Here is a 228,120-nt window from a genome sequence, read left to right as displayed (position 1 = left end):
ACCCCCGAGCTGCGGACCCGCGTGTCCGGGCTGCTGGGTGCGCGCGATGACATCCCCGTCCCCGCGGAGCCCTTCACGATGTGGGCGATCGAGGACGACTTCCGCGCCGGCCGCCCGGCGTGGGAGGCCGGGGGAGCCGTTTTCACCGATGAGGTCGGCAGGTACGAGCAGATGAAGGTGCGGCTGCTCAACGGCACGCACTCGCTCATCGCCTACCTCGGCGCGCTCCGCGGGGTCGAGACCATCCCCGAGGCGATCGGCCTCGCCGACATCGACGCCGCCGCCCGGATCGTCCTCGCGGACGAGTACGCGCCGTCGATCGAGATGCCGTCGGGCGTCGACTTCGACGACTACCAGCGCGAGCTGTTCGAGCGCTGGGGCAACACCGCTCTCGGCCACCGCACGACGCAGGTCGGCACCGATGGATCGGTGAAGCTCCGCCAGCGCATCCCCGAGCCCGCCGTGCGGGCCCTCGAGAACGGGACGATGCCGCACCTGATCGCGCTCACGGTCGCGTCGTACCTGTCGTGCCTCGCCCCGCTTCCGGGCTTCCAGCCGGGTCGGTTCGCCGATGCGATGACGGATGCTGCGCGCCCTCGTCTCGCGGAAGCCGCCGCGGGCGCGCGCAACGGCGAGGGCGTCGCCGACGCCGCGATCGCAGGGCTGCAGCTGTTCGGCGAAGAGCTCGCGGGTCGTCCGGCGTTCATCACCCGCGTCGGCGAGCTCATCGACACGATCACCGGCGGTGGTGTGGAGGCGGCGGTGGCCGACAGCGTGGCCGCCGCGCAGGCCGAAGCATCCGGCATCCGTCACGAGGTCTCGGCATGACCGCGGCACAGCACCCGGAAGGAGGCGCCATGAAGGCGCTCGCGATCCACGGCAAGGAAGACATCCGCTGGGAGGACCGCCCGCTTCCCGAGCCGGGTGACGGCGAGGTGCGCCTGCGCGTCCGGTTCGTCGGCATCTGCGGGTCCGACCTGCACTACTACTTCCACGGCGTCAACGGCGAATACGCGATCAAGGAGCCGCTCATCCCGGGGCACGAGCTGTCGGCAGTCGTCGACCTCGACCCGTCCGGGCGACTCGAGCCCGGAACCCCGGTCACTGTGCATCCCGCCCGCTACGGCGCGCCGGTCCCCGGACTCGAGGACCACCCGCATCTGCGGCCCGGGGGCGACTACTTCGGCAGCGCCGCGACCACGCCGCATCGTCAGGGCGGCGCCGCGGAGTACCTGGTCGTCGAGGACCACATGATCCGCGTACTGCCCGAGGCGCTTCCGCTGGAGCGTGCGGCGCTGGCGGAACCGCTCGCCGTGGCGCTGCACGCCGTGAACCTCGCCGGCGACATCACCGGCACGCGCGTTCTCGTCATCGGCGCGGGTCCGATCGGCCTCCTCGTCGTCGCCGCTGCCGCGCACGCCGGGGCCGCGGTGATCGGCGCGAGCGACGTGCGCACCGAGCCGCTCGACCGCGCCGCAGCCCTGGGGGCGAGCGAGCTGGTGCTCGTCGGCCGCGACACGATCGCCGACGAATCGTACGACGTCGTGTTCGAGTGCTCCGGCGTCGCCGTCTCGCTGACGCAGTCGGTGCGTGCCGCGCGCCGCACCGGAACGATCGTGCAGGTCGGCATGCTCGCGAACGCCGAGATCGGCGTGAACCTGGCGCCGATGCTCGCGAAGGAGCTCACCCTGCGCGGGGCGTTCCGCTTCTCGACCGAGATCGATGACGCCGTGGCGATGCTCGCCGAATCCGACGCGCTCGATGCGGTCGTCTCGCACACGATCGAGGCATCCCGTGCCGTCGAGGCGTTCACGATCGCGCGCGACTCGTCCGCCTCGGCCAAGGTCCTGCTCGAACTCTGACTTCTCATCCCCTGACCGCTCACTCATCTACGAAGGAGTACTCATGAGCACCCCCCAGGTCCCCGGCGTCGACGCACCCGCGCCGCCGCCCACCGTCACCCGTTCGACGGGCGACCTCGTCCGCGCCGCCGTCTCCGGCTGGCTCGGCACCGCGCTGGAGTTCATGGACTTCCAGCTGTACTCGCTGGCCGCTGCCCTGGTCTTCAGCCAGCTGTTCTTCGCCGGCGAGGAGCCCGGCATGGCGGTCGTGCTCGCCATGGCCACCTACGGCGTCGGCTACCTCGCCCGTCCGCTCGGCGCGTGGTACTTCGGGCGCATGGGCGACAAGATCGGCCGCCGCAAGGTCCTCTTCTACACGATCCTGCTGATGGGCCTGGCGACCACGCTCATCGGCTTCCTGCCGACCTACGAGCAGGCCGGCATCATCGCCCCGATCATGCTGGTGCTGCTGCGCCTCGCGCAGGGCTTCGGCGCCGGGGCCGAGATCTCGGGTGCGGGCGTCATGCTCGCCGAGTACGCGCCGGCCAAGCGCCGTGGCATCATCGCGTCGCTCGTCGCGCTCGGCACCAACTGCGGGACGCTCTTCGCCTCCGCGATCTGGGCGATCCTGCTGGCCGTCATGGTCGAAGAGGACGTCCTGGCCTGGGGCTGGCGCATCCCGTTCATCGCCTCCGCCGTGATCATGGTGTTCGCCGTCTGGGTGCGCCTGAACCTCAAGGAGAGCCCGGTCTTCGAGGAGCGCACCGACGTCGTCGACGGTCAGGCGCTGTCGCGCGACGAGATGGTCGACCTCGCGACGCAGACCAACGACATCCGTACGCTCGAGTCGCTGCAGCGCAAGCCGATCAAGGCGACGCTCGTCTCGTTCTTCCTCCGTTTCGGGCAGGCCGGCAACTCGGGTCTCATCCAGACGTACCTGATCTCGTTCATCACGATCACCCTCGCCGTGCAGAAGGGCGTCGGCCCCGAGATCGTCATCGTCTCGTCGCTCATCGGCTTCGGCACGATCCCCTTCGTGGGCTGGCTCGGCGACAAGTTCGGCCGCCGCCGCATGTACATCATCATGACGTCGCTCGCGCTGGTGCTCATCGTGCCGACGATGCTCGCGATCAACACGAAGGAGGTCGCCTGGATCTTCGTCGGCTACGTCGTGATCCACAACGTCGCCGTGCTGGGCCTCGCCTCGATGGAGAACATCGCCATCCCCGAGATCTTCGGTTCGCGCAACCGCTACACGCTCACGGCCATCGTGCGCGAGATCGCGGCGATCATCGCGACCGGCATCGGCCCCGTACTGGCCGCCGCCTGGGTGGCCGCGGCCACGGGCAGCATCATCCCGGTGATCGTGCTCCTCGCGCTGTACACCCTGTCGGCGCTCATCGCGGCGGTCGTCGCGCCCGAGTGGACCGGTCGCGATCTGACCGATCCGCGTCCCGCGATGTAGACCGCCGGGGCACCCGATCCCAACCCTGGTGCGGCCGCCGTCCGCGGCGGCCGCACCGACACTTCCTAGGAGACACAGATGGCGATCGAGAACGTCACCGTCAACATCACCAGCCCCGGTCGCAACTTCGTGACGCTCAAGATCGTGACCTCCGACGGCATCGTCGGGTGGGGCGACGCCACCCTGAACGGTCGCGAGCTGTCGGTCGCGTCGTACCTCGCAGACCACGTCGCCTCGATGCTCATCGGGCGCGACGAGGATCGCATCGAGGACACCTGGCAGTACCTCTACCGGGGTCCGTACTGGCGCCGGGGACCCGTCACGATGGCGGCGATCGCCGCGGTCGACATGGCCCTGTGGGACATCAAGGCGAAGAAGGCCGGGATGCCGCTGTACCAGCTCCTCGGCGGCGCCAGCCGCTCGGGCATCCGCGTCTACGCCCACGCCTCGGGCACCGACTACCAGGCTCTCGCGAACGCGATCACCGGGTACGAGGAGCTCGGCTTCACCGCCGTGCGCGTGCAGACGGGGGTGCCGGGCCTCGGCCAGATCTACGGCGTCTCGTCGGCGGGCCCGGGCGTCCGCTACGACTACGAGCCCGCCAAGCGCGCCGCCGACGGCCGGCCGAGCGAGGAGACGTGGGACACCCGCACGTACCTCGCGCACATGCCCGACGTGTTCGCCAAGATCCGCGAGGACTTCGGCACGGGCCTGCGCATCCTGCACGACGGCCACCACCGGATGTCGCCCATCGAGGCCGCGCGGTTCGCCAAGGAGATCGAGCCCTACGACCTCTTCTGGCTCGAGGACTGCACGCCGGGGGAGGACCAGTCGGCGCTGCGCCTGGTGCGCCAGCACTCCACGACGCCGCTCGCGATCGGCGAGGTCTTCAACACCGTGTTCGATTACCAGACGCTCATCACCGAGCGGCTCATCGACTACGTGCGCTCGGCGGTCACGCACACCGGCGGCATCACGGCGATGAAGAAGCTGCTGGACTTCGCGGCGATCTACGGCGTCAAGTCGGGCATCCACGGCCCCACCGACATCTCGCCCGTCGGCATGGCAGCGGCACTGCACCTCGACCTCGCGATCCACAACTTCGGGATCCAGGAGTACATGCCCCACAACGAGCAGACGCTCGAGGTGTTCCGGACGTCGTTCACGTTCGACCGCGGGTTCCTGCACCCGGGCGAAGCGCCCGGCCTCGGGGTCGAGCTCGACGAGGACGCCGCCGCGGCGTTCGAGTACACGAAGGCCTACCTCCCGGTGAACCGCCTGCTCGACGGGACCGTCCATGACTGGTGAGGCCGCGCGCGGCCGCCTCGCACTCCCGGCACGCACGGTCGAGTCCCGGGTCGTCGTCGTCGCACGAGCTCAGCGGGCAGAGGACTACGACGCTGTTCTCGACGTGCTGCTCGAGGCCGGCATCCGCAGTGTCGAGCTGACCCTCACCACGCCGGGAACGTTCGACCGACTTCCCGAGCTGATCGAGCGCTACGGTGATGCCGTCGACCTCGGTGTCGGTACGGTCACCGACGGAGATCAGCTCGCTCGGGCGATCGACGCCGGCGCCCACTATGCGGTCACTCCCATCACCTCGCCGGCACTCGTCGCCCAGGCGACCGATGCCGGTGTGCCCATCATCCCCGGCGGCCTCACCCCGACCGAGCTCTTCGCGTCCTGGTCGGCCGGCGCGTCGGCCGTGAAGGTCTTCCCGGCGGGTGTGGTCGGGCCGTCGTATCTCAAGGATCTGCGGGGGCCGTTCCCCGACATCGTCGCGGTGCCGTCGGGCGGCATCGACCTCGATTCGGCCGGCGCCTGGCTCGCGGCCGGCGCCGTCGCGGTGAGCGTCGGCGGACCGCTGCTGGGCGACGCCTTCCGCGGCGGCGACCTCCGGGCTCTGCGGGATCGCGCTGCCGCGTTCGTCGCCGCTGCCGTGCCGGAAGCGGCCTGATGGCTGACGCCCGCGACCCCCGCGTCGTCACCCTCGGCGAGACGATGGCGCTCATGCGCGCGACCGAGATCGGGTCACTCAGGCACGTGCCCGCGGTGGCGCTGGGCATCGGCGGCGCAGAGAGCAACGTCGCCATCGGCCTGCGTCGGCTGGGCGTCGACTCGTCGTGGCTCGGCCGCGTCGGCGACGACTCGCTGGGCGAGCGCGTGGCGCGCGAGATCCGCGCGGAGGGGGTCGACGTCCGCGCTGTGGTCGATCGAGGGGCCCCGACGGGGCTGATGGTGAAAGAACGCCCGGACGCAGCATCCACTGCCGTCTTCTACTATCGCGCGGGTTCCGCAGGATCCCGGGTGGCGCCGGGGGACGTGCCCGCCGGATGGATCGAAGAGGCCGACCTGCTGCACGTCTCGGGGATCACTGCCCTGATCTCCGAGTCGGGTCGCGCGACTCTGCACACGGCCATCGACCGCGCTCGCGCCGCCGGCGTGCGCGTGAGCTTCGATGTCAACTACCGGTCGGCCCTCGCGGACCCGGATGCTGCGGGGCCGATGCTGCGCGCGCTCGCAGAACGGGCCGACGTCGTGTTCGGCGGCGCCGAGGAACTGGTGCTGATGTTCCCCGAGGACGATCCGCACGCGGCCGCGCGGCGGCTGCTCGATACGGGGTGCTCGCAGGTCGTTCTGAAGCTCGGAGCCGATGGCGCGACGGTGTTCCAGCCCGGAACCGTCGTCGAGGGTCGAGGCTTCCGCATCGACGCCGTCGACACCGTCGGCGCCGGGGACGCGTTCGTCGCCGGCTACCTGAGCGGCATGCTCGCCGGCCTCGAGGTCGCCGACGCCCTCGGTCGCGCGAACACGTGCGGCGCGATGGCGTGCCTGACGCCGGGGGACTGGGAAGCCGGACCCTCGCTGCGCGATGTCGAGGCTTTCCAGCGCGGCGACGCGGATCCCGTGCGCCGCTGAGCGACCCACTCCTCGCTGCGCGGGCGTCGGGTGTACTGTCACCGAGATGAGCCAGTCGCGCCTGCCGAAGAAGATCTACGAACGCGAATTGCGGCGCCTGCAGGCGCAGCTCGTCGACATGCAGGCCTGGGTTCAGGCATCCGGTGCGCGGGTCGTCGTGATCTTCGAGGGACGGGATGCCGCGGGCAAAGGCTCGACCATCAAGCGGGTCGGCGAGTACCTGAACCCGCGGGTCACCCGTACCGTCGCCCTGCCGACGCCGACGGAGCGGGAGAAGACCCAGTGGTACTTCCAGCGCTACGTGCCGTACCTGCCGGCGGCGGGCGAGATCGTCCTCATGGACCGGTCCTGGTACAACCGCGCCGGCGTCGAGCACGTGATGGGCTACTGCACGAATGCGGAGTACCACCGCTTCCTCCACCAGGCGCCGATCTTCGAGCGCATGCTGGTAGAGGACGGGGTCATCCTCCTCAAGTACTGGTTCAGCGTCTCTCCGGATGAGCAGGAGGCGAGATTCCGCTCGCGGGCCGACGACCCGATGCGGCGCTGGAAGCTCAGCCCGAACGACGTGCTCTCGATCACCCGCTGGGAGGACTACTCCCGCGCGAAAGACACGATGTTCGTGCACACCGACATCCCCGAGGCGCCGTGGTTCGAGGTGCCGTCGGTCGACAAGCGCCGCAGCCGGATCAACATGATCTCCCACCTGCTGGCGAGCATCCCCTATGAGCTCGTCCCGCGGGAGGAGGTCGCGATTCCGGTCCGCCCCGGCTCCCGGGGATACGAGCGCCCGCCCCGCAACCTCGAGAACTACGTCCCCGATGTCGCCGCCGAGATGGAGCGCGCGGCTCACAGCGACGACTGAGCGGGTCAGAGACGGAGCACCCCTCCGCGCCGACCCGTCGTCCTCGGCGCCGGTCCGCCTCGAAGTCATTGTTGGATAGCGTTATCTAGTCACGCTCGCCCGTGTGAGAGGAAGTCGATGCCGAAGCCCGCGAAGCCCCCCACCCTCACCGACGTGGCACGCCTGGCCGGTGTGTCGGTGCCGGCGGCGTCGCGTGCGCTCAACGGCGGGGTGCGCGGCAAGAAGAGCGGGTCGCCGGAGCTCCGCGAGCGCGTCGAAGAGGCCGCCCGCACGCTCGGCTATGCCGTAAGCCCGGCGGCTCAGGCCATCAAGGGCGGCCGGGCGCGCACGGTGGCGTTCATCGTGGCCGACATCGACGACTTCGGCTCGGCGACCATGATCTCGGGCATCATGCACGCCGCCGAGGAGCGCGGGATCTCGGTCGCCGTGCGCACGACGCGCGACGACCCGATGCGCGAGCTCGACCTCTTGATGCAGCTGCGCGGCGAGCGCCATCTCGCGGTGGTGATGGCGACGAGCCGGACGACGGATGCAGCGCGCGAGGCGTCGGTGAAAGAGCAGCTCACGGTGCTGCAGGACCACGGAGCGAAGATCGTCGTGATCGGCGACAACGAGCTCGGCTTCCCGACCGTGACCGTCGACAACCGGCACGCCGCCCGCCTGCTGGCCGAAGGGCTGGTGGGTGCGGGGCGCCGGCGGTTCGCACTCGTGTCCGGTCCCGCCGGCCAGATCACGGCGCTCGAGCGCGTCGGCGGCTTCGTGGAAGGCCTCGCGCACCGGGGCGTCGCCGTGGACGAGCGCGACATCGTGCACACCGAGTTCTCCCGGGACGGCGGCCACCGTGCGGTGGACCAGCTGCGAGACCGGCTCGGCGAGATCGACGTCATCGCGGCCATGAGCGACGCGATGGCAGTCGGTGTGATCGCCCGCCTGCGCGAGTTCGGCGTCTCGGTTCCCGTGGACATCGAGGTGACCGGATTCGACCACGTCCCCATGCTGGGGGATGTCCTGCCGGGCTTCAGCACGGTCGAGGTGCCGCTCGAGCAGTTCGGCGAAGCGGCGCTCGCCCTGGTGCTGGACGAGCACGCCGACGGGGTCGACACGGTCGGTCTGAGCGGCACGCCGATCATCCATGGCGAGGCGATCGCAGCCTTCGATCGCTGAGGCCGGCGTGTGTGCCGCGGCGCTCCAGCAGGCGTAAGGAAAGCGTCTTCCTGAAGGAGTGGCAAACGTTGTCCACTTTGCGGTACTCTCTCGATGACGGAATCATTCCGGCACGAATCAAGGGAGATCACATGCACGACGCAACGACGCGGGCAGGGGCGCAGCGGCGCCGTTCTGCCTGGCTCGCGGGCGCAGCGGGTGTCGCCGTCGCGGCTCTCGCGCTCACCGGCTGCACCAGCTCGGGAGGCGACGGCGATGACGCCGGCACCGCTCCGAAGACCACCATCCGCTTCCTCTACGCAACCGGCGACGAGACCTGGAACTCGGTCGTCGACGCAGTGGTCGAAGCCTTCAACGAGCAGAGCGAGACGACGACCGTTCAGCTCGACCCGCTCCCGGCGGGAAGCGACTATGCGACAGCGCTGAAGACGATGGATGCCACGGGCAACTGGCCGGCGGTCGTCGACATGCGGGACACGCTCACGTACATCAATGCCGGCAAGCTCGCGCCGATCCCCGAGTCGGTCACCGAGCTCATCGAGCCGGAGGCGGTCGGATCGGCCGAAGACGGCAACGTCTACACCGTGCCGTACAGCGCGCTCAACGGCGAGATCGGCCTGAACATCGTCTACAACAAGGACTACTTCGAAGAGAACGACCTCGAGGTCCCCGAGACGTACGACGACTTCACGGACCTCCTCGCGGACATCAAGGCCAACGGCGACGAGCCGCTGGCCACCGCGGCGGCCGAGGTCTGGCCCAGCGACCAGCTGTGGAAGCAGCTCGCCTCGCCGTACTTCGCCGAGTGGGGCGACGAGGGTGGGTTCTGGACGGCTGCTCAGAACGGCGATGCCACGATCGAAGACCTGCGCGAGCCTCTGCAGGAGCTCCTCGACATCACGAACGAGTACGTCCTCGAGGGCTGGCAGTCCACCGCGGACGCGCAGACCACGACGCTGCTGGTGAACGACATGGCTGTGATGGCGACGTCGTCCGCCGGCATCGGGCGCCTGAACGACATCAACAAGGTCGATCAGGACTTCAACGCCGGCCTGTTCATCGTCCCGGGTGAGGACGGCTCGATCAATGTGCTGAAGAACGCCGTCAACGGCGACACCGCCGGTGGCCTGGCCATCTCGTCGCAGGCCGCGGAGGACGACGACCAGTACGCATCGGCGACCGAGTTCCTCGAGTTCTTCTACCAGGTCGACACCGCCAACCTCATGGAGGCGAACGGCTGGCTCGCACCGAACATCGTCGCGGCCGACGAGATCGAGCGGAACACCTCGATCCCCGGCGCCGAGGACTACTTCGCCTTGCTCGAGAGCCCGAACCTCGTCTGGTACGAGAACGTCTCCGACCTCTCGACGTTCAGCGCTTTCAACACCTTCTTCCGCCAGGCGCGGATCGAGATGCAGGACGGGCAGTCGTCGATCGACGACACCATCGCCAAGGTGCAGGCCGAGTTCGACAAGACGGTCGCCGCAGGCTGATCCACACCGGATGTCGCGGTGCCCGGGTCCGCCCGGGCACCGCGACCGGGAGCCGAGGAGGTCTCCATGACAGATCAAAGTGCCTCGCAAGGGCAGACCCAGGTCGTCGGCGCCGCCGTCCGCCTCAGCGGCGGAGGTCCGCTCGACGGAGCGCCGGAGGGTGCCCCCGACGACGTGTCGTTCGTGCCGGTCGGGCCCGAACGCGAGCAGCGCCGCACGCGGCGGTTCCGCTCCGCGCGGTGGGTCATGCTGGGCTTCGTCGCTCCGGCGCTCGTCATCTACCTGCTCATGGTGATCGTGCCGTCGATCCAGTCCCTCCAGCTGAGCTTCACGAACTGGGACGGCATCAGCCCCGACTACGAGTACGTCGGCGTCCGGAACTACGAAGAGATCCTGACGAGCGGGCGGTTCTGGAACGCGGTCAAGAACACGTTGATCCTGGGGCTCGGCTCGGCCGTCATCATCAACGCGATCTCGCTCGGTGTCGCGCTCATGCTCGACAAAGTCGGTCGCTGGCAGGGCTTCTTCCGCACCGCCGTCTATCTGCCGGCGCTGGTGAGCGGCTTCATCCTCGCGACCGTGTGGAAGTACCTCCTCAACTTCAACTTCGGCGCGGTGAACACGTTCCTCCGCGACGCCGGCTTCCCCGAGTGGGCTCGCGACTGGCTGGGCGACAGCTCGATCGTGGTGGGCGTCATCCTCTTCATCACGTGCTTCACGCTCGGCGGCAACACGACGCTCATCTACCTCGCGAATCTGCAGTCCGTGCCGCAGGAGCTCACCGAGGCGGCGCGCATCGACGGAGCCAACAGCCGCCAGGTGTTCCGGCACGTCACGTGGCCGATGCTGGCCGGAGCCGTCACCGTCAACATGACCCTCGCGATGATCGCGGGCTGGACCATCTTCGATCAGGTCATGGTCCTCACCGCCGGCGGGCCAGGGTTCGTCAGCGAGACCATGGCGTTCTTCATCTACAAGGTCGGGTTCGGCGAGTATCGCGCCGGCTTCGGCAGCGCCGCCGCCATCGTGCTGTTCCTCGTCGTCATCGTCAGCACCGTCGCGGCGAACGCCTACATGCGCAAGAGGGAGATCCAGGCATGAGCACTGAAACGGAACTGCTCGTCGCCCCCGCGCGGAAGCCGCGCCGGCAGAAGGCCACGCCGAAGAAGCTCACCGCGGGCCAGATCGCCGTCATGGCCGTGCTCGCCGTGCTCGTCCTGATCGTGGCGAGCCCCGTGATCTACGCGTTCCTGAACTCGTTCCGGTCGTACGCCGAGATCACGGTGGACCCGATGGGCCTGCCCACCCAGTTCACGCTCGACAACTACATTCAGCTGTTCCAGCAGACCGACTACGGCGAGGCGCTCCTCAACACCCTCATCATCACCGTCGCCACCGTCGTGCTCCTGGTCGCGATCGTGCCCATGGCCGCCTACGGCATCGAACGGGTCGGCGGACGCACCTCGCGGTTCCTGTACATCCTGTTCATCGCGGGTCTGATGATCCCGTTCCAGGTGCGCATGATCCCGCTCGTGAAGGGCTTCGACGAGGTCGGGCTGTACAGCACGCTCACGAGCGTCATCCTGGTCCACCTCGGCGGGGCGGCGAGCTTCGGCATCCTGCTGTACTGCAGCTTCATCAAGGGCATCCCGATCGAGGTGGAGGAGGCGGCGCACGTCGACGGCGCCGGCCGTCTGCGGACGTTCTGGTCGATCGTCTTCCCGATGCTGCTTCCGGTGACCTCGGCGTTCGTGATCATTCAGGCGCTCGGTCTGTGGAACGACTTCTTCATCCCGTTGGTGTTCCTCGACTCGTCGTCGGCCGGCACGATCAACGTCGCCATCAACCGGATGGTGGGCCTGCTCACGTCGCAATGGCAGCTGATCTACACCGGCGCGATCCTCGCCATCATCCCCTCGGTCGCGATCTTCGCGGCGTTCCAGCGCTACTTCATCAAGGGCATGTCGGTGGGGGCGGTGAAGGGATGACCGTATCGCACACGTCGTCGCGGACGGCCGGCGTCGGTGCGCGGATGCGGGCGATCCTCGCACTCGACGGCCCCGTTGCCGGGATGGCGCTCACGGTCTTCCAGTACTTCGTGGTGTCGGTGTCGTTCCTCGCATGCCTCGGCCCGGCGCTCGCGTTCGCGGCGCTGGTCGGCTGGCAGTCGACGCACCTGGCCATCTGGCTCGGCGCAGCCTCCCTCCTGCCTCTCGTGCCCGCCACGTACGCGCTGCTGCGGAGCACGCGACGCCTGCTCGCCGAACGTGGCGAGGCGCGGGCCGGCCGTCTGTTCTGGAGATCGTTCGCGAGCGGATGCCGCACCCTGGCGTGGGCCGCGATCGCAGCGAGTGCGGTGGTGCTGCTGCTCGCGTACGACTTCGCGCTGTTCGGCGGGTCCGACGCGATGCTGCTGTTCGTCGCGGCCTCCGCTGCAGCATCCCTCGCCTTCTTCATCGCGGTGTCGCTCGCTGCCGAGGTGAGAGACGAACACGGCGCTGTCGCACTGGCGACCGCGGCGGCCAAGGTCATCGCCCGGCGGCCGCACATCGTCCTCAGCTGGCTGCTGCTGACCGGCCTCGGCATCGCGGCGCTCGCGCTGCCGGTCGTCGGACCTCCGCTCGCTCTGTTCCTTCCCGCGCTTCTGGGCGTCGGCATCCACATCTGCAATGACGCGCTGCGTCTTCCCCTGATCGACGAGACGAGACACACTCCGTGACTGACGCCGCCTCCTCCACCATCGCCTCGGTCCTCGCCGCGGACCGGGAGTCCGTGCCCACCGGCTTCCGCGCCCGGGTCGGCGCGTTCGAGCTGCGCTGGTCGGCCGACGCACCGGCTTCGCTGAGCGTTCCGACGTCGACACACGCGGGCCGCCCGGGTGTCGGGCTCGTCCAGGTGTTCACCGCCGTCGAGCAGCGCGCCCGCACGAGTCAGGCGTATTGGCGATCGGCGCTGGGCGAGCGTCTGCGTGTCCAGGGCTCGGAGGTCACGACCGACGCGGAGGCATCGCGGGCCGTCGTCGTGCAGACGGATGCGGTCAGCGGGATCGAGGTTCGCACCACGGTCACCGCCCCGATGGGGGCGAGCGCCGTACGCGTCGAGCACGAGGTGCGCAACGGCGGGCGCGACACGGTCGTGCTGACCGCGGTGTCGTCGGCGACGATCGGTTTCGGCCGTTCGCAGGACGACCTCGACGACGTCGTGTGGGGCACGGCGGCGAGTGAGTGGCTCGCCGAGAACCGCTGGCGCGAGACATCGCTTCGGACGCTGCTTCCCGACATCTCGCTGCCGTTCCACGGGCAGGATGCGCGCGGCCACGCGGCGATCACCAGCCACGGCGCCTGGTCCAGCGGTGAGCATGTGCCGTGCGGGTACCTCACCCGCGGAGACGGTGAGGCTCTGGCATGGCAGATCGAGACGAGCGCCGGGTGGCATGCCGATCTCAGCCAGACGCGCGACGGGGGAGTGCTGTCGCTGCTCGGCCCGACCGACCTCGAGCACCAGTTCGCACACGAGCTCCTGCCGGGCGAGACCTTCACCGTCGTACCCGTCGCGATCACGGCGTCGCCCGCCGGACGCGACGGTGCGATCGCCGAGCTGACCCGGTACCGACGGTGGCTGCGTGGCCCCGCGCGTGACCAGGCCCTCCCGGTCGTCTACAACGACTTCATGAACACGCTCATGGGACAGCCGACGACCGAGCAGCTCCTGCCGCTGATCCGGCGCGCGGCCGACGCGGGTGTCGAGGTCTTCTGCATCGACGCGGGCTGGTTCGCCGACCCTGCCATCGGTGACTGGTGGACGACGGTCGGCGAGTGGCGCGAGGCGTCCAGCCGGTTCGCCGAGGGGGGCCTGCGCCGCGTGATCGACGAGATCCGGGCGCTCGGCATGGAGGCAGGACTCTGGCTCGAGCCGGAGGTGGTCGGCATCGACAGCCCGGCCGCGGCGCAGCTGCCCGACGAGGCGTTCTTCCAGCGGTTCGGCCGACGGGTGCAGGAGGATCGCCGCTACCACCTCGACTTCCGGCATCCGTCCGCTCGTGGCCATCTCGACGCGACGGTCGATCATCTCGTCGCCGAGTACGGCATCAGCTATCTCAAGCTGGACTACAACATCAATCCCGGTGCCGGCACCGACCATCACGCGACGACCGCAGCGGACGGCCTGCTGGCGCATACCCGCGCGTTCCGCGACTGGCTGGAGCGCGTTCAGCAGCGGCATCCCTCGCTGCGCCTCGAGAATTGCAGTTCGGGGGCGATGCGCGCCGACTACGCGCTGCTCGCGGTGACGCACCTGCAGTCGACCAGCGACCAGCAGGACTTCCGGCTCTACCCGCCGGTTGCCGCGTCCGCGCCGATGTCGATCCTTCCCGAGCAGTGCGGCAACTGGGCGTACCCGGCGCGGGGCATGAGCGACGAGGAGACGGTGTTCACGCTCGTCAGCGGACTGAGCGGGCGACTGTACCTGTCGGGCTTCCTCGACGAGCTGCGACCTGAGCAGAGGGCGCGCATCGCCGAGGCGGTGGCGCTGCACAAGGTTCTCCGCGAGCAACTCGTCGACGCGGTGCCGTTCTGGCCTCTGGGGCTGCCCGCGTGGGACGCTCCGACCATATGCCTCGGGCTGCATACGACGGAAAGTGACCTGCTGTTCGTCTGGGATCGGAATGCCGCGCCCGCCGCGATCGAGCTTCCCGGCGTGCACGGGGAGGTCGATGTGCTCTTCCCCGCCGGCGAATCGGTGAACGGTCGCGAATGGCGGCTGCAGCTCGCCGAAGGCGGCCTGTCACTGGCGACGCCGGCGGGGCTCGGCGCGCGCGTGCTTCGGGTGCGCCGTGGCTGAGCCTGCGGTGATCCGGCCCGGCCGCACGTTCACCGACGACCGTGGACGCACCGCGCAGCTGCACGGCATCGGTCTGCGGCGCGTCGGCGACCGCTGGTACGCGTGGGGTGAGGACAAGACGGCCGGCGACCGGTTCACGGCCGTCGCGTGCTACTCCTCGCCCGACGTGGCCACGTGGACGTTCGCGGGCGACGCTCTCACCGCCGGCGCCGGCGACATCGGCGCGGACCGCATCGTCGAGCGCCCGAAGGTGCTGCAGCGGCCCGACGGACGGTGGGTGATGCTCCTGCACGTCGACACCGGCGACTACGCGTACGCCCGGGTGGGATACGCGATCGCCGATCGCCCGGAGGGGCCGTACGAGTACGTACGCAGCGAGCGGCCTCTCGGCAACCTCAGCCGCGACATCGGCGTGTTCCAGGAGGACGGCGTCGGCTACCTGCTGTCGGAGGACCGCGATCACGGCCTTCACATCTACCGCCTGCGCGAGGACCATCTCGGTGTCGACAGCATCGTGGCGACGCTGCGGCAGCAGGCGAACCCTGCCGTCGGCTACGAGTCGCCGACCCTCGTGCACCACGACGGCCGGTACTGGCTCTTCGGTTCCGACCTCACCGGGTGGAGCATGAACGACAACATGTACACGAGCGCAGCGCGCCTGTCGGGGCCGTGGGAGGACTGGCGCCCCATCGCGCCTCCCGGCACGAACACCTTCGAGTCCCAGGTGAGTGTCGTCGTCCCGGTCGGCGACGGGTTCGTCTACGTCGGCGACCGCTGGACGCCCGACGACCTCGCGGAGTCCGCCGCGGTCTGGCTCCCGTTTCGCATCGACGACGGGCAGGTGCGCCTCGAGTGGCGCGACGCCTGGAGCATCGAGGAGCTGGGAGCATGAAGGCCGCGCTGCTGATGGACCCCACCTTGGTGCCGTTCGTCTTCGGCGAGCAGGAGACGCGGCGCCTGGCCGGGATCCTCGACATCGACATGACGGATGCCGCGACCTCCCTCGACGAGCTTCGCGACGCCGCTTACATCGAGCTGCTCCTCACCGGCTGGGGCGTGGTGCGCCTCGGCCGAGAGCAGCTCGACGCGCTGCCGGCGCTGCGCGCCATCGTGCACTGGGGCGGCGGGATCGGATTCCTGGACGAGGCGGCATCGGCGCGCGGCATCCCTGTCTCCACCGCCCGTGCTGCCAACGCGATCCCCGTGGCGGAGTTCACCCAGGCGATGATCACGCTCGCCGCCAAGGATGTGTTCTGGCTCTCGCGCCGCTACAGCGCCGAGCAGCAGTTCATCCCCCGTGAGGTGGCCGCCCCTCGGTCCGGCCTGTATCGCACCACGGTCGGGATCGTCGGCGCTTCGGCGATCGGCACGCTCGTGATCGAGAAACTCGCCGCGAGCGACGTGACCGTGCTGCTGTACGACCCGTATGCCACGCCGGCGACCGCAGCGGCGCTCGGCGTCGAGCTCGTCGACGACCTCGCGGAGCTCGCGCGGCGCAGCGACATCCTCTCGATCCACGCCCCCGAGGCGCCCGCGACCATCGGGATGATCTCGCGCGATGTGCTCGCGGCGCTGCGCGACGGCGCCACGGTGATCAACACCGCGCGGGGCGCGCTCATCGACCAGGACGCGCTGGTCGCCGAACTGCAGGCCGGCCGGCTGCGGGCGGTGCTCGACGTGACCGAGCCTGAGGTGCTCGAGCCTGGGCACCCGTTGTACTCGCTGCCCAACGTGTTCCTCACGCCCCACCTGGCCGGCTCGATGGGCGTCGAGCTGCGACGCCTCGGCGAGGCGGCGACCGCCGAGGTCGAACGGTTCGTCGCGGGCGAGCCGTTCGCCCACCCCGCACCCCCGTCCTGAGTCGTCTCGCGAGGAGCACCCGGTCATGGCCGTGATCCACAACCCCGTGCTGCGGGGATTCAACCCCGACCCGTCGATCCTCCGTGTGGGCGACGATTACTACATCGCGACGAGCACGTTCGAGTTCCACCCTGCCGTCCGCCTGCACCACTCGACCGATCTCGCCACCTGGTCCACGATCGGGCACGCGCTCGACGACGGCTTCGACCTGCGGGGCATCCCCGATTCCGGCGGAGTGTGGGCGCCGAGCCTGTCGTACGCCGAGGGGAAGTTCTGGCTCGCCTACTCGATCGTCCGGACGATGGACGGCGACGACAAGGACATCGACAACTACCTCGTGACCGCCGATGCCGTGACGGGGCCGTGGAGCGCGCCGGTCCATCTCGGCTCTCGCGGCTTCGACTTCTCGTTCTTCCACGACCCCGACGGCACTCACTGGATCGTCGGTGTGCAATGGGACCAGCGCCCCGAGCACCCGTCGTTCTCGGGGCTCGTCCTCGAGCAGTACCTGCCCGACGAGCGCCGCACGACGGGCGACGCCACCGTGATCCACCGCGAAGACGGACTCGTCGAGGGACCCAACCTGTATCGCCTCGGCGACTGGTACTACCTGCTCATCGCGGCGGGCGGCACCGGCTGGAACCACGGCATCACGCTCGCACGCTCGCGCGATCTGCTCGGGCCGTACGAGCGCGACGCGCGCGAGGCCGTGCTGACGACGAGAGATGCGCCGGGGCATCCGCTGCAGAAGGCCGGTCACGGTGAACTCGTGCAGACTCCGGAGGGCGACTGGCTGCTCGTGCACCTGGCGAGCCGCCCGACGCTGCACCTCGGCGAGCGTTACAGCACGCTCGGGCGCGAAACGTGCCTGCAGCGCGTCGAGTTCGACGCCGACGGCTGGCTGCGGCTCGCCGACGGCGGGCATCACGCGGCGGTCGAGGTGGTGCTCGGCTCCCCACCGGACGATGGTCTGGATGCCTCTCCCGGCGCTCGCGAGTGGGTCGACGAGTTCGACGGGACCGCGCTCGACTCGCGACGCTGGACGACCCTGCGCGCGCCGCTGCCGCACGACGTGGCGGACCTCGCGGTGCGCCCCGGATGGCTGAGGCTGCGGGGCGGGCACTCCACCGCATCTGTGTTCGATCAGTCCATGCTCCTCACCCGCGTCGAGGAGCACCGCGCCGAGTTCGAGTTCGTCATCGACGCCGAGCCCCGCTCGCCGCGGGAGGCTGCTGGGCCCATCGCCTGGTACGACAGGTCGGGCTGGATCTGGCTGCAGGTCACGCACGATCGGGACAACGGCCGCCACCTGCGGGTCGTGCGGCGCGATGGCTCGACCACGACGCGATCGGCTGCTGTGGCGGTGCCGGACGGCGCGCTGAGGCTGCGGACCGTGCTGGACGGGCCGGAACTCCGATTCGCCTGGGCCGGTATCGGGGAGGAGTGGACGGCCGTTCCCGGCGTGCATCCGGCGTGGACGCTGTCGGACGACCACGGCCCGCGCCTGCGGTTCACGGGACTCTTCCTCGGCGTACGCGCCGATGACCTCGACGGGCGCGGCTGGACCGCCGACATCGCGTCCGTGCGCCTGCGCTTCACACCGTGAATCGCTCCTGATCAGGGGTTGACGCGACCCCGTCTTTGTGGCATTCGTTAAGTGGCAAACGCTATCCATCCACCCGCGTCGTCATCTCGTACGGCGCAGAAACAGAAGAGAGATCGATGAAGATCGCACGACGACGTCGTTTCCACCAGGTGGTCGGGGCCTTCACAGCAGGGCTGCTGGTGCTCGGCGGAGCCCTCGTGGCCGCTCAGCCGGCAGCCGCGCACGCGGCGCCACCACCACCCGAGATCGTCCGCACCGTCAGCGACGCCGGGTTCTCTCACCCGGGCCTCGGCTTCACCGCGGACCACCTCGAGAACATGCGCACGCAGGTGCTCGCCGGGGTCGACCCGTGGGCGAGCTACTACGAGGCGATGTCGCAGACCCGGTACGCGGCGCGCGACTTCCGGGCGGAGAACGCCCAGCCCGGTACCGACACCCCGAAGAACGACGCGTACGCGAGCGCGGGCATGCGCTCCAGCGCGCTGCGCGACAGCCTGGGGGCGATGGCCCAGGCGCTCGAGTACGTGGTGACCGGCGACGAGCAGTACCGGGCCAACGCGCTCCATGTGCTGCGCACCTGGAGCAGCCTCGACCCGGCGAAGTACGCGTACTTCGCCGACGCCCACATCCACACCGGCGTGCCGCTGTACTACATGCTGATCGCGGCGGAGGTGCTGCGGGGCACCGAGCCGGTGAGCGACTCGCTCGGCGGGTACGACCTGCGGTGGACCGCCCAGGACCAGCAGCGCATCGAGGACAACCTTGTGCACCCGGTGCTCGACACGTTCCTGTACTCCCCGAACCGGCTGTGGAACCAGCATCTGTACGGCGTGATCGGCATGGTCGCCGCGGCGATCTTCCTCGACGACGCCGATCTGTACGCCGAGCGCGTCGAGTGGTTCACGGTCAACGCGGGCTACCAGAGCGAGCACGACCTGTATGGCGGAGACGTCAACGGGGCGCTCGCCTCGATCTTCCGAGAGGTCCCCGCAGACGCCCCCGGCAACACCACCGGGCAGTCCTTCGTCCAGCACATGGAGATGCTGCGTGACCAGGCCCACGGTCAGGGCGACGTGGATCTGCTCGTCGCCCTCGCGCGCCTCGTCGACAACCAGGGCACGACGCTCGACCCCGTGGCCGGCACCGTCTCGGACGCCGCGGACGCGGTCTCGCCGTACCGGTTCCTCGACAACCGCATCCTCGCGGGCGCCGACACGTTCGATGCCTTCATGATGGGCGAAGAGGTGCCGTACATCCCCGCGAACGAGGGCGGCGCGATCTCGCAGGCGTATCGCGGCCGGCTGCAGGATCCGCTGAGTGAGGCGTATCTGCAGTACCGCTACGTCGCCGGCGTCGACGTGGAGACCGAGGCGCCCCACGTCGCCGAACTCTACGAGCACCGCGATGGGCCGCTGTACTACTACGGCTCGGGAGTTCAGAACTTCTGGAACGACCGTGGCTCGGACTACACCGGCGCCGAGTACTGGGTGGCGTTCCCGCCGCAGCTCGCCGAGGTGGAGGGCGCGGCCGCGCCACTGGCACCGAGCGCGGAGCTGTCGGTGGGAACCTTCGGCAAGGCGCTGGGTGCGGGAGCGCACGCCGACGCGGATGCCGACGGCACCGCCTTCGTGAGGCTCGACGCCGCCGCAGCCGACGCCCAGGTGGCCGTCCGGCGCGCGGTGTGGTCGGATCGCAGCAAGACCGCTCTCGTCGGGATCCGCGTGCGCAGCGACGGCGTGGCGCGCCTCGAGCTCGCACGCACGGGCGGCGAGGCGCCGTTCGCCGAGGTGGTCGTCCCCGATACCGGCGGGCAGTGGCGCTCCGTGTGGGTCGATCTGCACCTCGACAAGACGCCGGGCGCCGTCGGCGACAACATCGTCTTCGTGAAGGCGACCGGCGGCGACGGTTCGGTCGATGTCGCGGGTGTGCTCGCGCAGGCGAACGGCGTGCTGACCCCGCCGATCTTCGAGGACGCGCCGGCGGTCGACGTCATGGCAGTGGCAGGCGAGCCGTGGACGCGCTCCTTCGCGACGACCGACGCGTCCGGAGGCGAGACCCGCATCGAGCTGCAGAACGCCCCGGCGGGTGCGTCGATCTCCGGGAACACGGCCAGCTGGACGCCCGCGCGTTCGGGGAGCGCGCAGCTGGTGCTCGTCGCGTCCGACGACGCGGCGGTCACGGCACTTCCGGTGGCGGTGACCGTCGCCCCGAACCGCGCCTCCGCGATCGGCAAGCTGCTCGACCGCATCGAGGGAACGCGCGAGCTCTACACCGCCGCATCCTGGCAGCGGGTGGAAGAGCTGCACGCGCAGGCGAAGAAGGCGCGCAAGACCGCGGATTCGGCGACCTTCGCCACCCTGCTCCAGCAGCTGGGGGACGCGGTCGAGGGGCTCGAGGTGCTCAGCCCGCGCCTGGCGGACGGCACGCTCGACTTCTCGGGCATCGTCAGCGCACCGGGACTCACGTCGGCGCAGGTGCGTGCGCTCGTGGACGGCGACAACCAGACGTCCTGGGGCGACCAGCGCGTGGCGGGGATCGTCTTCGACTTCGGCCCGGGCTTCCGGGTCACGTCGTCGGCGTTCGGATTCCAGGCGCGAGACACCTTCCCCAACCGGGCAGAGGGCACGAACGTGTACGGCTCCGATGACGGAGCGACCTGGACGCTGCTCACCGAGCGTCCCAATGCGGGACAGGATGCCGCGATCGAATGGATTCCCGTGCGCGCGGACCTGCGCGACCAGCGGTTCCGGTTCCTCAAGTTCCAGGTCGACGAGCCGGGTGTGCCGTCCGACCCTGCGTACCCGGGCATCTGGAGCATCGCCGACATCCGGATCGACGGCGTGCGCAGCGAGGCGACCGGTGCCATGGACACCGTCTCGCTCCGGTCGCCGGACGGCGTGGCCGGCCGGGTCGTGCCCGGCGACCGCGTCGAAGTGCGGATGACGGGGCCGGCGGGCAACACCGACGTGGCGGTCACCGTGCTGGGCGAACCGGCCGAGGTGACGTCGCCGGCGGCGGGCGAATGGGTCGCGACGGCGGTGATCCCCTCGAGTGCACCGGCCGGCGGGTCGGTCACGTTCGACATCCGCTTCACCACGCCGGACGGCAGGTCGGCGGATGCGATCGCCGCGACGTCGGACGGGTCCAAGCTCTTCCTCTCGACCGACGCCGGGCTGGTGGACGACGCATTCCGCGCCGCGCGGGTGCTCCGCCCGGACGGCGTAGTCGACACAGCGTGGACCCAGTACACCGCGAAGATGTTCGACGGCGACGCGGCGACCCACTCCGACACCCGTCTGAACTCCGGCACGTATGGCAACGTGTGGGACCTCGGCGCGGACCAGCGCGTCACGCTGACCGGCGCCGAGATCCTCGTCCGGCAGGACGGATACGGCACGTCCCGCATCGCGGACATGCGGCTGGAAGGCTCGAACGACCTCCAGTCGTGGACCCGTCTCACGCCGGGGGCGCCCGCGAAGACGCTCGAATGGCAGCGGTGGGCGGTGCAGGGCGCCACCGGGTACCGGTATGTCCGCATCGTCAACGGCCAGATCCTCGGCGTCGCCGAGCTGCACCTGTTCGGGAGCGTGAGCCCCGCGCAGTGAGCCATCGACGGGTGGGGGCCGTGTCTCGTGCGGGGCTCCCACCCGTTGCCGGGTGTTACATCTCCCGACGCGAGCGACGCGAACGCCACCGCGCCGATCACCTCTGGGCGCGTCCGAGCGTGACCGCGACCGGGTCGCCGAGCGAGCCGTCCGGCAGTGTCGTCTGGTAGGTCATGGTCACGGTGGCGAACCCCAGGGTGATCTGCACGGCGGGTTCCTCGCCCGCGAACGCGGTGGTCGCCGAGGTCACGACGGCGTCCTGCAGGCGCATCGTGAAGTAGTCGCCGATCATGCCCACGCGTCGTGCCGACAGCAGCGCTTCCGGCAGACGGATGCTGCGGGCACAGGCATCGAAGAGGCGCGGGGTCGCAGCATCCCATCGCAGCGAGACCGCGATATCGGTGAGCGTCGGCTTGCCGACACGACCTCTGCCCGCGCCGCCGCCGGCCGGAGCGGAGTTCGACACCGCCCAGCTCCAGCTGAGGACCTCGATGGCGCCCGGGTGCCGGTCGTCGACGACCTCGCCGGGGATCGACGAGATGGTGAGGAACTGCTCATCGGCCATCGCACACGCTCCCCGCCGGTATCCGCGCTTGCCCCGCATCGCGCGGTCGCTCGCGCGACCACCTCACAGATACTCCCGGCAAGCCGCCCCCGCAAGAGGGTCGGCGGTCAGCCCTCGGCGGGTTCCGAGCTGTTCGTCTGCTGAGCCGCCTCGAACCGGTCGATGAGGATCGGGATGCCCGTGTGGTGCCACCACGACGGCAGCACGTTGCCGGCCGACATGCCGTGACCGGGATCGAACTCGGGCACGTGGATGGGGTCATCGGTGTGAGCGAGAGGAGCGCCGATGATCCCTTCCGCTGCCTGGACGACCATCTGGCGAAGCTCGAACCACGTGGACGGCAGGGGAGTCGCGGCGAACTCCGCGCGGAGGGCGAGCCACAGGTAGGCGTCGCCCCGCATGCCCATCTGTGCGGGCGCCCGTTCGAACAGCCGGCCGACCGAGCCCGGCTCCGTCGGCGGTGGGAATCGGCGATACACCTGTGGCTGGACCCGCCGATGCGTGTCTTCGCTGAACGAGACCAGTACGACCTCTTCGACGCGGGTCGGGGTCTTCGCGATCGTGCTGACCGCCGCATCGATGGCGTCGTTGAGCGGCCACGCGTACACCCCCGCGCTGATGAGGGGGAAGCCGACGCTGCGGGCGCCGATCTCGTCGGCGACCTCCAGCGCTCGTCGGTAGCAGGACTCGAGGAGCTCCCGGTCCCGCTCACCGGCGGCGTAGTTGGGGCCGACCGTGTGGATCACCCAGGTCGCCGGGAGGTCGCCGGCCGTGGTCCATCCGGCGTCCCCCGTGCGGAGTCCATTCGGGAACCGGGCGATGCAGTCATCGAGGACGGCGCGACCGCCCGCGCGGTGGATCGCGCCGTCGACCCCGCCGCCGCCCCGCATCGCGTTGTTCGCGGCGTTCACGATCGCATCGACGCGCTGCCGGGTGATGTCGCCATGAACGGCGGTGACCGTGACCATGTGCCCAGTCTCGCGCTTCAGGGCGGATTCAGGCGCGGCGGGCCAGACTGGACCCGATGCGGATTCTGGTGGTGGATGACGAGGTGCGCCTGGCCGACGGCATCCGTCGGGGGCTCGAGGCCGAGGGTTTCGGCGTGGATGTCGCGCACAACGGCGTGGACGGATTGTGGCGGGCACGCGAGACGACGTACGACGCCATCGTGCTCGACCTGATGATGCCGGGAATGAGCGGCTGGAAGGTCTGCGAGGCGCTGCGTGCCGAGGAGAACTGGACGCCCGTGCTCATGCTCACGGCCAAGGACGGGGAGTGGGACCAGGTCGAGGCGCTCGAGACCGGGGCCGACGACTACGTCACCAAGCCGTTCTCGTTCGCCGTGCTCGTCGCGCGGCTGCGTGCGCTGATCCGCCGCGGCGGGATCGAGCGGCCGACCGTGCTCGAAGCGGGGGACCTTCGGCTCGACCCCGGAGCGCGAAAGGTCTGGCGCGGCGACACCGAGATCGTCCTCACGTCGCGGGAGTTCTCGGTGCTCGAGCACCTCATCCGCCATCGCGGGCAGGTCCTTTCGAAGCGCGACCTCATCGCCGGTGTGTGGAACGACGACTTCGAGGGAGACCCGAACATCGTCGAGGTGTACGTCGGGCATCTGCGGCGCAAGGTCGACCGGCCATTCGGGCGCGACGCGATCGAGACCGTCCGCGGTGCGGGCTACCGTCTGGCGGCCGACGGTGGCTGAGCCGCGGCGCCGCTCGCTGCGCAGGCGCATCACCGCTTCCGCGACCGCGGTGGTCGCCGCAGCGCTGGTCATCGGGGCACTGGCCTTCTACGGCATCCTGTCGGTCAGCATCCAAGACGCCACCGCCCGCGCGGCCGAGTCACGCGCCGAGCAGCTCGCCGCCCGGATCGAGGCCGAGGGCGCTTCGGCGGTGGCTGAGCTCGACGACGACATCGTGCAGGTGCTCGACGACGAGGGGCGTGTCGTCGCCGCGTCCGAGGAGGCCGACAGCGGCGACCTGCCGCACGCGGAGGGGACCGTCATCTACGATGACGAGCCGATGCTGGTCGTGCGCGAAGATCTGGACGACGGCACGCTCCTCCTCGCGGTGCCGGTGGAGGACGACCAGCAGACGCTCGCGACCGTGGCGATGCTGCTGGCGTTCGCCGTCGTCGCCGTGGTCGCGCTGGTCGCGGGGATCACCTGGTGGGTCGTCGGCCGCGCCCTGCGACCGGTCTCGCGCATCCGTGCGGAGGTCGACGACATCACGGCCGACCGGCTCGACCGACGGGTCGTCGTTCCGCCGTCGGGCGATGAGATCGCCGCGCTGGCGAGCACGATGAATCGCATGCTGGACCGATTGGATGCTGCCGCCACCGCGCAGCGCCGATTCGTGTCCGACGCCTCCCACGAGCTTCGTTCGCCGCTGGCGACGATCCGCCAGCACGCCGAGCTGGCACAGCTGCATCCCGAGGCGACGTCCGTCGACGACTTCGCCGGGGTGGTCCACGACGAGGGGCTCAGAATGCAGGAGCTCGTCGACGCGCTGCTGCTGCTGGCGCGACTCGACGAGCGGGCGGCGCTGCAGCGGGACGAGGTCGATCTGGACGACCTCGCGCTCGCCGAGGTGAAGCGGCTGCGCACCGGCGGCGTCGCGGTGGATGCGTCCGGCGTCCATGCCGCCCGGGTGCGCGGCGATGCCCGTCTGCTCGGCCGGCTCCTGCGCAATCTCGCCGACAATGCCGCCCGTCACGCGCGAAGCGCGATCGCGATCGGCGTGATCGAGCGCGATGGGCAGGTGCTGCTGACGGTCGACGATGACGGCGCGGGCATTCCGGGGGAGGAGCGCGAGCGCATCTTCGAGCGGTTCGTGCGGCTCGACGAGGCGCGTGCGCGCGATGCCGGCGGCAGCGGGCTGGGGCTCGCGATCGTGCGTGCGATCGCGAGCGCCGAGGGCGGCAGCGTGCGCGTCGAGGACTCGCCGCTGGGGGGCGCGCGGTTCGCCGTCGCGTTGCCGGCGTCACCCTGAACGCCGCTTCAGGATGCTTCAGGTCTGCTTCAGCGACCGCTCGGCACCATCGAAGCATGGATGACAAGAACAGCACCCCCGAGACTTCCCCCGCTGCAGCGCAGCCCGCCGACGATCGTCAGCCCGAGGTGCTCGCGGCCGCTCCGGCCCCGGCTCCCGCCGGTCCGGCGGACGCGACCACGGGATCCGCGCACGCCGCTCCCGCCCCGAAGCGCAGCCGCACACGCGGCTGGCTGATCGGCGGCGGCGCGGTGCTGGCCGCCGCGATCCTCGCCGGCGGCGGCATCGCCCTGGGCGCGGAGATGGCCGATGAGGCCGGCGACCTCGCCGCATCGGCGTCGTCCGACTCGAGCGACGACGACTCGCGTGACACCGACGACTCGAGCGACGACACCGCCGGCAGCACCGGCGGTGATGTGTCGAACCTGGGCACCGACTCCGCCGACGACCTGGTCGCGATGATCGACGCCGCATCCGCCGCCGGCGAGGGCGAGCCCACGTCGATCGATCTGAAGCGCGACGGCAGCGCCGAGGTGACGCTCGAGGCCGCGGACGGCTCCGAGACCGAGGTGCGCGTCGACGCCGGCGGGGAGGCATCCATCGTCTCCACGGAGTCCGCCGACGACGACGGCGCCCCGCAGTACGTGCTCGACGCCGACTCGATCGCCGCGATCGTGGACGCGGCGCTCGCCGAGGCCGACGGCCGCATCGTCGAGATCGAGGCCGACGACGACAGCACGTCGCCCTGGGATGTCACGGTCCTGACCGCTGCAGGAGACTTCGTCGAGCTCGATCTGGACGCCCAGTTCGCGGTGGTCGCGACGGGGACCGACAGCGACGACTGAGCGCGGATGGACACGGCGGCCGCTCACGAGGGCGGCCGCCGCTCGGCGTCGCTGCCGGGCGCTCGTCTCCGATCGGATCCCGCGGGCGCCTGCCGGACGCGGTCAGTCGCTCGTCAAGGACTCGAGCGCGCCCGCGTCGAGCTCGTCCCGGGAAGTCAGCCCGAGTTTCCGGAGCGCGTTCGACATGTGGGTCTCAACGGTGCGAGGAGAGAGGTACAGCTCTGCGGCGATCGCGCGGTTCGTGCGTCCTGCCGCCGCTCGCTGCACGACCTCCTGCTCGCGCCGCGAGAGGTCGTTGCCGTGGGTCGGCCGCCCCCCGCGCCACGGATACGGCACGGGAACGCCGTGCCGCCGCATGGTTCGGGTCACCCGGGCGATGTCCTGCCGTGCCGACAGACGGCCGTACGCGGTGAGGGCCTCCGTGAGCAGACCGGGGCCGTCGGCCGCGTCCCGTTCGCAGCGCCAGCCTCCGAGCCGTTCCGTCGATCGAGCCGCCACGTAGACGAGCCCCGCCTCGTGCGCGGCCGCCCGGGCGTGCGACAGTCGCTCCTCGGCGGTGGAGGTGTCGCCGTCGTGGTGCGCGATCAGGGCCTCGCACGTCGTCATGGCCACGGTGATCGCGGGCGCCTGCGCGTCGCGGATGCGCTCGCCGACGGCCGTGACCCGCCCGCGGATATCGTCTACCGTGCCGAGGTCCGACGCGGCCTCGACCTGGCAGACCAAGGCGTCGGCTGCCCACGCCCACATGCCCTTGCGCCGGATCTGCTCGAGGGCGGCGGATGCCTCGTCGAAGGCCTTCTGCGGATCGCCCAGAGTCAGCCGCAGGGGAGCGAGCGCCGCGCGTGCGGGCACCAGCGGCCACACCGCACCGACCCTCTCGCAGTCGCGGATGAGGTCGGTGAGACCCTCGACCGCTTCCGCGGCGTTCCCGCGAGAGCCTTGAACGAGGTGGTGCAGGTAACGCGCCTCGAACGACGCGGCACCGAATCCGAACGCGCGCGAGGCCAGGGCGTCGGCCCGCTCGGCGAGCCCGTCCCATCGACCTGCGGCGTGGTCGACCATCGCGCCGACCAGTTCGAAGACCTCCAGCAGGCGCGGCGAGAGTGACCGCTCGGCGATCGACCGCCCCTCGGCCAGCAACTCGTCGGCGCGGCGCACGTTGCCGATGTGGAGGGCGCCCTGCGCCCAGTTGAGTGCGGCGCGAGCGTGTTCGCGGGGCTGCGTGAGCACGACGGGGTCGCGTCGCGCGGCGTCGATCAGCCCCCATGCGGCCGGATCGCCCTGTTCGAGAAGAAGCGAGGCGCGCGCGATGCGCACCCCGAGCTCGACGTCCACCGATCCGGCGCGCTGGGCCGCCGCCACGGCTTGCGCGCATCGCGCCAGATGCGCCTCGAGCGACACATCGACGACGGTCTCGGGCGCGGCGAGCACGGCCAGCGCCCGCGCCTGGAGGTCGGGACGCTCGTCGAGCTCATCGACCGCGCGCTCGATCTCGCCGTACCCGTCGCGGGCGAACCCCTGCTGCCGATAGAGCCGGCCTAGGGCGAACCGGAGCTCGCCGCGGGCGGCCGGCGTCAGCTGCTCGCTCTCCAAGAGGCGGGTGAGGATCGGGGCCGACTCGGCGTGTGCCAGTCCGTCGACGGCGGCACGACCCAGCTTCGTCGCGATCCGCACGCGATCGTCGATCGAGAGGTCGGTCATGTCGGCGGTCGCCTCGCGGAGGAACTCGGCCGCCGCCGCCTCATTGCCGTGGCGCACCGCTTCATCGGCCGCGGCCTCCGCCCAGCGGACGAAGTCCTTCACGAGACCGGCGCGCTGGTAGTGGTGGGCGATGCGCGCCGAGAGGATCGGGTCGTGCCGCTCCTCGAGCACGCGGGCGATCCGGGCGTGCCACCACTGACGGGTGGGCAGAAGTGTGGCGTCATAGACGATCTGCTGTGCGAGCACGTGCCGGAAGCGGCTGCGGCCGTCCTGCTCATGCAGCAGGCCCGCGGCATGGGCTGCCGTGAGAGCGGTCGCCACCTGCCGGGCGTCGTGCTCGGTGAGCTCTGCGATGAGGCCCGGGTCGACGGTGGGCCCGACCACGGCGGCCGCCTCGATGACCTCACGGGCGGTCGCGTCCAGCGTCATCAGCCGCTGGATGACGACATCCCGCAGCGCCGTCGACACCGACAGCGCCGCGAGGGCGTCCGTGTGGGTCGGGATGTCCGCGGCGGGAAGCTGCGCCAGCAGGGTGCGCAGGACCTCCTCGACGACGAACGGTACGCCGCCCGTGACCTCGTGCAGCGCCGCGGCGACCGGATCAGGGACGTCCACGCCGAGCAGGTGCCGGGTGAGTTCGCCGACCTGCGCGACGTCGAGCGGCGCGAGCCGTGCCGTGCGGGTCCGGCCCTCCGGGGCGCGTGCGAACGACTCTCCGACGGGCGTCGCGCCGAGGTCCGTGCGACTGGTCACGACGATCGTCGTCTCGGCCGGCTGGTGCGCGATGAGGTAGGTGAGGAAGTCGAAGGTGACGGCGTCGGCCCAGTGCACGTCCTCGAGCACCAGCACCGCGGGGGAGAGATGCTCGATCAGCTCGGTCGCCGCGCGGAAGATCTGGTGTCGCGCGTCGCGCTGATCCGCCGGGCGTTCGGGTGGCGCGGGGAGGCGGTCGGCGATCTCGGGCACGAGCGGAGCCAGATTCCCCACGACGGGGCTGAGGTCGCCCACGTCGATGCGATCGCGCTGTTGCCGGAAGGCGTCCAGTACCGGTCCGAGCGGGAACGGATCGTGGAGCGGCTGACACTGACCCATCAGCACCGCGGCCGAGGGCGGTGCCGCGGCGAGGAGTTCGCGGACCAGGCGGCTCTTGCCGATCCCGGCTTCGCCCTGGACGACGATGAGCGCCGGGGGTGACGTGATCGCGCGAGCCAGTGCGTCGAACTCGGCGCGACGACCGACGAGGACAGGCGACACCCCGCCGGGAGGTGGAGCGGGGGGCTGAGGCATGACTGCCATTCGTCTCGTGGGGCGCGAGCAAAAGTCAGTGTAGGTCACGGATGCAGGCCCCGTTCACCCGTCCGTAACCTCCAACGCAAGGTGTGAAACGAATCATCCGTGTGCGAGGAGAGACAGTGCCCAGACATCTCAGACAACGACCGCGGAGGCACGCCTCTACGCGGCTGACCATCGCGGCGGCCGCCGCCCTCGCCCTCGTGGTGACAGCCGCACCGGCCGCACCGACCGCGGCGCTCGCCGTGGACCCGGCGCCGGTCGCGGTGGAGGACCTCGGCGACCGGACCGGCGGCGTGAAGGTCACGACCCCCGAGGACGCGCAGGCGCTGGTGAGCGAAGCCGCGCAGCCGCAGACGTACATCGTGCAGATGGCGCCCGCGCCCGTGGTCGCATACGAGGGCGGTGAGAAGGGGCTGAAGTCGACGAAGCCTCGCGGCGGCGCGAAGGTCGACCCGGCCGACCCCGCGGTCGAGGCGTACAGCACGCACCTCAAGGGTCAGCAGCGGGCGGCTCTCGCGAAGGTGAAGGGCGGCAAGCCCTCATACAGCTACGTGTACAGCTTCAACGGCTTCGCGGCCGAGCTCACTCCCGCGCAGGCTGCCGAGCTCGAGGCCCAGCCGGACGTCGTCTCGGTGCACCCCGACGAGGCGGTCGAGACCGACACCTCGTCGACGGAAGGATTCCTCGGACTGGACGACGAAGACGGCCTGTGGGCACAGCTCGGCGGTCCGACCGGTGGCAAGAAGACGCCGGGAGCGGGCGAGGACATCGTGATCGGCGTCATCGACAGCGGCATCTGGCCCGAGGTCGCCAGCTTCTCCGATCGCAGTGACAAGAAGCTCGTGTACCAGGGCAAGCCCCAGGGGTTCCGCGGCACGTGCGCGTCGGCGGAGAAAGTGGGCGACGATTCGTGGGACGCCAACCTCTGCAACAACAAGCTCGTGACCGCCCAGTACTTCAACGCAGCGTGGGGAGGCGATGAGGGCGTCGCGCAGCAGCTGCCGTGGGAGTTCCTCTCGCCGCGTGACTACAACGGTCACGGCACCCACACCGCCTCGACCGCCGGCGGCAACCACGGCGTCGACGTGACAGGCCCGGCGGCGCCGTTCGGTGAGATCTCGGGCATCGCGCCGCGGGCGCGCATCGCGGCGTACAAGGCGCTGTGGTCCGTCGAGGACGGCTCTACCGCGACGGGCTACACGTCCGACATGGTCGCCGCCATCGACAAGGCCGTCGCCGACGGCGTCGACGTCATCAACTACTCGGTCTCGGGCTCCAGCACCGACTTCCTCGAGCCCACCGAGGCGGCGTTCCTCAACGCCGCCGCAGCGGGCATCTTCGTCGCGGCATCCGCCGGCAACTCCGGCCCTGATGCCGCCACCGTCGCCCACCCCGGTCCCTGGCTGACCACGGTCGCGGCCGGCACCCACGACCGCACGACGACGGGCGCCGTGGTCCTCGGCAACGGCGCACGCTACGAGGGCGTGTCGCTCAGCAGCGCCGCGGTCGGCCCCGCGCCGATCATCACGGGCGCCGCCGCGCGGCTCTCGGGTGTCTCGATCGGCGCCGGTGCCCGCTGCTACCCCGCGAGCGACAACAACGGCAAGCCGGCGCTCGATCCCGCCAAGGTCGCCGGCAAGATCGTGCTCTGCGAGCGCGGCGGCGACATCGCCCGCGTCAACTCGTCGCGCGCAGTCGCCGAGGCGGGCGGGGTCGGCATGATCTTCGTGAACGCCTTCGGCAACTCGCTCAACGCCGACTTCCACTCGGTGCCCACGGTGCACCTGCAAGACACCGAGTGGAGCGCGATCAGCGCGTACGCGGCAACGGCAGGAGCCACCGCGACCATCGAGAAGGCGGTCATCGCGAACGGCGGCACGGCGCCCTTCACCGCGGAGTTCTCCTCGCGCGGCCCGCTCGTCGCCGGCAACGGCGACGTGCTGAAGCCCGACGTGATCGCTCCGGGGCAGGACATCCTCGCGGCGGTCGCCCCTCCCGGCCAGGGCGGGATGGACTTCAACCTGATGAGCGGCACGTCGATGTCGGCGCCTCACGTCGCCGGACTCGCCGCCCTGCTGCAGGACCTCCACCCGGACTGGTCGCCGATGGCGATCAAGTCGGCGCTGATGACCACGGGATCGGACGTGCTGGACGGCGAGGCGAACACCGACCCGAACCTCATCTTCAAGCAGGGGGCCGGGCACGTGCAGCCCACGAGCGCGGCCGACCCGGGCCTGGTCTACGAGAGCGGCGTCGACGACTGGACCGCGTTCCTCTGCGGCTCGACCCGCAGTGTGTCCGGCACGGCGTGTGACGACCTCGAGGCGGGAGGCCGCTCGCTGGACCCCAGCGATCTGAACACACCCTCGATCGGGATCGGCCTGCTCGACGGCACGCAGACCGTCACCCGCACGGTCACGAACGTCGACGACGAGGCTGGGACCTACTCGGCGACGGTGAGCGGGCTCGCCGGAGTGGGTGTCACGGTCGAGCCGAGCACGCTCACTGTGGCGCCGGGCGCGACCGCGTCGTACACGGTGACATTCGCCGTCGGCGAGGAGACCCAGCTGTTCGACTACCTCGCCGGCCAGCTCTCGTGGACCGATGGCACGCACACGGTGCGATCGCCGATCGTGCTCCGGGCGAAGCAGCCGGGTGACGAGGACTGGGCCGCCCGGTACGACGGAGCGGGCGGGCAGTTCGGCAGCTCGTCGGATGTCGGCACCGAGCTCCTGCTCCACCCCGACGGCCAGCGCGTCTACATGAGCGGCTACAGCCGGCCGCCGTCGGCGGGCGGGCTCGTGAGTGACTTCCTGACCGCTGCGTACGACCCCGAGACCGGCGACGTGATCTGGGAGGAGCAGTGGGATGCCTCGAACGGCGGGTCCGACGAGCCGGCGGGATTCGGAATGAGCCCCGACGGCGAGACCCTGTACGTCGGTGGGACCAGCGGCGGCGACTACCTCACGGTCGCCTACGACGGAGCGACCGGTGAGCGGCGGTGGACCGCGCGCCTGGACGGGCCGGCTCAGGCGGGGGACTCGCTGAACGACCTCGTCGTCAGCCCGGACGGATCGACCGTCTATGTCACCGGCTACCAGACCACGGGTGAAGCGCAGCTCGACTACGCCACCGTCGCGTACGACGCGGCGACCGGCGCCGAGCGCTGGGTGTCGCGGTACGACGACCCGGTGAACGGGACCGACGACGCGCGCAGCATCGCGGTGAGCGAGGACGGCGCGACCGTCGTCATCACCGGTCAGAGCGCCGGCGACGGCACCGGCCTCACCGACTGGGGCACGGTCGCGTATGACGCCGCGACCGGCGCGCAGAAGTGGGACGTGCTGCGCAACGGTTCGGACGGGCAGATCGACATCGCGGACAACATCGCGATCGTGGGCGACTCCGTGATCGTGGCCGGCGTCGTGAGCAACACGGACCGCCAGGTCGACTGGGAGACGGTGGCCTACGACCTCGCGACCGGCGAGGAGCGCTGGGCGACCGGATACGGCGAGGCGGGCACGGACGTGCCGCAGGCGCTCGCGGTCAGTCCGGACGGCGGCACCGTCGTGGTCGTCGGCAACGTGGAGGGTGGCGCCGAGATGGACTACGCGTCGGTCGCCTACAACGTGGCCGATGGCGCTCAGCTCTGGGCGACGCGGTATGACGGAACCGCTCACGGGCTGGACGTCGCCTACGACGTGGCGCTGACCGCTGACGGCACCCATGCCGTCGTCACCGGTGAGTCTCGCGACGCCGAGACGGCCTGGGACTACGTCACGATCGCCTACGACCTCGTCACGGGCGAGCAGGTCTGGTCGGCGAACTACGACGCGACCGGCGCGAGCGACGGGGCGAACGGCGTGGCGGTCGACCAGCGAGCCGACGGCACACGGCGGGTGTTCGTCACGGGAGCGAGCACCACCGCGTTCGACGCGGTCGGACTCGACAGCAACATCGACGCCGCGACGGTGGCGTACTTCGACCCGTTCGACTGATCGACCGGGCGGCGAGGCCGCCGGGCGAGGACTCCCGTTCTCGTCCGGCGGCCGTCGGCGTTCTCGGGAGTTCGCGGTCGATACGCTCGCTGTCATGGTGAGAGGCCTGAGCAGACGGGGGCTCGCGGCGGCTGTGGTGCTCGCGGGCCTCGCCGGATACGTCGACGGCTTCGCGTTCGTCTTCCTCGGCGGCTACTTCGTCTCGTTCATGACCGGCAACACCACCCGCGCGAGCGTCGACCTGTCGCAGCTCTCGCTCGTGAGCGCGGCGTTCGCCCTCACGCTGATCGTCGCGTTCGTAGTGGGCGTGATGGCGGGGACACTCGTTCCCGGCGATCGCGCCAGCGGGCAGCTCCGGGTGCTGCTCCTGATCCTCGGCCTCGTGTGCGCCGCTGCGATCCTCGCCGGATTCGAATGGCGGTGGGCGACGGGATGCTGCCTCGCCTTCGCGATGGGCGCGCTCAACACCGTCTTCGCACGAGGTGGCCAGGTCGCGTTCGGAGTCACCTACATGACGGGCGCCCTGGTGAAGGTCGGGCAGGGTCTCGTCGGGGCGATCCGCGGCCAGGCCGGAACGGGGTGGCCGCGGCATCTGCTGCTGTGGGCCTCCATCGCCTCCGGCGCCGTCCTCGGCGCCGCGGCGTTCGCCTGGATCGGGCACGGTGCCCTCTGGATCATCGCGGCCGCGTTGGCCGTCCTCCTGGCGAGCCGTTGGGTGGCACGGGCCGGCGCCACGCGCGGCGGATCTGTGGGCTGACACCCGCACTCCGGAAGAACCCGGCCGGCGGGATGCGTCGAGTCTTCGGCAGGGGAGCGAGCAACGCCGCATTCGACGGGGCCGGTCTCGACATCGACGTGGATCGGAAATGCCGACGACGGCGGACGCGTTGGCGTGTGGCATGCGATCGATCGTCTACTCCCGCACCGGAAGCTCGTCCGTCCTCTCGCTCGCGGAGCGCGAGCCCGTGAACCCGGGGCCGGGGGAAGTGCGCGTGAAGGTGGCCGTCTCGGGCGTGAATCCGACGGATTGGAAGGCGCGGGCCGGGAGCGGAGCGAAGCCGGCCTTCGACGAGGTCGTGCCGAATCAGGATGGTGCGGGCGTCGTCGACGCCGTCGGCGACGGTGTGACGGAGCTCGGGGTCGGCGACCGCGTGTGGCTGTATCTCGCCCAGCACCAACGCCCCACCGGCACCGCTCAGGAATACACCGTGGTCCCCGCCGAGCGGGCGGTGAAGCTGCCGGATGGCGTCGGTTTCGACGTGGCAGCGAGCCTCGGTGTGCCCGCGATGACGGCGCACCGGGCGCTCACGGTCCACGAGTTCGGACCCGCGCGGCTGGCGCCGGGTTCGCTCGACGGACGTGTCGTGCTCGTGGCCGGGGGAGCGGGTGCCGTCGGGCATGCGGCGATCCAGCTCGCGGCCTGGGCGGGTGCGACGGTGATCGCGACGATCTCGAGCGAAGAGAAGGCGTCGCTCGCGCGTGCCGCGGGGGCGCACCACATCGTGCACTACCGCGACGAGGATGCCGCCGACCTGATCGCCGCGATTGCGCCCGGCGGCGTCGACCACATCGTCGAGGTGTCGATCGCGCAGAACGCCGGTCTCGATGCTCAGGTGGTCGCGAATCACGGCTCGATCGCGTACTACGCCGACAACGGCGGCGAGGAGGCAACCATCCCGGTGCGGCCGACCTTCGCGAAGAACGTGCGCATCCAAGGGCTGCTGCTGTACACGGTCGGCGCAGCCGCCTTGGAAGCCGCCGCCGAGGACATCACCGCCGCGCTGCGCGACGGCGCGCTCCCCGTGGGTGAGGAGGCGGGGCTTCCGCTGACGTGGTTCTCGCTCGAGCAGACCGCGGCGGCACACGATGCCGTCGAGCAGGGTGCCGTCGGCAAGGTGCTCATCGACGTCTCGGGTGAGAACCGCTGAGAACGGATGCCGCCGCCCCGCCCGCGGAACCGGGTGGAGTGGGGCGCGACACGCACCGCCGGCGAGGTGGGTGACAGTCCGTACCCGCGGCCCGGTGATCGTTGCATCGCGCCCCGCCGCTACCCGGCGGGGATGAGTCTTCGCGGCGCTGGTCGGAGGTCGCCGAAATCGTAGCGGCGAGCCACCCGCGTCGGCAGCGCGGTGGGAGGAAGTCCGGGGCGATGGAGGACGAAGTCCTCCTTCCCGTTTCTCGTGATTCGCCAGCCATGGTGGTGAAGATTCATGTGGTGGAACGGACACAGCAGGATGCCGCGGTCAATGTCTCGGAACATCGCCCGCACAGTTCGGCCTGCATGACGATGGAAGTCGCGGTCGGTTTCCGTTCCGGCGGAATCCCCGGTAGAGAACGAGTATGGATGCCGCGATCGAGACCGCCCTCGCCCTGACCGACGACGCGCCCTTCGCGCAGCGCGTGGTCGACATCACCACGCGGGGAGCCCGCTCCCAGCAGCTCCGCCGGATCGAGATCTGGTTCCACAACGTCGACGGCGAGGTGTACATCACCGGCACTCCCGGCGCCCGGTCCTGGTACGCGAATCTGCTGGCTCACCCCGAGTTCACCTTCCACCTGAAGCACGAGGTGCAGGCCGACCTTCCGGCGAAGGCGACCGCGATCACCGACCCGCGGGAGCGCACCGAGGTGCTGAGCGCGATCGTGGACGGCATCGACGCGATCTACTCAGGGCGCGCCTCGCGGCCGGAGTTCGCACCCGTCGAGGAGTGGATCGATCGCAGCCCCCTGGTGCGGGTGAACTTCAACTGACGCGGGCGCGCGCCGCGGCGCGGCTGGAACGGGGTCGCACGGGGCGCGGCTCGCGTCGCGATGGATTTCCCGCATGCGGCCCCGAGCCCCGCGCACCAGGCGTAGCCTCCCGGCATGACACCTTCGCCTTCCGGAATCACGACGGCCGGCCAGCTGCGCGCATCGGGTCACACCTACCGGTCCGTCCGCATCGAGATGCGCGAGAACCTTCTCGCCGCCCTCGCGAACGGCGACGATCCGTGGCCGGGCATCCACGGCTTCGACACCACCGTCATCCCGCAGCTCGAGCGGGCGATCCTCGCCGGCCACGACATCGTCCTCCTGGGTGAACGCGGCCAGGGCAAGACCCGCCTCCTCCGCAGCCTCAACGGCCTGCTCGACGAATGGTCGCCGGTCATCGAAGGGTCGGAACTCGGCGAGCATCCGTTCCACCCCATCGCCCCGGCATCCATTCGTCGTGCAAGCGAGCTGGGCGACGAGCTGCCCGTGAAATGGCGCCACCGCCGCGAGCGGTACGCCGAGAAGCTCGCCACGCCCGACACGTCGGTGGCCGACCTCATCGGCGACGTCGACCCGATCAAAGTCGCCGAGGGGCGCTCGCTCGGCGATCCCGAGACGATCCACTACGGGCTCGTGCCGCGCAGCAACGGCGGCATCGTCGCGATCAACGAGCTGCCCGACCTCGCCGAGCGCATCCAGGTGTCGCTGCTGAACGTCATGGAGGAGCGAGACATCCAGATCCGCGGCTACGTGCTGCGCCTCGACCTCGACGTGCTCGTCGTCGCCACCGCGAACCCCGAGGACTACACCAACCGCGGCCGCATCATCACGCCGCTGCAGGACCGCTTCGGCGCCGAGATCCGCACGCACTACCCCCAGACGATCGATGAGGAGATCGCCGTCATCCGCCAGGAGGCCGACCTCGTCGCCGAGGTGCCGGCGCACCTGCTCGAGATCCTGGCTCGGTTCACGCGCAACCTGCGGGAGTCGGATGCTGTGGACCAGCGCGCGGGCGTATCCGCCAGGTTCGCGATCGCGGGCGCCGAGACGATCGCCGCCGCGGCCCTGCATCGCGCGACGCGCCAGCACGAGGACGTCGCGGTGGCGCGACCGGTCGACCTCGAGACGGCGGTGGACGTGCTGGGCGGCAAGATCGAGTTCGAGACGGGGGAGGAAGGTCGCGAGCGAGCGATCCTCGAGCACCTGCTGCGCACCGCGGTCGCGGACACGGCGCGGGCGCATCTGCGTGGGTTGGACTCGCGTGCGCTGGCGGATGCTCTGCATACCGGCGCGACGGTGATGACGGGGGAGCAGGTTCCTGCAGCGGAGGTTCTGGCGGCGCTCCCGGTTCTCGGCGAGTCCGACCTTTACGACCAGGTCGCCGATCGTCTCGAGGCCGTGACCCCGGGTGAGCGGGCTGGTGCGCTCGAGCTGCTCCTCGAGTCGCTGTACCTCGAGAAGAAGATCGGCAAAGACAGTGCGGGCGGTGAGACGGTCTATGGCTAGGTACCCGGCGTCACACCCCCGCTCGTTGAGCGAGCGAGGAACGAGCGAGTCGAAACGCCCCGAACGCGGTCGCAACCCATCCCCGAGGCATCCGTAATGCCCCGCTCCTTCCACCGCACCCCCGCGCACACCTCCCGTTACGGCCGTTACGCCGGCGGCGACCCGCTCGCGCCTCCCGTCCCCATCCAGTCCGCGCTCGAGGCGATCGGCCGCGAGGTCATGGAGGGAACCTCCGCCGAGCGCGCGATGCGCGAGTACCTCCGGCGCGGCGACCAGAACCGCCTCGGCCTCGACGAGCTCGCCCGCCGCGTTCGCGAGCGCCGAGCCCAGCTCACCCAGCGTCACCGCCTCGACGGCACCCTCGAGGAGGTCCGCCGCCTGCTCGACCATGCCGTCCTCGAAGAGCGCAAGCACCTCGTCCGCGACGTCGATCTCGACGACGACACCAGAGCCTTCGCCGAGATGCGCCTCGAGAATCTCCCCACCAGCACCGCCGCGGCGGTCAACGACCTCGCCGACTACGACTGGCAGAGCCCGACCGCACGGGCCGACTACGACCGCATCCGCGAGCTGCTCGGCCGCGAACTCCTCGACCAGCGGTTCGCCGGCATGAAGAACGCACTTGAGAACGCGACGGATGCTGACCGCCAGGCGATCCGCGACATGCTCAACGATCTGAACGACCTGCTCGAGAAGCGCCGGCTCGGCGAAGACACGCAGGAGGACTTCGACGAGTTCATGCGCACGCACGGGGATCAGTTCCCCGAGAATCCGCAGAACCTCGACGAGCTGCTCGACACGCTCGCCGAGCGCGCCGCGGCGGCGCAGCGGATGCTCAACTCCATGACCCCAGAGCAGCGCGACGAGTTGCTGAGCCTCGCCGAGCAGGCGTTCGGCTCGCCCGACCTCATGCAGTCGCTGTCGCGCCTCGACGACAATCTGCGGTCGCTTCGGCCCGGCGAGGACTGGTCGGGTTCGGCATCCTTCTCCGGCGATCAGCCGACGGGTCTCGGCGAGGCGACCGGCATCATGCAGGACCTCTCCGACCTCGATTCGCTGACCGATCAGCTCGGTCAGATGTATCCGGGCGCGCGCATGGACGACATCGATCTCGACGCGCTCGAGCGGCTCATGGGCGAGGACGCCGCCGTCAGCGCCCGCACCCTGCGCGAGCTCGAGCAGGAGCTGAGGGATACCGGGATGCTGCAGCGCGCGTCGGACGGACAGCTCCGGCTGACCCCGCGGGCGATGCGGCAGCTGGGGCGCGCGTTGCTGAGGGACATCGCGACGCGGCAGTCCGGTCGCTCGGGGCGTCGTGAGACCCGCAACGTGGGTGCCGCCGGCGACCGCACCGGGTCGACGCGCGAGTGGGCGTTCGGCGACACCGAGCCGTGGGACATCCCGCGCACGGTGTCGAACGCGGTGCTGCGGACGGTGCTCGACGGGGGAGAGGTCTCGGCCGGGGTGCGGCTGGACACGCGCGATGTCGAGGTGGTCGAGACCGAGGAGCGCACGCAGGCCGCGGTCGCGCTGCTGGTGGATACGTCGTTCTCGATGGCGATGGACGGACGCTGGGTGCCGATGAAGCGCACGGCGCTGGCGCTGCATCACCTGATCTCGACGAGGTTCCGGGGCGACAAGCTGCAGCTGATCGCGTTTGCCCGCCACGCCGAGGTGATCGACATCGAGCAGCTCACCGCGAAGGACGCGGTGTGGGACAAGGGCACGAACCTGCAGCACGCGCTGCTGCTCGCGCAGCGGCATTTCCGCAAGAACCCCGTGGCGCAGCCGGTGCTGCTGATCGTGACGGACGGCGAGCCCACGTCGCACCTGCGTCCCGACGGGAGCGTGTTCTTCGCGTACCCGCCGGACCCGCGGACGGTGGCGGTCACGGTGCGCGAGCTCGACAACGTGCAGCGGATGGGCGCGCAGACGACGTTCTTCCGGCTGGGGGAGGACCCCGGGCTGGCGCGGTTCATCGACGCGCTGGCGAGGCGGGCCGGCGGGCATGTGGTGGCGCCGGAGCTCGACGACCTGGGGCGTGCGGTGGTCGACAGCTACCTCGGCGCGCGGCACACGGGGCGCGGAACCCCGGAGGACTTCGGCGACATGCTCCACGGCCGGACGTGGTGGTGGTGACCGCTCGCGGCTAGCATGCCGACCTCCCTCGACCTTCCGGCTCGGGGGAGTCTTGCGCTGATCTTGCGCTTCGTGTGAAGGCCGTCCGGCCTCGCAGGTTTCTTGTCGCGATCTTGCGGCAGCGCTCGTGCTCACTCGGTGGGACGTTGCGGTGCGCCGCCAAGACTTGCAACGTGCTCGAGGAGCGGTCGGAATCCGACCGAATGTCCGCCGGCACCTCTGCCTCCACGAAGAAGAGCGGCACCGCCCGCGAAAGGACACTCCCATGAAGAAGATCGTCAAGGCCTCCATCGCCACCACCGCCGGTGTCATCCTGCTGCTCGGCGGCGCGGGCACCTTCGCCACCTGGAACTCGTCGGCGACGGCGCAGGGCGCCTCGATCATGGCGGGCAACCTGGTCGTCGAGGCATCGCAGGACGCGGGCACCTGGACCGCCAACGGCTCGGCCATCTCCATCGACGACTACCGCGTCGTCCCCGGCGACGTCCTCACCTACACCAAGACGATGAAGGTGGGCGCCGAGGGCGACAGGCTGAGCGCGACGCTCGCCCTGACCGACTCGTCGATCGCTCCCGCCGACGTGACCGAGCCCGCCGACGTGGCTCTCGCGAGCTACCTCACCGACTCGGCCGTCCTCACCGCCTCGGGCGCGGGTATCGCGGGCACCGGCCCCACGTTCACCGTCACCCCGGCCGGCGACGTCGTCAGCCAGGACGTCACCGTCACGGTCACCATCGCCTTCCCGTACGGCGACGTCGCCGGCGGCAACAACGCCGCGATGAACGGTGCGGTCACGCTCGACGAGCTCACCGTCAGCCTCACGCAGAACACCAACTGAGCCCCGGGGGCCCGCTTTCCCGAGGCGGGCCTCCGGTTCCACGTCCGTCCCACCCGAGAAGGAGCCGCGATGAGCCGCCGCACCCGCCGCCACGCCGCCCGGCGCGCCGCCCGCCGTGCGGCGGCGCCGCGGCGCCTGCTGCTCGGCGCGCTCGGCACGGCGGGAGCGATCGTGCTCGGCGTGCTCGCCGGCGGCGGCACCTTCGCACTCTGGACCGTCGCCGCGCCCGCGGCCTCCGCCGTCACGCTGCAGGCGGGGTCCGCGGGCCTCAGCTCGACGCCGCTCCAACTTTCGGCCACCAACCTCTATCCGGGCCGCACCGTCTACGCCGCGACCACGGTGAGCAACACCGGCACGACGCCGCTCGCCCTCACGATCGACCCGGTCGCGAGCACCGCCGCGGCCACCCCTTTCGCATCGGCGGTCGCCGTCACCGTCGGCAAGACCTCTTCGGCCGCGGACTGCACCGCCGGCCGCGTCCCCGCCACCGTCACGACCACCGTCGGCGCCGCCGGCTCCGACCTGCAGCTGACCCTCGCTCCTGGTGCCTCCCAGCTCGTCTGCGTGGGCGTGGGGCTGCCCCAGAACGCGTCGTCCGCCGCGGCCGGGGCCGCAGCATCCGTCCTCACGATCACCATCTCGGGAACGCAGGTGCGCCGATGACCCGCCGTCGCCTGCTCGGCCCGATCGCAGCGCTCGTCACCCTCGCGGTGCTCGGCAGCGCCGGCGGCGCGACCGCCGCGTGGATCGCGAGCACGTCGGTGGCAGCATCCGTCTCGTCCACGACCATCGCCACGACGGCGCAGCTGACGAGCGGCCTCGACGCGAACTACCGTTCCGGCACGACCGCGACGGCCACCGCCGGCCAGCTGACGATCGCCAACACCGGCGGCGCTCCGCTGTCGTACACGCTGGTCACGCAGCTCGGTGCGGCCAGCAGCAGCGCCCTCGCCGGGAAGATCAGGCTCCGCCTGTGGTCGGGCAGCGCATGCGGCACCACCGCTCCGAGCGGTGCCGTCAGCACGACTCTCGCCGACAGCGCGCCCGCCCTGCCGACCGCGGCGCGCTCCCTCGCACCGGGCACCTCCGTGGTGGTGTGCGTGTCGACGCAGATCGACGGGCAGACGGATGCCTCGCTCTCGGGGCAGTCCGTCACGGCGGCGTTCCGGGTGACCGGCGCGGTCGGGACGAACTGGACCGCAGCGGCGACCACGGCCGCGTTCACCCAGTCCGTCTCGGGACTCGGCCCTGCGAGTGCTCCGGCCTGCACACAGGCGCCGCCGCACGGGGTGCAGCTGAGCTGGACCGCCCCCGCGAACCGCGCGGCCGGCGTGAGCCTGCAGTACCGCGTGGTCGACAGGTCCAACACCGTCGTCAAAGAGGTCTCGAGCAGCGCCGCCACCGTCTCCGTGACCCTGGCCGGCACCGACATCCGCGCAGACGGTGTTCACGAGCTGCGCATCGTCGCCATCGAGACGACCGGTTCGACAACCACCTCGTCCGACAGCGCGCCCCTCACCGTGCGCCGGACCGCCGTCGGAAACTCCAACGTCAAGTACGAATGCGTGAACCCATGACCATCTCCACAGCCGCGTCGACGTCCACCCTCCCGACGCCCCGCGCCACCGAGTCGTCACGCCGAGCCCTCCGCGCCGATGCCCGCCGCCGTGACGAGGGGCAGAGCCTGCTGCACTACCTCGCCGTGTCGGTCAGCGCGTCGATCCTCGTTCTGCTGCTCGGCGTGGCGGTCGCGGTGGTCGGCCTGCCTGTCGTCGTCGGCGGCAGTGCCATGACGGTGCTCACGCAGTCGATGGAGCCCGGCTTGCCGCCCGGAACGCTCGTGGTCATCCGCCCGACGCCGGTGGACGAGATCCGCGTCGGCGACGTCATCACGTACCAGATCAGCTCGGGCGAAGCGGCCGTGGTGAGCCACCGCGTGGTGTCGAAGACGTACGCCGACGGCGAGCTGACCTTCGTCACGAAGGGTGACAACAACGACACCGTCGACCCTGCACCGGTGCGTCCGGTGCAGGTCCGCGGAACCCTCTGGTACAGCCTGCCGCTGCTCGGCTGGGTGAACAGCCTGCTGAACGGCGCGAACCGCACGATCGTCCTCGCGGTCGTCGCCGGCGGTCTCTTCCTCTACGCCGCGGTGTCGGTCGGCGGGGCCGTGCGGGATCGACGGAAGAAGACGGATGCTGCAGCCGCCGCTGCAGAGCACGCTGAGGCCCGAGGCGAGTCGCGGCGCGGCAGCCGGTAGGCGCTCTCTCGCTGCGGAGCGCGGTGACGGCACCCGCGCGACCCGCGAGCGTCGGTCGCATCGGCCATTGATCGAGATGGTGCCGCGGGCTCCTCACAGCGAGGAGCCCGCGCCGTTCGTCAACCGGACGCGCCCTTGCGTGGCTTGATGAACGCTCGTGACTCCTGGCTCGCGCGCTTCTCGGCGCGCTTCTCCTTCGGTGACGAGCGGGCGACCTTCTTCGTGTCGCGTGCTCGCGGTGATCGGCCTGACATGCGGACTCGCTTCCCCTGGGTGGCTGGCGGGTGAACCCACGACCATAGCCGTCTTCCTGGGGAAGTCAACTCGCGCACCTCGAGCGCAGAAAAATCCGCTGACTTGCCTTTTTCTGGAAGCGGGCTATGGTGATGGCCATGACCCCGATGACCCGCCCACACCGCACAGAGCGTCTCGCCGACGCCTCCGTGGTGACGGCAGTGGTCGACATCGCGGGCGCCCGTCACGAGGTGCTGCCGCCCCGGCGGCGCGACGCGGATGGTCTGTCCGTGCAGCCCATCCGTCGCGTCGCGCCCCCGTGATGTCCGATCTGAACGATCGGTCCAACCGGACACACCCGCGCGTCGCATCTGCGGCGCTTTTTTTGTACCCCGAGGAGCATCAATGCCCATCAAGACCACCGAACCCGTTCCGCTCGACGGCGTGCAGCGCGAGCTCGAGCGGCGGCTCGAGGAACGGCTGGCCGTCCTCCAGGAACTCGAGCCGTTCGCTCTCCCGAGCGTCGATCCCGTCGCCTACCAGTCGGCGGCGTCGCACCGGATCGCGATCGAGCAGATCAGCGCGGCGCTCAATCGCATCACCCAGGGCACGTACGGCCGCTGCACCCGGTGCGGAGGGCAGATCGCCCCCGAGCGGCTCGAGGTTCTCCCGTACGCGGCCGCCTGCATCGAATGTCAGAGCCATGCCGAAGCCGCGTGACCGCAAGCCCTTCGCGATTCCGTCCGTCCCGCCGGTCGCCTGCGCCGGTGCGGCCGGCGCGCATCACGCAGAAGCACCCGTGCCGTCGCTTGCGGCCCGGGTCATCGTTCGAGCAGGCGCGCTCTTCCGTCTGCGCGGCGACCGTCAGGTTGTGCACCGCAGACTCGTCGATCGCCGCCCTGCGACGCCGCCCCCTTCGAATGCTGCGCCGGGAGCAGCGGACGCCGGCCCGGCGAGCACTTTCCGCGGTACCACCGCTCGCTACGTCGCGTTCGGCTGAACCCGACTGAGACCCGCACGATCAGGTCGGGGTCGGTCGTCGTGGTGGGGAGCGAGGCCGTGCCTGGGCGAAGCATCCACTTCGCCCAGGACGGTGCGCCGGTGCGGAGGTGGGTGGCACGGGCCCGCTCGTCGTTCCATCATGGTGAGGATGGGCGTGGCTGGGAGCGCTCAGGCTCCACGCGTTCGCCCTTCGTCCGGCGACGGGAGGTCGACGGTCGCTGAGGACCTGTCGGCAGACCTTCGATGGCGGAAGGAGTCACCGATGAACCAGAACGGATGCCGACTGCCCAGCGTCCTCGCCGTCGCGGCGTCGGTCCTCGCCCTGTCAGCATGCTCACTGATGATCCCCGTCGGGCAGATGACCTCCGAGGAGCGGGATATCGGCGAGGTGTCGCGCGTCGTGCTCGACACCTCGGGTGATCTTGTCGTGTCTGAGGGGGAGCCGGCGCTCACGGTGCACGCGCCGGAGGGGGCGATCGATCGCCTGACCTCCGAGGTTGAGGGCGACACCCTCGTGCTGGGCGCCGAGCCCGGCTTCACGATGGGGTTCGGCGACGTGCGGTACGAGCTGACTGTGCCACGACTGGAGCTGATCCAACTGACCGGCTCCGGCGATGTCGAGGCGACCGTGTCGGCGGACGGCACCGTGCAGCTCGACATCGACGGCTCGGGAGACGTCGACTGGTCGGGCATCTCGGCTGATCGGGTCGAGGTGCGCCTCTCGGGCTCGGGCGACGTCACGCTGACGGGCTCTGCCGCCGAGCTCTCCGTCGACCTGGAGGGCAGCGGATCCGTCGACGCCGAGGAGCTCGAGGCGCAGGATGCCGTCGTCAACCTCTCCGGATCGGGCGAGGTCGACGTCGCTGCGAGCGACAGTCTTTCGGTCGACCTTTCGGGCAGCGGTCAGGTCACGTACTCGGGTGACCCGAGTACGGACGTGCGCGTGTCGGGTTCGGGGGACGTGGAGCGGCGCTGAACGGACGCAGGGCCGCGGCGGCATGGTGCCGGGTTCGTGCGGATCCGCTGCTCCCGGCTGTGCCATACGAGATCCGGCATGCGCGGCACCCCCTTTCCGCGCTCGTCACCCGCCCGGCGAGCCGAGCCGCAACGGGCCACCTCGATATCCTCTCCTTGTGACCCTGCGTGACGATGTCGCTCCCGAGCGGACCAGTATGGGCCGCGGGATGGACGTGGTGTCCTGCGTAGCGGAGATGTCCGCAACGAGCGGGCAGGGCGTATCGGTGCAGACCATTGCGCGAGCGCTGCAGCGCGACCGCTCGCAGGTCTCTCGCACCCTTGCCGCGCTGGCGGAGGAGCGGCTGGTGTCGCGAGGCCCCGACGGTCGCTACCGACTGGCGTGGGCTTGGTACGCCTCGGCGGAGCAGCTGGTCGAAAGGCGTCTGCGCAGCGACGGCCTCTCGATTCTGGACGAGCTGTCAGCGGATGTCGGTGAGGCGTGCTTCCTCGGAGTCCTCGAGGGCGATGCGACGGTCACGATCGTCGAGAGCGTGCCGCCCGCCGCCCGGTTGATCGGCTCGTGGGTCGGGCGAGCGTATCCGGCGTTCTGCAGTGACGCGGGTCAGGCGGTGTTGTGGGATGCCTCCGATGAGGAGGTTCGCGGTGTGTTCAGCCGCACGAGCTTCCGCAGCGCCGGTCCCAACGCCGCCGCATCGGTCGATGAGTTCCTCGTGCGCCTGAAGGAGTCGCGGGCCAGGGGCTACGCGATCGTGGCGGAGGAGGCCGAGCCGGGCCTGTACTCGGTCTCGGCGCCGGTGTGGGACTTCCGGGGCGAAGTCATCGCCGGCCTGCAGATCGTGGGGGAACGGCGCCGCCTGGAGTCGAGGTCGGAGGCTCTGGGAGCGGCGTGTGTCCACGCCGCCGAGCGTCTGTCGGCGATGCTCGGCGCGGGCGAGGCTCGGGGCGAGTGAGCCGGAGCGGGTTGCTCACGACTCCTGGATGAGCTGGCTCAGCCGCGCGCAGGCGTCGCGAAGCGCACTCTGCGCTTCGCGTGTGCGGCGCTCCGAGAGGCCGCCGCTGCTGATGCCGATGGAGACCACGATGCCGCGCTGATCGCGGATCGGCAGTGCGAAGTCCCGCACGCCTTCGACGTATTCCTCGCGGGCGTCCACCATGCCGAGCTCGCGGTCTCGCTCGAGCAGCTGATGGAGCTGATCGACCGATCTTGCCGCGCCGGGGCCGCCGACTCCGACGAATTGCACGTCGGCAAGGAGGGCTTCGAGGTCATCGCGTGTGTGGTCCCAAAGGAGGGCCCGGCCGGGTCCGGTGCACCAGATGGGGGTCAGGATGCCGGGGCGCAGGTAGTCCGCGGACACGCCCGGGCCCTTCTCGGAACGGAGCAGGATCGCGCCCGGGCCCTCGGCGGCGACCAGTTGCGCCGAAACCCCCAACGTGGAGGCGAGCACGCGCAGACTCTCACGTGCTGCTCGGAGCCACGGCCGGCTCAGGGCCCCGGCGGCGCGGAAGTAGCCGTCGCCCGCCTTGAGCACCGCGGCGTTGTCGCGATCGAGGTAGCCCAGGTCCCGCAGCTCGCGTGTGAGGCGCGAGACGCGACTGCGCTCGATGCCGGTGGTCTCGGCCAGACGTGAGGCGTTGTGCCCCTGCCTTCCCGATCGCTCCTGCGCCACCGCCGCGTCAAGCAGCGCGAGACCCTGCAGCAGTGAGGACGGGGCGCTCATGATCTGGGGTGCTTTCTGGGCCGATGGACGAGGGGCCGGTCACCCGGTGGGGACCGATTCGGAGGCCGGCACGTCGACGACGACGCGCGGGTTCAGCCGAGCCCACGCGGTGTACGAGCCGGCGGCGATGGTTCCGCTTGCCCGTTCGATGTCGGCGGAACGGATCTGTGCGGATCCCTGCCGCCCGTAAAGTACCACTTCGTCGCCGACCTGGGCCGACGGCACCTGGGTCACGTCGATCACCAGACTGTTCATGGCCAGCCGATCGATGACCGGCGCGAAGGTGCCGTGGACGAGAACGTGCGCCCGGCCGCCGAGCGTGCGCGGGTACCCGTCGGCGTAGCCGACGGGTATGACGGCCAGCCGGCTGGAGCGATCGATGCGTGCGGCCCTGTCGTATCCGACCGTGCTGCCCGCCGGGTAAGGGTTGATCGCCGCGATGCGCGACACCAGCCGCATGGCGGGGAGCAGGTGAGGAATCGCGGCCGAGGTGTCGCCGTACAGTGCCGCACCGATCCGGACCATGTCCATGCGCGAGTCGGGGACGGTCAGCGCCGCGTACGAGGTGGCGCAGTGCTTCTCGAATCGGCCGCGCGGAGCGCCCAGCACCCGCTCGGCCGCGCCGGCCTGGTTCCGGAAGGCAAGGGCGCCGGCGCGCACATCGTCGGCGTCTTCGCAGGGGAAGTGCGAGCAGACTCCGACGATCGCGAGCTCAGGGCTCGCGGCGATGCGTCGCAGGTGAGGCTGCGCCTGAGGGTCGTCCCAGTCCATTCCGTCTCGACTGAGCCCGGTGGAGTTGAGGGAGAGATGGACGCGGAGAGGACGCCCGAGCGCGCGGGCGGCGGCGACCACGACACGCGCGTGATCGCCGCCGCCCACCCACTCTTCGATATCGAGCCGGGCACCCTCCTGGATCTCGTCGCGCAGTGCCGCCCGGAGGCGGATGATGCGTCCCGGAAATCCCAGCCGGCGTACCTCCTCGGCTTCCTGGTTCGAGGTGATCCCGATGGTGTCGACACCAGCCGTCATCAGGATCGGCAGGACGACGGGGATGCCGTGTCCATAGGCATCCGCTTTCACCACCCCGCAGAGCCGCGTCGTGATGCCGACCTCGCCTCGTACGACGTCGAGGTTGTGGGCGATGGCGCCCGCGTCGATCTCGACCCAGACAGGACTCGTGGTGCGCATGCGTAAAGGTGGTTGGTCGGCGCGGTTTACCCGCGGGACTGCCGCACGGGCTCTTCTGCGACGGGGTCGTCCGCCTCGTCGACGGGGGCCTCCTCCGACACGGCGACGACCGGGCGCGCGCCACGGCGTCCGTAGCGCCACCAGAAGTACAGGTAGCACAGCCCCACGAACGGAACCCCGAAGTACAGGGCGGCGACCTGGTTCGGGTCGAACGCGATGGCCACCAGCGAGATCGACAGCAGCACGAACGCCAGGATGGGCAGCACCGGGTACAGCGGGGTGCGGTACGGCAGCGTCGTGATGTCGCCGCCTTCGCGCACGAACCGGCGGCGGTGGAAGAACTGCGACGCCACGATCGACATCCACACGGCGACCACGGCGAAACCCGCGATCGACACCAGCACCAGGTACACCGTCTGCGGCGCGATCACGCTGGAGATCAGCGAGACAAGGCCGAGCGCCAGACTGACAGTGAGGGCGACGAGCGGGATTCCTCGGCGGGTGAGGCGCTGCAGCACCCGCGGCGCGTGCCCTTCCTCCGCGAGGGAGAACAGCATCCGCGCGCACGAGAACAGGCCGCTGTTGCCGGCGGAGAGCAACGCGGTGATGATGACGAAGTTCATGATGTCGGCGGCGTAGGGGATGCCGACGTACTCGAACACGTCCACGAACGGGCTGCTGGTCAGCCCGGCATCCTCATAGGGGAGAAGCGCGGCGATGACGGTGATCGACCCCACGAACAGGATCAGCAGGCGCAAGACCGTCGAGCGGATCGCCTTGGGGATGTTCTTGCCCGGGTCCTTGGTCTCACCCGCGGCGACGCCGATCAGCTCCGAACCGCTGAACGCGTAGAAGACGGCGAGGGCGGTGACGACGACGCCGGCGACGCCGCCCGGGAACAAACCCTCCGGCGTGACGAAGTTGCTGAACAGCGGGGCAGCGGGGTGTTCGGTCGACAAGGGCGTGAAGCCGAAGATCGCCATGCCGCCGAGCACGATGAGCGCGACGATGGCGACCACCTTGATCAGCGAGAACCAGAACTCGGTCTCACCGAAGACCCTCGCCGAGATCGCGTTGATGGTGAACAGCGCCAACGCGAAGATCAGGCACCAGACCCATACGTCCACGCCGGGGAACCAGCGCTGCATCAGGATGCCGGATGCCGTGAACTCCGAGCCCAGGGCGACGACCCAGCACAGCCAGTACAGCCACGCGGTGGTGAAGCCGGTGGCGGGGCCGATGGACCGTGCCGCGTAGATGTGGAAGGCGCCTGAGACGGGATAGGCCAGCGCCAGTTCGCCGAGGCAGGCCATCACCAGCCAGACCACGAACGCACCGATCAGGTAGGCGATGATCGCACCCAGCGGGCCGGCCTGGCTGATGGTGTAGCCCGAACTCAAGAAGAGTCCGGAGCCGATCACACCGCCGAGGGCGATCATGATCAGGTGTCGCGCGTCCATGGAGCGCTGCAGTCGTCGCAGTGGCACCTGGGTCGCGGTGGTGTGGGGGAGGGCGTTCGGAAGCGCACTCTGGTCGGGCAGCGGGCTCATGACTTCTCGCATTCGAGTCGGGAGTCGGTGTTGGAATGTCGCCGTGCTACATCATCACAACCATGTGTCTATGATGCACGACGCGCGTGTCGGGCAGATTACGGGGCGCGGGGGTCGGTGCACAAGGCATCAGCGGGAATTAGCGGCGTGCAAGGGCGATTCGGGCAGACCTTCTCCGCGGTGGTCAGTTCGGCATCCTGTGCGAGCGATCCGTCAGGCGCGGACTGACGCGACCGCTGGGGATGCTGAGTCGAACCTCTTCCCGATTCTTTCAAGGAGCTCGACGTGGACCGTCATGACATTGCGCTGATCGGCTTCGGCGGCGTCAACCGTGCGCTGGCGCAGATCATCCTCGACCGTGGCGACGAACTCGCCGCTGACCTCGGCTTCGCCCTGCGTGTCGTGGCGATCACAGACCTCCGTCTGGGATCGCTCATGCAGGCCGAGGGCATCGACCTGGCCGACGTGTTCGCCATGCGCGACGGTGAGACCTTCGCCGGCCGGCCGGGGGGAACGGCGGCGCCGCAGAACGATTACGTGATCCGCAACAGCACGGCCGACATCGTGGTCGAAGCCACCTTCACCAACCCCATCGACGGGGAGCCGGGGATCTCGCACGTGCGTGCTGCGCTGGAGAGCGGGAAGAGCGTCACCACGACGAACAAGGGCCCGGTCGCGCTGGCCGGGCGCGAGCTGAACCGCCTCGCGGCTGCGAACGGCGTCACGTTCCAGTACGAGGGCTCGGTGGTCAGCGGCACGCCGATCCTGCGGTTCGCGTCCGAGACGCTTCAGGGGCTGCGCATCAACGCGGTCGAGGGCATCCTCAACGGCACCAGCAACTACGTGCTCGGTCAGATGGAGTCGGGCATGACGCTGGACGGCGCGGTGGCGGAGGCTCAGTCGCTCGGTTACGCGGAAGCTGATCCGACGGCCGATATCGAAGGCTCCGACGTGCAGCTGAAGGTCGTGATCCTCGCCAACGAGCTCCTCGGTGCCGACATCACCACGGCCGATGTGACCCGGCGGGGGATCTCCGAGGTCTCGGCCGCCGACATCATCGACGCGGCTGCGCAGGGCAAGCGTTACAAGCTGATCGGCTCGGCGTTCCGCAGCGCCGCCGGAACGGTCACCGCCAAGGTCGAGCCGGTGGCGCTGCCGCTGACGCACCCGCTCGCCAGCGTCACCGGACCCACGAACGCGGTGTCGTTCGACACCGATCTGCTCGGCACCGTGACCGTCTCCGGCCCCGGTGCGGGGCGCATCGAGACCGCCTACGCCCTGCTGTCGGACATCATCGCGATCGACGCGCACCAGCGGGCTCGCGTCGAGGCCGGCCGGTGAGCATTGTGGAGGGCACGCAGGCCATCACCTCCGGGTGCCCCGACTTGATCGTCACGAGCCCTTTCGACGGAGAGGTGATCGGTGCCGTCCCGCAGAACGGGCCGGCCCAGCTCGAGCAGATTCTGCAGCGTGCTCGTACCGGATTCCAGCTGTCGCGGTCGTTGTCGCGGTTCTCGCGGCACGAGATTCTCCAGCGAGCGTCTGCGCTGCTGTGCGAGCGAGCCGAGACCGCCGCCGACCTGATCGTGCGTGAGGCGGGAAAGACCGTCCGGCAGGCGCGGAAGGAGGTGTCTCGTGCGGTCATGACGCTCTCCCTGTCGGCCGACGCGGCCCGCTCCGATGCCGGAGAGGTCGTCCCTTTCGATGCGTTCCAGGGGTCCGAGAATCGCCGCGGGTGGTTCACCCGCGAGCCGCTCGGCATCATCGTCGCCATCACCCCCTACAACGACGCGTTGAACCTCGTCGCGCACAAGCTGGGGCCGGCCATCGCCGGCGGCAACGCCGTCGTGCTCAAGCCGTCGCAGCTGACCCCGCTGACCGCGCGGTTCCTCGTCGATCTGCTCATCGACGCGGGCCTGCCCGATGAGATCATCACCGTGGTGCACGGCGACCGTGAACTGGCGCAGGCGCTCACCTCGGCCCGCGAGGTGCGCATGGTCTCTTTCACCGGAGGGTTCGCGACAGGGGAGGCGATCGCCCGCAACGCCGGTCTGAAGAAGCTCGCGATGGAACTGGGCGGCAACGCTCCGGTCATCGTGTTCTCGGACGCCGACATTCCCGCCGCGGTCGAGGCATGTGTGTCGGGAGCGTTCTGGGCTGCCGGGCAGAACTGCGTGGGCGCGCAGCGCATCCTGGTGCAGAGCGAGGTGTATGAGGAGTTCCGCGACCGCTTCGCGGCGCAGACCATCGCTCTGAAGGCCGGCGACCCGCGAGATGACACCACCGATGTCGGCCCGATGATCTCCACCGCGTCCGCCGAGGCCGCTGAGCGGATCGTGGAGGATGCCGTCACGGCGGGCGCGCGCGTGCTCGCGGGCCACCGCCGGGAGGGGGGCGTGTACTGGCCCACCGTGGTCGAGGGAGTGCCGTTCTCGTGCGAGCTGTGGGCCGACGAGGCGTTCGCGCCGGTGGTCGTGCTGTCGCCGTTCGAGACCGAGGAGCAGGCGATCGCGCAGGCGAACGATGTCGACTACGCGCTGCACGCTGCCACCTTCACCCGCGACATCGCACGTGCGCTTCGCGTGTCGGAGCAGCTCGACGCCGGCGGCGTGATGATCAACGACTCCTCCGACTACCGCGTGGACAGCATGCCGTTCGGGGGCTCGAAGTACGGCAGCATGGGCCGCGAAGGCGTGCGATTCGCGTACGAGGAGATGACCCAGCCCAAGGTCGTCTGCATCAACACATGAACCGCCCCGAGACCCGACTCGAGCGCGATTCGCTCGGCGAGCTGGCGGTGCCTGCCGCCGCGTACTGGGGCATCCACACGGCCCGGGCCCTCGAGAACTTCACGATCAGCAGCACGCCGATCTCACAGCATCCCGATCTCATCGACGCGCTCGTCACGGTGAAGGATGCTGCTGCCGCCGCCAACCACGAGCTCGGGCTGCTGCCGGCAGGCGTGGCGGACGCCATCGCCGTCGCCTGCCGGAGGGTGCGCGACGGCGAGCTGCACGACCAGTTCTGTGTCGACGTGCTGCAAGGCGGCGCGGGCACCAGCACGAACATGAACGCCAATGAGGTGATCGCCAACGCCGCCCTGGAGCACCTGGGGCTGCCGCGCGGCCGCTACGACCTGGTTCACCCCATCGACGACGTGAACCGGAGCCAATCGACCAACGACGTCTACCCGACTGCGGTCAAGATCGCCGTGGCGAAAGGCCTGCTGCGGCTCATGCCGGCGCTGGAGGAGCTCGCTGCGGCGTTCGAGGAGCGAAGCGTCGCGTTCGGCTCGATCGTCAAGATCGGCCGTACCCAGCTGCAGGATGCCGTGCCGATGACGCTCGGCGACGAGTTCGCCGCGTTCGCCGTCGCCATCCGCGAAGACGTGGTGCGCATCGCCGACACGGTGCCGCTGCTGCTGGAGTGCAGCCTGGGCGGGACCGCCGTGGGAACCGGAGTGACCGCTCCGGCCGGCTATCGCGAGATCGCTCTGGAACGGCTCCGTGAGCGTTCCGGACTCCCGATGACCCCGGCGGCGCACCTGTTCGAGGCGAGCTGGGACGCCAGTGCCTTCCTGCAGTCGTCCGCGGTGCTCCGCCGCAGCGCGATCAAGCTGTCGAAGATCAGCAACGACCTACGGCTGCTCGCCAGCGGTCCGCAGGCGGGGCTGGGTGAGATCCGCCTGCCGGCGCGGCAAGCCGGGTCGTCGATCATGCCGGGCAAGGTGAACCCGGTGATCCCCGAGGTCATGAACCAGATCGCTTTCGCGATCATGGGCGCCGACGTGACGATCGGCGTCGCCGCCGAAAGCGGCCAGCTGCAGCTGAACGCCTTCGAGCCGATCATGGCGCACTCGCTCCTGCAGTCGCTGAGCTGGGTGACCAACGGCGTCTCGGCGCTGCGCCGATTCTGCGTGGAGGGCATCGAAGCCAACGACACCGTGCTCGAGCGCTACGTCGCTTCGTCCGTCGGCATGGTGACGGCCCTGGTGCCGTCCATCGGCTACGAGGCGGCCGCCCACGCGGCTCAGTACGCGCTTCGCACCGGCATCCCGATCGCCGACGCGGTGGCGCAGCACACGGAGCTCTCTCGAGAAGCTGCGGCAGCGCTCCTCGCGCACTGAGGCGCTGCCGCCCGGCAACCGGGCGGCAGCGTCACCGGCGATCGATCGCGCGCGACAGCGACACCGCGGTCACGGTGTCGGCCACGCCGGGAAGGGCCGCGATCTGCTCCCAGATGTGACCCACGCGATCCATCGAGTCGGCTTCCAACGTCACGAACAGGTCGTACGCTCCCGACAGCACGTCGCAGCGAGTGACCTCCGGGATGCCCCGCAATGCGGCGATCACCCGATCGTCCCGCATCCTGTCGACGCGATAGACCATGACCATCGCGGTCACGCGTGGCCGCGACGCGGTTCCCCTGATGACGCTGTAGCCGGCGATGACGCCGTCGCGCTCCATGCGCTCGATGCGCTGCCGCACCGCATTGCGCGACAGATGCACCTTGCCGGCCAGAGCGACCATCGGCATCCTCGCGTCCGCAGTCAAGGCTGCGAGCAGCTGCTGGTCGATGTCGTCCAGATGCGATGCGGCCATCATGCCTCCGTGCGTGATTGGCAATTGCAAGTGTCAATGTCACACAGTACCGTAGATCGGGATGCTGTCACAGATGGCTCCCCTTGATGGCACGTCTCTTCGCGGGAGAGTAAGGAACGAAATGTCGCAACGGCCGGACCGCCGACGGGCTGAGACCCTGTCAGACCTCACCCTCGCCGTGCACGGCGGCAATCGCCTCGACTCCACGAAGGCGCTGCGCACGCCGTTGGTGATGGCGAACTCCTACGAGCTGCCCGACGATCCGAGCGACATCAGCTGGTCCGCCTCCGCGCCAGGGCTGTACACCCGGAACACCGGCGTCAACCAGGCCGGCCTCCAAGACAAGCTCGCCGCTCTCGACGGCGGCGAAGACGCCGTGGCGCTCGCCTCCGGCGTCGCCGCCCTGCACGCCGTCTTCTTCACGCACGTCCGCGTCGGCGATCACGTCATCGTCAGCGACGTCACGTACGAGGCGACCTGGAGACTGTGGACCGAACTCCTGCCGAATCGATACGGCATCGAGGCGACGTTCGTCGACGTCGGCGACCTGGACGCACTGCGCACCGCCTTCCGCCCCAACACCCGACTCGTCTGCATCGAGGCGATCGCGAACCCCACCACCAAGGTGGCGGACGTCGGTGCGATCGCAGAGATCACGCATGGCGCCGGCGCGATCCTCATGGTGGACTCCACGTTCACTCCACCGCCCTTCTACCGCCCGCTCGCCGACGGCGCCGATCTCGTCGTGCATTCCCTGACGAAGTACATCAACGGTCACGGCGACGCCATGGGCGGCGCCGTCATCGGCTCGCGCGAACTCATCGAGCCGATCAAGGCCGACGCCATGGTCGATGTCGGGGGAGTGATCTCGCCTTTCAACGCCTGGCAGATTCACCGCGGTTCGGTGACCCTCCCGTTGCGCCTCCGGCAGCACCTGGCATCCGCGCTCGCCGTCGCGGAGTTCCTGGAGTGCGATCCGCGAGTGGAGTACGTCTACTACCCCGGCCTGCCGTCGCACCCCGAACACGACCTGGCGACGCGGCAATTCGGCGGTCGCGGGTACGGCGGGATGATCGCCTTCGCCGTGGCCGGCGATCCCGACACGCAGAATCGGTTCGTCGCCAACCTCCGGCTCATCACGTCGGGCTTCTCTCTCGGGCACGACGACTCACTGATCGTGCACACCGGAACCGAGGGCGGTCGCGTTGCCGCCTACCCGCTGCCCTTCCGCACGTTCGGTCATCTGCGTCTCTCGGTCGGCATCGAGGAGACCTCCGACCTGCTCGCAGATCTCGAGGCGGCCCTCGACGCGACGTTTCCGTCGTCGGGGTGCCTCGTCGAGCCTCGTGCCACAGACTCTGCCCTGACCCGATCGGGGAGGATGAGCAGGTGACGAACCCGACGGCACCTCGCGTGATCGTGCTCGACGGCGGACTCTCCAATGCGCTCGCCGAACGGGGTCATGATCTCACCGACGAGCTCTGGACTGCCCGACTGCTGCGCGACGCTCCGGGCGAGGTGGCCGCCGTACACCGCGCGTACTTCGACGCAGGCGCGCAGGTCGCCACGACCGCCAGCTATCAGGCGAGCGTCGCCGGGTTCGAGCGCGAGGGGATGACGAGCACCGAAGCGGAGGGCCTCATCACGCGGAGCGTGATGATCGCCCGCGAGGTGCGCGACGACGTCGCCGAGTCGACCGATGACGACGTCGTCCGTCTGGTGGCGGCATCCGTGGGTCCCTACGGTGCCGTGCTCGCCGACGGATCCGAGTACCGCGGCCGGTACGGGTTGAGCCGCGCAGCGCTTCGCGACTTCCACGCCCCGCGAATGGAACTGCTCGCGAGCGCGGGGCCTGACATGCTCGCCTTCGAGACGATCCCGGACCTCGACGAGGTCTCGGTGCTCCTGGAGCTCGCTGACGAGTTCGCGATCCCCGCCTGGTTGTCGTGCACGGTCTCCGGTGATCGACTTCGCGACGGCCGGCCGGCAGCCGAAGCCTTCGCCCTCGCCGCCGGCCATGATTGCATCGTGGCAGTCGGGGTGAACTGCTGCGCACCCGACGATGTGCTGCCGGCGGTGCGGGCGGCGACCGCCGCGAGCGGCAAACCCGCCATCGCCTACCCCAACTCGGGCGAGACATGGGACGGCGCAGCACGCCGATGGATCGGCGACCCGGAATTCGACCTCGCACTCACGACGGCGTGGGCCGAGGCGGGCGCACACGTCATCGGTGGATGCTGTCGCATCGGGCCGTCGACCATCGCCGCGATGGTGCGCGCACTGGGCTGACGATCCAGGGACGCGCACTCTGTCCATCGTGCGATCACGAGGTCCGACTGGGTCGGGTGAGGTGCGGTCGCTCCGCACTTGACCCATCGACTAACTCGCGTTAGTCTCGTCCCGCACGGAACTAACTCGGGTTAGTTCCCCTCTTGAGAGCAGATTCACATTCATGTCAAAGATGACTCGACGGCCAGTCACCATGAAGGACGTCGCTCTGCACGCCGGGGTATCGCGTACTGCTGTGTCGCTGGTCCTGAATGGTCGGCACTCGGTGTCATTGGCGGACGAGACGAGGGACCGGGTACTCGCGGCCGCTGCCGAACTCGGATATCGGCCGAACGCGGGGGCTCGCGCCCTCGCGCAGCAGCGCAGCGACTGGTACGGGCTGGTCACCGAGATCGTTACGGCGCCGTTCGCGGTCGACATCATCAAGGGCGCCCAGGATCGGGCGTTCGCCGACGAGAAGTACCTGCTCATCGCGTCCACGGAGTCGGATCGGGATGCCGAGACCGCCGCGATCGAGCGGCTCCTGGAGCAGCGCGTGGAAGGGCTGCTCTACGCGGCGACGTGGCACCGGGCGGTCGAGCTCCCGGAGATCGCACGCGAAGTGCCCACCGTTCTCGTCAACTGCTACGACGCGGAAGGACGATACCCCGCGATCGTCCCCGATGAGCGCGTCGGCGGTCGCCGCGCGACCGAGCGCCTCCTCGCAGCCGGACACCGGCGCATCGGGTTCGTGAACCTCGACCCCGATATCCCGGCAGCCGTCGGCCGTCGTGTCGGCTACCACGAAGTGCTCAGTGAGGCGGGGATCGCGCTCGACGAGAGCCTGGAGATCTCCGGACATGCGACCGCCGACGGCGGGTATGTCGCGGCATCCGCCCTGCTCGACCTCGCCGACCCGCCTACCGCGATCTTCTGCGCCAATGACCGGATGGCCATGGGCGCATACGACGCGATCAAGGAACGTGGTCTGCGCATTCCCCAAGACGTTGCCGTCATCGGGTTCGACAATCAGGAGCTCATCGCGGCGTACCTGAGGCCGGGCCTGACGACGGTCGCACTGCCCTTCGGACAGATGGGCGCCCAAGGCGTGGATCTCCTCGCCGCCATGATCGCGGGTCAGTCGACCGGCACGGGAACCGTGACGGTCGACTGCCCGCTCCTAGAACGCGCGTCGGTGTGACTGGACATCCCGTCCGACGCGCAGCCCCTTCGGCTTCAACGAAGAAGAAAGGAACACCCTCATCATGACAGTTCACCGCAAAGCGGTGCTGATCGCCGCCGCAATGGCGGCCACAGCAGCACTCGCACTCTCCGGCTGCAGCGCCGGCGGAGGCGAGTCCGCGGACTCGCTCGACGGCTCCCAGCTGCTGACCATCCCCCGTGAAGACATGGGGACGTTCGACCGCAACTTCAATCCGTTCGCGAACCCCGACTTCCCGATGACGCAGCAGGCGATCTTCGAGTCGATGCTCGTCTACAACCCGGCGGACGGTTCGACGACGCCGTGGCTGGCGACCGAGTGGGAAGTCGCGCCCGACAGCACCGGCATCACCTACCACCTGCGTGACGGCGTGAAGTGGTCCGACGGCGAGCCGTTCGTCGCCGACGACGTCGTGGTGTCGTTCGACCTGCAGCGCGAGGTGCGCGGCGGATTCGACTACATCGAGTCCGTGACCGCGGTGGACCCGCACACCGTGCAGTTCGACTTCAATCAGCCGTTCTCTCCCGCGCTGCTGGACATCGGCCAGCAGGTCATCGCACCCGCCCACGTCTGGGCCGACGTCGACGACCCGACCAAGTTCGCCAACGAGGAGCCCGTCGGCACTGGACCCTACACCGAGGTGACCAGCTTCCAGGCGCAGTCGTTCGACCTGGGCAAGAACCCGAACTACTGGCAGCCCGAGAAGCAGAAGATCGAAGGCATCCGGATGCTCGCATTCTCCGGCAACGACGGCGCGAACCTCGCCGCCGCGAACGGAGACGTGGACTGGGCTCCGCAGTTCATCCCCAACATCGACGAGGCCTATGTCGCGAAAGACCCCGACAACCGGTTCTTCTGGTTTCCGCCGACCGGATCGATGATCAACTGGCAGTTCAACACCACCAAGGCGCCGTTCGACGACGCGGACGTCCGCAAGGCGCTGTCCATGGCGGTCGACCGCGAGCAGGTCACCGAGATCGGCATGCAGGGATACACGCGCCCCGCTGACTGCACCGGCCTGACCGGCTCGTACGACTCGTGGCGCGACGAGGCCGTCGTCGAGTCGTGCACGTGGACCGCCCGTGACCTTGAGGGCGCCGGCGAACTGCTGGACGAGGCAGGCATCACCCTCGGCGAAGACGGCAAGCGCGTCCTCCCCGATGGCACACCGTTCGCGTTCGACTTCTCGGTGGGCTCGACCTCGAGCGACTGGGTGTCGGTCGGCAACGTCATCGCGCAGAACCTCGCGGAACTCGGCGTGACCGTCACCGTCGCAGCGAAGGACTGGGGCGACGTCGTCGCCGGCTACGAGAACGGCACGTTCGACTCCGGCATCGTGTGGAGCGCGAACGCCCCCACGCCGTACCAGTTCTACCGCGGTGCGATGTCGACCGAGACGGTCAAGCCGGTGGGCGAGCAGACGTTCGACAACTACCACCGCTACGGCAACCCGGAGGCCGACGCGCTGCTCGCGCAGTTCGCGGCGGCATCCGACGAGGCCGCGCAGCACGAGATCATGAGCCGGCTGCAGGCGCTGTTCGCCGACACCGCACCGGTCGCGCCGCTCTTCCCCGGCCCCGAGTGGGGGGCGGCGAGCAACGCACGGTTCACCGGGTGGCCGACCGAAGACGACCCCTACGCGACGCTCTCGACGCGCGCTCGGACGACGGTCCTGGTCCTCACCAGCCTCGAACCGGTCGTCGCGGACTGACACATCGCGTCGTCCTGCTGCGCCGCCGCCGCCGCGCGGCGCAGCAGGACGACCGTGGAGACACATCATGGGCTACATGCTGCGGCGCTTCGGGTTCTATCTCGTCGCGTTCTGGGTGTCGATCACCCTCAACTTCTTCCTTCCCCGCTTCATGCCGGGCGACCCCGTGTCGCGCATGGTCGCGCGGCTGCAGGGCCAGATCCGCCCCGACCAGATCGAAGCGCTGAGAGAGTCGTTCGGACTCAGCGACGCGCCGCTCTGGGAGCAGTATCTGCGCTACCTCGGCCAGATCTTCACCGGCAACCTGGGCTTCTCGATCTCGCGATTCCCGACGCCCGTCATCGACGTCATCTCCAGCGTCATCGGCTGGACATTCCTGCTCGGCTTCGTGTCGCTGATCATCGCCGTCGTCATCGGCAACGTGCTCGGGATCCTCGCCGCGTGGCGCCGCGGCGGCGTCCTCGACTCCTTCGTCCCGCCTCTGCTCATCTTCATCGGCTCGTTCCCCTACTTCTGGCTGGCGATGGGGCTGCTGTACCTCTTCGGTGTCACGCTCGGATGGTTCCCGCTGCGCCACGCGTACGAGGTGGGTACTGCGCCCGAGTTCTCGCTCGCCTTCGTCGGCGATGTCGCGTACCACCTGATCCTCCCCGCCACCTCGATCGTGCTCGTCTCGGTCGGCGGCTGGATGCTCGGCATGCGCAACACGATGATCGCCACCAACGCCGAGGACTACATCGTGATGGCCGAAGCCAAGGGTCTGCGGGCGAACCGCGTGATGATGCAGTACGCAGCCCGCAACGCCCTCCTCCCGTCGGTCACCGCATTCGGCATGTCCCTGGGGTTCGTCGTCGGCGGCGCGCTGCTCACGGAGGTCGTCTTCGCCTACCCGGGCATCGGCTACACCCTGCTCGCCGCGGTGCAGAACCTCGACTACCCGCTCATGCAGGGACTCTTCCTCACGATCACCACGGCCGTGCTGATCGCCAACTTCCTCGTCGACATCGTGTACGTGCGCCTCGATCCGCGCGTGCGCGTGAGCTGAACGGAGGGTTCGTGATGTCACTCGCGCAAGATCCCCGCGCCATGGCCGAGCTGGAGCTCGGCACCCCGCCCGGCCCGGACGGACAGGTCACCGCAGCACCGCCCCCGCGGCGCCGACGCGGCGGAGGCGGACTCCTGCGAGGCCTCCTCGGAAATGCCAAGGCCACCTCGGGTCTGGTCATCCTCATCCTCTTCGTCCTGATGGCCGTGTTCGCGCCGATCCTCGCCCCCGGCGATCCCACGCTCATCCAAGGCATCGGCTCGCAGCCTCCGTCGGCCGCGCACTGGCTGGGAACGACGGCCAAAGGGCAGGACGTGCTGGCGCTGAACGTATGGGGTTCGCGTTCGTCGCTGTTCGTCGGCTTCACGGTCGGCATCCTCGCGACGTTCGTCGGCCTCCTCGTCGGCCTCGCCTCGGCCTACCTCGGACGCACCCTCGACAACGTGCTGTCGCTCGTCACGAACGTGTTCCTCCTCCTTCCTGGACTTCCGCTGCTGGTGATCCTCGCCGCGTTCCTGCCGCAGGGCCTCGGCACCGTCATCCTGGTGCTCGTCATCACCGGCTGGGCGGGGTCGGCGCGTGTGCTGCGTTCGCAGGCCATGTCGATCCGCGGCAAGGACTTCGTCGCCGCCTCGCAGGTCACCGGTGAGGGGGGACTGCGCATCATGTTCCGCGAGATGCTGCCGAACATGGCCTCGATCGTGATGAGCACCTTCCTCGCCTGCGTGATCTTCGGCATCGGCGCTCAGGCCGGCCTGGAGTTCCTGGGCCTGGGCGACATCAGCACCGTCAGCTGGGGCACGAATCTCTATTGGGCGAGCAATGACGGCGCCCTGCTGACCGGGGCGTGGTGGGTCTTCGTCCCTCCCGGCGTGTGCATCGCCCTCGTCGCCTTCGCGCTCGCGCTCGTCAACTACGGCGTCGATGAGACGACCAACCCCCGCCTGCGGCGGCCGCGCCGTCGCACCACGCCCGACGCGCCCACGCGTGTCGCCCCCCGCACCGCGAAGGAGGCGGCGCGATGACTGCTCCGCTGCTCGAGATCCAGGACCTCTCCGTCGAGTACGTCACCGAGGCCCGCACCGTGCGCGCCGTCGATCGCGTGTCGTTCTCGATCGCGGAGCGGGAGGTGTTCGGCCTCGCGGGGGAGTCCGGTTGCGGCAAGTCGACGATCGCGAACGCCATCCTGCGGCTGCTGCGAGACCCCGCCGTCATCTCCGGCGGGTCGATCCGCTTCGCCGGCACCGACGTGCTGGCGCTGAACGCCGAGCAGCTCCGCGAGTTCCGCTGGCGCCAGGTGGCCATGGTCTTCCAGAGCGCCATGAACTCGCTGAACCCGGTGATGACCGTCGGCGACCAGATCGTCGACATCTTCACCACCCACGAGGGCGTATCGAAGAAGACCGCGATCGCGCGCGCCGGGGAGCTGCTCGATCTCGTGGGCATCCCGCGAGACCGACTGCGCTCGTACCCGCACCAGCTCTCGGGCGGGATGCGGCAACGTGTCGTCATCGCCATGGCAACGGCGCTCCGCCCGCCACTGCTCATCATGGACGAACCCACCACCGCGCTCGACGTCGTGGTGCAGCAGGAGATCATGGCGCAGATCAAAGACCTGCAGCGTGAGCTCGGCTTCGCCATCCTGTTCATCACCCACGACATGTCCCTGATGGTCGAGCTGTCCGACCGGATGGCGGTGATGTACGCGGGACGGTTCGTCGAGACCGCACGGTCCGAGGAGATCTTCGACACTCCGCAGCACCCCTACACCCGCGCCCTCATGAACGCCTTTCCGCCCATGTCCGGTCCTCGCAACCGTCTGCAGGGCCTCGGCGAAGGTGTGAGGTTCCGCGACATCCCCGATCTCGAACCGATCACGCCCACCCACTGGGTGGCGCCCAGCGACGACGACTCCCTGATCACGGAGACCATCTCATGACCGCACCCGAGACTCCCGTGCTCTCGACACGAGGGCTGCAGAAGACATTCACCATCGGCGGCGCATTCTCCCGCAAGCGGGTCCGCGCCCTCGGCGGCGTCGACCTCGACATCGCCCACGGTGAGGTCGTCGCGCTCGTCGGCGAGTCCGGCAGCGGAAAGTCCACACTCGCGCGCTGCATCGCCCGCCTCGAGCAGCCGTCGGCCGGCACCTTCCTCTTCGAGGGCGAAGACGTCCTCGCCACCTCCAAGCGGCGCGCGACCCGCGAGTACCGCTCAGCGGTGCAGATGATCTTCCAGGACCCCTTCGGGTCGCTGAATCCCGTCCACCGGATCGGTCACTTCCTCGAGCGTCCGCTGCGCATCCACGGTGCCGCATCGGGCCGTGCCGCGCTGGAACGCGCCAAGCGGCGGCTCATGGAGAAGGTCGGTCTTCCGGACGAGATGCTGGACCGCTACCCGCACGAACTCTCCGGCGGCCAGCGGCAGCGCATCGCGATCGCCCGCGCCCTCGCGGTGAACCCGCGGCTGATCCTCGCGGACGAACCCACGTCGATGCTCGATGTCTCGGTGCGGATCGGCGTGCTCAACCTCATGCGCACGCTCTGCGAGGAGCAGGGCATCTCGATGCTCTACATCACGCACGACCTCGCGTCGGCGCGGTATCTCGCCGATCGCATCGTCGTGATGTTCGCCGGCGAGTTCGTCGAGGGCGGAGACGCGATGGAACTCCTGGCGAACCCGCAACACCCGTACACGAGACTCCTGATCTCGGCAGTACCCGACCCCAAGCGCACGGAGCCGTTCGACCCCGTCCAGCGAGCTCGCCTCCGTCGCGAGGTGCTGACGCCGACCGAGTGCGCGCTGGCCCACACCGCCGCCGAGCCGTGCTCCGACGCGAAGCCGGTCTTCCATCGCGTCGGTGAGCAGCCCGAGCACTGGGTGCGGTGCGGGCTCTACGCCCCGCCCTCTGACGCCCCCGGGACCGCCCTGGAACTGCCCGACGACCTCGAAGAAAGCCCTGCCGCATGACCGCGACATCCACTTCCACGCTCGTCCCGGCAGAGCTGATCGCGCGCGCCGCCGACGATCCTCATCGTCCGGCCTACCATTTCACTGCCCCGGCTGGATGGTTGAACGATCCCAACGGCCTGACCCAGCGAAACGGCGAGTACCACCTCTTCTACCAGTTCAACCCGTACGCCCCGCTGCACCACCGCATCCACTGGGGTCACGCGGTCAGCACCGACCTGGTGCACTGGCGCGATCTGCCGATCGCGCTGACCCCGAGCGACGGACCCGACGTCGACGGATGCTGGTCCGGCGTGCTGGTGTACGACGGCGACACCCCGACGATCGTGTATTCCGGCCGCCACGGTGACCGGGAGCTGCCGTGCGTGGCGATCGGCACCCCCGACCTCGTCGAGTGGACGAAGGTCGCCGAGAACCCCGTGATCTCAACAACACCCGCCGGCATCGACGTCACGGCATTTCGCGACCACTGCGTATGGCGCGAAGGCGAGACATGGCGGCAACTGATCGGCTCAGGCATCCGGAGCCGGGGAGGAACGGCGTTCCTGTACGAATCCACCGACCTGCGCGAGTGGACCTACATCGGGCCGCTGCTGGTCGGCGACAGCACGGTAGGCGATGCGGGCGCTCCCGACTGGACCGGCACCATGTGGGAGTGCGTGGACCTGTTCCGGATCGGCGAGGAGAATGCCGCCCACCGCGACATCCTCGTGTTCTCCGCATGGGACGAGGGTGTCACCCACCACCCGCTGTACTGGTCCGGTCGGTACGAGGGCGACCGGTTCACGCCCGCCGCGCTGCATCGGCTCGATCTGGGCGGACGCTACTTCTATGCCCCGCAGTCGATGCGGGGCGAGTCGGGAAGGCGCCTCCTCTTCGGCTGGCTGCAAGAGGGACGACCCGACAAGGCCGCCGTTGAGGCAGGGTGGTCGGGCATCATGTCGCTGCCGCGCGTGGTGACGGCCGCGCCGGACGGTTCCCTCCACCAGGCACCGGCCCCCGAAGTCGACGCGCTCCGTGACGAACAGGTGGCGTCCGTCTCGTCGGTGCTGGGTGCCGAGCCGGTGGAGGTCGTCCGTGGGGATGAGCTCGACCTCGAGCTGCGACTCACGATCCCCGACGACCGGGCGGTCACGATCGCCCTGCGCGCCACCGACGACGACGCCGAGCGCACGGTCCTGCACCTGCAGCGTCGCGGCGACCAGGCCGAGCTGAGCCTCGACCGCTCGCGGTCGAGCCTGGACCCCGAAGTCGACGCCGGCCCGCGTGCGGGTACGGTGCCGGTGGATGCCGACGGCGGTCTGGACCTTCGAATCCTCGTCGACCACTCCGCGCTCGAGGTGTTCGCGGGCGGAGTCCCGCTGACGGCGCGCGTGTACCCGACCCGCCCGGACGCCCTCGGGATCCGGCTGTCCGGGGACGACGTCCCGGTGCAACTGCGCGCCTGGTCCATGCGAACGGTCGCCAGGAACGCGGCGGCCACCCCATGAGCATCGCCCCTGGGCCGCCCACGAGGCGGACCACGCGCCGAGTTTCAACTCAGTGTGCCCGATAGCTGGAACAACGACCCCCAGCGGCCCGTCTTCGTCGACGGCGAGTATCACTGCTGCTTCCTCCGTGGGGGCAATGCGCTCGTGATCGGCGAGGCGCTCGTCGACGCGACTGCGATGCGACGGTTGGACGCGACGGCGGGAGTCGAACCCGCAACGCACCCGGGTATGAGCCGGTGCCCGGGACCGCCCGGATCGCCGCGATGAACCCCACGGTAATCGCCGTGGGCACGGATCGCTCGTCGGTGTCAGAGCGTGTCCGGCGATGACGAGATGTGACACCACTCCACAACTGACAAGAATCCGGCCCCGCCTGCATCCGAACTCCTCCTCCTGCCGGAACAACTCTTCATACACGCGGCGACCGGCCGCTCAAAGAAGGAGGAAGACCGTGCGAAAGAAGGTTCTCGCGGCGATCGCCGTCGGCATTGCCGCCGCGCTCAGCGTGGGCGTCCCCGCGAACGCATCCACCGCAAGCAACGCCGTGCTCTCTGTCCTGCACGGCATCCCCGACACGCCCGTCGACGTCTACGTCAACGGTGCGCTCACCCTCGACGACTTCCAGCCGGGTGACCTGGCGGGTCCGCTGGATCTGCCCGCCGGCGCCTACGAGGTCGCGCTCACGGCACCCGACGCCACCGACGCCGGCTCGCCCGTGCTCGGCCCCGTCACGCTCACGCTCGAGGCCGGCAAGAACTACACGGCGGTCGCCCACCTCGGCGCATCCGGCTCGCCGACGGTGACTCCGTACGTCAACGACACGTCGCCCACGGCGGCGGGGGAGGGACGCCTCACCGTGCGCCACGTCGCGGCTGCGCCCGCCGTCGATGTGCTCGCCGGTGGATCGGCTGTCATCCAGGGGCTCGCGAACCCCGATGAGGCATCGCTGGACCTGCCCGCCGGAACGATCGAGGCTTCGGTGGCCGCGGCCGGCACCACCGATCCCGTGATCGGACCGGCGCCTGTCGAAGTTCAGGAGGGCGTGCTCACGATCGCCTACGCGTGGGGCAGCCTCGAGGACGAGAACCTCGAGCTCGCTGTGCAGACGATCACGGGCCTGCACTCGGCACCGGACGGTGTGAACTCCGGGACGGGCGGCCAGCTCGCACAGCGCGACATGTTCCAGCAGTGGATGTGGGCGATCGGCGGCCTCGCGGTCGCGGCGGCGGTGGCGGCGTCCGCTCTCGTCGTCGCGCGCAGCCGGGCGCAGCGCTGAAGGGTCACAACATGGCTAGGGCGATCGCAGGAGTCGGAGCATCTCTTGCGATCGTCCTCGCGCTGACGGCGTGCGGCTCGCCCCCAGGAGCCGCCCCGTCGGCGTCGGCACCCTCTGCGACGGCGACGGCGACGGCGACGGCCGACCCGACGCCCGCCGTCGAGGTGCCGGTCGCGGCGGCCACCCCGTCTCCGGCCCGGCGGCCCGTGCCGCCGGTGAGGGTGGTCGCCGCCTCGATCGACGTCGACGTGCCGGTGGTGCCGGTCGGCGTGGAGGCCGGAGGCTTCATGGAATTGCCGGCCGACCCCGCGATCGGCGGGTGGTACCGGTTCGGCGCCGACCCCGCGGCATCCGACGGCAATGTCGTGATCTCGGCCCACGTCGATTCTCCGGCGTACCCGATCGGCCCGTTCAGCCGGCTGCGCGACCTCCCCATCGGGGACGTCGTCGAGGTGACGGATGCTGCGGGCGACATGCGCAAGTACGCCGTCGAGAGCGTCACTTACTACCCGAAGGCCGAGCTGCCGGTCGACGACCTGTTCGCACGCTCGGGCGCACGCAGCCTGGTGCTGATCACGTGCGGCGGCGAATTCGACTCCCGCACGGGCCGTTACGCGGATAACGTGGTCGCAATCGCGACCCCGATCACGTGAGCCGGCGATGGCGCCGGACGAGACGAGGGGAACCAGCGTGGACGACGAGGAAGAGCGCGAGCTGTGCGGCCGTTTCGCCGCCGGTGACGAGCGCGCCCTCGAGCAGATCTACCGACGATGGTCGCCGATCGTGTTCACACTCGCGCTGCGGGTGCTCGGCGACAGGGGGGATGCCGAGGACGTGGCGCAGAAGACCTTCGTCTCGGCATGGACCTCGCGGGCCTCGTACGACCCGGCCAAGGGTCGGCTCTCGACGTGGCTCGTCACGATCACCCGGCGCCGCATCGCCGACACCCTCGATGCGCGCCGCCGCGTGCGTGAGCTGCAGGAGAAGCTGCAGCGCTTCGCCGTCACCGATGAGCCGCTGTCGTCCGAGATCGATCTCGGAGACCGGATGCTGCTCGCCGACGAGATCGACCGCCTCGAGCCCGATGCGCAGCGCGTGGTGCGGCTGGCGTTCTACGACGACCTCACCCACCAGCAGATCGCGACTCGCCTCGACATGCCGCTGGGTACCGTGAAGAGTCACATCCGCCGAAGTCTCACCCGCCTGCGTGACCGATTGGAGGTGTCTCATGTCACACCTTGACCCCGAGCGTCTTGCGCTGGTCGCGGTCGGCGAAACGCTGACGGATGCCGAGCAGGAGCACCTCGCGACGTGCGACGTCTGCTCGATCGAGCTGGCCGAACTCGAGCACACCGTGGCGGTCGGCCGGTCCACCGTGACCCTGGGCGAGCTCGAGACGCCGCCCGAGCGGGTGTGGGACCGCATCCTCGATGAGGTCCGGTCGCAGCAGTCGGCGGCATCCGATGCGGGCGTCGCCGCTCCTGCCGCCTCCGCGCCGCCTGCCGCCCCGCCGCCGGCGGCCTCTGCGCCCGCGGGCGCGCCATCCCTCGCAGACGAACAGCCGAAGCGCCGCGTACGGCGAGGCGGACGGATGCTGTTCGCCCTGGCGGCGAGCATCGCCGCCGTCCTGGCGATCGTGGGCGTATGGAGCTTCGTCAGGGCGCCGCAGTCGGTCGAGATCGCGTCGGCGACCCTGGCCGCGTTCCCCGATCACCCCGGCGCCGCCGGCACCGCGCAGGTGATCGAGCTCTCGGACGGGGAGCGCACGCTGACCGTGAACGTCGAGGACTTCGACGAGAGCGACGGGTTCCGCGAGGTCTGGCTGATCACCGCGGACGCCTCGGCACTGGTGAGTCTCGGCGAGCTCGACGGGAAGAAGGGGACGTTCGTGGTTCCGGCCGACGTCGATCTGCGCGAATACGTGCTCGTCGATGTCTCGCAGGAGCCCCTCGATGGAGATCCCACCCACTCCGGCGACTCGATCGTGCGCGGGCCGCTCGAGTTCAGCTGACCCGGTGCCCCTCGGCGGGGCGCCGGGGTGGGGTGCGCGCCGTGGGTGCGCGCGCGAATCCGGAGCGAAACTTCCGGCCGCTGCATCCGTAGCCGAGTCTTCGGGCGAATACCTCTACGGCACCCTTCGTTCGGACGGTGCCGGGAATCGCATCGAAGGAGATCGGAACCATGAAGAAGTCTCGCCTGGCCGTTGCGGCGGTCGCCGCCCTGGCTCTCGTGTTCACGTCCACGCCCGCGCAGGCTCACGGCGGCTCCGCCCCCGCCGGCACGATCGTGGATGTCGCCGTCGCCGCGTCCGGCGGTGGCGCCCCCGACGCCAACCCGTGGGACTACGACATCCTCGTTCAAGCGGTGCTGGCCACGGGCCTCAACGGCGCGCTCGCCGATACGAGCCAGACCTACACGGTGTTCGCGCCGAACGACCGCGCGTTCCTGCGCCTCGTGACCGACCTCACGGGCACGGCGCCGGCCAGCGAGGCTGACGCGCTGGCCGCCATCACGTCGACGTTCACCACCGAGCAGATCTCGAACATCCTGCTGTACCACGTCGTCGCGGGTGAGAAGCTCGGCCCGGTGAAGGTCCTGACGGCGCGGTCTCTCACCATGGCCAACGGCGGCGTCGTCAACCCCCGCGGAATCAACCTGCGCGATGAGACTCCTGCCCTCAGCGACCCGCGGCTGGTGTTCTGGGCGATCAACATCCCCGCGACCAACGGCGTGATCCACACGATCGATCGCGTTCTCGTTCCGGCCTCCTGACGGCGGACGGCGGGCCGTGGTGGACCTCGATCGACGCAGGGGAGGCCACCACGGTCGCGCCGCCGAGACCGGCTGCGACGCGGCATCCGTTCAATGTCCCTCGTGGCTGATGACGGGAAGCACGGTGCCGTCGACGTTCAGGAGTGCCGCGCCCTGGCAGGCGCCGAGCGCGGGCACCACCACGACGGTGACCAGCGCCGCCGCAGCGACCAAGCCCCACAGGCTCGACCGCGGGGACGGATGCCTCGTCCCTCGCACGATCCCGCAGGCGGCGGCGACGCCGAGCGCCAGCAGGAGGGCCACCGCGAGGATGCTCGCGCGCCCCGGCGCGGTCGCGAGCAGCGCAACGGCGACGCCCATGCCGACGAAGAGTCCGGAGACGGCCACTCGAGGGAGCGGGGTGCGGTCGAGCCAGAGGCCCGCTGCACCCCATCCGAGTGCCCCCAGTCCCACCCCGACCGAGAGTCCTCCGAGGACCCGGGACAGCGCGTCGGCCTGCACCGCCACGATCGCGGCCGCGCCGAGCGCGACCGCGACGAGCCCGAACCCCCACGCGGCGACCGGCACCCACGACGGCGCGCGGCTGACGCGCTCCGCCGTGGGTTCCCCCGTCGCCGCGATCATGCGGTCGCGACGCGCGATGTCCGCTCGGCGGCCAGGCCGACGCCGAGCAGCACGATGGCGCTCGCGAGGTGCAGGAAGTGGTCGGGCGCGTTGAGCGCGAGGATGTTCGCCGGCGTGCCGACGAGGAAGAAGCCCACGACACCCAGCAGCAGGTACGCGGCGCCGACCGTGACGTTCACGATCTTGGCGGGGCGCGCACCGGCGATACCGGCGATCAGCAGCGCCGCTCCGATGAGCAGGTGCGCGACGTTGTGCAGCGGGTTGACCTCGAAGATCCCCAGGAGCAGCCCACCCTCGGTCGCGATGAAGCTGATGGGACCGGTGACGAAGAACCCGAGAAGCCCGACGAGGAGGTAGACGGCGCCGAAGACCGTGGCGACGATGCGGTTCGGTGACGAGCCCATGAGAGACCTCTCTTTCCCGCGGCGATCTGCCGCGCTGTGAAAGGTCTTCGGGGCGGGTGCGGAATCGGATGGGATGCTGCGGCTGCATCCATGACCGCCCATCCGCCGGAATACATCCTCGAGGCTCGATGACGAGCCTCACGGGATCGGCAGGAGGGGATCGCGATGCGAGCACCGACGGAGGCATTCACTTACCGCTACACCCACTACGGGGACGCAGACGTGCTCAAGCGTCATCAGTACCCGATGCCGGCTCCGGGGCCGGGCGAGGTGCTGGTCGAGGTGATCTCGACGGCGATCAACCATATGGACGCCTTCCTGCGCAACGGCAAGGAGGACACCTGGCACGACGACCCGTGGCCGCGGTCGTCCGGCAGCGACTTCGCGGGGATCGTCCGTGGCTGCGGCCCGGGCGTGACCACGTACCGGGTCGGCGCCGACGTCGTCGGACACACCCGCACCGGCGCTCACGCGAGCCACATCGTCGTGCCTGCAGACCAGCTCGTGGCCAAGCACGGCGCGATCGAGTGGGAGGTCGCCGGTGGTCTGTTCCTCGCTGGGGCCACCGCCTTGGAGACCCTCGACGACCTTCGGATCGGCCCCTCGGACACCGTCGTCATCTCCGCAGCGGCGGGAGGTGTCGGCAGCATCGAGGCGCAGGTGGCGAAGTACCGCGGCGCCCGGGTGATCGGCACGTGCGGGGAGCGCAACTTCGACTACCTGCGGCAGCTGGGCATCACGCCTGTGAGGTACGGCGAGGGGATGGCGGAGCGGATCCGGCGTGCCGCGGGCGCACCGGTCACCGCGTACATCGACAACTTCGGCAAGGACGGGCGGGAGGTCGCGGAGGCCCTCGATGTTCCTCCCGAGCGCTATCGCTCGAGCGCCGACAGGCGCCAGATCGAGCTGCGGCTGCTCCGCGACGACGCCGAGTCCGTCTCGCATGCGACGCAGGTGCTGCAGCGCGTGGTGGACCTCGCCGGCGCAGGCGCGTTCCGCCTCCTCGTCTCGGGCCTGTACCCCATCGAGGACATCGTGGACGCCTTCGACGACCTGGCCAAGCTGCATGCGCGCGGGAAGATCGTGCTGGCCACCCGTCCGGTCACGCGGGCGCGCACACTGCGAGCCCGGGAGGTGTTCGAGCGGATGCCCTGACGCGGGCTCCTCATGGCGCCGACCGAGCGGGGGACTCAGACGATCTCAGGACCGCCTGAGTCCGCCCGCGCGAGGGGTGGGCTCAGCCCGCCATGACTCGGGCGTGAAGAGCCTGCACCGCGTAGCGCGCCGACCAGAATGCGCCGTGCTGCCAAGCGGAGATCTCCGACATCCAGTCACCCGCGAAGTACACGTTGCCGGCGCCGGTCTGGAGCTTCTTGAAGCCCGCGGAGCTCGTGTTGGGGAACGCCCACGCCCCCTCGATGTAGGGCACTCTGTGCCACGCGATCGAGAAGGACTGCTCGAGCTCGGTGCGGTACTTCTCCCCGTGGATCTTCACACCCTGCGCCACCGCACGGGCCTCGCGGTCGCGTGGGCTCAGCGTCGCGTAGGTGCGAGCGGCGTTGCCGGTGTTGTAGTAGCCGACGACGAGACCCTTCTTCTCGCCGTATCCGTACGACGGGTACCAGACGTGCTGCAGGTCCATGTCCGTCTCGGTGATCCCGCCGTAGATGCGGTGGTCGTTCTCCCACCACCGCGAGCGGTACTGCAGGCCGATCTTGCCCGCCGGCGACGCGGCCGAGAACTCGCCGAGCGCAGAGTCGATCTCGGATCCCCAGTTCGACTTCCACTTGCGCATGAGGTGCGCCGGCGCGCTCACGATCGCGAAGTCCGCGTCGATGACCCGCGCCGGGCCGTTCGGCGGCTGGTACGTCACAGACACCCCGGACGCCGTGTTCTCGATGCCGCTGACCGGGGACTGGAGGAGCACGTTCTGCTTGCCTATCGCCTTGACGAAGTAGTCGTAGATCGAGTCCATGCCTCCCTTCGGCTGGAACATCAGCATCGCCTGCTCCCAGTTGATCTCGAACGGGAAGTAGTTGCCCATCCTCGTGCCGAGAACCTCCGAGATCGTGCCAGGGCCGGGCAGGGGAGTCCCGTGCTCGTTCCAGGCCGAAGGGTAGACGGAGTAGCCGCGGTTGGAACCGCCTTTGTAGGTGCCGTCAGCCTGGAGAGAGCCCCAGCGGGTGAGGAAGTCACGCAGCCGCTCCTTGTCGGCCGCCGTGATCTTCTGGTCGAGTGCACCCTGATCGGTGGCATGCCGGAGGAGCTCGGAGGTGTAGCCGAACCAGTCGGCCTTGGCCGTGCGGTAGCGGGTCGGATTTCCCGGAGTCGAGCCGGAGTTCTCGTTGTAGAGGTAGGCGTCGGCGTTCGCGTTGGTGAAGACCTCGAAAGGCACGCCGAGCTCGCGGATGTAGTCCATGGTGACCATCCACTGCGCGATGCGTCCCGCGCCGGCATTCATGTAGATGCCGTTGTCCCAGTTCGCCGTCTGCGTATTGCCGTCGAGGTCGGTCTCTTTGTCGCCCGGCCGCAGGGTGAGGGTCCGCCCACCCGCACGGTGGCGCGCCTCGAGAACCGTGACCTTGTAGCCCGCCTTCTGGAGTTCGTACGCGGAGGCGAGGCCCGCAGGGCCGCCGCCCACGATGACGACCTTCTTCGAAGAGCGCCCCGTCAGGGAGAAATCGCTTCCGCTGGGCGGCGTCCACGCCATCTGGGCGGCCTGGGCCTCGGTCGGCGCGAGGCCGAGCGCTCCCATCGTCGCCAAGAGCACGCCGGCGCTGGAGCCTGCACCCACGGCGTGCAGAAAGCTGCGGCGGGAGACGCCGGCCGTTTTCAGAGTTTCCACGTATTGCCCTCTCGATCTCGCGCACCGCCCCGCGACGACAGCCGCCCTGCGAGGCATGATCAGCGCTTCATGTGCACCCGTGGGCAATATGTCACTCCGGTGAATCGCGGCCATTTCCTCGCGTTGCCGCGATGTAAACGCCGCTGGTTCCGGCATGTCACCACGCCGCTCGAATTTCTCACTTCGTGTCACCTTGGGGACTTTCCGATGACATCCACGGGAAACAAGTGAATGCGAGGCTTCAGCGCCATGACGCAGGCGCCGGCACGGCTGGTTCCTTGCCTGGAAACCCGAGGAGACGACCCCCATGAAGACCCGCACCAAGCTCGTACTCGCAGTGGCCATCACCGCGGGGATCGCCGTCCCCAGCACTGCGGTGGCCGCCGACGGGCTGTTCAGCCCGAAGCCGACGGAGGCCTTCACCTTCGTCACCGGTGAGACTCCGTCGATCGCCGACGGCGTGGCGATCGGCAAGAATGTCGCGTGGTACAAGTCCTCGGGTCTCGGGCCCTCCGCTCTCAACACCGCTCCCGGAGTGTCGGCCGAGGCCCGCTACATCCCTGCTGACGTGTTCCCTGGCGGTGTGCTGCCCGCGGGTGTCACGATCACCGAGGCGCAGTCGATCAACGTCCTGATGAGGATCGGCGAGAACCTGAAGAAGGCGGGCCTGTCGTATGAGGACGTGACCTCGATGCGCGTGTTCCTCCAGAACCCCGCCGGCGAGCAGGCGGCGGACTTCGCCGGCTGGAACCGCGGCTACCGTCAGTTCTTCGCGAACACGAACCTGTCCACCGGGCAGCCCCTGCAGGTTCAGCTGGGCACCGCGGCCGGTGCGCCGAAGGTCGTGAACCCTGCGCGTCCGTCCCGGTTCACGATCGAGGTCGAGAACCTGCCCGTGAACGGATGGCTGGTCGAAGTGGAGGTCGACGCCGTCTATTCCGAGTGAACGCACGGCGTGCATTCGCCGAAGGGCCGCCGAGCTCGGTCAGTTCTCCGGCAGGCGGCCCGCAATCGCGACTTCGCGGTCCGTCACTAGGACCGCGTGGATGCGGCGCTGCTCTGGCGCACGGTGATCGCGAGCTTTCCGCAGCTGAGCGAAGAGCTCGAACGCGTCGCCCGGCACGGTCGGTAAGGTCGCGGTCGCGGCGGCCAGGACGACCGCGTCGCCCACGGCACTCACGAGGTTGGGCGACTGGATCGTCGCCAGCAGAGCCGCTCACCGACGACCTCTCTGTGTAGCGTGAGAGCACTGCGGAGAGGGGGACCGGTGCCGTCGACGATCGCGTCGTTCCCCGTGCTGGGCATCGTCCTGGCCGTCGCCTCGGCCGCCGCGCTGGCGCTGGGCAACATGATGCAGGCGCGCGGGGTGCGCAGCGCCGCCACCGGATCCTTCGGCGCCAAGCAGTTCTTCGCCCTGCTGCGCAACGGCCCGTGGGTGATCGGTGCGCTGCTGATCGGGGGAGCGATCCTGCTCCAGCTGGCGAGCCTCACGTTCGCTCCGCTCATCGTGGTGCAGCCGGTCGGGGTCGTCGCACTCGTCTTCGCTTCGCTGCTCACAGCGCGTGCGACGCACACGAAGCCCTCCGGCACAGAGATGCGTGCCATCGCGACGAGCGTCATCGGGGTGGCGGGGTTCGTCACTGTCGCCGCACTGGTGAGCACCCAGCGCACGATCCACGACAGCCAGCTCATCGCCATCCTGCTCGCGCTCGCCGTCGTGCTCTGCGTCGCGATCATCATGGCCCTCGTTCAGCGCGGACGCCGCGGACCCGCCGTGCTGATCGTCATCGCCGCCGGCGTGTTCTCGGGCTTCGTCGCGACGCTGGGCAAGACGGTGATCCTGCGGGTGCAGACGGTCATCACCGAGCAGGATTACAGCTTCGACTCCTCGAACCTGCTGACCCTGGCGTGCCTGATCGGCATCGCGATCTCGGGCGGCCTCTCCATCTACCTGGTGCAGCGGGCCCACACCGTCAATTCCCCGGAAGTCGTCGTCGGCGGGCTCACCGTCATCGATCCCTTCGTGGCCGTCGTGCTCGGCATCACCATCCTCGGCGAGGCGACCGGAGCGCCGTTCTGGTCGCTGCTCGTGCTGGCGGCCGCCGGCGCGGTGGCGGTGTGGGGCGTGATCGATCTCGCCCGGGCGCAGCAGCGGAGCGCGAGCGACGCACCGCTCGGAGGCTGAGTCACGAACGGATGCTGCGGGCCGAGGTTGCTCGTCGTTCGGGGGCGTTTCGACTCGCTTCGCTCGCTCAACGACCGGGGGGCGTGGGGGCGTCAGTGCAACGCTCCTGCAGTCAGGGCGAAGCCGTTGGCGCGGAGCCGTTCGGCCAAGTGCTCACCCATCGCGACCATCGGGGTCAGAACGCCCGCGCGGTCGGGGAGGTCGTCGAGCGCGAGGCTCAGCGCGGACTCGGCGAGCATCACGCCGGTGCCGCCATAGCCGGGATCGTACGGCGCGGCGACCCGCGTGCGCACCGGCTGGCCCTCGACCGGGTACACGTCGACATCGAGGACGAAGCGACCGTGCTCGATCGCCTCAGCGCTGGGTCCGCTGCCTGGAGACGGCAGCACCCGGTCGACGACGGCGCGCGTCGGCGGAAACGCCAGCGCACCCACGAGACCCGCCGTCCCGAGAACGATCCCCATGGCGCGCGCGAGTCCGGCAGGGCCGCGCCCGGTCGCCACCACCTCCCGGTACTGCATCAGCTGGCCGTAGCTCCACCCCGTCAGGTAGTTGCTGCGCTGCACGATCTGCTGGTTGTACGAGCCCATGACGAACGGCGCCTGCCAGGTTCCGCGCACCTTGCCCCAGCCATTGCCGGCATGGCCGGGCAGACGCACCGACGGCCCGGGCGTGAGCGCGTAGGGGTTCGCGAGGAGGCGGCGGGTCGAGGCATCCGTCTTCGCCTCCTTCAGCTGCTGGCGGAGCGAGTCGATCGTGCCGCCGCTGATGCCGCCGCGCAGCGACCGCACCTTCAGGGTCGCCGCGACGATGGCCACACCGCCGGCGGCGGTGTGGGCGAGCCCGAGGCCGAGGTCGGACGGGATCGAGTCGAACCCGCACGAGTGCACGATCCTGGCGCCGGTGGTCTCGGCGACGGCGTGATTGCGCTCGATGCTCCGCGCGACGAAGATGCTCTCGCCCGACAGATCGGCGTACGACGTGCCCGCGCTCGCGCAGGCCGAGGCCACGCCGGCGCCGTAGCGCAGGTAGGGGCCGACGGTCGTGGCGATGACGGAAGTGGATGCTGCGACCCGGCCGACGGCGGCATCGTCCGAGGTGTCGACCTCGATGATCGGCCAGTCGACGCCGAGTTCGCGCGCGACCTCCTCGAGGCGTCGGATGGAGCGGCCGGCGAGGGCGATCCGCACGCTCTCGGGGGCGGATCGTGCCAGGTGCCGCGCGGTGTATCTGCCGACGAAACCCGAGGCGCCGAGCAGGACGATGTCGTGGTCGCGGTCATTCGTGCCCATGCTCGGAGCGTAGGCGCGGTGGAGTCGATGCGACACGGGGTTGCTCGTTGGCCCGAGGCGTTTCGGCTCGCAAGCTCGCTCAACGACCGAGGGTCGGGGTCGGGGAACCCGGGGTCGGTGGACTGGGCAGTGGCAGGCTGGGGGTATGCGAGAAGGAGATGCGATGAAGCAGCGCACGCTGGCAGGGCGGCAGGTTTCGGCGATCGGGCTCGGGGCGATGCCGCTGTCGATGAACAACGACAAGGTGTACCCCTCGTTCGACGACGCGGTCGCAACCGTGCACGCGGCACTGGACGCCGGCGTCACGCTCATCGACACCGCCGACATCTACGCGCCGGACGGCGAGGAGATGGGGCACAACGAGCGCATCGTCGCCGAGGCGCTGCGCACGTGGGACGGCGACGCGTCGGGCATCTTCGTCGCGACGAAGGGCGGGATCACGCTCGGTGAGGACGGCTCCAAGGGGCGCGACGGTTCGGAGGCGTACCTGCGGTCGGCGGCCGAGAAGTCGCTCGACATCCTCGGCGTCGATCAGATCGAGCTGTACCAGTACCACCGCCCTGACCGCTGGCTCGTCTACGGCGACATCATCGCCGGGTTGAAGGCCATGCAGGACGACGGCCTCATCCGCGCGGTCGGCATCTCGAACGCGAGCGTCGAAGAGATCCAGATCGCCATCGACGTGCTCGGCGAGGGCAACCTCGCGAGCGTGCAGAACGAGTTCTCGCCGAAGCATCCGGGAAGCATCGACGAGCTGCGCTTCTGCGAGAAGCACGGCATAGCGTTCCTGCCGTGGAGCCCGCTGGGCGGCACGGGCGGGGGAGCGCGCCGGGTCGGCGACCGGTTCTCGGCGTTCCGCGAGGTCGGCGAGGATCATGGCGTGAGCCCGCAGCAGACGGTGCTCGCGTGGGAACTGGCGCTGGGCTCGCACGTCATTCCGATCCCGGGAGCTCGGCGCGCAGCATCCATCACCGACTCGGCTCAGGCGGCGAACCTCGAGCTCAGCGCGGACGAGGTCACGCGGCTGTCGGAGTGGGTGGGGATCTTCGACGACTGACTCACCCGGATGAGTCGAACCGGGCGACCAGACGGAGGATCGTCGGCAGTCCGCGGGAGGTCGCCCGGTCGCCGGTGAGGCGCTCGAGCACGGGGGTGGCGTTGCCCTGGCCGTCGACGTCGTTGCGCACGAGCGCCCAGCCGGGTCCGGCATCGACGATCTCGCAGCGGGCACGCGTCATGATGCTGATCGCGTCGGGTGCCTGCGTATCGACCGTTCCGCCTCGGTGGAGGGTGAACTCGTACCCGCGGGACTCGTGGGCCGCGCCGTGTTCGCCGATGATCGCCACGAGGTCGGCAAGCGCGATCCAGAGGATGTCGCGCTCGTGGCCCGATCGGGCGGCGATCGCTTCTTCTGCGCCTGCGACGACCTCTCCGGGTTCGTCGGAGTCGAACAGGATCGTGCCGTTGCTCTGGAAGGTCTGAACGTCGGGGCAGCCGGCATCGGCGAAGCCGGCGACGATGTCGTCGGTCGACGGATGGCCGCGCTGACCCTGGTTGACGTTCCGCATGAAGGCGACGCAGCGCATACGCCGAGAGTACGTGCGATGCTCCGGCTACCGGGAGATGCCGTTCTCGACCGCGTCGGCGCGCGAGGCGGCCAGGGCGGCGAAGGCCAGGGTCGGCCCAGGGCGCTCGTGCTGCGCGGCTGCTTCTGTGCGCAGCGCCTCGCGGCCCGGCCACGTGGGATCAGCGAGAGCAGCGATCGCCTCGGTGAGCTCGTGCTCGGTCGCGGTGTTCGGCGCGAGGGCCAAGCCGGTGCCGGAGCGTTCGACCGCTGCGGCGCCGGCGAACTGGTCCGTCGAGAACGCAAGCACGAGAACGGGCACACCCTGCCCGACCGACTCGGTCACGGAATTGTTGCCGCCGTGGGTGACCGCGGCGGCCGCGCGGTCGAGGAGGCGCACCTGCGGCAGGTATTCGCGCACCAGCCAGCCTTCGGGAACCGGCCCGAGAGCGCTCGCCGGAGTCGAGCCGATCGCGATCGCCGCGCGCAGCCCCGTCCGCGCGATCGCCGCCGCCACGCGCGCCAGCACATCGCCCCGCACCGACAGGAAGCTGCCGAAACTCACGTAGACGAACGGCGTGACGTCGCGAAGGAACTCGTCGGTCTCGGGATCCTCGCGCTCGTCGCGGCGCGTCGAGCCGAGGAAGACGTGGGGCGGCAGCATCCGTCCGTCGTCCGCCAGAATGGCGGGGTAGTTGTACAGCACGACGTCGCCGTGAAGGGCGAACGCATCGGCGACCTCGGCGGCTCGCGGATCGAGCGCCCGAGCCGCGGTGTTCCACTGATGCGCGAAGCGGTCGGACACTTCGACGCAGAGTCGGCGCAGCTGCGCGAGCTCGGCGGGGTCGGGGTCGAACGCTCGTGGCCAGGCCGGCGGGAAGCCGTATACCTCGCCTTTCACGGGCAGCGCGGAGGGATGACCGAGCACCACATCCGCGTAGTCGATGCCGGCGGTGTGCAGCGCGAGGCGGGCGCTGAAGGCGAGGTGGTCGACGAGGATGGCATCCGGGCGCACCCGATCGACGACCTCGAACGTCGCTCGCGCCCGCTCTTCGGCCTGCCACATCAGGTCGGTCAGGCGCTCGCGGGCCTGGTACATCAGGGTGGGAATCATCCCGCGGCGGGTGGCGTCGAAGAAGCGCTCGAGAGATGCCGCCTCCGCCGTCTGCTGCTCTCGCGTGCGCATCACACCCGCGTTCGCCCCTCTGCCCAGCGGCAGGTCGACGCGCTCCAGGCCGAAGTCGGCGACGATCGGCGCCGTCGCCGAGCCGGTGGCGACGACGACGCGCTCCCCGGCGTCGCGCCACGCGGTCGCGAGCGTCGCGAGCGGCAGGAGGTGCGAGGCGTAGTCGGGACTGATGACCAGGAGCGTCATGCGAGCTGCTTCGTCGCCTGCGCGAACTCGGCCTCCTGCGCGACGACCGAGGCGTAGATCGGGGCGAGGGTGGCAGCCATCGCCTGGATCGTGAACTTCGATGCGACGACCTCGCGTGCCCGCACCGCGCGGTCCTCGTCGGCGTCGGCTGCGCGGTCCAGGGCCGACGCGATGGCGCGGGAGAGACGGTCGGCGTCCCACGTCGCCGTGAGGAATCCGGTGTCGCCGTGGTCCACGTAGGTCGCGGGCCCGCCGCCGTCGGGTGCGACCACCACGAGACCCGTGGCCATCGCCTCGAGCACCGCGAGGCCGAACTCCTCCTTCAAGCTGGCGCACACGTACACGCCGCCGACGGCCGCGAGCCGCGGCATCCCGAATCTCGCCGCCGCCATCCAGCGCGCGGCGACGTCGTTGGGGCGATGACCGGGAAGAATCAGCCCGCGGCGCGCGCGTTCGTGCGGGGGTACCGCGGCGGCGATGCGATCCAGCTCGCCCTGCTCATCCCGGGACGGATTCTCGAGGTCGCCTCCGATGATCAGCAGGTTCGCGCGATCGGCGAGGGGCGATCGGGCCCACGTCTCGACGAGAGAGGCCATCCCCTTCACCCGGTGCAGACGCCCCACCGAGACGAGTAGCGGCAGTCCGCGGCGATCTGCGTCGAGGCAGCCGAGCAGCGCCTCGAGTTCGGCGAACGCATCGTGGGCCGGCGTCGCAGCCGGACCGGCCGCTGTCCGCGCCTGGACGACTGCCCTGTCGATGACCGCGAGATCGACCCCCTCTGCGACGACGGTGTGCCGCTCGCTGCGCGACGTCATGTCGATTCCCACGAGTTCCCGCATCTCGTCGACGAGGTTCGGGCGCGGAAAGAACACGGTGTGAGACGCCGATGCCGCGAGCTCCTTGACCAGTCGGACCCGGAACCAGAAGTGCTCGTGAAGGTCGGCCTCACCGAACCCCGCGCGCGTGAGGACGCCGGAGTCCTGCAGTGAGTGGATCACGCTGTGCGGATCCGGGGCGACGGTGAAGATCGTCGGGATGCCGAGCTCCCTGGCGACGTCCGCGGCCGCGAGGCTTCCCACGTCGGCCATGCGCAGGTGAAGGACGTCGACGACACCCGCGGCGCGGAGGATGCGACGGATGCCGCGCCGCGCAGCGACCCGGTACGGCCACGCGGCCGCGGACGCCACCGGCTCATCGGGGAGAGGGATGTGCCCGTAGAGATGGCCGGTCCCCGTGCCGGCGAGCTGGAGCAGATCGACGGTGCTCTGCCCGAGCCGGCCGCGAGACAGCGTGAGGACCCGCGTGACCGGGCTGTCGTCGGCCGCGATCAGCGCATCGCCGAGGCGCACCAGCAGGGTGGCGATTCCGCCGTTGTCACCTGCTCCGGCTGCCGAGAGCGCGGGGTCGATGTCGGCATGCAGGAAGAGCTGCGCGACCGTGAGCGTTCGCGGCATCCGGTCCGGGGGTGAAGGGCGGAATGCGGGCGGGGCGGTGCTCGCGCTGGGGATGGGGTCGAGATCGATCAGTGCGAGGCGAGCGATCGGCGCGAGAGGACCGCCGGTTGCCAGGAGTGCACCGAGCTCCTCCTCGAGGCCCGCAGTGTCGCGGCGCTGCCCGAGTGCGGCGATCGCGGTCGCGCGCACAGCATCGTGCTCCGAGGGATCCGACGCCACTTCGCGCAGCAGGCGTGCAGCGACCGGTTGAGGCACGAGCCCGAGGGTTTCGACGAGCGCCGCTCGGGGTGCAGCATCCGTGATTCCCAGCAGTGCTGCCTCGATGCCGATCGCGATCGTGTCGCTCGCCTGCCCCGACCACCTCTCGATGGTGTGCTGGGCCAGCATGCCCGTGAACCCGCCGGCGGCGACCAGCGCGAGCAGGCGTCCCACGGCCTCTGGCCGGGGCAGACTCTGGCCGAGCGCCCATGCGGCATGCTCTCGGATGAACGGTCGCTCGTCCGACAGCAGGCCGGCGAGCTGACGCTGCGCCTCGTCGTCGTGCATCTCCGCAAGTGCGTGCACCGCCGCGATGGCGGCGATGTCGTCGGTGCCTGCGAGCGCCGCCGACAGCACCCGCAGAGTGCGGACGCTGGGATCGCGGCCGGCTTCGAAGGCGAGATCGTCGGCGGCGAGCAGCGCCTTGACGATCGTCGGGGCGTCGAGAACGTCGTCCATCGCGGTGTGCACGCCCACGTTCCACCTCACTCACCGCACGGGGCGTCCGTGCTGTCGAAAGGCTATGCCTCCCGCGCGACGCGGACGGGTGCTTGACAAGATGGACGGGCCGGTGCAGGCGAACCAGGCGACCGGCGCGATCTCAGCGGCCGGCGGCGATCTCCTGCGTGCCGATCACCGAGAGCAGCTGCAGCCGCTCGTGGCTCGGGGTGCCGGGCGTCGCGGTGAGCACGAGGAGCGTCTGTCCCTGCTCGGGGTCGATGAGGAACTGGCACTGCATGTCCATCACGCCGACCTCGGGGTGCTGCAGGCGCTTCTCGCGCGCGTGCGTCGAGCGCACCTCGTGCTCGGCCCAGAGCTCGGCGAACTCGGGGCTCTCCTGCAGCAGCGCCGACACCATCGCCCCGGCGCGGGAGTCGGCGCCGAACTTCGCGTAGGCGGTGCGGATCTCGGCGGCGAACGCGCGCGAATGCATCGGGTGGTCCTCGATCGGGTACACGGTGCGCGCCGACGGATCGGTGAACCAGCGATAGCCGACGCTGCGGGCGAACCCCTCGAAGCGCGTCTCGTCGCCGAACAGCGCGCGGGCCGCCGGCGTCTGCGCGAGCGTCTCGCCGAGCTCGGTCATCACCTGCGCGGGGGTGTCGGCGAGGCGGTCGAGGATGCGCATGAGGCCGGGCGAGACGTGCTCGCTGCGCAGTGCCCGAGCCGGTGCCGTGTGACCGGCGAGCCGGAACAGGTGGTCGCGCTCGTCGAGCGTGAGCCGCAGCCCGCGGGCGATCGCGGCGAGCATCTGCTCCGACGGCTGCGGACCGCGCGCCTGCTCGAGCCGGCTGTAGTAGTCGGTCGACATGTCGCAGAGCACCGCGACCTCCTCGCGCCGAAGACCTGCCGTGCGGCGCCGAGACCTGCGCCGCAGTCCGACGTCCTCGGGCTGCAGCGCCTCGCGGCGGCGACGCAGGAAGTCGGCGAGCTGTGCTCTGTCCATCACCTGAGTCTGCGGCATCCGTCACTCCTCATCCAGGGCGTTCCGTCTCGCTTCGCGCGCTCACCGACCGGGGGTCGCCACCTGCACGCCGGTGAGCCGCGCGGAGAGCTCCCACACGCGCCGGGCGTCGGCCTCGCTCCGCACACGCGAGTACAGCGGCTGCTCCGCGGGCAGGCCGCTCAGGTGGCGGAAGCCGTTCGGCCCGTAGAGGTGGCCGCCGCGGGCGTCGGGGCTCGTGGCCGCGTACACCGCCGACAGCGCCGCCGACGACGGGGTGCCGAACAGGATGCCGCGCCGTGACATCGCGCGGATGAACTTCACCGCCGTCGTATCGGTGGACCGCCCCATGCCCGGCTGCGCGGCGAGCAGGTTCGTCGGAGTGATGCCGGGATGCGAGAGGGTGCTGCGGAGGCCCCAGCCCGCAGCATCCGATCTCCGCTGCAGTTCCATCGCGAACAGGCCGAGCGCGATCTTCGACGAGCTGTACGCCTTCATCGGGTCGTAGCCGTGCTCCCAGTTCGGGTCGTCCCAGTTGACGGCGCCCTGATCGGCGGCGATGCTCACCTGGCTGGTGATGTGCGCCTTCGCCTCGACGAGCAGCGGGAGCAGCTCGGCGACGAGCGCGAAGTGGCCGAGATGGTTCGTCGCGAGCTGCAGCTCGAACCCGTCGACGGAGACCTGGCGGGTCGGCGGGTTCATCACGCCGGCGTTCGCGATGACGAGGTCGATCGGGCGGCCCTCGTCGTTCAGCTGCGCGGCGAGGGTTCCGACGGAGTCGAGCGACGCGAGGTCGAGGGGGAGGACACGGATGCTGTGGGCTCGGGTCTGCTGTCGGAGCTGGGTTGCCGCCGCCTCGCCCTTCTTCGGATTTCGGACGGGCATGAGGACGTCGGCACCGGCGCGCGCGAGGCGCGCGGCGATCTCGAGTCCGACGCCGTCGCTCGCGCCGGTGACGAGGGCGAGCTTGCCGGTGAGATCAGGAACGGGGATGTCGAGAGGCTTGGGCATGAGGGGCTCCTGTGGTGTGGTGCTTCTCATGCTGGACGTGGGCGGGATCGGGATTCAGGGCGCGGTCATCCAGGGATCGGGGATCCGTGGCTACCGCCCGGAGCTCGTCACGCCTCGGCGCGCGAGATGTCGGCGAGCCAGGCGCGCAGGTGCTCGACGACGAACGCGTGGTCGTCGGCCTGCGGGAGGCCCGAGACGCCGACGGTGCCGACGACGCCGACTCCTTCGATCAAGATCGGGAACACGCCGCCATGCGCCGCATACCGGGTGGTGTCGAGGCGGCCGTCGGTGTCGAAGTCGCCGCCGGCGGCGCGGAACGCGAGGCCCACTCCGAACGAGGAACGGCCGTAGCGGCGGGCGACGCGCGTCTTGCGCTCGAGCCAGCCGTCGTTGTCGGCGCTCGATCCCGGCAGCGCGGTGTGGAACACCCGCGCCTGGCCGAGCGAGATGCCGATCACGATCGGCAGGCCCAGGGCAGCAGCCTCCTCGCGCATGCGGGAGCCGAGAGCCCAGGCATCCGTCACATCGAAGCGGGGGAGGATCACCTCGGCTTCGTCGGCTTCGACGCGGGCGAGCAGGACGGCGATGTCGTCGGTCATGGGACGAACGTACCCGCTGGGCCGGGCGGTGGCGGCTGAGCGAGGCGGGGTCGCGGCGCCGATTCCTCCCCAGGCCGTGATGATTCAGGTCTCTTCGGGGTTATCCACAAAAGCTACTCGGACCTGCGGTTTTGAGGCGCCGGAATGTCGGAGCCCCTCGGCAGAATCGAAGGTATGAACTTCCCGCTGACCGACCTCCGGGGCATCGCCGATCTGCTCGGCGACACCCTCGCTCCGGCGCTCGGCAGCGACGCGTCGCGGGGTCTGTCGCACGGTGAGCTGGTCGACGCGTTGGGCGTCGTCGAACAATTGGGGCGGATCGCGGATGCTGCCCGCCTGGCGCTCGCCGGAGAGGTCGGGCGGCGTGCCGACTCCGAGTTCGGCGACGACCGGATCACCGCGCAGTACGGGTGCGGGTCGGCGCAGGAACTTGTGGAACGCGCCACGCTGGTGTCCGCGGCGACCGCGCGGGCACGGCTGCGGGACGCGAAGGCGATCACCAGTCGGGTGACGCTGACCGGGCAGACCCGCCCGGCACCCCTGGAGCACGCCCGGGCGGCGCTGGCATCCGGGCGACTCGGCGCAGACGCGCTGACCACGATCGTCGACGCGCTCAGACCGCTGCTGGGCCGGTGCACGGTCGACGAGATCGAGGCGGCCGAGGGCGAACTCGTCGCCGCCGCAGTGGGGGACGCCGGGGAGCCGGCGTGCGGGATCCATGAGCTGAAGGTGATGGCGACCACCTGGGCGCTGTACCTCGACCCGGATGGCACGCTCCCGGACGAGGAGTACGCGCAGCGGGTGCGGGGGATCCGGATCAGCCGGCGGGCGCACCGGGGACTGCGGCGGATCTCCGGGGATGTCACCGACGACGTCGCGGCGCAGTTCGATCGGCTGATGGACGCGCACCTGAATCCGCGGGTGCAGGACCGCAGACCACGGTTCGTCGATGACGAGGCTGACGCCCGGGCCGGCGAGGCGGCAGAGCGGGTGCTGGATCCGCGGACCGCGGACCAGAAGCGCCACGACGCGTTCGCGTCGATCCTCTCCGCCGCGGCGGGCGCAGTCGCGACGCCGACGCTGGGCGGGGCCGCGCCGACCCTGATCGTCACCACCACCGTCGAGGACCTCGCCGACCCCGACGGAGTGGCGTTCGTGGAGTCCGCGGGTGGTCCCGTTGCGATACCGGCCTCGTTCGCGCGGCATGCCGGCTGCCACGGCACCATCCACCGGCTCACCCTCGCCGACACCGGCGCCATCAAGGCGCTGGTCGTCGAGGACCGGGTGTTCAACCATTGGCAACGCAAGGCGATCGGCGCCCGTGACGGCGGCTGCATCATCCCCGGCTGCACCGTTCCCGCGGCGTGGTGCGAAGTGCATCATGTCGTCGACTGGGCCCGGGCGGTGCGACCTCGGTCGACAACGGGGTGCTGCTGTGCTGGCACCATCACCACGGCATCGAGACGAGCGGATGGGAGATCCGCATGGTCGACGGTGTGCCGCACGTGCGACCACCCGCCTGGGTCGACCCGCACCGACAATGGCGCGGACCCAACCGGCTGCTGCTGAACGAACTCAGACGCGCCAGGTCCGCACAGACCACCCCGCACAGTCAACCCACCGCCGACCCCGTCGGAAGCAAGCTCGCTCGACGGGGAGGAGCGCGTGGGCGACAGGTCAGTGGTCGCCGGAGTGGCGCGACAGGCGGGTCTCCTCGAGGTCGAGCATGGCCTGCGCCTCGGCGAGCACGCGTGAGGAGTAGACGCCTTGGGCACGCAGTTCCAGCAGGCGCTCGCGCTCCGCATAGACGACGGCGAGGCGCAGCTCGCGGTACCGCTGGTGCGGCATCTCGCCGGGCTTGCGCCCCACGCGTGCGCGCTCCCATGCGGCCTCGGTGCTGAGGAAGGAGGCCCGCCTCACGCGTTCGATGACATCGGGGTCTATCGGGGCGGTGGTGGCAGCATCCGTCTCGATCTCGCTCAGTGTCTCGAGGCCGACGTTGCTGATGTCTTCGAGGAGGGACGCGAGCTCCCTGCGGTCCTCATGGGCATCGATGCCCTGCACCTTGAGCAGGCGGATGAGCCACGGCAGTGTGCCGCCCTGCACGACGATGCTCACCACCGCGACGGTGAACGCGATGAGGATCAGCTGCGGCCGGTAGGGGGTGTTCTCGGGCAGCGACTGCGCGGCGGCGAGCGTCACGACGCCGCGCATGCCCGACCAGCCCAGCACGATCCCGCCGCGCCAGTCGATGTGCTCCTGGCGCTGCTGCTCGAGGTCGGCACGCCGGCGCTCGTAGTCGCGCTCGAGGCGATCCCGGGTGCGGGCCTGCCGGACCGTGCTCACCGGGTGACTCCGGTAGTAGTACAGGGCGAGAAGCGCGTGGTACGTCCGCTTCTCGGTACGCTCCTCGCGCTTGCCGAGGGCGTAGACCATCGGTCCGATCCAGAGGAACCGGATCACGATGAGTGCTGCGGTCGCGAGCAGGCCGATGAGGATCGCGTCGCCGGCGCTGAGAACCGTCGGGTCGACGTGATCCACCAGCGTGCGGATCTCGAGGCCGATGAGGAGGAACACGCCGTTCTCGAGGAGGAACTGGATCGTCCGCCAGTTGATGCGGTCACTGATCCTCGCCTGCGCGCTGAACTTGGTGGGGGCCGCGTGGCCGGTGTAGAGGCCGGCGACGACGACCGCCATCACGCCGGATGCGCCGAGCGCCTCCGCCGGGGCGAAAGCGACGAACGGGACCGCGATCGACAGCGCCGTGTCGAGCACGGGATCGGTGAGCTTGGAGCGCACGAACACGGTGACGTATCCGGCGACCAGGCCGATCACGACCGCGACGACGACGGCGTAGACGAAATCGACGACTCCGGCCCACGGCGTCGTGAGGCCGCCCACCGCCGCGGCCGCGACAGCCGAGCGCAGCAGCACCAGCGCCGTCGCGTCGTTGAGGAGGCCTTCGCCCTCGAGCACGGTGAGCAGCCGCGGCGGAAGGCCGAGGCGCCGGCCGATCGAGGTCGCCGCCACCGCGTCGGGTGGGCTGATGACTGCTCCGAGTGCGATGGCCGCGGCGAGGTTGAGGTCCGGCAGCAGCGAGAACAGCAGGAAGCCCGCGGCGAACGCGGTCACGATCACGAGCACGACCGACAGGCTCGCGATCGACCCCACGTTCCGGCGGAAGTCGGTGATCGGCACACTGATCGCGGCGGCGTACAGGATCGGCGGCAGCACCCCGTCGAGGATGATCTCGTGCGGCACCTCGATGTCGGGCACGCCCGGCAGATACGACAGCCCCACCCCCACGACCACGAGGATGATCGGCGCCGCCACTCCGAGCTTCTGGGAGAACGCGGCGACCGCCACGATGACCGCCACGGCGATGACCGCGTAGATCCCCAGCTCCATGGGCTCAGCCTATTGAGCGACTGTCCGGTTCGAGGGGTCGTGTGCCGATGGGTGAGCAACGGGACGGATGCTGCGCTCCTGGGTGGTGCCCCGCGCTCCGGCGTTTCGACTCGCCAGCTCGCTCAACGACCGAAACCTTGGCCCACGGTCGGCGCCGGAAGTCGAAACGCGACGGGTCTCCGAGCTACGCCGGCAGCTGCCGCTCCCTCGCCGACACCCGCTCGGGCGGCACCGGAGGGGCCGGCGCGTCCAGGGCGCGCAGCATCCGTTCGAGCGTCTCCCGCAGCTCCTCCCGGGCCGGGGAGGCGAGGTCCGTCGTGTACTCGACCCCCGCAGGAATCCACGACAGGCCGTACATCGTCTCGCGGAAGTCCGAACCGCCCACCGGCCACCGCGTGTGCGTGGCGTCCTCCGCCGAAGCCCCCTGACCCCACTGGCCGAAGTACTCCCGCATCTCGTCGAACGGCAGCTCCATCACCGCGTCCGCCTCCACCGCCTGGCGCACCCAGGAGCGCGCGACGAAGATGAACTCCTCGATCTGCTCGGGCGTCAGGGGCTTCGGCTCGAAGAGCACGCGGGTGTGCGCGACGTCCGCCAGCCGATCCACGCGGAACGTGCGCCAGTCGTCCTTGTCGAGGTCCCAGCAGAGCAGGTACCAGTGCCGGTCGGCGGGCGCGAGGGCGTGCGGCTCGACGCGCCGGTGGGTGACCTCACCCGATGCCGCGGTGTACGTGAACCTCACCCGCTCGTGGTCGCGGGTGGAAAGCGCGAGCTCGCCGAGCACCTCGCCCGACACGGCGGCGCCGGCGTTGAGTCCGGCGGGCTGCACGGTCTCGGCCAGCGCGGCGACGCGGCGGCGCAGGGGAGCGGGCAGCACCTGCTCGAGCTTCGCGAGCGCGGTGATGGTCGTCTCGGGACCGCTCACGAGGCGCTGGGATGCCGCCACCCGCAGCCCGATCGCCATCGCCACGGCCTCTTCATCGGTGAGCAGCAACGGAGGCACGGCACTGCCGGCCTCGAGGCGGTAGCCGCCCGCCGCGCCAGGGATCGACTCGATGCGGTAGCCCAGCTCGCGCAGTCGCTCGACGTCGCGCCGCACGGTGCGCTCGGTCACGCCCAGCCGATCGGCCAGCTCGGAACCCGGCCAATGCCGGTGAGTCTGGAGCAGGTTGAGCAGCGACAGGGCTCGCGTGGTGGTGTCGGCCATGCGAAGAGAATCTCATGCATCGCGGACAAGATCTGTCCGCATCCGCTCCTAGCTTGGGGACATGGCGAACGAATCGATCATCCAAGCGCAAGGTTTGACCAAGCGCTTCACTGTGAAAGGCAAGACCGTCGAGGCCGTCACCGAGCTCGCGTTCGAGGTGTCGCGCGGCGAGCTCGTCGCATTCCTCGGACCCAACGGCGCCGGCAAATCGACCAGCCTGCGTATGCTCACGACCCTCATCTCCCCGACATCGGGCACAGCGCGGGTCGTCGGGTTCGACATCCTGAAGCAGCCCGCCGAGGTGCGCGCCCGCATCGGCTACGTCGGCCAGCTCACGAGCGGCAGCTTCTCGCAGCGCGCCCGCGACGAGCTGCTGAGTCAGGGCGCGTTCTATGGCATGTCGAAGGCCGCGGCCCGCGCGCGGGCCGACGAGCTCATCGAGTCCCTCGACCTCGCCGGCTTCGCGACCCGGTCGGTGCAGCAGCTGTCGGGCGGCCAGAAGCGCCGACTCGACGTCGCCCTCGGCCTCATGCACGCGCCGCCGCTGCTGTTCCTCGACGAGCCGTCGACCGGACTCGACCCGCAGAGCCGCGCCAACCTCTGGCAGCACATCATCGATCTGCGCGCGCAGTACGGAACGACGGTCTTCCTCACGACGCACTACCTCGAGGAGGCCGACCGCTACGCCGAGCGCGTCATGGTCATGGACAGGGGGCGCGTGATCGCCGACGACACCGCGGCGCGACTGAAGGCGGAGCTCGCGGGCGACGTGCTCACGTTCGGCTTCAGGGGCGAGACGGATGCTGCGGCCGCCGTCGCCGTGGTGCAGCGGCTCACCGAGCGCGAGGTGCGGCGGGTCGACGCATCCGTCGTCCTCACCGTGCCGGAGGGCGACGCGCTGCTGCCCGCCGCGGTGCGCGCGCTCGACGCGGCCGGTCTCATGGTGCGGACCGCGACCGGTGTGCCTCCGACGCTCGACGACGTGTTCCTGGCGCTCACCGGCCGCACGCTGCGCGAGGCCGGCGAAGGCGAGGGCGAACCCGACGAGAACGCGGAGGCGTCCGCCGAGGCATCCGGAACCGCCGAACAGGTGACCGAGACGACAGGAGCGAAGCGATGACCGACCAGATGCAGACTCGGATCGAGGCCCGGCCCGACACCGCGGTGCGGGCGAACCCGGCGCGCGACACGTGGAACGTGCTGACGCGCGAGCTGAAGCCGGTCGTGCGCGACCCGTTCACGCTGATTTTCAGCCTGGTGCAGCCGCTGGTGTTCCTCGGGCTGTTCGCGCCGCTGCTCGTCGGCTCGTCGGGCGCGCCGGTGGGCGAGACCCTGCAGTGGTTCGTGCCCGGCGTGCTTGTGATGATCGTGCTGTTCGGCACCGGCGCGACCGGGTCGAACCTGCAGTACGAGATGATGACGGGCTCGCACGAGCGCACGCTGGTCGCGCCGCTCGCGCGATCGTCGCTGCTGGTCGGCCGTGCGCTCAAGGAGATCGCGCCGATCGTCGTGCAGGCGCTGATCATCGTGCTCATCGCGTGGCCGTTCGGCTTCACGATCAACGTGCCCGGACTCGTGATCGGGCTCGCGCTGCTCGCGGTGTTCGGCGTGGGGCTGGGGTCGCTGTCGTACACGCTCGCGCTCAAGACCAAGGACCGCGAGTGGCTCTTCTGGGGCGTGCAGCAGACGCTGATCTTCCCGCTGCTGATCCTGTCGGGCATGCTCCTGCCGCTCGACGAGGGGCCGGCCTGGATGCGCGCGGTCTCGACGGTGAACCCGGTGAACTGGGTCGTTCAGGCCGAACGCGCGCTGTTCGCCGGCGACCTCGGCGCGATCGAGGTGCTGTGGGGCTGGGTCGCGGCGATCCTGCTCGCGGTGGTCGGGCTGGCCGTCGGGATCCGCGCGATGCGCAAGAGCAGCTGACGCGGGACGGATGCCTCGGGCCGGCGCTGCTCGCCGGTCCGAGGCGTTTCGTCTCTGCGTTTCGACGCGCTTCGCTCGCTCAGCGAGCGGGGATCGGCGTCGGCAGCCGGGCTTACTGGAGGACCGGAGTCGAGGCGGTGCGGGCGACGGCGACGCGGTCCCCGCCGGCCATCTTCGCCTCGTACATGGCGTGGTCCGCGGCGCGGATGAGCTGGTCCATGACCGGGGCGCCGTCGTTGCCCACCGTCACCACGCCGACGCTCGCCGTGATGGACAGCGCGGGGGGCAGATCGTCGTAGGGCTCGGCGATCGCGGCGCGGATGCGATCGGCCAGCGCTGCGGCGTCGCCGACGCTGTCCACCGCGGCGACCGCGATGAACTCGTCTCCACCGAACCGCCCGAGCACATCCGACTCGCGGATGACCCCGCGCAACCGCTGCCCGATCTCTCGGAGGAGGGCGTCACCGGCGGCGTGACCGAGCAGGTCGTTCACGGCCTTGAATCCGTCGAGATCGATGAAGATCACGGTGAGTGCGGAGTAGTCCTGGAAGAGCGTGCGCGTGACGTCCTCCTCGATCAGTCGCCGGTTCGGCAGTCCGGTCACCTCGTCGTGCATCGCTGCGCGGCGCAGCGTGTCTTCCAGGCGGATCCGCGCGATCGCCTGGGCCGCCTGATTCGACAGCGCCTCGGCGAGCGGAACGGCTTCTTCGTCGAACTCGCGCGGGTGGTCGAAGAAGCAGACCATGGCACCGACCGCGTCCCCGTGGGACCGCATCGGCGAGGCGATCGCCGCGTGCACGCCGCCCGCGCGATAGATGTCGCTCATGCCGACCCCAGGTACGAAGGAGTCCGCATGCTCGGGGGAGCGCACGATCAGCACCTGGCCGCCGAGGAAGGTCGTCGTCCCGGCCGGACGGAGGCCTGCGGGCCAATAGGCGGCGAGCGGATTCACCCCGGCGACCTGGATCAGCCCGTCGGGCCCGCCGATGTGCACGCTCACCGCGCTCGCGGCGAACGCCCGCTGCGCCACGTCCACCAGGAGTTCTGCCGCATCGGTCTCGGTTCTCACATTGCCGAAGCCGACCGCCGCGTTGAGGAGGATCTGCAGTCGCTGCCGGCCGCGTTCCGTCTTCGCCTCCGCACCCTGGAACCCCAGATTGAAGGATGACCGGGGCGACACGTCGTAGACGGCGATGCGCTCCGCACCGCTCTCGTCCTCACCGAGGGATCCGACCACCACCGGGCGGACGACCCCTGAGACACCATGGAGAGTGGCATCCGTCGGGCGCATACCGCCCTCCTCCGCGAGCGGCATGCGCAGAGTGAGCAGAGCTTCGAGCGGCTTTCCGATGACGTCCTCACCGTCGGAGCCCAGCCACTTCAGCACTTGCGCGTTGGCATCGAGAATCGTCGACTGACGGTCGACGGTGATCAGCCCGCAGATCGCGAGACCTAGCACGGCTGGCTCGTGGCGTGCGGGCTGGTCGGATCGGGGCATTCGGTCGGGGCAACTCCGTGGGTCACGGTGGCCTCCTGGCTTCTGTGTCGAGGCGGCGGGTCTTGGGAACGACGAGTGACGTCGCCTCAGCGGGTGGGTTCAGTCTAGTCGATGCTTCGAAGACTTAGGTAAATATCTAAAATATTTGTGGATCTGAGCTATTCTGATCCCCACGCGGCTGAGAGAGAATGACGGCATGGCGAACGACACACCGGCGCTGACCCTCGGTGTGGCGTTGCGCCGGTACATCGATGCGCGCAACGCGGCACTGGTGACGGCGCGCGCCAGTCTGGGCATCAGCGATATGGACGCCCGCGCGTTGCTGTTCGTGGTCGGCAATCCGGGGACGCGGCCGACGGCGCTGCGTGAGTATCTCGGCATCACGTCGGCCGGGGTGACGACATTGATCGATCGACTGGTCAGCCGGTCTCTCGTGCGGCGTGATGTCGACCCGGACGACAGGCGCGTGAACCGCATCACCGCCACGATCGACATCGCCGAGGACCCCTGGTCAGCCCTCAACCGATTCGACGACGACTTCGACGTCGCCGTCGATGCTGCGGATCCGACGATGGTCGAGAACTCGACAGTCCTCCTCGAGGCCCTGACCGCGGCGGCAGTGGGGGCGCGGCGATGACTCGCAGTCAGGCGACGTCGGTGCCCTGATACGCGAGCGACTTCGCCTCGAGGAACGCACACAGTTCGGAGACGGCGGCCAGCTCTGCCGACAGTTGGAGCACCCCGGATGCATCGAGGACGAGGTTCTCTTCACGCGGCTCCATGGTCGCGACCCATGCGGTGGCGTCCGGCGTCGCAGGCTGGATGAAGACGCCGGTCGGAGCGTGACCGAGCTGGAAGACCACGAGGCCGGTGTTCGCGCCGCCGTCGCCGTCCTGCACCGTGACGCGTGCAGCGTCCGCCATGGGCTTTCCCTGCGCGCGATACTCGGCGAGCCAAGACTCCAATGTCTCCCGATTCCGAAACGCCATCGCGATCCTCCTGCTACCTCTGCGACGAGAAAAGTATAGGTATCCAGGGATCCTTCATCGACACTCCGACCAGGAGCGCGGCAGGGCGGACTTTAGCCGATCGTCGTGCCGTGCGCGTCAGCTTGCGGCGGCGCTGCCGCGCAGGGCTGACTTGAGGGATGCACACCACCCCCGGAGACCTCGAGGATGATCTGGCCGCCGCCGTCGGCGGCGCTGAGATCTTCGCCGTCTACCAGCCGCAGGTGTCGCTGGAGAGCGGGTCGATCGTGGCCGCCGAAGCGCTCTGCCGCTGGCGGCATCCGCGCCTGGGCGACATCGATCCGGTGACGATGATCGGTGTCGCCGAGCGCACCGGGGTGATCCATGCGCTCGGACGGCGGATGCTCGACGAATGTCTCGGCACGCTCGCCGGATGGCGGGAGACGGGCCGTGACTGGGCCGTCTCCGTCAACGTGTCGCCGGTGCAGTTCGAGGACGAATCCTTTGCGGAACACGTCGCCGGCGAGTTCCAGCGACGTGCGCTCGCTCCCGGTTCACTCGTGTTCGAGCTTCCCCACGATCTGCCGCCGGTCGACGATGGTGCAGTGCTGTCGCAGCTGCACATGCTTCGCGACATCGGTGTGGAGTTCTCGCTGGCAGGTTTCGGTGACGAGCCCCCGTCGCCCGACCTTCTGCGGGGCCTGCCGGTCGCCGAGGTGAAGCTGCCGGGCCACCTGGTGCGGGCCGCCGAGCGGCCCGCGCCGGCATCGCTGCGCGATCGGGTAGGGGTCGCCCATGAACAGGGGCTGCGTGTGGTGGCGGAGGGGATAGAGACCCTCACCCATCTCGACATCGCCGTGGAGCTGGGGTGCGATCGCGCGCAGGGGTTCCTCATCCGGCAGCCGCACGAAGAGATCACGTTCCCGTAGATCTAGGATCAAGGGATGACGACGGCGCGACGGCGAGGCATCCTCGCTGTCGTCACCGCGATCATCCTGCTGGCGCTCGGCGCCGGCGTCGCGTTCGCCGTCGGAGACGCCCTCGGAATCCGCACCGAGCCCTCGGCCCAGATGGAGCCGCAAGCCCCTGTCGTGCCCGCGGTCGCCGACCCGGTCCTCCCGCCTTCGTTCACGTTCGACGCCCCCGAGACGGAGCGCGTGTCGGTCGCGCTGGAGGAGTTGACGGATGCTGTGACCGCAGCATCCGGAACCTCCGGCGAAGCCGTGCTCACGGTGCGGATCGACCCGACCCTCGTCGCGACCGACGACGCGTACGCCATCGAGGGGGATGCCGCCGCGCTGCTCGTCCGCGCCGGAAGCGAAGACGGCGTCACGCGCGGCATCTACGACCTCAGCACCCAGGTCCGCGCCGCGGCGCCGCTCACCGACCTCGTCGGCGACCATGAGGCGTCGCGGCTGCCTCTGCGCATGACCGACCTCGGCGCGGTCGGCGTGATCCCGGATCCGGCCGAGTGGGAGTCCGGCGACGACTACTCGCACGCGTCGAAGGCGTTCGCCGCGGTCATGCAGCCCGAGCCGCCGTATGTCGACCAGACCGCACTCGCCGCCGCGTTCGACGACTTCGACGCTTTCCTGCGGCACTCCCTCGCGAACGGGTTCAACGCCGTCGCGTTCCCCGGGTTCGTCGAGTACGTCACGTTCGACGGGGCGCCCGACGGCCCGGTCTACGCCGACGGTGACGACCATCGCGACAAGGCCCTCGCCCTGCGCGACGCGTACGCGCCCTTCTGGGAACGCGCCGACGAGCTGGGCATGAAGGTGTTCCTGCGCACCGACATGCTCGCGCTCACCGGTCCGCTCGAGCAGTACCTCGCCGACGAGTTCGGCTCGCTCGACACCGAGAACCCCGAGCTCTGGAACGTCTACACCGCCGGCCTCGACGAGCTGTACGACGCGGTGCCCGCGCTCGACGGCGTGCTCATCCGCATCGGCGAGGCGGGTCCGGTCTACGACGTCGGCGGCTGGGACTACTACTCCGCGCTCGAGGTGACGTCGGTCGACGCCGTGCGCACGATGCTCGAGGCGTTCACGGCGCAGGCCGAGGCATCCGATCGCGAAGTGATCTTCCGCACGTGGTCGGTGGGTGTCGGCGCCGTCGGCGACATGCACACGAACGCGGAGTCGTACGAGGCTGTGCTCGGTGGCATCGACTCGCCGGCACTCATCGTGTCGACGAAGTACACGCTCGGCGACTTCTACACGTGGCTGCCCCTCAACGACACGCTCGAGCAGGGCTCGCAGCGGCGCATCGTCGAGTTCCAGAGCCGGCGCGAGTTCGAGAACTTCGGTGCGTTCCCCAACGACCTCGGACCGCAGTATCAGTGGGCGCTGCAGCAGCTGCTCGCCGCGAACGACCAGGTCGAGGGCATCTGGGTCTGGACCCAGGACGGCGGTCCGTGGCGCGCCGGACCCATGAGCCTGTACCTGAAGTCGGGGTTCTGGCAGCTGTACGAGCTGAACACGCAGCTCGCAGCATCCCTCGCTCAGAATCCCGAGGCCGACGTCGCCGGCATCACCGCGGCGTGGGCTCGGGAGTACTTCTCCGAAGACCCCGCCACGGTCGAGGCGATCGTCGCGGCGATGACGCACTCCCGCGACGCGATCGCGCAGGGCATGTACGTGCCGCAGTTCGCCGAGCAGCGCGTGTTCGCGATCGGTCTCGAACCGCCGCCCATGATGTGGATCTTCGAGTGGGACATACTCACCGGCGACTCTGCCGTGCTCGACGTGCTGTATTCGATCGTGCGGGACAGCGGGGCCGACGGCGTCGAGGCGGCGATCGGCGACGGCGCCGAGGCGGTCGTGGCGGTCGAGCAGATGCGCGAGCTCGTTTCGGAGACGGATGCCGCGACCTGGCGCTCGCCCGAGATGCGGGCCGCGTTCCTCGACACGCTGGACTACGAGCTCGACACCCTCCGGCTGCTCGAGTCGTATCGCGCGATGATCCTGCATCAGGGTCAGTGGCACGACACGCTCTCGCCCGAGGCGCATGCGCAGTGGGATTCCGACCGCGTCGCGTACGAGGAGCGCGCGGCCCAGCACCTCGCGAAGTACGAGGGCAACCTCGACTACCCCGCCTTCAACCTCACCGCCGCGCAGCTCGGCGTCGAGCGCGCGATGCGCGACGAGCCCATGGCGTGGGTCGCCCGGGTGCTGCTCGTGCTCGCTCTGGCCTGGGTCGTGATCGGCATGCTCGCCGCACGCACGAGGCTGGTCGCGAAGCCCGGCGCTGCGGCGGCGCGCGCGACGTGGATCGCGTCGACGCGGCCGTGGCGGGCGCGCGAGTCCACCCTCGGCATGCTCGAGCTCGACCGGTGGCTGCTGCTGATCGTGCCGGCGGGGCTGCTCGTCGCGACGCGCGCCGTGCAGACGTCGTTCCTGTCGTGGACGCACCTCGCCGTCATCGTCGGCGCCTGGGTCGTGTTCGCCCTCGTGCTGCGCCTCTTCGTCTGGGAGCGCTCGCCGTGGCCGGTCATCGCCGCCGTCGGCGGGGTCGTGGTGCTGCGCTGCATCGTGACGCTGTTCGCCCTCTCGTTCACGGGCCCGGGAGGGTACTGGTTCGCGTTCTGGACCGATCCGCTGCTGCGCACGGTCTACATCAGCATCGCGTTCGCGCTGTTCGTCTGGGTGTTCGTCGCCGCCGGCTGGGCGCTGTCGGCGCAGGTGCGCGCACGGCGTGCGACCGGATACGTGCTCGCCGCGGCCGGCGCGGGACTGCTCGTGCCCGCGGTGGCCGTCGGGGCGATCGGCCTCGAGACCGCGCTCACGCTCTGGAACGACGAGATGGGTCTGCTGCCCTGGGGTCTCGCCCGCATCCTCGGCATCACCACGTACCTCGAGATCCCCTCCGTGACCCCGTGGGCGGCCGCCGCGTTCGGCGGCGCGCTGCTCGTCGTCGGCCTGCTGCTCGCGGTGCCGTGGCGACGGCAGCGGGGGGCAGCATCCGGTCCCTCCTGAAACGGGGGAGTGCACGGTCCGCGCGTGGTCGGACCACACGTTTCGGGGGAGTACTTTAGAAACATCCCCGAAACAATTCGAAGAGGTATTCACCATGCGCTCACGAAGCACAGCACTCCTGTCCATCGTCGCCGTCTCCGGCCTTCTGCTCGCCGGCTGCGCGTCCACCGCCAGCCCCGAGCCGACGTCCTCGTCGGCCGCTGACTCCGTCGTGACCTCCTCGGTCACCGAGCCCGCCGCCGCCGGTGAGCGCGTCGGCGCCGACGGCACCGAGCTCGAGGTGTGGAGCAGCATCGTCCCCGACGAGAGCGCCGCCGCCACGCTCGACGAGCCCGCCGAGGGCAACCAGTGGGTCACCGTCAACGTCGCCCAGTGGGTGTCGGAGAAGGGCCAGTCCGACGTCGATGTGGCGCCCGTCCTGCGCTCGACGACGGACGAGTCGTTCTCGGCCGACGCGGTCTCGCAGCGCTCCGTCGAGGTGCCGATGACGCCCGAGAAGTCCTACACGTTCGTGTGGAGCTTCCAGGTTCCCGAGGACCTCGTCGACGCCGAGACCCTCGTGGTCTGCGTCGGCTCGGGCGACGAGGGCTGCAGCAGCCTCGTCGCCGAGTGATCGTCAGGCGTCGGCCGCCCCACGGCCGGCGCCTGATCCACCGCGTTCGCGCCGTGTGCCTTCGGGCGCACGGCGCGTTCGCGTTCGCGGGCGCTCAGGCCGCTCACCTGTCACGAATCGCCGGGTGAGTCGGCGCTTCGTGACAGGTGAGCAGTCAAGCGGTCGGGGGAGCGGTCGCTGCGCTGCGCGGCCCGCGCTGCAGGCGACGGGCGATGCCGACCAGGCCGCCCACGAGCGCGATCGCGCCCGCGGCGAGCAAGAGGTACGCGACGATCGCGGGCGGGGAGAGGGAGACGACCCAGTCCGCCACGGCGTCGCGACGGCCCGCGTCGACGGTGACCCACAGTGCCGTCGCGGAGATCACCGCGAAGACCAGACCCCAGATGATCGCCGCCCAGCGCGTGCGCGGCGCCGCATCAGCCGCAGCGCCGGTGACGGGCTGCTGGTCAGGCGTCCCGGCGGATGGGGCGAACACCAGGGACTGCGTCAGGTCGAGGGTGGGGTTCGTGTCGGTCATCGCTCTTCCTCCGGCTCATAGACGGTCACGTAGACGGAGCCGAGCCCCTGCTCCAGCACGATCTTCTGACGGGTGGCAGCGTCGGCGTCGGCGGCGGTGTTGCGGGTGGACCACGACCACTCCGACGTCCCCTCTTCTCCGGGGCGCAAGGTGACGGGCACGTCCTCGACGGAGTTCGACCGCGGGTCGAGGCGCTGCACCTCCACTCGGCCGGCGCCCAGCCGCGCCTCGATCTCCACGGCGGTGCCCGGGTTCACCGTGATGTAGGTGACGCCGGTGCTCTTGCGGATCGTGATGGTGCCGGCGTCGACGTTCTCGTCCTCCGAGAGGGGCAGCACCGTGATGTCCGTGCTGCCGAAGGGCTGCACGATCGTGGTGGGAACGGTGCTCGTGCCCAGACCCACGTTGCCGAGCACGAAACTGCGCGGGCCCGAGGCGATGGCCGTCACGACGCCGATGGTCACCAGCACGATCGCGACCGCGGTGAGGAAGCCGCTGCGGCGACGCGCGATGCCGGCGACCACCATCGCGAGGCTCACGACGATCGCGGCGGACAGGATGCCGATGGCGGCCGCGAAGCCGGCCAGCGCCGGGTCGCCCAGGGTGATCAGCACGGTCAGTGCTCCGGCGACGATCGCGGCACCCAGGGCCGTGACGACGAACACGAAGCTCGTGCGCGGGCGGGTCGCACGGCGCACGCGGCGACGCTCCTCGGCCTCGGCGGCGTACGCGGCGCCGTGCGCGTGTCGTTCACGCCGGGCCTGTTCGCGGGCGGCGCGGGCGGCGTCCTGCTGACTGCGACGCCACGCGTCGTTCTGCACCCGCCACTCTTCCTGGCTCGCGCGCCAATCGGCGCGCCAGTCCGCCGCCGCGACATCGGCGGCGTCGGGAGTGGGAGCGGGGACCGTCTCCGATCCTGTCGCGGATCCGGCCGGCGCCCGCCCGGCCGGATCCGCGATGCCCGCGGCGTCGGCCGCGAGAGGAGAGGCCGCGTCGAGACCCGAATGCGACGCGACCGGGGCGGGCGGCGCGGAAGCCATCGGCGCGCCCGCCCGCGAGGGGCGGCCGGCCTGAGCCGCCCGGACGATGAAGTAGACGGCCGTGCCGATGACCGCGAGGGCGAGGATCACGCCGATGCCGCCGAACGGAGAGCCGAGGTCCCAGATGCCCGAGCCGTCCCAGGCCCACGGCGCGAACCCGGTGAGCGCCCACAGCGGCCACATCAGGATGTTGCGCAGCCACGGCACGACGGGGACGAACCCGACGACGGCGAGGATGAAGACGCCGGTCATCGCGGCGTCGTAGCGGCCGTGGAAGAGCTCGCGCAGGTGGATGCGCCCGCTCGTGTCGGGAAGCAGCGCCCACGCGATCGCGTAGACGAGCAGCGCCGGGAACCCGAAGAGCGCCACCACGACGAAGATGCCGCGCACGATGATCGGGTCGATCCGCAGGCGCGCCGCGAGGCCGCCGCACACGCCGCCGAGCCACCCGTCTGCGCGGACGATGCCGAGGCCCTCCACCCACGAGAAGAACCGGTCCGTGCCGGTCGGCAGCCCCGGAGGGGCGGTCGGCGGCGGTCCCGGATCGGTGGGGGGAGCGGAGGTCGTGTCGGTCATGCATCCACCCTGGCGGCCACCGTGAGGGGCTCGCTATGGGGTGATCCCCTGACGCGTCCCTGATCTCCGCTCTGCATCGTGGCTCGGGGTCGGGCACGATGATTGGATGGTCGGCATGCCCTCCTCCACGACTCCGACGCCCGCCGTCGCAGACGTGGTGCGGCCGGCGCCGACACCTCCGGGCCGCCCGCCGCTGCGTCGTCCGCGTGACTGTGCCGTCTCCGGAGTCTCGGCGGGTCTCGCCCGCCATCTGGGCTGGCCGCTGTGGCTCCTGCGCACAGCGTTCGTCGTGCTGACCGCCGTGTGGGGTGCCGGCGCGCTGCTGTACGCGTGGCTGTGGGTGTTCGTGCCGTGGGACGACCCGCGGCCTCCCGGGGCCGCTCCGGGCACAGCCGGCGCGGGCGACGCGACGAGCGCCTGGAAGACGGATGCTGCCACCGAGGCCGCACGCGCGCACGACGTGCCGACACGTCGGGTGCCCGTGGCCTGGCTGCTCACCGGGGCCGCGATCGCGGTCGCGCTGGTGACGATGGCTGCGATCGCCCTGTTCGGGGCGAACGGCGTCGGAGGGACGTCGCTGCCCGGATGGGTGGGAGGCGTGGTCCTCGCGACGGCGCTCGCGGTCGCGGCCGGCGCCTGGGCGACGCTCGTCGATCGGCGCGACCCCGCGCGCGGCCCGCGGCACGAGAACGTCGTGCGCATCGTGGTGACCGTGGCCCTGATCCTGCTGCTGGTCACGCAGCTCTCGGCCCTGCGGCAGACCGGCGTCGCGGGGTTCGTGATCGCGCTGGTGCCCATCGCGGGCATCCTGCTCGTGTACTCGTCGATCCTCGTGGACCGCTGGCGCGAGCTCTCGGGGGAGCGCGTGCGGCGCATTCGCGAGGAGCAGCGCGCCGAGATGGCTGCGCACCTGCACGACTCAGTGCTGCAGACACTTGCCCTGATCCAGAATCGCGCGGGTGCATCGAGCGAGGTCTCACGCCTCGCCCGCGCCCAGGAGCGCGAGCTGCGTGCCTGGCTCTACGACGGCGACGCCCCCGCCGACAGCGACCTGCCGACCGACCTGCGCGACTACGCCGCCGCCCTCGAGCTCGATTACCCGGTGCGCATCGACGTCGTCTCAGCGGGACTTCCGGCCGAGCGCGCGAGCGGCGAGGTCGCGGCGGCCTCACGCGAGGCGATGCTGAACGCCGCCCGCCACGCCGGCGGCGACGTGTCGGTCTACATCGAGGGCAACGCGAACGCCGTCGACGTGTACGTGCGCGACCGCGGCCCCGGGTTCGACCTCGACGACATCCCGGACGACAGGCTCGGCATCCGTCAATCCATCCTCGGCCGCATGCGCCGCGCGGGCGGCTCGGCGACCATCCGGCGGGGAGCCGGCGGCGGCACCGAGGTGCACCTGCGGTTCTCCACGACCCCCTCGCCCGACACCGGGCCTGCATACTCCCGGGAGGGGAGCCGTGGCTGAGCGCACCGTGCGGGTCGTGATCGTCGACGACCACTCGATCTTCCGCTCGGGTCTGCGTGCCGACCTCGACGCGTCGGTCGAGGTCGTCGGCGAGGCGGCCGACGCCGCATCTGCGATCGCGATCATCGAGGCCACCGCGCCCGACGTCGTGCTGCTCGACGTGCACCTGCCGGTGGGCGCCGGCGCGGCGTCGGGTCCTGACGCCGCCGGCGGGGAGGCGGTCATCCGAGGCGCCGCGCCGGCCGTTCCCGCGACGCGCTTCCTGGCGCTGAGCGTGTCGGATGCCGCGGAGGACGTGGTCCGGGTCATCCGCGCCGGTGCCCGCGGCTACATCACGAAGGGCTCGTCAGGTGCGGAGGTCAGTCGAGCCGTGCACGCGGTCGCCGACGGCGACGCCGTGTTCTCGCCGCGCCTCGCGGGGTTCGTGCTCGATGCCTTCGGTGCCGCCGTCGGCGAGACCGCGACGACCAACGACGAACTCGACCGCCTCTCGTCGCGCGAGCAGGAGGTGATGCGCCTCATCGCCCGCGGCTACGCCTACAAAGAGGTGGCGGCCGAGCTCTTCATCTCCATGAAGACCGTCGAATCGCACGTCTCCGCAGTCCTGCGCAAGCTGCAGCTCTCGTCACGGTACGAGTTGACGGCCTGGGCCTCGGCGCGCCGGCTGCTGTGAGGAGATGGATGCTGCGTGCCCGCGGCCCGGTCCACGCGGCCGGAGGCTCGGTGGAGACCGCCACGGCCGCCGTTTCAGTCCTCGTCGCCGAACATGATCTCGTGGCAGAGGGCGCGGCTCGTGTCCACATGGCGCAGCGCGACATCCGCAGCCCCGTCGGCGTCGCGCTTCGCGAGGGCCTCGACCAGCTCCCGATGCTCGGCGAGCAGGATCTCGGGTGACCGGTTCTGGCGGAGCACCCAGTGGAGCCGGCCCTCGAGCGGCTCGAGGGTCGACGCCAGGATGCGGTTGTGCGCCATGCGCGGAAGGGCGTCGTGGAAGGCCTGGTTCAGCTCGGCGATCGCAGCGAGGTCGCCCCGCGCGAGTGCGGCGTCGGCTTCGTCGGCGATGGCGGCGAGCGCCTGGATCTCCGCATCCGTCGCCCGCGCGCTCGCGAGGCGCGCGCACTGCACATCGAGGGCGACGCGCACGTCGAAGAGATCGTCGACGTCCTCCTTCGCCAGCACCGTGACGATGACGCCGCGACGCGGCACCTCCTGCACGAAGCCCTCGCCCTTGAGGAGGGTGAGCGCTTCACGGACCGGGACGCGCGAGACACCCATCTCTTCAGCGAGCACCCGCTCGACGAGGCGGTCGCCGGGCACGAAATCGCCGCGCACGATCCGGTCGCGAAGGAGATCCCGCACGCGTTCGCGCAGCGGTTGATGCGTCGCGCCGATCGTGGCGTCGGCCGCCGTGCCGGCGGATGAGGGCTGGGCAGTCACGGGCAGACTCAGACCGGCTGCAGCGTGCGGCTGTCGACGATGACCTTGCCGAGGGGCATGAGCGAGATCGGGACGAGCTTGAAGCTCGCGACGCCCAGCGGAATGCCGATGATCGTGATGCACAGCGCAATGCCGGTGATGATGTGACCGATCGCCAGCCACCAGCCGGCGAGGATCACCCAGACGACGTTGCCGAGGAACGAGCCGACCCCCGACGTCGGCTTGTCGACGATGGTCCGGCCGAACGGCCAGAGGGCGTAGAGGCCGATGCGGAACGAGGCGACGCCCCACGGGATGGTGAGGATCAGGATGCACAGCACCACCCCCGCCAGCATGTAGCCGAGGAACATCCAGAAGCCCGACAGCACGAGCCAGATGATGTTGAGGAGGGTGCGCATGAGGTCCATCTTGCCCATTCGCGCCTGAAAGCTCTCCCCGGCCAGCCCCCGAGTCTTCCACCGGCCACGCGGGTGATTCGGGCGGAGGGGATGTGAGGAGCGGAGGACGGATGCTGCGCCCCGGGCCCTCCGGCGGCCACATCTCCTCCGCTGGTCGCCGATCTTCCCCGCCGCGTGGTGCGTCCCTAGGCTCGGGGGATGCGCAGGTCGCGGGAGAGCCCCACCGTCGGGGACGTGCTCGGGGAGATCCTGCGCCGCGCGGCGGCCGAGGTCGAGCAGAGCGCCGCCGCAGCCCTGGCCGACGAGCCCGACGGGGTGCATCAGCACCGCGTGCGGGTGCGGCGTCTGCGCAGTGTGCTCGGGGGGTTTCGCGAGGCGCTCGACGCGCGGGCTGCCGAGCGGGTGCGGGTCGCCTACGCCGAGTGGGGCCGCGAACTCGGCGTCGTGCGCGACATCGAAGTGCGCGCTGACGTCGCGGAGCAGCTGTTGGAGCGCGCCGGGATCGACGACCCGGCGGTCGTGCATCGGCTCGTCCAGAGCCAGCGCGAGGCCTACCCCGCTGCGCACGAGCGACTCGTGGAGCTCGCGCGCTCGCCGCGGGCGGAGGAGCGCGCGCGGATGCTGCGGGAGTTCGTCGACCCGGCGGTCGTCGTCGAGCCGGATCGCCCCGCAGCCGCCGTGCTCGCCACCGTGCTCGCAAAGCAGGCGCGGCGTGTGGAGAAGGCCGAGGGCCGACTCGACGGCTCGGACGAGGCGTACCACGAGCTGCGCAAGGCCGCACGCCGCACGCGGTATGTCGCAGAGGCGATCGCGGACGTGGCGCCCGACCTGTTCCCCCCGCAGGCCGAAGCCATCGCGGATGCCGGCGACGACCTGCATGACGCGCTCGGCGCGCACCGCGACGCGATGCTGCTCGCGCGCCGGGTGTCCCACGAAGGCGCGCTCGCGGGCCGGGCGGGCGAGCCGTCCGACGCCTACGAGACGATCGCCGACCTGCTGCGCGACGAGGCCGAGGAGCGGCTGAAGGAGGTGCCGCCGGCGCTGAAGCTCCTGAAGGCGGCGGCATCTCGGCTGCCGTGAGGCGCGGCATTCGTCCGCTCCACCCGTCGGGACCCGCGGCGGTGTGGGTGTCGGCGTGCGCGCCTAGACTTGACAGGCAATGACGGACGCCAGCACCCCCATCATCGTCGGCAGAGACATCGGCCCTCAGGCCCCCGGCGCACGACCCGACGAGGACCTGCTCGAAGGGCTCAACCCGCAGCAGCGGGAGGCCGTGACGTACCGCGGGCAGGCACTGCTCATCGTGGCCGGCGCGGGCTCGGGCAAGACCAGCGTGCTGACGCGGCGCATCGCGTCGCTGCTGCGCGGCCGCGAGGCGTGGCCGAGTCAGATCCTGGCGATCACCTTCACCAACAAGGCCGCCGGCGAGATGCGCGAGCGCGTCGAGCAGCTCGTGGGCGACTCGTCGCGCGGCATGTGGATCTCGACCTTCCACTCGGCGTGCGTGCGGATCCTCCGGCGCGAGGCCGAGCAGTTCGGCTTCACCAAGTCGTTCACGATCTACGACTCGGGCGACTCGCGCGCGCTCATCAAGCGCCTCGTCAAGGAGCACGAGGCCGACGCGTTCGGCCTCACTCCCGCGGCCACGCAGTCGAAGATCTCACGGCTCAAGAACGAGCTGGCGGATGCTGAGTCCTACGCCCGCACGGCCAACATGAGCGATCCTGCCGAGCGCGTGTTCGTCGAGCTGTTCGGCGCCTACCAGCGTGAGCTGCAGAAGGCGAACGCGTTCGACTTCGACGACCTCATCGGGCAGACGGTGTTCCTGTTCCGCGCGTTCCCGCAGGTCGCCGACGTCTATCGGCGTCGCTTCCGGCACGTGCTGGTCGACGAGTACCAGGACACCAACCACGCGCAGTACGCTCTGATCCACGAGCTGACGCGTCCGCCGGGATCGGATGCTGCACCCCTCGCCGGATCCGGCGGCATGATGATCTTCGAGCCCGAGCCGGCCGCCGAAGAGGGTGCGTCGCTCACCGTCGTCGGTGACTCCGACCAGTCGATCTACGCGTTCCGCGGCGCCGACATCCGCAACATCAGCGAGTTCGAGAAGGACTATCCGGGCGCCAAGGTGGTGCTGCTCGAGCAGAACTACCGGTCGACGCAGAACATCCTGTCGGCCGCGAACGCCGTCATCAGCCACAACTTCGACCGCAAAGACAAGAAGCTGTGGACCGACGTCGGCGAAGGTGAGCAGATCGTCGGCTTCACGGGCTACTCGCAGCACGACGAGGCGCAGTTCGTCGCCGACGAGATCGAGGCCCTGCGCCGGGCCGGCGTGGACTACTCGCAGGTCGCGGTGTTCTACCGCACCAACTCGCAGTCCCGTGCGCTGGAAGAGATCTTCATCCGCTCGGCGCTGCCCTACAAGATCATGGGCGGCACCAAGTTCTACGAGCGCGCCGAGATCAAGGACGCCCTGGCGTACCTCGTCGCGGTCGCCAACCCGGCCGACGAGATGGCGATGCGCCGCATCATCAACCGCCCGCGCCGCGGCATCGGCGACGTGACGATCGAGACGATCTCGCGGTACGCGGCCGACCAGCAGATCACGTTCCGCGACGCGCTTGCGAACTCGTCGGCGCTGGGCGTCGGGCCCAAGATCCAGGCGGCCATCGCGCATCTCGACGCGGTGCTGGCCGAGGCATCCGAGATCATGCTTCCGACGACGGGCGAGCTCGCCCCGCCGACCGCGGTCGCCGAGGGTCTGACGCTGCTGCTGAACAAGAGCGGCTACTACGACGCGCTGCGCGCCAGCAAGGACGCGCAGGACGAGGCGCGCATCGAGAACCTCGACGAGATGGTGGCCGTTGCGCGCGAGTTCGCGCGCAACAACCCCGAGGGCACGCTGCTCGACTTCCTGACCGAGGTGGCTCTCGTGTCGGATGCCGACGACCTCGAGGACGCCTCGGGCTCGGTGTCGCTCATGACGATGCACACGGCGAAGGGCCTCGAGTACGACGCCGTGTTCGTCACGGGTGTCGAAGAGGACCTCATCCCGCACCGCATCTCGGCGGGGGAGCCCGGCGGTCCGCAGGAGGAGCGCCGGCTGTTCTACGTCGGCATCACGCGGGCGCGCAAGCGTCTGTACCTCTCGCTCGCGATGACCCGTGCGCAGTTCGGCGAGGTGACGGTGGCGATGCCGAGCCGGTTCCTGCAGGAGATCCCGGCCGAGCTGCTGCACTGGCGCCAGTCGCCGGGCGACGTCAACTCGCGTGGCGGCACACAGTCCCGCGCACTGAACGCGCGGCGAGGTTCGGGGTCGGGCTCCGGCTTCGGCGGTTCGGGCAGTCGGCGCTACGGCGATGACCTGGTGCCGCTGGCGCGGCGCGAGCCATCGGGCAACCTCGAGCGGTTCGCGAACAAGATCCCCGCCAAGGTGCGCGACAACGGCGACCTCGAGCTGGCGCCCGGCGACCGCATCCGTCACGACGACTTCGGTGAGGGCCGCGTCGACGCCGTCACGGGCGAAGGCGCGAAGCGCGTCGCCCACGTGCGATTCGACTCGGCCGGCCCGAAGAAGCTGCTGATCAAGATCGCCCCGATCTCCAAGCTCTGACGCGGGCTCAGCCGCCGGGCGCCCCGTCCTCGACCAGCAGGTGGTGGTGGGCCAGGCGGCGGAGGGCGAGCATCACCGGCTCGTAGAGCGCGGTGCCGAGCACCGCGTAGGGCACCGCCTCGGCGCGCGGCATGCCGGCCATCGGGGCGAGCTCTTCGGCCGCGACCTGGCGCATCGCGTCGCTGTAGCGGCGGAGCACGGCGGGAGAGGCATCCAATCCCGCCGCTTCCAGCGCCCGCAGCGCCTCGTCGAGCTGGGGAACCGCGGTGAAATCGGGGTCGTAGGTGAGGCCGAGTTCGCCGATCGCCTCTCGCGCGCGGGGGTAGTCGTCGCGGTCGGACTCGACGTACGGCGGGAGGGCGCCCACCGCACGCCCCAGGGTCGCGATCGGGTCGTCGTCGGGGGCGTCGATCAACGCGAGGATGTCGCGCACACGAGACAGGGGGAGTCCGCGCACATCGGCCAGCGCGCCGATGAGTGTGAGGCGAGAGAGGTGCTCCTCGCCGTACTCCGCGCGCGTCGTGGAGAGCGCCTCGCCCCGGGGGAGCATGCCCTCGCGGATGTAGAACTTCACGGTGGCCACGGGAACCCCGCTGCGCTCCGACAGCTCCGAGATCTTCATGATGCGGCCCCTTTGGTGTTGACATTGGATACTATAGCTATCCAATATTGGAGAGCGATACTATCCAACGGAGGCCACGATGGACCCGATCCTCACGATCGTCGCCGGCGCGACGATCCTCACCGTCATCGGCATCATGTCGGGCGGCACCTTCCTGCTGCGGATCGCGACGCGCGGTCTGCCCTTCAACGGGCTGCAGAAGACCTTCTTCCGCGCGGGGCACGCGCACGCCGGCGTGCTCGTGATCCTGGGGCTCGTGAGCCTCCTCCTGGTGTCCGCGGTCGGCGTCCCGATGCCGTGGCAGTGGGCATCGGTCGGCGTGCTGGCGAGCGCGCTCCTCATTCCCGGCGGGTTCTTCCTGTCGGTGCTGGGACGCGACCCTCAGCGCCCCGGGCGCGCGATCGCGCTCCTGTGGGCCGGAGTCGTCGTGCTCGCAGCATCCCTTCTCGCCGTCGGTGTCGGAGTGATCGCCGCCGGGGTGTCCGCGCTGGGGTGAGGTTCGCGGCGTCGGCGCCCGGCGCGGGCGGGTTAGGCTCGCACAATGGCCTTGTTCTCGCGCCGTCCGAAGAAGCCCGCCGAGCAGCCGTCGACCTCCCCCGAGCCCGCACAGGCTGAGGGCGTCGCGGCCGAACTCGCATCCGACTTGGCGGCCGCTCCTTCCGTCGCCGCGGAGGCTCCGGCAACGGATGCGCCCGTTTCCGAGACGGATGCCGCCGCCCCGGCGGCGGAGTCAGCCACAGCGCCCGACGCGCCGGCGGAGAGTGCAGAAGGCGTGGGGACGGTGTCCATCTCCGTCTCGTCGTTCGGCGGGCTCGGGGTGTCTCCCGCGGCGTCTCAGCCGGTTCAGCCGGCCGAGCCGCGCGAGCCGCAGGTCGGCGAGACCGTCCCTCCGGGACCGCAGCCGCGCATGGGTGTGCGGGAGTGGATGCGCACGGCGCCCGAGCAGATCGAGACGGTGCCGGGGCTGCGCGACAATGTGCTGCTGCGCGCCGCGCTCGGGCGGATCGGCGACGCCCCGGCCTCCCAGGCGCTGCTCGATGTCGCGCGGCAGCTGATGCAGGGGCACCTGTTCCTGCGGGTCAAGGGCGACGCCCGGGCGCTCCTCGCCGAAGGGAAGGGTCTGCCGCTCGCGATCGCGAACTCCGGGGAGCGCACGTTCGCCCTGGTGTACTCGAGCGGCGCCGCACTTCAGGCGAGCGTCAAGGCCGACGGCGACGTCGAGACCTCGGCGATGGGTCAGCCCGTGCTCACGGTGCTGCGGCACGTGTTCGCCAGTGCCTACGACGGGATCATCATCGATCCCGCGTCCGCGCCATCCCGCGCCGTGCTGCCGAAGGAGCTGCTCGAACGGGCCGTCGAGCAGGCCGATCCGCAGCTGACCGTGAAGACCCTGCTCGCGGCGGAGCGCACCCCCGAGATGAACGGCAAGGTGGCCGAGGCTCTCACCCGCGCCCCCCTCTGGGTGGCGGTGGGGGTCGCGGAGAACGGCGCGCCCGGCCTGGCGGAGGGGCGAGACGCGGAGGGGCGTCGCTTCCTCGAGGTGTACTCGCACCCGCTCGAGATCGCCGTCATGGGCCGTGGCGACAACGCCGGTCCGATCACCGGCGCGCAGCTCGCGAAGGCGCTGCGCAGCGACGACGGGATCACCGGTGTGGTGGTCGACCCCGCGGGGCCGTGGATCCGGCTCAGCCGCGAGGACCTCGCACCGGTGCTCGCTCTCGCCGACTGAGGGTTCCCGCTGGGCGGGACGGTCGCCGCTTCCGCGGTGAGCGGGGTGACGAATGTCGCGCTCCCCGCTAGCGTCTGATCCATGGCGTCCCCGCGGATCACCCTCACCGTGCCCGGCCCCGACGGCGATCGCGAGGTGGGGATCTCGAATCCCGACCGGGTGATCTGGCCGGAGGTCGGCATCACGAAGCGCGAGCTCGCGGAGTACCTCATCGCGGTGCAGGAGCCCTTCCTCGCCGCCAACGGCGACCGCCCCGTCTCGCTCGAGCGGTTTCCCGAGGGCGTCGACGGCGAGCGGTTCTACTCGAAGAACCCGCCGAAGGGGGCGCCGGCCTTCGTCGAAGCCCAGACCGTCACGTACAACAGCGGGCGGCGGCATCCGCAGATCATCCTCACCGAGATCGCCGCGGCGGTCTGGGCCGTGCAGATGAACACGATCGTCTTCCACCCGTGGGCGTCGCTGACGGCGAACACCGACAACCCCGTCGAGCTGCGCATCGACCTCGATCCGCAGCCGGCAACGGATTTCACGGATGCTGCCGCCGTCGCCCCCGCGATGCGCGACGTCCTCGCCGAGGCGGGTCTGACGGCGTTCCTCAAGACCAGCGGCAATCGCGGCATCCACGTGTTCTGCCCGATCGAGCCGGAGTGGGAGTTCCTCGACGTGCGGCACGCGGTCATCGCCGCCGGCCGCGAACTCGAGCGGCGCCTCCCCGACAAGGTGACGATGAACTGGTGGAAGGAGGAGCGCGGCGAGCGCATCTTCATCGACTTCAACCAGGCGAACCGCGACCGCACGATGGCCGGCGCCTACAGCCCGCGGGCGCTGCCGAACGCGACCGTGTCGACGCCGCTCACGTGGGACGAGCTGGAAGCCGGGGCCGACCCGTCCGCGTTCACGGTACGGACGGTTCCGCAGCGCCTGGCCGACGTCGGCGACCCGTGGGCGGACCTGCTCGCGAAGCCGGGGCGCATCGACACGCTGCTGGAGTGGTGGCAGCGCGACCTCGACGACGGGCTCGGCGAACTGCCGTTCCCGCCCGACTTCCCCAAGATGCCCGGCGAGCCGCCGCGCGTGCAGCCGAGCCGCAAGAATGAGGCGAACTGGCCCAAAGACGACGCCTGAGCGTGCGGGTGGCGCGACGGCACGCGCCTCCCAGGGCGGAACTCACCCCGAGTCGGCGGACAGGTTGGCGAGGAGCAGACTCGCAAGTCCCACTGCGGTCGCACTCGCGTAGCCGTGGTTCCCGCGCACATCGTCGATCGTGACCTCGGAGGCGATCACCGCGACGGCATCCCTGGCAGGATCGACGACGACTGCCGTTCCGCCCTCGCCCTGGACGTAGAACACGTCGCGACTCGGGTCGATCCACCACTGGTAGCCGTAACTGATGTCGCCGTAGCCGCTCGTGGCGACGACAGGGCTGGTCGCCTGGACGGCCCAGGTCGCCGACACCACCTGCTCCCCGTCCCACACGCCCTCGTCGAGGAAGAGCTGGCCGAGGCGCACCAGGTCCATCGGGCGAAGCCGCAGGTGCGTGTAGCCGAGGTTCACCCCCTGCGTGTCGGCGGGCCAGGCGACCTCCGCGTCCTGGTAGGCCTGGAGCAGCGCCTCGGGGTGGCCGGGCGTGAAGCGCTCCTCCCACCAGGGGTCGGTATCGATGCCGAGCGGACCGAACAGCGTCTGCTCGGCGAACCGGAAGGGCGACATCCCGGTCGCTTCGGCGACGACGGCGGCGAGGATGTGCGTGCCCATGTCGGAGAAGAGGAACACACCGTCGCCCGGCCCGCGCGCCGCCCGGTCCGCGAGGATCGAGGCGACCCAGTCCGTCTGCGCGTACAGGTCGGCGGGGCCTCCCCGGATGTCGCGCTCTTCGGACGTCGGCGCGAAGTTCGCCGTGTGCGTGAGCACGGACTTCAGCTGGATCGCGGCCGTTTCGGGCGTGAGGGCGGCCGCGTGGTCAGGAAGCAGCTGACCGAGGGTGGCGTCGACGCCTGAGATGAGTCCTCGGTCGATCGCGATGCCGACGAGGGTCGACGTCACCGCGCGGGTGACGCCGCGCACGTCCCACGTATCGTCAGCGGTCGATTCCGCGTACTGCTCGTACACGAGTTCGCCGTGTTGCTGCACCAGCACCGCGCGGACCGCATCCTCGCCGTAGAGGGTGCCGAAGACGGAGTCGATGTCCTCACGGATCGCGTCGGCCGGCGGCGTCGGCTCGGGGAGTGACGACGACGGGGACGAGCATCCCGACACCAGCAGCGCCACGATCGCGACGCACATCGACCCGACCCGCGTGCCGTAACGACCGCGAGTGCGCCGGTGGTCGAGGCGGGCCATGGGATGCCTCCGTCAGCAGTGACCCTGACCGCACGGTACACCCGCCCCGGGCGGGCGAACAGACCACGGCCCGCAGCATCCGTCCGCCGCCGAAGGCGTCAGACCAGGACGTCGGCCAAGTCGTACGCGGCGACCACCTCGAGCTGCTCGTACGTGCACGAGCGCGGGTCACGGTCGGGGCGCCAGCGCTCGAACTGCACGGTGTGGCGGAAGCGCCAGCCTTCGAGCTGGTCGTAGCGCACCTCGAGCACGCGCTCGGGGCGCAGCCGCACGAATGACGAGTCGGCCCGACCCGCCTGGAAGCGCGACTTCTCGCCCTCGCCGCGCAGCGCCTCGCCGTCGGCGTCCCGCTCGACGAGCGGGGCGAGCTCGTCGATGAGCTCGAGCCGGCGGGCGTTGCTCCAGGCGGCCACGCCGCCCACGGGGTAGAGCGTGCCGTCCTCGCCGTACAGGCCGACGAGCAGTGAGCCGACGCCCTCGCCGGACTTGTGGATGCGATAGCCCAGCGCCACCACATCGGCCGTGCGCGCATGCTTGATCTTGAACATCGTGCGCTTGCCCGGGGCGTAGGGCTGATCGAGCGGCTTCGCGACCACGCCGTCGAGCCCGGCACCCTCGAACTCGGCGAGCCAGCGGCGGGCGAGATCGGGGTCGTCGGTCGTGCGCGTGACGTGCACGGGGTCGGGCACGTCACGCAGCAGATCGACGAGCGTCTGCCGCCGCGTCTCGAACGGTTCGTTCTGGAGGTCGCGGTCGCCGACGGCCAGCAGGTCGAACGCGATGAACATCGCCGGGGTCGTCTCGGCGAGCATGTTCACGCGTGAGGCAGCGGGGTGGATGCGCTGCGACAGCGACTCCCAGTCGAGCCGGCGTCGCCCGTCGCGGTCGACCGGCACGACGATCTCGCCATCGAGCAGGCACGGCTCGGGCAGGAGCCGCGCGAACGCCTCGACGAGCTCGGGGAAGTACCGCGTCAGCGGCTTCGCGCCGCGCGACCCGATCTCGACGTTCTCGCCGTCCCACGAGATGAGAGCGCGGAACCCGTCCCATTTCGGCTCGTAGCTCAGCCCGCCCGTCACCTTCGCCGGTTCGGGAACGTCGGGGACGGACTTCGCGAGCATCGGCGCAGGGATCTCGTACGGCATGCGTCTCATCCTGCCGTTCCCCGCCGACACCCGACACCCCGGCCCGCATCCGCGGGGATGGATGCTGCGGCCCGGCGTCCGCGCCGAGGTCGGGCCGACGCGGACGCGGGTTCAGGCCGACGTCGAGGCAGACGCCGACGCGGCGTAGAGCGCGGCCGCCTCGGCGCGGTTGGCCGCCCCGATCTTGGCGAGGATCGCCGACACGTGCACCGACGCGGTCTTCGGGCTGATGAACAGGCGCTGCCCGATCTGCGGGTTGGTGAGGCCCTCGGCCACCAGCTCGAGCACCTGGAGCTCGCGCGGGGTGAGCCTCGCGATCACGCCGTCCTCGCTCACCTGTTCGGCCTCCGCGGCGGGCGCGAGCCGGGCATGCGCCGTGAGCTCGGCGGCCCAGCGGCCCACCCGGGCCGCCCCGTCGCCCGACGCTGCGGCCCGGACCTCCGCCAGCAGCGCGGCGGCCGCGTCGCGTTCGCCGGCGTCGAGGAGGGCGAGGGCGAGACGGCAGCGGGCGAGATGCCGGTGCCACACCGCCAGGAGGTCGTCGGCCGGCCCGTCGACGAGTGACCGCCATGCGGCGATGCGGCGCTCGGGGCCGGCGCCGTCGGCGTCGACGAGGAGGGCGCGCACGAACTCGGCGTGTGCGTCCGCTGCCGCGTGATCCGGCCACGTCTCGATCGTCGCGGCCAGCCGGTTGCGGAGCTCCGCGTCGACGGGCCGGTCGGGCGCGAGAGTGAGAAGAGCCGCGGTCACCACCGCATAGCGGCGCCCCGAGTGCGTGCCCGTGTCGGAATCGGCGATGTCGAAGAGGTCGGCGAGCACACCGGCGATCACGTCGCTCGCCGGCTCCGCGCTCGCCCCGCGCAACGTGAGCAGCGCCTCCGCGCGCTCGACCGCCCACCACCCCCGCTTGTCGGGGAACCGTCGGCGCGAGTCCTCGATCGTGGCGCGTTCAGCCAGGAGGAGCTCCGCTCGCTCGGCGTCGCGGTCGTCCCAGGTCAGGTGCGAGGCCAGCATCCGGACGATGGACGCACCGTGCAGCGGATTCCTCATCAGTCGCCGCGCCCGCTGCGCGTATCGTCGCGCGGCCTCGGGACGCCCGGTCGCGAAGAGTGCGGCTCCGAGCGCGTACGCGAGCCCGGAACCCGACCCCCGCGCGATGCCGGCCCGGGCGACGTCCTCATAGTGCTGCGCGCCGACGACGGCGGCCTCGTCGAACCGCCCGACGCGCAAGAGCATGCCGGTGAGGGCGGACCCCGCGTACGCGCGCATCGCCGGGTCGAGGCGCAGCGTCACCGCGCGCTCAAGGGGTGCCAGGGCTCGCACTTCGTCGTCTTCGTCGCCGGCGATGCGCCACGCCTCCACTGTCAGCGCGACGGCGAGCGCGGCGTCGTCGCCGGCCTCCTGTGCCAGGGCGATCGCGCGTGCGGCGTGCTCGGCGGCATCCGCTCCGTGCTCTTCGAGCGCGATGTTGGTGAGCACGCGCGACAGGAGGATGCGCGCCCGGGGCGCATCGATGCCTTCCAGAAGCGAGGCGGCCTTCTTGAGATCCTCGCCACTGCCGCGGTGCTCGGCGTTGTACGTCTGCACGAAGCGCTGCCGCAGCAGCGCTGCGCGCGTGATCGGGTCGTCGGGACACACCGCGAGGCCCTCGTTCGCCGATCGCAGCGAGCGCTCCGCCTCGCCGAGATCGTGCCAGGACTGGGCGGCCGCGAGGTGCAGCTCGGGGAGGGTCGTGCCGGCGCGCGTCTCGGCATCCGGAACCTGCCCCCAGAGCTCGGTGAGACGCTCGGCGAGCTTCGCCGACGTGGCCGGCGAGAACCGTGACTTCGACTGCTCGAGGGCTGCGACGGTCGCGTCGAACGCTGCGGTGAGATCGCGGGCGGCGAGCCAGTGCTCGGCGGCCGCGGAGGCGGCATCGGGGGAGTCGCCGCCGTGGTCGCGCAGATGCTCGGCATAACGGCGGTGCACGCGCACGCGCTCGCTGGGCAGCATCTCGCCCTCCACCGCCTCGCGCGTGAGGGCATGACGGAACCGGTAGCCCGCGCCGTCGGCGAGGATGACGCGCGTGTCGATCGCTGCGCGCACGGCGTGGTCGAGGGCCTCCTCGTCGAGCGCCGTCACGGCCGCGAGCACGTCGTCGTCGACGTGCATGCCGCCGGCTGCCATCGTCCGCACCGTCTGCTGCGCGTCGTCGCCGAGGCGCGCGTAGCGTGCGAGCACAAGCTCCCGCAGCGTGTCGGGAAGCGCGCGGTCGCCGAGGTCGACAAGTTCCTCGACGAGGAACGGGATGCCGCCGCTGCGCTCCGCGAGGGCGTCGACGAAGCGGGGGTCACGGCCGCCGACCAGCTGCGCGACCTGCTCGGCGACCTCGTCGGGGCTGAGGGGTGCGACCTCGACCCGGACGACCGAGCGGGTGCGGTCGAGCTCAGCGAGCAGCGGGCGGAGGGGATGGAAGCGATCGATGTCATCGGAACGGTAAGTCGCGACGATGGTGAGGTGCCGCCCTCGGAGCGTGCTGGCCAGGGTCTTGAGCAGGGCCATGGTGGCGGCATCCGCCCACTGCAGGTCTTCGAGCACGACGACCACGTGGCGGCGCTGCGACAGACGCTCGAGCAGCACCTCGATGGCCTCGGCGAACTCGCCCGCCGGCTCGTCGGCCTCGGGAGACTCGTCCGCGATGCCGGGCACCAGCGCGGCGAGGCTCGCGATCGCGGCGGCCGAGCCCGCGGCCTCGCGCAGCGCGTCGGTGCCGACGGCGGCGTGCAGGTCGCGCAGCACGCGACGCACCGGGCCGAACGCGGCGCCGATGGGTCCGAGGTCGACGCACTGCCCGAACGCGATGACGGGTGCGTCGTCGGGGCGCGCGCCGAGAGGGTCGCCGGTCACGAGCGCGAGGAACTCCTGCACCAGTCGCGTCTTGCCGACCCCGGCTTCGCCGCGCACGACGACGGTGCGCGGGACTGCGCCCACGCCGTCGTCGTAGGCCTCGAGCAGGGCGGCGAGCTCGGTGTGCCGGCCGACCATGCGCGGGCTCGAGGCAAGAGCGGGCATGGTCATATCGTGGCACTTCCCCCGTGCCGGCGGACCCTCATCGCGTGGCGATGCCCTCCTCGTCGCATGCGCGTCCTCAGATCTGTCGACTCCCGGTCAGTGGCCCGCGATGGCCGTGGCACCCGCACCGTGGTGCACAACCCCGCGGAACCAGGCCGCCAGCGGCAGCCCGGCAGGCCGAGCCGGCGACTGCCCGCGCTCGCGGTGGGCGCGCATCAGCTCGTTCTGGCGAGCGAGGTCGGCGGCGCGGTGCTGGTCGAGGATGTAGCCGGTGTACGTCGTGTCGTTCATGGGTCTCTCCTGTCTGCGGCCGAACCGTCGGAATCGGTTCCGGTTGTGCTGACAGGTACGACTTTCCTCGCTGAGGTGGGTTCCCCTCATCGGGCGATCGCCTTGTCTTGACGGCTGTGGGTACCTTAGATGCCGCATCGGGTGCCTTAGTGCGACGCCGGTGCCCGAGGTGCGCTCGTCCGGTCCTCGCCTCTCCCGCCCGGCGTCAGTCGGCGACGGGATGCTTCGGCCGCGCCCACCGTGCCGGCAGATCGGGCCCGTCCCAGACCTGCACGATGCCCCACGCGGCCGCGGCGATCGGCACCGCGAGCACCGCGCCGACGATGCCGCCGAGCACCGTGCCCACGGTCAACGCGACGAGGATCACGAAGGCGTGCAGCTTCATCGACCGGCCCATCAGCACGGGCTGCAGGAAGTTGCCCTCGAGCTGGTTGACCAGCACCACCACTCCGACGACGAGGAGGGCGTTCACCCAGCCGTTGGCGACGAGTGCGACGAGCGCGGCGATGATGCCGGCGAGCGTGGCACCCACGATCGGGATGAACGCGAGCAGGAAGACCAGCACCGAGAGGGGGATCGCGAGCGGCACCTGGAGGATGAGCAGACCGATCAGGATGCCGATCGCATCGACCGCCGCGACCGTCGCGGTGCCGCGCACGTAGGAGCCGAGCACAGTCGTGGTCTTGTCGCCGATGCGCCGCGCACGCAGGTAGTCCGCGCCGTGGAACGGCCGCAGCAGGAACTCCCACATCTGGGGCCCGTCCTTGAGGAAGAAGAACAGGATCGTCACCATCAGCACGAGCCCGGTGACGAAGTTGGCGACGGCGCTCACCCCGGCGAGGGCGCCGGAGCCGAACTGGGCGCTCGTGACGAAGTCGGTGAGCGTGGCGACCCACTCGTCGATCTGGTCCGGCTGCAGGAAGTCGAACGGCAGCGTCTGCACCCAGGCGAGGAGGCTCTGGAATCCGTCTTCGGCCTGGGCGTACAGGTCCTCCCACTGGTTCTGCACCGCCCATGCGATGAGCCAGCCGAGGAGGCCCAGCAGCACCACGATCGCGATCATCGTGATCAGCGTCGCGATGATCGAGGGGACGCCGCGGCGCCGCATCCAGCTCATCACCGGGTGGAAGGCGCAGGCGAGGATGAGCGCGATCACGAGGGGGATGGTCACGAGCGTCAGCGACTGGATCGTGAAGACGATCCCCGCGACCACCGCCACCACGACGATGATCTGGATCGCCCGGATGCCGAGCCTGCCGAATCCGTCGGCCCACAGGCTCCACGGCGCACGGGTGGCCTTCGGCTCGACGTCGTGCGAATCGAGGACCACGCGCTGCGGGTCGTTGCGGAACAGTCCCATGTGCCGAGGGTATGGGGCGCCGGGGCGAACCCGCGCGGGTTGCGCCGGAGTGCCGCCACGAGCTAGGCGAATGCGCTCATGCCCGTGATGTCACGGCCGATGAGCAGCGCCTGGATGCTCTCGGTGCCCTCGTAGGTGTGGATCGCCTCGATGTCGGCCAGGTGCTGCATGACGCCGTTCTCGAGCAGGATGCCGTTGCCGCCGAGCATGTCGCGGGCGGTCGACGCGATCCGGCGCGCCGCGCGGGTGTTGTGGTACTTCGCGAGCGAGGCCTGCGTCGGCCGCAGCTCGCCGCGCTCCTCGAGATCGGCCATCCACCGGCAGTACAGCTGCATCGCCGTGAGCTCCTCGAGCATGTTCGCGAGGCGCTCCTGCACCATCTGGAACTTCGCGAGGGGCTTGCCGAACTGGATGCGCTGCTGCGAGTACGCGAGCGCCGCCTCGTAGCAGGCCGTCGCGTGGCCCAGCGCCGACCACGCGACACCCGAGCGGGTCGAGTACAGCACGGTCGAGGCATCCTTGAAGCTCTTCGTGCCCGGCAGCACCGCATCGGACGCCACGCGCACGCCGTCGAGCACGATATGCGCCTGATGGATGCCGCGCAGCGACGCCTTGCCGCTGATCACAGTGCCGGTGTAGCCCGGGGTGTCCTGCTCGACGAGGAAGCAGCGGACCGCCCCGTGGAACTCGTCGCCGAGCGCCTCGACCCGCGCCCAGACGAACGTGATGCCGCCCGAGGCACCGTTGCCGATCCACTTCTTCGCGCCGTCGATCACCCACTCCTGCGTCGCGGCGTCCCGGCGGGCCACGGTCTCGAGGGACACCGAGTCCGATCCGTGGTCGGGCTCGGTGAGGGCGAAGGATGCTGCGACCTCGCCGCGTGCGACCGGCACCAGCCACCGGGCCTGCTGCTCGTCGCTGCCGAACAGCGCCAGCGTGCGGAGGGCGAGGCCGCCCTGCACCGCGAGCACCGTGCCGAGCGAGCCGTCGCCGCGCGAGATCTCCATGTTCACGAGCCCCGCAGCCAGCGGCGAGAAGCGGGTGAGCGCCGGATGCACGATGCCGTCGTTGAAGAGGTCCAGCTCGCCGCCGCGCATCGCGATGTCGAGCGGGTAGTCGCCGGTGTCCCATGCCTCCTGCATGCGCGTGCCCACCTCGTCGACGTACGCCTGCGCGCGCTCCCACACCTCGCGATCGGCGGCGGGGAGGTCGGCGAACACGGCGTAGTAGTCGGTGCCGCGCCGGCGGGTGACGTCGTAGCCCTCGAGGCGCTGGCCGGGGCGGGGCTGGAAGTCGGTCATGATCGGACTCCTGGCGGTGGGTGCGGGTGGTGCGGTATCGGATTCTCGTGAAACTGAATCCCACGAACAATAGTACTCAGTGTCATGTGCGGTGTTCGGAATGTCCGCGTGCGCACCGCCTGCCCGCGCTGCTAGCTTCTCGATCATGGAACTGGTTCGGTTCTCGGCGCCCGCACACCTCGACGATGCGGGGCCGGGGTCGGACTTCCCCGATCAGTGGCACGACCTCGTGAGCGGGCTGATCGCCGCGTCGACGGAGGTGAGCGGGCGCGGCGCGTACGTGAACCCGGTGCTGCATCCCGTGCGACGCGATCGCGAGCGGGCGATCACCTGGACGGGGCTCTCGAGGCCGTTGCTCATGAAGCATCGCGACGATCGCCGTGCCGCGTACGCGGCGGCGGAATCGCGCGACGTGCAGATCGAGTACCTCGAGTGGCACGTCGAGAAGGTCGACGGCAGGATCGCGCGCGTCACCTTCACCACCGAGACGCCGGAGTATTGGATGCTGCTCGCAGAGGTGCACCCGGACGCCGTGCTCGCGCTCTACCGGCGACTCGTGTCGCCGGCCGTCGCGGAGGAAGACCTCTTTCCCGACGGTGGCGAGTACGACCCCCGGAACCGGTGGAACACGACCGACGGCATCGTCCACTACGTCATGCCCATCAACTCGATGGGCGATCTGCTCGGCGTCTCGCAGGAGAGCGAGCCGTCGCAGCACGCCGTCGACGGCTACGACGCGCTGCCGTACTCGCGGGCGACCGGTGCCGACGCCCGCATCAACTTCGACGTCTGGGCGATGTCGCGGCAGGGGCTGTCGGTCGCCACGGCTGATCCGCCCGGGCTCTACATGATCGGCTGGGACGACTCGGGCTGGACGAAGCCCGACGGCACGCCGGTCGGCGATTACTGGACGATCGAGCGCGGGGCGCGGGGCGCGGCCCTCCGGGTCACGTACGAAGTGCCGGCAGGGGAGGGGTTCCTGGTGGGCGACATCCGGATCGGCGGGCGACCGATCGAGTTCGGCGCGCAGATCGCCGAGCACATCACGATGTCGGCGCACGTCGTGAGCGGGGCAGCGGCATGAGCGGCGAGGGAGCACACGCGCTGGCGGGGCTCATGGCGGGCGGCGTCCCGCGGCTTTCGGGCATCGAACTGCCCGCGCCGGAGCCCGGGCCCGTCGCACGCGCGCTCTCGGCGGACGCGCCTGCGGACGGCGAGCCGCAGTTCGATCCGGCGACGACCGCCGACATCCAGGGCAACGTCATCCCCGGCTTCAACAAGGACCACCAGCGGTTCCTGTTCCTGCGGATCGAAGACGTCGAAGGCGCGCGCGCCTGGCTCACGTGGCTCGCACCGCGCCTCAGCAGCATGCAGGAGGTGCTCGACTTCCGTCGCGAGTTCCGGCGGGAGCGGCTGCGGACGGGCGCCACCGAGCCCACGACATCCGCCACCTGGGTCGCCTTCGCACTCTCGGGCCCGGCCGTCGCGAAGCTCCTGGGCGACGAGGCGCTGGACGCGATGAGCGACGAGGCGTTCCGGCAGGGGCTCGCCGCGCGCTCGACGTACCTCGGTGACCCGGCCGACCCCACGAGGACCGGCCATCGGGCCCACTGGCGGGTCGGAGGCGATGAATCGGAGGCCGACTTCCTCGTCACGGTCGCCGCCGACTCCGCCGCGGATGCCGAGTCCGAGGCATCCGTGATCCTCGAAGAGGGGGCCCGGAACGGAGTCTCGGTGCTGTTCGCTCAGGCGGGCGAGAACCTTCCGGGCAACCTCGGCGGCCACGAGCACTTCGGCTTCAAGGACGGCGTCTCGCAGCCCGGTGTGCGGGGCGTGACGGCCGACGGCGAACTGCTCGCCCCGCGCTACCTCGATTCGCGTGACCCGCACGCGCGCCTCTTCGGGAAGGCGGGTCAGCCGCTCGTCTGGCCGGGCCAGTTCGTGCTCGGGATGCCTCGGCAGGACCCCGCCGATCCGCTCGTGCCCGCGGCCGACGATGGGGTGTTCCCCGACTGGGCGCGCCTCGGTTCGTACCTCGTCTGCCGGCGCCTCGCGCAGGACGTGCCCGCGTTCTGGGACTTCGCGGCCGCCGCGAGCGCGGAGTACGGCACCGATCCGGTTCATTTCGCCTCGCTGATGGTCGGCCGCTGGCCCAGCGGTGCGCCGGTCTCCCGCGCCCCGGAGAGAGACGACCTCGACCTCGCCGGCGACGAGTTCGCGCACAACCACCTCCAGTTCGACGACGACACGAAGGCGTGGACGCCGGTTCGCCGTCTCGTCGAGGGCGGCTACCGCGGCGACGAGCACCCGAAGGCGAGGGCCGACGTGTTCGGCGACGTGTGCCCGATGGCGGGGCACATCCGCAAGGTGAACCCGCGCGACAGCGGCACCGACTTCGGCGCCCCCGCCGACACGATGCTGCGGCTGATGCTGCGGCGTGGCATTCCGTACGGACCTGTGCTCGCGGGCGTCACCGATCCGTCACCGGAGCTGGTCGCCGCCGAGCGCGGGCTCGTGTTCGTCGCACACATGGCGTCCATCGAGGACCAGTTCGAGTTCGTCACCCGGCGGTGGGCGAACTCCGCCGTCCAGCCCAACGCCGGCGGGCACGACCCGGTCATCGGCCAGGCCGACGTCCACGGCGATCGCGGCCGCTCGTTCGACGTGCGCACACCGTCGGGTGAGGCGAAGAGGTTCGTCCTCGACCGCGAGTGGGTGATGCCGACCGGTGGCGGCTACTTCTTCGCGCCCGCCATCTCGGCCGTGAGTGGGCACCTCGCCACGGGCGCGGAGGGACCAGGGCCGGTCCGGCCGCCCGGATAATGAGGAGGTGGAGCCGTGGGAGATGCGCGAGTGGTACGCCGACTTCCTCGACGCGTGCAACCGCCACGACCTCGATGCGATCCGGTCGTTCCTCGATCCCTCGGTGCGCCGAGCCCACCTGCCGGCGGGCGCGGACGCCTGGATCGACGACCTGGCGGACCTGTTCGACGCGTTCCCGGACTGGCGGTGGCGGCGCATCCAGCTCGTCGCCGAAGACGACCGCCTCGCCGCCCACGTGCGCGGCAGCGGCACTCAGGTCGGGGCGTTCCGTGGCGTCGCGCCCACCCGCCGGCACGTCAACGTGGCCGAGTTCGCGATGTACCGGGTGGTCAGCGGGCGCATCACCGAGTACTCCGGCTCGGATGCGCGATTCGAAGTGCTGGACCAGCTGAGCGGATCGCCGGCCGGCCGCTGACGGCCTCTGGTCCCGTGTCGGCCTCGGCCGCCATAATGGCGGCGTGAGCGAGATCAAGACTCAGGCGACCGACGCGGATGTGGCGGCGTTTCTCGAGGCGGCGACGCCGCAGCGACGGCGCGACGACGGACTGGCCCTGGCGGAGATCTTTCGCGAGGTGACCGGGGCCGAGCCCGTGATGTGGGGTCCGTCGATGGTCGGCTACGGCAGCTATCGGTACGTGTCTCCGTCCGACCCCAAGCGGCAGGGCCAGTGGCCGAAGACCGCGTTCTCGCCGCGCAAGGCGCAGCTCTCGCTCTACGGGCTGAAGGACCTGCCCGATGGAGCCGAACTGCTGCCGGAGCTCGGAAAGTACACCGAGGGTGCGGGCTGCGTGTACGTCAAGAAGCTCGACGACATCGATCTCGGCGTCCTGCGGCGGCTGATCGCCATCGCGTGGGGGCGCGGCGACGACCCGCTGCCCTAGCCTGCCTGCTCGTCGAACTCGCGTCGCAGGTACTTCGGAGCCTGCACGCGCCACGCCTCGGTGACCAGCTCGGCGAGGTGGTCCTCGTCGATGCCGGCCATGCGGAACGCGATCTTCGGCTCGCCCCACGGCGTGGTCGTGCGCAGGAACACGTCGGGTTCCATCTCGACGAGGGCGAGGGCGTCGATCGGGTCGGCGACTTTGACCCCGACGACCAGCTCGGACGCGATGATGGCCCGCATGTCGTCGGGGATGCTCGGCCAGGGATGGCACTCCCAGGCGTAGAGCTTGTTGCGCACGAACCAGGCGGCGCCGCCCGTCATCGCGCGCTCCTCGCTCCCGGGGAGCACGGCCGCGGTGCCGCGCAGATCGTCGAGGGTGGCCACGCCCCGAGCCTACGGCGCACCTCCGACGCGCCCACGGCCCCTGCGCCGTGCGGTCAGAACGTGATCAGCTGGCGCAGCTCGCCGCCCGCGGCGAGCCGGTCCATGGCCGCGTCGAGGTCGTCGAGGCCGATGCGGGACGAGACGAGCCGCTCGAGCGGGAGGCGTCCCGCCCGCCACAGCTCGACGTAGCGGGGGATGTCGCGGCTCGGCACGGCCGAGCCGAGGTAGCTGCCCACGATGGTCCGCGCTTCGGCGGTCAGCAGCAGCGGAGACACGCTCGCGCGCGCGTCGGGCGCCGGCAGCCCTACCGTCACCGTGGTGCCGCCGGGCACGGTCAGGGCGAGGGCGGTCTCGAACGCGCGCGCGGCGCCGGCCGCCTCCACGACGACGGGGGCACGGATGCCGCGGTCCACGGCCTCCGCGGGAGTCAGCGCCCCGCTCGCCCCGCACTCCAGCGCGGCGGCGAGCTTCGAGGGCACCGTGTCGACCCCGATGGCCTCGTGGCCCAGCGCGACCGCGACGAGCAGCGCCGCCATGCCGACACCGCCGAGCCCGACCACGACGACCCGGTCACCCGTCGCCGGCCGGCCGGCGTTGACCACCGCACCGCCGCCGGTGAGCACGGCGCACCCGAGCAGTGCGGCGATCTCGGCCGGCACGTCGGGGTCGACGCGCACCACCGATGCGCGGCTCACCACGGCGTGGGTGGCGAAGGCCGAGACGCCGAGGTGGTGATGCACGTCCTGCCGCCCGCCACCGCGAGGGCGATGCAGGCGGATGCCGCCACCGAGCAGCGTGCCCGCGGCATTGGCCGCCGAACCCGGCGTGCACGGCAGGCGCCCGTCGGTGAGGCATCCGTCGCACTCGCCGCAGCGGGGAAGGAACGTCATGACCACGCGATCGCCGACGGCGAGATCGCCGGCATGGTCGCCCAGCTGCTCGACGATGCCGGCGGCCTCGTGGCCCAGCAGCATCGGCACGGGTCGCACGCGGTTGCCGTCGACGACACTGAGATCGGAGTGGCACACGCCAGCGGCTTCGATCCGCACGAGCAGCTCGTCGAGGCCGGGTGGGTCCAGCTCGAGCTCGCCCACCGTGAATGGGTGCGTCTGTGCGAACGGGGGCTCGGCGCCCGAGACTTCGAGCACCGCTCCGGTGATCCTCATGCGACCTCCTCGTCGTGCGACCGTACCCCGAACGGAGGACGCGCGCCCCCATGCGGGTGGCGCGCGTTCTCTGCGTCCGTGTCAGGCCTGTGCGGCGCGGCGGCGGAGCCGCGCGCGGCGGACCCACTTCTCGAGCTCGATCAGCACCGGCACGAGAAGGGCCAGGCCGAGCGCGGTGAGCCACTCGTTGCCCGAGAGGCCGATCGTGCCGACGAGGCGCTGCATGAAAGGCACCTCGACTGCGACGACGGTGAGGGCCAGCGGGATCGACAGCCACTTCACCGCGTCGATGATCGGTGCGGCGAGACCCGACTCGGGGTCGCGGCGCATGACGAGTCCGCCGAAGATCGAGCCGAGCGCGCAGACCACGAACGCCATCGTGACCGGCACGTTGGGCACGGTCGAGCTGAGCAGGTCGGGGTACAGCAGCAGTGGGACGAGCGTCGTGATGAAGATCAGACCGCCGTAGACGAACCAGAGCGTCACCGCCGCCGGGTTGGCGATCGTCTTCTTCGGGTCGCGCGGCGGCTTCAGCATGATGCCGTCCGGCACCGGATCGAGGAGGATCACGATGACCGGGAAGATGGCGATGAAGAAGTTGAGGAACAGCACCATGATCGGCGTGAGCGGTACGCCGTTGTTGATGTCGAAGATGCTCGCGACGAGGAACAGCAGCACGAGCGAGAACAGCTGCGACATCTGGAACCGGACGTAGCTGACGATCTTCTCGTAGATCGACCGGCCGAGCCGGACGGCCGTCACGAGCGTGCCGAAGTTGTCGTCGACGAGGATCATCTTCCCCGCCTGCTTCGTGACATCGCTGCCGGAGCCCATCGCGACGCCGATGTCGGCCTGCTTGAGCGCGGCGGCGTCGTTCACCGCGTCGCCGGTCATCGCGACGACCGCACCCTCCTCCTGCATGAGGCGGGCCAGACGCAGCTTGTCCTCGGGGGTGACGCGGCCGAACATGTGCAGGCGCGGGAGCGCCGCCTTCAGATCCTCGTCGCTCATCGCCTGGATCTCGGCGCCGCTCGCCGCGCCGTCACCCAGCCCGAGTTTCGCGCCGATCGCGGCGGCGGTGATCGCGTGGTCGCCGGTGATCATGCGGACCTCGATGCCGGCCTCGCGCGCGATGCGCACGGCCTCCTTCGAGGAGGGCCGCAGCGGGTCGATGATGCCGACGAGACCGACGAACGTGAGGTCGGAGACGGCCGCCATGGGGTCGTCGGCCACGGGCGCGTCAGGCGCGAATCGGCGGAACGCGAACGCGAGGACGCGCAGGCCCTGCTCGGAGAGCGAGCGGTTCGCCTCGAGGATCGCGTCACGGCGGTCGGCGATGGGCACGACGCCTTCCATCGTCGCGACCGAGCTGCAGCGGTCGAGCACCACATCGGGTCCGCCCTTGACGTAGCCGACGAGGGTCTCGACGCCTTCCACCGGGATCTCGTGGAACGTGCCCATGAACTTGTAGGCCGAGTCGAACGGCACCTCGGCGATGCGCGGGAACTTCGCCCGCGTCAGCTCCGCATCGGCGCCGAGCTTCGCGGCGAGCACGACGAGCGCGGCCTCCGTGGGGTCGCCGATCACCGCACCGTCGTCGGACACGGTCGCGTCGCTGCAGAGCGTGAGTCCGAGCGCGAGCTGGTTGAACTGGGGGACCGGCAGGCCCGCGACGTGGCGCACCTCGCCCGTCTTCTCGTATCCCGAGCCCGCGACGGTGAACCACTCGCCGCGGTAGTACAGCGACTCGACCGTCATCTCGTTCATCGTGAGCGTGCCGGTCTTGTCGGAGTTGATGGCGCTCGTCGCACCGAGCGTCTCGACGTCCGTCAGGTTCTTGACCACGGCCTTGTGCTCGGCGAGCTGGCGCGAGCCGTACGAGAGCATCGCCTGCACGAACGAGGGCATGCCCGTCGGGATCGCCGAGATCGCCATCGAGATGCCGAGGAGGATCACCGATGCGATCTCCTGGCCGCGCAGCAGCCCGGTGATGATGATGATCGCGACCGCGCCCCACGCGATCCACCCGAGCACGCCCGTGAGCGAGTCCAGCTCGCGCTGCAGCGGGGACTTGGCGGGCTTGACCGCCGAGAGCATCGACGCGATCTGGCCCATCTGCGTCTGCATGCCCGTGTCGGTGATGACCACCGACGCCGTGCCGCGCGTCACCTGGGTGTTCTGGAACACCATGTTCGTGCGGTCGCCCAGGGTCGTCTCGGGATCGCTGAGGGTGCCGGCGTCCTTCGGGATCGGCGCGCTCTCACCCGTGAGCGCGGCCTCCTGCGTCTCGAGCGTCGCCGAGCGTACGATGCGCCCGTCGGCGGGGACGATGTCGCCGGCCTCGAGGGCGACGACGTCGCCCGGCACCAGGGTCGTGGCGTCGACCTGCAGGAGCGACCCGTCGCGGACGACCTTCGCCTGCGGGATCTGCATCTTGGCGAGGGCGTCGACCGATGCCTTCGCCTTCATCTCCTGCCGCGTGCCGAGGACGATGTTCAGCACGACGAGCGCGCCCACGAGGATGCCGACGCTCACCTGGTTGATGAAAAGGCTGATGATCGCGACGGCGACCAGCATCACGTTCATCGGATCCGCGAGCTGCTGCAGAGCGACCTGCCACGTCGACGGCGGCTTCTCGGCGGCGATCGAGTTCGGACCGTGCGCGGCGAGCCGCTGGGCGGCGTCGGCGGCGGTCAGTCCGCGGTCGCGGTCGCTGCGCAGGGCGGCGACCACCGCATCGGGATCCTGTGTGTACCAGGGGGCTTTGTCCGCCGTGTCCGGCGACGTGTCCACGGTGCTCATGGCTCGAACATAGCGCCGCGGCGTCGCACTGCGACACCGAATCCGGTCGGCGCGCCGCCGGAGTCAGTCGTCGAGTCGCTCGCGCAGTCGACGGGCCACTTCCGCGGTCGGCATGGACCGGGGGAACACCGCGACGACCACCTGGTCGGCGGCAGGATCCGCCTCGCCGTCCGGAAGGACGCCGAAACGACGGCGGGCGTCGTCGAGCGCCGTGCGCAGCACCGAGACCGGCACCTTCTTCGGGCCGCGGATGAGCCGGCGCAGCACGTGGTTGTGGATCGCCGTGATGAGCGCCGAGAAGCCGACGGCGTCCAGCGGATCGAGGCCCGGCAGCGACGCGCGCAGGTACTCGTCGAAGAGCCGCTCGTACCGGAACACCGTCACGATCTCGCGATCGCGCAGCGCCGGCACGCCGCGCACGACCGCATAGCGTCGCCGTGCGAGCTCGGGATCGGCCGCGAAGTGCGCATAGACGAAGACGGATGCCTCGCACACGGCCGCCCACGGATCGCGATGCGGCTGCGCCAGGAACTCGCGCAGGCGCTCGAGCAGCAGCTCGTGGTCGGTGAAGACGACGTCGTCCTTGCCGCCGAACTGCCGGAAGAAGGTGGAACGCGACACCCCGGCGGCCTGCGCGATCTGCTCCACCGAGGTCTGGTCGAACCCCTGCTCGGCGAAGAGCTCGAGCGCGGCGGCGACCACGGCCGCGCGGGAGGCGGCCTGAGCGGCGGAGGCGGCAGCGGTGTCGGACATCTCGGGGAGAGCCTAGTGCGCGCACCGCCGTGAGCGCGGCATGCCGGCGCGCGCCACGCCCGCTGCGGGTCCCGTGGCGTCAACGGGGTCGACACAGCGGATTCGGAGGTCTTCTATAGGGCCATGACGCCGATGACGCCGATCTGGAAGCAGGATGCCGAGAGCGTCGCGGGTACGCCGTTCGAGCCAGGCCGGAGACGCGACGTCGTGGTCGTCGGCGCCGGTCTGACCGGCCTGTCGACCGCGCTGCTGCTGACCCGTCAGGGCATGGACGTCGCCGTGGTGGAGGCGGACGAGGTGGGCGGCCTCGCATCGGGCGCGAACACCGGCAAGCTGACGCTGCTGCAGGGGTCCGTCCTGTCGGCGCTGCGCCGCCACCACCCGGCGAACCTTGTGCGCGCCTACGTCGAGTCCAACATCGACGGCGCGCAGTGGCTCACCAGCATCGCCGATGAGCTCCGTGTGTCGTATTCGCACCGCACTGCCTACTCCTATGCGCAGACGCCCGCGGGGGTCGCGACCATCGAGGCCGAGCTGAACGCCGCCACCGAGGCGGGACTGCCGGTGCGGCGCGTCGAGCCCGACCTGCTCGCTCAGTCGCCGTTCGACATGGTCGACGCGGTGGCGCTCGATCGTCAGGTCGCGATCGATCCGCAGCGACTGCTCGTGGCCCTCACTCACGCGCTGCTGCGGGAGGGCGGGACGCTGCACACCGGAGTGCGCGTGACCAGGGTGCACGCCGTGCCGCGCGCGGGTGTCGAGACCGAGGCGGGATTCGTCGCCGCGGACCACGTCGTGCTTGCGACCGCGACACCCATCACCGACCGGGGGCTCTATTTCGCCAAAGTGCGGGGCCTGCGCTCCTCGGGCGTCGCGTTTGCGACGGAAGGACCCCTCCTCGAGGGGCTTTACCTGGCGGTTGACGGCGAGACGAAGTCGGTGCGATCGATCACCGCGGACGACGGCCCGGCACACGCGGCGCAGCTCGTCGTCGGCGGCAACGGCTTCCCGGTGGGGCGTTCTCCGTCCCCTCTGGCTGCGGTGAACGGGCTCGTGGCGTGGACGCAGCATCACTTCCCCGGCGCGGAGCCGGTGGCGTCGTGGTCGGCGCAGGACTACGAGTCGCACGACCTCATCCCCTTCGTCGGCGCGATGCCGCGCGGGCTCGGGCGCATCCGGTTCGCCACCGGCTATGCGAAGTGGGGTCTCTCGAACGCGCCGGCCGCGGCGCTGCGGCTGACGGCGGAGATCACGCGGGTGCCACGGCGCGAGCGCCCGGACTGGATGAACGTGATCGCCACGCGGTTCACGGTGCCCGCCGACCTCGCTCGCGGCGGCGTGCAGAACCTGCGCATCGGGTGGGAGGCGGCATCGGGATGGATCGGCGCGCAGGCCGTGCCGACTCCCGTCCGCCGGCCGGCCGAGGGGGAGGGCGTGGTCGCCAGCCGAGGCGGTCAGCCCGTGGGAATCTCCACGGTCGAGGGACGCACATGCGCGGTGAGCGCCGTCTGCACCCATCTCGGCGGCGTGCTGCGGTGGAACGACGCCGAACTCACGTGGGATTGCCCGCTGCACGCCTCGCGGTTCACGGCGGACGGATGCCGCATCGAAGGGCCCGCGCTCCGGGACCTTTCCCGTCTGCCGCGCGTGCCGGGCGAGGAACTCGACGACGACCCCGGCGAGTCGCTGCGGTCAGAACCGGACATCGACCGGTAGTAGGCTGGGGGACTGGTCGATATCTCGACGTCGAGACGCTTTTGAGCGTCGTCCCCACCCCCATTCGCCACCTGCGAAGGAAATCACTGTGGATCTGTACGAGTACCAGGCACGAGACCTTTTCGAGAAGTACGAGGTGCCGGTGCTCGCCGGCATCGTCGCGGACACGCCGGAGGAGGTGCGTGCCGCAGCCGAGAAGATCGGCGGTGTCGTCGTCGTCAAGGCTCAGGTCAAGACCGGCGGTCGCGGCAAGGCCGGCGGCGTGAAGGTCGCGAAGACCCCCGATGAGGCCTACGAGGCCGCGAAGGCCATCCTCGGCCTCGACATCAAGGGCCACGTCGTCAAGCGCGTCATGGTCGCGCAGGGTGCGCGCATCGACAAGGAGTACTACTTCTCGGTGCTGCTGGACCGCGCCAACCGCTCCTACCTGTCGCTCGCGTCGGTCGAGGGCGGCATGGAGATCGAGGAGCTCGCCGTCGAGCGCCCCGAGGCCCTCGCGCGCATCGACGTCAACCCGGGCACGGGCATCGACAAGGCGAAGGCCGTCGAGATCGCTGAGGCAGCCGGCTTCTCCGCCGACCTGGTCGACAAGGTGAGCGACGTCTTCGTCAAGCTCTACAGCGTCTACAAGGGTGAGGACGCGACGCTCGTCGAGGTCAACCCGCTCGTGCTCACCGAAGAGGGCGACATCATCGCCCTCGACGGCAAGGTCTCGCTCGACGAGAACGCCGACTTCCGTCACGCCGGGCATGCGCTCCTCGAAGACAAGGACGCCGCCGACCCGCTCGAGGCGAAGGCCAAGGCCAATGACCTCAACTACGTCAAGCTCGACGGCGAGGTCGGCGTGATCGGCAACGGCGCGGGGCTCGTGATGTCGACGCTCGACGTCGTCGCCTACGCCGGCGAGAACCACGGCGGCGTGAAGCCCGCCAACTTCCTCGACATCGGCGGCGGCGCCTCGGCCGAGGTCATGGCCGCGGGCCTGGACGTCATCCTCGGCGACCCGCAGGTGAAGTCCGTGTTCGTCAACGTGTTCGGCGGCATCACCGCGTGCGACGCGGTCGCCAAGGGCATCGTCGGCGCGCTCGCCGAGCTCGGCTCGTCCGCCTCGAAGCCGCTGGTCGTGCGCCTGGACGGCAACAAGGTCGAGGAGGGCCGCGCGATCCTGCGCGACGCCAACCACCCGCTCGTGACCCTGGCCGAGACGATGGACGAGGGCGCCGACAAGGCCGCCGAGCTCGCCAACGCCTGAACCGCAGACATCTGACAGAGGAACCGAACAACAATGTCGATCTTTCTTGACAAGGACTCCAAGGTCATCGTCCAGGGCATCACCGGCGGCGAGGGCACCAAGCACACCGCGCTCATGCTCAAGGCCGGCACCCAGGTCGTCGGCGGCGTGAACGCCCGCAAGGCGGGCACCACGGTGCTGCACACCGACGCCGACGGCAACCCCGTCGAGCTCCCCGTCTTCGCCTCGGTGCAGGAGGCCATCGACGCCACCGGCGCCGACGTCTCGATCGCCTTCGTGCCGCCCGCCTTCACCAAGAGCGCCATGGTCGAGGCCATCGACGCCGAGATCCCCCTCCTCGTCGTGATCACCGAGGGCGTGCCCGTCGGCGACACCGCCGAGGCGTGGGCATACGCGCAGTCGAAGGGGAACAAGACCCGCATCATCGGCCCGAACTGCCCCGGCATCATCACGCCCGGCGAGTCGCTGGTCGGCATCACGCCCGCCAACATCACCGGCAAGGGCCCGATCGGGCTCGTGTCGAAGTCGGGCACACTGACCTACCAGATGATGTACGAGCTGCGCGAGATCGGCTTCTCGACGGCCATCGGCATCGGCGGCGACCCGATCATCGGCACCACGCACATCGACGCGCTCGCCGCGTTCGAGGCCGACCCCGAGACGAAGGCGATCGTCATGATCGGCGAGATCGGCGGCGACGCCGAAGAGCGCGCCGCCGACTTCATCAAGGCCAACGTCACTAAGCCGGTCGTCGGCTACGTCGCCGGTTTCACCGCTCCCGAGGGCAAGACCATGGGCCACGCCGGCGCCATCGTGTCGGGTTCGGCGGGCACCGCGCAGGCGAAGAAGGAGGCCCTCGAGGCCGCCGGCGTCAAGGTCGGCAAGACGCCGTCCGAGACCGCCGCCCTCATGCGCGAGATCATCGAGAGCCTGTAAGGCGCTTCACCAAGGGACGGATGCTGCAGCCAAGAGCTGCAGCATCCGTCCCTTGTCGTTTCAGTCGGCGACGGAACCGCCGAATCGCGACACCTGGCCCGCGCGGTCGGCGTCTTCGCTGGCGAGGACGCCGCCGTTCGCGACGAAGTCGGCGGCGACCTCCTCGAACATGATGCGCACGTCCTGCCGGCGGGCGCCGAGCGCCTCGACGGCGGCATCGGTCACCAGTTCGGCGAAGCGGCGTCGCTGGTCGACGGTGCGTCCGGGAAGGAGTTCGACTCTGAGGTTGGGCATGACTCGACCATAGGGGTCCCGCGACCCGGCCGGTGTCGCCGCGGCTTTACGCTGGTGGCATGCCGCTGACCGGAGAGTACATACCGTCCACGTCCGATTGGGCCCGCAAGCAGGCCGAGGTGTTCGAAGCGTCGAACGGCGAGAAGGCGAACACCCTGCGCGGCGTGCCGATCATCGTGCTGACCACGGTCGGCGCCAAGTCCGGGGCCCTGCGCAAGACCGCGCTCATGCGCGTCGAGCACGACGGGCGCTACGCCGTCGTCGCGTCCAAGGGCGGCGCACCCGACGAGCCCAAGTGGGCCGAGAACATGCGCCGGCAGCCTCACGTCGAGCTGCAGGACGCCGATGCGAAGCAGGACTACATCGCCCGCGAGCTGGCCGGCGACGAGCGCGTCGAATGGTGGGAGCGGGCCGCGGCGGTCTGGCCCGACTACGACGACTATCAGAAGCGCACCGACCGGCAGATCGCGATCTTCGTGCTCGAGCCCCACGAGCACTGATCTCGCGAAACTGAGGCGTTCCTGAGCGGTCCGCCCCGAGACCGCTCCTAGACTCGGCCCCGTCGAGGGGGTGGCCGTGTCCGGGGACGCACGCGTCGGATCCACCGCGCGGAGGTGGGAGATCGCGCTCGCCTGCGCGGCCGCTGCCCTCGTGCTGGCGGCGGTGGCCGTCGCCGCCTTCGTCGCCGTCCCGCCGACGATCGCGAACCTCTCGAGCGAGGTCTCCGATGGGAGCGACCCGACCGACCTCGGTGACGCCTCGGTCGTCGTGACTGCCGACTGGGTGGTCACGCGCCACTCGGAGGACGCGATCACGGTGCGCACACCCGACGGCGCGCTGCGCGCGAGCCTCGAGTCGGTCGACGAGAGGCCCGGCGACGTCGTCGCCGCCGCGGCGGGCGATCCTCGTTCGGAGCTGCTCGCCTCCGGCCTCACCGCGGTGCACGTCGACCTCGACGACGGCGGGGTCGTCGCGGGGGTGGGCGAACCGGACGCGGCCCCGAGCGTGCGCGTCACCGTGCAGATCTCGCCGGCCGAGGGCGCTGAACCGGCGGCCTACCGGTCCGCCATCGGCGATCTGCTGGAAGGCATCCGGCGATGAGGGCGCGGTGGATGGTGGCCGCATTCGCCGCTGCGGTCCTCGCGCTGTCGGCGTGCGCGCCGGCGACGCAAGAGGGCTGGGAGCTTCCGGCGTGGGCACCCGAGGTCGTGCACGCGACGGATCCGGTTCCCGAGATCTCCGCCGCCGCGGACGGGCCGCTGGGCGCGGGCATCGTCCCTTTGCGCGTGCGCAACGACGCCGTCGGCCTCCAGGCCCGCGTCGCCCTCCTGCCGGCCGGCGCCACCACCGGCGCGTTCAACGCCCAGGTGGAGCAGTTCGTCCGCGGCGCGATCGCGGACCGCGTGGTCGCATCTGGGACGGCGTTCGTGCCGGCGCCTTCGGCCGTCGGGTCCGGCCTCGGGGATCGGCGCTGCGCTTCCGGCAGCACGCGGCGCCCGGCCGCGGAGCTCCTCGCCGATCCCGCGTTCGGGCCGGTGGGCGGGTCGGGGACCGCCGTCGTGTGCGGCATCGTCGCCGCGGGCGGGACGATCGTGGGCGAGCGCGTCCGAGTGGTCAGCGCAGACCCGGCCGGCGTGCGCTTCGATGCGACGACAACGCTGTACACCGATCTCGCGACCGGTGAGACGGCTGCGGCCGACGGTCTGTGGACCGAGCATGCGGCCGCGGCGCTCGGCGCGCACATCGTCGAGGCGCTCCGGCGTGACGCGGGCGCACTCAGCCACCGCCCGGTCGTCGTGGGCGATGAGACCCAGATCGCGGCGATCCAGGCCGCGCTGGGCTCGACCGTGCCGTCCGACGAAGGCCTCGTGATCACCCTCGCACCGGGCTTCACCGCACCGGACCTGGCCGGGCTGGGCGCGCCTGCGACGACCGAGCCCATCGAGTTCGCCATTCCGGCCGAGGTCGCGGCCGACCTGGTCTCGCCGCTCGGCGCGCGCGTGCTGGCCTCCTCCGGCCAGCCCTACACCGGACCCGTCGCGGCGCCCGCGGGAGCCCGCGCCGTCGACTGCGACCTCGTGCCCTGCGTCGCACTCACCTATGACGACGGTCCGTCGTCGTACACGCCCGGCATCCTCGACGAACTGGCGGCTCGCGACGCCGCGGCGACGTTCTTCGCGATGGGCCAGAACGCGCAGGGCTACGCCGACACGCTCGCCCGCATGGCGAGGGAGGGGCACGAAGTCGAGGGTCACACGTGGAACCACCCGCACCTGCCCCAGCTGACGGACACCCAGGTCACCGCCCAGGTCGTCGACTCCACGCGCGCGCTCGAGGCGGTGTCCGGGCAGGACATCACCGTGTTCCGTCCGCCGTACGGCGAGTTCACACCGCGGGTGCTCGCCGCAGCGGGTATGCCGGCGATCCTCTGGGACATCGACACCCTCGACTGGCAGGGCCCCGCTGACGACGTGCTGATCGCACGCGCCGTCGAACAGCCGCGCGCCGGGTCGATCGTCCTGCTGCACGACGTCCATGCGGTCACGGCGCGCACCGCGGGCGCCGTCCTGGACGGGCTCCTCGACCGGGGGTTCCAGCTCGTCACCGTGCGGCAGCTGTTCGGTGGGGAGCTGCCGACGTCGGGCTCCTGGCGTCGCGCCCCCTGAGCGTGCTGCTCCCACCGGTGCGTGGGATACTTCCGCGGTGACCGACATCGAACTCGCCCGCATCGCCGGCGGAGCGGTCACCCTGCACGACGCCCGGCGCAAGGCACGCTGGAGCGTCGAACTCAAGCCCTACGACATCGGCGTGTATGCCGTCACGCAGGCGCAGCTCGCCGAACTGCTCGGCGAGCCGGCGTCGCACCCGCGCCGCCCCGCGACCGACGTCAGCTGGCTGCGCGCGATCCGGTTCTGCAACGCGGCGTCGGAGTGGGAAGGGCTCGACCCGGCGTACTCGTTCGACGGCGAGGACGTCACCTGGCACGTCGACTCCGACGGCTTCCGCCTTCCCACCGAGGCCGAGTGGGAGCACGCCTGCCGCGCAGGCTCCACGGGACCGCACTACGGCCTCCTCGCCGAGGTCGCGTGGACGAGCGCCGACGGCGTGACCGCTGCGCAGAACGTCGGCGGCAAGCTCCCCAACCTGAACGGCCTGTTCGACACCCTCGGCAACGTGTGGGAGTGGACCTGGGACCTGCTCGACCCGGCCCGCTACGCCGACTACCGCGTGTTCCGGGGCGGCGGGTTCGCCGACGACGCGTGGAGCGTGCGCGCCTCGACCCGCCGGGGCGGCGCCCCGCGCATGCACCACGACGACGTCGGCTTCCGCGTGGCACGCGGCGGATTCGACGGCGCAGATGCCGCACAGGGCTGGTCGGCCCGCGCCGACGCCGAGCGCGCCGCCGACGACGGTCCGACACCTCCCGGCTGGACCCCGCTGCGCTGATCCCCGGTGCCCGGCCCTGGAGTGTCCACCGGGGATTGGGGCGTCGTTCCTCCGTCGGGGCGCGCTTCCTGCGCCCCAACGGAGAGAACGCGCCCCGAACCCGGCGACTTCGACCCCGGAGACGCCGAAGGGGATGGATGCCGCGGGCCCCAGCTGGGGCCCGCCCCCAGAGGCTCCGGGCGACGCGCCAGCGGCGTCTGGAGGGGGAGTGGGGACCATTCCCTTCGAGGTGTGGCTAGCCGAGCAGGGTCTCCAGCGGTCCGCGCGCGAAGTAGAGCACGAAGCCGGCGGCGACGATCCACAGCAGCGGGCTGATCTCGCGGGCCTTGCCCGACAGCGACCGGACGACGACCCAGGAGATGAAGCCCGCGCCGATGCCGTTCGCGATCGAGTACGTGAGCGGCATGACCGTGACGGCGAGGAACACCGGGAGCAGGATCGAGAAGTCCGAGAAGTCGATGAAGCGGATCTGCGACATCATCAGCGCACCGACGATGACCAGGGCCGACGCTGCGACCTCGGTGGGCACGATCGACACGAGCGGCGTGAAGAACATGGCGACGAGGAAGAGGCCGCCCGTCACGACGTTCGCGAGGCCCGTGCGAGCGCCCTCGCCGATGCCCGCGCCCGACTCGATGAACACCGTGTTCGAGGAGCTGGACGTGAAACCGCCCGCGACGGCGCCGACACCCTCGACGATGAGCGCCGACTTGATGCGCGGGAAGTCGCCCTTCTCGTTCGCGAGGCCGGCCTCCTTGGACAGACCGGTCATGGTGCCCATGGCGTCGAAGAAGTTGGTGAAGACGAGCGTGAAGACGAGCATCAGCGCCGCGAGCACGCCGATGCGCTCGAACGAGCCGAACGACACCTGGCCGACGAGCGACAGGTCGGGCACGCTCACGAGCGACGAAGGCAGCTCGGGGACCGACAGGCCCCACCCGCCGGGGTTGACGTCGTCGCCGGAGAACTTCGGGCCGATGTTCCAGATCGCCTCGACGATCACCGCGACGACCGTTCCGGTCACGAGGCCGATGAGGATGCCGCCCTTGACCTTGCGGGCGACCAGGATGCCGGTCAGCAGCAGGGTGAAGACGAAGATGAGCGTCGGCACGGTCGCGACCGAGCCGTTCACGCCGAGGCCGACCGGGGGAGAGGACGCGCCCGTCGCCGTGACGAAGCCGGCGTCGACGAAGCCGATGAACGCGATGAAGAGGCCGATGCCGACCGTGATGGCGAGCTTCAGCTGGATCGGCACGGCGTCGAAGATCATTCGCCGCAGGCCCGTCGCCGCGAGGAGCACGATGATCAGACCGTTGATGACGACGAGCCCCATCGCCTCGGGCCACGTCACCTGCCCGACGACCGAGACGGCGAGGAACGAGTTGATGCCGAGGCCCGCCGCGAACGCGAAGGGCAGGCGGGTGACCAGACCGAACAGCACCGTCATCACACCGGCGGTGAGCGCGGTGGTCGCGGCGACCTGCGTGAAACCGAGGGTGTCACCGGCGACGTCCGTGCCGCTGGACAGGATGATCGGGTTCAGGATGACGATGTACGCCATCGTGACGAACGTGACGACACCGCCGCGGATCTCGGCGGGGATCGTCGATCCGCGCTTGGTGATCTCGAAGAACCTGTCGAAGCCGTTCTTCGGCTCCGGGGTCTCGGCGTTCTCGGTCTCGTCGGGGGCGTTGGGTGCCGTGGACTCGGCTGTGCTCATGTGGGGGGACCTCCGAGGTGAAACGTTAGTCGCTCCCGCCCCAACCTGAGGATTCGCTGGACGGATGCCGGGGCCCCGCGCGCGGGTGCCCCGGCCGGGGCGGTGCACCGAAGTAGGGTCGATGGCGCATGCATCGCCTCATCGTCGCCCTTCTCGCCTCCGTCGACGCCGTCATCGCGGCGGCCGTCGGCCTTGCCGTGACCCTCGCTCCGCTCACGCTGCTGTGGGTGTTCGGATTCGGCGGCGGTGCGGACTGGGGCGTGCTGTGGCCGTCGGCGGTGTCGGTGTGGCAGCTCGGCAACCTCGTGCCGCTCACCATCACGCTGCCGCCGGACTACCTCGCCGCGACGGGGATCGACGCGGGCGCGGCATCGTTCGTCCTCTCGCTCGCCCCGCTGGCCTTCGCCGGGTTCACGGCCATCTTCGCCGCCCGCTCCGGTGCCCGTGCCTCGCACGCCGACGCGTGGCTCACCGGCGTGCTCACCTCGAGCGCCGTGTTCGCGCTCGTGACGACCGGTGCGGCGCTGACCGGTGCCAACGACGTCGCGCGCGCCGAGACGTGGCAGGCCATCCTCGTGCCGACGCTCGTGTTCGCCCTGCCCGCCCTCGTCGCGGCGGTCGTGACGGAGTGGTCCGAGGCGGGCTCCGGCGCGATCGCGCGCCTGCGCGACCGCGTCGAGGCGGTGCCGCACGGCTGGGGAGAGGTGCCCGCGCTCGTCGCGCGCGGGAGCGCCGTCGTCGTGCTCGGGCTCGTCGGCGTCGGTGCCGCGGTGGCCGCCGTCGCCCTGTTCGCCCGCGCGGGGCAGATCGTTGCGCTCTTCCAGGCGGGCGACGTCGACCCCATCGGCGCCACGGTCATCACGCTCGCCCAGCTCGCCTACGTGCCGACGCTCGCGGTGTGGGGGATGAGCTTCGTCGCCGGACCCGGCTTCGCCGTCGGCACGGGCACGGCGGTCTCGCCCGCAGGAACCCAGGTCGGCGTCATCCCGGGTCTCCCGGCACTCGGCGCCGTCCCCGAATCGACGACGTCGTGGCTGCTGCTGCTCGCCCTGCTGCCGATCGCGCTGGGCGCGCTCGCCGGGTGGATCGCGCGATCGCGGCTTCTGCACGCCCGGGGAACTTTCCGCGAACGGTCCCCACACCCCCTCCACGCGGCGCCGGCGCGCCGCGCGGAGCCTCCGGGTGCGTGGGCCCAGCTGCAGCCCGCGCCCGCCGCCGGCCCGGCGTCGTCCCTCTTCGATGCCGGAAAGACCGCGGCGCTCAGCGGGCTGCTGTCGGGGGCGCCCTCGGAGGAGCCGGGCGCCGACGCGCATGTCGATGCGCCGGAGGATCCGATCGGGGCGCGGCTCGTCGTGACCGCGGGCATCGCGCTGCTCTCGGGCGGGGCCGCGGCGCTGCTGGCCTGGGCGGCGTCGGGGTCCCTCGGACCGGGGCGACTGGCCGAGTTCGGACCGGATGCCGGGCCCGTCGCGCTCGCGGTCGGCCTCGAAGTGCTGCTCGGCGCGGCGATCCTGCTGCTTTCGCCGCGTTCGGCGGGGGGTGGGAACTCGGCCGCGCACGACTCCACGTCCGCCGCGGCCGGGGTCGATCCGGCGACGGCGGACGACGGGCCGCACCCCGAACCTCCGGAGGCTGCGGCCTTCGCCGCGGTCGCGGCGTTCACAGCCCGACGATCGGGCGCGGTGCCCGCCGAGGACGCCGAGGAGCGGCATCCGTCCCCTCCCGTGAGCGGATCGCGGTCGACGCCGCTGCCGGACGCCGGCGGTGGCGTCGCACCGGAAGCGACGACCGAGCCGATCGAGCTCCCGCGGTCGGCGCCGCCCGGCGCGAGGGATGGTTCCGATTAGACTAGGCCGGTGCTGACGGTCGCTGTTCTCATCTCGGGCACAGGCTCGAACCTGCGCGCTCTGCTCGACGCGGCGGCCGATCCCGAGTTCCCGGCCCGCATCGTCGTCGTCGGCGCCGACCGCGAGGCCGACGGGTTCGCGCACGCCGAGGAGTACGGCATCCCCACGTTCATGGTGCCGTTCGCGCAGTTCGCGAGCCGCGAGGAGTGGGGCGCCGAGCTCGGCACCCAGCTCGACGTGTGGCAGCCCGACCTCGTCGTCTTGAGCGGTCTCATGCGCCTGCTGCCGGCGGACCTCGTCGACGCGTGGTCGCCGCGGATCATCAACACCCACCCGGCGTACCTGCCGGAGTTCCCCGGTGCGCACGGCGTGCGCGACGCGCTCGCCGCCGACGTCGCGCAGACCGGGGCCAGTGTCATCATCGTCGACAACGGGGTCGACTCGGGGCCGATCCTCGCCCAGGAGCGCGTGCCCGTGCTCCCCGGCGACGACGAGCACGCCCTGCACGAGCGCATCAAGCCCGTCGAACGCCGCCTCCTGATCGACGTGGTGCGCCGCGTCGCGACCGGCGACCTCGACCTCGCGGCGGTGTCCGCGAGCGCCCAGCTCTGACCCCCACCCCCACCGAGGAGACCCGCATGGCCGGACCGAGCCACGACCCCGCCCTGTACCGCCCCCGCGATGTCGTCCCGGTGCGCCGCGCACTCGTGTCGGTGAGCGACAAGACCGACCTGCTGGCCCTCGGCGAGGCGCTCGCCGCCGCGGGTGTCGAGATCGTCTCGACGGGCGGTTCCGCCACGCTGCTGCGTGAGGCCGGCTACACCGTGACCGACGTGTCGAGCGTGACCGGGTTCCCCGAGTCGCTCGACGGCCGCGTGAAGACCCTGCACCCCAGCGTGCACGCCGGCCTCCTCGCCGACCTCCGCCTCGAGGACCACGAGCGTCAGCTGGCCGAACTCGGCATCGCCCCGTTCGAGCTCGTCGTGGTGAACCTGTACCCGTTCGTCGAGACCGTGCGCTCCGGCGCGCAGGGCGACGACGTCGTCGAGCAGATCGACATCGGCGGCCCCGCCATGGTGCGCGCGTCGGCGAAGAACTACGCCAACGTGGCGATCGTCGTCTCGCCCTCGTCGTACCCGGCGGTCATCGAGGCGATCGGCGCCGGCGGCACGACGCTGGTGCAGCGCCGCGAGCTCGCCGCCCGTGCCTTCGCGCACACCGCCGAGTACGATCGCGCGGTCGCGACCTGGTTCACCGAGGGCACGCTCCTCGAAGCGGATCTGCCGGCGCACCTCACGATCAAGGCCGAGCGCCTCGCGACCCTCCGCTACGGCGAGAACTCGCACCAGCGCGCGGCGATCTACACCCGCAACGGCGGCCACGGCATCGCCCAGGCGATCCAGCTCCAGGGCAAGGAGATGTCGTACAACAACTACGTCGACGCCGACGCCGCCCTGCGCGCCGCCTTCGACATGGTCAAGCCCGCCGTCGCGATCATCAAGCACGCGAACCCCTGCGGCATCGCGGTGACGGCGCCCAACGCGCTCGACCCCATCGCGAGCGCGCACCTGCGCGCCCATGAGTGCGACCCCGTGTCGGCGTACGGCGGCGTGATCGCCGCCAACGGCACCGTGACCCTCAAGATGGCCGAGAACCTCAAGGACATCTTCACCGAGGTCATCGTCGCGCCGTCGTTCGAGCCGGCGGCGCTCGAGGTCTTCAAGGCGAAGAAGAACCTGCGTCTGCTGCAGCTGCCCGCCGACTGGCAGCAGGAGCGCCTGGACGTGCGCCTGGTCTCGGGTGGTCTGCTGCTGCAGGACGCCGACCGCTTCCCCGACGACATCGAGTCCGTCGCGAAGGACTGGCAGCTCGTGTCGGGCGAGCGTCCGGCCGACGAGGAGATGACCAACCTCATCTTCGCGTGGAAGGCCTGCCGTGCGGTCAAGTCGAACGCCATCGTCCTCGCCAAGAACTCGGCGACGGTCGGCATCGGCATGGGCCAGGTCAACCGCGTCGACTCGTGCCGCCTCGCGGTCGAGCGCGCCGGTGACCGCGCCGCCGGGTCGGTGGCAGCATCCGACGCGTTCTTCCCCTTCGCGGACGGCCCCCAGATCCTGCTCGATGCCGGCATCTCTGCGATCATCCAGCCCGGCGGCTCGGTGCGCGACGAGGAGGTCATCGCCGCGGCGAAGGCCGCGAACGTGACGATGTTCTTCACGAACGAGCGCCACTTCTTCCACTGACGCATCTCACCCCGGAGGCGCCGACCTGCCGATCGACCAGGACATGGGGCTGTTTCCCCATGTCCTGGTTCTCGTCGGGAGGGGCACGATCGTCCGGATAGGGTCGATGCGGAGCGTTCGCCAGGAGGACCCGTGATTTGGGAGATCGACGACTCGGCGCGTGCCGTCGAGGGACTCGACGGGCGTGGCCGGCCGATGCCGGAGTACGCCGCGACACTCGGGCTGCGCAGGGCGCCGTTCGGGCGGCGCGTGCTCTCCACGTCGATCGAGCTCGGCATCCTGCTGGTGCTCCAGCTCCCGGTCCTCCTCATCACCCTTCCTGCGCTCCTGAGCGCGACGGCGTCGCCGGACGCCGCGGCGGCGCTCGCGGACACCGGCCGGCTCGGCCTGGTCATCGCGTGCGGGGCGGCATCGGCGGCGCTGACGACCGCGTTCGTCGTGGTGCAGCTCGTGCTGCACGGGCGCAAGGGCGTCACCGTCGGCAAGGCGGCGACCGGGATCCGATCGGTCAACGTTCGCACGCTCGAGCGCCCGGGCTTCTGGCGGGGCGCGGTCCTGCGCTATCTCGTGCTGTACGGCAGCTTCCTCGTGCCGCTGGTGGGCCCGGTGCTCGTCATCGCGTGTTCGCCGCTGTTCGACCCCGAGCGACGGGGCCGCGGCTGGGCAGACCTCGCCGGCGCGACGTGGTTCGTCGACGCGCGTGACGGGCTCAACCCTTACGACGTCAAGCGCATGCGCATCGCCCGCAAGACCGCCGCCACCGACCTCGCGGACGACCGCAGCGAGCTGCGCTCCCTCGCCACCTCGGCGACGCCCCCCGGCACGGGCGCCTACATTCCTGTCACCCGCAGCAGCGGGGGAGTCGTGGGTGCGCCGCGTACCGACGCGTACGCGGCGACCGCCGAGGCGAGCGGGACGGATGCCGCGTCCCCCGCGTCCGCTTCGGCGCCCGCGCCTGCGCCCGCGCCTGCCGCCGTGACGCCGGCCGGTGCCGCGCCGGCGGCCATCGCGCCCACGGCGCCCTCCTCCGGCCCGGGGATCCCGTGGACGCCGCCCCGGCTGCTGCCCGACGCGAGCCCCGCGCCCGCGCCGGCTCTCGCAGGCCCCCCGGACGCGCCCGCAACGCCGGCGCGACAGTCGTCGCCGGCCGACCCTGCGACGCCGGGCGTCGTCCTCGAGTTCGACAACGGCGCCCGCATCGCGCTCGCCGGGTCCGGCATCCTGATCGGCCGCGATCCGGCGGCTGGGCCAGGGGACGCCGGTCTCGCGCTCGTTCCCCTGGACGACCCGTCGAAATCCATCTCGAAGACCCACCTGGCGCTCCTGCGCACGGATGGCAGCATCATCGCGATCGACCGTGCGTCGACCAACGGGAGCGCGGTGATCCGCGACGGCGTCGAGCACGCCCTTCCGCCCGGCCAGGGCATCGCGGTCCGCTCCGGAGACACCCTGCTGCTCGGCGAACGGCGCGCCCGCGTCCGCATCGGCTGAGGCAGCACAGCGAGGAACCCATGAGACTCAGACTCACCCTGCAGCGCCGGAACGCCCAGCACATCGACATCGTGGTCACCGCCGACACCACGGCGACCGTGCAGGACGTCGCGAGGCACATCGTCGAGACCGATCCGGCGCGCGAGACCATCGCGTCACCGCGTGACGTGCTGACGCTCAAGGTGGCGCCTCCGACGTCGTCGACGTTCACGATGCTCTCGCCCGAGACGCTCATCAGCGACGCGGCGGTGGGCTCGGGCTTCGTCGCGTCGATCGTCAATCTCGGTGAGGAGTACGTCTCGACGCGGACGAACGGGGGCCCGCCCGCCGCCATCCTCTCGATCGTCGGCGGTCCGCTCGTCGGCCGCGAGTTCCCGCTGCCGCGCGGTCAGTTCACCATCGGCCGCGTCGCGGGCAACGACATCGTCCTCCCGGATCCCCTCATCTCCAAGTCGCACGCACGCGTCGAGGTCGGCGCGTCTGTCGAACTGGTCGACCTGAACTCGGCGAACGGCATCGTCGTCGACGGCGGCCTCGTGCAGCGCCTCCGCGTCATCCCCGGCCAGCGGTTCTCGCTCGGCGACACGGACGTCGTCGTCCGCATGGTGCAGGACTTCGCGCCGGTGGAACAGGATCCCGTCCTCGAGCGGGGCGGCTCGCTCCTGTTCAACCGCAGCCCGCGCGTGGAGCCGCGGTACGTGGGCGAGGAGCTGCCCGAGCCGCGGATGCCGAAGGACCCGATCTCGCGGCTGTTCCCGTGGCCGATGCTGGTCGCGCCTCTCATCCTCGGCATGGCGCTGTTCGCGATGAACGGCAACCCTCGCTCGCTCCTGGTCGTGGTGATGTCGCCGCTCATGCTCCTCGGCAACTTCATCTCCCAGCGCACGCAGGTCGGCCAGCGCGCCCGCAAAGAGACCGAGATCTTCGAGCGCACATTCGAGGAGCTCGAAGAGAACCTCTATCGCGAGCGGCCGCGCGAGCGCGAGATCCGCAACGCCGAGGTGCCGCCGGTGGCCGTCGTCTTCGACGAGGCGATGCGGCTCGGCCCGATGCTCTGGACCCGCCGACCCGAGCACTGGAACTTCCTGTCGGTGCGCCTGGGCACCGCCGAGGCCCCGTCGCGCACGACGGTGAAGAGAACCGAATCGCCCGAGGCGCTGCAGGAGTTCGTCGACCGCGTCGACCGGCTGCGGGATCGCTACCGCACGATCGACGGCGTGCCGGTGCTCGAGTCGCTGCAGAGCGTCGGGGTGATCGGCGTCGCAGGAGGCGAGCGGGAAGCCGCCGACGCCCTGCGGGGCCTCTGCGTCCAGCTGTTCGGCCTCCACTCGCCCAACGAACTGGTCGCGATCGCGCTCACCGAACCGCGATGGGCGACGCAGCTCGAGTGGCTCAAGTGGCTTCCGCACACCTCCAGCGAGCGCAGTCCCTTCCGCGAGATGCCGCTGTCGGATTCGGCGTCGACCGGCGCCGCGCTGCTGTCGGGCCTCGAGGAGCTCGTCATGCAGCGCTCCAAGGCCGCCTCGTCACCTCGCCTGCCGCTGGATGACGAGTGGGACCCGATGCGCTACGGCACCGACGTGCGGCGCGCCGCGGAGGAGGCCACGTTCCCCGGCCAGACGGCGGTGCTCGTCATCGTCACCGCCGACGCCCCGGTGGATCGCGCGCGCCTCACGCAGGTGCTCGAGCGCGGCGCCGACGTCGGCGTCTACGGCCTGTTCGTGGCGCCCGTCGTCGAGGCGCTCCCCGCCGTCTGCCGCAGCTTCATCGACGTATCCCGGGGTCTCGATCACGGCCACGCGGGCACGGTCCGCAGCGGCGTGGACTATCCGGAGACCGCGGTCGAGGGCGTGTCGAACGAGCTGATGACGGTGCTGGCCAAGCGGCTCGCCCCGGTCGTCGACTCGAGCACGGTCGTGGAGGACTCGTCCGACATCCCGAACTCGGTCATGTTCCTTTCGCTCGTCGGCACCGAGCTCGCCGTGGATCCCGGCTCCGCCGTGGAGCGCTGGCGCGAGAACAACACGATCATCGACCGCTCGGGCGCGGTTCTGCCACGCCTGAAGAAGGCCGGCACCCTCCGCGCGATCGTCGGCCAGGGAGCCACGGACGCGATGGCCCTCGATCTGCGGACGCAGGGACCGCACGCCCTCGTCGGCGGCACCACCGGCGCCGGCAAGTCCGAGTTCCTCCAGGCGTGGGTGCTCGGCATGGCCGCCGCCCACAGCCCCGACCGCGTCACGTTCCTGTTCGTCGACTACAAGGGCGGCTCCGCCTTCGCCGACTGCGTCGAGCTTCCGCACACGGTCGGCCTCGTCACCGACCTGAGCCCGCACCTCGTACGACGCGCGCTCACCAGCCTGCGCGCCGAGCTGCACCACCGCGAGCACCTCTTCAACCGCAAGAAGGCCAAGGACCTGCTCGAGCTGGAGAAGCGGCGCGACCCCGACACGCCGCCCGCCCTCGTGCTCGTCATCGACGAGTTCGCGGCGCTCGCGGGGGAGGTGCCCGAGTTCGTGGACGGTGTCGTCGACATCGCGCAGCGCGGCCGCTCCCTGGGGATCCACCTGATCATGGCCACGCAGCGGCCGGCGGGCGTCATCAAAGACAACCTGCGCGCCAACACCAACCTCCGCGTCGCGCTGCGCATGGCCGACGAGTCGGACTCGAAGGACGTCGTCGACGACCCCGTGGCTGCGCGCTTCGACCCGGGCATCCCCGGCCGCGGCATCGCCAAGACCGGCCCGGGCCGGCTCGTCCCGTTCCAGTCCGCCTACGCGGGTGGCTGGAGCACCGACGAGGCGCCCGCCGCCGACGTGGGCGTCGCGCAACTGCGGTTCGGCTCGGTGCAGCGGTGGGAGCTGCCGGACTCGGGCGAATCCGAATCGCATGATGTCGATCCCGGGCCCAACGACCAGAAGCGCATCGTCGCGACGCTGGTCGCCGCCGCCGAGGCGGCGCGGATCCCGGCGCCGAGGCGCCCGTGGCTCGACGACCTCGAGACCACCGTCGACCTCCGCCGGCTGCGGGCCGGGCGCCCCGGCTTCATCCTGCTCGGCAAGCGCGATGTGCCGGAACGCCAGCTGCAGGAGCCGGTGTACTTCGAGCCCGACCGCGACGGCTCGCTCCTGGTGTACGGCACGAGCGGGTCGGGCAAGTCCACCGTGCTGCGCACCGTCGCGATCGCCGCGGCGATGGGCCGACGTGCCGAGAACATCGCCGTCTACGGCCTGGACTTCGGCGCCGGCGCCCTCAAGAGCCTCGAGGTGCTGCCGCACGTCGGCTCGATCATCCCCGGCGACGACGCCGAGCGGGTGCAGCGGATCATGCGCTCGCTGGGCGGCATCCTCGACGACCGCGGCAAGCGGTTCAGCGCGGCCAATGCCTCGAGCATCGCGGAATACCGCGAGCTCACCGGGCGCGACGAGGCGCGCATCATCGTGCTCCTCGACGGCCTCCCGCAGTTCCGCGCCGAATGGGAGTCGACGACCGCGCGGATGCCGTTCTATCAGGCGTTCATGCGCATCCTCGGCGAGGGCCGCCCGCTGGGCGTGCACGTCGTCGCGACCGCCGACCGTTCCGGGTCGGTGCCCACCGCGATCAGCTCGAACGTGTCGCGCCGCGTCGTGCTGCGCCTCTCGGACGAGAACGCCTACGCGCTGCTGAACGCGCCGAAGGACGTGCTCGACGAGCGCTCCGCGCCGGGCCGGGCCATCGTCGACGGCTTCGAGACCCAGATCGCGGTGCTCGGCGGCACGCCGAACGTTGCCGAGCAGACGAAGCTCCTGGGCCAGTGGGCCGAGGAGCTTCGCGCGAACGGCGCGCGAGAAGTGGACGAGATCGGCTCGCTGCCGACACGGCTCGCCTGGCAGGCGCTGCCGGATCGCATCGGCGAGTTCCCGGTGCTCGGCATCGCCGAAGACACGCTCGCGGCCCGCGAGTTCGATCCGGTGGGCACCTTCGTCGTCGCGGGGCCGCCCTCGGCGGGCAAGACCAACGCGATGAAGGCCCTCGTCACCTCGATGGTGCGCTTCGACCCGACGGTGCGGCTGTTCCACTTCGGCGGCCGGCGCTCGCAGCTGAAGGAGTTCGCTCCCTGGATGCGCAGCGCCACGACGCCCGACGAGGCGAAGGACCTCGCGACCGAACTCGCCGAGCTCGTCGCCGACGAGTCCATCGACGCGCGGCTCATGATCGTGATCGAAGACGTGCCGCAGTTCGCCGACTCACCGGCGGAGCGCCCCCTCAAGGCCCTGTTCCAGGCGGTCAACCGCAGCGAGCACCTGCTCATCGGCGACGCCGACGTCACGCAGGTCACCAGCGGCTTCGGCCTGGTGGGCGACTTCAAGGGCGGCCGCAAGGGCATCATCATCAAGCCCGACGCCTTCGACGGCGACGCGGTGTTCAAGGTGCCGTTCCCGAAGGTCAAGAGGTCGGACTTCCCCGACGGACGCGGCATCTTCGTGCAGGCGGGACGCCAGGTCACGGTGCAGCTGCCGCTGGTCGAGGCATCCGTCCTGCCCGTCCCGCAGACGGCCCCGCAGCACTGACGCGGGGCGGCACCCGGGCATGGGGAATGGTCCCCATCGCGTGGCGTCGGCGCCGTCCGTTAGGTTGCTGAGTGTCCCGCCCGACGGGGGTCGGGAATCTGAGTGAGGGAGTTGACGATGGCCGATTTCGGTGCTTCGTATGCGGAGATGGAGCAGGTGGCGTCGTCGCTGTCGCAGGCTCGTGATGACATCCAGGGTCAGTTGGACACGCTGAAGAGCCAGGTGGACACGCTGCTGGGTGAGGATTTCAAGACGCAGCACGCGTCGGGCAAGTTCGGTGAGGGGTACTCCGAGCTGACGACGGGGCTGAAGGGTGCGGTGGACGGCATCAACGACATGTCGGAGTCGCTGCTGGGCATGATGCGTGCCATTCAGGACCTCGACCAGCAGCTCGCCGGCGGCTGAACCGAATCATCAGGGTCGGGAGCGGTGCAGGCCGCTCCCGACCGGTGATCGGTGAGGGCGGACGAGTCGGATCGGGAATGAGGAGACCCAGTGAGCGTCAAAGTCAGCTATGACGACCTCGGTGCACTGAGCACGCAGCTGAAGAGCATCATCGACGAGTTCGAGCATGCGGGCAACCGCCGCCGCGACCTCGAGGGTGCCGTCGACCGCCCCTACGAGCTGGGTGATCTGAAGGACGCGGCGCACGACTTCGAGGGCCGCTGGGACGATCGCCGGAAGCGCCTGATGGACAGCTGCAAGGGTCTCGCCGAGCATGTCGACGGCGTGATCGAGGGTTTCCAGGACTTCGACGAGGAAGCCGGCAACCGAACCGGCGAGAGATGAGCCGACGATGACGACAGCGCTTCCGTACATGCCCTCGCAGACGCCGAGGGGAGGGAACCTCATCGAGCACCTGCGCGGCGATGCGGGCGACGTCCAGACGCGTGGTCAGCAGATCGTCGACCTCGGTGCCGACATGTCGGCCGCGTGGACGCTCATCAAGCGACTGGTCGACAACGGCGCCGACATGGAAGGCAGCACCGTCGACAAGCTCCGCGAAGTCGCGGGTGAGGTCAGCGGCGATCTGTCGCAGGCGGCCGAGCTGTACGCCGCCGTCGGGCCGCACATCCTCACCTACGGTCAGGAGCTCGAGACGTCGAAGGCCGCGATCGATCCGATCGTCGACGATCTGATCGAGTTGTGGGCCGCCTACTACTCGCTATCGCGCGACGCCGACACGGCTGAGGGCGCCGTTCCGCGAGAGCCCGATGACGATGCCGACGCCGATGAGCAGTCGTCGTATGACACCGCGAACGCCAATGCTGTCGAGAAGCGGGGTCTCGCCGACGCCAAGCGCGGCGAGTGGGACACGCGGGCCGGTGAGTACGACACGGAGTGGGACAGCTGGCACACCGCTTTCCAGACCGCGGCCACGAACATCAAGGAAGGCTTCAGCGGCAAGATCGAGGACTCCTGGAAGGACGACCTGCGAGGTGCGCTGGAGTTCCTCTCGAACGTCCTCGCCGTGGCCGGCATCGTGCTCGCGGTGCTTGCGATCGTCGTGGGCGGACCCATCATCGCCGCGCTCGCGGCGATCGTCGCCGTCGCGACGCTCGCCGTCGCCCTCACCCGCAAGCTCGCGTTCGACGACGGAAGCTGGGTCGACGTCGCATTCGGCGTCATCGGCGTGGTGCCCTTCATCGGCCCCGCGGCGCGTGGCCTGCGCGGACTGGGCGCTCCCGGGGGCTGGCGCGCACTCGGAACGGCGTTCGGCGACGACGCCGCCCGCCTGTTCGGCGTCGGTGCGACGGGGATCGATGACTGGGCGTCGGGGCTGAACCGCCTGCAGGGAACCGGGTTCGGCGCGAAGGCCGTCGACTTCACGACGGGCCTGCTGACCGGTCAGAACATGGCGCATTGGGCGGACCCCGCGGTGATGACCGGCGGGTGGAACATCGTCGAGGGTACGGCCGGCGTCTGGGCGACGCAGCTCGGGATCGCCGGGTGGATCAAGGACACCGCAGGAGGGGCGTTCCCGGGGTCCTTCGATCCCGACCAGAACCCGTTCTCGTGACGGAGTTGCCGAAGCGGGTCGCGGGTGATGGAAGACTGGCATGGTGACTGACTTGCGCGCGGAGTTGACCGGAGGCGCCGGAGCGACCGTGCCGAGGTATCGCATGCTGCTGCCGCCCGGGTGGCGGTCGTACGACATGGGGGCCGACACCGAGCGCGATCTCGTCGCGGCGGCGAAGGCACGCCTTGCCGAGGCCGGCCGACCCGACCTGGGGGCGGCGCTCGGAGCGCAGGTGAAGGACGCCTTGGCGCAGCTGAAGGGCCAGGACGCGTTCGCTTACGCCCTACCGGCCGAGAGCTCGCCCACCTGGGTGCTGGGCTCCGCGAGCCTCGTGGGTCTGCGTCGTCGGTCGACGCCGCAATGGACGCTCGACGACATCGTCGAGGATGCCGTGCGCAATCGCGGCGGCGTCCCGATCGGCGAAGGTCACCGCATGGTGCGCTGGACCGAGCGGCGCCCGACCCGCGTCGACGGCGTCGACGCGGTGAGCTTCCTCATCCACTACCTGATCCCGATCCCCGGCACCCGGCGCACGCAGGCCGTCCAGTGGACGGCCACCGTGGCCCATGAGTCCGACCTGGCGCCCGATGACCCTGTGCTGCTGGCGTGGCTCGCTCTCTTCGACAACCACATATCCTCCTTCACCTGGAGCGTCAGCTGAGATGCAGTTGAACCTTCGCTTCGACCGGGAGCACTGCATCCCGGTCGACTTCCCCGCGCACTCGGCGACCGATCGTTCTGAGTGGGCACGCGCGACGGCGGCCGACTTCGTCGCGCGCACGGAGCTCGCCCCCGAAGCCGCCGGCCCGATCGCCGCGGCGCTCGACGATGTCGCCCGGATAGCCTCGGACGACAGCCGCAGCCTCGTCATCGTCGGCATCGACGGTCGGGTGATCGCGCCACTGACCGTGTTCGCGGTGGATGGTGCGCTCAGCGAAGCCGATCAGGCGGCGTTCCTCTGGTCGCCCTCGGCGCAGTTGCCGGCGACGACTGAGGTGATCGAGACGGATAATTTCGGGATCGGCATCTCGACGACGCTGCTCGAGCGGCACGGCGACCGGGATTTCGGATTCGAGCGCTGGCTGTTCTTCGGCGAGGACGCGACTGTCGCCGCCATTCTCGGCCCTGTCGCACCCTACGGGCTGGCCTTCGTGGAGGAAGCGGCCAAGGCGGTGTTGCGGCAGTCCACGCTCGAGGGCTTCGTCGCGTCGAGCGACCGCGTGCGCGTCGACGCACTCGACCGCGCCGTGGTGCGCTTCGGAGAGGAGTGGCCGGCATGACCGCCAGATCGCTGACAGAGCTCGTCGACGAGGCATCGTCCTGGACGCCGGTGGATTGGTGGCGCCTGGAGCTGCGGTCGTTCTCGCGCACCCCCGCGCAGCGCCCCCTTGCCGTGCTCGCGCCGGCAGAGGCCATGTCGGAGCACCGCGGGGTGACGCTGGGCAGTTTCATCCAGGGGCTGGCGTATCTCTTCGCCGTCGCCGCTCCGGTGATCGCCGCCGCAGCCATGGTGCGGTGGGTCCTCGGCGACACCGCGTACGACTTCCCTCTGGCCTTCGCAGGCACGATCACGCTGGTCAGCCTGCTGGTGACGGGGTGGAGTGAGCTGCAGCGGCTGCGCCACCCGCGTGCGTCGCGAGCGTCGGCCGTGCGAACGCTGGCGCTCATCCACGTCATCCCCGGGCTCATCACGGCTCTCATCGCGCTCACGGCCGGCGCGCCCTTCCTGCAGGGCGGCGCATGGGTGTGGATCGCCGTGGTCGCCGCCGACATCGTCGTCCACGTCGTCATCCTGATCCGCGGTCCGCTGCCCGCGGGCGGACCGCAGAACGAGCGCGAGAATCTGCAGTGGAGCATCCGAGAGATCCCGCCTGGCACGCTCGCTGAGATCACGGCGCGCCGGGATGCAGCGATCCGGCGTCTCGCGGATCGCGGCCTCATCGAGCCGGGCACGGCGACGCGGGCGCTCACGACCGCGCCGGGAGAGCTGGCACTGACGCTCGCGCCCGAGCTCCAGAAGTCGGACCCTCAGCGCTCGCGTTGATAGTCGCTGTGGCCGACGTCCCGGCCACGATGTACGCGCGCGCCGCGCGCGGGTGGACCCCGCTGGGATCTCACGCCCGGCCGTGCTGCACCGTGCGCATCGGCGGCGCGCCCTGGGCTCCCTCCGAGCGGCTCGACGTGCGCTCGCTCGTCGCGTCTCCCGCGGACGCGGAAGGGATGTGGGCTGTATGAGCGACACACCGGCCACCGCTTACGCGCGCACCGCGGGGGCGTGGACCCCCTTGGACTGGTGGAAGCTCGAAGCCCGAGCCCTGCACGGCGTTCCCGCTGCACGTCGGGCCCTGGCCTTCTTCGCGCCCTCGGCGGCCTGGAAGGACCTCGCCAAGAACGTCGCCCCCGCGTGGGGCTGCCTGCTCACCCTGTCGCACATCGCCAGCTTCACGCTGCCGGTGGTGGCGCTCCTCTTCCTCCTGTCCTGGCTGGTCGGGCGCAGTGACACGGCCTCGGTGGGCGTGGCCGGCCTGCTGGCGGGCATCGCGGCGGTGATCGCGGGGATCGGCATCGTGACCGAGCTGCGCGAGTCCTTGGGCACCGATCCGAAGATCCACCGGATGCTCGGTGCGCTGCACCTCGTGCCCTCCGCGATCGGAACGGTGGTCGCCGTGCTGGCGATCACGCAGGGAGCGGCCGACGGCGCCCTCGGCATCGTCGGGTTCGTGGCCGACGTCGTGGTGGGTGCGCTCCACTTCGTGCTGTTCCGGGGGCCAGCCGAGAGCGGAAGCGACCGATGGCAACGCAATCTCGCGGGCCTGGAACGAGCGGTGGAGGGGATGCCGCCCGACGAGCGCGCGCGCATCTACTCCGATCTCCAGACCGCCCTGAACGTGCTGTCGGAGCGCGGGCTCATCACGCCGCTCGAGCTCGCTCGCGCGCGCGAGGTGCGGATCGGACTCCTCGGCATCACCATGGCACCCCGCGAGGATCTCACCCCGAAGGGCGGCTCGCGCTGAGCGAGCGCTCGCTGCCTGCGCCCGACCAGGGGTGACGCGCCCGGGATCCGTCCGCATGGGGAATGGTGCCCATGTGCTCTCGCCGAGCCGCCGATTAGCGTGGAGGCATCGGCCCGACGGGGGTCGGGAATCTGAGTGAGGGAGTTGACGATGGCCGATTTCGGTGCTTCGTATGCGGAGATGGAGCAGGTGGCGTCGTCGCTGTCGCAGGCTCGTGATGACATCCAGGGTCAGTTGGACACGCTGAAGAGCCAGGTGGACACGCTGCTGGGTGAGGATTTCAAGACGCAGCACGCGTCGGGCAAGTTCGGTGAGGGGTACTCCGAGCTGACGACGGGGCTGAAGGGTGCGGTGGACGGCATCAACGACATGTCGGAGTCGCTGCTGGGCATGATGCGTGCCATTCAGGACCTCGACCAGCAGCTCGCCGGCGGCTGAACCGCTCCCGCAACGCGAAGCTCGACCGTCTGACCGGAGCGCCGCTCCTGCGGCCTCCGGTCACCGCCCGCTACGCGGAGGACGCCGAGACTGGCCTCCAGGGCATCTTCGAGGCGTTCCAGGCGGCCTGGACAGCGAGCTCGGAGCGAGCGTGGTGCCCCAGGAAGAGGCGCCCCCCCCGGCAGCTGCCCACGCCGCACAGCCGTGTCCGATTTCCGCGAGCCGATGTCGGGGGAGCGTGTCAGGCTAGGGGCATGAGCCTGGCCATGACGTTCGACGAGAGGTACCGCGCGATCGATTCGCGCGACGCCCGCTTCGACGGGCAGTTCGTCACCGCGGTGCGCTCGACCGGCATCTACTGCCGCCCGAGCTGCCCCGCGCGCACCCCGAAGCCCTCGAACGTCACGTTCTATCCGACGAGCGCCGCCGCGCACGAGGCCGGCTACCGCGCGTGCAAGCGGTGCCTGCCCGAAGCGGCGCCGGGGTCGCCGCAGTGGAACCTCCGCGGCGACACCGCAGGCCGCGCGATGCGCCTCATCGCCGACGGCGTCGTCGAGCGCGAGGGCGTGCCGGGGCTCGCCCGCCGGCTCGGATACTCGCCGCGGCACCTGACGCGGCTGCTGACCGCCGAGCTCGGCGCCGGCCCTCTCGCCCTGAGTCGCGCGCACCGCGCGCAGACGGCCCGCATGCTGCTGGTCGGCACCGACCTCTCGGCCGCAGACGTCGCCTTCTCGAGCGGGTTCGCCAGCGTGCGACAGTTCAACGACACCATCCGCGAGGTGTTCGGGATGCCGCCGCTGGAGCTCCGCGCGCGGCGACGCGTCTCCCGGCACGAGGGGCCGGCGGCTCCGGCACCCGGGGTGACGATCGACCTCGCACTCCCGCACCGTGGCGCGCTCGATGCTCCCGGCCTGTTCTCGTGGATGGCGGCGCGCGCCGTCTCGGGAGCCGAGGTGGCGACGGCGTCGACCTTCGCCCGCACGCTGCGACTTCCCCATGGTCCCGCGTGGTTCGAGTTGCGTCTGGACGACCTCGGGAGGGTGCGGCTGCGCGCCGCGCTCACGAACCTCGCCGACCTCTCGACGCTCGTCACCCGTGCCCGGCGCCTCTTCGACCTCGACGCCGACCCTGACGCCGTCGACGAGTCGCTGGCGCAGCATCCGGAACTCGCTCCTCTCGTCGACGCGCTGCCGGGCATCCGCGTGCCCGGCGCCGCCGATCCGCACGAGATGCTGATCCGGGCGATGGTGGGGCAGCAGATCACCGTCGTCGCTGCGCGCACCGCGCTCACGTCGCTCACCGCTGCGCTGGGGGAGGATGTCGCCGCCTTCGCGGCACTCCCGTCGCCCGGCACCGGCGAGAGCCCTCCGCCCTCCCGTCTGTTCCCGACGATGGCCGCGATCGCGGAACGCGGCCCCGAGGTGCTTCGAGGGCCCGCCGCCCGCATCCGTGCCATCACGGGCGCGGCTGCGGCACTCGCCGACGGCTCGCTCACGCTCACCGCCGGCGACGACGCGGTCGAGCAGCGCGCGGCGCTCCTCGAGATGCCCGGCATCGGCCCCTGGACCGCGGACTACGTGCGTATGCGTGTGCTCGCCGACCCCGATGTCTTCCTCCCGGGCGACGTCGCGGTGCGCGCCGGCGCCGGCGCGGTCGGGCTTCCCGCCGAGGCTCGCGCACTCGACGCGTGGGCCGCCCGCACCGCGCCCTGGCGCAGCTACCTCACCGCGCACCTCTGGCACGCCGTCCCGCCGAAGCCCGCCGCACCGCGTCGGGTCGCGGCATCCCGCATCCCCGCACCGTCCCTCATGACCACCGGAGGCATCTCATGACCACCGCCACGATCCAGACCCTCGACACCCCCGACGGCGCGTTCACGATCCTCGCCGACGACGACGGGCGCGTGCTCGCCTCGGGCTGGACCGCCGACGCCGACGCGATCCTCGCGCGTCTCGCGGACCGCGTGCGCCCGTCATCCGTCGCGAAGGGCGAGACGGATGCCGCGGCCGCCGTCGCCGCCTACTACGGCGGAGACCTCAGCGCGATCGACGAGGTGCCGGTCTCGCAGCACGGCACCGCGATGCAGCTCGCCGGGTGGGCGGCACTGCGGCGGATCGCCCCGGGCGGCCCGCTCACCTACAGCGAGTTCGCCGTCGAGCTCGGGTCTCCGAGTGCGGTGCGGGCTGCGGCATCCATCTGTGCGCGCAATGCGCCCGCGCTCTTCGTGCCGTGCCATCGGGTGCTGCGCTCGGACGGCACGCTCGGCGGGTTCGCGTGGGGGCTGCCCGTCAAGCAGCGCCTGCTCGACCGCGAGGCGGCGGTGCCCGCGCTCATCTGAATCGCCCGCTTCAACCGCTTTCCGGGGGACCGGAAAGCGGTTGTTGCGTTCAGAGAATTCTCAGATATATGCTGGAGGGCTGTCGCGTCGCTACGAACTAGCGGAGTGCGCAGTCCTTTCCGCTGAGCCCAAGGAGGAAGAAATGTATCAGGCCGCCATCGCCGCGAAGACCGCCTTCGTCCTCCGTCTCGCGGGACCGCGCACCGTCTCCCGGCTGCCGCGTCCCCGCGTCCAGGGGTAGTCCGCTTCCTCGCACCCGCCGGCCCGGCCGGATTCGGCATACCGCCGTCCCCCGGAGCGTTCCTCACCGAGGAAGCTCCTCTCTCATGACAGCGCTCCCACACGGCGCTGTCGCCTCGCGACCCGACGACGGGTCACCGCAACACCCCCACAAGGATCATGACCACCACCGCCCTTCCTGAGCGATCAGAACAGCCGCAACGGTCCGAACTGTCCACCTTCAGAGCCCTCGCCCGTCTCCTTCCGTTCGCGAAGCCCGTGCTTCCGCGACTGGTGATGGGTGCCGCCAGCGCGCTCGTCGCCAGCCTGCTCGCGCTGACCATCCCGCTCGTGCTCGAGCAGGTGGTCGGCGGCCCGATCGCCTCCGGCGACATCGCCATGATCGGGTGGGGCGCCGCCGCCATCCTCGCGCTGGGCCTCGCCGAGGCCCTCATGGTCTGGCTCCGTCGCTGGTTCGTGCTCGGCCCCGCGACCATGGTCGAGTACGAGCTGCGCCAGACGTTCTACTCCCGCCTGCAGCGCCTGCCCGTCTCCTTCCACGACCGGTGGCAGTCGGGGCAGCTGCTGAGCCGCATGATGCAGGACATCAGCATGCTGCGCCGCTGGCTCGCCTTCGGCCTCGTGCTGCTCGTCGTCAACGTGATCACGATCGTCGTGGGCACGGCGCTGCTGTTCCGCTGGCACTGGGCGCTCGGCACGATCTTCCTCGTCACGTCCGCTCCGCTGTGGTACGCGGGGTACCGGTTCGAGAAGTCCTACGGCACGCTCGCGCGCCAGTCGCAGGACCAGGCCGGCGACCTCGCCACCTCGGTCGAGGAGAGCGTGCACGGCATCCGCGTGCTCAAGGCCTTCGGCCGCGGCAAGCACGCGCTGCAGAAGTTCACGCGACAGGCCGAGACCCTGCGCGAGACCGAGCTGAGCAAGGCCCGGGCCGTCGGCTGGATCTGGTTCTGGCTCGTGCTGCTGCCCGACATCGCCTTCGCACTGTGCCTCGGCGCCGGCATCTACCTCACGGCCATCGGCCAGCTGCAGGGCGCGGAGCTCATCGCGTTCTTCGCCATGGCCACCGTGCTGCGCTGGCCGATGGAGTCGATCGGCTTCCTGTTCTCGTTCCTGCTCGACGCGCGCACCGCGACCGACCGCATCTTCGAGGTGTTCGACGAGCAGAACACGATCGTCGATCCCGAGACGCCGAAGACCATCGCGAAGCCGCGCGGCGAGCTCGCGTTCGAGGGCGTGCACTTCCGGTATCAGGATGCCGCGGAGCGCGAGCGCGACCTGCTCGACGGCGTCGACCTCGTGCTGCGGCCGGGCGAGACGATGGCTCTCGTGGGCCTCACCGGCTCGGGCAAGACGACCCTCACGACGCTGCCCACGCGGCTCTACGACGTGACCGGCGGGCGCGTGACGCTCGACGGCGTCGACGTGCGCGATCTGACACTCGCCGAGCTGCGCCGGCACATCGGCATGGCGTTCGAGGACGCGACCCTCTTCTCCCAGTCGGTGCGTGACAACGTGCTGCTGGGCCGCGAGGATCTCGTGCCCGGCAGCGACGAGGCCGAGCGGGTGATGCGTGAGGCGCTCGACGTGGCACAGGCGTCGTTCGTCGACGACCTGCCGGACGGTGTCGACACGATCATCGGCGAAGAGGGTCTGTCCCTCTCGGGCGGCCAGCGCCAGCGCCTCGCGCTCGCCCGCGCCGTCGCCGCACGGCCCGCCGTGCTCGTACTCGACGACCCGCTGTCGGCGCTCGACGTCGACACCGAGGCCCTCGTCGAGGACGCGCTGCGCGAGGTGCTCCATGAGACGACCGCGCTCGTGGTCGCGCACCGCCCGTCGACGGTCACGCTCGCCGACCGGGTGGCGCTGCTCGAGGCGGGCCGCGTGACCGCGGTCGGCACGCACTCCGAGCTGCTGCGCACCAGCGAGCACTACCGGCACGTGATCTCGAGCCTCGAGGTCGAAGAAGCCCGACTCCGGGCGAGACAGGAAGACCAGGAATGGGAGGTGACCCTGTGAGCACCACGGTGACCGGAACGAGCGGCGAAGACCGCTCCGACTACACACGCGACGAGAGCAAGGCGATCCGCAAGCGCTCGCTGCGCCTCCTCGGCTCGCTCATCACACCGGTGCGCGCGCAGCTGATCCTCGCGGGCATCGTGCTCGTCGTCTCGACCGCACTGCGCGTCGCGGGGCCGTGGCTCATCGGCATCGGCATCAACAACGCGCTGCCGGCCGCGGTCGAGCGCATGGACTGGGCGCCGACGATCGTGGTGGTCCTCGTGTACCTCGTCACGGCTCTCGGCGGCGCCGCCCTCATCGGGTGGTACGTCGTCGTCGCGGCGCGCCTCACGCAGACGATCATGCTCGACCTCCGCAAGCGCATCTTCCTGCACACGCAGCGGCTGAGCCTGGAGTTCCACGAGTCGTACACGTCGGGCCGCATCATCTCGCGCCAGACGAGCGACCTCGACACCATCCGCGAGCTCCTCGACGGGGGCCTCAACGAGCTGGTCTCGGGCATCCTCTACGGCGCGTTCACCCTGGTCGCGCTGTTCCTCGTGGACTGGCAGTCGGGCCTGATCCTCACGTTCATGGGCATCCCGCTGTTCCTCCTGATGCGCTGGTTCTACACGCGCTCGCAGCTCGTCTACCGCGAGTCGCGTGTCGTCAGCGCGAAGGTGATCGTCAAGTTCGTCGAGACGATGACGGGCATCCGCGCCGTGAAGGCCTTCCGCAAGGAGGGGCGCAACGACGAGGAGTTCGGCGGTCTCGCACTGGACTACCGGGACGTCAACATGCGCTCGATCCGTCTGTTCGGCACGTTCGAGCCGGGACTCATGGCCGTGGCGTCGTTCACGCTCGCGATCGTGGTGGCGTGGGGCGGCATCCGCGTCGTCGACGGCGCGATGGAGATCGGCTTCCTGCTGTCGGCGGTGCTGTACGTCCGCAACTTCTTCTCGCCGCTGCAGGAGGTCGCGTTCTTCCTGAACTCATACCAGTCCGCGACGGCGGCGCTCGAGAAGGTGTCGGGCGTCCTGGAGGAGGAGCCCACGGTTCCCGACCCCAAGAACCCGGTCGACCTGTGGGCGGCGAAGGGCCACATCCGGTTCGACGACGTGCTGTTCGGGTACTCGCAGGACCGCGTCATCCTTCCGGATTTCTCGCTCGACATCCCGGCCGGTCAGACGATCGCGCTCGTCGGGACGACGGGTGCCGGCAAGTCGACGCTCGCCAAGCTCGTGTCGCGGTTCTACGACCCGACCCGCGGTGCGGTGACGCTCGACGGCGTGGACCTGCGCAACCTGCACCCGAAGGATCTCCGCCGTGCCATCGTCATGGTCACGCAGGAGGCCTACCTGTTCAGCGGCACGGTCGCCGACAACATCGCGCTGGGCAAGCCCGACGCGACGCTCGATGAGATCCAGGCGGCGGCTCGCGCGGTCGGAGCCGACGCCTTCATCCAGGCTCTTCCCGACGGCTACGGCACCGACGTCAACAAGCGCGGCGGCCGCGTGTCGGCGGGTCAGCGCCAGCTGATCTCGTTCGCACGGGCGTTCCTCGCGAACCCGGCGGTGCTGATCCTCGATGAGGCGACCGCATCGCTCGACATCCCGTCGGAGCGCCAGATCCAGGACGCCCTGCAGACGCTGCTGGCCGACCGCACCGCGATCATCATCGCGCACCGTCTGTCGACTGTCGCGATCGCCGACCGCGTGCTGGTCATGGAGCACGGCGAGATCATCGAGGACGACACCCCCGAGGAGCTCATCGGCGGCACCGGCAAGTTCGCGCAGCTCCACGCGGCCTGGCGGGAGTCGCTCGTCTGACCTGCTCCGTCTGAGAGCCCGGATGCCCCGGCCCCCTGTCCACACTCAGGGCCGGGGCATCCGTCGTTCTCGGCTTGTCGCAGCGCCGCATCGGCTCAACAGGTCAACCGGGCTTCTACAGGATCGATCGAGTCGAAAAGTCCTGCAGAAGCCCGGTTGACCTCTGCAAAAGCGGGTGAGAGCGCCCGGCTGCTCAGCGGCGCGAGACGGATCAGGCGTGGGCGACCGAGACCGCGTGGGCGAGTGGATGCTGCGGCGCGAGGCCGGCGAGGGCCGCGGCGCCGTCGATGCCGTGGCCGAGAGGCTCGACGAGCGTGACGTCGAACTCGCTGGCGGCGATGTGCGAGGCGAACGCCTCGCGCAGCTGCGGGGAGCGGAAGACGCCGCCGATCGCACACGCGGCGAAGTGCTCTCTCTCCTCGTCGGAGCGCACGCGGCGCAGCGCCGTCTCGACGCTGTGCGCGAGCTCGCCGCCGGCGCGCACGGTGATGTTCTGCGACACCGCGTCGCCCTCCGTCGCGAGGCGCGCGACGTGGGCCGCGAACGACGCGACGACGCTCACCCGCTCGGGATCGGACTGCAGGTGGATGTACGCCTGGCTGAGGTCGGGCCACCGCTCCTCCGCGACGGCGCGCAGCGCGGTCGTCGGCCCGCGGCCGTCGTACTCGCGCATGACGGCGTCGAGCGCCTCGCGGCCGATCCAGTAGCCGCTGCCCGCGTCGCCCATGAGGTATCCCCACCCGTCGACCCGGGCCACCCGCGAGGCGCCCACCGCGAGCGTCACCACCCCGGTGCCCGCGGCGACGACCGCGCCGCGCGTATCGCCGAGCGCCCCGAGGAACGACGTCGTCGAGTCGTGAGCGAGGATCACCTCGTGCACGGCGGCGTCGTCGATCCTGGCGAGGAAGGCGGCAGCATCCGATTCCCGCGTGGTCAGGCCCGACACCCCCGCACTGACGACGGAGACCTCGGCGCCCGTGCGCTCGATCGCGGCGCGCGCGACGGCGGCGAGCTGGGGGAGGAGCGGCTCGCCGGTGCGGATGCCCGGGAAGACGATGTCGTGCTCGCGCACGCGCACCTTGATGCCGGTCTGGCCGGCATCGATCGCCAGTACTGTGCTCATGCGGCTGTCCGCCCCTTCCCGCACCGTGACGCCACGATGAGATGTTCCCCCCGCCGGTGCTTCGGCAGAAGCCCCCCGCGCGTCGACCGCGGTCATGCCCGCACCGCGTCCGTGCCGCGCGAGCGCGCACGGTATGCCTCGCGCAGGAATGCGCCCGCCGGCTTGCCGTAGGGACAGTAGTCGTCGTTCGCGGGCGCCTCGCCTGGGGAGTAGAGCCGTGCCGGCCAGTCCCACAGCATGAAGCCGCGCACCCATGGCCGGGCGTCGCATGCCTCGAACATGACCCTGTAGTACCGCAGTTGCTCGCCGGGTGAAACCTTCCCGGGCAGCGACCAGTCGTTCGGGCGTGCCGGCGACCCTTCACGCGACGGGCAGCCGGCTTCCATGAAGAAGAACGGCTTGCCCGTCGCGGCGACGGCCGCCTCGATGCGATCGAGCTCGGCCTCCCACCCGTCGATGGGGTAGTAGCCGCTCGAGCTCACGACGTCGACCGCGTCCCACCAGCCCAGGCGGTCCTCCTGGTACTTGTCGCAGTTGTACGTCACGATGCCGGAGTACTCGGCCCGCACGGCGGCGATGAGCTCGCGCCACTCGGCCTCGCGGGCGTCGGCGCGCACCATCTCGCAGCCGACGCAGAGCATCTCGCAGCCCTCCGCCTCCGCGAGGCTCGCGGCGTGCACGATGAACTCGCGGTACGACGCGAACCACTCGCCCCACGTCGGCTCGCCCGGGACGTCCTGGTCGAAGAACCCGATGTGCGCGCGCCACGTGCCGTCGGCGACGTTGACGACGGGCTTCAGGCACACCTTCAGCCCGAGCGCCTTCGCCTCGCGGATCGCCCACACGATCTCGTCGTCGGTCACCGTCGGCTCCTCGCGGAACCGCACCTCGGTCGACTGCGCGGTGTCCTGCAGGGCCGCGTACGCCAGCGCGGTCCAATTCACTGCGTGGTCGGCCATCAGCCGCAGCGACTGGGATGCCTCGGCCGTCCCCCATGTTCCGCGCACGCCCGTCCATCCCCAGGTCATTCCGGCCACGTACGGCCCGAGCGCCTGGGTGGTCGCGGCGGTCACGAGGCGACCAGCTCGTTGGCGGTGCGCAGCACGCGCGGATCGGAGAGGGCGGATGCGGCGAGCCCGCCGCCGTCGTGGCGCACGATCAGCGTCGCGCTCTCGCCCGGCAGCAGGGTGACGAGCGCATCGGATGCCACGGCATCGGCGTCGACCTTGTCGACGAGGAGCGTGAGGTCGCGCACCAGTGTGGAAGCGGTGAGCGTGACCCGCGTGCCGTCGGCGACCGGCTCGGCGTGCACCTCGACCTCGGCCGCGCCGAGTGCCGAGTCCCGAGGCTCGGCGAAGAACCAGAAGCCCCGCACGTCGTCGACGCCCGCCACCACGAGCTCGGAGGCCAGGTCGGCGGCCACGGCGACGTCGGCGGGCAGCGACACGGTCACCGTCTCGCGCGGGCTCAGCGAGACCGGGGTCTCGAACCGGGCGAGCTCGTCGCCCGCGAACCCCACGCGTCGCGCCACGAATCCGCCGGACCACGGCTCGGCCGTGTCGTTGACGAGCACCGCGGCGAGCCCGCCGTCGCGGGGCTGGATCGTCGCCAGCCGCGGGGCGAACGCGTTCTTCAGCCCGTAGTACAGCGGCTTCGGACGCTCGTCGCCGTCGATCGCGGCCCACGACGTGACCGGCCAGCAGTCGTTGAGCTGCCAGACGATCGCGCCCTGGGTGTGCGGCGCCCACGACCGGAAGTGCTCGAGAGCGGTGCGCACGGCGAGCGCCTGGTTGAGCTGCATCGCCCAGTGCCAGTCCTCCATGGCCTCCGGCATCCGGAAGTGGGGGATCAGCCCGTTCGAGAGCTTGGTGTTCCCCTCCATCGCCTTCTGGTGCACGATCATGCCGGGCGATTCGGGGGTCAGCGGCGCGTCCGACACGGAGCGCACGAGCGTCGACCACGCCGGCGGCCCCTGCCAGCCGAACTCGGCGACGAACCGCGGCGTGTGCTCTCGGTAGGTGTGCCAGTCGCGACGGTTCCACTGCTCCCACAGGTGCATCGAGCCGTGCTGCTCGTCGTTGGGGTGCGGGCCGGTCTGCGTCTGGCCGTCCCAGCCCATGCCGGGGCTGAACGGGCTCCCCGGCGCGTACGGAACGTGCGGTGCGAGCTCGGCGACGAGCGCGGGGAACAGCTCGTAGTAGTAGTGCGCGCCCCAGGTCTTGCCGTCGAGGCGCAGCTTCCAGCCCCAGTCCTCGTAGCCCCACAGGTTCTCGTTGTTGCCGGTGAGCAGCACGAGCGACGCATGGTGGCCGAGGCGCACGATGTTCTCGCGCGCCTCCGCCTCGACCTCCGAGCGCAGCGGATCCTCCTCGGCGTACGCCGCGCACGCGAACAGGAAGTCCTGCCAGACCAGCAGCCCCAGCTCGTCGGCCAGCTCGTAGAAGTCGTCGGACTCGTAGAGCCCGCCGCCCCAGACGCGGATGAGGTTGAGGTTCGCGTCGAGCGCCTGCTCGAAGCGGCGCCGCACGCGGTCGCGCGTGACGCGCACGGTGAGTGCGTCGTCGGGGATCCAGTTGACGCCCTTCACGAACACCGGCTGGTCGTTGACGACGAGTGTGAACGGCGTGCCGGCCTCGTCGGGCGTCATGTCCCAGCGCACGTCCCGGAATCCGACCTTGCGCGCCGTGCGATCGAGAACCATGCCGTCGGCGGCTGCGACGAGCTCGACCTCGACGTCGTACAGAGGCTGCGCGCCGTACCCGACCGGCCACCAGCGCTCCACCTCGGCGAGCGAGAGCGTCACGGTCGTGGTCGTGTCATCACCGGCCAGGCCGCCGGATGTCTCCACGCCGCCGACGCGCACCGTCACGACGACAGGGTCGTGGCGCGAGCGCTCGAGCTCGACGTCCACCGTGATCGTGCCGCCGTCGCCGTCCGGCGCAGCGACGACGCGCGTCTGCGCGAGACGCGCGACCGACCAGGACTCGAGCCCGACCGGCTTCACGATGCCGCTCGTGTAGGTCGCGATGCCCCAATCCCAGCCGAAGCTGCACGCGGACTTGCGGATCGCGTCATACGGGAGCGGGTACGGCCGCTGGCGCACGCCGAGTGCGACGCTCTGCTCGTTCGCGTACTTCACCGGCGAGCGGAAGCGCACCACGAGCTCGTTGTCGCCCTCGACGAGCGCGTCGCGCACGTCGAACCGGTACGAGCGGTGCTGGTTCGCCGTCGAGCCGACCGCGCGCCCGTTGAGCAGGATCGTCGTCACGGTGTCCAGGCCCTCGAAGACGAGATCGGTGCGGTCCGCGGCATCCTTCGTCCAAGGGAATGTCGTCGCGTACGTCCAGTCGACGAGTCCGATCCAGGCCAGCGCCGACTCGTTGTCGTCGAGGAACGGGTCGGGGATGAGACCCGCGGCCAGGAGGTCGGTGTGCACGCACCCGGGCACGACGGCGGCGACGGCATCCGTGAGTCCCCCGGGAGCAGGTCCGGCGGACGCCCGCAGCGTCCAGCCGGCGTCGATCGGGCGGAAGGAGAGGGAAGAGGTCACTTGACGGCTCCTGCGGTGAGGCCCTTGTAGATCCAGCGCTGAAGCAGCAGGAAGGCGATGAACGTGGGGATGATCACGAGGATCGTACCCGCGGCGATCACCTCCCATTGCGCGCCGTACGGGCCCTTGAATCGGAACAGGGAGGTCGAGATGAATCCCTGCGAGGGCAGATAGAGGAAGGGGAGGTAGAACTCGTTGTAGATCGCGATGCCCTTGATGATCACGACGGTCGCGATGGCCGGCCGCAGCAGCGGCAGGATGATGCGCCAGTAGATCGTCCATCGGTTCGCGCCGTCGATCATCGCCGCCTCGTCGAGCGAGACCGGGATCGACTGCATGAACTGGATGAACAGGTAGATCGCGATGATGTCGGTGCCCATGAACAGGATGATCAGGGCCGCCATCGAGTCGTACAGGCCGAAGGCGCTGATCAGCTGGAAGGTCGCGACCTGCGTCGTGACGCCGGGGATCAGCGTCGCGATGAGGAAGAGCGCGAGCACCAGTCGCTTGCCGCGGAAGTTGAAGCGGTCGAGCGCATAGGCGGCCATCGTGCCGATGAAGATCGTGCCCACCAGCGACACCACCAGGACGATCGTGGTGTTCACGAAGCCTTCGAGCATCTTCCCGCTGACGAACGCCGTCACGAAGTTGTCGAAGTTGAGCCAGTTCGACGGCGGCGTGAACGGCCCCGTCTGCGCGTACTCGGGGGCGGTCTTGAGTCCGGCGAACAGCAGGACCGACAGCGGCAGGATCGTGACGACGGCCGCGACGATGAGACTCGTGTACTTCGCTGTCGTGGCGCTCCCCGAGCGCACGCGCTCGAGGGGCGAGCGTCCGCGGATCTTCGGCTCGGGCGGGCTGGTCCGCAGCGGCATCGTGCGGAGCGGTTCTTCGGTGGTGGTCATGTGAGATCGACCTTCTCGTCGGGGAAGACTCTGCGCTGGATCCATGTCACGACCAGCACGACGATCAGCAGGACGACGGCCATCGCCGAGGCGAGACCCACCGACCGGTAGCTGAACGCGGTCTGCAGCGTGTTGATGACGAATGTGGAGGAGCCGTTCGCCCCGCCGGTCATCACGAAGGGCACCTCGAACACACTGAGGCTGCCGGCGATCGCGAGGATCACGGTGAGGCCCACGACGCGGCGGATGCCGGGGAAGATGATCGCCCAGAACTGCGCCCAGCGGTTGGCGCCGTCGATGTCGGCGGCTTCGTACAGCTCGTGGGGGATCGACTGGATCGCGCCGAGGAACAGCACGAATCCCATGCCGGTGTAGCGCCACACGGACGTGGCGGCGAGCGACCAGTTGACGACGTCGGGGTCGCCCAGCCACTGCGGCGGCTCGGTGACGCCGAACCAGCTCAGCACGGTGTCGAGCGTGCCGCCGGGCTGGAACAGGTAGAGGAAGACGAAGCCGACGGCGACGCCGTTGATCAGGTAGGGGAAGAACAGCACGCCGCGGAAGAAGCCGGAGAATCGGGTCGAGAAGCTCAGGATCGTCGCGAAGTACAGCGCGATGGCGATCTGGAAGAACGACGCGGCGAAGTAGTAGAGGCTGACGAAGAACACCGAGAAGATGCGCGGATCGGTGAAGACCTGCACGTAGTTCTCGAACCCGACGAGGTTCTTCTGCTGGTCGATGCCGTCCCAGTCGGTGACGCTGTAGTAGAAGAGGTTGATCGCCGGCCAGTAGGTGAACAGCAGCAGCAGGCCCACGGCCGCGGCGAGGAACAGCCACGGCGTGAGGTGCTGCATGACGCTCCGGCCTGCGGAGCCGCCCCGCCGGCCGCCGGCGCCGCGGGAGATCCCGCGGAGCCGGCGGCCGCGCATGGGCGCCGAGAGGGCAGCAGGGGCATCCGCCGGTGCCGCGCCAGGAGTTGCGATGGCCATGTCTCTGCCGCCCCCTTCCGTCAGCCCTTGAGGCTCTCGACGGCGGCGCCCCACTTGTCGTTGAGCTCGGCGAAGTAGCTCTCCTTGTCGCCGTCGGCGGCGCCGCGGGCGATGTCGACGAGCTTCTGGCGGTAGATCGGGCCGTAGAGGTCGATCTGGGCCTCATTCGCGGTCTCGGTGAGGAGCGCCTCCTTGCCGGCCGGGGCCGGGTTGATCTCCATGAGCTCGACGCCGGCGGCCTCGAAGTCGGTCAGCGACTCGGGGAGCGGGTCGTCCTTCAGCGTCGACACCATGCCCTGCACGTCGGTGTAGTCGGACTCGCCCACGATCCACTGGATGAACGCCCAGGACGCGGCCTTCGCCTTGGAGTGCTTGCTCACGCCGAGGTTGTAGTCGCCGCCGATCACGGCGTACTGCTGGCCGTCGACGTTCGCCGGGAACGCGAAGAACCCGATGTCGTCGGCCGAGGCGCCGTTGTCTTCGGCGGCGGCCTTCATCTGCGACACGGCCCATGAGCCGAGGGTCATCGCCGCGACCTCGCCGGTGCCGATGAGCACCTTCGACTGCTCCCAGTCGGTGGTGAGCGGGTCGTCCTCGGTGAGGCCGGCCGCCACGCTCTCGTAGAGCAGGGAGTCGATCGCGTAGACGTCGGTGCCCTCGGTCCACGGTGCCGGGTCCTCGGCGAGCGTGATCGGGGCATCGGCGTCGTCGGTGACGCCGCCGAGGTTGCCGAAGCTCTGGGTCAGCGGCCACCCGCCCTTGTAGTTGGTGTACAGCGGGATCGCATCGGTGTTGTCCTTGACCTTCTGGAGGGCCTCGAGCCACTCCTCCTCGCTGGTCGGGAGCTCGGTGACGCCGGCCGCCTCGAAGACCTTCTTGTTGTAGACGACGCCGTTGGCGTTGCCGCCCCACGCGATGCCGTACTGGGTGCCGTCGTAGCTGGCGGCGGGGAGGAATCGGTAGGTGTCCTCGAAGTCCGCCGTCTTGCCGAGCGGCTCGAGGAACTGCTCGAACTGGTCGGGCTGGATGGTCGGGATGCCGAGGACGTCGCCGTAGTTCGTGGTCGACATGCGCGTCTGCATCTCGGTCGCGTAGTCGGTGACGGCCTCGATGGTCACGTTCACCTCGGGGTACTTCTTCTCGAACTCCTCGACGTAGCGGTCGTACGTGCCGTCCTGCACGAGGTCGGTGCGCCAGGTGAGGACCTTGATGTCGCCCTTGATCTCGCCGTCGATCGTGTTGTCGGCATCGCCCGCGCCGCCGCCCGCGCAGCCGCTGATCGCGACCGCGGCGGTGGCCAGCAGCACGATGCCCGCCAGTGCCTTCTTCGCCATGTGATTTCTCCTTGTCAGGTTCGCCCTTGAACTGCCGGTGCGCGTCGTCGCACCGTTGCGTGGTTCGTCGCGCCGTCAGAGTAGAGCGATTCGAAGCGTTTCCGCAAGCGTTCGATGTCATCGCTGTCTTGTCCTGTCCGATCGTCGAGGTTCGAAGAAACAAGCCCACTGAACTGGGATTATTTCGTAATCCCTTCGCCACGCGGCATCCCGATGTCTGAGCAATGTCCTACGTGGACATTTCCGGACGCCAGGTGCTAGCGTGAACCCCGCCGGCAAGGAGGCCCCGATGACCGTTCAGCAGCGCGCGACGCTCGAAGACGTCGCGCGACTCGCGGGAGTGAGCTCGAAGACGGTCTCGCGCGTCTTCACGCACCGCGACCTCGTCGCGCCGGAGACGGTGGAGCGCGTGCTCGGCGCCGCGAAGCGGCTGCGTTTCCGCCCCAACCCGCTGGCGCGCAATCTGCGCCGCGGCGGCCCGACGAACACGATCGGGTTCATCATGGGCGAGCTGAACAACCCGTTCTACTACAAGCTCGCCGCCGGCATCGAACGCGAGCTGTCGGCGCACGGCTTCTCGCTGGTCGTCGCGACCACCGACGACACCGCCGAGGGAGAGGAGCGCGTCGCCGACGCCCTCCTCGGTCAGCGCCTCGGCGCGCTGCTGCTCATTCCCGTCGCCGACGACCAGTCGTACCTCGAGGGCGAGCGCCATCTCGGCACGCCCGTGATCGCGATCGACCGGCCGGCACGCAACCTCGTCGCGGATTCGATCGTGCTCGAGAACCACCGCGGGGTGTTCGACGCCACGACGCGACTGCTCGAGCGCGGCCACCGGCGCATCGGCTACATCTGCAACCCGGCGTCCGTCTACACGCAGGCCGAGCGCCTGCGCGGCTATCGCGACGCCCTGGCGGCATACGGCATCCGCGACTCCTCGGCGTGGGAGCGCCTCGAAGACGACCTGTCGCGACCCGCCGACAGCCTCATCGCCGATCTGCTCCACCGCGACGACGCGCCCACCGCCATCATCACCGGCAACAACCGCGTCACGATCGGCGCACTGCGCGTGCTGCGCGACCTCCACGACGACGGCCGCACGGCCCTCGTCGGCTTCGACGACTTCGACACCGCCGACGTGCTCGGGGTGACCGTGATCAGTTACGACCCGCTGGCGCTCGGCAGGGCCGCTGCGACGCTCGCGATCGAGCGCATGCAGGATCCCGCCGGCTTCACCCGCCAGCTCGAGATGCCGACCTGGATCGTCGAGCGCGGCACCGGCGAACGCACCCCCGCAGAGAGGACCCCCGCATGACCCCCGGCTTCATCCGTCTCGAGAGCGAGGGCGTCGGCGTGCTCGTCGACGCCCGTGGTCCGGGTCTTCCGCACGTGCTGCACTGGGGTGCGCCCGTCGGCGGGATCACCGATGCCGATGCCGATGCCCTCGCGAAGGCGCTGAGCCGCCAGACCGCTCCGGGCACGCTCGACGCCGCGTGGCAGGTCTCGCTGTCCCCGCAGGAGGGCGACGGCTGGACGGGGCGCCCCGGGATGCAGCTGCGCCGCGACGGCGTCGTGCACCACGCGCGGTGGGACGTGACAGGCATCGAGGCCGACGACCGGTCGTTCACCGTCGAGGCGCGGGACGCGGCATCCGGCCTGCGTCTGGCGATCACGGTGGGCATCGAGGCCGGCGGCGTCGTGTGGGTGCAGCACGCGCTCGCGCACGAGGGAGCGACGGGTGCCGCGCCGGTCGACGTCGACTGGCTCGAGGCGACGCTGCCGGTGCCGTCGACGACCGACACGCTGCTGACCTTCGACGGCCGCTGGGCGCGCGAGAAGCGCCCGGTCGTGACGTCGATGCCCGCCGGGGCGACGGTGCGGCAGACGCGGCGCGGCCGCCCGGGGCACGACAACCCGGTCGCGACGATCGCGGGGATCGGCGCTCCGCGCTGGCAGACCGGCGCGCTGTGGGGTGTGCACCTCGCCTGGTCGAGCGACCTCACGACGCGGATAGACCGCGTCACCGACGCGGTGACGCTCATCGGCGCGGGGGAGCTGCTGCGTCCCGGCGAGATCCGGCTCGCGCCGGGCCAGGAGTACCGGGCGCCTCGCACGGCCTTCGTGCACACGGCCGAGGGCCTCGACGGTTTCGCGCACCGCGTGCATACCTGGCTGCGCGCGCGGCCGCAGCATCCGTCATCCGCCCGCCCCCTTGTGCTCAACACGTGGGAGGCCGTCTACTTCGACCACGAACCCACCCGGCTCGCCGCGCTCGCTGAACGCGCAGCCGCGGTCGGCGTCGAGCGGTTCGTGCTCGACGACGGGTGGTTCCAGGGGCGGCGCGACGACACCACGAGTCTCGGCGACTGGGTCGTCGACCGGGCGGTGTGGCCCGACGGTCTCGGTCCACTCGCGGCGCGCGTGCACGAGCTGGGCATGCAGTTCGGGCTGTGGTTCGAGCCCGAGATGATCAGCCTCGACTCCGACGTGGCGCGCGCCCACCCGGACTGGCTCCTGCACCACGCAGGGCACCTCGAGCACGATCCGGCGGTGTCGTGGCGCGGGCAGTACGTGATGGATCTCGCGAATCCGGCCGCCTACGCCCATGTGCTCGGACAGATCGACGCGCTCGTGGGCGAGCTCGGCATCGACTTCATCAAGTGGGACCACAACCGAGACCTCGTCGAGAGCATGCACGACGGGCGCCCCGGCGGGCACGCCCAGATGACGGCGGTCTACGAGCTCATCGCGCAGCTGAAGTCGCGGCATCCGTCGCTCGAGATCGAGTCCTGCTCGAGCGGGGGTGCACGAACCGACCTCGGGATCCTCGAAGTCACCGACAGGGTGTGGGCGAGCGACTCGAACGACCCGGTGGAACGCCAGGACATCCAGCGCTGGACCGGCCTGCTGCTGCCGCCCGAACTCGTCGGCGCGCACGTCGGACCGACGACGTCGCACTCGTCGGGGCGCACCACCGCACTGTCGTACCGCATGGCGACGAGCCTCATGGGCTCGGCCGGGTTCGAGTGGGACATCCTGTCGTGCGACGACGACGAGACCGCCGCCATCACGCGGTTCGCGGCGCTCTACAAGGAGCTGCGGCCGATCGTCCACGGCGGACGGATGCTGCACCCCGAGCTGCGCGATCCCGCCTGGCGTGCGACGGGCTTCGTCACGGACGACGCGGCGGTCGTCGTCGTGGCGACGGTGGCGAGCCTCGAGGATGCTCGCGCCGAGCGCCTCCGCGTTCCCGGGCTCGACCGAGACCGTCGCTACCGGGTGCGCGTGCGCCGCGAGATCGGCGCTGCCGAGTACGGCTGGATCGCTCCGGAGTGGTTCACCGCCGGCGAGATCGAGCTGCCGGGGTCGCTGCTCGCCGAGGTCGGCCTGCAGCTGCCGACGCTGTGGCCGCTGCAGGCGTTCGTGCTCCACCTCGAGGCCCTCTGACCAGGGCCGCGGTTCAGATCAGGTCGGTGAGGAAGCGGGCCTGTTTCGGGAACTGGAACGCCTGACCGCCCTCGTGGCCGTTGTGCGTGTAGACCTCGATCTGCTTCGCCGGGTGGGTGTGACGGTTGTACGCCGCGTACACGGTCGACGGCGGGCAGATGGTGTCCATGAGGGCGACGGAGTACAGGGCCGCAGCATCCGCTCTCTTCGCCATGTTCACGCCGTCGAAGTACGACAGCGTCTCGAACACGCGCTCGTCGCGACCGCGATGCACGGCGAGGTACCGCACGACCTCCTGGTAGGGGTCGTCGCCGGTGAGGCCGACGGCGCGCTCGAAGTGGCAGAGGAACGGCACGTCGGGCATGACAGCGACGAGGCCGTCCGACAATCCCGCCGCGGCGATGGCGATGCCGCCGCCCTGGCTCGCGCCGCACACGGCGATGCGGCCGGCGTCGATCTGCGGGAGCGTGCGGACGGCGTCGACGGCGCGCACCGCATCCGTGAAGACCCGGCGGTAGTAGTAGGTCTCGGGATCCTCGATGCCGCGGGTCATGAAACCCGATGACGAGGGACCGGTGCCGTGCGGGTCGAGGGTGTCGCCGCCCGAGCCCCACATCGAGCCCTGGCCGCGGGTGTCCATGAAGAGGTGGGCGTAGCCGGCGGCGGCCCAGCCGAGGCGTTCGCCGGCGAGTCCGCGGCCGCCGCCGTAGCCCTGGTACTCGACCACCGTCGGGAGGGGGTCTGCGGCACCGGCCGGGACGGTCAGCCACGCCTTGACCGGGTCGCCGCCGAAGCCGGGGAACGTCACGTCGAAGATATCGACCAGCGTGTACGGCGTCTCGAGGCGCACGACGTCGGGGGAGGCATCCCACTGCCGCGACTGCGCGAGCGTTTCGGCCCAGAAGGCGTCGAAGTCGGCGGGTTCGCGGACGTCGGGGGCGTAGTCCGCGAGCTCAGCGGGGGACAGATCGAATCTCGGCACGCGCTCACCCTAGCGCGTCGCGCGGAAGCGTTTCGACGGTCTGGACCGAGAAGGCGACGGGGTCTCGATGGGGGAGGGGTATTCGAGGCCCCGCCGCCGGTCTCTGTGCGCCCGGCGGGCGCTGTGTGGGGAAGTCTTCGGGTCGATCGTGCGGCTCTGCGTCAGAGACGGATCTCTGCGATCACTTCACCGTACTCGGTCTCGCCGACCGGTGTGAAGCCCACGCGCTCGAAGAATGCCTGCGGACCGCCTTCGCCGGCCTCGTAGATGACGTTCACGTGGTCCATCCCGCGGTTGCGCGCCTCTTCGAGAAGCCCCGCGACGGCGAAGCGGCCGACACCGCGGCCCTGGTCGTCGGCGTCGACGTTGATGCGCCACAGCACCGAGCGGAAGTGCTCCTGCGGGTCGTCGAGGTCGAAGTTGCCGCTGACGAACGCGACGACCTCTTCGCCGTCGACCACCACGCGCTGCCAGGTCGTCTGCGGGTTCACGACCGTCGCTGCGATGCCGTAGCTCACCGGCGAGAGGTATTCCTCCTGGCCAGGCTTGAGCGACATATTGTTGACCGCCACGATGGTCGCGGCGGACAGTTCGACGAGTCGCAGATCACCCATGGACGACAGGCTAGCCCTCATGACGGCATCCGGCATCGTCCGGACGTCGGATTAACACGGTGTTCATACGCCGAAGTATCTTGACGTCGAGATATCTCGGCCGCTTGCGATAGGCTGAACGCCGACCCGCAAGAAGGACGTGACTGGTGACCGACTCGACCATCATCTACACCTACACCGACGAGGCACCGGCCCTCGCGACCGCATCGTTCCTGCCGATCGTGCAGGCCGTGACCCGCCAGGCGGGAGTGGACGTCGAGACGCGCGACATCTCGCTCGCGGGCCGCATCCTCGCGGCGTTCCCGCAGAACCTGACGCCCGAGCAGCAGGTCGGCGACGCGCTCGCCGAGCTCGGCGGCCTCGCGACGCTCCCCGAGGCCAACATCATCAAGCTGCCGAACATCTCGGCCTCGATCCCGCAGCTGAAGGCCGCGATCGCCGAGCTGCAGTCGCAGGGCTACGACGTCCCGGACTACCCGGACGAGGCGCAGTCGCTCGAAGACAAGGACGTGCGCGCCCGCTACGACCGCATCAAGGGCTCGGCCGTGAACCCCGTCCTCCGCGAGGGCAACAGCGACCGCCGTGCGCCGCTGTCGGTGAAGAACTACGCGCGCAAGCACCCGCACCGCAACAAGGCCTTCGGCGAGGGCTCGAAGACCCGCGTCGCGACCCTCGGCCACGACGACTTCAAGTCGAACGAGAAGACCACGGTGATCCCCGCCGACGACGTGCTCTCGGTCCGCTTCGTCGCGGCCGACGGCACGACCACCGAGCTCAAGACGGGCATCAAGGTGCTTCCCGGCGAGATCGTCGACGGCACGTTCCTGTCGGCGGCCGCGCTCGACGCGTTCCTCGCCGAGACGCTCGAGACCGCCAAGGCGGAGGACGTCCTCTACTCGGTGCACCTCAAGGCCACGATGATGAAGGTCAGCGACCCGATCATCTTCGGCCACGTCGTGAAGGCGTACTACGCCGACGTCTTCGACCGTTTCGGCGACAAGATCGCCGAGGCCGGCCTCACCCCGAACGACGGCCTGGGCGCGATCCTCGCGGGCCTCAAGAACGTCGAGGGCGGCGACGAGATCGCGGCGGCGTTCGCCGCGGCCACGGACACCCCGCGCCTGTCGTACGTGAACTCCGACAAGGGGATCACGAACCTCCACGTGCCGTCCGACGTCATCGTGGATGCGTCGATGCCCGCCCTCGTCCGCAACGGCGGCAAGCTGTGGGGCGCCGACGGCGGCGAGGCCGACACGCTGGCCGTCATCCCCGACTCGTCGTACGCGGGCGTCTACCAGACCGTGATCGACGACGTCATCGCGCACGGCCCGCTCGACCCGGCCACCATCGGCACCGTCCCGAACGTGGGTCTCATGGCGCAGGCCGCCGAGGAGTACGGCAGCCACGACAAGACGTTCGAGCTCGCCGCGGCCGGAACCGTCCAGGTCGTGAACCAGGCCGGCGACGTGCTGCTCGCACACGAGGTCGCTCCGGGCGACATCTGGCGCGCGACGCAGACGAAGGACGTCGCGATCCGCGACTGGGTGAAGCTCGCGGTCACGCGCGCCCGCGCCACCGGTTCCCCCGCCGTATTCTGGCTCGACGAGAACCGCTCGCACGACGCGGCGCTCATCGCCAAGGTCAGGACGTACCTCGCCGACCACGACACCGACGGTCTCACGATCGAGATCCTCGCGCCCGCCGCGGCGACCCAGTACTCGCTGGACCGTCTGCGCAAGGGTGAAGACACCATCTCGGTCACCGGCAACGTGCTGCGCGACTACCTCACCGACCTGTTCCCGATCCTCGAGGTCGGCACCAGCGCCAAGATGCTGTCGATCGTCCCGCTCCTCGCGGGCGGCGGCCTGTTCGAGACCGGCGCGGGCGGCTCGGCCCCCAAGCACGTGCAGCAGCTCCTCGCCGAGGACTACCTGCGCTGGGACTCGCTCGGCGAGTTCTTCGCGCTCGCCGCGTCGCTCGAGCACCTCGCCGACTTCACCGGCAACGCCAAGGCGCGTGTCCTCGCCGACACGCTGGACGCGGCGACCGGCACCTTCCTCGAGAACGACAAGTCGCCCGGCCGCGCGCTCGGCACGATCGACAACCGCGGAAGCCACTTCTACCTCGCCCTCTACTGGACGCAGGAGCTCGCGAAGCAGCAGGCCGACGCCGACCTCGCGGCGGCCTTCGCCCCGGTGGCCGAGGCGCTCGCCGCGAAGGAGCAGAAGATCGTCGACGAGCTCCTCGCGGTGCAGGGCTCGGCCGTCGAGATCGGCGGCTACTACCGCCCCGACGCCGAGCTGGTCACCGGTGTCATGCGCCCGTCGCAGACCTTCAACGAGGTCATCGACGCCCTGCTCGATCAGCGGAGCTGATCGAGCAGGAAGCCCGGTCGTCGAGCGTCCGACGCCTCAGCGGCGGACCTGTCGAAACGTGAGCGCCTGACGTACGACGGGAGGGCGGATGCTGCCGCATCCGCCCTCTCTCGTCTCCGGGGCTGTTGATCCCGAGGTCGCGCAGTGCTGCCGCTGGAGCACGCCGACCCGCGCGGCGGCGGGTCAGCGTGGAGGCGTGACCGCGGTCAGGCGTGGACCCAGACCTCGGTGCCGCGCGCAGTCCAGTCGTAGACGAACTTGGCATCGTCGTTCCACATGTTCACGCAGCCGTGGCTCTGCGGAAAGCCCAGACGGCTTCGGAAGTTCGACGCGCCGTGGAACGCGATGTCCGGTGCGAACCAGGTGATCCACGGCACGTCCTTCGTGCAGTAGCTGTTCACCGCGGCCGGGTTGTAGCACAGCGCGCCCATGTCCTGGACGCGCGTGAAGGCGTTCACGGTGAAGTGGCCGGTGGGCGTCGGCGTGCCGGAGAGCCCCGACGAGATCGTGTACGAGGCGACCACGTTGCCGTTCTCGAAGAGGGTCGCGGTCTGGCTCGACAGGTCGACCTCGACGGTGCGGGCCAACGTCGACACGACGGGCGCGACCTCGGTCACGGGCGTCTCGAACACCGCGTTGCCGGCGGCCAGCTGCGTGGCGAAGTCGGAGGCGAAGTTCGTGGTGTCGCCGACCTCGCGCCCCGAGATCCCGGGCGCCTCCTCGCGGAGGACCTTGCCGGCCGAGTTGGTGATGACGGCGCCGTTCTCGGCCGGCCGATTGACCGCCGCCGGAAGAGCGTCCACCGCGGCCTGGATCGCGGCCGTGTCGGCGGTGATGTCGTACGCGGCGTTCTCGGGGTCGGGTGCGACGGTCAGCCAGGCTGCCAGCGTCGCGCGGTCGATCGGCACCGTACGCTCTTCACCCACATAGAAGCCGGCCGTGTCGAGCATGCCGTTCAGCTGCGCGACGGTCGCGTCGGCGGTCTCGGTAGAGATGTCGGCGGGAACCTCGGACGGGACCGGGTCGAGCTGCACGCGCGTCTCGCCGGCCTCGAAGGCCGCCTGGATGGCGCCCTGGACGGCGGCCACGTCGATCCCCGCACCGGCGACGGCCGGCGTGGAGACATAGGACGCGGTGGCCGCGTCGAACGCCAGCGTCGCGTCGGTCGGGTCGGTGTAGAGCTGCGGCGCGACCTCGCGGAGGGCTGCAGTGGCGGACGCCGGGTCGAGCTCGATCTCGGCATCGGTCGCGGCGAACCACGCGGTGGGGTTCCACATCGGGTGCTGCGCGAACGCGGCGTCGGCGAGGGCCTTCGCGTCTACCGCGGCGCCCAGTTCGGCGCCGGTGACCTCGGCGTCCTCGCCCGCGCCGGTGAGCACGACCGTGGTCTCGGCCAGACGCTGTTCGATCGCGTCGGCTGCCGCGCCAGGCGTCAGCCACCCGACCGGCACACCGGCGACCGTGGTGCCGGGAGCGATGAGCACCAGCGACGAGACGACGAGACCGACCACGGCGACACCCGCGGCTGCACCGACCCAGATCGCGGTGCGCTTCTTCTTCGGCTGGGGCTCGGCCGGCGCCCACGCGAAGGTGGGGGAGCCGTCGGCCGGAGCGGTCCCGGTGGCCGTGGCGACGGCGGTCGCGGGCTCGGCGGAGAGGTCCGCGGCGGGTGCGAGCGCGGTCGTCGCGACGGCGACCGTCTCGGCATCGCCATCGGCATCGCCATCGGCATCGGCATCGGTGTCGGTGTCGGCGATGACGGATGACTCGGGCTCGGCCTCGTCGATGGGCTCGGCGGCCTCGTCGACGGGCTCCGCGGCCTCGTCGATGGGCTCTGCAGCCTCGCCGATGGGCTCTGCCTCGTCCGTGGAAGCGCCGCCCTCAGCGGCTGCGGGCTCAGAGGCCTCGTCGACCTCGGCTTCGGGCGACTCTTCTGCGTCGTCGACAGCCTCGGCTTCAGCTTCGGGTGTCTCGTCCGCCTCGCCAGCGGGGGAGTCCTCCGCGTCCGCGGGCACGACGGAGTCGGCCGTCTCGGCATCCGCCGGGGCCTCAGCATCCGTCCCGTTCACGGCATTCGATTCCGTGGTCTCCGCCGATTCGGACTGCTCGTCCTCGACGGCCTGCTGGGCCTGGACGGCGTCATCCCCGGACGCCTTCCCGGCCTGCGACTCGGTCGCCAGATTAGTCACGCCACACCCCCGACTGTGATCAACGCTTCCCCCCATGGTAGGCGACGCGCCTGGGTGTCGAGGTCACGGGCTGGTCACGCACGAACCGCCGGTCACGGCAGGAAACCCGCGCGCACCTCGGTAACGATCAGAACGTGGCGGATCACGGTTTTGTAAAGCATCCGCCCAAATTGGGTCGGAGACTTGCGAAATGTTAGTTCGTAAGGTCTACTAACAAACATGCCCAACACGGAAGCGCGACGCGGCCCTTCCATTATCGACGCGCCGCAGAGCCCCACCACGAATGCCCGCGCATTCGCCCCCGGACGCACGCTCCGCCAGGGTGCGAAGGTCCTTCCCGAGCACGCGCGCGGCCACAACCGCTCGCTCGTGCTCCAGACCCTGTTCCACCAGGGCGCGATGAGCCGCGCCGACCTGTCGCGTGAGACGGGGCTCACCCGGGTCACGATCTCCGACCTCGTGGCCGAGCTCATCGCCGACGGGTTCGTCGCCGAGATGGGGGTGCGCGAGGCCTCGGGTCCTGGCAAGCCCGCGATCCTCGTCGACCTCGACCACGCCGGTCACCGCATCATCGGGCTCGACCTGTCGGGCAGCGACACCTTCATCGGCGCCGTCCTGACCCTCGACGGCGGCATCGTCGCGCGTCGCGAGGTCGCGGTCCCCGCGGCCGATGCTCTCGTCGACACGGTCGTCGAACTCGCCCGCGCGCTCGTCGCCGAGTCGCACGCGCCGGTGCTGGGCGTGGGCGTCGGCACCCCCGGTGTCGTCGACGATCGGGGAGTCATCCTCACGGCACCCAACTTCGGCTGGGCCGGTTTCGACCTGGAGGGCGCGCTGCGCAACGCCCTCGGGGTTCCGGTCCTGGTCGCCAACGACGCCAACGCAGCCGTGCTCGCCGAGTACACGTTCGGCGGCGCTCCCGACGACGTGCTGCTCGTCAAGGTCGGGCGAGGCGTCGGCTCCGGGCTGCTGCTGGCGGGCCAGCCCATGCGCGGCAGCCGCTTCGCCGCGGGCGAGATCGGCCACGTCACCGTCGGCACCGACGGCGGCCCGCAATGCGCATGCGGCAAGGTCGGATGCCTCGAAGCCTGGCTCTCGGTGCCGTCGCTGACCTCGCGACTGAACGCTGCGGCCGATCCCGCCGCCCACGAGGGCATCCTCCGCGACGCGGGGGAGCGGCTCGGCATCGCCCTGGCCCCGGTGGTCGGCGCGCTCGATGTGTCGGAGATCGTCCTCTCCGGCCCCCCTGAACTCCTCGGCGGCTCCCTTGCGGAGCAGACCGTCGAGACACTCCGCGCGCGCACGCTTGCGCCGTCCGTCGACGAAGGCGTGCGGGTGCGGATGACGGAGCAAGGCCAGGACATCGTCCTGCGCGGCGCGGCCGTCATGGTCCTGTCCGGACAACTCGGGGTGTCCTGACACAGCGCGATTCCCCGGGGGATCCCCCCGGATCCCGAAACAACACGGAGCGCTCCCCGCGGAGCATCCGATCCACGGAAGGGCCACCCGGCCCAGCCGAAACACCAAGAGAACACCGAAAACGAAGGAAGACACCATGAAGAAGACGCTTGGAGCTGTGGCGCTCATCGGCGCCTCGGCACTGGTGCTCGCCGGCTGCGCCGGCGGCAGCGACAACGGCGGCTCGTCGGCCGACGAGGGCGCCGAGATCCGTGTGTGGCTGGTCGGCACCGACACGCCGCAGGACGCTCGCGACTACCTGAAGAAGACCTTCGAGGACGAGAACCCCGGGTCGACGCTGGTCATCGAGGAGCAGCAGTGGACCGGCCTCGTCGACAAGCTCACCACGAGCCTGTCGTCGAACGACAGCCCCGACATCGTCGAGATGGGCAACACGCAGGCTCCGGCGTTCACCTCGAGCGGGGCCCTCCTGAGCCTCGCCGACATCGAGGGCGACCTCGGCGGCGACGACCTCCTCCCCGGCTTCGTCGAGGCGGGCAGCTGGGACGGCACCCTGTACGCCGCGCCGTACTACTCGGGCGCCCGCGTCGTCTTCTACAACACGGCGATGTACGAGCAGGCGGGCGTCGCGGTGCCCACCACGCTCGACGAGTACGTGTCGAACGGTGTCACCCTCGCGGGCGCGCTGCCGGGCGTCTCGGGCGTCTACTTGCCGGGCAAGGACTGGTACAACGCGCTGCCCTTCATCTGGGAGAACGGCGGCGAGATCGCCGTGCAGGACGGCGACGAGTGGGACGCGCAGCTGTCGAGCGACGAGTCGCTCGCCGGTCTCGCGCAGGTCCAGGAGCTCATGACGAAGGCCTCGCTCGCACCGAAGGACGGCGACGAGACCGAGGGCTGGGTGCCCTTCCGCACCGAGCAGTCGGCCACGTACTCGGCTCCGAGCTGGGCCTACTGGTCGATCGTCGCCGACGAGGACAAGCAGCCGACCGCCGTCGCCGACATCACCGGCTACTACGCCCTCCCGGGCATGGAGGGCGGCGCGGCTCAGGTGTTCGCGGGCGGCTCGAACGTCGGCATCGCCGCGAAGTCGAAGAACCCCGACCTCGCCAAGAGCGCGCTCGAGATCATGCTGAGCGACGAGTACCAGACGATCCTCGCCGAGAACGGCCTCGTTCCGGCGCTCGTCTCGCTCGGTGACAAGGTCGCCGCGGCCACGCCGGAGCTCGCGACCGTCATCGCCGAGGCCGCTGCCAACGCCAAGCTGACGCCGGCTTCGCCGAACTGGGCCGACGTCGAGGCGCAGGGCATCATGCAGGACCTGTTCGTCAACATCGCGAACGGCGGCGACATCAAGGAGCTCGCCACCGCTGCCGACGAGCAGATCGAATCGATCCTGAACGGCTGACATCACTGAACGGGGTGCCTCGTGCCGCGAGGCACCCCGTTCCATGCCCGCAGAGGGCTCGACACAATCTCTTGAGAGGAGGTTCGCCATGACCACCGTCCCCGCACAGGCCCCCGCGCCCCCGGCCCCGCCGTCCGCGTCACGGCAGGACCCCGAACGTCCGAAGCGGCGCCGCTTCCCCTGGGCACCCCTCGCGCTCCTGACGCCGGCGCTGATCATGCTCGCGGTCTTCATCGGCTGGCCGCTGGTGCAGCTCGTGATCATGTCGTTCCAGAAGTTCGGCCGCGCGCAGATCTTCGGCGCCCCGCCCGAGTTCATCGGGATCGACAACTACGTCGCCGTGCTGACCGACCCCGAGTTCTGGGCCGTGCTCGGCCGCAGCGTGGCGCTCTGCGTCGTGAGCGTCGTCGCCACGATGCTCCTCGGCGTGGCCATCGCCGTCATGATGACCAAGCTCGGCGCCGTCATGCGCACCGCGGTCTCGGTGTCGCTCCTGCTCGCGTGGGCCATGCCCGCGCTGACCGCCACCATCGTGTGGGGCTGGATCTTCGACACGCAGTACGGCCTGGTCAACTACGTCCTCACGCAGATCACCGGCCAGAACTGGGTCGGTCACAGCTGGCTCATCGACCCCACGAGCTTCTATGCCGTGGCGGCGATCATCATCACGTGGGGTGCGATCCCGTTCGTCGCCTTCAGCACCTACGCCGCGCTGTCCCAGGTGCCCGACGAGGTGCTCGAGGCGGCTTCGCTGGACGGGGCGGGAGGCTTCGCGCGGTTCCGCCTCATCGTCTTCCCCTACCTGCGCTCGATCCTCCTCGTGCTGCTGGTCCTCCAGATCATCTGGGATCTGCGCGTCTTCGCGCAGATCTATGCGCTGCAGTCGATCGGCGGCGTCCGCGCCGAGACGAACACGATCGGCGTCTACATCTACAGCGTGTCCATGGCGTCGGGCGACCTCGGCGCCGGCGGCGCCATCTCCGTGGTCCTCGTCGTGATCCTCCTCGCGATCTCCGGGTACTGGATCCGTACGATGCTGAAGGAAGAGTCATGACCGCCCGTCCTCGCCGCGTCGTCTCGCGTGTGTTCCTGAACGTCGCGGCCCTCGTCGTGATCGTCTCGTCGCTGTTCCCCGTCTACTGGATGGTGAACACCTCGCTGCTTCCGGCGTCGGCCGTGCGCTCGACGACCCCGCACTGGTGGCCCGACGAGTTCACGCTCAGCAACTACCAGGAGGCCCTCACCGACGACAGCCTGCTCAACGCGCTGTTCAACTCGGTCGCGGTGACGGGGCTCACTCTCGTCGTCACCCTCGTCTTCGCGTTCCTGGGCGCGGTCGCCGTCTCGCGGTTCCGCTTCCGCTCCCGCACCTCGTTCATCGTCGCGATCCTCGTGATCCAGATGATCCCCGCAGAAGCGATGATCGTCTCCGTGTTCCGCATGCTCGACGGCTGGTACCTGCTCAACACGATCATCGGTCTGAGCTTCGTCTACATCGCCACGGTGCTGCCGTTCACGATCTGGACGCTGCGAGGCTTCGTCAACGGCGTGCCTGCCGATCTCGAGGAAGCAGCGATGATCGACGGATGCAGCCGCGCGGGCGCCTTCTGGCGCATCACGTTCCCGCTGCTGGCTCCCGGCCTCATCGCGACCGGCGTGTTCGCCTTCATCCAGGCCTGGAACGAGTTCGTCTTCGCCCTCGTCATCATGACGCGGCCTGAGTCGCTCACGCTGCCCATCTGGCTGCGCGCCTTCGTGCAGGCGACGAAGGCGACGGACTGGGCCCTGGTCATGGCCGCGTCGACGATCATGGCGGTTCCGGTGATCGTGTTCTTCCTCTTCGTGCAGCACCGCATGACGAGCGGTCTGGTGGCAGGGGCGGTCAAGGGCTGATGCGCGCGAACGACAACGCCGCCTCCCACGGGGAGGTCGGCCGATGAGGGTCGGGCTGGACGTCGGCGGGACCAAGACCGACGCCGTCGCGGTGGACGCCGACGGCGCGATCGCGGGTCGCCTCCGCATCCCCACGGGATGGGGACCGGATGCTGTGGCCCAGACAGTCCTCGACGCCGTGCGCGCGCTCGGCTCCGAGGCCGGCGTCGACCTCTCGGCCGTGCGGTCGGTCGGGGTCGGCATCCCGGGCCAGATCGAGCCGGGCACCGGCCGCGTGGTGCACGCGGTGAACCTCGGCGTCGACGAGCTCGACCTCGCCGCGGCCGTCGGGCCCCAGCTGGGAGTGCCGGTGCAGGTCGAGAACGACGTCAAGGCCGCCGCTCTCGGAGCGCATGCGCTCCACACGCGGGGTGGCGCACCGGCGCCCGGTTCGATGGCGTACCTCAACCTCGGCACCGGCATCGCCGCGGGAATCGTCTCGGACGGCATCCTCTGGCGGGGCGCCCGCGGCACTGCGGGCGAGGTCGGTCACATCTCGGTCGATCCGAACGGACCACCGTGCCGCTGCGGTCAGCGCGGCTGCATCGAGGCCTTCGCGGGCGGCGGTGCGATCGCGGAGCGCTGGGCCCAGCGCTCCGCGCTGCCGGTGCGCGACGTCTTCGACGCGGCCGATGCGGGCGACCCGTCGGCGCGGCAGCTGCGCGCCGGGCTCGCCCGCGGCGTGGCCGCCGCGATCCGGGTACTGGTGCTGACGGCCGACGTCGATATCGTGGTCCTCGGAGGAGGTGTGACGGCGTTGGGAGACCGACTGATGACGGATGTCGCAGCCGAGCTCGCAGCCAGCGCCGAGGCATCCCCGTTCATGCGCTCGCTGCACCTCGCCGACCGGGTCGAGCTGCTGCCGCCGGGTTCGCCGGCCGCTGCGCTCGGCGCCGCGCTGGTGGGTGCGGAGGGCGATGCCGCACACGACACCCAGGAGGCCCTGACCCATGGCTGAGATCGTCATCGTCCGCGACAAGGCGGCGGCAGGAGCACTCGTCGCCGACCACATCGCGCAGCTCATCCGCTCGAACCCCGAGACGGTCCTGGGTCTTGCGACCGGGTCCACGCCGCTGCCCGTGTACGAGGCGCTGCGTTCGCGGCTGGAGGGCGTCGACCTGTCGCGCGTGCGCGGCTTCGCGCTCGACGAGTACGTGGGCATCGACCCCGCGCACCCCGAGAGCTATCGCTCGGTGATCACGCGCGAGGTCGTCGAGCCGCTGGGCCTCAACCCCGGGCTCATCCGCACGCCCGACGGCACGCCGGAGGGCATCGAGCACCACGGTGAGGAGTACGACGAGGCCATCCGCGACGCGGGAGGCATCGACCTGCAGATCCTCGGCATCGGCACCGACGGCCACATCGGCTTCAACGAGCCCGGCTCGTCGTTCTCGTCGATCACCCGTGTGAAGACGCTCACCGAGCAGACGCGTCGCGACAACGCCCGCTTCTTCGACTCGATCGACGACGTCCCCATGCACTGCATCACGCAGGGGCTCGGCACCATCCTGCGTGCGCGGCACCTGGTGCTGCTGGCGTTCGGCGAGGGCAAGGCGGCCGCGGTCGCCGGCGCCGTCGAGGGCCCGCTGTCGGCGTCCCTGCCGGGCTCGGCGATCCAGCTCCACCCGCACGCGACGATCGTCGTCGACGAGGCCGCCGCATCGCAGCTGACCCGCTCCGACTACTACCGCTACGCCTACGACAACAAGCCCGACTGGCAGGGCATCTGAGGCTCCCGCGTCGGCTCAGCGCGCGAAGACCTTGCCGGGGTTGAGGATGCCCTGGGGGTCGAAGACACGGGTGATCTGACGCTGCAGCTCCCACTGGTCTTCTCCGAGCTCGTCGGCGAGCCAGCGGCGCTTGAGCACTCCCACGCCGTGTTCGCCGGTGAGCGTGCCGCCGAGGCGCAGGGCCGCGCGGAAGAGGTCGTCGGCGGCCGCCCAGATGTGATCCGGCGCCTCGACGACGCCGAACTCGTCGGGCTCGGCATCGAAGATGAAGTTGGGATGCAGATTGCCGTCGCCGGCGTGGGCGACCGTCGGGATCACGACGCCGTGCTCGCGCTCGACGCGGGCGATCTCGTCGAACATGGCGGGCAGGGCGCTGCGGGGCACAGACACGTCCTCGATGAGGGCTGTGCCGAGCGACTCCATGGCGGGGTGCATCGACCGGCGGATCGCCAGCAGTCGCTCTCCCTCTTCGCGGTCGTGCGAGACCACGGCCGTGCCTCCGGCGTCACGGAGCACGTCGGCGATGGCGTCGGCTTCGGCGATCGCGGCTGGACCGTCGGTCTGGATGGTGAGCTGCGCCGCTCCCGGTGTCGGTGCCTCGAGTGCCAGGAGAGCATGCACGGCGGCGAGGGACGCGGCATCCATCAGCTCCATGATCGCCGGCTGCGCACCGGAGGCGGTGACGGCGGAGGATGCCTCGGCCGCCGCCCGTACGTCGGGGAACGTGGCGGCGATCGTGCAGACCTCGCCGGGCACCAGCCGTCGCAGCTTCAGGGTCGCGCCGACGACGACGCCGAGTGTCCCCTCGGACCCGATGACCAGCGACGTCAGGTCGAGGCCCGTGACGCCTTTGACGGTGCGGTGGCCGAGGTGGAGCAGTCGACCGTCCGCGAGGACGAGGTCGACGCCGAGCACCGCGTCGCGCACGACTCCGTACTTCGCGCAGAGGAGTCCGCCCGCTCCGGTCGCGATGTTGCCGCCGACCGTCGAGATCGCCCGGCTCGCGGGATCGGGCGCCCACCACAGGCCGTACGGGGCGAGCGCGGCATTGAGGTCGGCGTTGAGGATGCCCGGCTCGACGACCGCGAGGAGGTCGTCGGGGCGCACCTCGAGGATGCGGTCCATGCCGCGCACCGACAGCGAGATCTCCCCGTCTCCGGCATTGGCACCGCCGGCGAGGCCGGTGCCGGCCCCGCGGGCGACAACGGGCGTGCCGGTGCTTCCGGCGATGCGGAGCGTCTGCTGCACATCGTCGACGCTTCGGGCGTGCACGACGGCGAGGGGGAGGCCGGATGCCGCGTGCCCGGACTTGTCGGCGCGTGCGGCGGCGAGCGAGGCCAGGGAGGTGTCGACGCGATCGCCGAGTGCCGCGCGCAGCTGGTCGAGCGCGTCGGCGCCCGAGATCACGGCAGGTGCCGCCGGCCGGCGATGAGGCCGGCGGTCACGGCGACCACGCCGAACGCGAGGCCGATCCATGCGTTGCCCATCGACCACCAGGCGGCGGTCGCGGACACGTAGACGAGGAGCTCGACGATTGCGCGGACGAAGGGGTGCACCGCGAACACGGCGCGCGGCGACACGAAGAAGGCCCAGAGGAGGATCGCGATCGCGGGTGCCCCGACGCCGGCGACGATGTTCCACGGGAACGGCCACATCGTGAAGCCCCACAGTGCGAGGGTGCCGAACGCGAAGATCTCGCACACGAACGCGATGATGTCGACCGCCGAGAGGGGTGTGCGCGTTCCTGGTGCCGGTTCGGCAGGGCGCGCGGGAGTGACGTTCGGCGTGTCGGACATGGCTTCCAGTCTACGGCGGTGGGTCAGTTGCCGCCGTCGGCAGGCACCGTCTCGAGGGGCAGGGTGTCAGCCGCCTCAGGAGCGTCCGCGGGCGCCTCTGCGGCGGTCGCGGACGCCGTGCGGTCGACGACGCCGCGGCCGAGGCCGTTCGGAATGCTCACGCTGCGCTTGGCCGCTCCGGCGCCGGTGGTGCCGCCGTTGCCGTTCCCGGTGCCGTTGGTGGGAGCGCCGTTCCCGGTCGAACCGCCGTTTCCGGTGGTGCCGCCGTTGCCGTTGCCCGTGCCGTTCGTCGGCGTGCCGTTGCCCGAGTTGCCGGTGTTCCCGATGCCGTTCCCGTTGTTGCCCGACTCGCCGTTGCTATTGCTGTTGCCGTTGCCGTTCGCGTTCCCGTTGTTGCCGGTGTTCGCGGTGCCGTTGTTGCCCTGCGCGTTGCCGTTGCTGCCCGGGGCGCCGCCGTTGCTGCCCGGGGCGCCGCCGTTGCTGCTCGAGGCACTGCCGTTGTCGCCTTGCGCGTTGCCGTTCTCGCCCTGCGCGTTGCCGTTGCCGGTCTGGCCCGTGGCCTTGCCGCCGCCCGAAGACGTGGCGCCGCCGCCCTGTGCCTCGTCGTTCCCGGTAGCGGCGTCGCTCACCACGGGCACGTCTGCCGGCCCGGGGCCCGGATCGGCCGGAAGCTCGAGCGCGGTGTCGCCGGTCTCCTCCGGCAGGATCGCCGGGGCGTTCACGTTCTCGGCCGAGACCTCGTTCGTCGGCGTGGGCGTCGGCGCCGGTTCGGGGCCGGCGGTCGCCGGCAGCATCACGGCCGCGGCGACCACGCCGCTGACGACGACGAGGCCGGCGGCGGCGAGTCCGGACGCCGCACCGATGCCCGCGACCGCCGACGTGCCGAAGACCGCTGCCGACGAAGCGACGGCGGTCGCCGCCCCTGCTGCGCCGACCGCCCCCGCCGATCCCACGCCGGCCGACGTCGCCGCCGCACCGGCACCCGCACTCGCGGTCGCACCCGCACCGACGACTCCGCCCGGCGCGATGGTCACCGTGCTGTGCACGACGCTCGACGGCATCGAAGCCAGCGTCACGAGCGAAGCGCCGCCGCCCTGAACCGTCGCGAGGTAGCCCGCCGTGCCCACGGCGCCCAGCGCGATGGGCAGCAGCACGAGCGCCAGCCGGCTCGAGACCTCCTTGGCTTCGCTCGCGACGATCGAGCAGCGCACGCAGCGGCCGAGATGCTGCTCGAGCTTCGCGTGGTCGCGGCGGCCGAGGTTGAGACGGGAGTAAGCGCCGAGGCGCTCGATGGTCCACTGACAGTCCGAGCCGTCGGCCACCGACCGCAGGTGCGCCTGGATCCAGGCCTCGCGCAGTCCTTCCCGCGCACGGAACGTCAGCTGGGCGACCGCCGTCGGCTTCATGCCCAGGAGAGGCGCGATCTCGGCGGGCTTCATGCGCTCGATCTCGGAGTACCAGAGCACCTCCTGCCACCGCGTCGGCAGGCTGCGGAAGGCCCGATGTGTGAGGCCCCGGTCGAGCGCGGCCTCGCTCTCGTGCTCGGCGCCCGAGGGGTCCTCGACGCCGTCGAGCTCCTCGTACGCGGTCTCGCGGCGCGCGCGCCCCCACGCCGCAGCGGTGTTGCGGATGCTGGTGAACAGGTACGCGCGGAACGATCCGGTCGGCCCACCGCCCTGGACGATCGAGTGGTAGATGCGGGTGTACGCCTCCTGCACGAGGTCATCGGCATCGAGGCTCGAGGTCATGTTGCGCGCGACGGTGACGCCTGCGCGGTAGTGGCGTCGCCAGAGCTCCGCGAACGCGTCGGTGTCGCCCGATCTCGTCCGCAGGACGAGATCGGCGTCGGCGTCAGCGACGACCTCCGTCTCGTGCTCCTGCACTTCCTCGTGGTCCATGGGTCCCCCAGTTCCGCGGCGCACATCGACGACGTCGATCCCGGGTGCAGGCCGCGGCTCGTTCCATTGTCGTCGCCGCCTCCGGATTTGACCAGGGCTGCGACTCGAGGGCGCAGCATCCGTTCGAGCGATTTTCCAGAACTCGCGTAATAGATCGGGGGTCTCGCCGTCTCTTTGGTCAGAGTGGCAGGCCGCCTTGTGTGGGGCACGACGGCGGCCGCCCCCGCGGGAATCCCGCGGACAAGGCGGGGCTCGGAGGGATCTCGGGGGAGGGACCTTCGGCCCCGCCTTTCACGTGCGCGCGAGCGCGCGCTCAGGCGGCGTGCCCGCCGACCCAGACGCGACGCACCGTGAGGGCGTCGTCGAGCAGCACGGCATCCGCGGGCGCGCCGATGTCGAGCGTGCCGAGGTCGCCGCGGTGGATCGCGTGCGCGGGCTGCCGGCTCAGGGCGTGGGAGGCGACCTCGAGGGGCACGCCGGCGCCCACCACGTGGCGCAGCGCGGCGTCCTGCGTGAGCGTCGAGCCGGCGATCGCGCCGCCGGTTTCGAGCCTCGCGACGCCGTCGGTGACGCGCACCGCGAGGCCGCCCAGCTCGTACCGGCCGTCCTGCGAGCCCGCCGCGGCCATCGCGTCGGTGATGAGTGCGATGCGGTCGCCGGCCACGGCGAACAGCGTCGCGATGAGCTCGAGGTCGACGTGCACGCCGTCGGCGATGATCTCGAGCGTGACGCGCTCGTCGCGCAGGCCCGCGACGACCGGGCCGGGGGCGCGGTGATGGATTCCGGGCATCGCATTGAACGCGTGGGTGAGCAGCGTCGCGCCGGCGTCGAAGGCTCGCCGCGTCGTGTCGGCGTCGGCGTTCGTGTGGCCCACCGCGACCGCGACGCCGGCGTCGACGAAGCGCCGGATCGCATCGAAGGCGCCTGGGCGTTCGGGGGCGAGTGTGACCTGGCGGATCGTGCCGCGTCCCGCCTCGAGCAGGCGGTCGACGGATGCCGCGTCCGGCGCCCGCAGGAGCGATTCGGTGTGCGCGCCCTTGTGGCCGGGGTCGAGGAACGGGCCCTCGAGGTGCGAGCCGAGGACGGTGGGATCGGCGTCGCAGAGGTCGGCGACCATCGCCACGCGCGCGGCGAGGTCGTCGATCGGCGCGGTGATGAGCGAGAGCACCGCGCGCGTCGTGCCGTGGGCGCGGTGCACGGCACGCGCGGTCGCCACGGCCTCCGGGCCGTCGTCGAAGCTCGCGCCGGCGCCGCCGTGCCCATGGATGTCGATGAAGCCGGGGACGAGGCATCCGTCGCCGCCGTCCACGACCTGGTCGGCGGCCGGGAGATCGCCGCCGACGCCGGCCGACGCGACGCGGCCGCCCTCGAACAGCGCCCACCCGTCGGTGCGGTCGCTGTCGACGGACACGGAGCCCAGCAGGCGGACGGAGTGGACGAGGGTGCTCATGCGGTGCTCCGGATCACTCGGCGGTGGTCACTCGGTGACCCACGGGATCTCTTCGGACGGGTGGAAGCCGATGCCCATGCTGGTCCACAGCGGGCCGAGGGCGCCGACCCGCTCGCGGAACGACGCCCAGGTGCGCAGGTCGCTCGCTCCGGTCGCGGGCGACCAGGCCGCCTCCGCGGCGGCGGCCGCGCGGGGGAACACCATCGTGTCGATGTCGGCGGACGTGCCGATCGTCTCGGTCCACAGCGGCGCCTCGACGCCCAGGATGCCGGAGTCGTCGACGCCGGGGACGACGTCCGACGGCTCCCACGAGTACGCGCGCTCGACGCTCGTCGGGCCGTTCGCCCACGTGAGGCCCAGCTCGGGTCCGGTCGGGTACTTCATGTCGAGGTAGATCGCGTCCGCGGGGGACAGGATGAGCTGCGCGCCGTTGTCGACGAACGCGGTCGCCTTCTCGGCGGCGCCTTCCTGCGGCGTGAGGAAGCCCCAGTACTGGCCGACCGTGGTGTCGGCGATGCCGGCCGCGGCACCGGCCTCGTGCCACGCCACGGGCGTCTTGCCGAGGTCGGCGATGATCTCGCTCGCGCGCGCCACGAACTCGGCGAAGTCCTCGTCGGTCGTCGAGAGCGACTCGTCGCCGCCGAAGTGCAGGTACGGCCCCGGCGTCATCGCCGCGAGCTCGCCGAACACGTCGGCCACGAAGTCGTACGTCGCCTCGTCGTGGATCTTCAGCGACGAGAACCCGACGGCCATGCCGTCGTACGGTGCGCCGGCACGCGGCTCGTCGCCGCCGTAGTCGCGGATGATCTCGCGCATGTGGTCGCTGACGCTCGGGTCTTCGGCGAGTTCGGGATAGGCGAGTCCGACCGCATGGGTGTGGCCGGGCATGTCGATCTCGGGGACCACGATCATGTGACGCGATGCCGCGTACTCGACGATCCCGCGGTAGTCGTCCTTCGTGTAGAAGCCGCCCGGGTCGCCGCCGACAGAGGTGCCCGACGCCTTCTCGGTCAGCTCGGGCCGCGAGTCGAGCTGGATGCGCCAGCCCTGGTCGTCGGTGAGGTGCAGGTGGAGCGCGTTGAACTTGAGCGACGCCGCGTGGTCGATGTACGCCTTGACCGTCTCGACGGGATGGAAGTGCCGGGCGACATCGAGCATGACACCGCGATAGGCGAAGCGCGGGGCGTCCTCGATGGTGACGGCGGGCACGGTCCATTCGTCGCCGTCGCGGGCGATGAGCTGACCCAGCGTCTGCACGCCGTAGAAGAGTCCGGCCGCGTCGGCGCCGATGACGGAGACGGATGCCTCGTCCACCGCGATCCGGTAGGACTCGGCCGCGTTTCCGGCCCCTGAGCCCGTCGAAGAGTCGATCCGCAGCTCGATGCCTGCGCCGTCGCCGCTCGCGAGGGTCAGTCCGGTGCGGGCCTCGACGATCGCGGACAGGGCGGCCGCAGCATCCGCTTCTGCGTTCACCGCCGTGGCGGAGGTCAGCCGGAATGGCGCGCCGGTGCCGGCCTCGATCGAGACGGGGGCGGGGACGACGGCGGGAAGCGACACGGTGTCTCCATTCTGTGCGACCGGGGTGCAGCCGGCCAGCAGGGCAGCGGCGAGGACGGCTGCCGCGGCGGCCCGTCCTCGTCGACGATTCATGTAAAGAGTCCTAACAAAAGGGATTCGACTCAGCCTAGCGCGTCGTGTTCCGTTATGCTCGGTGTGTCGCGACTGGCGTTGAGGTGGGACACCACCGGGGAGCGACCGACTACGGCATTCGACCGCACGCCTGGGCCGATGTGAATCCCGGCACCCCGTGCCGCGCACCCCGAAAGCCGCAGTCAAGGAGATCGCATGACCGATCAGTTCTTCAACGCCCCTCTCGCCGAGGTCGACCCCGAGATCGCCCAGGTGCTCGATCGCGAGCTCGACCGCCAGCGCGGTTACCTCGAGATGATCGCCTCCGAGAACTTCGTGCCCGTCTCGGTGCTGCAGTCGCAGGGTTCGGTGCTGACCAACAAGTACGCCGAGGGCTACCCGGGCCGCCGCTACTACGGCGGCTGCGAAGAGGTCGACGTCGCCGAAGAGCTCGCGATCCACCGCGCGAAGTCGCTGTTCGGCGCCGGGTTCGCGAACGTGCAGCCGCACTCGGGCGCCACGGCCAACGCCGCCGTTCTCCACGCGATCGCCCGTCCCGGCGACACGCTGCTCGGTCTCTCGCTCGATCAGGGCGGGCACCTCACGCACGGCATGAAGATCAACTTCTCGGGCCGGCTGTACAACATCGTCGCGTACGGCGTCGACCCCGAGACCTCGACCATCGACATGGACGAGGTGCGCCGCCTCGCTGTCGAGCACAAGCCCAAGGTCATCATCGCCGGCTGGTCGGCCTACCCGCGTCAGCTCGACTTCGCCGCCTTCCGCGCGATCGCCGACGAGGTCGGGGCGACGCTGTGGGTCGACATGGCGCACTTCGCCGGTCTCGTCGCGGCGGGTCTGCACCCCAACCCGGTCCCGCATGCGCACGTCGTGTCGTCGACCGTGCACAAGACGATCGGCGGCCCCCGCTCGGGCTTCATCCTCACCAACGACGCCGACATCGCGAAGAAGATCAACACGGCGGTCTTCCCGGGCCAGCAGGGCGGCCCGCTCATGCACGTGATCGCGGCGAAGGCGACGGCGTTCAAGCTCGCGGCCACCCCCGAGTTCAAGGAGCGCCAGGAGCGCGTGCTGCGGGGCGCCCACATCATCGCCGAGCGCCTGTCGCAGCAGGACGTCAAGGATGCCGGCATCGCGGTCCGCTCGGGCGGCACCGACGTGCACCTCGTGCTCGTCGATCTCCGGAACGCTCAGATCGACGGCAAGCAGGCGGAGGACCTCCTGCACGAGATCCACATCACGGTGAACCGCAACGCGGTCCCCAACGACCCCCGCCCGCCGATGGTCACGTCGGGTCTGCGCATCGGCACGCCGGCGCTCGCGACCCGCGGCTTCGGCGACGCCGAGTTCACCGAGGTCGCCGACGTCATCGCCCTCGCGCTGCAGCCCGGCGCCGACCTCGAGGAGCTGCGCCTGCGCGTCTCGGCACTGACGGCCGCCTTCCCGCTGTACCCCGACTTCCGCCACTGAGTGGAAGGGCCGCGGCACCGCTGCGGCACCGTCTGCTACCACTGTCGACACGGATTCCGCGGCCCGACGCCGGGTCGCGGCATCCGTCCCGCCCGCCCCGGCGTGAGGGCGCACGACCCACGAGGAGACCCAGGATGACCGCACAGAAGCTCGACGGGCGCGCGGCCGCGGCCCAGATCAAGGACGAGCTGCGCGAGCGCGTGGCGGCACTCAGGGACCGCGGCGTCACGCCCGGCATCGCGACGGTGCTCGTCGGCGCCGACCCGGCCTCGCAGCTCTACGTCGGGATGAAGCACCGCGAGTCCGAGGCGATCGGCATGAACTCGATCCAGCGCGAGCTGCCCGCTGACGCCACCCAGGCCGAGGTCGAGGCGCTCATCGACGAGCTCAACGCCGACCCGGAATGCCACGGCTACATCGTGCAGCTGCCGCTGCCGAAGCACCTCGACACCGACGCGATCCTCGAGCGCATCGACGCCGCGAAGGACGCCGACGGCCTGCACCCGACCAACCTCGGACGCCTGGTGCTCAACGTCAACTCCCCGATCACCACGCCGCTGCCGTGCACGCCGCGCGGCGTCATCGAGCTGCTGCTGCGCAACGACTACGACCTCAAGGGCAAGGACGTGGTCGTCGTCGGCCGCGGCGTGACCATCGGCCGCTCGATCGGTCTGCTGCTCACACGCCGCGAGATCAACGCCACCGTGACCCTGACGCACACCGGCACGGCCGACCTGTCGCACCACCTGCGCCAGGCCGACGTGATCGTGGCCGCTGCGGGCGTGAAGCACATCGTCCGCGCTGAGGACGTCAAGCCCGGCGCCGCCGTGCTCGACGTCGGCGTCACGCGCGAGGACGACCCCGAGACCGGGAAGTCCCGCGTCTACGGCGACGTCGCCCCGGACGTCGCCGAGGTCGCCGGCTACCTCTCGCCCAACCCCGGAGGGGTCGGTCCGATGACCGTGGCGCTGCTCATGACGAACGTCGTCGAGGCGGCGGAGCGCTCGCTCGCCTGACGTCAGGCCGCGATGAGCTCGGATCGTTCGCGCGGACGCACGGACTCGGCATCCGTCGCTCCGAACGACGCCATCCCGCGGACCCAGCGCTCGCGGTCGGCCTCGGTGCTGTGCCGCACCTGCGCCAGCCGCGTGACGCCGCGGACCTTGATGCCGCAGTACTCCAGCGTGGCGCTGCGGAGCGACCGGATCGGGGCATTGCGGTAGACCCACGCGTTCCAGAACGCGGGGGAGTCCATCGTCATCACGATGCGCGCGCTGCGCCCGGTGAGCAGCTTGTCCCACAGCCGCCCGGTCGGACGATAGCGGTAGGCGAATCCGCGCACGAACACGCGGTCGATCCACGTCTTGAGCGCCCCCGGAAGCGACCCCCACCACTGCGGGAAGAAGAACACCAGGTGGTCGGCCCAGTCGACGTCGGCGACGTAGGCGGCGACTTCGGGGGTGAGCGGCACGTCGGCATCGGTGCGCGGCAGGCGCACGTCGTCGCGGACGGACGGATGCTGGGGCACCGTGTCGTTCGCGAGATCCACGACGCGCACTTCGGCGCCGCCGGCGCGGGCGGTGTCGGCGTACGACTGGGCGAGGGAGTGGTTGAGACTGCCGGCGAAGGGCGTGCCGACGATCACGAGGATCCGGGGAGCGTTCATGCGAGCCTCTCCTGAGGGTGGTGGACGGCACCCGGGCCGGGCGCCGGCTGTTGCTGGATGAAAGCGGTGAGGGCGACGAGCTGGGCGTTCATGCGCGACGCGTCGATGGGGTCGCCGGCGAGCGAGGGGTGGGTCAGCATTGCGGCGAACTCGCGCTCGAGCACCTCGCCGGCGTCGCGCACGAGGGCGGTGCCCTTGTCGGTGAGCGAGAGCAGGATGCTGCGGCCCGCGCCGGGCTGGGATGCGGCGGTGATCCACCCGTCCTCGACGAGCGCGGGCACGCGCTTGCTCACGGCAGCCTTGGTGACGCCGAGGCAGCGGGCGAGCGTCGTCATGTCGACGGGCTCGTGATCGTAGAGCACCGCCAGGAACTGGAAGTGATTGAACGTCACGCTCCACCCCGCCTGCAGGGCGGCGTCGGCGAACGCGTCGAGCTCGGCGATGAGCTCGTGGAGGGAGAAGGTCAGGCGCTCGGACACATCTGAAGTAAACCAGTTGACTCACTGTAAGTCAACAAGTTGACTCACCCCGCCGCGTTCACATCGCGTGATCTCGCCGAGGCCATGCGTTATACGCGCACATAACGGGTGCGCTCGGTGAGATCACGCGATATGGACAGCGCGGCCTTGCCTCACTCAGGCGGTGAAGCGGGCGAGGAACTCCCGGGTGCGTGGTTCGCGAGGAGTCGCCAGCACCTCGGAAGGAGGCCCCTGCTCGACGATCGTGCCCGCGTCGAGGAACACCACGCGGTGGGCGACATCCCGCGCGAAGGCCATCTCGTGCGTCGCCATCAGGATCGTGGCGCCGTCGGCGGCGAGCTGCCGTACCAGCTCGAGCACCTCGCCCACGAGTTCGGGGTCGAGCGCCGACGTGATCTCGTCGAGGAACAGCACCTCGGGGTCGGTCGCGATGGCCCGCACGATCGCGGCACGCTGCTGCTGGCCGCCTGAGAGGCGGTCGGGGTGCTCGCGCGCCAGGTCGGCGAGCCCGATGCGGCCGAGCAGTTCGAGCGCACGAGCCTCGGCCTCACGCCGGGGAGTGCGGTGCACGACGCGCGAGGCCAGCGTGACGTTGTCGAGCACCGTGAGGTGCGGGAACAGGTTGTAGCTCTGGAACACGGCACCGAACCGCGAGCGGACGCGGTTCGCGTCGACGCGAGGGTCGGAGATGTCCTCGTCGTCGAGGAAGATCTGCCCGTCGTCGATGGGTTCGAGGAGGTTCAGGCATCGCAGCAGCGTCGACTTGCCGGATCCGCTCGCGCCGATGAGCGCGACCACTTCGTGGGTCGCCAGCTCGAGGCCGACGCCGCGGAGCACCTCGCGCTCGCCGAAGGACTTGTGGATGCCGGTCGCCCGCAGCAGAGCGGTCACAGGATCGCCCCCGCCTGCTCGCGTTCGCGCAGTCGTGCGGTGTACCAGTCGGTGAGCCGGATGGTGGGGATCGCGAGCAGGATGAACAGCACCCCGGCCACGACGTACGGCGTGAAGTTGTAGGTGAGCGAGGCGACGGATCTCGCCGCGGCGATGGCGTCGACCGCGCCGAGGATGGAGATCAGCCCGACGTCCTTCTGCATGGAGATGAAGTCGTTCATGAGGGGCGGCGTGATCTTGCGGAAGGCCTGGGGCAGCACGACGCGGCGCAGCGACTGCACGTACCCGAGGCCGAGCGCCCGTGCGGCGAGGCGCTGCGACGGGTGGACGGCTTCGATGCCGGCACGGATCACCTCGGCGACGTACGCGGAGTACGTGAGCGTCACCGCGATCACGCCGAGCAGCACGACCGGCATCCGCGTATTCGTGATGGTCGGCAGACCGAAGCCGATGAGGTAGAGCACGATGATGAACGGCAGGCCGCGGAAGAGGTCGGTGTAGCCGGCCGCGAGCACGCGCGCAGGGAAGAAGACCGGCCCGCGGAGGGTGCGCAGCACGGCGATCACGAGTGCCACGACGGCGACGGTCACGACGGAGTAGGCGAGGACCTGCAGGTTGATCAGGAAGCCGTCCCACACCTTCGGCAGCGCCTGGATCGCGACGTCGAGGTTGAAGAACGACTGCTGGACCTTCGACCAGCCCTCGGTGTTGATGACCGTCACCCAGACGATCGCCGCGAACGCGAGCGACGACGCGATCGCGATCAGGATGGACCGCCGCGAGCGACGGTGCCGGTAGGCGCGGCGGTCGAGCTCGAGCGCGCTGGGCTGGTGCGGGGTCACCGAACGAACGTAGCGGACGCGGTCACTGCAGCTGAGGCACGCCCTCGCTGAGGACGGCGAGCCACTCCTCCTCGAGGGCGTCGAGCGTTCCGTTCTCACGCAGGGTGTCGACGGCCGCGGTGACGTCCGCGGTCAGCGGGGAGTCCTTCGCCAGCAGCAGGCCCCACTGGTCGGGCACCCCCGCGGCCGGGAGCTCGCCGACGGTGAAGGAGTCGTCGATGTAGAAGTTCACCGCGGTGTACGCGGTCGGGGTGTCGAGCACGAGGGCATCGATCTGGCCGGCCTTGAGCGCGGCGACCGCGTCTTCGTTGGAGCTGTAGAGCTGCGGCGTGGCGGTGGGAGCGATGGCCTGTTCGATCGTCGTGGCGCTCGTGGACCCCGACATCGCGCCGAGCACCAGATCCTTGAGGCCCGCGATGTCGGTCACGCCCTCGGCGGCACCGCCCTTCAGCGCCACCACCGACTGGCTGGCCTCGTAGTAGGGCGACGAGAAGTCCACGGCCTGCTTGCGCTCGTCGGTGATCGTGTACTGCTGGATGTTGAAGTCGAAGCTCTTGGGTCCGGGCGCGATCGCCGACTCGAAGCTGGTCCGCACCCACTCGACGTCGTCGGCGGCGAAGCCGAGCTCCTCGGCGACGGCGTACGCGACCGCTGCCTCGAACCCTTCACCCGACGCCGGGTCATCGTCGATCACGTACGGCTCGTACGCCGTCTCGCCCGTCGCGATGGTGAGCTTGCCGGGGGTGAGGTAGCCCGCGTCGGCGGCGGCCGACTCGCTGCTTGCCGGCGCGGAACCCGAGGCGCAGCCGGTCAGGGCGAGGGCCGCGACGGCGATGCCGGCGGCGGCGATGCGGACGAGACGGATGCTGCGCGACATGGGTGCCTCCAGGAGTCGGGTGTCCGCGCGTGCGTGCTGTCGCTGCGCGGATCCCTCCATCTTGGCGAGGGGCCGGGCCGAACGGCCCGCGCGGGTCGGTTTGTTACACGTCTGATGCCGGGGAGCCGGGGCCCGCAGCATCCGTTTCGCAACATCTCGCGCTGCCCGAATCGGCATCCGCGACTGTTCCGAACGGCCGGCTGCGCTCGCGCTGCCCGATTCGGCATCCGCGGCCGTTCAGAACCGCAGCGGGTGCCGATTCGGACAGCGGAATGCGGAAGACGGATGCCGCGGCCCCGGCATCGGTCATCACGACGCGGACGCGAGCCGCGCTTCGGCCGCCGCCAGCGCGGCTCGCGCGCCGTCGGTGGGTGCGAGCACGACGAGTCCGCGGTACAGCTTCACGAGCGCCTCGACATCGAGGGCGCCGGTGCGGGCGCGGTCGCAGTGCACGGCCTGGATCGCGGCCTCGAGCTGGAATCGCCCCAGCGGTCGCCCGAGCGACGAGGCGCGGCGCAGCAGAGCGGCGCCCTCCGCGATGAGCGCGCGATCCCACTCGGCCGGGTCCTGCTCGTCGAGCGGCGGCCACGGCACGTCGGCGCGGGCGGGTGCGCGCGACTGCGCGTAGGTCAGCAGCGCGGCGAGGCCCCACGCCTCCGGCTCGTCGTCGAGGAGGGTCGCGGTGAGCACCGCGAGCCAGCGCGCCTCGTCGGCGAGCGACTCGCGCGGCTCCTCGCCCTGGTCGAGCCAGCCGATGGCGTACGCGGCGTAGATCGCCTCGAGCACGGCCGGCAGCCGGGACGGCATGTCGGCGAGGGCGGGCACGCGGAACGGGATGCCGGCGTCCCGGATCCGCCGCTTCGCTCGCACGAGCCGCTGGGCCATCGCGGACGGCTCGACCGCGAACGCGCGGGCGATCTCGGCCGCGTCGAATCCGAGCACCGTCTGCAGCATGAGCGGGGTGCGGACGGCAGGGTCGATGGCCGGGTGCGCGCACGCGAACAGCAGTTCGAGTCGACGGTCGGGGATCGCCTCGGCGCGCTCGAGAACGCTGAGTGCGTCGACCTCGCGCTCGTCGGCGCGCACCGCGGCGATCCCCTCGTCGAGCGGTACACCGGTGCGGTGCGCCGCTGACGAGAGGGCGTCGCGCAGTCGGTTGCGGGCCACGGTGACCAGCCACCCTTCGGGATTGGCGGGGATGCCGGCATCCGGCCACGTGCGCAGCGCGCGCTCGAACGCGTCGGCGAGGGCGTCCTCGGCGAGCGCGACGTCGCGCGTGGACGCTGCGACCACGGACAGGATGCGGCCGTACGACTCCCGCGCGGTGCGTGCCGCGACCGTGCGGGAGTCGGAAGCGGACGGCATCAGCTCGCGAACGGGGTCCAGGAGCCGTTCTCGAAGCGGGTGGCGCTGGGCCGCACCTCGACGGTGCCCCAGCTGATCGACGGCGCCTTGCCGGCCCAGTCGATCGCGGCATCGAGGTCGGCGACCTCGATGACGAACGTGCCGCCGAGCTGTTCCTTGGTGTCGGCGAACGGGCCGTCCTGCACCCGCAGCGTGCCGTCGGGCGCGGTCACCGTCGTGGTCACGGCGGAGGGCTGGAGCACCTCGGCCGAGACCAGCACGCCCGCGTCGTCGAGCGCCTTGGCGTACTCGTCGAACTCGCGCATGCCCTCGGCCCAGGCGTCGTCGCCCATGTCTTCGGGAGTCATCTCGGGGTAGTGGAGGAGGAGTGCGTACCGCATGGCGTCGTCCTTTCTTTCAGGGGTATCGACACCCTGATGACGATCGGCGCCCGCCCCGATCGACAGGTCGGGCGCAGTCAGCCCTTGCCGAGTTCGTCGAGCATGCGTCGCTGCTCGTCGGTGAGCCCGTCGTTCAGTTCTCGTCGGGCGGCGGATGCCTCGGGGGAGGGGATCGGCGGGGCCGCAGCATCCGTTCCCGCAGCCTTCGAACCGGTCGCCTTGTCGTAGAGCGTGCCGGCGTGGGCCTCGACTTTGTCGTCGATGGCGCCGTAGATCGCCCACCCGATGAGGAGGATCACCGGCGGGATGACCCAGCCCCAGAACGCGCCGAAGATGCCGCCGCCGATGGAGACCCCCGTGAAGACCACGGTGACGATCCAGACCAGGAACGCGACGGCGAAGGCGAGCAGGAACTCGACGAGCTTCTCGCCGGCCCTGGTGCGCTGATTCGCGGACTTCGCCGCCATCGAGCGGAACCACTTCTCGACCAGCGGCTTGATCCAGATGACGAGCGCAGTCAGCACGATGCCCGCCCAGAGCGCGGCCCAGCCGACGCGCGCGGGAGTGAGCCAGCCGACGATCAGCAGGACGACGATGTTGAACACCAGCAGCGAGAGGAACCGCACGACCCACTTCTTCATGACATCACTGTGCCACGTCGGGTCGGGCCTGTGGAACGACCCCGCGGGCGAGGGCTCAGGCGATCGAGACCAGCCGGGTGACGTCGTCGTCCGGCAGTTCGTCGGCCGTCGCGGCGACCGTCAGCTGGACCAGGTCGGCACGCCCCGAGAACACGTTGAGAAACGCCGTATCGGCGGCATCGCGACCCGTCGCGATGCGCACGAGGCTCGAGCGCGGCGCGAGCGTCGTCGCGTCGATCGCCCGCCATGCGCCGTCGATCCACGCTTCGGCGACGGCGTGGAAGTCCATGGGGCTCAGCCCGGGTGCGTACACGGCGACCATGCGCGCCGGGACGCCGAGCCCCCTCAGCAGCGCGACGCACAGGTGCGCGTAGTCGCGGCACACGCCCCGCCGGGCGAGCAGCGTGCGCGCGGCGCCGTCGGTGGGCAGCGAGGATCCGGGGATGTACGACAGACGTGTGCCGACCCACGACGAGACGGCGGCGAGGAGCTCGGTGGCACCCTCGATGCCGCGGAATTCGGCGGTCGCGGTGGGTGCCAGCGTGTCGGACTCGGCGTACCGGCTCGGCCGCAGATGGACGAACCGCTCGACATCGTCGTCGCCGCCCGCGGGGTCGCCGTCGTGAAGGGAGGCGCTGTACTCCATCGCGAACGACCCGACCGGCGCCATGACCCGGTGCAGGCGCGTGCCGTGGGCATCGCGAAGCTCGTGAATCTCGACGGGCCTGCCGTCCACGTGCGCCGCGAGGTGTTCGGAGTCGGGGGAGTAGTGCGCTGAGGCCGTGATCGCGAAGACCAACTCGGCCGGTTCGGTGACGTTCAGGGCGATGCGGCTGGAGACGTCTCGCTTCATCGCCCCAGCGTGACACGTGCGGACCGCCTTCCGGGCCGCCTTGACACGCTGCGCCTGCAGTGGTCGCGCTCAGTACGAGGCGCGCTCGCCGGAGGCGTCGGCGGGGATGAACCGGGCGGCGAGGGCTTCCGAGCCGCGCGCCAGGAGCGCGACGTCGGCGCCGACGAGGACGAACGACGCGCCGGCTTCGAGGTAGGCGTCGGCGGTGGCCGGGTCGAAGGCGTTGACGCCGACCGGCTTGCCGGCCGCGCGGACGGCGTCGAACGTGCGGTGGGCGGCGGCGACGACGTCGGGGTGGGTCTGCTGACCGAGCACGCCCATCGAGGCGGCGAGGTCACTGGGACCCACGAAGACGCCGTCGACGCCGTCGACGGCGGCGATCTCGGCGGCCGCCTCGACACCTGCCGTCGTCTCGATCTGGACGAACAGCGAGACGTGCGCGTCGGCGTCCTGGAGGTACCCGTCGACACGGTTCCAGCGGGCCGACCGCGCGAGCGCCGAGCCCACACCACGCGTGCCCTGCGGGGGATAGCGCACGGCGGCGACGGCGGCCTCGGCATCCGTCTTCGACGACACCATCGGCACGAGCAGGTTCTGGGCTCCGAGATCGAGCACCTGCTTGATCGTCACGACGTCGCCGATCGGCACGCGCACCACGGGCGTGATCGGGTAGGCGGCGACGGCCTGCAGCTGGGCGAGCACGGACTCGAGGCCGTTGGGCGAGTGCTCCATGTCGATGAGCACCCAGTCCAGGCCCGAGCCCGCGCAGATCTCGGCCACGAGCGGCGAGCCCGTGCACACCCACATGCCCGCGAGCGGGCGGTCGGCGTTCGCGAGGACGACGCTCAAAGTCGGGCTCAGACGAAGCGGCATTCGATCACTCCCATGGGTCCGTAGTCGCACCTGACCGTATCGCCCCGCGACACCCACATGGGGCGGGTGAAGGAGCCCGCGAGGATGATCTCGCCCGCCTCGAGGCGCGCGCCGTGCTGGTGGAACTTGTTCGCCAGCCACGCGACGCCCGTCGCGGGGTGGCCCAGCACGCCCGCGGCGACGCCGGTCTCCTCGATCTCGCCGTTGCGGCTCAGCACGCCGGGAACCCACCGCAGGTCGATCTCGTCGGGGCGCTTGCGCACGTCGCCGAGCACCATTGCGCCGTACGCGGCGTTGTCGGAGATCGTGTCGACGATGGTGCGGCCCTCGAGCTCGATGTGGGAGTTCAGCACCTCCAGCGCGGGCACGGCGTAGTCGATCGCCGCGAGGGCGTCGTCGAGGGTGCAGTCGGGGCCCTCGAGCGGGGTTCTCAGCACGAAAGCGAGCTCGACCTCGATGCGCACGTTCGAGAACTTCTCGACGGGGATCTCGGCACCGGAGCGGTACACGGTGTCGTCGAACATCACCCCGTAGTCGGGCTCGGTGATGCCCGTCGCCTGCTGCATCGCCTTCGACGTGAGCCCGATCTTGCGGCCCACCAGCGTGCGCCCGGCGGCGATGTTCTGGTCGCGCCACACGCCCTGGATCGCGTACGAGTCCTCGACCGTGGCGCCGGGGTACCGCGCCGTGATGCGCGGGATCACGCCGTGCGTGCGATCGGCCTCGGCCAGCTCGGCCGCGATGGCGGCGATGTCGTCGGGGTGCAGCATCCGTCTCCCCTTACAGCTGGTGGCCGAGCTTGTACTCGCCCTGTTTGTACTCGGGCATCGAGTCCTCGTCGGGGCGGGTGTACGAGAAGCCGTCGGCGCCGATGGTCACGGCCATCTCGGACGAGTCCGTGCGCGCCACCACGGGCTGCGGGTTGCCGTCGAGGTCGAGCACGAGCGAGGCCTCGGTGTACCACGACGGCACGACGGGGTTGCCCCACCAGTCGCGGCGCTGGTTGTCGTGCACGTCCCACGTGACGACGGGGTTGTCGGGGTCGCCGGTGTAGTAGTCCTGCGTGTAGATCTCGACGCGGTGTCCGTCGGGGTCGCGAAGGTAGAGGTAGAACGCGTTCGAGACGCCGTGGCGGCCGGGTCCGCGCTCGATCGCGTCGGAGCGGCGGAGCGCGCCGAGCTTGTCGCAGATCGCGAGGATGTTGTGCTTCTCGTGGGTCGCGAACGCGACGTGGTGCATGCGGGGCCCGTCGCCGCCGGTCATCGCGGTGTCGTGCACGGTGGGCTTGCGGCGCATCCAGGCGGCGTAGACGGTGCCCTCCTCGTCCTGGATGTCCTCGGTGACGCGGAAGCCGAGGGACTGCATGAAGTTCACGGCGCGGGGCACGTCGGGGGTGACCTGGTTGAAGTGGTCCAGGCGCACGAGCTCGCCGGGGGTGTGCAGGTCGTAGCGCCACGACAGGCGCTCGACGTGCTCGGTGGCGTGGAAGAACTCGTACGGGAACCCGAGCGGGTCGGTCACGCGCACCGAGTCGCCGATGCCCTTGGTGAAGCCGTCGGGGCGGCGCTCGATGCGGCAGCCGAGCTCCTCGTAGAAGGCGACGGCCTTGTCGAGATCCTCCGCCGACCGGACGCGGTACGAGAACGCGGCGACCGCGGCGACCGGCCCCTGGCGCAGCACGAGGTTGTGGTGGATGAACTCCTCCGTGGACCGGAGGTAGATCGTGTTCTCGTCCTCCTCGGTCACGTACAGGCCGAGCACGTCGACGTAGAACTCGCGCGACGCGAGCAGGTCGGTGACGACGAGCTCCATGTATGCGCAGCGCAGGATGTCAGGCGCCGGCACGGAGGGGGTGGGGATCGGGTTGTCGGAGAGGATCGGCGCCTCCTGGCTCACGTAGAAGCCGGAGGAGGTGCGGGTCATCTGGTCACGGTGGGTCATGTCGCGTCCTTGCGTGGGATATCGGAGATGGATGCTGCGGCCCTCAGTGGCCGGCGGCATCCGCCTTTCCGAAGGTGGGGTTGTGGGCGGGGCCGAGCGTGATGTGCACGGCCTGCTGGTCGGTGTAGAAGTCGATGGAGCGGTAGCCGCCCTCGTGGCCGAGACCCGAGGCCTTGACGCCGCCGAACGGGGTGCGCAGGTCCCGCACGTTGTTCGAGTTCAGCCAGACCATCCCGGCCTCGATCGCCTGCGAGAAGTTGTGCGCGCGCTTGAGGTCGTTGGTCCACACGTACGCGGCGAGCCCGTAGCGCACGCCGTTGGCGAGCTCGAGCGCTTCCTCGTCGGTGTCGAACGGGGTGATCGCGACGACCGGGCCGAAGATCTCCTCCTGGAAGATCCGGGCGTCCGGTGCCACGTCGGCGAACACGGTCGGACGCACGAAGTTGCCCGTCTCGAACCCCTCGGGGCGGTCGCCGCCGGCGACGAGTCGCGCCTCCGACTTGCCGATCTCGATGTACGAGACGACCTTGTCGTAGTGCTCGGGGTGCACGAGCGCCCCGACCTCGGTCTTCGGGTCGTGCGGGTAGCCGACGACGACGCGGTCGGCCTGCGCGGCGTAGCGCCTCACGAACTCGTCGTATACCGGGCGCTCCACGAGGATGCGCGAGCCCGCGGTGCAGCGCTCGCCGTTGAGCGAGAAGACACCGAAGATCGTGGCGTCGATCGCGGCGTCGAGGTCGGCGTCGGCGAACACGACCGCGGGGGACTTGCCGCCGAGCTCCATCGACAGGCCCTTGAGGAACGGCGCGGCGTTTCCGAAGATGAGCTGCCCGGTGCGGCTCTCGCCGGTGAACGAGATGAGCGGAACATCGGGATGCTTCACCAGCGCGTCGCCGGCATCCTCGCCGAGTCCGTTGACGAGGTTGAACACGCCCTTCGGGAGGCCTGCCTCCTCGAAGATGCCGGCCCACAGCGACGCCGACAGCGGCGTGAACTCGGCGGGCTTGAGCACCACCGTGTTGCCGGTGGCGAGCGCGGGGCCGAGCTTCCACGACTCGAGCATGAACGGGGTGTTCCACGGGGTGATGAGGCCTGCGACACCGATCGGCTTGCGGTTGACGTAGTTCATCTGCCGGCCCGGCACCTTGTAGGCGTCGTCGGCCTGCGCCACGATCAGGTCGGCGAAGAAGCGGAAGTTCTCGGCCGCGCGGCGGGCCTGGCCGAGGGCCTGTGTGATCGGCAGGCCCGAGTCGAACGACTCCAGCTCGGCGAGCCGCGCGTCGCGGGATTCGACGATGTCGGCGATGCGGTGCAGCACGCGCGAGCGCTCGCGCGGCAGCATCCGGGGCCACGGCCCCTCGGTGAACGCGCGTCGCGCCGCGGCAACGGCCCGGTCGATGTCGGCCTTCTTGCCGGCCGCGGCCTGCACGTAGGTCTCGTTCGTCACCGGGTCGAGCACGTCGAACGTGTCGCCGTCCTGCGAGTCGACGAACTCGCCGTCGATGTAGTGCTGGATGCGGCTCGGCAGGCCCTCGGGCACATGCCGCGTCGCGAGGACGGTCTGCGTGTCGGTCATTGCTGCTCCTTCGTCGGAGGTGGTGGAGACGGATGCCGGGGCTCCCGGCATCCGTGAGTCAGAACGCGGGAAGGCCCAGGGCCTCGTCGGGGTGCTCGTGGATCATGTACGCGTCGAGGGTCGCCGAGCGGTGGCGCCGGGCGGCCTTCTCGATCTCACCGAGCGGGGCGCCGGTCTCGATGAGCACGAGGATGTTCTCGTGCTCGCGCACCGATTCCTGCGCGCGGCCGGGCACGAAGCTGAACGTCGAGTCGCGCAGGTGGCCGAGACGCGCCCACTCGGCGTGCACGAGGTCGAGCATGCGCGGGTTCGCGCACTTCTCGAACAGCGCCGCGTGGAACTCCTGGTTCAGCGCGGTGAACGCCCGCGGGTCGAAGTGCTCGAGCGTCTCGATCATGAGCTCGTTGATGCGGCGCGCGTTGCGGACGTCGTCAGCGGTGAGCCGGCGCGCGGCCAGCGCGGTGGCGGCGCCCTCGAGGATCGACAGCGCCTGCATGCTGTAGCGGTACTGCGAGTCGTCGACCATCGACACCCGCGCCCCGACGTTGCGCTCGAACGTGACGAGCCCTTCTGCCTCGAGCTGTCGGATCGCCTCGCGCACCGGCACGACGCTCATGTCGAGATCGCCGGCGATGCTGCCCAGCACCAGGCGGTAGCCCGGCGTGAACTCCTGGTTCGCGATGCGCTCCTTGATCCAGCGGTACGCCTGCTGCGACTTGCTGAGCGTGTCGGCTTCGGTCGGGCTCATGCGCGGCCTTCCTCTCGGGCGTCGTACTTCGCGCGCCATTCGGCGTTCATCGGGAAGAGCCCGTCGACGGGATGCCCCTCCGCGACGCGGTCGGCGATCCAGGCGTCCTCGCCCTCCTGGGCGAGCGCGGCGTCGACGACCTCCTCGGCGATCCCCGGCGGGATCACGATGACCCCGTCGGCGTCGCCGACGATGATGTCGCCGGGCTGGACCGTGGTGCCGCCGCACGCGATCGTCACATCGGCGTCCCACGGCACGTGCTTGCGGCCCAGCATCGCGGGGTGCGCGCCGGACGAGTACACAGGGATGCCGACGGCGGCTACGGCCGCAGCATCCCGCACTCCGCCGTCGGTGACGATGCCGGCGGCGCCGCGGGCGTGCGCACGGATCGCGAGGATGTCGCCGAGCGTGCCCGAGCCCGCCTCGCCGCGCGCCTCGATCACGACGACCTCGCCGTCGCCGACGGCGTCGAACACGCGCTTCTGCGCGTTGTAGCCGCCGCCGTGGGACGCGAAGAGATCCTCGCGGTTGGGTACGAAGCGCAGTGTGCGGGCGATGCCGACGAGTTTGGGCTCGGGATGCAGGGGGCGCACGCCGTCGACGTGCACGTTGTTCAGCCCTCGCTTGCGCAGCTGCGCCGAGAGCCCGGCCACCGGAACGGCCTCAAGCTTGGCGCGCAGCTCGGGGGAGAGGAGCGGGGTCGCGGCGTCGATCGCGGGCAGCCCGGCGGCCTCGCGCGAGCCCCAGGCTTCCGTGCGCTGCAGGTCGTCGACCGCGGGCAGCGAGCCGAGCTCGGCGTCGAAGGCCGCCGAGCCCTGCGACACCGTCGTCACGAGTCGTCCCGACGACGGGCCGCCAGGAACGTCGACCTCGACCTCGACGACATCGCCGGGCTTCGCGACCGACGAGCCGGCGGGCGTGCCGGTGAGGATCACGTCGCCGGTCTCGAGCGTGAAGTGCTGCGACAGGTCGGCCACGAGCTGCGCGAGCGGGAAGATCATGCCCGCGGCGGTGTCGTCCTGCGCGATCTCGCCGTTGAGCCACGTGCGCACGCGCAGCGCCTCGGGGTCGATGGCGCGCGCATCGATGAGCGCCGGACCGATGGGCGTGTAGCCGTCGCCGCCCTTGGAGCGCACGTTCGAGCCCTTGTCGTTCGCGCGCAGGTCGTAGAGGCCGAAGTCGTTGGCGGCCGTCACCCACGCGACGTGGTCCCACGCGTCGGCGAGTCCGACGCGGCGGGCCGGGGTGCCGATCACGAGCGCGATCTCGCCCTCGAACGCGAGCAGCTCGGTGCCTTCCGGACGCTCGATGGTGTCGCCCGACGCCGCGACCGAGCTCGACGGCTTGAAGAAGTACGACGGATGCTGCGGCCGCCGCCCGCGCTGATCCGCACGCGACGCGTAGCTGAGGTGGATGGCGATGATCTTGCCCGGGCGGCCCGGAAGCGCCGCGAAACGGCGGTCTGCGGTTGGGTCCACGTGTCCGGAGGCTCCGCGCGACGCGCCGGCGGCGTGTGGAGAAGGCGTGGGGACCGTGATCTCGTCCATGAGCTCCCTTACTCGAAGCGACCTGTTGCGTCGTATTCGAAATCGTATATGATCGTGCAGCATCCGGCAACCATCCCCCAACGGTTCGCCGGCGACGATGTCGTCAGCCCCCGACACAGGAGTCACCATGAGCAGCACCTCAGGACCCACAGCAGGGTTCACCCCCACCGGAACCATCGCGTCCACCACGGACCGACGACGCGTCGTGTTCGCGACGGTCGTCGGCACCACCGTCGAGTGGTACGACTTCTTCATCTACGCGACCGCGGTCGGCCTGGTCTTCGGCCAGCTGTTCTTCGCACCGCTCGGCGCCAACAGTGCGATCGTCGCCTTCGCGACCGTCGGTGTGAGCTTCCTCTTCCGGCCGCTCGGTGCCTTCCTGGCCGGGCACTTCGGCGACAAGTACGGCCGCAAGGTCGTGCTGATGTGGACCCTGATCCTCATGGGCGCGGCCACCGCGCTCATCGGCGTGCTGCCGACCTACGAGGCGATCGGCGTCGCCGCGCCGATCCTCCTCGTGCTCCTGCGCATCGTCCAGGGCATCTCCGCCGGCGGCGAGTGGGGCGGCGCGGTGCTGATGGCCGTCGAGCACGCGCCGAAGCAGCGCCGCGGCGCGTTCGGAGCCTCGCCGCAGATCGGCGTGCCGCTCGGCCTGCTGCTCGCCTCGGGCGTCATGGCTCTCATGGCGATGATCGCTCCCGGAGACGCGTTCCTCGTGTGGGGCTGGCGTGTGCCGTTCCTGCTCAGCGTCGTGCTGATCCTCGTCGGCTACTACGTGCGCCGCCGCGTCGAGGAGAGCCCGGTCTTCGCCGAGCTCGCCGAGCGCAAGGAGAAGGCGCGCATGCCGATCATCACGCTCTTCCGCAAGCACCTGCTGCTCGTGTTCATCGCCGCGCTGGTGTTCGCCGGCAACAACGCCGTCGGCTACATGACCACGGGCGGCTACATCCAGGGCTACTCGACCAACCCCGAGGGCCCGCTCGCACTCGAGCGCGGGCCCGTGCTGTGGGCCGTCGCGGGTTCGGCGGTCACGTGGCTGCTGTCGACGCTGGCCGCCGGCTTCCTCTCCGACCGCATCGGCCGCCGCACGACGTACATCATCGGGTGGATCCTGCAGCTCGTCGGGGTGTTCCTGCTCTTCCCGCTCGTCAACACCGGGAGCATCTGGCTGCTCTTCCTGGGTCTCGCGATCCTCACGATCGGCCTCGGCTTCACGTACGGACCCCAGGCCGCGCTCTACTCCGAGCTGTTCCCGGCATCCATCCGCTTCTCGGGCGTCTCGATCTCGTACGCGATCGGTGCGATCCTGGGCGGCGCCTTCGCCCCGACCATCGCGACGGCCCTCGTGCAGGCGACCGGCTCCACGGTCTCCGTCACGTGGTACCTCGCCGCAATGACCGTCGTGGGCCTCATCGCCACGCTGCTTCTGCGCGACCGCTCCGGCATCCCGCTCGGCCCGGACCACGAGGCCGAGCAGTCGGTCAGCCCGATCTACGGCCTCTCCAAGGCCTGACCTTTCGGGAGCGGATGCCGCGTCCCTGAGCCCCTGTGCGGGCTCGGGTGCGCGGCATCCGCGCGTTTCAGCGGGTGCGCATGCCGTCCAGCGCGACCGCGACGACGTCGTGGGCGAGGCGCTCGCGGTCGACGGCGCCGCCCGGCCGGTACCACTCGACGATCGAGTTGACCATGCCGAAGACGAGGCGCGTGGTCACGGCGCCGTCGACGTCGGCGCGCACCTGACCCGCGCGCTGCGCCTCGGTCACGAGCGCGGTCACGCGGTGGTCGAACGCGCGGCGCCGCTCGAGAGCCGCGCGCTCGACGTCGCTGTTTCCGCGCACGCGCAGGAGGAGTGTCACATACGGAAGCTTGTCGACGAGCACGAGCACCGCGCCCCGCAGCACCGCGCCGAGCCGCTCCGCCGGGTCGCCGGCGGAGGCCCCGGGCTCCTCGAGCACGCCCTCGAGCCCGTCGAGCGCTTCGCCGAGCGCGAGCGCGAGCAGCTGCTCCTTCGAATCGAAGTGGTGGTACAGCGCCGACTTCGTGAGGCCCAGGCGTGAGGCGAGATGGGCGACCGACGTGGCGTCGTACCCCTGCTCGTTGAAGAGGGTGACGGCGACGGCGAGCACCTGATCGCGGTCGTAGCCGGGGCGGCCGCGTCGCGCGGGAGAGGTGTCGGTGCTCGCGGACATGCGCCCAGTCTCGCACCCGTCGGCGTCGGCGCCGCGCGACACGGTGACATTACTGAACGATCGATCAGATATTATGGGCGCGAGACCGCGACGAAGCGGATCGAGAGGATGCCGATGCCTGAGCCGCTCAAGATCGAGCGCCGCGAGGACCGCGTCGTCGCGACGCTGTCACGGCCGGAGGTGCGCAACGCCATCGACCAGGACACCATCGACCGGCTGCATGAGCTGTGCGGCGAGCTCGAGCGCGAGCCGCGCACGCTCATCCTCACGGGCTCCGATGGTGTGTTCGCCTCGGGCGCCGACATCGCCCAGCTGCGGGAGCGCCGCGCCGCTGACGCGCGCCGGGGGATCAACACGAGGGCGTTCACGCGGATCCGCAACCTGCCGATGCCCGTCATCGCGGCGATCGACGGCTACGCCCTCGGCGGGGGCGCCGAGCTCGCATACGCGGCCGACATCCGCATCGGCTCGCCGAGCCTCAAGATCGGCAACCCCGAGACCGGCCTCGGCATCATCGCGGCCGCCGGTGCGACGTGGCGCCTGCCCGAGATCGTCGGCGAGGCGCGGGCTGCGGAGCTGCTCCTGACCGGACGGATCCTGGATGCCGACACCGCCGTCGAGTGGGGACTGGTGTCGTCGCTGTTCGAGCCGGGCGACCTCCTTCCCGCCGCCCACGCGATCGCCGACCGGATCGCGCGCAACGATCCGCTCGCGACGCGCCACACGAAGACGGCGCTCCTCGCCCCGCGCGCCGCGCACCCGGAGATCGAGCTGGAGCTGCAGGCGCAGCTCTTCGAGAGCCCCGAGAAGGACCGCCGCATGACCGCGTTCCTCGAGAGGAAGCGCTGATGAGCGCGGCCGACGACAGCACCCGGTCGTTGAGCGAGCGAAGCGAGACGAAACGCCCTGAGTCTTCGGGGGTGCCTGAGCGGGTCGGGGTGATCGGCGGCGGGCGCATGGGTGCGGGCATCGCGCACGCGTTCGTGCTCGCCGGCGCCGACGTGGTCGTGGTCGAGCGCGACGCGGACGCGGCGGTCGCAGCATCCGCTCGCCTTCTCGAGAGCGTGCGCCGCAGCGTCGAGCGCGGCACCACCGATCGAGGGGTCGACGCGCTCGCCGCGGCCATCGAGACGGCGACGGATGCTGCGGCTCTGGCCGGCTGCGGTCTCGTGGTGGAGGCGGTCCCGGAGGATCGGGAGCTCAAGCTCGACGCCCTCGGGCGTGCGGAACGCGTGCTCGCGCCGGAGGCGGCCCTGGCCACCAACACGTCGTCGATCTCCATCGACGACCTCGCATCCGTTCTGGATCGGCCCGAGCGCTTCCTGGGGCTGCACTTCTTCAACCCCGTGCCGGCGTCGCAGCTCGTGGAGGTCGTCACCGGCACCGCGACCGATGCCACGCTCGTCGACGCGGCGAAAGGCTGGATCGCGGCGCTGGGCAAGACGCCGGTCGTCGTGCGTGACAGCCCGGGCTTCGCATCGAGTCGACTCGGGGTCGCGCTCGGGCTCGAGGCGATCCGCATGCTCGAGGAGGGGGTCGCCTCGGCCGCCGACATCGATGCGGCGATGGAGCTCGGGTACCGGCATCCGGTCGGTCCCCTCCGGACGACCGACCTCGTCGGCCTCGACGTGCGCCTCGGCATCGCCGAGGAGCTGCACCGCGAACTCGGGGAGCGCTTCGCGCCCCCGGAACTGCTCAGGCGCCTCGTCGCCGACGGACATCTCGGCCGCAAGACCGGCCGCGGCTTCTACGAATGGAGTGACCAGTGACCGACATCCTCCCCAGCTACCTGCGCGACGCGTGGTGGACGCCCGCCTCGGCGACCGGTGCGACGGATGTGCGCGACGCGTCGACGGGTGAGGTCGTGACGCGCGTCAGCACCGACGGGATCGACCTCGCCGGCGCGATCGTCCATGCACGGACCATCGGCCAGGCGAGCCTCGGCGCGCTGACGTTCCACCAGCGTGCGCTGCTGCTGAAGGAGTTCGGCATCGCGCTGACCGCGCGCAAGGAGGAGCTCTACGAGCTGTCCAAGCGCGCGGGCGCGACCACGCGCGACTCGCTGAGCGACGTGGACGGCGGCATCGGAGTGCTCTTCACCTACTCGTCGAAGGGGCGGCGCGAGCTGCCCAACGCCCAGGTGTACCTCGACGGCCCGGTCGAGTCGCTGTCGAAGGACGGCTCGTTCCTCGGGCGCCACGTGTACACGCGGCTGCCCGGCGTTGCCGTGCAGATCAACGCCTTCAACTTCCCGATGTGGGGCGCGCTCGAGAAGTTCGCCCCCGCGTTCCTCGCGGGCGTGCCGACGATCGTGAAGCCCGCCACGCCGACGGCGTACGTGGCCGAGGCATGGCTGCGGATCCTCGTCGAGACCGGGAAGCTGCCGGCCGGCTCCCTCCAGCTGGTGAGCGGCGCCGTGCCGGGGCTGTTCGACCACCTGGGGCTCGGCGACCTCGTCGGGTTCACCGGGAGCGCGTCGACGGCGTCCCGGCTTCGCGAGCAGGCGGCCCCGGGCGTCAGGTTCACGAGCGAGACCGACTCGATCAACGCGTCGGTGCTCGGCCCCGACGCCGTCCCGGGCACGCCCGAGTTCGATGCGTACGTCAAGCAGCTCATGGTCGAGCTCACGACGAAGGCGGGGCAGAAGTGCACCGCGATCCGCCGCGCCATCGTGCCGGCGGACGCCGTCGAGCCGCTCGTCGGCGCCCTGCGCGACAAGATCGCCGAACGCGTCGTCGTGGGTGATCCCCACACTGAAGGCGTCACGATGGGCCCGCTCGTCTCGCTCGCGCAGCGCGACGAGGTGCTGCGCGCCGTGGGTGAGCTCGAAGCCGCGGGCGGCCGCATCCTGCTCGGGACGACGGATGCCCCGGACGTGACGCTCGCCGACGGCTCGACCGGTCCCGCCCCAGACGGAGCCTTCCTCACGCCCATCGTGATCGGGTTCGACGGCGCGGCCGACGCGCTGCCCGACGCGGTGCACGACGTCGAGGCCTTCGGCCCCGTGGCGAGCGTGCTCGCCTACCGCACGGTCGATGAAGCGGCCGACCTCGTCGGCCGCGGCGGCGGGTCGCTCGTGACGAGCGTCGCGACCGCCGACCCCGCGGTCGCCGCGACCCTGCTGGCCCGTACCGCCGCCTACAACGGACGCCTGCTGTTCCTCGACCGCGACGACGCCCGCACGTCGACGGGCCACGGCGCGCCCGTGCCGCACCTCGTGCATGGCGGGCCCGGCCGCGCCGGCGGCGGAGAGGAGCTCGGCGGCATCCGCGCGGTGCTGCATCACATGCAGCGGACCGCGTTGCAGGGCTCGCCCGCGATGCTGACGGCGCTGACCGGTGTGTGGCATCAGGGTGCAGCATCCCGATCCGATCGTCACCCGTTCCGCAAGTCGCTCGCCGAGCTCGCGGTCGGCGACCAGATCGCCTCGCCCCTGCGCCCCGTGACCCTCGACGACATCGAGACGTTCGCGCACTTCACCGGCGACCTGTTCTACGCCCACATGGACGAAGAGGCGGCCGCCGCCAACCCGTTCTTCCCGGGCCGCGTCGCGCACGGCTACCTGCTCGTCTCGTGGGCGGCGGGGCTCTTCGTCGATCCCGAGCCCGGCCCCGTGCTCGCAAACTACGGCCTCGAGAACCTGCGGTTCATGACCCCGGTGTCGCCCGGCGACGAGATCCGAGTGGTGCTCACGGCCAAGCAGATCACCCCGCGCGAGACCGACGAGTACGGCGAGGTGCGGTGGGACGCCGTCATCCTCAACCAGCGCGACGAGATCGTCGCGACCTACGACGTCCTCACGCTGGTCGCGAAGACGGCGGCGGAATCGGATGCTGCCGCCGAGGCATCCGTCGCCCCGGTCTCTGCGGAGGTCACGGCATGATGCCCGCGTCAGCTCCGCGCGGTCGAAATCGGCGTCCGCGGTCGGAGCGTTCGGCCGCGGATGCCGGTTTCGGCAGCGCATGCGGAGGCACGGATGCGGATGGGGCAGCGGATGCCGCTTTCGGCAGCGTGGAGCCGGGCGCATGACCGACCCCGCCGCGCACTTCGTGGGCCAGCGTCGCATGCTGCAGCGCGACCGCGCGTCGGCCGCGCTCGGCATGGTCGTCGAGCGCGACGAGCCCGGTGAGGCGGTCGTGTCGATGCCGGTGCGGGACGACATGACGAACGGGTTCGCCATCACGCACGGCGGCATGGTGTTCGCGCTCGCCGACACGGCGTTCGCGATGGCCTGCAACGAGAGCGGCGACGTGACGGTGGCCGCCGGCGCCGACATCTCGTTCCTCAAGGCCACGCACGCCGGCCAGACGCTCACCGCGCACGCGCGGCGGCGCATCCTCTCCGGGCGCAACGGCCTCTACGACGTCACGGTGACCGACGACACCGGCGACGTGGTCGCCGAGTTCCGCGGTCGGTCCGTCACCACGCGCCGCACCCACCCCGACGATGCGGTCGGCGGCGGTGCCGAAGCATCCGTCACCGGGTAGACTTTACTGAACGAACGGTCTGTAAATAAGGAGTCGATGATGACGACCGAGGTGCTGATCGACGAGGTCGCCGAGCAGGCGGCGTTCGACGCGATCATCGAGGCCGACTCGCGCATCGAGCCGCGGGACTGGATGCCGGCGGCCTATCGCAAGACGCTGATCCGGCAGATCTCGCAGCACGCGCATTCCGAGATCATCGGGATGCAGCCTGAGGGCAACTGGATCTCTCGCGCGCCGAGCCTCAAGCGCAAGGCGATCCTGATGGCGAAGGTGCAGGACGAGGCCGGTCACGGCCTGTACCTGTACTCCGCCGCCCAGACCCTGGGCATCACGCGCGACGAGATGACCGAGCAGCTCATCGAGGGGCGGGCGCGGTATTCGTCGATCTTCAACTACCCGACGCCGACGTGGGCCGACATGGGCGCGATCGGCTGGCTCGTCGACGGCGCCGCGATCTGCAACCAGGTGCCGCTGTGCCGCGCCTCGTACGGCCCGTACGGCCGAGCGATGGTGCGCATCTGCAAGGAGGAGTCGTTCCACCAGCGGCAGGGCTTCGAGATCCTGCTGACCCTCATGCAGGGGACGCCCGCGCAGCGGGAGATGGCTCAGGATGCCGTGAACCGCTGGTACTGGCCGTCGCTCATGATGTTCGGGCCGCCTGACGACGAGTCGCCGAACTCGGCGCAGTCGATGGCCTGGAAGATCAAGCGCTTCTCGAACGACGACCTGCGGCAGCGGTTCATCGGGATGCTGGTGCCCCAGGCCGAGGTGCTGGGTGTGACCCTTCCCGATCCCGAGCTGCGGTGGGACGAGCAGGCTCAGCGGTGGCACACGAGCGAGATCGACTGGACGGAGTTCCACGAGGTGCTCGCCGGCCGTGGCCCGATGAACGTCGAGCGCATCCGCAACCGCCGCAACGCCCACGAGGAGGGCGCGTGGGTGCGCGAGGCGGCCGCCGAGTACGCCCGCAAGCAGAACGTGAAGGCGGTGGCGGCATGACCACTCCCGGCGCATCCGAGCGCGAGACCTGGCCGCTGTACGAGGTGTTCGTTCGCGCGAACCGCGGACTCTCCCATGTGCACGCGGGCTCGCTGCACGCTCCCGACGCCGAGTTCGCGCTGCGCAACGCGCGCGACCTCTACACGCGCCGGGGCGAGGGCACCTCCGTGTGGGTCGTCCCTGCCGACGCGATCACGACGAGCGACCCCGACTCGAAGGGCGCGTTCTTCGAGAGCCCCGCGGGCAAGAACTACCGCCACGCCACGTACTACACGGCGTCGGAGGGGGTGCCTCACCTGTGAGCACCATCGGCCACACGGGTTTGGGGCGCGATTCGTCCGTTGGGGCGGATAACGTCCGCCCCGACGGAGAGAACGCGCCCCAAACCGGGGAAGAAGCCACGCACGGTGACGTGACCGTCGAGCAGCTCGAGCTGTCGGCCGAACTGGCCGGGGGCGAAGGTCGCGCGGCGACGGCGGACGTCGCCGAGTACGCGCTGTGGCTCGGCGACGACGCACTGGTGCTGTCGCAGCAGCTCGGCGCGTGGATCGCCCGCGCCCCCGAGCTCGAGGAGGACGTCGCGCTGGCGAACATCGCACTCGACCTGCTCGGGCACGCGCGCTCCTTCCTCCGCTACGCCGGGACGTACGACGACCGCACCGAGGACGACCTCGCGTACTGGCGCGACGAGCCGGACTTCCGCAGCGCCTGGCTCTTCGAGCAGCCCAACGGAGACTTCGCGCAGACGATCGCGCGTCAGCTGGCAGCATCCGTGTACCTGTTCGAGCTGTACACGGCGCTGCAGACATCGTCCGACGACACTCTCGCTGCGATCGCGGCGAAGGCGGTCAAGGAGGTCGAGTACCACCGCGACCACGCCGTGCAGTGGACGCTGCGCCTCGCGGGCGGCACCGCGGAGTCGCGGCGGCGCATGATCCGCGCGATCGGGGACGTGTGGCCGTACGTGGGCGAGCTGCTCCGCGACGAGCCGCTGATCGAGCGTCTCGACGGCGTCGCCGTGCGGCCATCGATGCTGCAGCCGGCGTTCGACGCCGTGATCTCCGCGGTCTTCGCCGAGGCCGGACTCGACGTTCCGACCACTCCGATGTCGTCGGCCGGCGGGCGCCACGGGTCGCACTTCCCGACGATGGGCTACCTGCTCGCCGAGATGCAGGTGCTCGCCCGACAGCACCCGGGGGCGACATGGTGACCGGCGCGGCAACGGCCGAGCGGGCGTGGGAGGTCGTGGCATCCGTTCTCGATCCCGAGGTTCCCGTCCTCACGATCGAGGATCTCGGCGTGCTGCGCGACGTCGTGGTCGACGCCGGGCGCGTGACGGTCACGATCACGCCGACCTACTCGGGGTGCCCCGCGATGGACGCGATCCGCGACGACGTCGTGCTCGCCCTCACCTCGGCGGGCTTCGACGACATCGACGTGCGACTGGTGCTCGCCCCCGCGTGGACCACCGACTGGATGACGGATGCCGGCAAGCACAAGCTCGTCGAGTACGGCATCGCGCCGCCCACCGGGCGTGCGGCGGTGAGCGGAGCGATCCGGCTGCAGCTGTCGGTGCGGTGCCCGCGTTGCGGGTCGCTCGACACGCGCGAGCTCGCGCGGTTCGGGTCGACGTCGTGCAAGGCGCTGTACGAGTGCCGCGCGTGCCTCGAGCCCTTCGACCATTTCAAGGTCCACTGATGCGGTCCGAATCGACATCGGCGAGCGAGAACGAGCGCATCGCCGAGACGCTGCTCACCACCGCGGTCGGCGGCCCGCGCGGCGCCAAGCATCGCGCACGGTTCCACACGCTGCGGGTCGCGGCGGTGCGGCCGCTCACGGATGCCTCGGTGGAGGTGACTTTCGCGATCCCCGAGGAGTCGCGGGACGCGTTCGACTACCTCGCGGGTCAGCATGTCGCGCTGCGGAAGGTCCTCGACGGCCACGAGGTGCGCCGTTCGTACTCGCTGTGCCGCGCGGAGGATGCGGGTGGCGGCGGTGATGGGCCGCGCACCATCAGCGTCGCGATCAAGCGCGATTCGGGGGGCCGGTTCTCGACCTGGGCGCAGACCGAGCTGAAGGTCGGCGACGAGATCGACGTGATGAGCCCGCAGGGCACGTTCACCTCGAAGCTCGGCGACCTCGACGACGCGCACGTCGTGGGGATCGCCGCGGGGTCGGGCATCACGCCGCTCATGGCGCTCGCCGCGACGGTGCTCGCGCGGTCGCGCTCGTCACGGTTCACGCTCGTCTACACGAACCGTTCGAGCCTCGACGTGATGTTCCTCGACGAGCTCTCGGACCTCAAGGACCGCTATCCGACCAGGCTCGCGCTGCACCACGTGCTCTCTCGCGAGCAGCGCACCGCCCCGCTGCTGTCGGGCCGCATCGACGAGCCGAGGCTGCGGCGGATCCTCGGCGACCTCGTGCTGCCCGACACGGTCGACGAGTGGTTCCTGTGCGGACCGTTCGAACTCGTGCAGCTGTGCCGCGACACCCTCGCGGACATCGGCGTCGACCCTGCGCACGTGCGTTACGAGCTGTTCACGACGGGCGAGGGGGAGCGCGCCGAGCCGTCGGCGGGGCGCCCGGTCGTCGTCGCGGAGAACGAGGCGGTGCGCCGCATCGAGTTCACCCTCGACGGGCAGTCGCAGGCCGTCGACAGTCCTGTCGCCGCGCACGAGTCGATCCTCAACGCGGCGCTGCGCGTGCGCCCCGACGTGCCGTTCGCATGCGCCGGCGGCGTGTGCGGCACGTGCCGTGCGCGCCTGCTCCAGGGTTCGGTCACGATGACCGAGAACTACGCGCTCGAGCCCGACGAGCTCGAGCGCGGGTACGTGCTCACCTGCCAGTCGCACCCCACGACCGATACCGTCGTCGTCGACTACGACGTCTAGGAGGAACGCCATGATCGAACTGACCATCACAGGCGACGTCGCCGAAGTCGTCCTCAACGCGCCCGCGAAGCTCAATGCGCTCTCACTGCGGGAGCTGGGGGAGATGGATGCCGCGTACCGCAGCGCGGAGGAGTCCGGGGTGCGTGCGCTCGTGCTGCGCGCCGAGGGCCGGGCGTTCTGCGCCGGCCGCGACATCGCGGGCGTGGACCCGGTGACCGACGACGTGCCCGAGTACCTCGCGGGCGTGGAGACGCTCATGCGGCGGATCGCCGAGTTCCCGGCGCCCACCTTCGCCGCTGTCCACGGCGCGTGCCTGGGCGTGGGGCTCGGCCTCGCGATCGCGACCGACGTCGTCTACGTCGCCGACGACGCGAAGATCGGCTCCCCGTTCGCGAGCCTGGGCGCGATGCTCGACTCGGGCGGCCACGCCCTGCTGTACGAACGGCTCGGCGCTCACCGGGCGCTCGACCTCATCTACACCGGCGCGATGATGTCGGGTGCCGAGGCTGTGGCGGCCGGCCTGTTCAGCCGCGCGATGCCGGTCGAGGAGGTCTTCGACTTCACGCTGCAGCGCGCAGCGCTCGCCGCGGCCGGACCGACCGCTGCCTTCGTCGCCTCGAAGCGGCTGATCGCTCGTCTGCGCGGCGAGCGCCTGTGGGACGCTCTCGCCGAAGAGGCCCGCGGACAGGAAGCGCTGCGCAGCACCGCCGACTACCGCGAGGGCTTCGCCGCCTTCCAGCAGAAGCGCAAGCCCGACTTCACGGGGGAGTAGGGCGCCCTGGGATGCGCGACGAGTCGGCCGGGGGCTACGAGTTCACACGGATGATCTCGCGCTGATACGGCGCGATCACCGATCCCGAGATGCGACAGTCGAGCACGAGGAAGCGACGGGATGCTGCGGGCTCGGCCGTCCACTCCGCGAGCCGGTCGAGGTCGGCCAGGGTGCGGACGACGACGCCCTCGGCGCCGACGCCCGCCGCGAGGGCGGCGAAGTCGACCTCGGGGATGAGCATCGGCTCCTTCGCGAGACCCTTGAGACCGTAGAGGTTGATCTCGGCTCCGTAGGCCGCGTCGTTCCACACCACCGCGACCCCGCGGCCGCCGGCGACGCGGACGGCTGTCTCGAGGTCGGCGAGGGCCATCAGCCCGCCGCCGTCGCCCGTCGTCAGCACGACGGTCGCCGAGGGCTTCGCGAGCGCAGCGCCCGGCACCGACGGCCACCCGAGGCCGATCGACTGGAACGCCGTGCCGACCATCGTCATGCGATCGGGCGACGCGACGGGCCAGTACATGTTCGCCCAGCCGATGAAGTGGCCGCCGTCCGAGACGACGACCCTGTCCTCCGGCAGCAGCCCGCCGATGCGCGCGGCGACGGTCCGCGGGTCGAGTCGACCATCGGGGGCGACGCCGTCTCCTGCCTCATATGCGCGCAGCGGCATGAGGTCGACGGACTCGCGCCAGCCGCTCGCCGTGCCGCCGCGCGCCTGCAGGCCGTCGGCGACGGCACGGGCCACGACCGCGGCGTCGCCGCGCACATAGCCGCCCACGTGCGGGTGGGTCGCGGCGGGCGCGACGTCGACCTGGAACACGCGGGTGCCGGGTGCGAACAGGTCGCCGAAGCGCATCGTGAACTGGTTGAGGGACGCCCCGAACACGACGGCCACATCGGCCTCGCGGACGAGTTCCATGGCGCCCTCGGCTCCGAAGCCGCCGGTGACGCCGAGGTCGAACTCGGCGCGCGGGAAGACTCCGCGCCCGAGCGCGGTCGAGGCCGTGACGGCTCCGACCGCGTCGGCGACGTCGCCGAGGGCCTCGCCGGCGCCCGAGATCCACGCTCCTCGACCCGCGAGCAGGAACGGTCGCTCGGCGGAGGCGAGCGCCGCGACGAGTCCCTCGACCGCACCTTCGGCGAAGGGTCCCGCGGGCACGAGGGGAGCGGGAAGACGCGGCTGCGGAGCCTCGGGAAGCGGGCCGGCGTCCCGTGCTGCGACGTCGTAGGGGATCGCGAGCACCGTCGGCACCCGGTAGGTGAGCGCGTGCTCGATGGCGATGATGGTGGTGGCCGCAGCATCCGCCCGCCCGACGGTATAGGTGCGCGCGCCGACGGCCGATGCGAGGGCGATCTGGTCGACGTCCCACGGGCGCGGGCCCGACGTCGGCTCGTCGCCGACGACGAGCACCAGCGGCACGTGCGCCTGCACCGCCTCGGCGAGGGCGGTGAGCGTGTTCGTGAAGCCGGCGCCGTACGTCGCGGTCGCGGCGGCGAGCCGCCCGGAGGCGCGGTGGTACGCATCGGCGGCGACGACGCCGCCGGCCTCGTGGCGCACGGCGGTGAAGTGCACGTCGGTGGAGCGCTCGAGCGCGTCGAGGAAGTACGCGTTGCCGTTGCCCATCACGCCGAAGACGTGGTCGATGTGGCGGGCGAGGGTGAGGGCGACGTGCGCCGAGACGGTGCTCATGGCAGGAGACATGGCGATGCCTTTCGAGACGGAACGGATCGAGAGCCGTATGTGTCTCGCGCGTGCGCGCTGCGTGCCCATTTTTCGAGCACCGGCGGGCGACGGTGCCACCGGACGTGACGAGTATAGGTCTTCGGGCAGGATGGGAGTCATGAAGACGACTCAGCTCCGCCGGTACACGCTCGTCGAAGGGGAGTACGACGCCTTCGTCGCGTGGTGGAACGAGTGGATGCCTCGGGTGCGGCCCGCCGCCGGCTTCACGATCGAGTTCGCCTACGGCCTTCCCGAGACGAACGAGTTCGTGTGGGCCGTGAGCGCCCCCGGCGACGAGGACGCGTTCGTCGCCCTCGAGAAGGAGTACCTGGCGTCGGAGGCTCGGGCGGAGGCGTTCGCCGGAGTGCCGCAGCGCGTCGCGGAGTACAACATCCGCCTCGTGACCGAGTACCCCACCGGGGCCTGACGAACACCCCGGGGCTAGCCGCCCAGCGCGTCGCGGATCGCGCTCGCCGATCGGGTGAGGCGCGCCGCGATCTCCTCATCGGAGTGCGCGCTCGCGACGAACACGACCGCGATCGCCGCGGGCCCGCGCCCGCGTACGACGAGCGGCACGGCGACCGCGCGCAGGCTGGGGATGACCTCGTCGTGGCTCGTCGCGAAGCCGCGGGTGGCGGCATCCGTCACCTCCGCCGCGAGCTCCGCTGACACGCCGGCCGGCCACGACGACGTCGGCAGCAACGACAGGATCGCCTTGCCCGGGGCACCGCGCGTGATCGGATGCCGCGTGCCCGGCCGCTGCGCGACAGGGTTCACGGCGTGGCGCGGCTCGACGCTCGAGAGCGTGACGCACTCCTCGTGGTCGAGCACCGCGAGGAAGCAGGTCGCGCCGAGGTCGCCCGCGACAGCGGTGAGCTCGGGGAGCGCCTCGGCCTGCAGGTCGTGCGCGACGCCGGCGGCAAGGGCGGCGAGACGGGCTCCCAGCTCGATGCGGCCGGCGGCGTCACGCTCGACGAGCCCGTGGTCCTCGAGTGTGCGAAGGAGCCGGTAGGCCACCGAACGATGCACCTCGAGCCGCGCAGCGATCTCGTCGATGGAGAGCGGACCACGTGCGTCGGCGAGCACTTCGAGGATCCGGATGCCGCGGCTCAGCGTCTGCGAAGCGGGCGCTGTCGTGCCGTCGAGCCTTGTCATGCGGCATCCCTTCGTATACGATCTGTTCAATAGTAGAACGGCGTGTTCGAATATAGAACACGCCCGCGCTCGCAGCAAGCCCAGGCCACGAGCCCTCGACACCGTCGTCCGAGGAGGACACCGATGCAGTTCCACCACCACGGCTACGTCTCGGCCGACCCGCGCGTGCAGGACGCCGCCGGCACCGGCATCGACCGCCCGGCCGAGCTGCCCGACGAGATGGACATCCTCATCGTGGGCTCGGGCCCTGCGGGCATGCTCCTCGCCGCCCAGATGTCGCAGTTCCCCGGCGTCACGACCCGCATGATCGAGCGCCGCGAGGGGCGCCTCGTGCTGGGGCAGGCCGACGGGATCCAGCCGCGGAGCGTCGAGACGTTCCAGGCGTTCGGCTTCGCCGAGCGCATCGTCGCCGAGGCCTACAACATCGCGTGGATGAACTTCTGGGGTCCCGACCCCCAGAACCCCGACAAGATCGTCCGCACGGCCCGCACGGAGGACTACGCGTTCAAGATCAGCGAATTCCCGCACCTCATCGTGAACCAGGCGCGCGTGCTCGACTACTTCGCCGAGGCCGCTGCCCACGGGCCGGGGCGCATCCTGCCCGACTACGGGATCGAGTTCGTCGGCCTCACCGTGAACGGCGGCGGCGAGTTCCCGGTCGAGGTGCGCGTGCGGCACGTCGCGGGCGAGCGTGCCGGCGAGGAGCGCACCGTCCGCGCGAAGTACGTCGTCGGCTGCGACGGTGCGCGCAGCGGGGTGCGCGAGGCGATCGGCCGCACGCACGTCGGCGCGTTCTCGGCCCACGCCTGGGGCGTCATGGACGTGCTCGTCAACACCGACTTCCCTGACTGGCGCACCAAGTGCGCGATCAACTCCGAGGCCGGCAACATCCTCCTCATCCCGCGTGAAGGCGGCTACCTCTGCCGCGTCTACGTCGACCTCGGGGAGGTCGCGAAGGACGACGACCACCGCGTGCGCCAGACGCCGATCGACGCCGTCATCGCCAAGGCGAACGACATCCTGCACCCGTACTCGCTCGACGTGAAGCAGGTCGCGTGGCACAGCGTCTACGAGGTCGGCCACCGCGTCACCGACAAGTTCGACGACGTCGACGTCGACCAGGGGCACGACCCCCGCGTCTTCCTCACCGGCGACGCGTGCCACACGCACAGCGCCAAGGCCGGCCAGGGCATGAACGTCTCGATGCAGGACGGCTTCAACCTCGGCTGGAAGCTCGGTCACGTCCTCACGGGGCTCAGTCCCGCGTCCCTCCTCTCGACGTACTCCGCCGAGCGGCAGCCGGTCGCCCAGCAGCTCATCGACTTCGACCGCGAGTGGTCGGCCCTCATGGCCCGCAAGCCCGAGGAGATCTCCGACCCGCAGGAGCTCGCCACCTTCTACCTCGGCACCGCCGAGTTCCCGTCGGGATTCATGACGCAGTACGGCGCGTCGATGATCGTGACGGATGCTGCGCACCAGGCGCTCGCCGAGGGGTTCGCACTGGGCAAGCGGTTCAAGTCCGCGGAGGTCGTGCGCGTCTGCGACGGCAACCCGGTCCACCTCGGCCACCACGCGAAGGCCGACGGCCGCTGGCGGATCTACGCCTTCGCCGACGCGCCCGCGGCGGGGGAGGCATCCGTCCTCTCCGACTGGGCCGCGTTCATCGCCTCGGCCGAGTCGCCGGTGCAGCGCTTCACACCGGAAGGCGCCGACATCGACGCCGTGTTCGACGTCAAGGTGATCTACCAGCAGCCGCACGAGGACGTCGACATCGCCCGGGTGCCCGAGCTGTTCCTGCCGAAGACCGGACCCCTCGGACTCACCGACTGGGAGAAGGTCTACGCGGCCGCTCCGAGCGCCTGGACGAGCACCGACATCTTCGAGGAGCGCGGCCTGTCGCGCGACGGCGTGGTCGTCGTCGTGCGCCCCGACCAGTACGTCGCGGCGGTGCTCCCGCTCGCCGCGACCGACGAGCTCTCGGCGTTCCTCGCCGGCGCATTCGTCGACCAGCACGCCCCGGCGCTCGCGCGCGTCCTCGATTGAGGAGCAGAGCCGAGATGAGGGATCGCGGCCCGAGCCCGGTCCTCATCTCGGCCCTCGACCTCGAATGAGGACGCAGGCGCGAGGCGCAACCGCTGTGCAGGCGGGTGAATCATGACAGCGAACTGTACAAGATGTACATCGGCCGGCGAGGTCGGCCGCGGGCAGAATAGCCCCAGACCAACGACCGAAGAGGGTGCCGCGGCATCCGTCCACCGACAAGGGAGTCCCCGTGACCACGACGATCACCGAAACCCGTGAGTCCGAGCTGCTGGCGTCCGTCCCCGACGGGCTGTTCATCGGCGGGCAGTGGCGTGAGGCATCCGGCGGCAAGACCCTGAAGGTCTACGATCCCTCGAACGGCGAGGTCGTCAAGGAGATCGCGAACGCGTCGCCCGAGGACGGCAAGGCGGCGCTCGATGCGGCCGTCGACGCGTTCCCGGCGTGGGCGGCGACGCCGGCGCGGCAGCGCGCGGAGATCCTGCGGCGTGCGTTCGATCTGCTGCAGGAGCGCAAGGAGGACTTCGCGCTGCTGATGACGATCGAGATGGGCAAGCCCTTGGCCGAGGCGCGCGGCGAGGTCGCGTACGGCGGCGAGTTCCTGCGCTGGTTCAGTGAGGAGACCTCCCGCGTGCAGGGCCGCTACGGCGCGAACCCCGAGGGCACCGGCCGGATGATCGTGTCGCAGCACCCGGTGGGTCCCTGCTTCCTCATCACGCCGTGGAACTTCCCGCTCGCGATGGCGACACGCAAGATCGCCCCGGCGCTGGCCGCAGGCTGCACCGTGGTCATCAAGCCGGCCGAGCTGACGCCGCTCACCACGCTCGCGTTCGCGCGGCTGCTGGAGGATGCCGGCGTGCCGGCCGGTGTCGTCAACGTGTTCACGACCTCCACGTCGGGCGCCGTGTCGGAGCCGATCATCCGCGACCCGCGGCTGCGGAAGCTCTCGTTCACCGGGTCGACGCAGGTCGGACAGCGCCTGCTCGAGCAGGCCGCGCAGGGCGTGCTGCGCACCTCGATGGAGCTCGGCGGCAACGCGCCGTTCGTAGTGTTCGACGACGCCGACCTCGACAAGGCGGTCGACGGCGCGATCGCGGCGAAGTTCCGCAACATCGGCCAGGCGTGCACCGCCGCCAACCGGTTCATCGTTCACCGCTCCGTTGCCGACGAGTTCGCCCGCCGGGTCACCGAGCGCGTCAACGGCTTCACCATCGGCCGCGGCACCGAGGAGGGCGTGAACATCGGTCCGCTCATCGACGACCGTGCCGTCGCGAAGGCGTCGCAGCTGGTGCAGGATGCCGTGTCCCGTGGCGCGAAGGTCACCACCGGCGGCAACGAGGTCGACGGACCGGGCACGTTCTACGAGCCCACCGTCGTCACCGACGTGCAGCCGGGGTCGGAGATCCTCCGCGAGGAGATCTTCGGGCCGGTGCTCGCGATCATCCCGTTCGACGACGAGGACGACGCGGTGCGCCTGGCCAACGACACCGAGTACGGACTCGTCTCGTACGTGTTCACCGAGAGCCTCGCGCGCGGCCAGCGCATGATCGAGCGCCTCGAGACCGGCATGATGGGCCTCAACATGGGCGTCGTCTCCAACGCGGCAGCGCCGTTCGGCGGCTGGAAGATGTCGGGCCTGGGCCGCGAGGGCGGCGCCGAGGGCATCCACGAGTACCTCCAGACCAAGTACACGCTGACGCCGAACCCGTTCTGACCCACGCCTGAATCGATGACATGAGGAGAGCGGATGCCCCGGGAGGGGGCATCCGCTCTCCTCGTTGTCCCGGTCGAGGTGCACCCCTTCCATCCGGGCGCGACCGGGATCACTATGGTCGTGTCGGCATCGAGCGATGTGGGGTTGAGATGAGCGTTTACCGAGTGATCGACGTCATCGGCACGAGTGCCTCGTCCTGGGAGGAGGCCGCCCGAGAAGCCATCAACACCGCCGCAGGATCGCTGCACGACCTGCGCATCGCGGAAGTGACGAAGCAGGACGTCGTCGTCGGCGACGACGGCGCGCTGCTGTTCCGTTCGCGGATCCAGCTGTCGTTCAAGTACGCGCCGGAGTGACCTGTCGCGTCGCCTCTGGTGGCGCTCCGCAGGGCTCTCTATGTTGGGTGTCAGCGTGTGCGGACCGAAGCGGAGGAGTCGTTGATGGAGTCACCGGTCGAGAGTCTGACGAAGTCCGCGCCATCATGGGGCGCGAAGATGGCGTTCGGCGAGACCATCGATGTCGGCGGGCGACAGGTGACCCCGGCGGCCCTGGTCGTCTTCGGGTTCGGCGGCGGCGGCGGTTCCGGCACGTGGCCCGCGCGCGGCGGGCTGCCCGAGGGTGAGGGCGAAGGAAGCGGCGGGGGTGGCGGCGGCTACGTGCTGCCCATCGGCGCGTATGTGAATGGTCCGAACGGGCCGAAGTTCCAGGCCAACCCGGTGGCCATGATCGTGGTGAGCGTCCCGCTCGTGTCCGCCGCCGGCTGGGCGCTGGCGCGGATCATCACCGCGGTGAGGTCGGGTCGGAGGTAGGACGTGGTCCTTGCGACGTCGCACGTGATCAAGCCGCTCACTCCCGAGACGTTTCCCGCGTGGCTGGCGCTCGCGCAGAAGCACAACGGGGTCTGGGGCGGGTGCTACTGCTCGTACTTCCACGGCGACACCGAGCACACCGTCAAGAGCGAGTACGACCGCGCGACGTTCAAACAACGGCTCGTGGATGAGGGCGTCGCGCACGCTGCGCTCATCTTCGACGGCGACGACGCGATCGCGTGGTGCGAGTTCGGCAGTCCGGCCGAGCTGCCGGGCATCTACCACCGCAAGGAGTACGACGCGGGCGAGACGAAACCGGCGCCGTGGCGCATCACCTGCTTCTTCGTCGACCGCGACCACCGGCGTTCGGGGGTCGCGCGGGAGGCATTGGACGGTGCGCTGGAACTGATCGCGCAGGCAGGCGGCGGCGAGGTGATCTCGTTCCCCAACGAGCTCCCGCTCGGCAAGAAGACGTCGTCGTCGTTCCTCCACAACGGCACGCGGGCCATGTTCGAGAAGGCCGGGTTCACGTTCGAGCGCCACATCGGGAAGAACAAGACCGTGGTGCGCAAGACGGTCCCGCCGGCCGGCGCCTGACGCCGGTTCGCGCGGGCGGAGTCGGCGAGAGGACGCCGCGCGGGCGGACTACGGGATCGGATGCTCGAGCCGGGCGCGTGCTTCGCGCTCGACCAGCACGGGGACGAAGTCGCGCACCTTCGCGCGCGCGAAGTGCGAGTGCGCGTCGGCGACGGCGCGCTCGATCTCGGAACGATCTCTCGAGGGGAATCGCCCTTCCAGCCGGTCCACGACGTCGGAGAGGGCCTGACCCTCATCCGCGAGCTCACGGGTCATGTGCTCAGGGTGCACTTCGCCCTCCGCTCTCGTCAAGCACGCGAGGACCGAGGTGTCGGCGACGCGGATCACTCGTAGGTGTCGGTCCACGACGCTATGTCCACGCCGTGGTTGTCGGGCGAGGCGAGCGACCACCAGGCCGGAGCGTGCGAGTCGTCGGCGAGTCGCCCGCCGGCCGCGAGTGCGGCGTCGACGCGGGCCTGGGCCTGGTCGGCCGGCACGAAGACGTCGAAGTGCGTCCGGCCCCTCGACGGCGAGTCCCCGGCGATCGGGTTGAAGGCGAGTTGCGGTCCGCAGCGCATCGGATCCGCGGCATCCGTGTCGCCCACGTCCTCATAGCCGAGCGCCGCCGTGAAGAAGGGGCGCACGTCGGCCCCGGAATGCTGAGCGACGTAGATGCCGATCGACTGTGCGCGCGAGGGGTCGGGGATCAGGCGCTGCTCGGCGGCGGCCACCGACACGGCGGCGGCGAAGTCCACGGCTGCGGCGGGGATGCCCTCCGGGCCGGCGCACGGGACGCGCACGACGACTCCCTCGGGACGCACGTCGATGTCCGGCCGGAGGCCGAATCGCTCGGCGGCCGCGACGATCGGGGCGACGAGCCCGGCGGCATGGGACAGGGAGGTCGCAGTGAAGACGGCCTGCGGCCCCGTGCCGGTGACCCGCCAATCGGAGAGGCCCGGCGCCCGATGGAACCCTGCCGCCGAGATCGCATCCGATCCGTTCGCCGATTCATCCATCGAGGTCTCCTACACCGGTTCGGTCGTGCGGATCAGGCCGCAGTTCACGCACGACCAGGCGACCAGGAAGCGCTCATCGTCGAGGATCTCGAAGCTCAGCGCGTCGCCGCACGTGGGGCAGAGCCGCGGATCCGCGTCGTTCACCCTCATCCCGTCAGCTTAGGCAACCCGATCGCACGCCGGGAGTCCCGAGGAGAGCGGATGCCTGTCGCGGGGTGTGCCACTCTCCTCCGTCGCCCGCGGGTCAGAGCACGACCAGGAATCCCGCCACGGTGCTCACCGCGGACAGCACGGCGAGCACGATCGACGGGGTCGCGTTCTCCTTGCGGCGCACGTGCACGGCGACCGCACCGACCATGACGACGGTCAAGGCGGCAGCGGCGATCGGGGTGAGGATCGGCGCGATGCCCGTCAGGAGCGGCAGGATCAGGCCGATCCCGCCGACGACCTCGGCGGCGCCGATGAGCTTCACGGTCGGGTCGGCGAAGTCGTCGGCCCAGCCCATGCCGCTCGCGACGAGAGCGGACTTGGGACGGGCGACCTTCATGGCGCCGGCCGCGACGAAGGCGAGGGCGAGCAGGCCGTTGAGAATCCAGAGGGCGATGGTCATGCGAGTACTCCAGGGAGAGATCGTGGGGTCTGTTACTGTTTGTAAGCAACCTCATGATGCGTCACCTGGACGACGCGTACAAAAGGCACACGGATGTAAGTAGGTGACACGCGATGGCGACCACCCTCACGGTCGGGCTCCCCGGCGAGCCCACGCCGACCGGCTACGAGCGCTCGTGCGAGCAGGCCGCACCCGGCTCCGACCACGGGCGTGCCATCCGCGACGTGCTCGACCGCATCGGCGACAAGTGGTCGCTGCTGGTCATCGGCACGCTGCGGCGCGAGCGCCTGCGCTTCACCGAGCTGCAGCGACACATCCCCGGCATCTCGCAGCGCATGCTGACGCTCACGCTGCGTCAGCTCGAGCGCGACGGGCTGATCACGCGCACCGTCCACGCCGAGGTGCCGCCGCGGGTCGAGTACGAGCTGACGCCGCTCGGCGGCACGCTCATCCAGCTCGCGATGGCGCTCGCCGACTGGGCCATCGAGAACCATCCGCGCATCGAGGACTCCCGCGCCGCCTACGACGCCGCGCACCAGCGCTGACGATCGCGGACACCGGGCGTCCGCGGCCTGGGCCATGATGGGCGGGTGGATGCCTCGACCATTCGGTCCGAGCGGCTCCGGTCGCACCGCCTGAGCGCCCCCGCTGCGACGGTCGCCGACGCCGCGCGGCACATGCTCGCGACGCAGAGCCAGGAGTTCTGGGGCGGGCGCTGGGCGCTTGCGACGCGCGTGCGCGGCCGAACGACGGTGCGCGACGTGGACGCCGCCTACGGCCGCGGCGAGATCGTGCGCACCTGGACCATGCGCGGGACGATCCACACGATCCCCACCGCCGACATGGAGTGGGTGCTGTCGCTGACCGCAGAGCGCCAGCGCCGCCAGGCGGCGGCCGTGCACCGCAACGAGGGGATCGACGCCGACGAGGCCGACCGCGCCGAGCGCCTCGCGCGCGCAGCGCTCGGCGGGGGCAACCGCCTCACGCGCAAGGAGCTGTTCGAGGTGTGGGAGCAGGGAGGGGTGTCGACGTTCCGGCAACGGGGCTACCACCTGCTCGTCGCACTGTCGCTGCGCGCCGTGCTGTGCCAGGGCCCGGTCGTGCCACGGGAGAAGGGGCCGACCCGCGAGCAGTTCTTCGTGCTCGCCGACGAGTGGATCACGGATGCCGTGACCCCGGCCGATCCGATGGCCGAGTTCTTCGTCCGTTACATCGCCTCGCACGGTCCGGCCGGCGCGCGGGACTTCGCGTGGTGGAGCGGGCTCCCGCTCGGGATCTCGCGCGCGGCGGCGGAGGCGGCATCCGATCGCCTGCGTCTCGTCGCCGACGAACCCGAGCCGCAGTACGTGGTCGCCGGCGCCGCACCGCGGCGCAGCGCCGCGGCCCCCGAGGTGGTGGCACTGCCGCCGTTCGAGGAGTACTACCTGTCGTACGCCGACCGCACCGTGCCCTGCGCGCCGGAGTTCCTGAGTGCGATCGGCCCGAGCATGAACGGCATCGTGCGTCCTATCCTCGTCGCGCGCGGCGAGGCGGTCGGCGTGTGGACGCACTCGCTGGCCGTGGGCCGCCACGCGGAATCCCCGGTGCCCGAGCTGTTCACCCCGGGGGCTGCGACCGACGAGGAGATCGCCGCCGCGCTCGACCGCTACCGCGACTTCATCACGGCATAGCCCCGGGTCTGGCCGCCGAAGCCCGCGCACACCTGCCGAAACACGGGTTCGTCACCGAACACGCCGGGGCGCAGCATCCGTTCCCGGCGTGTCGGCGTTACCGACCCGTGTTTCGGCAGCAGACGCCCCGCGCCGAGTGGCACGGGCTCAGGCGTGGCGGTCGAGGAAGTCGTACACCTCGTTGTCGTCGACGCCGGGGAAGGCGCCGCGGGGGAGCGGCGAGAACAT

At 70.6% G+C, this 228,120-nt stretch carries 203 protein-coding genes, 1 tRNA gene and 1 riboswitch (2 of these 205 only partly in view); of the genes, 127 read left to right on the top strand and 77 right to left on the bottom strand.

Annotation, left to right across the window (positions count from 1 at the left end; all coding sequences use genetic code 11):
* From Q9R33_RS02710 to Q9R33_RS02630, 17 genes are all read left to right on the top strand, one after another.
* Positions 1-828, top strand: the 3' portion of a protein-coding gene (locus tag Q9R33_RS02710) for a mannitol dehydrogenase family protein (RefSeq protein ID WP_056371066.1). The gene continues 696 nt to the left of window position 1, outside the view; 828 of the gene's 1,524 nt are visible here — the last part of the coding sequence; the start codon falls outside the window, past its left edge; its stop codon occupies positions 826-828.
* A gap of 29 nt (positions 829-857) precedes the next feature.
* On the top strand, positions 858-1,862 hold the full coding sequence (locus tag Q9R33_RS02705; protein ID WP_311292785.1) for an L-idonate 5-dehydrogenase: 1,005 nt from the start codon (positions 858-860) through the stop codon (positions 1,860-1,862).
* A gap of 43 nt (positions 1,863-1,905) precedes the next feature.
* Entirely contained in the window at positions 1,906-3,306 is a 1,401-nt protein-coding gene (locus Q9R33_RS02700; RefSeq protein WP_056371063.1) for an MFS transporter, read from the top strand.
* Between the two features lie 78 nt (positions 3,307-3,384).
* Positions 3,385-4,614 carry a D-mannonate dehydratase ManD gene (manD, locus tag Q9R33_RS02695; RefSeq protein ID WP_311292784.1) on the top strand — a complete coding sequence of 410 codons (1,230 nt, stop codon included), beginning with the start codon at positions 3,385-3,387 and terminating at the stop codon, positions 4,612-4,614.
* A complete protein-coding gene (locus Q9R33_RS02690) occupies positions 4,604-5,263 on the top strand; it encodes a bifunctional 4-hydroxy-2-oxoglutarate aldolase/2-dehydro-3-deoxy-phosphogluconate aldolase (protein WP_056371058.1) in 660 nt (219 codons plus the stop codon). The genes manD and Q9R33_RS02690 overlap by 11 nt, the downstream gene beginning before the upstream one ends.
* Positions 5,263-6,225 carry a sugar kinase gene (locus tag Q9R33_RS02685; protein WP_311292783.1) on the top strand — a complete coding sequence of 321 codons (963 nt, stop codon included), beginning with the start codon at positions 5,263-5,265 and terminating at the stop codon, positions 6,223-6,225. The genes Q9R33_RS02690 and Q9R33_RS02685 overlap by 1 nt, the downstream gene beginning before the upstream one ends.
* Positions 6,226-6,271: 46 nt before the next feature.
* Positions 6,272-7,090, top strand: a complete 819-nt coding sequence (ppk2, locus tag Q9R33_RS02680; RefSeq protein WP_311292782.1) for a polyphosphate kinase 2 — start codon at positions 6,272-6,274, stop codon at positions 7,088-7,090.
* 117 nt (positions 7,091-7,207) lie between these two features.
* The gene (locus tag Q9R33_RS02675) at positions 7,208-8,254 is read left to right on the top strand and encodes a LacI family DNA-binding transcriptional regulator (RefSeq protein WP_311292781.1); all 1,047 of its coding nucleotides are present in this window, start codon (positions 7,208-7,210) and stop codon (positions 8,252-8,254) included.
* Between the two features lie 131 nt (positions 8,255-8,385).
* Entirely contained in the window at positions 8,386-9,747 is a 1,362-nt protein-coding gene (locus tag Q9R33_RS02670) for an ABC transporter substrate-binding protein (protein WP_056371052.1), read from the top strand.
* Positions 9,748-9,813: 66 nt separating this feature from the next.
* Positions 9,814-10,848 (top strand): carbohydrate ABC transporter permease, encoded by a 1,035-nt coding sequence (locus Q9R33_RS02665; protein WP_056371050.1) that lies wholly within the window; start codon positions 9,814-9,816, stop codon positions 10,846-10,848.
* Positions 10,845-11,735 carry a carbohydrate ABC transporter permease gene (locus Q9R33_RS02660; protein ID WP_235560266.1) on the top strand — a complete coding sequence of 297 codons (891 nt, stop codon included), beginning with the start codon at positions 10,845-10,847 and terminating at the stop codon, positions 11,733-11,735. The genes Q9R33_RS02665 and Q9R33_RS02660 overlap by 4 nt, the downstream gene beginning before the upstream one ends.
* Positions 11,732-12,466: a hypothetical protein gene (locus Q9R33_RS02655; RefSeq protein ID WP_311292780.1), complete on the top strand. Its 735-nt coding sequence runs from the start codon at positions 11,732-11,734 to the stop codon at positions 12,464-12,466. The genes Q9R33_RS02660 and Q9R33_RS02655 overlap by 4 nt, the downstream gene beginning before the upstream one ends.
* Entirely contained in the window at positions 12,463-14,586 is a 2,124-nt protein-coding gene (locus Q9R33_RS02650; RefSeq protein ID WP_311292779.1) for an alpha-galactosidase, read from the top strand. Before Q9R33_RS02655 ends, Q9R33_RS02650 begins: the two co-directional genes overlap by 4 nt.
* On the top strand, positions 14,579-15,478 hold the full coding sequence (locus Q9R33_RS02645; RefSeq protein WP_311292778.1) for a family 43 glycosylhydrolase: 900 nt from the start codon (positions 14,579-14,581) through the stop codon (positions 15,476-15,478). The genes Q9R33_RS02650 and Q9R33_RS02645 overlap by 8 nt, the downstream gene beginning before the upstream one ends.
* Positions 15,475-16,446 carry a hydroxyacid dehydrogenase gene (locus tag Q9R33_RS02640; protein ID WP_311292777.1) on the top strand — a complete coding sequence of 324 codons (972 nt, stop codon included), beginning with the start codon at positions 15,475-15,477 and terminating at the stop codon, positions 16,444-16,446. Before Q9R33_RS02645 ends, Q9R33_RS02640 begins: the two co-directional genes overlap by 4 nt.
* 25 nt (positions 16,447-16,471) lie before the next feature.
* The gene (locus Q9R33_RS02635) at positions 16,472-18,052 is read left to right on the top strand and encodes a glycoside hydrolase family 43 protein (protein ID WP_311292776.1); all 1,581 of its coding nucleotides are present in this window, start codon (positions 16,472-16,474) and stop codon (positions 18,050-18,052) included.
* A 116-nt stretch (positions 18,053-18,168) separates the two neighbouring features.
* Positions 18,169-21,657: an alginate lyase family protein gene (locus Q9R33_RS02630; RefSeq protein ID WP_311292775.1), complete on the top strand. Its 3,489-nt coding sequence runs from the start codon at positions 18,169-18,171 to the stop codon at positions 21,655-21,657.
* Positions 21,658-21,754: 97 nt separating this feature from the next.
* On the opposite strand, the gene Q9R33_RS02625 is transcribed toward Q9R33_RS02630, so the two are convergent.
* Entirely contained in the window at positions 21,755-22,222 is a 468-nt protein-coding gene (locus Q9R33_RS02625; protein WP_311292773.1) for a type VI secretion system tube protein Hcp, read from the bottom strand.
* A gap of 107 nt (positions 22,223-22,329) precedes the next feature.
* Complete coding sequence (locus Q9R33_RS02620) at positions 22,330-23,190, bottom strand: O-acetyl-ADP-ribose deacetylase (protein WP_311292772.1); 861 nt, start codon at positions 23,188-23,190, stop codon at positions 22,330-22,332.
* A gap of 56 nt (positions 23,191-23,246) precedes the next feature.
* Between Q9R33_RS02620 and Q9R33_RS02615 the strand changes: the two genes are divergently transcribed.
* The 3 genes from Q9R33_RS02615 to Q9R33_RS02605 are packed head-to-tail and all read left to right on the top strand — an operon-like array spanning position 23,247 to position 26,057.
* Complete coding sequence (locus Q9R33_RS02615; RefSeq protein ID WP_311292771.1) at positions 23,247-23,924, top strand: response regulator transcription factor; 678 nt, start codon at positions 23,247-23,249, stop codon at positions 23,922-23,924.
* Positions 23,917-25,212, top strand: coding sequence for a HAMP domain-containing sensor histidine kinase (locus Q9R33_RS02610; protein WP_311292770.1), 1,296 nt, complete (start codon positions 23,917-23,919; stop codon positions 25,210-25,212). The genes Q9R33_RS02615 and Q9R33_RS02610 overlap by 8 nt, the downstream gene beginning before the upstream one ends.
* Positions 25,213-25,268: 56 nt before the next feature.
* The gene (locus Q9R33_RS02605) at positions 25,269-26,057 is read left to right on the top strand and encodes a hypothetical protein (RefSeq protein ID WP_311292769.1); all 789 of its coding nucleotides are present in this window, start codon (positions 25,269-25,271) and stop codon (positions 26,055-26,057) included.
* Positions 26,058-26,159: 102 nt separating this feature from the next.
* Here the strand turns inward: Q9R33_RS02605 and Q9R33_RS02600 are convergent, their stop codons facing one another.
* Positions 26,160-29,045 (bottom strand): AAA family ATPase, encoded by a 2,886-nt coding sequence (locus Q9R33_RS02600; protein WP_311292768.1) that lies wholly within the window; start codon positions 29,043-29,045, stop codon positions 26,160-26,162.
* 125 nt (positions 29,046-29,170) lie between these two features.
* Between Q9R33_RS02600 and Q9R33_RS02595 the strand changes: the two genes are divergently transcribed.
* The 14 genes from Q9R33_RS02595 to Q9R33_RS02530 all read left to right on the top strand — a co-directional run bounded on the left by Q9R33_RS02595 (position 29,171) and on the right by Q9R33_RS02530 (position 45,707).
* On the top strand, positions 29,171-33,049 hold the full coding sequence (locus Q9R33_RS02595) for a S8 family serine peptidase (protein WP_311292767.1): 3,879 nt from the start codon (positions 29,171-29,173) through the stop codon (positions 33,047-33,049).
* Between the two features lie 94 nt (positions 33,050-33,143).
* Positions 33,144-33,806: a DUF1275 family protein gene (locus Q9R33_RS02590; RefSeq protein WP_311292766.1), complete on the top strand. Its 663-nt coding sequence runs from the start codon at positions 33,144-33,146 to the stop codon at positions 33,804-33,806.
* A gap of 142 nt (positions 33,807-33,948) precedes the next feature.
* The gene (locus tag Q9R33_RS02585; protein ID WP_311292765.1) at positions 33,949-34,977 is read left to right on the top strand and encodes an NADPH:quinone reductase; all 1,029 of its coding nucleotides are present in this window, start codon (positions 33,949-33,951) and stop codon (positions 34,975-34,977) included.
* Positions 34,978-35,389: 412 nt separating this feature from the next.
* Complete coding sequence (locus tag Q9R33_RS02580) at positions 35,390-35,800, top strand: nitroreductase/quinone reductase family protein (protein ID WP_310249001.1); 411 nt, start codon at positions 35,390-35,392, stop codon at positions 35,798-35,800.
* Between the two features lie 114 nt (positions 35,801-35,914).
* On the top strand, positions 35,915-37,306 hold the full coding sequence (locus Q9R33_RS02575) for an AAA family ATPase (protein WP_311292764.1): 1,392 nt from the start codon (positions 35,915-35,917) through the stop codon (positions 37,304-37,306).
* Between the two features lie 96 nt (positions 37,307-37,402).
* Complete coding sequence (locus Q9R33_RS02570; RefSeq protein ID WP_310249005.1) at positions 37,403-39,445, top strand: VWA domain-containing protein; 2,043 nt, start codon at positions 37,403-37,405, stop codon at positions 39,443-39,445.
* Positions 39,446-39,710: 265 nt separating this feature from the next.
* Complete coding sequence (locus tag Q9R33_RS02565) at positions 39,711-40,283, top strand: alternate-type signal peptide domain-containing protein (protein ID WP_311292762.1); 573 nt, start codon at positions 39,711-39,713, stop codon at positions 40,281-40,283.
* 69 nt (positions 40,284-40,352) lie between these two features.
* The gene (locus Q9R33_RS02560; protein WP_311292761.1) at positions 40,353-40,946 is read left to right on the top strand and encodes a hypothetical protein; all 594 of its coding nucleotides are present in this window, start codon (positions 40,353-40,355) and stop codon (positions 40,944-40,946) included.
* Positions 40,943-41,860: a hypothetical protein gene (locus Q9R33_RS02555; protein ID WP_310249010.1), complete on the top strand. Its 918-nt coding sequence runs from the start codon at positions 40,943-40,945 to the stop codon at positions 41,858-41,860. Before Q9R33_RS02560 ends, Q9R33_RS02555 begins: the two co-directional genes overlap by 4 nt.
* Positions 41,857-42,543, top strand: coding sequence for a signal peptidase I (locus tag Q9R33_RS02550; protein ID WP_311292759.1), 687 nt, complete (start codon positions 41,857-41,859; stop codon positions 42,541-42,543). Before Q9R33_RS02555 ends, Q9R33_RS02550 begins: the two co-directional genes overlap by 4 nt.
* Before the next feature lie 392 nt (positions 42,544-42,935).
* A complete protein-coding gene (locus Q9R33_RS02545) occupies positions 42,936-43,100 on the top strand; it encodes a hypothetical protein (protein ID WP_162239864.1) in 165 nt (54 codons plus the stop codon).
* Between the two features lie 82 nt (positions 43,101-43,182).
* A complete protein-coding gene (locus tag Q9R33_RS02540; protein ID WP_311292758.1) occupies positions 43,183-43,497 on the top strand; it encodes a TraR/DksA C4-type zinc finger protein in 315 nt (104 codons plus the stop codon).
* Positions 43,498-44,041: 544 nt separating this feature from the next.
* Positions 44,042-44,755 (top strand): head GIN domain-containing protein, encoded by a 714-nt coding sequence (locus tag Q9R33_RS02535; protein ID WP_311292757.1) that lies wholly within the window; start codon positions 44,042-44,044, stop codon positions 44,753-44,755.
* Positions 44,756-44,951: 196 nt separating this feature from the next.
* On the top strand, positions 44,952-45,707 hold the full coding sequence (locus Q9R33_RS02530; RefSeq protein WP_056371004.1) for an IclR family transcriptional regulator: 756 nt from the start codon (positions 44,952-44,954) through the stop codon (positions 45,705-45,707).
* Positions 45,708-45,722: 15 nt separating this feature from the next.
* Here the strand turns inward: Q9R33_RS02530 and Q9R33_RS02525 are convergent, their stop codons facing one another.
* The 3 genes from Q9R33_RS02525 to Q9R33_RS02515 are packed head-to-tail and all read right to left on the bottom strand — an operon-like array spanning position 45,723 to position 49,213.
* The gene (locus Q9R33_RS02525) at positions 45,723-46,475 is read right to left on the bottom strand and encodes an IclR family transcriptional regulator C-terminal domain-containing protein (protein ID WP_310288804.1); all 753 of its coding nucleotides are present in this window, start codon (positions 46,473-46,475) and stop codon (positions 45,723-45,725) included.
* A 39-nt stretch (positions 46,476-46,514) separates the two neighbouring features.
* Positions 46,515-47,663: an alanine racemase gene (alr, locus tag Q9R33_RS02520; protein ID WP_311292755.1), complete on the bottom strand. Its 1,149-nt coding sequence runs from the start codon at positions 47,661-47,663 to the stop codon at positions 46,515-46,517.
* Between the two features lie 26 nt (positions 47,664-47,689).
* Complete coding sequence (locus Q9R33_RS02515; protein WP_056370999.1) at positions 47,690-49,213, bottom strand: amino acid permease; 1,524 nt, start codon at positions 49,211-49,213, stop codon at positions 47,690-47,692.
* 285 nt (positions 49,214-49,498) lie between these two features.
* On the opposite strand from Q9R33_RS02515, the gene Q9R33_RS02510 reads away from it, so the two are divergent.
* Genes Q9R33_RS02510 through Q9R33_RS02500 form a run of 3 tightly spaced genes read left to right on the top strand, consistent with a single transcriptional unit; the run spans position 49,499 to position 53,339 of the window.
* Entirely contained in the window at positions 49,499-50,554 is a 1,056-nt protein-coding gene (locus tag Q9R33_RS02510) for a homoserine dehydrogenase (RefSeq protein WP_056370997.1), read from the top strand.
* Positions 50,551-51,963: an aldehyde dehydrogenase family protein gene (locus Q9R33_RS02505; protein WP_311292754.1), complete on the top strand. Its 1,413-nt coding sequence runs from the start codon at positions 50,551-50,553 to the stop codon at positions 51,961-51,963. Before Q9R33_RS02510 ends, Q9R33_RS02505 begins: the two co-directional genes overlap by 4 nt.
* Positions 51,960-53,339, top strand: a complete 1,380-nt coding sequence (locus Q9R33_RS02500; protein WP_311292753.1) for an aspartate ammonia-lyase — start codon at positions 51,960-51,962, stop codon at positions 53,337-53,339. The genes Q9R33_RS02505 and Q9R33_RS02500 overlap by 4 nt, the downstream gene beginning before the upstream one ends.
* A gap of 31 nt (positions 53,340-53,370) precedes the next feature.
* Here the strand turns inward: Q9R33_RS02500 and Q9R33_RS02495 are convergent, their stop codons facing one another.
* On the bottom strand, positions 53,371-53,814 hold the full coding sequence (locus Q9R33_RS02495; RefSeq protein ID WP_056371586.1) for an Lrp/AsnC family transcriptional regulator: 444 nt from the start codon (positions 53,812-53,814) through the stop codon (positions 53,371-53,373).
* 121 nt (positions 53,815-53,935) lie between these two features.
* Here Q9R33_RS02495 and Q9R33_RS02490 point away from each other — a divergent pair, with 121 nt between their 5' ends.
* From Q9R33_RS02490 to Q9R33_RS02450, 9 genes are all read left to right on the top strand, one after another.
* Complete coding sequence (locus Q9R33_RS02490; protein ID WP_311292752.1) at positions 53,936-55,207, top strand: aminotransferase class V-fold PLP-dependent enzyme; 1,272 nt, start codon at positions 53,936-53,938, stop codon at positions 55,205-55,207.
* A complete protein-coding gene (gene mmuM / locus Q9R33_RS02485) occupies positions 55,204-56,103 on the top strand; it encodes a homocysteine S-methyltransferase (RefSeq protein ID WP_311292751.1) in 900 nt (299 codons plus the stop codon). The genes Q9R33_RS02490 and mmuM overlap by 4 nt, the downstream gene beginning before the upstream one ends.
* 163 nt (positions 56,104-56,266) lie before the next feature.
* Positions 56,267-57,283, top strand: a complete 1,017-nt coding sequence (locus Q9R33_RS02480) for a LacI family DNA-binding transcriptional regulator (RefSeq protein WP_311292750.1) — start codon at positions 56,267-56,269, stop codon at positions 57,281-57,283.
* 64 nt (positions 57,284-57,347) lie between these two features.
* Positions 57,348-59,015: an ABC transporter substrate-binding protein gene (locus Q9R33_RS02475; RefSeq protein ID WP_311292749.1), complete on the top strand. Its 1,668-nt coding sequence runs from the start codon at positions 57,348-57,350 to the stop codon at positions 59,013-59,015.
* Between the two features lie 67 nt (positions 59,016-59,082).
* Positions 59,083-60,060: an ABC transporter permease gene (locus tag Q9R33_RS02470; protein ID WP_311292748.1), complete on the top strand. Its 978-nt coding sequence runs from the start codon at positions 59,083-59,085 to the stop codon at positions 60,058-60,060.
* 41 nt (positions 60,061-60,101) lie between these two features.
* On the top strand, positions 60,102-61,085 hold the full coding sequence (locus tag Q9R33_RS02465) for an ABC transporter permease (protein WP_056371583.1): 984 nt from the start codon (positions 60,102-60,104) through the stop codon (positions 61,083-61,085).
* A complete protein-coding gene (locus Q9R33_RS02460) occupies positions 61,082-61,999 on the top strand; it encodes an ABC transporter ATP-binding protein (protein ID WP_056370987.1) in 918 nt (305 codons plus the stop codon). The genes Q9R33_RS02465 and Q9R33_RS02460 overlap by 4 nt, the downstream gene beginning before the upstream one ends.
* Positions 61,996-63,030, top strand: coding sequence for an ABC transporter ATP-binding protein (locus Q9R33_RS02455; protein ID WP_056370983.1), 1,035 nt, complete (start codon positions 61,996-61,998; stop codon positions 63,028-63,030). The genes Q9R33_RS02460 and Q9R33_RS02455 overlap by 4 nt, the downstream gene beginning before the upstream one ends.
* Positions 63,027-64,520: a glycoside hydrolase family 32 protein gene (locus Q9R33_RS02450; protein ID WP_311292747.1), complete on the top strand. Its 1,494-nt coding sequence runs from the start codon at positions 63,027-63,029 to the stop codon at positions 64,518-64,520. Before Q9R33_RS02455 ends, Q9R33_RS02450 begins: the two co-directional genes overlap by 4 nt.
* Positions 64,521-64,707: 187 nt before the next feature.
* Here the strand turns inward: Q9R33_RS02450 and Q9R33_RS02445 are convergent.
* Positions 64,708-64,783 (bottom strand) — tRNA-Met (locus Q9R33_RS02445).
* 188 nt (positions 64,784-64,971) lie between these two features.
* Here Q9R33_RS02445 and Q9R33_RS02440 point away from each other — a divergent pair.
* The 5 genes from Q9R33_RS02440 (at position 64,972) to Q9R33_RS02420 (ending at position 68,568) form a co-directional block, all read left to right on the top strand.
* Positions 64,972-65,796, top strand: coding sequence for a DUF4397 domain-containing protein (locus Q9R33_RS02440; RefSeq protein WP_311292746.1), 825 nt, complete (start codon positions 64,972-64,974; stop codon positions 65,794-65,796).
* Between the two features lie 11 nt (positions 65,797-65,807).
* A complete protein-coding gene (locus Q9R33_RS02435; protein ID WP_311292745.1) occupies positions 65,808-66,449 on the top strand; it encodes a class F sortase in 642 nt (213 codons plus the stop codon).
* A 37-nt stretch (positions 66,450-66,486) separates the two neighbouring features.
* Positions 66,487-67,038, top strand: a complete 552-nt coding sequence (locus Q9R33_RS02430; RefSeq protein WP_311292744.1) for a sigma-70 family RNA polymerase sigma factor — start codon at positions 66,487-66,489, stop codon at positions 67,036-67,038.
* Complete coding sequence (locus tag Q9R33_RS02425) at positions 67,025-67,807, top strand: anti-sigma factor (protein ID WP_311292743.1); 783 nt, start codon at positions 67,025-67,027, stop codon at positions 67,805-67,807. The genes Q9R33_RS02430 and Q9R33_RS02425 overlap by 14 nt, the downstream gene beginning before the upstream one ends.
* 170 nt (positions 67,808-67,977) lie before the next feature.
* Positions 67,978-68,568, top strand: a complete 591-nt coding sequence (locus Q9R33_RS02420; RefSeq protein ID WP_310247396.1) for a fasciclin domain-containing protein — start codon at positions 67,978-67,980, stop codon at positions 68,566-68,568.
* A gap of 90 nt (positions 68,569-68,658) precedes the next feature.
* Here the strand turns inward: Q9R33_RS02420 and Q9R33_RS02415 are convergent, their stop codons facing one another.
* Positions 68,659-69,192 carry a hypothetical protein gene (locus Q9R33_RS02415; RefSeq protein WP_311292742.1) on the bottom strand — a complete coding sequence of 178 codons (534 nt, stop codon included), beginning with the start codon at positions 69,190-69,192 and terminating at the stop codon, positions 68,659-68,661.
* Positions 69,189-69,596 carry a DUF4383 domain-containing protein gene (locus Q9R33_RS02410; protein WP_056370937.1) on the bottom strand — a complete coding sequence of 136 codons (408 nt, stop codon included), beginning with the start codon at positions 69,594-69,596 and terminating at the stop codon, positions 69,189-69,191. The genes Q9R33_RS02415 and Q9R33_RS02410 overlap by 4 nt, the downstream gene beginning before the upstream one ends.
* A 165-nt stretch (positions 69,597-69,761) precedes the next feature.
* On the opposite strand from Q9R33_RS02410, the gene Q9R33_RS02405 reads away from it, so the two are divergent.
* The gene (locus tag Q9R33_RS02405) at positions 69,762-70,751 is read left to right on the top strand and encodes an NADP-dependent oxidoreductase (RefSeq protein WP_311292741.1); all 990 of its coding nucleotides are present in this window, start codon (positions 69,762-69,764) and stop codon (positions 70,749-70,751) included.
* Between the two features lie 82 nt (positions 70,752-70,833).
* On the opposite strand, the gene Q9R33_RS02400 is transcribed toward Q9R33_RS02405, so the two are convergent.
* The gene (locus Q9R33_RS02400) at positions 70,834-72,441 is read right to left on the bottom strand and encodes an FAD-dependent oxidoreductase (RefSeq protein ID WP_056370933.1); all 1,608 of its coding nucleotides are present in this window, start codon (positions 72,439-72,441) and stop codon (positions 70,834-70,836) included.
* A gap of 307 nt (positions 72,442-72,748) precedes the next feature.
* Here Q9R33_RS02400 and Q9R33_RS02395 point away from each other — a divergent pair, with 307 nt between their 5' ends.
* A complete protein-coding gene (locus Q9R33_RS02395) occupies positions 72,749-73,387 on the top strand; it encodes a Rid family hydrolase (RefSeq protein ID WP_311292740.1) in 639 nt (212 codons plus the stop codon).
* A gap of 39 nt (positions 73,388-73,426) precedes the next feature.
* Here Q9R33_RS02395 and Q9R33_RS02390 read toward each other — a convergent pair whose 3' ends face one another.
* The gene (locus Q9R33_RS02390; RefSeq protein ID WP_311292739.1) at positions 73,427-73,612 is read right to left on the bottom strand and encodes a hypothetical protein; all 186 of its coding nucleotides are present in this window, start codon (positions 73,610-73,612) and stop codon (positions 73,427-73,429) included.
* Between the two features lie 96 nt (positions 73,613-73,708).
* Between Q9R33_RS02390 and Q9R33_RS02385 the strand changes: the two genes are divergently transcribed.
* Positions 73,709-74,626 carry a DMT family transporter gene (locus Q9R33_RS02385; RefSeq protein WP_311292738.1) on the top strand — a complete coding sequence of 306 codons (918 nt, stop codon included), beginning with the start codon at positions 73,709-73,711 and terminating at the stop codon, positions 74,624-74,626.
* A 92-nt stretch (positions 74,627-74,718) separates the two neighbouring features.
* Here Q9R33_RS02385 and Q9R33_RS02380 read toward each other — a convergent pair whose 3' ends face one another.
* Positions 74,719-75,918: a saccharopine dehydrogenase NADP-binding domain-containing protein gene (locus Q9R33_RS02380; RefSeq protein WP_311292737.1), complete on the bottom strand. Its 1,200-nt coding sequence runs from the start codon at positions 75,916-75,918 to the stop codon at positions 74,719-74,721.
* 163 nt (positions 75,919-76,081) lie between these two features.
* Here Q9R33_RS02380 and Q9R33_RS02375 point away from each other — a divergent pair, with 163 nt between their 5' ends.
* Positions 76,082-76,975 (top strand): aldo/keto reductase, encoded by an 894-nt coding sequence (locus Q9R33_RS02375; protein WP_311292736.1) that lies wholly within the window; start codon positions 76,082-76,084, stop codon positions 76,973-76,975.
* 1 nt (position 76,976) lies between these two features.
* Here Q9R33_RS02375 and Q9R33_RS02370 read toward each other — a convergent pair whose 3' ends face one another.
* From Q9R33_RS02370 to Q9R33_RS02345, 6 genes are all read right to left on the bottom strand, one after another.
* A complete protein-coding gene (locus Q9R33_RS02370) occupies positions 76,977-77,504 on the bottom strand; it encodes a DUF1697 domain-containing protein (protein WP_311292735.1) in 528 nt (175 codons plus the stop codon).
* A gap of 27 nt (positions 77,505-77,531) precedes the next feature.
* Complete coding sequence (locus tag Q9R33_RS02365; protein ID WP_311292734.1) at positions 77,532-78,857, bottom strand: glycosyltransferase; 1,326 nt, start codon at positions 78,855-78,857, stop codon at positions 77,532-77,534.
* Positions 78,854-81,046, bottom strand: coding sequence for a glycosyltransferase (locus tag Q9R33_RS02360; protein WP_311292733.1), 2,193 nt, complete (start codon positions 81,044-81,046; stop codon positions 78,854-78,856). The genes Q9R33_RS02365 and Q9R33_RS02360 overlap by 4 nt, the downstream gene beginning before the upstream one ends.
* A 124-nt stretch (positions 81,047-81,170) precedes the next feature.
* Positions 81,171-82,034: a helix-turn-helix transcriptional regulator gene (locus Q9R33_RS02355; protein WP_396654059.1), complete on the bottom strand. Its 864-nt coding sequence runs from the start codon at positions 82,032-82,034 to the stop codon at positions 81,171-81,173.
* A 42-nt stretch (positions 82,035-82,076) separates the two neighbouring features.
* Positions 82,077-83,024, bottom strand: coding sequence for an SDR family oxidoreductase (locus Q9R33_RS02350; protein WP_311292732.1), 948 nt, complete (start codon positions 83,022-83,024; stop codon positions 82,077-82,079).
* A gap of 107 nt (positions 83,025-83,131) precedes the next feature.
* On the bottom strand, positions 83,132-83,623 hold the full coding sequence (locus tag Q9R33_RS02345; protein WP_311292731.1) for a heme-degrading domain-containing protein: 492 nt from the start codon (positions 83,621-83,623) through the stop codon (positions 83,132-83,134).
* Between the two features lie 174 nt (positions 83,624-83,797).
* Between Q9R33_RS02345 and Q9R33_RS02340 the strand changes: the two genes are divergently transcribed.
* A complete protein-coding gene (locus Q9R33_RS02340; RefSeq protein WP_311292730.1) occupies positions 83,798-85,192 on the top strand; it encodes a DUF222 domain-containing protein in 1,395 nt (464 codons plus the stop codon).
* 108 nt (positions 85,193-85,300) lie between these two features.
* Here the strand turns inward: Q9R33_RS02340 and Q9R33_RS02335 are convergent, their stop codons facing one another.
* Positions 85,301-87,031, bottom strand: a complete 1,731-nt coding sequence (locus tag Q9R33_RS02335) for a sodium:proton antiporter (RefSeq protein ID WP_311292729.1) — start codon at positions 87,029-87,031, stop codon at positions 85,301-85,303.
* A gap of 184 nt (positions 87,032-87,215) precedes the next feature.
* Positions 87,216-88,238 carry a YafY family protein gene (locus tag Q9R33_RS02330; RefSeq protein WP_056370910.1) on the bottom strand — a complete coding sequence of 341 codons (1,023 nt, stop codon included), beginning with the start codon at positions 88,236-88,238 and terminating at the stop codon, positions 87,216-87,218.
* Between the two features lie 61 nt (positions 88,239-88,299).
* Here Q9R33_RS02330 and Q9R33_RS02325 point away from each other — a divergent pair, with 61 nt between their 5' ends.
* Entirely contained in the window at positions 88,300-89,358 is a 1,059-nt protein-coding gene (locus Q9R33_RS02325; RefSeq protein ID WP_311292728.1) for an ATP-binding cassette domain-containing protein, read from the top strand.
* The gene (locus Q9R33_RS02320; protein ID WP_235560261.1) at positions 89,355-90,161 is read left to right on the top strand and encodes an ABC transporter permease; all 807 of its coding nucleotides are present in this window, start codon (positions 89,355-89,357) and stop codon (positions 90,159-90,161) included. Before Q9R33_RS02325 ends, Q9R33_RS02320 begins: the two co-directional genes overlap by 4 nt.
* 112 nt (positions 90,162-90,273) lie before the next feature.
* On the opposite strand, the gene Q9R33_RS02315 is transcribed toward Q9R33_RS02320, so the two are convergent.
* Positions 90,274-91,620, bottom strand: coding sequence for a diguanylate cyclase (locus Q9R33_RS02315; protein WP_311292727.1), 1,347 nt, complete (start codon positions 91,618-91,620; stop codon positions 90,274-90,276).
* A 235-nt stretch (positions 91,621-91,855) separates the two neighbouring features.
* Here Q9R33_RS02315 and Q9R33_RS02310 point away from each other — a divergent pair, with 235 nt between their 5' ends.
* Positions 91,856-92,296 carry a helix-turn-helix domain-containing protein gene (locus Q9R33_RS02310; protein ID WP_311292725.1) on the top strand — a complete coding sequence of 147 codons (441 nt, stop codon included), beginning with the start codon at positions 91,856-91,858 and terminating at the stop codon, positions 92,294-92,296.
* A 7-nt stretch (positions 92,297-92,303) separates the two neighbouring features.
* Here the strand turns inward: Q9R33_RS02310 and Q9R33_RS02305 are convergent, their stop codons facing one another.
* On the bottom strand, positions 92,304-92,582 hold the full coding sequence (locus tag Q9R33_RS02305) for a hypothetical protein (protein WP_056370902.1): 279 nt from the start codon (positions 92,580-92,582) through the stop codon (positions 92,304-92,306).
* Between the two features lie 224 nt (positions 92,583-92,806).
* Between Q9R33_RS02305 and Q9R33_RS02300 the strand changes: the two genes are divergently transcribed.
* From Q9R33_RS02300 to Q9R33_RS02290, 3 genes are all read left to right on the top strand, one after another.
* Positions 92,807-93,556: an EAL domain-containing protein gene (locus Q9R33_RS02300; RefSeq protein WP_311292724.1), complete on the top strand. Its 750-nt coding sequence runs from the start codon at positions 92,807-92,809 to the stop codon at positions 93,554-93,556.
* 15 nt (positions 93,557-93,571) lie between these two features.
* Positions 93,572-96,604, top strand: a complete 3,033-nt coding sequence (locus Q9R33_RS02295) for a hypothetical protein (RefSeq protein WP_311292723.1) — start codon at positions 93,572-93,574, stop codon at positions 96,602-96,604.
* Positions 96,605-96,698: 94 nt separating this feature from the next.
* Positions 96,699-97,217 (top strand): hypothetical protein, encoded by a 519-nt coding sequence (locus tag Q9R33_RS02290; RefSeq protein WP_310247453.1) that lies wholly within the window; start codon positions 96,699-96,701, stop codon positions 97,215-97,217.
* A 154-nt stretch (positions 97,218-97,371) separates the two neighbouring features.
* Here Q9R33_RS02290 and Q9R33_RS02285 read toward each other — a convergent pair whose 3' ends face one another.
* On the bottom strand, positions 97,372-97,734 hold the full coding sequence (locus Q9R33_RS02285) for a hypothetical protein (protein WP_235560260.1): 363 nt from the start codon (positions 97,732-97,734) through the stop codon (positions 97,372-97,374).
* A complete protein-coding gene (locus Q9R33_RS02280) occupies positions 97,731-99,350 on the bottom strand; it encodes a PspC domain-containing protein (protein ID WP_311292722.1) in 1,620 nt (539 codons plus the stop codon). Before Q9R33_RS02280 ends, Q9R33_RS02285 begins: the two co-directional genes overlap by 4 nt.
* Before the next feature lie 115 nt (positions 99,351-99,465).
* On the opposite strand from Q9R33_RS02280, the gene Q9R33_RS02275 reads away from it, so the two are divergent.
* The gene (locus Q9R33_RS02275; protein WP_311292721.1) at positions 99,466-100,821 is read left to right on the top strand and encodes a PspC domain-containing protein; all 1,356 of its coding nucleotides are present in this window, start codon (positions 99,466-99,468) and stop codon (positions 100,819-100,821) included.
* Positions 100,814-101,494, top strand: coding sequence for a response regulator transcription factor (locus tag Q9R33_RS02270; protein WP_056370892.1), 681 nt, complete (start codon positions 100,814-100,816; stop codon positions 101,492-101,494). Before Q9R33_RS02275 ends, Q9R33_RS02270 begins: the two co-directional genes overlap by 8 nt.
* 74 nt (positions 101,495-101,568) lie before the next feature.
* On the opposite strand, the gene Q9R33_RS02265 is transcribed toward Q9R33_RS02270, so the two are convergent.
* Positions 101,569-102,258: a GntR family transcriptional regulator gene (locus tag Q9R33_RS02265; protein ID WP_311292720.1), complete on the bottom strand. Its 690-nt coding sequence runs from the start codon at positions 102,256-102,258 to the stop codon at positions 101,569-101,571.
* Positions 102,259-102,266: 8 nt separating this feature from the next.
* Entirely contained in the window at positions 102,267-102,656 is a 390-nt protein-coding gene (locus tag Q9R33_RS02260) for a YccF domain-containing protein (RefSeq protein ID WP_056371560.1), read from the bottom strand.
* Positions 102,657-102,854: 198 nt separating this feature from the next.
* Here Q9R33_RS02260 and Q9R33_RS02255 point away from each other — a divergent pair, with 198 nt between their 5' ends.
* Together Q9R33_RS02255 and Q9R33_RS02250 are read left to right on the top strand one after the other, a co-directional pair.
* A complete protein-coding gene (locus Q9R33_RS02255; RefSeq protein ID WP_311292719.1) occupies positions 102,855-103,736 on the top strand; it encodes a CHAD domain-containing protein in 882 nt (293 codons plus the stop codon).
* A 79-nt stretch (positions 103,737-103,815) separates the two neighbouring features.
* Positions 103,816-106,275, top strand: a complete 2,460-nt coding sequence (locus tag Q9R33_RS02250) for an ATP-dependent helicase (protein WP_056370888.1) — start codon at positions 103,816-103,818, stop codon at positions 106,273-106,275.
* 7 nt (positions 106,276-106,282) lie between these two features.
* On the opposite strand, the gene Q9R33_RS02245 is transcribed toward Q9R33_RS02250, so the two are convergent.
* On the bottom strand, positions 106,283-106,897 hold the full coding sequence (locus Q9R33_RS02245; protein WP_311292718.1) for a MerR family transcriptional regulator: 615 nt from the start codon (positions 106,895-106,897) through the stop codon (positions 106,283-106,285).
* Positions 106,898-106,976: 79 nt separating this feature from the next.
* Between Q9R33_RS02245 and Q9R33_RS02240 the strand changes: the two genes are divergently transcribed.
* The 3 genes from Q9R33_RS02240 (at position 106,977) to ligD (ending at position 109,751) form a co-directional block, all read left to right on the top strand.
* Positions 106,977-107,393 (top strand): hypothetical protein, encoded by a 417-nt coding sequence (locus Q9R33_RS02240; RefSeq protein ID WP_311292717.1) that lies wholly within the window; start codon positions 106,977-106,979, stop codon positions 107,391-107,393.
* A gap of 45 nt (positions 107,394-107,438) precedes the next feature.
* A complete protein-coding gene (locus Q9R33_RS02235; protein WP_311292716.1) occupies positions 107,439-108,626 on the top strand; it encodes an SseB family protein in 1,188 nt (395 codons plus the stop codon).
* Positions 108,627-108,707: 81 nt separating this feature from the next.
* Positions 108,708-109,751: a non-homologous end-joining DNA ligase gene (ligD, locus tag Q9R33_RS02230; RefSeq protein ID WP_311292715.1), complete on the top strand. Its 1,044-nt coding sequence runs from the start codon at positions 108,708-108,710 to the stop codon at positions 109,749-109,751.
* A gap of 42 nt (positions 109,752-109,793) precedes the next feature.
* Here ligD and Q9R33_RS02225 read toward each other — a convergent pair whose 3' ends face one another.
* From Q9R33_RS02225 to Q9R33_RS02200, 6 genes are all read right to left on the bottom strand, one after another.
* The gene (locus Q9R33_RS02225) at positions 109,794-110,966 is read right to left on the bottom strand and encodes a serine hydrolase (RefSeq protein WP_311292714.1); all 1,173 of its coding nucleotides are present in this window, start codon (positions 110,964-110,966) and stop codon (positions 109,794-109,796) included.
* Between the two features lie 98 nt (positions 110,967-111,064).
* Positions 111,065-112,111, bottom strand: coding sequence for an ATP-dependent DNA ligase (locus Q9R33_RS02220; RefSeq protein ID WP_311292713.1), 1,047 nt, complete (start codon positions 112,109-112,111; stop codon positions 111,065-111,067).
* A gap of 111 nt (positions 112,112-112,222) precedes the next feature.
* The gene (locus Q9R33_RS02215; protein ID WP_311292712.1) at positions 112,223-115,162 is read right to left on the bottom strand and encodes an AAA family ATPase; all 2,940 of its coding nucleotides are present in this window, start codon (positions 115,160-115,162) and stop codon (positions 112,223-112,225) included.
* Positions 115,163-115,258: 96 nt separating this feature from the next.
* The gene (locus Q9R33_RS02210; RefSeq protein ID WP_056370872.1) at positions 115,259-115,453 is read right to left on the bottom strand and encodes a hypothetical protein; all 195 of its coding nucleotides are present in this window, start codon (positions 115,451-115,453) and stop codon (positions 115,259-115,261) included.
* A 205-nt stretch (positions 115,454-115,658) separates the two neighbouring features.
* Positions 115,659-116,813, bottom strand: a complete 1,155-nt coding sequence (locus Q9R33_RS02205; RefSeq protein WP_056370871.1) for an AI-2E family transporter — start codon at positions 116,811-116,813, stop codon at positions 115,659-115,661.
* A gap of 62 nt (positions 116,814-116,875) precedes the next feature.
* Positions 116,876-118,114: an acyl-CoA dehydrogenase family protein gene (locus Q9R33_RS02200; RefSeq protein ID WP_311292711.1), complete on the bottom strand. Its 1,239-nt coding sequence runs from the start codon at positions 118,112-118,114 to the stop codon at positions 116,876-116,878.
* 145 nt (positions 118,115-118,259) lie between these two features.
* Between Q9R33_RS02200 and Q9R33_RS02195 the strand changes: the two genes are divergently transcribed.
* From Q9R33_RS02195 to Q9R33_RS02180, 4 genes are read left to right on the top strand one after another with little or no spacing between them, the layout of a single operon-like run.
* Positions 118,260-119,198: a hypothetical protein gene (locus Q9R33_RS02195; RefSeq protein WP_311292710.1), complete on the top strand. Its 939-nt coding sequence runs from the start codon at positions 118,260-118,262 to the stop codon at positions 119,196-119,198.
* Positions 119,195-120,937 (top strand): Dyp-type peroxidase, encoded by a 1,743-nt coding sequence (locus Q9R33_RS02190; protein ID WP_311292709.1) that lies wholly within the window; start codon positions 119,195-119,197, stop codon positions 120,935-120,937. The genes Q9R33_RS02195 and Q9R33_RS02190 overlap by 4 nt, the downstream gene beginning before the upstream one ends.
* Positions 120,938-120,944: 7 nt before the next feature.
* On the top strand, positions 120,945-121,352 hold the full coding sequence (locus tag Q9R33_RS02185; RefSeq protein ID WP_310247499.1) for an ester cyclase: 408 nt from the start codon (positions 120,945-120,947) through the stop codon (positions 121,350-121,352).
* A gap of 43 nt (positions 121,353-121,395) precedes the next feature.
* The gene (locus Q9R33_RS02180; protein ID WP_056370859.1) at positions 121,396-121,818 is read left to right on the top strand and encodes a DUF1801 domain-containing protein; all 423 of its coding nucleotides are present in this window, start codon (positions 121,396-121,398) and stop codon (positions 121,816-121,818) included.
* Here Q9R33_RS02180 and Q9R33_RS02175 read toward each other — a convergent pair.
* From Q9R33_RS02175 to Q9R33_RS02160, 4 genes are all read right to left on the bottom strand, one after another.
* Complete coding sequence (locus tag Q9R33_RS02175) at positions 121,815-122,204, bottom strand: MmcQ/YjbR family DNA-binding protein (protein WP_056370857.1); 390 nt, start codon at positions 122,202-122,204, stop codon at positions 121,815-121,817. The genes Q9R33_RS02180 and Q9R33_RS02175 overlap by 4 nt on opposite strands.
* A 53-nt stretch (positions 122,205-122,257) precedes the next feature.
* Positions 122,258-123,370 (bottom strand): alcohol dehydrogenase catalytic domain-containing protein, encoded by a 1,113-nt coding sequence (locus tag Q9R33_RS02170; RefSeq protein ID WP_311292708.1) that lies wholly within the window; start codon positions 123,368-123,370, stop codon positions 122,258-122,260.
* Positions 123,371-123,451: 81 nt separating this feature from the next.
* Positions 123,452-126,172: a cation-translocating P-type ATPase gene (locus Q9R33_RS02165; protein WP_311292707.1), complete on the bottom strand. Its 2,721-nt coding sequence runs from the start codon at positions 126,170-126,172 to the stop codon at positions 123,452-123,454.
* 63 nt (positions 126,173-126,235) lie between these two features.
* Positions 126,236-126,925, bottom strand: coding sequence for a TetR family transcriptional regulator (locus Q9R33_RS02160; protein WP_311292706.1), 690 nt, complete (start codon positions 126,923-126,925; stop codon positions 126,236-126,238).
* A gap of 123 nt (positions 126,926-127,048) precedes the next feature.
* On the opposite strand from Q9R33_RS02160, the gene Q9R33_RS02155 reads away from it, so the two are divergent.
* The 3 genes from Q9R33_RS02155 to sucD all read left to right on the top strand — a co-directional run bounded on the left by Q9R33_RS02155 (position 127,049) and on the right by sucD (position 130,829).
* Positions 127,049-128,641 carry an FAD-dependent oxidoreductase gene (locus tag Q9R33_RS02155; RefSeq protein WP_311292705.1) on the top strand — a complete coding sequence of 531 codons (1,593 nt, stop codon included), beginning with the start codon at positions 127,049-127,051 and terminating at the stop codon, positions 128,639-128,641.
* A gap of 88 nt (positions 128,642-128,729) precedes the next feature.
* The gene (gene sucC / locus Q9R33_RS02150) at positions 128,730-129,893 is read left to right on the top strand and encodes an ADP-forming succinate--CoA ligase subunit beta (RefSeq protein WP_056370848.1); all 1,164 of its coding nucleotides are present in this window, start codon (positions 128,730-128,732) and stop codon (positions 129,891-129,893) included.
* A 33-nt stretch (positions 129,894-129,926) separates the two neighbouring features.
* Complete coding sequence (gene sucD, locus Q9R33_RS02145) at positions 129,927-130,829, top strand: succinate--CoA ligase subunit alpha (RefSeq protein ID WP_056370846.1); 903 nt, start codon at positions 129,927-129,929, stop codon at positions 130,827-130,829.
* A 60-nt stretch (positions 130,830-130,889) separates the two neighbouring features.
* Here the strand turns inward: sucD and Q9R33_RS02140 are convergent, their stop codons facing one another.
* Entirely contained in the window at positions 130,890-131,123 is a 234-nt protein-coding gene (locus Q9R33_RS02140) for a tautomerase family protein (protein ID WP_311292704.1), read from the bottom strand.
* 59 nt (positions 131,124-131,182) lie between these two features.
* Between Q9R33_RS02140 and Q9R33_RS02135 the strand changes: the two genes are divergently transcribed.
* The 4 genes from Q9R33_RS02135 (at position 131,183) to Q9R33_RS02120 (ending at position 134,570) form a co-directional block, all read left to right on the top strand.
* On the top strand, positions 131,183-131,623 hold the full coding sequence (locus Q9R33_RS02135) for a nitroreductase family deazaflavin-dependent oxidoreductase (RefSeq protein ID WP_056370842.1): 441 nt from the start codon (positions 131,183-131,185) through the stop codon (positions 131,621-131,623).
* Between the two features lie 76 nt (positions 131,624-131,699).
* Complete coding sequence (locus tag Q9R33_RS02130) at positions 131,700-132,224, top strand: hypothetical protein (RefSeq protein ID WP_311292703.1); 525 nt, start codon at positions 131,700-131,702, stop codon at positions 132,222-132,224.
* Positions 132,221-133,789 carry a polysaccharide deacetylase family protein gene (locus Q9R33_RS02125; protein WP_311292702.1) on the top strand — a complete coding sequence of 523 codons (1,569 nt, stop codon included), beginning with the start codon at positions 132,221-132,223 and terminating at the stop codon, positions 133,787-133,789. The genes Q9R33_RS02130 and Q9R33_RS02125 overlap by 4 nt, the downstream gene beginning before the upstream one ends.
* Before the next feature lie 37 nt (positions 133,790-133,826).
* Positions 133,827-134,570, top strand: coding sequence for an SUMF1/EgtB/PvdO family nonheme iron enzyme (locus Q9R33_RS02120; RefSeq protein ID WP_311292700.1), 744 nt, complete (start codon positions 133,827-133,829; stop codon positions 134,568-134,570).
* Between the two features lie 235 nt (positions 134,571-134,805).
* Here the strand turns inward: Q9R33_RS02120 and Q9R33_RS02115 are convergent, their stop codons facing one another.
* On the bottom strand, positions 134,806-136,290 hold the full coding sequence (locus Q9R33_RS02115; RefSeq protein ID WP_056370835.1) for an NCS2 family permease: 1,485 nt from the start codon (positions 136,288-136,290) through the stop codon (positions 134,806-134,808).
* 128 nt (positions 136,291-136,418) lie between these two features.
* Here Q9R33_RS02115 and Q9R33_RS02110 point away from each other — a divergent pair, with 128 nt between their 5' ends.
* The 17 genes from Q9R33_RS02110 (at position 136,419) to Q9R33_RS02030 (ending at position 158,301) form a co-directional block, all read left to right on the top strand.
* Positions 136,419-138,137, top strand: coding sequence for a DUF6350 family protein (locus tag Q9R33_RS02110; protein ID WP_311292699.1), 1,719 nt, complete (start codon positions 136,419-136,421; stop codon positions 138,135-138,137).
* A 9-nt stretch (positions 138,138-138,146) separates the two neighbouring features.
* Positions 138,147-138,749 (top strand): phosphoribosylglycinamide formyltransferase, encoded by a 603-nt coding sequence (purN, locus tag Q9R33_RS02105; protein WP_056370832.1) that lies wholly within the window; start codon positions 138,147-138,149, stop codon positions 138,747-138,749.
* Between the two features lie 26 nt (positions 138,750-138,775).
* Positions 138,776-140,380: a bifunctional phosphoribosylaminoimidazolecarboxamide formyltransferase/IMP cyclohydrolase gene (gene purH / locus Q9R33_RS02100; RefSeq protein WP_311292698.1), complete on the top strand. Its 1,605-nt coding sequence runs from the start codon at positions 138,776-138,778 to the stop codon at positions 140,378-140,380.
* A 132-nt stretch (positions 140,381-140,512) separates the two neighbouring features.
* Positions 140,513-141,871 (top strand): RDD family protein, encoded by a 1,359-nt coding sequence (locus Q9R33_RS02095; protein ID WP_311292697.1) that lies wholly within the window; start codon positions 140,513-140,515, stop codon positions 141,869-141,871.
* A 20-nt stretch (positions 141,872-141,891) separates the two neighbouring features.
* A complete protein-coding gene (locus tag Q9R33_RS02090) occupies positions 141,892-146,421 on the top strand; it encodes an FtsK/SpoIIIE domain-containing protein (protein ID WP_311292696.1) in 4,530 nt (1,509 codons plus the stop codon).
* Between the two features lie 117 nt (positions 146,422-146,538).
* Entirely contained in the window at positions 146,539-146,826 is a 288-nt protein-coding gene (locus tag Q9R33_RS02085; RefSeq protein ID WP_056370824.1) for a WXG100 family type VII secretion target, read from the top strand.
* A 90-nt stretch (positions 146,827-146,916) separates the two neighbouring features.
* Complete coding sequence (locus tag Q9R33_RS02080) at positions 146,917-147,210, top strand: hypothetical protein (protein ID WP_056370822.1); 294 nt, start codon at positions 146,917-146,919, stop codon at positions 147,208-147,210.
* Between the two features lie 7 nt (positions 147,211-147,217).
* Positions 147,218-148,441, top strand: coding sequence for a hypothetical protein (locus tag Q9R33_RS02075; RefSeq protein WP_056370820.1), 1,224 nt, complete (start codon positions 147,218-147,220; stop codon positions 148,439-148,441).
* A 43-nt stretch (positions 148,442-148,484) separates the two neighbouring features.
* Positions 148,485-149,102, top strand: a complete 618-nt coding sequence (locus tag Q9R33_RS02070; protein ID WP_310247539.1) for a hypothetical protein — start codon at positions 148,485-148,487, stop codon at positions 149,100-149,102.
* 1 nt (position 149,103) lies between these two features.
* Positions 149,104-149,721, top strand: coding sequence for a hypothetical protein (locus Q9R33_RS02065; protein WP_311292695.1), 618 nt, complete (start codon positions 149,104-149,106; stop codon positions 149,719-149,721).
* Complete coding sequence (locus Q9R33_RS02060; RefSeq protein ID WP_311292694.1) at positions 149,718-150,485, top strand: hypothetical protein; 768 nt, start codon at positions 149,718-149,720, stop codon at positions 150,483-150,485. Before Q9R33_RS02065 ends, Q9R33_RS02060 begins: the two co-directional genes overlap by 4 nt.
* Positions 150,486-150,672: 187 nt before the next feature.
* Positions 150,673-151,455: a hypothetical protein gene (locus Q9R33_RS02055; protein ID WP_311292693.1), complete on the top strand. Its 783-nt coding sequence runs from the start codon at positions 150,673-150,675 to the stop codon at positions 151,453-151,455.
* Between the two features lie 150 nt (positions 151,456-151,605).
* Positions 151,606-151,893 (top strand): WXG100 family type VII secretion target, encoded by a 288-nt coding sequence (locus Q9R33_RS02050; protein ID WP_056370824.1) that lies wholly within the window; start codon positions 151,606-151,608, stop codon positions 151,891-151,893.
* Between the two features lie 254 nt (positions 151,894-152,147).
* Complete coding sequence (locus tag Q9R33_RS02045; RefSeq protein ID WP_311292692.1) at positions 152,148-153,725, top strand: Ada metal-binding domain-containing protein; 1,578 nt, start codon at positions 152,148-152,150, stop codon at positions 153,723-153,725.
* Positions 153,722-154,231 (top strand): methylated-DNA--[protein]-cysteine S-methyltransferase, encoded by a 510-nt coding sequence (locus tag Q9R33_RS02040; protein WP_311292691.1) that lies wholly within the window; start codon positions 153,722-153,724, stop codon positions 154,229-154,231. The genes Q9R33_RS02045 and Q9R33_RS02040 overlap by 4 nt, the downstream gene beginning before the upstream one ends.
* 399 nt (positions 154,232-154,630) lie before the next feature.
* Positions 154,631-156,490 carry an ABC transporter ATP-binding protein gene (locus tag Q9R33_RS02035; protein ID WP_056370805.1) on the top strand — a complete coding sequence of 620 codons (1,860 nt, stop codon included), beginning with the start codon at positions 154,631-154,633 and terminating at the stop codon, positions 156,488-156,490.
* Positions 156,472-158,301 (top strand): ABC transporter ATP-binding protein, encoded by a 1,830-nt coding sequence (locus tag Q9R33_RS02030; protein WP_396654058.1) that lies wholly within the window; start codon positions 156,472-156,474, stop codon positions 158,299-158,301. The genes Q9R33_RS02035 and Q9R33_RS02030 overlap by 19 nt, the downstream gene beginning before the upstream one ends.
* Before the next feature lie 211 nt (positions 158,302-158,512).
* Here the strand turns inward: Q9R33_RS02030 and Q9R33_RS02025 are convergent, their stop codons facing one another.
* The 6 genes from Q9R33_RS02025 to Q9R33_RS02000 all read right to left on the bottom strand — a co-directional run bounded on the left by Q9R33_RS02025 (position 158,513) and on the right by Q9R33_RS02000 (position 166,202).
* Positions 158,513-159,424, bottom strand: coding sequence for a BadF/BadG/BcrA/BcrD ATPase family protein (locus Q9R33_RS02025; protein ID WP_311292689.1), 912 nt, complete (start codon positions 159,422-159,424; stop codon positions 158,513-158,515).
* A 92-nt stretch (positions 159,425-159,516) separates the two neighbouring features.
* On the bottom strand, positions 159,517-160,497 hold the full coding sequence (locus Q9R33_RS02020) for a glycoside hydrolase family 113 (protein WP_396654057.1): 981 nt from the start codon (positions 160,495-160,497) through the stop codon (positions 159,517-159,519).
* Positions 160,494-162,974 carry a glycosyl hydrolase 2 galactose-binding domain-containing protein gene (locus tag Q9R33_RS02015; protein ID WP_311292688.1) on the bottom strand — a complete coding sequence of 827 codons (2,481 nt, stop codon included), beginning with the start codon at positions 162,972-162,974 and terminating at the stop codon, positions 160,494-160,496. The genes Q9R33_RS02020 and Q9R33_RS02015 overlap by 4 nt, the downstream gene beginning before the upstream one ends.
* The gene (locus Q9R33_RS02010; protein WP_310247568.1) at positions 162,971-163,879 is read right to left on the bottom strand and encodes a carbohydrate ABC transporter permease; all 909 of its coding nucleotides are present in this window, start codon (positions 163,877-163,879) and stop codon (positions 162,971-162,973) included. Before Q9R33_RS02010 ends, Q9R33_RS02015 begins: the two co-directional genes overlap by 4 nt.
* Positions 163,876-164,868: a carbohydrate ABC transporter permease gene (locus Q9R33_RS02005; protein ID WP_056370794.1), complete on the bottom strand. Its 993-nt coding sequence runs from the start codon at positions 164,866-164,868 to the stop codon at positions 163,876-163,878. The genes Q9R33_RS02010 and Q9R33_RS02005 overlap by 4 nt, the downstream gene beginning before the upstream one ends.
* 20 nt (positions 164,869-164,888) lie before the next feature.
* Positions 164,889-166,202: an ABC transporter substrate-binding protein gene (locus Q9R33_RS02000; protein ID WP_056370792.1), complete on the bottom strand. Its 1,314-nt coding sequence runs from the start codon at positions 166,200-166,202 to the stop codon at positions 164,889-164,891.
* A gap of 289 nt (positions 166,203-166,491) precedes the next feature.
* Here Q9R33_RS02000 and Q9R33_RS01995 point away from each other — a divergent pair, with 289 nt between their 5' ends.
* Together Q9R33_RS01995 and Q9R33_RS01990 are read left to right on the top strand one after the other, a co-directional pair.
* The gene (locus Q9R33_RS01995) at positions 166,492-167,517 is read left to right on the top strand and encodes a LacI family DNA-binding transcriptional regulator (RefSeq protein ID WP_056370789.1); all 1,026 of its coding nucleotides are present in this window, start codon (positions 166,492-166,494) and stop codon (positions 167,515-167,517) included.
* Positions 167,514-169,649, top strand: a complete 2,136-nt coding sequence (locus Q9R33_RS01990) for an alpha-galactosidase (protein WP_311292687.1) — start codon at positions 167,514-167,516, stop codon at positions 169,647-169,649. The genes Q9R33_RS01995 and Q9R33_RS01990 overlap by 4 nt, the downstream gene beginning before the upstream one ends.
* Positions 169,650-169,662: 13 nt before the next feature.
* On the opposite strand, the gene Q9R33_RS01985 is transcribed toward Q9R33_RS01990, so the two are convergent.
* Entirely contained in the window at positions 169,663-170,631 is a 969-nt protein-coding gene (locus Q9R33_RS01985; protein ID WP_310247581.1) for an acetylxylan esterase, read from the bottom strand.
* Positions 170,632-170,792: 161 nt separating this feature from the next.
* Positions 170,793-171,245 carry a GNAT family N-acetyltransferase gene (locus Q9R33_RS01980; protein ID WP_056370784.1) on the bottom strand — a complete coding sequence of 151 codons (453 nt, stop codon included), beginning with the start codon at positions 171,243-171,245 and terminating at the stop codon, positions 170,793-170,795.
* Between the two features lie 146 nt (positions 171,246-171,391).
* On the opposite strand from Q9R33_RS01980, the gene Q9R33_RS01975 reads away from it, so the two are divergent.
* Positions 171,392-173,620: an NADP-dependent isocitrate dehydrogenase gene (locus Q9R33_RS01975; RefSeq protein ID WP_311292686.1), complete on the top strand. Its 2,229-nt coding sequence runs from the start codon at positions 171,392-171,394 to the stop codon at positions 173,618-173,620.
* Between the two features lie 206 nt (positions 173,621-173,826).
* Here Q9R33_RS01975 and Q9R33_RS01970 read toward each other — a convergent pair whose 3' ends face one another.
* Positions 173,827-175,809 (bottom strand): L,D-transpeptidase family protein, encoded by a 1,983-nt coding sequence (locus tag Q9R33_RS01970; RefSeq protein ID WP_311292685.1) that lies wholly within the window; start codon positions 175,807-175,809, stop codon positions 173,827-173,829.
* A gap of 219 nt (positions 175,810-176,028) precedes the next feature.
* Between Q9R33_RS01970 and Q9R33_RS01965 the strand changes: the two genes are divergently transcribed.
* The 6 genes from Q9R33_RS01965 to Q9R33_RS01940 all read left to right on the top strand — a co-directional run bounded on the left by Q9R33_RS01965 (position 176,029) and on the right by Q9R33_RS01940 (position 182,298).
* Positions 176,029-177,228: an ROK family transcriptional regulator gene (locus tag Q9R33_RS01965; protein WP_082497112.1), complete on the top strand. Its 1,200-nt coding sequence runs from the start codon at positions 176,029-176,031 to the stop codon at positions 177,226-177,228.
* 136 nt (positions 177,229-177,364) lie between these two features.
* On the top strand, positions 177,365-178,636 hold the full coding sequence (locus tag Q9R33_RS01960; protein WP_311292684.1) for an extracellular solute-binding protein: 1,272 nt from the start codon (positions 177,365-177,367) through the stop codon (positions 178,634-178,636).
* 88 nt (positions 178,637-178,724) lie between these two features.
* Positions 178,725-179,690, top strand: coding sequence for a carbohydrate ABC transporter permease (locus tag Q9R33_RS01955; RefSeq protein WP_056370776.1), 966 nt, complete (start codon positions 178,725-178,727; stop codon positions 179,688-179,690).
* Positions 179,687-180,529, top strand: coding sequence for a carbohydrate ABC transporter permease (locus Q9R33_RS01950; RefSeq protein WP_056370774.1), 843 nt, complete (start codon positions 179,687-179,689; stop codon positions 180,527-180,529). Before Q9R33_RS01955 ends, Q9R33_RS01950 begins: the two co-directional genes overlap by 4 nt.
* 43 nt (positions 180,530-180,572) lie before the next feature.
* Entirely contained in the window at positions 180,573-181,526 is a 954-nt protein-coding gene (locus Q9R33_RS01945) for an ROK family protein (protein WP_056370772.1), read from the top strand.
* Positions 181,519-182,298, top strand: coding sequence for a glucosamine-6-phosphate deaminase (locus Q9R33_RS01940; RefSeq protein WP_056370770.1), 780 nt, complete (start codon positions 181,519-181,521; stop codon positions 182,296-182,298). Before Q9R33_RS01945 ends, Q9R33_RS01940 begins: the two co-directional genes overlap by 8 nt.
* A 15-nt stretch (positions 182,299-182,313) precedes the next feature.
* On the opposite strand, the gene Q9R33_RS01935 is transcribed toward Q9R33_RS01940, so the two are convergent.
* From Q9R33_RS01935 to Q9R33_RS01915, 5 genes are all read right to left on the bottom strand, one after another.
* Positions 182,314-183,705, bottom strand: coding sequence for an FAD-linked oxidase C-terminal domain-containing protein (locus tag Q9R33_RS01935; RefSeq protein WP_310247595.1), 1,392 nt, complete (start codon positions 183,703-183,705; stop codon positions 182,314-182,316).
* Positions 183,702-184,094, bottom strand: coding sequence for a YrdB family protein (locus Q9R33_RS01930; RefSeq protein ID WP_310247598.1), 393 nt, complete (start codon positions 184,092-184,094; stop codon positions 183,702-183,704). Before Q9R33_RS01930 ends, Q9R33_RS01935 begins: the two co-directional genes overlap by 4 nt.
* Before the next feature lie 23 nt (positions 184,095-184,117).
* Positions 184,118-185,992, bottom strand: coding sequence for a sigma-70 family RNA polymerase sigma factor (locus tag Q9R33_RS01925; protein ID WP_311292683.1), 1,875 nt, complete (start codon positions 185,990-185,992; stop codon positions 184,118-184,120).
* Between the two features lie 313 nt (positions 185,993-186,305).
* Positions 186,306-187,442: an N-acetylglucosamine-6-phosphate deacetylase gene (gene nagA, locus Q9R33_RS01920; protein WP_310247606.1), complete on the bottom strand. Its 1,137-nt coding sequence runs from the start codon at positions 187,440-187,442 to the stop codon at positions 186,306-186,308.
* Between the two features lie 27 nt (positions 187,443-187,469).
* Positions 187,470-188,999: a family 20 glycosylhydrolase gene (locus Q9R33_RS01915; RefSeq protein WP_396654063.1), complete on the bottom strand. Its 1,530-nt coding sequence runs from the start codon at positions 188,997-188,999 to the stop codon at positions 187,470-187,472.
* 151 nt (positions 189,000-189,150) lie between these two features.
* A riboswitch (ZMP/ZTP riboswitch) is annotated at positions 189,151-189,235 on the top strand.
* A gap of 52 nt (positions 189,236-189,287) precedes the next feature.
* Here Q9R33_RS01915 and glyA point away from each other — a divergent pair.
* Entirely contained in the window at positions 189,288-190,562 is a 1,275-nt protein-coding gene (glyA, locus tag Q9R33_RS01910; protein ID WP_310247613.1) for a serine hydroxymethyltransferase, read from the top strand.
* A 134-nt stretch (positions 190,563-190,696) separates the two neighbouring features.
* Positions 190,697-191,578: a bifunctional methylenetetrahydrofolate dehydrogenase/methenyltetrahydrofolate cyclohydrolase gene (locus tag Q9R33_RS01905; RefSeq protein ID WP_311292681.1), complete on the top strand. Its 882-nt coding sequence runs from the start codon at positions 190,697-190,699 to the stop codon at positions 191,576-191,578.
* Between the two features lie 2 nt (positions 191,579-191,580).
* On the opposite strand, the gene Q9R33_RS01900 is transcribed toward Q9R33_RS01905, so the two are convergent.
* The 15 genes from Q9R33_RS01900 to Q9R33_RS01830 all read right to left on the bottom strand — a co-directional run bounded on the left by Q9R33_RS01900 (position 191,581) and on the right by Q9R33_RS01830 (position 205,241).
* The gene (locus tag Q9R33_RS01900) at positions 191,581-192,228 is read right to left on the bottom strand and encodes an NAD(P)H-dependent oxidoreductase (RefSeq protein WP_311292680.1); all 648 of its coding nucleotides are present in this window, start codon (positions 192,226-192,228) and stop codon (positions 191,581-191,583) included.
* Complete coding sequence (locus tag Q9R33_RS01895; RefSeq protein WP_311292679.1) at positions 192,225-192,707, bottom strand: MarR family transcriptional regulator; 483 nt, start codon at positions 192,705-192,707, stop codon at positions 192,225-192,227. The genes Q9R33_RS01900 and Q9R33_RS01895 overlap by 4 nt, the downstream gene beginning before the upstream one ends.
* Before the next feature lie 156 nt (positions 192,708-192,863).
* On the bottom strand, positions 192,864-193,598 hold the full coding sequence (locus Q9R33_RS01890; protein WP_311292678.1) for an amino acid ABC transporter ATP-binding protein: 735 nt from the start codon (positions 193,596-193,598) through the stop codon (positions 192,864-192,866).
* The gene (locus Q9R33_RS01885; RefSeq protein ID WP_311292677.1) at positions 193,595-194,440 is read right to left on the bottom strand and encodes an amino acid ABC transporter permease; all 846 of its coding nucleotides are present in this window, start codon (positions 194,438-194,440) and stop codon (positions 193,595-193,597) included. Before Q9R33_RS01885 ends, Q9R33_RS01890 begins: the two co-directional genes overlap by 4 nt.
* 22 nt (positions 194,441-194,462) lie before the next feature.
* Complete coding sequence (locus tag Q9R33_RS01880; protein ID WP_311292676.1) at positions 194,463-195,317, bottom strand: transporter substrate-binding domain-containing protein; 855 nt, start codon at positions 195,315-195,317, stop codon at positions 194,463-194,465.
* 309 nt (positions 195,318-195,626) lie between these two features.
* Positions 195,627-196,682, bottom strand: a complete 1,056-nt coding sequence (locus tag Q9R33_RS01875; RefSeq protein WP_310247633.1) for a DUF6596 domain-containing protein — start codon at positions 196,680-196,682, stop codon at positions 195,627-195,629.
* Positions 196,682-197,062 (bottom strand): YciI family protein, encoded by a 381-nt coding sequence (locus Q9R33_RS01870; RefSeq protein ID WP_056370738.1) that lies wholly within the window; start codon positions 197,060-197,062, stop codon positions 196,682-196,684. Before Q9R33_RS01870 ends, Q9R33_RS01875 begins: the two co-directional genes overlap by 1 nt.
* 77 nt (positions 197,063-197,139) lie before the next feature.
* Positions 197,140-197,703, bottom strand: a complete 564-nt coding sequence (locus tag Q9R33_RS01865; protein ID WP_311292675.1) for a hypothetical protein — start codon at positions 197,701-197,703, stop codon at positions 197,140-197,142.
* Positions 197,704-197,758: 55 nt separating this feature from the next.
* On the bottom strand, positions 197,759-198,556 hold the full coding sequence (locus Q9R33_RS01860; RefSeq protein ID WP_311292674.1) for a transglutaminase family protein: 798 nt from the start codon (positions 198,554-198,556) through the stop codon (positions 197,759-197,761).
* A gap of 69 nt (positions 198,557-198,625) precedes the next feature.
* Positions 198,626-199,429, bottom strand: coding sequence for an aldolase/citrate lyase family protein (locus Q9R33_RS01855; RefSeq protein ID WP_311292673.1), 804 nt, complete (start codon positions 199,427-199,429; stop codon positions 198,626-198,628).
* Positions 199,414-200,199, bottom strand: a complete 786-nt coding sequence (locus Q9R33_RS01850) for a fumarylacetoacetate hydrolase family protein (protein ID WP_311292672.1) — start codon at positions 200,197-200,199, stop codon at positions 199,414-199,416. Before Q9R33_RS01850 ends, Q9R33_RS01855 begins: the two co-directional genes overlap by 16 nt.
* A 10-nt stretch (positions 200,200-200,209) precedes the next feature.
* Positions 200,210-201,370: a 3,4-dihydroxyphenylacetate 2,3-dioxygenase gene (gene hpaD / locus Q9R33_RS01845; protein ID WP_056370728.1), complete on the bottom strand. Its 1,161-nt coding sequence runs from the start codon at positions 201,368-201,370 to the stop codon at positions 200,210-200,212.
* Between the two features lie 43 nt (positions 201,371-201,413).
* Positions 201,414-202,946: a 5-carboxymethyl-2-hydroxymuconate semialdehyde dehydrogenase gene (hpaE, locus tag Q9R33_RS01840; RefSeq protein ID WP_310247653.1), complete on the bottom strand. Its 1,533-nt coding sequence runs from the start codon at positions 202,944-202,946 to the stop codon at positions 201,414-201,416.
* 58 nt (positions 202,947-203,004) lie between these two features.
* Entirely contained in the window at positions 203,005-203,694 is a 690-nt protein-coding gene (locus Q9R33_RS01835) for a GntR family transcriptional regulator (RefSeq protein WP_311292671.1), read from the bottom strand.
* On the bottom strand, positions 203,691-205,241 hold the full coding sequence (locus Q9R33_RS01830) for a fumarylacetoacetate hydrolase family protein (RefSeq protein ID WP_396654056.1): 1,551 nt from the start codon (positions 205,239-205,241) through the stop codon (positions 203,691-203,693). The genes Q9R33_RS01835 and Q9R33_RS01830 overlap by 4 nt, the downstream gene beginning before the upstream one ends.
* A gap of 127 nt (positions 205,242-205,368) precedes the next feature.
* Here Q9R33_RS01830 and Q9R33_RS01825 point away from each other — a divergent pair, with 127 nt between their 5' ends.
* Positions 205,369-206,754, top strand: a complete 1,386-nt coding sequence (locus Q9R33_RS01825) for an MFS transporter (protein WP_311292669.1) — start codon at positions 205,369-205,371, stop codon at positions 206,752-206,754.
* A 67-nt stretch (positions 206,755-206,821) separates the two neighbouring features.
* Here the strand turns inward: Q9R33_RS01825 and Q9R33_RS01820 are convergent, their stop codons facing one another.
* Positions 206,822-207,430 (bottom strand): TetR/AcrR family transcriptional regulator, encoded by a 609-nt coding sequence (locus Q9R33_RS01820; RefSeq protein WP_311292668.1) that lies wholly within the window; start codon positions 207,428-207,430, stop codon positions 206,822-206,824.
* Between the two features lie 114 nt (positions 207,431-207,544).
* Here Q9R33_RS01820 and Q9R33_RS01815 point away from each other — a divergent pair, with 114 nt between their 5' ends.
* The 10 genes from Q9R33_RS01815 to Q9R33_RS01770 all read left to right on the top strand — a co-directional run bounded on the left by Q9R33_RS01815 (position 207,545) and on the right by Q9R33_RS01770 (position 216,582).
* Positions 207,545-208,279 carry an enoyl-CoA hydratase/isomerase family protein gene (locus Q9R33_RS01815; protein WP_310247670.1) on the top strand — a complete coding sequence of 245 codons (735 nt, stop codon included), beginning with the start codon at positions 207,545-207,547 and terminating at the stop codon, positions 208,277-208,279.
* Between the two features lie 71 nt (positions 208,280-208,350).
* Positions 208,351-209,199 carry a 3-hydroxyacyl-CoA dehydrogenase family protein gene (locus Q9R33_RS01810; RefSeq protein WP_268776136.1) on the top strand — a complete coding sequence of 283 codons (849 nt, stop codon included), beginning with the start codon at positions 208,351-208,353 and terminating at the stop codon, positions 209,197-209,199.
* Positions 209,196-211,313, top strand: coding sequence for a phenylacetic acid degradation bifunctional protein PaaZ (paaZ, locus tag Q9R33_RS01805; protein ID WP_311292667.1), 2,118 nt, complete (start codon positions 209,196-209,198; stop codon positions 211,311-211,313). Before Q9R33_RS01810 ends, paaZ begins: the two co-directional genes overlap by 4 nt.
* Positions 211,314-211,455: 142 nt before the next feature.
* Positions 211,456-211,917, top strand: coding sequence for a hydroxyphenylacetyl-CoA thioesterase PaaI (gene paaI, locus Q9R33_RS01800; RefSeq protein WP_082497108.1), 462 nt, complete (start codon positions 211,456-211,458; stop codon positions 211,915-211,917).
* A gap of 36 nt (positions 211,918-211,953) precedes the next feature.
* Entirely contained in the window at positions 211,954-212,916 is a 963-nt protein-coding gene (gene paaA, locus Q9R33_RS01795) for a 1,2-phenylacetyl-CoA epoxidase subunit PaaA (RefSeq protein ID WP_056370715.1), read from the top strand.
* The gene (paaB, locus tag Q9R33_RS01790; RefSeq protein ID WP_056370714.1) at positions 212,913-213,218 is read left to right on the top strand and encodes a 1,2-phenylacetyl-CoA epoxidase subunit PaaB; all 306 of its coding nucleotides are present in this window, start codon (positions 212,913-212,915) and stop codon (positions 213,216-213,218) included. Before paaA ends, paaB begins: the two co-directional genes overlap by 4 nt.
* A 110-nt stretch (positions 213,219-213,328) precedes the next feature.
* Positions 213,329-214,126 (top strand): 1,2-phenylacetyl-CoA epoxidase subunit PaaC, encoded by a 798-nt coding sequence (paaC, locus tag Q9R33_RS01785; protein WP_396654055.1) that lies wholly within the window; start codon positions 213,329-213,331, stop codon positions 214,124-214,126.
* Positions 214,120-214,614 (top strand): 1,2-phenylacetyl-CoA epoxidase subunit PaaD, encoded by a 495-nt coding sequence (paaD, locus tag Q9R33_RS01780; protein ID WP_311292666.1) that lies wholly within the window; start codon positions 214,120-214,122, stop codon positions 214,612-214,614. The genes paaC and paaD overlap by 7 nt, the downstream gene beginning before the upstream one ends.
* The gene (gene paaE / locus Q9R33_RS01775; protein ID WP_310247687.1) at positions 214,614-215,810 is read left to right on the top strand and encodes a 1,2-phenylacetyl-CoA epoxidase subunit PaaE; all 1,197 of its coding nucleotides are present in this window, start codon (positions 214,614-214,616) and stop codon (positions 215,808-215,810) included. Before paaD ends, paaE begins: the two co-directional genes overlap by 1 nt.
* Positions 215,811-215,820: 10 nt before the next feature.
* Positions 215,821-216,582: an enoyl-CoA hydratase-related protein gene (locus Q9R33_RS01770; RefSeq protein WP_310247689.1), complete on the top strand. Its 762-nt coding sequence runs from the start codon at positions 215,821-215,823 to the stop codon at positions 216,580-216,582.
* Positions 216,583-216,616: 34 nt separating this feature from the next.
* Here the strand turns inward: Q9R33_RS01770 and Q9R33_RS01765 are convergent, their stop codons facing one another.
* Positions 216,617-218,269, bottom strand: a complete 1,653-nt coding sequence (locus tag Q9R33_RS01765; protein WP_311292664.1) for a thiamine pyrophosphate-binding protein — start codon at positions 218,267-218,269, stop codon at positions 216,617-216,619.
* 151 nt (positions 218,270-218,420) lie between these two features.
* Here Q9R33_RS01765 and Q9R33_RS01760 point away from each other — a divergent pair, with 151 nt between their 5' ends.
* Positions 218,421-218,729 (top strand): hypothetical protein, encoded by a 309-nt coding sequence (locus Q9R33_RS01760; RefSeq protein ID WP_311292663.1) that lies wholly within the window; start codon positions 218,421-218,423, stop codon positions 218,727-218,729.
* Between the two features lie 14 nt (positions 218,730-218,743).
* On the opposite strand, the gene Q9R33_RS01755 is transcribed toward Q9R33_RS01760, so the two are convergent.
* Positions 218,744-219,457 carry an IclR family transcriptional regulator gene (locus Q9R33_RS01755; RefSeq protein WP_056370705.1) on the bottom strand — a complete coding sequence of 238 codons (714 nt, stop codon included), beginning with the start codon at positions 219,455-219,457 and terminating at the stop codon, positions 218,744-218,746.
* Between the two features lie 123 nt (positions 219,458-219,580).
* On the opposite strand from Q9R33_RS01755, the gene Q9R33_RS01750 reads away from it, so the two are divergent.
* The 5 genes from Q9R33_RS01750 to Q9R33_RS01730 all read left to right on the top strand — a co-directional run bounded on the left by Q9R33_RS01750 (position 219,581) and on the right by Q9R33_RS01730 (position 224,617).
* Positions 219,581-221,500: an FAD-binding monooxygenase gene (locus Q9R33_RS01750; protein WP_311292662.1), complete on the top strand. Its 1,920-nt coding sequence runs from the start codon at positions 219,581-219,583 to the stop codon at positions 221,498-221,500.
* Positions 221,501-221,741: 241 nt separating this feature from the next.
* Positions 221,742-223,211, top strand: coding sequence for an NAD-dependent succinate-semialdehyde dehydrogenase (locus tag Q9R33_RS01745; protein WP_056371543.1), 1,470 nt, complete (start codon positions 221,742-221,744; stop codon positions 223,209-223,211).
* A gap of 149 nt (positions 223,212-223,360) precedes the next feature.
* Positions 223,361-223,567, top strand: a complete 207-nt coding sequence (locus Q9R33_RS01740) for a dodecin family protein (RefSeq protein ID WP_056370701.1) — start codon at positions 223,361-223,363, stop codon at positions 223,565-223,567.
* An 84-nt stretch (positions 223,568-223,651) separates the two neighbouring features.
* Complete coding sequence (locus Q9R33_RS01735; RefSeq protein WP_311292661.1) at positions 223,652-224,020, top strand: hypothetical protein; 369 nt, start codon at positions 223,652-223,654, stop codon at positions 224,018-224,020.
* 3 nt (positions 224,021-224,023) lie between these two features.
* A complete protein-coding gene (locus Q9R33_RS01730; RefSeq protein ID WP_311292660.1) occupies positions 224,024-224,617 on the top strand; it encodes a GNAT family N-acetyltransferase in 594 nt (197 codons plus the stop codon).
* 48 nt (positions 224,618-224,665) lie between these two features.
* Here the strand turns inward: Q9R33_RS01730 and Q9R33_RS01725 are convergent, their stop codons facing one another.
* The 4 genes from Q9R33_RS01725 to Q9R33_RS01710 all read right to left on the bottom strand — a co-directional run bounded on the left by Q9R33_RS01725 (position 224,666) and on the right by Q9R33_RS01710 (position 226,222).
* The gene (locus tag Q9R33_RS01725) at positions 224,666-224,872 is read right to left on the bottom strand and encodes a three-helix bundle dimerization domain-containing protein (RefSeq protein WP_311292659.1); all 207 of its coding nucleotides are present in this window, start codon (positions 224,870-224,872) and stop codon (positions 224,666-224,668) included.
* A gap of 68 nt (positions 224,873-224,940) precedes the next feature.
* Complete coding sequence (locus Q9R33_RS01720) at positions 224,941-225,612, bottom strand: VOC family protein (protein ID WP_056370697.1); 672 nt, start codon at positions 225,610-225,612, stop codon at positions 224,941-224,943.
* A gap of 9 nt (positions 225,613-225,621) precedes the next feature.
* Positions 225,622-225,762 (bottom strand): hypothetical protein, encoded by a 141-nt coding sequence (locus tag Q9R33_RS01715; RefSeq protein ID WP_200919503.1) that lies wholly within the window; start codon positions 225,760-225,762, stop codon positions 225,622-225,624.
* Positions 225,763-225,856: 94 nt separating this feature from the next.
* The gene (locus Q9R33_RS01710) at positions 225,857-226,222 is read right to left on the bottom strand and encodes a DoxX family protein (protein ID WP_311292658.1); all 366 of its coding nucleotides are present in this window, start codon (positions 226,220-226,222) and stop codon (positions 225,857-225,859) included.
* Between the two features lie 113 nt (positions 226,223-226,335).
* Between Q9R33_RS01710 and Q9R33_RS01705 the strand changes: the two genes are divergently transcribed.
* The gene (locus Q9R33_RS01705; RefSeq protein ID WP_310247708.1) at positions 226,336-226,767 is read left to right on the top strand and encodes a helix-turn-helix domain-containing protein; all 432 of its coding nucleotides are present in this window, start codon (positions 226,336-226,338) and stop codon (positions 226,765-226,767) included.
* 45 nt (positions 226,768-226,812) lie between these two features.
* Positions 226,813-227,892, top strand: a complete 1,080-nt coding sequence (locus Q9R33_RS01700) for a winged helix DNA-binding domain-containing protein (protein ID WP_310247712.1) — start codon at positions 226,813-226,815, stop codon at positions 227,890-227,892.
* Positions 227,893-228,039: 147 nt separating this feature from the next.
* Here the strand turns inward: Q9R33_RS01700 and Q9R33_RS01695 are convergent, their stop codons facing one another.
* On the bottom strand, positions 228,040-228,120 hold the 3' portion of the coding sequence (locus Q9R33_RS01695) for an XRE family transcriptional regulator (protein WP_056370691.1). The gene runs 1,356 nt beyond the window's last position; only the last 81 of its 1,437 coding nucleotides appear in the window; its start codon lies off the right edge, out of view; its stop codon occupies positions 228,040-228,042.

Origin of the sequence: Microbacterium sp. PRC9, assembly GCF_031844125.1 — a bacterium.
Taxonomy (GTDB): Bacteria; Actinomycetota; Actinomycetes; order Actinomycetales; family Microbacteriaceae; genus Microbacterium.
This window is presented reverse-complemented; position numbering and strand designations above follow the sequence as displayed.

Coding starts and splice junctions, on each gene's coding strand:
- Q9R33_RS02705 (WP_311292785.1), top strand. CDS start 858: ATGAAGGCGCTCGCGATCCACGGCAAGGAAGACATCCGCTGGGAGGAC.
- Q9R33_RS02700 (WP_056371063.1), top strand. CDS start 1,906: ATGAGCACCCCCCAGGTCCCCGGCGTCGACGCACCCGCGCCGCCGCCC.
- manD (WP_311292784.1), top strand. CDS start 3,385: ATGGCGATCGAGAACGTCACCGTCAACATCACCAGCCCCGGTCGCAAC.
- Q9R33_RS02690 (WP_056371058.1), top strand. CDS start 4,604: ATGACTGGTGAGGCCGCGCGCGGCCGCCTCGCACTCCCGGCACGCACG.
- Q9R33_RS02685 (WP_311292783.1), top strand. CDS start 5,263: ATGGCTGACGCCCGCGACCCCCGCGTCGTCACCCTCGGCGAGACGATG.
- ppk2 (WP_311292782.1), top strand. CDS start 6,272: ATGAGCCAGTCGCGCCTGCCGAAGAAGATCTACGAACGCGAATTGCGG.
- Q9R33_RS02675 (WP_311292781.1), top strand. CDS start 7,208: ATGCCGAAGCCCGCGAAGCCCCCCACCCTCACCGACGTGGCACGCCTG.
- Q9R33_RS02670 (WP_056371052.1), top strand. CDS start 8,386: ATGCACGACGCAACGACGCGGGCAGGGGCGCAGCGGCGCCGTTCTGCC.
- Q9R33_RS02665 (WP_056371050.1), top strand. CDS start 9,814: ATGACAGATCAAAGTGCCTCGCAAGGGCAGACCCAGGTCGTCGGCGCC.
- Q9R33_RS02660 (WP_235560266.1), top strand. CDS start 10,845: ATGAGCACTGAAACGGAACTGCTCGTCGCCCCCGCGCGGAAGCCGCGC.
- Q9R33_RS02655 (WP_311292780.1), top strand. CDS start 11,732: ATGACCGTATCGCACACGTCGTCGCGGACGGCCGGCGTCGGTGCGCGG.
- Q9R33_RS02640 (WP_311292777.1), top strand. CDS start 15,475: ATGAAGGCCGCGCTGCTGATGGACCCCACCTTGGTGCCGTTCGTCTTC.
- Q9R33_RS02635 (WP_311292776.1), top strand. CDS start 16,472: ATGGCCGTGATCCACAACCCCGTGCTGCGGGGATTCAACCCCGACCCG.
- Q9R33_RS02630 (WP_311292775.1), top strand. CDS start 18,169: ATGAAGATCGCACGACGACGTCGTTTCCACCAGGTGGTCGGGGCCTTC.
- Q9R33_RS02625 (WP_311292773.1), bottom strand. CDS start 22,222: ATGGCCGATGAGCAGTTCCTCACCATCTCGTCGATCCCCGGCGAGGTC.
- Q9R33_RS02620 (WP_311292772.1), bottom strand. CDS start 23,190: ATGGTCACGGTCACCGCCGTTCATGGCGACATCACCCGGCAGCGCGTC.
- Q9R33_RS02615 (WP_311292771.1), top strand. CDS start 23,247: ATGCGGATTCTGGTGGTGGATGACGAGGTGCGCCTGGCCGACGGCATC.
- Q9R33_RS02605 (WP_311292769.1), top strand. CDS start 25,269: ATGGATGACAAGAACAGCACCCCCGAGACTTCCCCCGCTGCAGCGCAG.
- Q9R33_RS02600 (WP_311292768.1), bottom strand. CDS start 29,045: ATGCCTCAGCCCCCCGCTCCACCTCCCGGCGGGGTGTCGCCTGTCCTC.
- Q9R33_RS02590 (WP_311292766.1), top strand. CDS start 33,144: ATGGTGAGAGGCCTGAGCAGACGGGGGCTCGCGGCGGCTGTGGTGCTC.
- Q9R33_RS02585 (WP_311292765.1), top strand. CDS start 33,949: ATGCGATCGATCGTCTACTCCCGCACCGGAAGCTCGTCCGTCCTCTCG.
- Q9R33_RS02580 (WP_310249001.1), top strand. CDS start 35,390: ATGGATGCCGCGATCGAGACCGCCCTCGCCCTGACCGACGACGCGCCC.
- Q9R33_RS02575 (WP_311292764.1), top strand. CDS start 35,915: ATGACACCTTCGCCTTCCGGAATCACGACGGCCGGCCAGCTGCGCGCA.
- Q9R33_RS02570 (WP_310249005.1), top strand. CDS start 37,403: ATGCCCCGCTCCTTCCACCGCACCCCCGCGCACACCTCCCGTTACGGC.
- Q9R33_RS02565 (WP_311292762.1), top strand. CDS start 39,711: ATGAAGAAGATCGTCAAGGCCTCCATCGCCACCACCGCCGGTGTCATC.
- Q9R33_RS02560 (WP_311292761.1), top strand. CDS start 40,353: ATGAGCCGCCGCACCCGCCGCCACGCCGCCCGGCGCGCCGCCCGCCGT.
- Q9R33_RS02555 (WP_310249010.1), top strand. CDS start 40,943: ATGACCCGCCGTCGCCTGCTCGGCCCGATCGCAGCGCTCGTCACCCTC.
- Q9R33_RS02550 (WP_311292759.1), top strand. CDS start 41,857: ATGACCATCTCCACAGCCGCGTCGACGTCCACCCTCCCGACGCCCCGC.
- Q9R33_RS02545 (WP_162239864.1), top strand. CDS start 42,936: ATGACCCCGATGACCCGCCCACACCGCACAGAGCGTCTCGCCGACGCC.
- Q9R33_RS02540 (WP_311292758.1), top strand. CDS start 43,183: ATGCCCATCAAGACCACCGAACCCGTTCCGCTCGACGGCGTGCAGCGC.
- Q9R33_RS02535 (WP_311292757.1), top strand. CDS start 44,042: ATGAACCAGAACGGATGCCGACTGCCCAGCGTCCTCGCCGTCGCGGCG.
- Q9R33_RS02530 (WP_056371004.1), top strand. CDS start 44,952: ATGGGCCGCGGGATGGACGTGGTGTCCTGCGTAGCGGAGATGTCCGCA.
- Q9R33_RS02525 (WP_310288804.1), bottom strand. CDS start 46,475: ATGAGCGCCCCGTCCTCACTGCTGCAGGGTCTCGCGCTGCTTGACGCG.
- alr (WP_311292755.1), bottom strand. CDS start 47,663: ATGCGCACCACGAGTCCTGTCTGGGTCGAGATCGACGCGGGCGCCATC.
- Q9R33_RS02515 (WP_056370999.1), bottom strand. CDS start 49,213: ATGAGCCCGCTGCCCGACCAGAGTGCGCTTCCGAACGCCCTCCCCCAC.
- Q9R33_RS02500 (WP_311292753.1), top strand. CDS start 51,960: ATGAACCGCCCCGAGACCCGACTCGAGCGCGATTCGCTCGGCGAGCTG.
- Q9R33_RS02495 (WP_056371586.1), bottom strand. CDS start 53,814: ATGGCCGCATCGCATCTGGACGACATCGACCAGCAGCTGCTCGCAGCC.
- Q9R33_RS02490 (WP_311292752.1), top strand. CDS start 53,936: ATGTCGCAACGGCCGGACCGCCGACGGGCTGAGACCCTGTCAGACCTC.
- Q9R33_RS02480 (WP_311292750.1), top strand. CDS start 56,267: ATGTCAAAGATGACTCGACGGCCAGTCACCATGAAGGACGTCGCTCTG.
- Q9R33_RS02475 (WP_311292749.1), top strand. CDS start 57,348: ATGACAGTTCACCGCAAAGCGGTGCTGATCGCCGCCGCAATGGCGGCC.
- Q9R33_RS02470 (WP_311292748.1), top strand. CDS start 59,083: ATGGGCTACATGCTGCGGCGCTTCGGGTTCTATCTCGTCGCGTTCTGG.
- Q9R33_RS02465 (WP_056371583.1), top strand. CDS start 60,102: ATGGCCGAGCTGGAGCTCGGCACCCCGCCCGGCCCGGACGGACAGGTC.
- Q9R33_RS02460 (WP_056370987.1), top strand. CDS start 61,082: ATGACTGCTCCGCTGCTCGAGATCCAGGACCTCTCCGTCGAGTACGTC.
- Q9R33_RS02455 (WP_056370983.1), top strand. CDS start 61,996: ATGACCGCACCCGAGACTCCCGTGCTCTCGACACGAGGGCTGCAGAAG.
- Q9R33_RS02450 (WP_311292747.1), top strand. CDS start 63,027: ATGACCGCGACATCCACTTCCACGCTCGTCCCGGCAGAGCTGATCGCG.
- Q9R33_RS02435 (WP_311292745.1), top strand. CDS start 65,808: ATGGCTAGGGCGATCGCAGGAGTCGGAGCATCTCTTGCGATCGTCCTC.
- Q9R33_RS02425 (WP_311292743.1), top strand. CDS start 67,025: ATGTCACACCTTGACCCCGAGCGTCTTGCGCTGGTCGCGGTCGGCGAA.
- Q9R33_RS02420 (WP_310247396.1), top strand. CDS start 67,978: ATGAAGAAGTCTCGCCTGGCCGTTGCGGCGGTCGCCGCCCTGGCTCTC.
- Q9R33_RS02415 (WP_311292742.1), bottom strand. CDS start 69,192: ATGATCGCGGCGACGGGGGAACCCACGGCGGAGCGCGTCAGCCGCGCG.
- Q9R33_RS02410 (WP_056370937.1), bottom strand. CDS start 69,596: ATGGGCTCGTCACCGAACCGCATCGTCGCCACGGTCTTCGGCGCCGTC.
- Q9R33_RS02405 (WP_311292741.1), top strand. CDS start 69,762: ATGCGAGCACCGACGGAGGCATTCACTTACCGCTACACCCACTACGGG.
- Q9R33_RS02395 (WP_311292740.1), top strand. CDS start 72,749: ATGAAGACCCGCACCAAGCTCGTACTCGCAGTGGCCATCACCGCGGGG.
- Q9R33_RS02380 (WP_311292737.1), bottom strand. CDS start 75,918: ATGGGCACGAATGACCGCGACCACGACATCGTCCTGCTCGGCGCCTCG.
- Q9R33_RS02375 (WP_311292736.1), top strand. CDS start 76,082: ATGAAGCAGCGCACGCTGGCAGGGCGGCAGGTTTCGGCGATCGGGCTC.
- Q9R33_RS02370 (WP_311292735.1), bottom strand. CDS start 77,504: ATGCGCTGCGTCGCCTTCATGCGGAACGTCAACCAGGGTCAGCGCGGC.
- Q9R33_RS02365 (WP_311292734.1), bottom strand. CDS start 78,857: ATGACGCTCCTGGTCATCAGTCCCGACTACGCCTCGCACCTCCTGCCG.
- Q9R33_RS02355 (WP_396654059.1), bottom strand. CDS start 82,034: ATGCCGCAGACTCAGGTGATGGACAGAGCACAGCTCGCCGACTTCCTG.
- Q9R33_RS02350 (WP_311292732.1), bottom strand. CDS start 83,024: ATGCCCAAGCCTCTCGACATCCCCGTTCCTGATCTCACCGGCAAGCTC.
- Q9R33_RS02345 (WP_311292731.1), bottom strand. CDS start 83,623: ATGACCGACGACATCGCCGTCCTGCTCGCCCGCGTCGAAGCCGACGAA.
- Q9R33_RS02340 (WP_311292730.1), top strand. CDS start 83,798: ATGAACTTCCCGCTGACCGACCTCCGGGGCATCGCCGATCTGCTCGGC.
- Q9R33_RS02335 (WP_311292729.1), bottom strand. CDS start 87,031: ATGGAGCTGGGGATCTACGCGGTCATCGCCGTGGCGGTCATCGTGGCG.
- Q9R33_RS02330 (WP_056370910.1), bottom strand. CDS start 88,238: ATGGCCGACACCACCACGCGAGCCCTGTCGCTGCTCAACCTGCTCCAG.
- Q9R33_RS02325 (WP_311292728.1), top strand. CDS start 88,300: ATGGCGAACGAATCGATCATCCAAGCGCAAGGTTTGACCAAGCGCTTC.
- Q9R33_RS02320 (WP_235560261.1), top strand. CDS start 89,355: ATGACCGACCAGATGCAGACTCGGATCGAGGCCCGGCCCGACACCGCG.
- Q9R33_RS02310 (WP_311292725.1), top strand. CDS start 91,856: ATGGCGAACGACACACCGGCGCTGACCCTCGGTGTGGCGTTGCGCCGG.
- Q9R33_RS02305 (WP_056370902.1), bottom strand. CDS start 92,582: ATGGCGGACGCTGCACGCGTCACGGTGCAGGACGGCGACGGCGGCGCG.
- Q9R33_RS02300 (WP_311292724.1), top strand. CDS start 92,807: ATGCACACCACCCCCGGAGACCTCGAGGATGATCTGGCCGCCGCCGTC.
- Q9R33_RS02295 (WP_311292723.1), top strand. CDS start 93,572: ATGACGACGGCGCGACGGCGAGGCATCCTCGCTGTCGTCACCGCGATC.
- Q9R33_RS02290 (WP_310247453.1), top strand. CDS start 96,699: ATGCGCTCACGAAGCACAGCACTCCTGTCCATCGTCGCCGTCTCCGGC.
- Q9R33_RS02285 (WP_235560260.1), bottom strand. CDS start 97,734: ATGACCGACACGAACCCCACCCTCGACCTGACGCAGTCCCTGGTGTTC.
- Q9R33_RS02280 (WP_311292722.1), bottom strand. CDS start 99,350: ATGACCGACACGACCTCCGCTCCCCCCACCGATCCGGGACCGCCGCCG.
- Q9R33_RS02275 (WP_311292721.1), top strand. CDS start 99,466: ATGCCCTCCTCCACGACTCCGACGCCCGCCGTCGCAGACGTGGTGCGG.
- Q9R33_RS02260 (WP_056371560.1), bottom strand. CDS start 102,656: ATGCGCACCCTCCTCAACATCATCTGGCTCGTGCTGTCGGGCTTCTGG.
- Q9R33_RS02255 (WP_311292719.1), top strand. CDS start 102,855: ATGCGCAGGTCGCGGGAGAGCCCCACCGTCGGGGACGTGCTCGGGGAG.
- Q9R33_RS02250 (WP_056370888.1), top strand. CDS start 103,816: ATGACGGACGCCAGCACCCCCATCATCGTCGGCAGAGACATCGGCCCT.
- Q9R33_RS02245 (WP_311292718.1), bottom strand. CDS start 106,897: ATGAAGATCTCGGAGCTGTCGGAGCGCAGCGGGGTTCCCGTGGCCACC.
- Q9R33_RS02240 (WP_311292717.1), top strand. CDS start 106,977: ATGGACCCGATCCTCACGATCGTCGCCGGCGCGACGATCCTCACCGTC.
- Q9R33_RS02235 (WP_311292716.1), top strand. CDS start 107,439: ATGGCCTTGTTCTCGCGCCGTCCGAAGAAGCCCGCCGAGCAGCCGTCG.
- ligD (WP_311292715.1), top strand. CDS start 108,708: ATGGCGTCCCCGCGGATCACCCTCACCGTGCCCGGCCCCGACGGCGAT.
- Q9R33_RS02225 (WP_311292714.1), bottom strand. CDS start 110,966: ATGGCCCGCCTCGACCACCGGCGCACTCGCGGTCGTTACGGCACGCGG.
- Q9R33_RS02220 (WP_311292713.1), bottom strand. CDS start 112,111: ATGCCGTACGAGATCCCTGCGCCGATGCTCGCGAAGTCCGTCCCCGAC.
- Q9R33_RS02215 (WP_311292712.1), bottom strand. CDS start 115,162: ATGCCCGCTCTTGCCTCGAGCCCGCGCATGGTCGGCCGGCACACCGAG.
- Q9R33_RS02210 (WP_056370872.1), bottom strand. CDS start 115,453: ATGAACGACACGACGTACACCGGCTACATCCTCGACCAGCACCGCGCC.
- Q9R33_RS02205 (WP_056370871.1), bottom strand. CDS start 116,813: ATGGGACTGTTCCGCAACGACCCGCAGCGCGTGGTCCTCGATTCGCAC.
- Q9R33_RS02200 (WP_311292711.1), bottom strand. CDS start 118,114: ATGACCGACTTCCAGCCCCGCCCCGGCCAGCGCCTCGAGGGCTACGAC.
- Q9R33_RS02195 (WP_311292710.1), top strand. CDS start 118,260: ATGGAACTGGTTCGGTTCTCGGCGCCCGCACACCTCGACGATGCGGGG.
- Q9R33_RS02190 (WP_311292709.1), top strand. CDS start 119,195: ATGAGCGGCGAGGGAGCACACGCGCTGGCGGGGCTCATGGCGGGCGGC.
- Q9R33_RS02170 (WP_311292708.1), bottom strand. CDS start 123,370: ATGAGGATCACCGGAGCGGTGCTCGAAGTCTCGGGCGCCGAGCCCCCG.
- Q9R33_RS02165 (WP_311292707.1), bottom strand. CDS start 126,172: ATGAGCACCGTGGACACGTCGCCGGACACGGCGGACAAAGCCCCCTGG.
- Q9R33_RS02160 (WP_311292706.1), bottom strand. CDS start 126,925: ATGTCCGACACCGCTGCCGCCTCCGCCGCTCAGGCCGCCTCCCGCGCG.
- Q9R33_RS02155 (WP_311292705.1), top strand. CDS start 127,049: ATGACGCCGATGACGCCGATCTGGAAGCAGGATGCCGAGAGCGTCGCG.
- sucD (WP_056370846.1), top strand. CDS start 129,927: ATGTCGATCTTTCTTGACAAGGACTCCAAGGTCATCGTCCAGGGCATC.
- Q9R33_RS02140 (WP_311292704.1), bottom strand. CDS start 131,123: ATGCCCAACCTCAGAGTCGAACTCCTTCCCGGACGCACCGTCGACCAG.
- Q9R33_RS02135 (WP_056370842.1), top strand. CDS start 131,183: ATGCCGCTGACCGGAGAGTACATACCGTCCACGTCCGATTGGGCCCGC.
- Q9R33_RS02125 (WP_311292702.1), top strand. CDS start 132,221: ATGAGGGCGCGGTGGATGGTGGCCGCATTCGCCGCTGCGGTCCTCGCG.
- Q9R33_RS02115 (WP_056370835.1), bottom strand. CDS start 136,290: ATGAGCACAGCCGAGTCCACGGCACCCAACGCCCCCGACGAGACCGAG.
- Q9R33_RS02110 (WP_311292699.1), top strand. CDS start 136,419: ATGCATCGCCTCATCGTCGCCCTTCTCGCCTCCGTCGACGCCGTCATC.
- purH (WP_311292698.1), top strand. CDS start 138,776: ATGGCCGGACCGAGCCACGACCCCGCCCTGTACCGCCCCCGCGATGTC.
- Q9R33_RS02090 (WP_311292696.1), top strand. CDS start 141,892: ATGAGACTCAGACTCACCCTGCAGCGCCGGAACGCCCAGCACATCGAC.
- Q9R33_RS02085 (WP_056370824.1), top strand. CDS start 146,539: ATGGCCGATTTCGGTGCTTCGTATGCGGAGATGGAGCAGGTGGCGTCG.
- Q9R33_RS02075 (WP_056370820.1), top strand. CDS start 147,218: ATGACGACAGCGCTTCCGTACATGCCCTCGCAGACGCCGAGGGGAGGG.
- Q9R33_RS02065 (WP_311292695.1), top strand. CDS start 149,104: ATGCAGTTGAACCTTCGCTTCGACCGGGAGCACTGCATCCCGGTCGAC.
- Q9R33_RS02060 (WP_311292694.1), top strand. CDS start 149,718: ATGACCGCCAGATCGCTGACAGAGCTCGTCGACGAGGCATCGTCCTGG.
- Q9R33_RS02055 (WP_311292693.1), top strand. CDS start 150,673: ATGAGCGACACACCGGCCACCGCTTACGCGCGCACCGCGGGGGCGTGG.
- Q9R33_RS02050 (WP_056370824.1), top strand. CDS start 151,606: ATGGCCGATTTCGGTGCTTCGTATGCGGAGATGGAGCAGGTGGCGTCG.
- Q9R33_RS02045 (WP_311292692.1), top strand. CDS start 152,148: ATGAGCCTGGCCATGACGTTCGACGAGAGGTACCGCGCGATCGATTCG.
- Q9R33_RS02040 (WP_311292691.1), top strand. CDS start 153,722: ATGACCACCGCCACGATCCAGACCCTCGACACCCCCGACGGCGCGTTC.
- Q9R33_RS02035 (WP_056370805.1), top strand. CDS start 154,631: ATGACCACCACCGCCCTTCCTGAGCGATCAGAACAGCCGCAACGGTCC.
- Q9R33_RS02030 (WP_396654058.1), top strand. CDS start 156,472: ATGGGAGGTGACCCTGTGAGCACCACGGTGACCGGAACGAGCGGCGAA.
- Q9R33_RS02025 (WP_311292689.1), bottom strand. CDS start 159,424: ATGAGCACAGTACTGGCGATCGATGCCGGCCAGACCGGCATCAAGGTG.
- Q9R33_RS02010 (WP_310247568.1), bottom strand. CDS start 163,879: ATGACCACCACCGAAGAACCGCTCCGCACGATGCCGCTGCGGACCAGC.
- Q9R33_RS02005 (WP_056370794.1), bottom strand. CDS start 164,868: ATGGCCATCGCAACTCCTGGCGCGGCACCGGCGGATGCCCCTGCTGCC.
- Q9R33_RS02000 (WP_056370792.1), bottom strand. CDS start 166,202: ATGGCGAAGAAGGCACTGGCGGGCATCGTGCTGCTGGCCACCGCCGCG.
- Q9R33_RS01995 (WP_056370789.1), top strand. CDS start 166,492: ATGACCGTTCAGCAGCGCGCGACGCTCGAAGACGTCGCGCGACTCGCG.
- Q9R33_RS01990 (WP_311292687.1), top strand. CDS start 167,514: ATGACCCCCGGCTTCATCCGTCTCGAGAGCGAGGGCGTCGGCGTGCTC.
- Q9R33_RS01980 (WP_056370784.1), bottom strand. CDS start 171,245: ATGGGTGATCTGCGACTCGTCGAACTGTCCGCCGCGACCATCGTGGCG.
- Q9R33_RS01965 (WP_082497112.1), top strand. CDS start 176,029: ATGCCCAACACGGAAGCGCGACGCGGCCCTTCCATTATCGACGCGCCG.
- Q9R33_RS01960 (WP_311292684.1), top strand. CDS start 177,365: ATGAAGAAGACGCTTGGAGCTGTGGCGCTCATCGGCGCCTCGGCACTG.
- Q9R33_RS01955 (WP_056370776.1), top strand. CDS start 178,725: ATGACCACCGTCCCCGCACAGGCCCCCGCGCCCCCGGCCCCGCCGTCC.
- Q9R33_RS01950 (WP_056370774.1), top strand. CDS start 179,687: ATGACCGCCCGTCCTCGCCGCGTCGTCTCGCGTGTGTTCCTGAACGTC.
- Q9R33_RS01945 (WP_056370772.1), top strand. CDS start 180,573: ATGAGGGTCGGGCTGGACGTCGGCGGGACCAAGACCGACGCCGTCGCG.
- Q9R33_RS01940 (WP_056370770.1), top strand. CDS start 181,519: ATGGCTGAGATCGTCATCGTCCGCGACAAGGCGGCGGCAGGAGCACTC.
- Q9R33_RS01930 (WP_310247598.1), bottom strand. CDS start 184,094: ATGTCCGACACGCCGAACGTCACTCCCGCGCGCCCTGCCGAACCGGCA.
- Q9R33_RS01925 (WP_311292683.1), bottom strand. CDS start 185,992: ATGGACCACGAGGAAGTGCAGGAGCACGAGACGGAGGTCGTCGCTGAC.
- nagA (WP_310247606.1), bottom strand. CDS start 187,442: ATGAGCACCCTCGTCCACTCCGTCCGCCTGCTGGGCTCCGTGTCCGTC.
- glyA (WP_310247613.1), top strand. CDS start 189,288: ATGACCGATCAGTTCTTCAACGCCCCTCTCGCCGAGGTCGACCCCGAG.
- Q9R33_RS01905 (WP_311292681.1), top strand. CDS start 190,697: ATGACCGCACAGAAGCTCGACGGGCGCGCGGCCGCGGCCCAGATCAAG.
- Q9R33_RS01900 (WP_311292680.1), bottom strand. CDS start 192,228: ATGAACGCTCCCCGGATCCTCGTGATCGTCGGCACGCCCTTCGCCGGC.
- Q9R33_RS01880 (WP_311292676.1), bottom strand. CDS start 195,317: ATGTCGCGCAGCATCCGTCTCGTCCGCATCGCCGCCGCCGGCATCGCC.
- Q9R33_RS01875 (WP_310247633.1), bottom strand. CDS start 196,682: ATGCCGTCCGCTTCCGACTCCCGCACGGTCGCGGCACGCACCGCGCGG.
- Q9R33_RS01870 (WP_056370738.1), bottom strand. CDS start 197,062: ATGCGGTACGCACTCCTCCTCCACTACCCCGAGATGACTCCCGAAGAC.
- Q9R33_RS01865 (WP_311292675.1), bottom strand. CDS start 197,703: ATGAAGAAGTGGGTCGTGCGGTTCCTCTCGCTGCTGGTGTTCAACATC.
- Q9R33_RS01860 (WP_311292674.1), bottom strand. CDS start 198,556: ATGAAGCGAGACGTCTCCAGCCGCATCGCCCTGAACGTCACCGAACCG.
- Q9R33_RS01855 (WP_311292673.1), bottom strand. CDS start 199,429: ATGCCGCTTCGTCTGAGCCCGACTTTGAGCGTCGTCCTCGCGAACGCC.
- Q9R33_RS01850 (WP_311292672.1), bottom strand. CDS start 200,199: ATGCTGCACCCCGACGACATCGCCGCCATCGCGGCCGAGCTGGCCGAG.
- hpaD (WP_056370728.1), bottom strand. CDS start 201,370: ATGACCCACCGTGACCAGATGACCCGCACCTCCTCCGGCTTCTACGTG.
- hpaE (WP_310247653.1), bottom strand. CDS start 202,946: ATGACCGACACGCAGACCGTCCTCGCGACGCGGCATGTGCCCGAGGGC.
- Q9R33_RS01835 (WP_311292671.1), bottom strand. CDS start 203,694: ATGAGCCCGACCGAAGCCGACACGCTCAGCAAGTCGCAGCAGGCGTAC.
- Q9R33_RS01830 (WP_396654056.1), bottom strand. CDS start 205,241: ATGGACGAGATCACGGTCCCCACGCCTTCTCCACACGCCGCCGGCGCG.
- Q9R33_RS01825 (WP_311292669.1), top strand. CDS start 205,369: ATGAGCAGCACCTCAGGACCCACAGCAGGGTTCACCCCCACCGGAACC.
- Q9R33_RS01820 (WP_311292668.1), bottom strand. CDS start 207,430: ATGTCCGCGAGCACCGACACCTCTCCCGCGCGACGCGGCCGCCCCGGC.
- Q9R33_RS01815 (WP_310247670.1), top strand. CDS start 207,545: ATGCCTGAGCCGCTCAAGATCGAGCGCCGCGAGGACCGCGTCGTCGCG.
- paaI (WP_082497108.1), top strand. CDS start 211,456: ATGACCGACCCCGCCGCGCACTTCGTGGGCCAGCGTCGCATGCTGCAG.
- paaA (WP_056370715.1), top strand. CDS start 211,954: ATGATGACGACCGAGGTGCTGATCGACGAGGTCGCCGAGCAGGCGGCG.
- paaB (WP_056370714.1), top strand. CDS start 212,913: ATGACCACTCCCGGCGCATCCGAGCGCGAGACCTGGCCGCTGTACGAG.
- paaD (WP_311292666.1), top strand. CDS start 214,120: ATGGTGACCGGCGCGGCAACGGCCGAGCGGGCGTGGGAGGTCGTGGCA.
- paaE (WP_310247687.1), top strand. CDS start 214,614: ATGCGGTCCGAATCGACATCGGCGAGCGAGAACGAGCGCATCGCCGAG.
- Q9R33_RS01770 (WP_310247689.1), top strand. CDS start 215,821: ATGATCGAACTGACCATCACAGGCGACGTCGCCGAAGTCGTCCTCAAC.
- Q9R33_RS01765 (WP_311292664.1), bottom strand. CDS start 218,269: ATGAGCACCGTCTCGGCGCACGTCGCCCTCACCCTCGCCCGCCACATC.
- Q9R33_RS01760 (WP_311292663.1), top strand. CDS start 218,421: ATGAAGACGACTCAGCTCCGCCGGTACACGCTCGTCGAAGGGGAGTAC.
- Q9R33_RS01755 (WP_056370705.1), bottom strand. CDS start 219,457: ATGACAAGGCTCGACGGCACGACAGCGCCCGCTTCGCAGACGCTGAGC.
- Q9R33_RS01750 (WP_311292662.1), top strand. CDS start 219,581: ATGCAGTTCCACCACCACGGCTACGTCTCGGCCGACCCGCGCGTGCAG.
- Q9R33_RS01740 (WP_056370701.1), top strand. CDS start 223,361: ATGAGCGTTTACCGAGTGATCGACGTCATCGGCACGAGTGCCTCGTCC.
- Q9R33_RS01735 (WP_311292661.1), top strand. CDS start 223,652: ATGGAGTCACCGGTCGAGAGTCTGACGAAGTCCGCGCCATCATGGGGC.
- Q9R33_RS01725 (WP_311292659.1), bottom strand. CDS start 224,872: ATGACCCGTGAGCTCGCGGATGAGGGTCAGGCCCTCTCCGACGTCGTG.
- Q9R33_RS01720 (WP_056370697.1), bottom strand. CDS start 225,612: ATGGATGAATCGGCGAACGGATCGGATGCGATCTCGGCGGCAGGGTTC.
- Q9R33_RS01715 (WP_200919503.1), bottom strand. CDS start 225,762: ATGAGGGTGAACGACGCGGATCCGCGGCTCTGCCCCACGTGCGGCGAC.
- Q9R33_RS01710 (WP_311292658.1), bottom strand. CDS start 226,222: ATGACCATCGCCCTCTGGATTCTCAACGGCCTGCTCGCCCTCGCCTTC.
- Q9R33_RS01705 (WP_310247708.1), top strand. CDS start 226,336: ATGGCGACCACCCTCACGGTCGGGCTCCCCGGCGAGCCCACGCCGACC.